The sequence below is a fragment of the Edaphobacter lichenicola genome, assembly GCF_014201315.1.
Lineage (GTDB): Bacteria > Acidobacteriota > Terriglobia > Terriglobales > Acidobacteriaceae > Edaphobacter > Edaphobacter lichenicola_B.
This window is the reverse complement of the sequence record NZ_JACHDY010000002.1, coordinates 226,744-457,429: the sequence shown is the minus strand read 5'-3', so window position 1 is coordinate 457,429 and position 230,686 is coordinate 226,744. Positions and strand designations below refer to the sequence as shown.

Here is a 230,686-nt window from a genome sequence, read left to right as displayed (position 1 = left end):
ACAGAGACGCGAGAGTTCGCCGGGCGGGCCTGACTCGTCGGAGCGCTGTTGGAGAGTGAAAGGATCACTCGAAGAGGTTGATGGGCGGCTGACTTGCCTAAGTTCTCCTTTCGGCACAAGATGTTAGGGAACATCTTGCCGGACGCAATCCCAAGGGGGATTCGTGGAGCGCTGGGATCAGCATTCGCCGCCGATTAAAGAAATCGATGTGCTTTGGATCGCAGCGGGGTTAGGTTGCGACGGAGACACGATCGCGATGACCGCGGCGACTCAGCCCAGCATTGAGGATGTGGTTCTGGGAGGCATCCCCTGGATTCCCAAGGTGAACTTCCATAACCCTTTTCTGGCCACTGAGGTTGGCGACGATTTCCTGCGCCGTTTCCACCTTGCCGCAGAGGGCAAGCTGGAGCCCTTCATCCTCGTGATTGAAGGCTCGATTCCGAATGAGAAGAATAAGCCGGAGGGGTACTGGGCGTCGCTGGGCACCGACGCGACGACTGGGCAGCCAATTACAACGTGCGAGTGGATCGACCGGCTGGCTCCCCATGCCTGGGCGGTGATTGCGGTAGGAACCTGCGCGACCTACGGGGGAATTCATGCGATGGCGGGCAATCCAACCGGGTGCATGGGGCTTCCTGACTATCTGGGATGGCAGTGGAAATCCAAGGCTGCAGTCCCGATCGTCTGTGTTCCGGGCTGTCCTGTCCAGCCGGACAACTTTATGGAGACTCTGCTGTATCTGCTTTACATGGCTACTGGCCATGCCCCTATAATTCCCCTCGATGAGCAGTTGCGCCCCACCTGGCTGTTTGGCAACACGGTGCATGAAGGTTGCGATCGGGGCGGGTACTATGAGCAGGCGCAATTTGCTGAGCAGTACGGCTCACCGTTGTGCATCGTAAAGCTGGGTTGCTGGGGGCCGGTGGTTCAGTGCAACGTCGGCAAGCGCGGATGGATGAGCGGGATTGGCGGCTGCCCCAATGTGGGAGGCATCTGCATCGGGTGCACGATGCCAGGATTTCCGGATAAATTTATGCCATTTATGGACCAGCCGCCCGGATCGCTTCTCTCTTCAGCAGCCGTACAGACCTATGGACGGGCGATTCATGCGCTGCGTAAATTCACTCAGGCATCGCTGAACAAGGTGCCGAGCTGGCGGCAGCAAGGTACTTCACCGGGCCAACACTGACAACCAAGCGCCCTGCGGAACGGAGCGAAGAATGGCTTCACTTGCACAAGCCGACTGGGAAGACCGAAGGGCTGGCGTTGAAGAGATCGCGCTGCTGCCAGACCTGAGCGAGGCGGAGGCGGTTCTGCTCGAGTTGGCTAATCTGTTCGGGGGCAGCATACAAACTTCACCCTCCGAGAGCGAGCAGCCAAAGGGAGCCACATCAACACAGAATCCCGAGGCTCACACTTCGAGCCTCGAAGCGAAATACCGCGCTCTGTTGGAACAGATTCCTGCAGTGGTCTTTATGGTCTATCTGGATCGCGGCATCAGCGAGGCCTACGTCAGCCCACAGATTGAGGAGTCGCTTGGGTACTCACGAGACGAGTGGCTGGAAGATCCTATCCGTTGGTATGAACACATTCATCCGGACGACAAGCAGCGCTGGAGCCTGGAGGCCGCTGGCATGTTTCTCTCCGGCAAGCCGCTGCGGTCATCCTATCGTGTGGTCGCGCGGGACGGGCATGTGATCTGGTTCCACTGCGACGCGAAGATGATGCGCCGGCCAGACGGACAGCCATGGTTCATCCATGGCGTCGCCTTTGATATCTCCGATCTGAAGCATACGGAGGAGGCGCTGCACCAGGAGCGCAACGTAGTCTCTGCCATTCTTGACACCGTCGGGGCGCTGGTGGTCGTCCTCGATCCCGAGGGGCGCATTACGCGATTCAATCGAGCCTGTGAGCTGACGACCGGATATTCGCTGGAGGAGGTTCGCGGCAAACGCATCTGGGATTTTTTTCTCGTGCCTGAAGAGGTGGAACGCTTCAAGTCAATCTTCTCGCAGCTGAGCGCGGATCTGCTGCCGGAAGACTATCAAAGCTATTGGGTCACGCGGCATGGGACGAAGAGACTCATCGCCTGGTCAAGCACCATGTTGCCGGGTAACAATGGGACTCCCAACTACATCATCGCCACAGGAATCGATATCACCGAACGTGAGCAATTGGAGAAAGCCCTGCTGAATATCAGCTCAAGAGAGCAACGACGCATCGGGCAGGATCTGCACGATGGGCTGGGACAGCATCTGACGGGCATCGCCTTTATGGCCAAGGTGCATGAGGCGAAGTTGACCGAAAAATGTGTAGCCGAGGCCAGCGATGCGGCCAAGATCGTGCGACTGGTGAACGAAGCGATTCACAAGACGCGAGAGCTGGCTAGAGGGCTGCTGCCGGTTGTCTCCGATGCGCATGGACTGATGTCGGCATTGCAGCTCTGGGCTGCGGAGGTAGAGGATATCTTCGGAATATCCTGTCGTTTCGACTGTGAGCCTGCTGTCCTGATCTACGACGACGCGATGGCCACTCATCTCTACCATATCGCTCAGGAGGCTGTGAACAATGCTCTCAAGCATGGGCATGCGTGTAAGATTCTGATTCGCCTGACCGCTGAGAACGAACGCGGCATGTTGGTGGTCAGCGATGACGGCGGTGGCATAGGCGAGATCCGTGGCAATAGTCATGGTATGGGACTTCACATCATGAACTACCGAGCGGGCATGATCGGCGGAACGCTTGAGGTTGCCCCTGAGCCGCCGCGTGGAACGACAGTGACCTGTATCTTCCCTCTCAAAGCCGGCAGGTAAACTATGGCCGCGACAAACATTCCGGAGCAATCGCATGCGGGCAAGAAAACTGTCTTCGTAGTCGACGATCATCCCCTTCTGCGTCAGGGACTGGCCCTGTTGATCAACCAGCAGCGAGATCTTGAAGTCTGCGGCGAGGCCGAAGAGGCGCAGGCTGCGATGCAGGCCATCTCTCAGAAGAGGCCCGACATCATGATCGTGGACATCTCGCTCAATGGTCCTGATGGGTTGGACTTGCTCAAGAACATCCGAGCATCCTATCCGGATTTACCGATACTGATTCTCTCTATGCACGATGAGGCTATCTATGCGGAGCGTGCCCTGCGTGCTCGTGCGAACGGCTACATCATGAAGCAGGAGGCAACGGAGAAGGTGCTGATTGCCGTGCGCCGCATTCTTGGCGGAGAGGTGTATCTGAGCGATCGCATGGCCAACAAGATGCTTCAACAGTACATTGGCGGCTCTCCGGCGGCGCTCCACTCTCGCATCTCCACGCTTTCGGATCGCGAGTTGGAGGTGTTCTGCCTGATCGGCGAGGGTCGCGGCACGCGTGAGATTGCCGAGGAGTTGCACCTCAGCGTCAAGACGGTGGAGACCTATCAGGCTCACCTCAAGGAAAAGCTTCGCCTGCACAGTGGGCGAGAGCTGATCCAGCATGCGATTCAGTGGAAGATCGACGAGAAGACGGATTGAGAGGTTGAGAGCGGTGAGCCGTCGAATTAGTTCTGTCAGGCTAGGCGGCGTTTTCGTTTAGGTCATTTCTTCTCAATATCCAAATCCAAAATGCTATTCGGATAGGAAAACGTTCTTGCGGATTAGGCATCAGGCAATCCCCTAGCCCACGCTAAGTAAGAAGTATGAGAAAGAAATAGGGTCAGTCCCGCTTGCGGGTTCTGCATGACAACCTCTCTACTGGCTACGCTTCGCCGATCGTCGGAGAGTTCCCCTTCAGGCGATTTGCACTTCAGGTTTGCGTCTCACAGCGCGACCTGCAATCTTCAGGCAAGACCAGCCCGTATCCGAAGAGGAGAACCAGGTTATGGCTCAAGAAACAGTTCCTTACGGCCGAGTCACTCAAAAGAAACCTGCTGTGGCTGAGCTGCATATTCTGTGGATCACCGCTGGTCTTGGGTGTGACGGAGACACAGTGTCCATCACCGCAGCTACGCAGCCTAGTGTCGAGGATGTTGTTCTGGGCACGATTCCCGGCCTGCCCAAAGTCCACCTGCATAATCCAGTTCTCGCCTACGAAAATGGCGATGACTTTATGAAGTACTTCTACATGGCGGAGCAGGGAAAACTCGAGCCGTTCGTGTTGGTTATAGAAGGGTCGATCCCCAACGAGAAGATCAAGAAGGAAGGCTACTGGGCCGCCCTGGGAACCAACCCGCACACCGGACAGCCGATCACTACGAATGAGTGGATCGACCGCCTGACGCCCAAGGCGCTTGCTGTCGTGGCCTGTGGCACCTGCGCGACCTACGGCGGCATCCATGCGATGGAGGGCAATCCTACCGGCTGTATGGGACTGGCCGATTATCTAGGCTGGGATTGGAAGTCCAAAGCTGGTTTGCCGATCGTGAATGTTCCCGGATGCCCGGTGCAGCCTGACAACTTCATGGAGACACTTCTCTATCTTCTCTACCAGGTAGCTGGGCTGGCGCCGATGATTCCTCTCGACGACCAACTGCGGCCGACCTGGCTCTTCGGCACGACAGTACATGAGGGATGCGACCGCGCCGGGTACTACGAGCAGGGAGATTTTGCTACGTCTTATGGCTCTCCGAAGTGCATCGTGAAGCTGGGATGCTGGGGGCCTGTGGTGAACTGCAACGTGCCCAAACGCGGGTGGATGGCTGGCATCGGCGGTTGTCCCAATGTTGGCGGCATCTGCATCGGCTGCACCATGCCGGGCTTCCCTGACAAGTTCATGCCATTCATGGATGAGCCCCCTGGTGGCAAGTTGTCGAGCACCGCGATCGGTGTTTACGGCAAGGCGATTCGAGCTCTGCGAAAGATGACCAATGACACCGTGAATAAAGAGCCGAAGTGGCGTCATCCGCGGGCCGAACTGACAACAGGCTACCAACCCAATTCCTACTAACGAAGCCAAGGAGAGATCACGATGGGCACGATTACCGCTGTACGCACAGAGGCAGAGGCCGACAAGAGCCAGTTAGTAGAGATGAATTGGGATCCGATCACGCGGATCGTCGGCAGTCTCGGCATCTTCACCAAGATCGACTTTGGCAAACGCAAGGTTGCGGAGTGTCACAGCACCTCCTCCATCTTTCGCGGCTACAGCATCTTCATGAAGGGCAAAGATCCGCGCGACGCCCACTTCATCACCAGCCGCATCTGCGGCATCTGCGGCGACAACCATGCCACGTGCGCGACGTATGCGCAGAACATGGCCTTCGGGGTGCGACCGCCAGCCATCGCAGAGTGGATCGTGAACCTGGGCGAGGCCGCGGAGTATATGTTCGACCACAACATCTTTCAGGACAATCTTGTCGGCGTGGACTTCTGCGAGAAGATGGTGAAAGAGACCAATCCGGGCGTCTGGGAAAAAGCAACGAAGACCGCTGCGCCGCATGCAGAGCTGCACGGCTTCCGCACCATCGGCGACATCATGACGGCCCTTAATCCGTTTACGGGATCGTTCTATCGCGAGACTTTGCAGGTGAGTCGTTACACGCGCGAGATGTTCTGCCTGATGGAAGGCCGTCACGTTCATCCATCCACCCTGTATCCGGGCGGTGTAGGTACGGTGCCTACGGTGCAACTGTTTACGGACTATATCGTCCGGCTGATGAAGTACGTGGAGTTCATGAAGAAGGTCGTGCCGCTCCATGACGATCTCTTCGACTTCTTCTACGAAGCTCTCCCCGGCTACGAAGAGGTGGGCCGCAGGCGGATTCTTCTTGGATGCTGGGGCTCGTTCAATAACCCCGATGTCTGCGACTACACCTATCAGAAGATGACGGACTGGGGCCGCGGCATGTTCGTCACGCCGGGCGTAGTGGTCGATGGAAAACTTGTGACGACAGATCTGGTGGACATCAACCTGAACATCCGCATTCTGCTGGGGAGTTCGTACTATGACGACTGGCAGAACTCCGAGACCTTCGTCAGTAAAGATCCTCTGGGCAATCCAGTCGATCAGCGTCATCCCTGGAACCAGAGCACTCTGCCCAGGCCGCAGAAGCGCGACTTCAAGGACAAGTACACGTGGGTGATGTCGCCGCGTTGGTACGACGCGCGGACAAAAGACTACCTTGCACTCGATACGGGCGGCGGTCCGATCGCACGCTTCTGGGCAACCGCGCTGGCCGGCATCGTGGATATTGGCTACGTGAAGGCAACAGGGCACAGCGTCAAGATCTATCTGCCTAAGACCGTATCGCTTCCAGAGGTTGAGCTTGAGTGGAAGATTCCAAAGTGGAGCAATGCGATTGAGCGAGATCGCGCTCGCACTTACTTCCAGGCTTATGCTGCCGCGTCTGCGCTCCACTTCGCGGAGCAGGCGCTGGCGGAGTTGCATGCCGGCCGCACGAAGACCTGGAACGACTTCAAGGTGCCCGAGGAGGCGATCGGTTGCGGCTTCCACGAAGCGGTGCGCGGAGTCTTGTCGCACCACGTTGTGATCCGTAATCACAAGATCGCCAACTATCATCCGTATCCGCCTACCCCGTGGAATGCCAACCCGCGCGATATGTATGGAACTCCCGGGCCTTACGAGGATGCGGTGCAGAATACGCCGATCTTCGAGGAGAATGGCCCGGACAAGTTCAAGGGAATCGATATCATGCGCGCCGTGCGCAGCTTCGATCCTTGCCTGCCCTGCGGCGTTCACATGTACCTCGGGAATGGAAAGGTACTTGAGACCTCCCACTCGCCGATGTTCGGCTACCAGCCGTAGTTCGTACGTGTGACCGATTGAGAGTTGGAGGAGGCGTGTGGCTAACGACGGAGAGTTCCAGGAACAAGTCCGGCAGTTGGGTATGTTGATCGCACAATTTGACGAGCTGCCGGATAGCGACGCAAAGGTTGCGGGAAGGGAGCTGGTGCAGCTTCTTATGGAGGTGCATGGGAGAGGCCTGGAGCGGGCGATGGAGATTGTCTTCGATGCCGGAAATTTTGCCCCGGGGATCGTCGACAAGATGGGGCAGGACCCAATCGTTGGCAACCTGTTGCTGCTCTACTCCCTTCATCCGGACGAGTTCGAAACTCGCGTACAAAAAGCAATAGAGCGTATGCGTCCTCGTCTACGCAAACTCTCCTGCACGGTTGAGCTCGAGGGCGTGCACGAAGGTGCCGTTCGTGTCCGTCTGTCGACTTCGGGCCACAGCTGCGGATCTTCTACGAACGATCTGCGGTCGATTGTGGAGGATGGGATGTATGAGTTTGCGCCGGACGTGACGTCGCTGGAAGTTCTGGGACTGGAGGAGTCAACGCCTGCAGGCTTTGTCACACTGGAAAGCTTAATGGGTCAGCGGCTCGCAGGGGTAGGTGCCACCGGCAATCCCCTGGAAAGAGATGGTGTCGATTGAGAGCACCCTCGACGATCACGAAAAGAGTTTGCTATGAATGAGGAGACCCTGCCGCCATTCGAACAGGCCTTCGGAGCGCTGCGTCAGTTCACGCGCGCACGACGTTCCGCATCGCGTCCGCTGGAGCAGTGCGAGTTATGCAGCGCGGGGCTGGCGCAGGACCACCCGCACCTGGTGGAGTTGACTTCGCGGCAGATCCTGTGTGCCTGCGATGCATGCGCCATGCTCTTCGATGGAATGGAGAAGTCAAAGTACAAGCGCGTCTCCCGCCGTGCTCAGCACCTGATCGACTTCGAGATGACTGACGGACAGTGGGAGAGCCTGCTCATTCCAATTAACATGGCGTTCTTCTTTCGCTCGAGCATCGAAGGCAGAGTCATAGCGCTCTATCCTAGCCCGGCGGGCGCGGTCGAGTCGCTGCTGCCGCTCGAAGCGTGGAATGAGATTGCAGAGGGTAATCGGCCATTGAGCCGCCTCCTGCCCGATGTCGAAGCCCTGCTGGTCAACCGGGTGGGCCATGCTCATGGGCTCGCGCAGGCCGAGTACTACATCGCTCCGATCGATGAATGTTACAAATTGGTGGGCCTGATCCGTACCAACTGGAGAGGCCTCTCCGGAGGAGCTGCTGTCTGGACAGAGATAGGGCGATTCTTCTTGGAACTGCGATCGAAGGCAGACCCAGTGGGCGGAGAAGCCAATGCCTGACCTGAGCTTTCAGATCGAAGGAGCGAGCGTTGTTCCATTCGCAGCCGCGCCCACACTTGCTTTCAAACTCCAGGTAAAGAATGCCGCCGTCAATGAGACGATTCACACCATTGCGCTGCGTTGTCAGATTCAAATCGAAGTCACCCGTCGACGCTACGCACCAGAGGAGCAGGAGCGCATGCTCGACCTCTTCGGAACGCCAGACAGGTGGAGTCAGACGCTGCGCAGCCTGCACTGGACCAACCTCAATATGGTCATTCCTGCTTTCGCGGGCGCAGCCACGGTAGCCGATCTTCACGTCCCCTGCACCTTCGACTTCAATGTTGCTGCCACCAAATACTTCGAAGGGCTCACGGAGGGGGACATTCCTCTCAACATCTTTTTTAGTGGCACAGTCTTCTACGCGCCGCCGGATAGTGGGCTGCAGGTGGCGCCGATCTCCTGGGAGCAGGAGGCGAGATTCAAACTCCCCGTGAAGATCTGGCGCGAGATGATGGACTCTTACTATCCCAATCAGGTCTGGCTGAGTTTGCGGCGAGATGTCTTCGATCGCCTCTATCGCTACAAGATGCAGCACGGCATTCCCAGCTGGGAGCAAACACTCGAAGAAGTTCTCCCCATGGAAGCGACGGTGAAATCGTGAATCTGGACCGGGTGGAAAAGATCGCAGAGGCGGTGCTGTACGAAGGATACATGCTGTATCCGTACCGGCCGTCTTCGGTCAAAAACCAGCGGCGCTGGAACTTCGGAGTGCTTTGTCCCCAGGCTTACAGCGAATCGCAGCAGGGATCAGAGGCGTGGATGATGCAGACCGAGTGCCTGATCAAAGCCACTCCATCCACGAGGCTCAGCGTGAAGCTGCGTTTCCTGCAGATAGTGAAGCGCTCCATCGGCAAGCTTCGCACTCTGGGACACGAGGTGCCTGAGGGCATGGAGCCGGAGTTCGATGCAGTCGATCGTCTCGAAGTAGCTGGCCGCGTCTTTCAACCCTGGCAGGAGGCTGTTGAACGGGAACACACCTCCGCGGCGCTGGACCCTGCGTCGCTCTCGTCGCTTGCTCCACTCTATCTGACGTTTCCGGCGGGAAAAAACTTCGAATACCTGCATGATGAACTGGGAAGGGCAGTCGGAGTGATTGTCCGAGAGTGGGAGAATCTAACGGCATCGATGCAGTTTGGTTCGACACTGAGCTGTGATGGAGTGTTCATGGTGACGGTTCGCGTCCGCAATCTCTCCTTCTTCGAACCTCTGGCTACTGCTGACCGCGAAGACGCACTTGCGTTCTCGCTGGTGTCCGCACATACCATTCTGGGGGTAGAGCACGGGGAGTTCGTCTCCCTGCTTGATCCACCCGCGGAGTTCAAAGATATTGCCGTTCATTGCAACAACATCGGAACGTGGCCAGTGCTTGTTGGGGATCTGGCGGAGACGGTGCTCTCGTCGCCCATTATTCTTTATGACTATCCGCAGATCGCTCCGGAGAGCGCAGGCAATCTCTTTGACTCAACCGAGATCGACGAGATCCTCTCCCTGCGAATCCTTACACTGACCGACGACGAAAAACGCGAGATGCGGCAATCCGACGATCGCGCACGAGAGATTCTGGAGCGCACCGAGACAATGCCGGAAGAGCAGTTCAGGAAGCTTCATGGCGTGTTGCGCGGATTGACTCCGGTCAAAGAGGAGGCGCTATGAATCACTGGGAGTGGAGTCTCCTTGAAGAGAAGGAGCAGGTCGATCATGTGATGATTGGGGGCGTCGAAGTGCGGACTGGCCATCGCGTCCGTCTGAATCCCCATGAGGGCGGGGACATTCTCGACCTTGCGCTGCGCGGACAAGTAGCGACGGTCGAAAGCATTGAACAGGACTACGAAGGACAGCAGCACATCTGTGTGGTTCTCGAAGACGATCCCGGACGCGACCTCGGGATGATGCGTCAGCCGGGGCATCGGTTTTTCTTCAAAGTGACCGAGATCGAACCGCTCCCGGAAGAAGAGCAGGGCCAGAGAAAAACTGCGTCGCAAGCTCGAATTCTGATTGCCGGTATTGGCAATATCTTTCTTGGGGATGATGGGTTTGGAGTAGAGGTGGTGCGACGACTCGCGGGCTCCACGCTACCTGAAGAAGTGCGCGTCGTTGATTTCGGCATCCGTGGCCTGGATCTTGTCTATGCCTTACAGGACCGTTACGAGACCACCATTCTTATCGACGCTTACCCGCACGGACAACCACCGGGGACGGTCTCGGTCGTCGAACTGGATCCGAACGAAGCTGCAGAGCCGTCGGGAAACTTGCTGGAACCGCATAGCATGCATCCCATGAACGTCTTGCGTATGGCGAGCGCAACGCATGGGCCGCTCAAGCGGGTGATGTTGATCGGTTGCGAGCCGGCAACACTGGGGGGAGACGAAGGCCAAATGGGACTGAGTCAACCAGTTGAGGTTGCTGTAGAGCAAGCTGTGAAGACGACTGAGGCCTTGATAAGAAAAATCCTGGAAGGCAAATCCGTTTGAGGACAGCCTGAAAAAGAAGCTGCGGCAAAAGGAGAGTCGATATGTCAATGGAACTGGAAGGATCAACAACCAACGGAGTAGGCACCGACAAGGAAATTCTTTACATGCTGGGAGGTGTGGCCATGATTGTGTTTGGAGCGGGACTGATACTCTCCAACCCATTCATTCGCCGCTATATGTCGCAAATAGGAATCGGCAATCTCGCCCAGGTAGCGATGCCGGATGTTCAACGGTATCTAAAGATGCGGGCAATGTAAAAAGCTCGCGCAGAAACAGGATGGGGCATGCAGGGTGACAAATTCAATGGAAACGGCAAAAGCCACGCTTGTTCTTTACGTCGTCGATGCCAGGGCGAGTCGATTCACGGTGCAGGCTTTCGCCACGGGGCTGTTGTCTGCGGTGGGGCACAATCCGACCATCGGCGTCCGCAACTTCAGCGGCAGTGTGAGCTTCAGTCCGGAGGCGCGCCAGGGAAGCGAACTTCGATTGAACATCAAAGCCAATTCGCTGAGCGTCCAGGACGACATCTCCGATAAAGATAGCCGCGAGATCGAGAGAATTATGAATGAGCAGGTACTGGAGACAGCGAAGTATCCCGAGATCGTCTACGAAGCACCGATAGTCTCCATCGCAAGAATGGGAGAATCTCTGTACACTGCCGCTCTTGACGGGAGCTTGACCCTTCACGGCGTCACACGCAGGCAGCCGGTTACTGCCCGTGTCGCTGTCTTCGGGACGATGCTGCGAGCCTCGGGAGATTTCACACTGAAGCAAACCGACTACGAGATCAAACTGGTCTCCGTAGCGGGAGGAGCGATCAAGCTCAAGGACGAATTGAAGTTCTCCTTCGAGATGGTAGCGCGGGAACAGGAGTGACAACTATGGCCTTCATGGTAGAGAATCATGCGTCCGGGAAGGGAGCCACCCCATGTGCCTAGCCATACCGGGCAAGATTGTTGAGCTGATTGCCGGTCCGAATCTTGTAGGCGTCGTGGAAGTGACTGGAGTTCGCCGCAAGGTCCAGTTGGGTCTGCTCGAAGACGACATGCCAAAGATCGGCGATTGGGTTTTGATTCACGTCGGATTTGCGATGTCCAAAATCAGCGAGCGGGATGCTGCAGAACAGATGCGCCTGCTGACAGCGTTGGGCGAAGCAGAACAAGTGATGGAGGAGGTGCGGGGGTATGGTTTCGAAGACAGCGCAGACCGCGCCGGTCCGGTCCCATTGAATGGGAAGCATCACGCTTAGGGAGATTGATCATGCAATATGTGGACGAATTTCGCGACCCTGAACTGATCACTAGAGCCTCTGAAGAGATTCGCCGTCTCGCCGATCCCAAGCGGCACTACCGCATCATGGAAGTGTGTGGCGGCCACACGCATGCCATCTACCGCTTCGGACTCAAGGATATTCTGCCTTCGAATATCGAACTCATCCATGGGCCCGGTTGTCCTGTGTGTGTTCTGCCGATGGGAAGGATCGACGATGGATTGGCTATCGCCAAAGCGCCCAACACCATCTTCGCGGCCTTCGGTGACATGATGCGCGTTCCGGGAGCACATGGCAGCCCACTGGAGCACAAGGCCCGCGGCACCGATGTGCGGATCGTGTACTCTCCTGCGGACGCGTTAGAACTGGCTAGAAAATATCCCGAGAAGGAAGTCATCTTCTTTGCAATCGGATTTGAGACAACGGCTCCCTCCACTGCTCTTACGCTGATGAGCGCCAAGGCTGAGGGCATTCACAACTTTTCAGTCTTCTGCAATCACGTCACGATCGTTCCCGCAATCCGCGCCATTCTCGATTCTCCGGATATGCGTCTTGATGGATTCATCGGCCCGGGGCACGTTTCGACGGTGATCGGTTGCAGGCCGTATGAGTGGATCGCCAGGAATGAGGGCAAACCGGTAGTGACCTCGGGCTTCGAGCCTCTGGATCTACTGCAATCCATTGTTATGCTCTTGCGGCAGATGCAGGCGGGCGAGGCCAAAGTCGAGAATCAGTACAAGCGCGTGGTGCCGTGGGAGGGCAATCGCGCAGCACTCAAAGCAATGGCCGAAGTCTTCGAGCTGCGGCCGTACTTTGAGTGGCGAGGACTTGGATTTATCTCTCAGTCGGCATTACGCCTTCGCGAGAAGTACGCCGCGTGGGACGCTGAGCTACGTTACTCCGTTCCGGAGACGCGAGTGACGGACCCGAAGGCGGCACAATGCGGCGAAGTACTAAAAGGTGTTTTGAAACCGGCGCAGTGTAAGTTGTTCGGGAAAGAGTGCACCCCCGAACATCCGATCGGCGCGCTTATGGTTTCGTCAGAGGGCTCATGCGCAGCATATTACAACTACGAGTACCGCAAATCGCTGGTGACGAGGATCAGCTCCGTGGCCTGAAGATTGAACCTCCGGCCGCAAGTTCGCCCTCTGTGGTTCGATTTCGCGATCCGCAGATTGAAATGGCGCACGGAGCCGGTGGGAAGGCCAGCCGAAGACTGGTCGAAGGTCTGTTTGCGCCGCTTCTCTATCCAGGTTCGCAGGAGCCTCTGAACGATGCCGCGCATCTTGAAGTAGGGGGCACGCGAATTGCCTTCACAGCCGACAGTTTTGTCGTCAAGCCTCTGCGCTTTCCAGGTGGCTCAATCGGCGAACTAGCCATCAACGGTACGATGAACGACCTCGCTGTCTCCGGGGCCAAAGGCGTTGCCATCACTGTAACCTTCGTTCTCGAAGAAGGTCTTGCCGCCTCTGTCCTCGAAGCCGAAGTCCGCGCCATGTCGAAGGCGTTGAAGAAGGCAGGAGCCGTGATAGCCGGTGGAGACACCAAGGTTGTCGAACGCGGCAAAGCTGACGGTATGTACATCACAACTGCGGGGATCGGCACCCCGTTGCCTGGTATCAAAGTCGATGCGCGTTCGGTGCGTCCAGGCGACAAGATCCTTTTGTCCGGTCCGATCGGCGATCACGGGATCACGATTCTTCTGGCTCGCGGCGATCTCGATTTCGAAGCAGATCTGTGTTCCGACACACGGTCGGTGCTGCCGCTGGTTGAAGCGCTCGCAGCCGAGTGCGGCCCCGGAATTCGATGGATGCGCGACCCAACGCGTGGCGGCGTAGCTACCGCTCTCAACGAGCTTGCGCGCGATAGTGGCCTGGGGATCGAGTTGCTTGAAGAGGAGATTCCCATGCACGATGCGGTTCGTGGCGCCTGCGAACTGCTCGGATTGGATCCACTCCACATCGCCAACGAAGGCCAGTTTCTCGCGATCGTCTCTTCGGAGTATGCTGACATCGCCTTGAACGCGCTGCAGCAGACCGCAGGCGGTGAAGAAGCGCGGATGATCGGGCAGGTACAAGTCGAGCCCGCCAACGCTGTTCTGGTCACCACTCGCTATGGAGGCAGTCGGATCGTGGACATGTTGGTCGGCGATCCTCTGCCGCGGATCTGCTAGGACCTCGTATGCAAACTGCCGTCAATCTCGCAGCACACATTGAAGAGCGGTTGCTCCTGCGCAACGAGATCCTGGAAGACTTCTTTTCGCAGCAGGCCCGAACGCTGGCTATCGCCTGCCGCGAGATGTCGGAACGTTTCCTGAAGGGAGGGCGGTTGCTGGCATTTGGACGCGGACCCTACTCTACCGACGCCCAACACGTCTCCGTCGAGTTCGTTCATCCTGTGATCGTTGGCAAACGCGCTCTGCCTGCGCTCGATCTCTCCTCGCTCCTGCGCCCATGGCTCGATGCCATTCTTCGCCCGGAAGATATTGTCATGGGCTTCGGTCCGCCGGAAGGAGATCCTGAGGTGTGGGCGGCTTTGGAGTCGGCAGAGGCGCGAGGAGCAATGACCTTCGCGTTGCCCGGCCCAAGCGGATCCTACGCGCTGAAGGCGGTGACCCAAGACCCGTTCATTCATCAGGAACTGGTCGAGATTTTTTATCACACGCTATGGGAGACGGTTCACGTTTTCTTAGAACATCGCGAACTCGGTCAGGACGTGGGTCAAGCAGAGTTTCTCTATCCTTTCCTCGGTCAGAAGAAGCAGGAGACTGCCGGCATCGTCGAGGATGTCGCGGCTTCCATCCAGATGAAAGTGCGTGACGATACGCGGTTGCGTACCCGTCTCGCCACAGAACAATCCGAACAAATCGGCGCGGCGGCCCTTGCCATACGAGAGCGCCTGCTGCGTGGCGGAAAGTTGATTCTCTTTGGCAACGGCGGCTCCGCAACCGACGCGAACGATTGGGCGATGGACTGTGTTCTTCCTCCAGCCGGATACGAGACCATCCCAGCAATCTCGCTTTCCATGGAGCCAGCCAACATCACCGCGCTGGCCAACGACGTGGGCGTTGAAGTGATCTTCCTGCGCCAACTCCTGGCGCACGCGAAACCGCAGGATGTGGCGATCGGAATCTCCACCAGCGGCGGCTCGCGCAATATCGTGATGGCCCTGGAAGAGGCCCGCAAGCGCAACCTGCTGACGGTTGCTCTGCTGGGCAACGACGGGGGAGAGATCTATCGCCGAGGTCTGGTAGACCATCCGATCATTGTTCGCAGTGACTATATTCCGCGCATTCAAGAGGTGCAGGCCTCCGCCTATCACGTGCTGCGCGAGACGTTGGAGGTGCTGCGCCATGGCCATGCTTGAGCTCTATGGAAGCGCTCGATGCCCCTACACCCAGGAGTTGCGTGAGTGGCTGGAGTGGACCAGACGCGACTTCACGGAGTACGACGTCGAGGCAGACTCCGAAGCGCGCGCCCGCATGAATGCACTCGACAGCAGCGTACGCACGGTGCCTGTGCTGGTGGAAGACGGCAAGGTCATCCAGGTGGGCTGGCAAGGCAGGGGCTGCATCGTGGGGTCGGATTAGCGATGTCGAGTGCCTGCTCAATTCGTGTGCGCGGCGTGGTGCAGGGAGTTGGCTTTCGCCCTTTCGTGTACCGTCTGGCGCAAGCTAACACGCTCGCCGGGTGGGTGCTCAACGGCGATCAGGGCGTGGAGATTCATCTGGAAGGCGCTGAACGAGACATGGAAGCCTTCGTTGAAGAGATGCAGAGCAAGCATCCTGCCGCCTCCATCATCTCCGAGGTTGAAGTCGAGCCTGCACTCTTTGAAGACCTGAACGAATTCACCATTCGAGAGAGTCACCGCGCAGGCCGCCCAACGGCCCACGTCTCGCCCGATCTCCCTGTCTGCGACGACTGTTTGAACGAGTGCTTCGACCCATCCGATCGGCGATATAGATACCCCTACGTCAACTGCACCAACTGCGGCCCCCGCTACAGCGTCATCCTCGCGTTGCCCTACGATCGAGCCAACACCACGATGAGGGAGTGGCCGATGGATACATACTGCGACTCGGAGTATCACAACCCGGCGAATCGCAGGTTTCATGCGCAGCCTGTAGCGTGTCCCGACTGTGGGCCGAACTTCGCACTTCGACAGAACGGACTCGACTCGGCTCGTGGTTGGGATGCGATTCGAAAGACAGCCGAGCTCCTCCGGGAGGGCAGCATCGTCGCGATCAAAGGGCTGGGCGGATATCATCTGGCTTGCGATGCGCGCAACCCGATAGCGACGGCTGCTCTGCGTGTGAGGAAGTACCGCAAGGAGAAGCCTTTTGCTCTGATGACCAGAGACGTGGAGGCAGCGCGCCGGCTGGTCTGTCTCACCTCCGAGACTGAGACGCTGCTTACATCATCGGCCCGTCCGATTGTGCTGGCGCGGGCTCGACTGGAACTCGAAGGCGTCTCGCCTGACAATCATGACCTCGGTGTGATGTTGCCCTACACACCGCTTCATCACCTTCTCTTCGCTGCGGGCGCGCCGGAAGCGCTCGTGATGACCAGTGCCAATCGCTCGCATGAACCAATCACCTATGAGGATGCGGACGCGAAGAAGCGGCTCTCCGGAATCGCGGATGCGTTCCTAATCGGCGAACGTCCGATTGCGCGGCGAGTGGAGGATTCAATAGCTCGAGTAGGGACCTTCGGCCCGGTGATTCTTCGCCGGTCTCGCGGATACGCGCCGAGCGCAGTGGCAAAGCTGCCGATCAAGCGCCCGGTGTTGGCCCTAGGCTCGGACCTGAAGAACACGATTACGCTGGTAGTTGACGGCCACGCTTTTGTCAGCCACCACATTGGCGACCTCTCCCACTATCAGGCGTTCCAGGCCTTTGCGAAAACGATTGAGGATCTCCTCTCGATGTATGACGTCGACACTCGCGATCTGCTTGTGGTGCACGATTGTCATCCTCAATACGCTTCGACGAGTCATGCCGCGATGCTCCCGGCTCAGGAGACGCGGGCGATACAGCATCATCGCGCTCACCTGGCTTCGGTTCTGGCAGAACGCGGCGAGTGGGAGAAGAGAGTGATTGGTGTCAGCTTTGATGGAACCGGCTTCGGCGATGATGGCAGCATCTGGGGCGGCGAGATTTTTACAGGAAGTCTCGCACGAGGCTTCGAACGCGTTGCTCATCTACGCGAAGCGGCTCTTCCCGGAGGCGATGGTGCCGCGCAATATCCGGTACAGGCCGCATCCGGTTTCCTGGCTCAGATCAATGGTTTGACCGACTTAACCCAGTCGCCATTCCACTTTACTTCGCGCTACCAGAACGCCATGCAACTGATCCGCCGTGGGGTACGGACTTTTTCGACGACTTCGGTGGGCAGGCTCTTCGATGCCGCTGCCGCGCTGTTGGGTTTTGTGAGAGAGAACACGTTTGAAGGTCAGGCTGCCATTTGGCTGGAGCAGCTGGCACGCGACTCCTCGAGTGCGGAAGCCTATCCCTTCCCCATCACGGACGAGGAGCTCGATTTCCGCCCGCTGCTCGATGCAGTCATTCGTGACCGGCTGCGTGGCTGCGGAGTGTCTGATATCGCACGCTGTTTTCAACGTGGAGTCGCTGCGGTAACCGCCGAGCTTACTCTCCAACTCTGCCACAGCCACGCGATTGACACAGTCGTGCTCTCAGGAGGCGTCTTCCAGAACGAATTGCTACTCGAAGACTTGAAATCTCTTCTCCTGCCCCACCGTCTCGAGATCTGGACGAACCACGCAGTGCCTCCCAACGACGGTGGGATCAGCCTTGGGCAGGCCGCGCTTGCCGCATTCGGCAACTTCAACGATGCGAAGTCCTCCGTTCGCGTAGGAGCCATCCATGCATGAGCTTTCGATTGCGATGAGCATCGTCGATATGGCACAGGAGGAGGCAGAGCGCCGCAACGTACGCGTAGAAGCGGTCCACCTGGAGCTTGGAGCTCTCTCGGGCGTCGTGAAGGAGGCGCTTCTTTTCTCCTTCGAAATAGCTTGCGATGGTACCCCGCTCGAAGGGTCGCGTCTGGTAGTAAAAGACGTGCCCATAGAGGTTTACTGTCCGGCATGCAACCTGCCAAAGATTTTGGCGTCGATGCAGTGGTTCTGTTGTCCTGACTGCGGAGCACAGACGGCTGAAGTGATCCATGGAAAAGAACTCGTCATTACTGCCTTGGAGCTAAAACAATGAGTCATGAACCGCGCCTGCTGGAAGTTCGGAAGAATGTTCTCAAGCAAAATGACGTCATCGCACGCGCCTTGCGAGACCGGTTTCGCTCGCAGGGAACCTATGTCATCAGCCTGGTCTCGAGCCCTGGCGCTGGGAAGACTACCTTTCTCGAAAAGACTCTCACCCTGCTCAGACCGCATTGTCGCGTAGCTGCACTGGTAGGCGATCTGGCGACGGAGAACGACGCGATCCGGCTCGCACGCAGTGGGGCACCCGTGCGGCAGATCACCACCGGAACGCTCTGCCACCTTGAAGCGGCCATGGTGGAGCACTCCTTGAACGATTGGAATTTAGGCCAACTCGATCTCCTCTTCATCGAAAACGTGGGTAATCTGGTCTGTCCCGCGTCCTATGATCTGGGAGAAGATCTCAGGTTGGTGCTGCTATCCGTAACGGAGGGCGAGGATAAGCCGCTCAAATACCCGACGATCTTCAACAGCGCCGACGCAGCGGTCATCACCAAGATCGATCTGGCAGCGGCGGTGGAGTTCGATGATCTGACCGCCAACGCGAACATTCAGGCGGTGCGGCCAGGGATGTCCGTATTCAAAGTTTCGGCGAAGACTGGCGAGGGGATGGACGCCTTCTTGCAGTTCCTTGCGCAGAAACATGCGCGAAGCTCACAAAAGACCACAGTGTAGACGCCGGCATGGTGAATTGCATCGAAACAGGAGTATAAAGCGAGCAACGAATGTCCGAGGTGACTTACATGATGAAACTTTTAGCTGCTGCCGCAGGAATCGGTGCAATTGTAGTAATGATAATGATCGCTCCCGACGTCTCCCGTTATCTCAGAATCCGATCCATGTGAGATGCTGCGGCTTGAGCAATCGCTACCCTCGAAACTCTGGCTGCCCTTTAAGCAGAGTGATTCGCCGATCGGTCAGGCGTCCGAGATAGTCTCAGCCTGGGATCGAGGATCGTTACGGATCAATTACCTCCGTCGTTGGAATGTAGGTTTGTGAGTATGCGCAGTCGCAACTATTACCGAACTGTTACCTGCACCCTATAGCCATGCCTCCTGAGCGGCGTTAGCCTCCACTAGAGGCAGGCGCATGGCGACTCTTGTAACAAAACCGCAAAAAGCTGGCAGTCCCCGCATCGCCGAAGTGGTACAGGCGAAGTCGGCGGAGTTCAACTGGATATTCTTCGTCGTCATCGCGGCATTTCACGTGGGAGCCGTAGCGGCGCTGTTTACCTTCTATTGGTCTTCTGTCGTCGTATTTCTCGTGATGTGGCTCTTCGGTCAGAACGTAGGCATCGCCATCAGCTATCACCGCCAACTGACGCATCGCAGCTTCACGACGCCTAAGTGGTTGGAGTATGCCATGGCGGTCTGTGGCACCATGGCGCTGCAGGGCAGTCCAACGTACTGGGTCTCCGTACATCGTATGCACCACCAGTACACCGACAAGCCTGGCGATCCGCACTCTCCCCGCGACGGCAAATGGTGGTCGCACATGGGATGGATCCTGCGCGGCTCTCTTCACAGCGAGACCACCACGCTCGCTCACTATGCGCCGGATCTGGAACGCGATCGCTTCTACCGGTGGCTGGCGGTATGGCACTGGCTCCCGATCACCCTGACAGGGATTGCTCTGCTCGGTGGCGGCACCGCTCTCGGCGGATGGAAGCTGGGCCTCTCCTGGTTGCTATGGGGAACATTTCTTCGCATCACCATTGGCTTTCACACCACCTGGTTGGTCAATTCGGCGACGCATCTGTGGGGCTCGCGCCGTTTCAAAACCCGCGACGACTCAACCAACAACTGGTGGGTCGCCCTGTTGACCGGCGGAGAAGGCTGGCACAACAATCACCATGCCCATCCTGTCTCTGCCAGCCACGGCATGGCTTGGTGGGAGCTGGACTTCAACTACTGGGGCATCAAACTCTTGGCAATGCTGGGTCTGGCGAAGAACGTGAAAGTGGCGCATCTCACGGCGATGCCCGCAGAGCCAACGACCCCACTCAATCTCTGACGCCCTACCGAGTCTTCATGCGACGGCGCTCGATGTCTTCGCGAGCGCCGTCGTGTCAGCGCAAGGCTTTTATCACTACAGCTGAAACTAGATCAGCCATGTCCCAGGGTCCCGGTATCCACGTAGATTGTCCCCGGAGTTGAGGTCAAATGAGGCTGCTTCACACCGTCAGGCGTCCAGCTGAAGGTGTAGGTTTTTCCGGCAGCATAAGGGTTAGGCTCGGTTCCTTCCGGATAATTTGTAGGGTTCGGCCAGGTCTCATTCTGGTTCAGCGACTTGGTATGGGGGAGATGGGGGCAGAAATACTTCGAATAGGTGCTGGTGAAGGTACCCGAGACTTGGGCGACAAACTGCAGGGTGTCCGTAGCTCCCATAGTCACTTCGATTGGAGCAGTTGAATCAGTAAGAGGGACAACAACGATCGACAAGATGATTCTCCTTTGGTTGAGATTAGCGGGATCGGGTTAGGGTGAAGGTTTTCCGGAACGAAGTGTGGGTTCGCTAATGAGTCCTTGCAACTTTGGCTCATCCCGAAGTTTGTCGAGAGAATAACCCTTGCGGATGGCTGTCTCAAGATACTTCACAGCTTGCTTGCGGTCACCACACAGTTCGTAGGCAATAGAAACGTTCGCCAGTATGTCCGGGTCATCAGGCGCTAACGCAAGCGCGGTCTGGACGTGCTCCAAAGCCTTCTCCCGCGCCCCGTCCTCTACTAGCATCAACCCCAGCAAGGACTGCGCGAGTGCATCTTGCGGCTTTAGCTGGATATTCTGTTCGAGCAGCGGTACGATTCGTCTCCTGACCGCCTCTGCCTTCGAGCTGTCTCCAATCCGCTCGTAGTCGATGAGCAAGTTGTTCCAAACCATGTAGTCGTGTTCATTCAGTTGCAGAGCTTTCTCATTCACCTCTGCAGACTCCTTATACCGCCTCTGCGAAAGGTAAAGGCTCGCCAGATTTGCATACGCAGGATAACTTGGTTCCAGCTCGATCGATCTCTTCAGCGCCTGCTCCGCCGCCGGAAGCGCTTTAGCGTCGGCCGAATCGATATAGGTTGCGCCCAGGTTGAGATACACCTCCGCGTTGTCGGGCGTCATCTCAAGCGCTCTCTGCAACGCCTTGATCGCCTCGGGATACCTCCCCTGGCGGTCATAGAAGTGGCCGATCAGGTTATAGCTCTCCCAGTCGTCCGGCTTCAACGCGACGGCCTTTTGGTAAGCAGCTTCTGCATCGGCAACGCGACCAGCCCGCTCATAGGCGCGTGCCAGCCCTCGCACCGCCAGCGCGTTTCGCGGATCGAGTGTGAGAGCGTGTTGAAACTCCTGCAGCGCAAGCTCCCGCTTCCCGCTCACGTCGTGAATTCGCCCCAGCGTAACGTAGGCCGCAGGCAAACTGCCGTCGAGCTGGATCGCCCTCTCAAGGTTTCCCTGAGCTTCGTCCAGCCAATGTTGATTCTTATCCAGTTGATACTTGATTCGATACGCCTCTCCAAGCTGACCGTAGCCAAGCGCGAACTTCGGATCGGTCTTGATCGACTCACCCAGTAGGTTGATCGCCCGATCCAGGTTTCCTGCCTTGTCGTAACGCTGCATATAGCCCAGCGCTGTCAGGTAGTTCTCATATGCCGCAGGCACAACCGATCCGCCAGTGTTGTGCAGCATCTCGGCGGACACGGGCAGGTCCATCAGGTGCGCCAGTCGCGATACCGCCTCATCCTGCAGCGCAGCGAGATCTCCAGCCTGATCCACAACATCGACCGAACCAATCAGGCGAAGATTCTCTGTATTGATCAGGTTGAGGTTTAGGTTTATCGCCGCTCCATCGCGCCGAATGCTTCCGCTGATCACCAGATTTGCGCCAAGCGTTTTGAGCGCAGCGGCGGGGTCCATCACCTTGAGACGCCGGATCTCGCTCGCCGGAATCACCCATAGCGCCTTGTTGCCAACATCGAGATTGGAGAGCCTCCCCGACAGCGTATCCACCAGGCCCTCGCTCAGCGCTTCGTTCTCCGGATTATTTCCAATGTTGGTAAAAGGAAGAACTGCGATATGCTCTTCGCCCACTCTTATGCGGGAACCAAAAAGTTGTTCGCGGACCCGAGGAAAGAGAAACAGACAGGCCAATAGAACAAACCCACAGAGGCCGAGGCCCAGTGGCAGCCATCGGTTTCGAGGCTTCTGTGCCCTGGACCAGGTAGAGATGGAAGCTTGCTCGACGTACTTGCGGATGTCGTTGGACCGATGCGTGGTCTTTCTACCAGTCGCTTCTTTTCGATTGGTTGAATCGTTCGAAAGCTCTGTTCGTGCAGCCTGCAGATCCGCCAGCATCTCTGAGCAATGCTGATACCGCTTCTCGGCGTCCTTCGAGAGGGCGCGATAGATGATTCCCTGCAGTGCGATGGGCAAACCGTCAAGCGACTGTGGAGGCTCATTGAGGATCGCAACCAGAATCGCCGGAATCGCTCCGCGCTCAAAGGGATTTCGCCCCGTCAGCATCTCCGCCAGAACCACTCCAAGGGACCATATATCTGTTCGCTGATCCGTTCGATGGCCCAACGCCTGTTCCGGCGAGACGTACTTGATCGATCCCACGATGCCGCTCGCCGTAGCCGTCTCGGCGCTAATCAGACGAGCCAATCCAAAGTCGACGATCTTAACAGACCCGGAGTTCGTCAGCATCACGTTCGACGGCTTGATGTCGCGATGCACAATCTGATGCGCGTGGGCTTCGCACAGCCCGAGCGCGATCTGAATCGCAACATCGACGGCCTCTACCGTGCTCAGCGGAGCTTTGGCAATCCTTTGAGCCAGAGATAGACCGTCATAGAAGCCCATGACAATAAACGCGCGCCCATCCGCCGTCTCTTCAATCCCGTGGATGACGCCGATGTTCGGGTGGTCGAGGGACGAAGCCATTCGAGCTTCGAGGACAAAATACTCTCTCTCGCGAACATCAGCGTTCAGCAGAGTGGGTAGAAATTTAAGCGCAACCGTCCTCTCGAGCTTGGCGTCCCAGGCACGATACACAACACCCATTCCGCCGGCACCAGCGATGCCCAGGATCTCGTAGTTATTCCCAACCAGTTCTCCCACCGGGAGAGCGTTAGTAACCTCTGCCATTGAAATTCGCTCATGCTCAGAAATAGGAGGCAGTTATTCAGGCTCGAAACCCTCCTAGGGTATCACTCGGGATCACGCGAGCTGCAATGACAGCTTTATCATCCGTCGGCTGTTCGCGATCTTTGTCGCTCTGCTACACCCACAGCAAGGGCTGGCGAACCGGATAGTTGCGAATGATCTCCCGATCGATCGGGTCAGGATCTTCGGTCTTCCAAAGCGAGACATACTCCGCCTTTTCGCAGGCGAGTCCTGCAAACAACAGCCCCGGAGAGCGCACGGGCAACGAGTCAAAGTGCTCCACATCCTTCGGGTAAGGCCACGTACTTTTGTCCTTCAAGTACGGATAGAGAAACTCAGCCGCCTTGCAGAGTCCACGACCGTCGGAGAGCTTGAAGGTCGGCAGATCCTGTCCAACGCCCTTGAGCGATTGGCAGAGACTGGCCATCACATCGAAGTTAAAGATGGAGTAGCTGTAAGGCTTGGTTCGCGCCAACTCCTTAGGAAAGGAGCCATCCGCTCCCAGCTGATCCGGCAGAAGAGTATCCGTATACTGCCGGTGCACCTGGCTGCGCGTCTCTCCATCTCCAATCAGCCGCGCGAACTCCGCTGCCTGCAACGCCCAGCACATCGCGTGATTGTTCAAGGCATCCCGCTCCTTCTGTCCCTTGTCGCTGGTCTTCATCCATTGGAGATAGTCACGGAACCAACTCATGAGAGCCGTCATCTCTTCCTTCCGAAGAAACCTGGCTGCAACCAGACTCGCGGCGCGGGCCACCTCGACCAGATGAAGCGTATCGATGATCCCGTAGGAGCGGCCGGTGGAGACACCATGAACCCCCTGCGAGAACTCCAGGTTCGGATTCATGCGCGTCACAGGCGAGATAAACCACGCCCGCAGATGGTTGCAGGCGCTCTCCCCATAGCGGCGCTCTCCCGTCAACAGCCATGCCGAGGTCAGCGCCGGCATCTGGATCGAAAGCGCAATCATCGCCTTCCTATGCTCGTTAAAGTTGTCGGGATTGCTCTGGCCGTCGCGATTGATGTACGGGCCATTCGGATCTTTGGGGTTCGGCCAGAAGTAGTCCGCTTGCGAGAAAAAGTCGTGAACGCTCCCAGGACTGCGATCGGAGCGAAACGAGGTGATCGTCACCGGCTTCTCGGTCAGATAAAGCGCTCCCGCCTTCAAGATCCGCTCGCGATCGGTCTCGGCAACGAGCCGATAGGCATCGCTCTTCGTCGGCCCCGCAGCCAGCCCGCGTAAGACCCCTCCCGAGGAGAGAGCGGTGATGGTGATAGCTTTGCAAAATCGGCGGCGGTCGATCGTTGAGGTGGAAATCGAGGAAGGGAAAATCGAGGAGGGGGAAATCGGCGGCGGAATCATCGTGGGGGAATTAGTCTTTCTCACTTCATCTCCTGGTTGCAGAACTGGCAGAGCCACGCTCTGCGTCTAAAAGCATCCTTAGCAAGTGACTAATCGTTTGCTACATCGAGATTATAGTTCGCACTTGGGACAAACCATCCAAATAGCGTATTCCCCTCCCACCCTCCATCAGCGATACACTGATAGCTGCATCCATTTGAGGACGCTGGAGACCCAGTCTTGCCCGAAACCATCACCACCGAAGCCACCACCCCAGACGTCGCCCAGCAGGAGCAGGCCGAGACTCCACTCGAGTCCCTCGCCTCCATCTGCACCGTCCTCGCCATCGGTCTCTTCGTGATGACCTTCATCTTCCAGAACTTCGAGATACCCTCCGCCTCCATGGTGCAGACCCTGCTCATCGGCGACCACGTCCTGGTAGACCGCATCTCCCTCGCCCCTCCCGCAAAGTGGGCTCCCTTCACCTTCTATCGCGACGTCCGCCGCGGCGACATCATCGTCTTCTTCAAGCCCGGCGAGCCTGACCTCTTCCTCGTCAAGCGCACCATCGGCATCCCCGGCGACCGCATCCACCTCCGCAACGGCATCGTCTACCTCAACGGCGTCGCGCAAAACGAGCCCTACGCCGGCATGCCCACCTCCGACGGCGACCTCCAGCACGCCTTCGATCCCTACCGCGACGACTTTCCCTCCGTCCCACCCGACAACTACGGCAACGTCACCGCCAGCTGGGCCTACGAGCTTCCCAGCCACATTCAGGATGGCGACCTCGTCGTCCCCCCCGGCAAAGTCTTCGCCATGGGCGACAACCGCACCGAAAGTCTCGACGGCCGCTACTGGGGCTTCGTCCCGCGCGAAAACATCGTGGGCCGCCCCCTCTTCGTCTACTGGTCCTTCCAAACTCCCGCCGACCAGATCAACAAGCAGAGCATCGGCGAGCGTCTCGGCTTCATGGGCCACATCATCGTCCACATCTTCGACGAGACACGCTGGAAGCGCACGCTTCATCTCATTAAATAGAGGTCACTCCGGCACGGCCTAACCCACCGCGCCGGACCATCGTTCATGCACGAAGCCGATCCCATCTACGAGCCCTCCGTGTATCCCAGCGAAGCCGCCCCCACCGACGCCGCGGAGACAGACACCGCTCCGTCCCTCAGCACCCACACGCTGCGTCGCCTCCTCTACCTGGCCTTCGTCATCCTTGCCGTGATGCTGCTCATCCTGCTGCCTCCTTACATCAGCGTCAACCGCTATCAGCGCCGCATCGCCACCAGTATCGGCGACAGCCTCGGCCGCCCCGTTCACCTCGACAAGGTCTCCCTCAACCTCCTCCCCCTCCCCGGCTTCACGCTCGAAAACTTCGTCGTCGAAGAAGACCCAGCCTTCGGCTCCGAGCCTGTCATCCGAGCCAACTCCGTCCGCGCCACCCTTCGCCTCAGCTCCCTCTGGAGCCGCCGCGTCGAGTTCTCCACCATCAGCTTCACCGAACCCAGCGTCAACCTCGTCCACGCTTCGGACGGCAAGTGGAACCTCGAGAGCATCCTCCTCCACGCCGCCCACATCTCCGCCGCGCCCACCGCGCAACGGCAAGCCGGCCCCGCCCCCCGCTTCCCCTACATCGAAGCCACCGGAGCCCGCCTCAACCTCAAACTCGACCGCGAAAAATCCTCCCTCTCCCTTACCGACGCCGACTTCGCCCTCTGGCTCCCCGACCCCCAGCAGTGGCATCTTCGCCTCTCCGCCCATCCCGCCCGCACCGACACCGACGTCTCCGACACCGGCATCTTCGAGCTCGAAGGAACCCTCAGCCGCGCCCCCTCCCTCGGTCAGGTCCCCATCAACCTGCGCGGCACCTGGCGCAACGCTCCTCTCGGCGGAGCCAGCCGCTTTCTCCTCGGCCGCGACGCCGGCCTGCGTGGCGACATGACCCTCACCGCCAACGCCCAGGGCACCGTCAGCGACAGCAAAGTGCAGGCCCACCTCCGCCTCACCGACACCCGCCGCGCAGACTTCGTACCCGCCCAGCCCATGGACATCGATCTCCAATGCCTCGGCTCCGCAACCGGCGACTTCCACTCCTTCGAGGACCTGCGCTGCAGTTGGCCGCCCGCCGGCTCATCCGACGCGCCCATCGTCGCCCTCACCGGCACCCTACCCGATCTCCGCAACCCCAAGTCGGCAGACCTGCAGCTCGGCACCCCCGGCCTCCCCGCCGCGACCCTCCTCGACTGGCTCCGCGTAGCCAGCAATCGTGTCCCCGCCGACATCTCCGCCGCCGGCGCCCTCACAGGCAATCTCTCCTACGCGCCCAGCCCCGCAGGCACCCTCCCCTGGCACGGGGATCTGGTCGTAGCCAACGCTAGTCTCATCGACCCCCACGCGGGCACCACCTCTCTGGTCACCGGCGACATCGCCCTCCACTCCGCCGCCGCTACCTCACCCAAGCCCGCCTCCAAAACCGCGCAAAGCAAACATCACAAACCCACCCCTCCCACAGCCGACGGCTTTCAACTAGAGCCTGTCTCTCTCGCTCTCGGCGGCAAAGATCCCGCAACCCTCGAAGGCCACTTCGACGCCGCAGGCTGCACCCTCCATCTCACCGGCATGGCCTCCACAGCCCGCCTCATGGCTCTCGCAACCGCGCTCCCCCAGCTAGGCGACGGCCTCGCCGAAGTCCTGCCCACCAACCGCGCCACCGGTCCCTACCGCATCGACCTCACCGCCAGCCGCCCCTGGGGCCAACCCCAAACCTGGACCGACACCTCACCCCACGCTCCAGCTCCCCGACCACATCGCTAGCTTTTTCCATTGCATGCACACCTGCTCTTACTCTCCCCCCGACACTACCCATAACGTGGCTGAAAAAGTCTGTTGTGCAAAGCCGCATTAAATGAAAAGTCGAGCTCGCTAAATGGAAATTGTTTTGAGCTGTCTGCATTGAACCCCAGGATCGAAGTCGCCGATATCCCCGTTTTCGCCTGACAGCTATCTGTCCAGGACGAAAGCTGCCAGATCATTCAAGTCCTTACCAGCTCCATCAGGCAGCACATCGAGTTCTTCTGTTGCAGCCTGCGCACGATTCACCCAGAACGTTGGATAGCCGAACCACTTTGCGCCAACGGCATCCCATCCTCCGAAAGCAGCAAAGACTATCTCTTTTTTCTGAAGACCGAAGGCACTTGTTGCCATCTCGTAGGCCTGGGGATCCGGCTTGAATGCCCTCACCCGGTCAGTGGTCAAATGACTCTCGAAGAGACCTTCGAGGCCAGAGTTCCGCACGGCGCAATCCAGCATCGTAGCCGAAAAGTTTGAGAGAAACGCCATCCTTAGACCACCGGCTTTCAACGCTCTCAATGCCTGCAGAGCGTCCGGCCATGCTTTCAACTCAAGATAGCTCTGCATCAGCCTGTCGCTGTCCGCTTTCGCAAGCTCCAGCCTCAGAGACCTGCAGGCGAACCGTAGCGCCTCCTCCGTTACTTGCAGGAAATCGACATACCTTCGCCCAAGGGTCCGCAACCATGTGTACTCAAATTGCTGTTTGCGCCACAAAGCAGTGATCTCGTCCCCGCGTCCGGGAAAGGTGCGCTCCGTCAGAGCGGCGACAGGGCGCGTATCGAAGACGGCTAAACCATCGAGCGCAATGGCCTTGATCTTTCGTTTGGGCAACGCCGCCAGCATCGATTCGGTGGAGATCGCGGTCGCAGCGCCCGCGACCATGCTCATAAAGTTTCTTCTGTTCAAATGTCCCTCTTACTCAGGGGATCTTCCCTGGGGCGGGAGCTTGCGACCGCACGAATAATAACTGCTTATCACTGGCAAATATTCCCGAAAAGTCGGGTTTCGGCAACTTCGGCGGTGAAGTTCTCAAACCTTCTGTCTATGCGGATTGCTATCCACAGCTAATGCGAAGCGTTGCCTGTTCTCCTTAACCTGTCAAGCCCTCAAACCCCCTAACCAAAGTCCACACAACAAGATAGGCGTGGCGTATCAGTTACCACCCACCAGCTATACTGGAAGCAGCAAAGAAAAAACCCCGGCAACCGCCGCGGTTTTCGCCTTTCGACCCATAAACCCTTTGTTTTGAAAATTCTGCAGGTAACCCTTTTAGAATGACGTTTTTGGAGACATAGACACCGCGTAAACCATTTAAAACAAATGACTTACGCGCCTGTAATAGGGGGGGGGGCTCCCCGGAAAGGAGAATTCAATGCGCCACAATCTGCTTGGTATGAATCGAAGCCGTCACCTCCGGCACACTGCCGTCATTGACGATCACCTCATCCGGCGTCCCCTCAAAGACCACGCGGGTCGACGCGCTCGACCGCCCCGCGATCCGCAGCCTCTGGGTCGAGGTCAACGTCCCGGATCGCACCGTCACCGGCACCTCCGCCGCCGCGTCTCCGTCGTTCTTCACCTCCACCGACACCAGGAACCCCTTGCCCTTGTCGCCGATCTTGTCGAGCGCACGAGGCGTCACATTGGCGATGCTCAGGTCCGGCAGCCCGCGGTCCCGATACACCCAGTCGTCGAAGAACCAGGCCAGATCCCGTTTCGCGCTTCGCTCCAGAACCCGCTGAAACTCCTTCGGGTCGCTGTCCATCTTGTCGCTCCGGTAGGCTTGCAGCGCCCGCTTCAGCGCGTCATCGCCCACCACCGACCGCAGCATCCAAAGCACCGCCGCAGCCTTGGTCCGGTAGTAGACCTCATCACTGGCCAGGATCAAGCTCTGCCCCGCATCGGAGTCGGAAGAGCCAGCCGACGAACTGGACGACGTTCCGGCAGGGTTGGCAGAAGAGACGACAGGCGAGCCGGAAGAAGGACCGGGCTCCACGAGTGCCAGCGTGTTCGCCTCCTGCTGCAGTTGCTTCACCGCAGCCTCGCGCCCCTGTGCCTGCTCAACCCAAAGCAGAGAAGCAAACTGCGCCACGCCCTCATCCAGCCACACATGCGACGAGCCGAACCAGGCATGGCTCAGCGAATGCACCAGCGAAGGAGCCAGCACCTCGGGCGTCGCCGCACGCATCGGAACAACCAGCAGGGCATCGTTCTCAAACGGCTGCCCCTCGTGGTCGAGGATGTTGAGCAGACGCAACGGACCGGCTCCCAGCCACTCGGCCAGCAGAGGCTGCACCTTCGTCGCGGCCGCACCATAGCTCGGCAGCGCGTCGTAGTGGTCGGTCACGGCCGAGATCAGGCTGTTGTCCGTCACAGTGCCCGCCCGGTCAGTGATAAACAGACTCAGCGCACGAAATCCCAGCGGCCGCTCAGAGAACTCAGCCGTAGCCACCCCCGGAGACTCAGCCACCGGCAGATTCTGGTTCTCGCTCACCTTCATCAGCTGCTCGCGCCGGCCACAGAAGAACGCAGCATCCGGCGCGTCGCCGACGTACTCCACCGTCAGCCGCATATGCACCGTCGCCTCGGCCTGCCGCAGCTTGGTCAACCCGACACTCTGGAACAGCTTCGCTTCATCGCCCAGAAACACCGGTGCCGCCGCCGTCGGATACCAAAGAACATTGCCAAACCCGCGCAGCGCCGTTCGCTCCGCGCTGATCCGATCCCAGTCCGCATTCGCGGACTGGTCCAGCGGCGCGCCGATCCGCTCCAGCCGCTCTGCCGACTGCACCACCTCGCCGGAGTAGAAGCCCGTCAGCACAAGCATCGCGCCCGGCTCGAGCGGCTGAGGCAGAGCAACCACAGCCTCCGTCGCCTTGCCCGTATGGTCCGCGTCGGTATCGATCGCATGTTGCGTAAACGAGAGTGGCACCACGCGCCCCGCGGTCTGTCCCCCGACCTGCGCTGCAAAACTCTCCCAGCTCAGCGCCGAAGAGATCTGAAACACCAGCCGGCTCAGCGGCGCCTTCCCGGTGTTCCTCACGCCGAACCTCGCATGAACCGCAAGCATCGACTCTGCCGGAGTCAGATGCACGTCGAGATCGTAGGACGTAAAGGTGAGAGAGGTGCGCTCCGCATCCGAGACCTCCACTGCCGTCTCGGCCACCGGAGCCTTCGCCTTCTTCTCGACCTCCGGTGAATCCTGGTCTCTACTGAACAGGACCTTGCCGTGCGGTGCGGCCGGTTCGTTGGCAGGCGGAGACTCCTGGCCCTGCGCAAAACATACTCCAAAAACAGCCGCCAGAACCAGCCAGCGGCCTCCCGCCGATACAACCTTCAAACTCTTCAAGATCCCAATCCCTTACGTTCTTTCACAGGCTTTCGTGCAGGCGGAGCTGCAGGTTGACGCCGTTGCCGCATCGCCTCGTACATCACGATCGCGCCCGCAACCGACACATTGAGCGACGACACTTGTCCCGCCATCGGAATCCTCAGCAGGTGATCGCATGTCTTCTTCACCAGGTCGTGCAGACCAGCGCCCTCGCGCCCCAGCACCAGAACGCAGTCGCCCTTGAAGTCATAGTCGGTGTAATCCGGCGTTCCGCGCTCATCCAGCCCAAGAACCCAGACATGCTTCTGCTTCATCTGCTCGAGCGCACGAACCAGGTTCGTCACACGAGCGATCCGCACATGCTCGGACGCTCCAGCCGAGGTCTTGGCGACCGTCGCGGTCACCGGAGCCGAACGCCGCTCCGGCAGAATCACGCCATCGACGCCCGCTCCATCCGCGGTCCGCAGCAGCGCCCCAAGGTTGTGCGGGTCCTCGACGCCATCGAGAGCCAGGAAGAACCGGTGTTGTCCCTCCGCCTTCGGAGCCAGCAGGTCCTCAATCCCCAGGAACTTACGCTCCCGCACCACCGCCAGCACGCCCTGATGCGCATCCGTCCGCGCGAGCCTGGTCAGCTGGTCCCGAGACTCCAGCGACACCCGAACCCCAGCCGTCCGGCACAGCTCGATCAGCCTCTCCAGCCGCTCATCCCGACGCTCCCGCGCCACACTGACATGGTCAAGCTGCCGCCCCCCCGCCCGGATAGCCTCCTCAACAGGGTGCAGCCCATAAAGAACTTCCATCCCTCAAGTCTACCGCCCCCCACCCGGAGAAAAGCAGCGAGGCCTTAGAATGTCTAGAGTAGGGCGGCCCTGCGGATAGCACTCAGGATCTCTCAAAGGAAATCTCTCTTTTTATGAACCGTGTGGGCAAAGAGCGAGTCTTGTTAGACCGGAAGAACGTCTCTAGCAGTGTGCAAAATGGTTCCATCTCGCTCGCGTCAACGCTCGGTGCTCAAGCCTCAAGCGAGAACGCGGTGATTGCCCAAGGGTTAAAGAGGCAGAGTCCAGAACTTCTGGATACTCTCATTGAGCTTTATCAGCACCGCCTTCTTCGCTATCTGCTCTTCCTCACAGGCAAGCGTGAAGTTGCCGAGGATCTCTTTCAGGAGACTTGGATGAGGGTTCTACTGCGGGGAGCGCAGTACAACGGCAAAGCGCGCTTCGACACCTGGCTCTTTACCATTGCCAGAAATCTGGTGATCGACCTGTCGAGAAAACGCGTGATGGCGAGTCTTGACGAGATGAGTGAAGGGAAAGAGGACGATCGTCCGTTTGAGGTCGCGATGTCCGGGCCGTCCCCGCTCGAGCAGTTTCAATCCCGCGAAAACTGTGCCGAGGTCGGCGAGGTTTTGCTCAAACTGGAACCAAGCTACAGAGAGGTTCTAGTGCTTCGATTTTATGAAGAACTGTCGTTGGAAGAGATCGCTACCGTAACCCGGGCTCCCTTATCGACGGTGAAGTCCAGGCTTTATCGCGGCCTGGCAGCTTTGAAGCCGGAGATGGAGCAGCTTCGATCCTCTCGTTCCATCGCTGAGGTGGCGATATGAGCGACGCCTTCGAGAGAGCCTCGTCGCAAGACGCTCCTGGGTCGGCTCCCAGGGAAGAGTTGACGGATCTGCGGATGGGCGCTCGTGCGTCAGTGGTCAATCGAACTCATCGTGTTGTTCGGGAGCGCGCGAAGACGCTTGCCGCGCGGCGTAATCGCATTCGAAGCCTCTGGATTCCGCTGGCGGTTTGTTCCTCTCTTTTTGTCATTATCTGCACCGCCGTGTGGAGCGCTCTGGACGCGTATGACGTGACACCGAACGGTGTTCCCGATGCGAGTAATCAGTTTTTGGTTCTCTGTTTGTGGTTCTTTCCTGTGTCGATGGCTTTGCTCGCTTTGGTGTTGTTTCGCCGTGCCCGTAAGCGCGAGGTGGCTGGATGATGAGATTTTGGGGTCAGGAGTCGGATCGATCGCAGGTCACCCTGGCAGGGGGTGAGGATGAGCTGAGCATGATACCGACCTGGTCGGTGGTGCTGGCCATCCTGGTATTCGGGGCCGTGCAATATCTGTTCCATGGCGTGTTGCCGCACCATAAGCATGAGCTGCTGCCGATGCGGCTGCTGATGGGGTACTCGTGGGGGACGGCGTTTGCCAGCTATGTGCTGCTGGTGGGGTATGTGAGCCGCGATGTGCGGCGGCGGCGAATGCCGGCAGCTTTGTGGATGCTGATTGTGGTGGTGTTGCCGGGCGGGATTGGAGCTGTGGTGTACTTCCTGCTGCGGCAGCCGATGCTGATGCCTTGTCCGCACTGCAGTACGGAGATTACCTCGAGCGTGCACTTCTGCCCGCAGTGCCAGTTCCAGCTGGCTCCTGCGTGCGGGCGCTGCTTCCGCGGGGTGCAGATTACGGATGTGTATTGCACGCAGTGCGGGCATGATCTGGCCGAGGACCATGCGCCGGCGCGGCTGCGCGTATATAGTGACTAGTTGCGAGCATGTCACTGACTGCACTCATCATCGATGACGAACCTCTGGCCAGGCAGGAGTTGCAGTATCTGCTGGAGCGGGCGGGCGGGGTTGAGGTTCTGGCGCAGGGAACCAACGGGATCGAAGCGGTGGAGCTGATTCGGACGCATAAGCCGGACCTGGTGTTCCTTGATGTGCAGATGCCTGGCCTTGACGGCTTTGGCGTGCTGAAGAAGCTGCTGGACCGAAAGGTTCCGATGCCTCAGGTGGTATTCGCGACTGCGTTCAATCAGTATGCGGTGCGTGCGTTCGAGGTGAATGCCATTGATTATCTGCTGAAGCCCTTCGATCGAAAGCGGGTGATGCAGACGATCGAGAAGGCGCAGGCGCTGCGGACCGCTCCGTCGGGTTCGGCGGGCTTGGCGTTGGAGACCGGGGCCAAGCTGGATGCGCTGCTGCGGCTGGTCGAGGAACAGACGCAGGCGCCGAAGGCCAGCTCCGGTAAGGTGATTGTGCGGGCACAGAGCCGGTTGTTGCTGGTGGATCAGCGCGAGATCTGTTTTGCCTCGATCGAGGAGGGTACGATCAGCGTGGTGACGAAGGCGGTGGAGGGACACTCGAACTGCAGGACGCTCGAGGAGCTGATGGACCAGCTCGATCCGGAGACGTTCTGGAGGGCGCACCGGTCGTATGTGGTGAATATTCAGCACATACGGGAGGTGGTGCCGTGGTTCAAGTCCAGCTATCAGTTGCGGATGGACGACGCCCAGAAGACGGAGATTCCGGTGAGCCGGGCACAGACCAAGCGCCTGCGGGAGCTGTTCAATTTGTAGGGGGGTACTACCCCCCTCCCCCCCTCCCCCCCCTATTACCAGCGTGTAAGTCATTTATTTTTAATGGTTTACGGGGTGTCGATATCTCCAAAACAAACACTCTAAATGGGTTACTTGCAGATTCCTCCAAACAAAGGAGTTAGCTGGTTGACCCCTGGCCGATCTCCTTTTGGTAAAGCAAAGAGCCCCGCATTCGGCGGGGCTTTCTTGTCTCTCTCTTCATTATAGAGCTTTGGCTATAACTGATACGTCAGGTGCATCTTGTTGTGCGAGTTTGGGTTAGGTGATTTTGGGGCTTGACAGATTTTTGACAGGGTTGAAGAGAACAGGCAAGGGCAATATTTTGTCGCTTCGCCCTGCGGGCTTTGCTCCAGCCTTCGGCAGAGAGGTTCCCGCTTGCGCGGGTTGGGTTGGACGCCGAAACGAAAGGCGGACCTCAGGCGGCTAAAGCCGTAATGCAATCAAAGCTCTTGCGGCACGGCTGAAGCCGAGCCCTTAAGCGAAACAGACTTTTTCAGCCACTGAAGCCTCGCCATCTCAACGGCACAAGGCTATGCTTAAGATTTAGACGGGATAGACGCTCGGGGGGCGATAACGTGGGGGCGTTGGTTGATGCGGGAGCCGGTTTGGACGGCTCCCGCATCGGGAAGAGGTGCGAGTAGTTTTTATTTCTCTTTTGGTTTGGAGGCTGAGCCCTGGACGATGAGATCGTTGTCGACGCTGAAGGCGCCGGGGGCTGAGTTTGCCTGCATGCCTGCGATGGACGAGTCCATCTGGTTGAGGACGACGCCGTAGAGGGTGACGTTGCCGTTCTTCACGATGATGTGGATGGCGTGGTAGCCGATGGGCGGGGTGTTGGTGATGCCGCCGGCGGCGAGCGCGATACCGGCTCCGGGTCCGATGGCGCGGCCGATGTTGCCCTGGTTGGCGTTATATTTGCGCAACGAGGGCTGGGTGTAGATGCGGTTGTAGACGGAGGCGCGGATGCGGTCGTCCATGGGGGAGTTAGGGAGAACCTCGATCTGGTTGTCGACCGAGTCGATGCCCTGAATGCCCTTGACGGCGTTTTCGGCGTCACTCTTGAGGACGGGGCGGGAGGCGTAGCCCTTGAGGACGAGCACTTTGCCGTGAATGCCAAAGGTGAGCCAGTCGAAGACTCCGAGGGTGGAGAGACCGGCAAGTTTTTTCTGTACCTGCTGGACGATGCGGAGGGTATCTTCCTGCGACCAGGTGGGACCGGGCGTGGGTTCCTGGGCGATAACGGTGGGGGCAGAAAGGGTGAAGACGAGAGATGCAGCAAGGGCCGGGAACACGCGACGGGTTAGGCGGGTCATCTTGTTTCTCTCCGGTTGTTATGAATTTAGGCTTCCGGCAAAAAGATACGCTATGGGGGGAGTGGAGTCCAGAGGCTGGCGTCGATTTGATGGTGTTGATTGGACGCGATAGGAGCAGATCCCCGCGGAATGACAAAAAAGGACAAGCAATGGCAACGACAACGGCCAAGGCAATATTTGTCACTTCGCCCTGAGGGCTTTGCTCCAGCCTTCGGCAGAGACGTGCCGCTTGCGCGGCTTGGCTCTTTGCGGCACGGCGACCCAAGCTAAAGCCTTGGGCTACCAGCCATGCCCTTAAGCGAAACAGACTCCTCAGCCTGTGAAGCCTCGCTCTATCTCAACGCCCTTCGGGGATGACAACAAAAGGAGAACGGCAAATGCAAATGCGGGGGTTTCTCCACTACGCGGACCACGATGAGACTGTGGCCCACTACGGTCGAAATGACGGTTTGTTGAGTGAGTGAGGAAAAGCAGATCCCTGCGGGATGACAACAAAAGGACAACAGCAAAGGCAAAGGCAAGACGCAAAACGCAAAACGCAAACGCAGATCCCCTTCGGGGATGACAACAAAAGTGTGATGTCCGTGGCTGAGGGCGACGCTTCGGGCGGGCGCTTGTTCTGAGGCCATCGGCTGCGAGGAGTGAGGCTACTGGTTGTGGCGATGGTGTGGGTTGAAGTCGAAGATGTAGACGGCGCCGAGAGTGGTGGCCTTGGGGCTGATGCTGCCGGAGGGGACGGCAGGGGTGTTCCAGTGCTGGTACTGGAAGTCGACTTTGACGGCGAGGTGATGGGTGAGGTTGTAGTCGAGGCCGACGCCGGGGGAGAGGACGAGGGTGTTGGAGTTGAGGTAGCGGAAGTTGCCGAAGATGTAGCCGCCCCTGAGGTAGTCGATTGCGCCGCGACCGATGAGGAAGTTGGCGTAGGGGTGGAGGCGGCCGAGGGGGTACTCGACCTTGGGGCCGAGGAGGAAGTTTTTCTGGCTGCTGATGGTGCCTTCGTCGATGGGATAAGAGCCGCGGATCTCGGCGGCGGGCCGGAAGCGGCGGAAGGCGAGGATCGTGATGTCGGCGCCGGCGGTGATGTCGAGGTTTTTTCCGCCTGCGAGGTTGGTAAAGGTGCCGGTGGCTCCGGCGAAGGTGGAGAGCTGAAGCTGCTGGGTTGCGGTGGGGGTGCTCTGTGCGAGTGCGTTGGGGGCCGGGAAGGTCAGGGGAAGCGCTGCAACCAAGATCAACCGGGTCAATGACTTTTTGAACTTCATTCGATCCTCTGATCTCTCTTTTCTCTCTTGGTCTAACGCAAGGCATGGCGCCGAATGCTGGTTGGCTCACTGAGCTAAGCTGGGGGCTCACGGTCTCCCCTGCAGGAGTTATCGGCTTGTTTGCCGCAATGCTTACTTCTCCTGTGTGCCATACTTTGGCTGATGGGACGATGGTTTGGGCGGGTGGTTCGATTGCTGGTCGCGCTGGCGGTTGCGACGGGAGCGCTGTGGGTGGGGGATTGGGCGATGCTGCGGGTGCGCGTCGCGCATGGGACGGCTTACGGGGTGGTGCAGGTGAACCAGTTTCTGGCTACTCCGCTGAAGGGCAGCAAGGTGGAGTACGACTATATGGGCACGGTGCCGGTGACGTGCAGCCGGTCGATCTTTCCGCAGCAGGGGAATCCGGCGTGCTGGTGGCTGGAGCGGCATAGCTCGCAGTGGGAGTGATGGCCGCTGCGGCGAGTGCGGCTAGAGTGGGGCGAAGGCAGTCTGGCGGTTGGTGCGATGATTTTGGTTGCGGGTGGTGAGGAGGCTAGGGTATGGTGTCGCCATGCTGGGCGGACGTAGTTGGGAAAGTTGGATCGCGGAGTACTCGGAGAGCCATCAGCATCCGCTGAACAGGCTGACGCATACGTTTGGGATACCGATTATTATTTTGTCGCTGCCGGTGTTGTTGGCGACGATTGTGTGGCACCGATTGCTGTGGGTGGGAGTCGGGCTGTTCTGCTTTGGGTGGCTGCTGCAGTTTGTGGGGCACGCGATCGAAGGGAAGCCGCCGGAGTTTCTGAAGGACTGGCGATTTCTGCTGGTGGGGTCGCGGTGGTGGGCAGCGAAGATGCGTGGGAAGGCCTAGGCCAAAAGGCAACTGGTTGTGTGACAAATTATTTATAGACAAGCTGAAGACGGATTGGCGACGAGCAATCCAGCCCCGGCCTATGTGGGTTGTGTGTCTGTGGCCTTTCAGGACAATGGGATGGGCGTGCGATCTGGCGGCGTGTGGAACGATCGTATCGCTCCCTGGCAAAGACATCTGCCGGCCTGACGTGCGGCTAAGTCAGCGGATTCGTCTGCTCTTTCGATCCGGAAGATGAACGCGTGATGGCAATCGGCGCGCCTTTGTCGCAGATTCCGTGCAACTTACGGGTAATGTCCTGTTGCTCCAAACTTACCTAAAGTCATGATTACCAAAGGGTCATGTGTGCCATCTTGCGATCTCTGGCGTTTTCCTCCCCCGACTTTGGAGCCACGTCGCAACCTTATCTCCATTGAGTTCCTGAGGTAAACATGCTCGCTCCTGTTCGATTTGATGGAAACTTTTTCTGCCGTTTTGGTGATCTGATCTTCCCAACTTTTGCACGCCGCGAGGGGCGGCCGCGGCTTACCGCGAAGCTCTGTTTCTCCCTCGCGCTTCTGTTCTTTGGCGTAGCGGCGAGTTGCGCTTACGCGTCTCCTGTGACATTGCCAGGGGTGACGGCGGTTGGAAGTACATCCGCAGTTCAGACGGTCTCAGTTGTAGTGACGGCGATTGGTCAGTTAGGCAAGGTGGGAGCGCTTACCGGGGGAGTTGCCAATCTTGATTTTGCTATTTCTGGGCCAGGCACCTGTTTGACGGGGAGCACGCTGGTTGTGGGGCAGACGTGCAGCTTCCCGGTTACGTTCAGTCCAAAATATCCTGGGCAGCATATAGGTGCGGTCGCTCTATTTGATGTGTCGGGATTGCCGCTGGGAGATACGTGGCTGGTGGCAACGGGTGGTGGGCCGCTTGCGTTGTTTGTTCCAGGCATCATCAATACGGTTGCCGGCGATGTGTCGTGGATCTACCGTGGAGACGGGCAGCCAGCTACCTCTTCTCCGATCTTTCTTCCATTCGGAGTGGCGGTGGATCCGGCTGGAAATATGTTCATTGCCGATTCGAGCAACAATCGCATTCGGCGGGTGGATGCGGCCTCACAGCTGATGTCGACGTATGCCGGGAACGGGAGTGCCGGTAACAGCGGCGATGGTGGGCTGGCGACGCTGGCTTCGCTTAGCCTGCCGACTTCGGTTGCACTTGACGGTGCGGGCAATCTTTACTTTGCCGATAGCAATAATCATGCGATTCGTAGGGTGAGCGCGGCTACGGGGAGGATCACGACGGTAGCGGGCGTGCTGGGAGTACAGGGATACTCGGGAGACGGCGGGCTCGCGATTCTTGCTCATCTGGATACGCCTGATTCGGTTGCGATCGATCCGGCGAAAGGCTATCTCTATATTGCGGACAGTGGAAACAATGTGATCCGGCGCGTGAATCTTTCTACCGGGATTATCACTGGGTTTGCGGGGAACCATGCGGCAGCTTATGCAGGGGATGGAGGGCCGGCGTTAGGCGCGAGTCTGAACGGACCGTGGGGTGTGACGGTTGGTCCTGACGGCCAGATTTACATTGCTGATCAGAACAATCACAGCGTGCGCAAAGTTGCGCTGGATGGGACGATTTCGACCATTGCGGGGAATGGAACTTCGGGGTTTGCCGGCGATGGCGGGCCAGCGAGCGCTGCGGTGCTGGATAGTCCAGCGGCGACGGCGATCGACGCGGCAGGAAATATCTATATTGCTGACGCTGGCAACAACAGGGTTCGTAAGGTGAATGCTGTTACAGGTGAGATCGATACTGTAGTCGGTAGCAATCTGGAGTCTTTTAGTGGCGACGGTGGACCGGCGAATGCGGCGGGCATGTATGGACCCTATGGAATGGCACTTGATGGATCGGGAAATCTTTATGTCAGCGACGTGTTCCACAATCGGATACGCCTGGTCAAGAGCATCAACGCGGTTTTGAATTTTCCGACGATCCGGGTACAGCGCGTTTCGGCCACACAGGATGAAGAGCTGGAAAATGATGGGAACGCGCCGCTGAATATCTCCAGTCTGAATCCGGGTGTGAATACGCAGCTGGATCCTGTTGCTACTACATGCTCGACCAGCGTGGCGATGGCTTCGGCTTTGAATTGCATTATCGGCGCTCAGTTTGCGCCGACGGTGATTGGCAACACGGTAACTGGAACGATTATTGTTACGTCGGATTCGCCGACCAGTCCGCAGACGATCACTCTCAGTGGTAAGGTTTTGACGCTTGATCCATCGACTATCACGTTGAACACAAGCGGCTCTCCCTCTGCCACGGGGGCGCTGGTTACGTTCACCGTTGCGGTGACGAGCACTGGAGTGACGCCGACCGGCATCGTTACTTTTCTTGATGGACCGGCGACGATTGGCACTGCTACGCTCAATAGCGCCGGCGTGGCGCTGTTTCCGACCCAAAGCCTTGCGAGTGGGACTCATATTATTACGGCGAGCTATGCGGGCGATTCGAATACCGCGCCGGGAACGTCTAACCCCATAACTCAGATTGTCAAGGATGGGACGTCGGTTGGGCTGACGTCGAGTCTCAATCCCTCGTCTCCGCAGGTCAGCGTGACTTTTTCGGCGCTTGTCGTGGGGACGTCGGGAATTCCTACCGGGAGCGTCAGGTTCCTCGACGGGGGAGTTCTCCTGGGTACGGTGACTCTCGATGCAACGGGAGCGGCTAATTTTACTACGTCCTCGCTGAGCGTTACGACACACCACATAACGGCGAGCTACAGTGGGGATGCCAATTCGATCGCGAGTTCGTCTACGCTCAATCAGATCGTTGTCGCCTCTTCGACTGCGACCACCCTTATCACCAGTAACCCGGATGTCCCGTATGGAACCGCTGTTACTTTTTCGGCGAGTGTGACGGGGAGCGGGTCTGTAACACCGACGGGCACAATCTCGTTTCAGGAGGGCACTACGGTTCTGGGTACGTTGACCCTGGACATTCATGGCGCGGCTGCCCTTACTCTCTCGACCTTGTCTGTTGCGTCGCACTCGATTCGCGCCGTGTACGGGGGCGATGCGAATAATGGCGCAAGCAACTCGGCGGCGGTGCAGGAGACCATCGAGCAAATTACCACTACGACGGCGATCACTTCAAACGCAGCTACCGCTCCGGCCGGATCGAGTATTCAACTGACTGCGACGATCACGCCGGCGTCGTCGGTGCCATCGAGCCCGATCACTGGAACTGTGACGTTTATGGATGGGACGACGACACTTGGCGCCGCGACGGTTAGCGGGGGTACGGTGACGATAACTCTGAACTCGCTGGCGGTTGGGCAGCACACGATTTTTGCGATCTACGGCGGGTCGGCCATCTATGCCGGAAGCATCTCCACGACGATTGTGCAGAAGGTGCAGCAGGCGGTTACGTCGGGCACGCTGATTGCGTCTGCCAACCCTTCTATTGCAGGAAAGAGTGACACACTCACGGTCTCGATCACTAGCAATGGTGGAGTTCCTACGGGCGTCGTGACGTTTATGGATGGTGCGACGGTGCTTGGTACGGCGGCGCTGAATGCGCAGGGTATCGCGAGCTTTACGGTGCCTTCTTTTTCCACGGGGATTCACCAGATCACTGCCGTCTACGGAGGAGATAACAACAACCTGGGAACGACGCCTGCATTGACTCTGACGGTTCAACAGGCGACAACGGGAGTTGTGCTTTCGACTTCGGGAAGCCCGTCGACGGCGGGATTGCCTGTTACTTTGAGCGCGACTGTCACTGGCAATGGGTCTGCTCCTACTGGGTCGGTTACTTTTTATGACGGCTCGGCCTCGCTTGGTTCGAGCCCGATCAACGCTGCGGGACTGGACACGATTTCGCTGTCTTCTCTCACGGTCGGGTCTCATACCTTGACCGCTGCCTACTCCGGAGATACCTATAACGGAACAAGTGTGTCGCCTGCGATTACGCAGGTTGTCGTGAAGGCAACGACGACCACCACTCTGACCGCGAGTGCTTCGACGACACCAGTTGGCGCTCCGGTGACGTTCACTGCTACGGTGGCGGGGAGTTCGGGCGCGTTAGGTGGAACCGTGCAGTTCATGGATGGTTCGACGGTGATCGGCAGCCCTTCGCTGACGGCTAACGGAACTGCGGTGCTGAGTATCTCGACGCTGATTGTCGGACAGCACATTATTATTGCGGTGTATCTTGGCGATACGAATGATTCCGGTAGTACTTCGGCGAGCTTGACTCATATTGTTTCTCCAGTCACAGGGGTAGCGCTTGCATCGAGTCAGAATCCTGTGAGCGCCGGCGCCAATGTGACGTTCACGGCGGCGGTTGGGGGCTCGGAGCCTGCGCCGACCGGTGTGGTTACCTTCCATGACGGATCTGCGACTTTAGCCGCGATCACGCTGAATGCGGCGGGCGTTGCGATCTTCAACACTACGAGCCTGGCTTTAGGGACGCACTTGATTACTGCGTCGTATGGTGGAGACGCCAATAATAATGCGGCCCTGTCTTCGACGTTGAGTCAGTTGGTGCAGCGCGCGACGACTCAAACTTCGATGGCGGTCAGCGCGATCACCTCGACGGTGAACTCGACGGAGACTCTGACTGTCACGGTTACGGGCTCGGGCGGTATACCCGGGGGACAGGTTACGTTTCTTGACGGCACAAACGTGATCGGGACGGCGAACCTTAGCGCAAACGGTTCCGCAAGCCTGTCTGTCTCGAATCTTTCTCTTGGCCAACACACGCTGTCGGCTAGTTACAGCGGAGACACAAATGATGCGGCCTCGTCGTCTCCGCCGCAGACGATCACGGTGAACAAAGGTGGGCCGAGTCTTACTTTGGTTTCAAGCAGCAATCCCTCGGTAGCCGGGCTACAGGTTGTCTTTACTGCCAGCCTTAGCGGGACTACTGTTGCTCCGACCGGCAGCGTTACGTTTACTGATGGCACTGCGGTGCTTGGGTCGGCGCCAATCGCAGCGAATGGTAGCGCAAACTTCTCGACCACCAGTCTCGCGGTGGGGCAGCATACGATCGTCGCGACTTACATTGGCGATGCTAGTAACAGTGCTGCCAGTTCGCCAGGACTTCTGGAGACGATTCAACCGTCGACGAGCGCGGTCACGCTGAGCAGCAATACAAACCCTGCGCTAATTGGAAGTGCCGTTACGTTTGCGATGACGGTGAGTGGGACGGGATCTCAACCAACCGGCACAGTGATCCTCCGCGACGGAGCGAACAGCATCGGAACGACGGGGATCGACGCGAACGGACTGGCTACTCTAACTGTCTCGAACTTATCGATTGGGGCGCATACGCTGATTGCGACCTATAACGGCGATTCGAGTCATCCTGGCAGCGTGTCGGGTCCTCTTCTTCAAACGATCCTGCAGCCGACTGCCAGCACTCTGGTTTCGAGCAGCAATCCATCTTTGTCGGGCACTTCGGTGACGTTTACGACCGTGGTCTCGGGCAGCGGAGGCTCGCCTGTTACCGGTACTGTTGCGTTCCGCGATGGGACGGCCGTTCTCGGGACGAGCATCGTGGGGGCGTCGGGTACTTCGACGTTCACAACAAATGCTCTGAGTCCTGGGCAACACTCGATTGTTGCGACTTACAGTGGGGACAGCGTGAGCCAGACGAGCAGCAGCCCGGTGCTGGTCCAGACGGTGCAGAACAGTGGCACGACGACTGTGCTGACTACCTCGGGCACACCGTCGATTGCGGGCGCTCCACTCACTCTTACCGCGCAGGTGACTGGAAAGGGCGCGGCTCCCGCGGGTCCGGTGAGCTTCGAAGATGGGACTACGGTTATCGGGACAGCTTCTGTGGGAGTCAATGGCATTGCGACTCTTACTACCTCCTCGCTTGCTGCCGGTCAGCATATTCTGCTCGCAATCTATGAGGGCGACAGCAATACTTTGACGAGCACCTCCAATCCCGTGTTGCAAAACATCGAACAGCGCACCGTCGTCACGCTCACTGCGGTTAGTAGCCTGGGTACAATCAGCGGGACGAGTACGGGAGCCGCTCTGATTGGCAATCCGATTACGTTTACTGCTTCGGTGACTGGCAACAGCAGCGCGAATCCACCCACTGGTCTGGTCACCTTGTCGGATGGTTCCACTATCCTGGGGACGGGGAGTGTAAACAGCTCCGGGCTTGCGACATTCAGTGTTTCAACGCTTGCTCTCGGGCCGCACACTTTGACTGCGAGTTATGCCGGGGATACGCAAAACTTTCCGGGGACCTCCCCTGCGTTGACGGAAGTGGTTCAGCTGCACATTTCCAAGAACACGTTGACTATCTCTTCGAGTCCCGTGATAGAGAATCAACCTTTTACTCTGGTCGCAACCTTGCAGGGCGATGCTGCTGTGCCGCCGTCGGGGACGGTGGTCTTCAGTTCGGGAGGCACAACGCTTGGCAGTGCGACTCTGAACGCGTCGGGCATCGCTACTCTGACTACGAGCCTGGGGCTGGGGACCTATTCTCCGATCGCTACTTATCAGGGAGATTCGCAGTATTTGGGCTCTGTGTCGAGTGCAGTGTCTTTGACGGTGATTCAGGCGACAAATTTCACGATTGCTTTGAATCCTCCAACCATGCAGTTGAAGACCACGCAGCACAGCACGATTCAGTTGACGCTGACCTCGATTCAGAACTTCACCGATGTCTTGTCGCTAGGATGTGTGGGCCTGCCGCGAGCGGCGACCTGCACGTTTACTTCTGACCAGGTGTCACTCGATGCGAACGGGCACCAGACGATCAGCCTGACGATTGATACAGGCTCGCCGCTGACTGCGGGGAGTGTTGCAAAGGTAGACGAACCGTCCGGTAGCCGGATTGCGCTGTGCTGCCTGCCGGGTGGGCTCATCATCGGGTTGTCGCTGCTGCGGTCGCGACGTGCCAGTAAGCTGCTGAGCGGAGTTTTGCTCGCGCTGCTCTTTACTGGGGCGATGGCGATCACGGGCTGCGGCGGACTCGATGTGCATGGAACTCCTGCAGGGACCTACACCTTCAATGTGACTGCTATCGGCGCCAAGACGGCGGTGACACAGTCTGCTCCGATGACTTTGACGGTGACCCAGTGATCGATTGGTTTGCCTCACGGCATCTCCAGAGATCGTTGCGGAAGCTCGTTGTTCTGCTATTGCTTGCCGCCGCCACGTCGACTCTTCATGCCCAGGCGCTGCCGACAGCTACGGGGCCAGGGCCGCGGTGGATGGTTGGCGGGACGTACTCCTTCTTTGCGGCAGACTATGGCAAGCGTAACCTTGGTGGCGGGTCTGGCTTTGTCGATTACGCTCGTTCGGAGAGGATCAGCTACGAGGCTGAGGTCCGGTTTCTTACTATCAATGAAGAGGTTGGCACGCATCAGTCGACTTACCTTATCGGAGGAAAGTTTCCATACCACAGGGGATGGATGACCGCGTATGGCAAGGTTCTAGTCGGAGATGGGCGCTTTCATTTTCCCTACGGCTACGCGGACGGCAGTTATTTTGTGCTTGCTCCGGGTGGTGGTGTCGATCTGGCGCTTGGAAGAAGCCGGTACAGCGTTCGGCTTGTCGATTTCGAATATCAGTGGTGGCTCAATTTTCCATTCGGCACGCTGCGGCCTTATGGGGCCAGCACTGGGATCGCCGTCCACTTCCATTAGCCAGTTTGAAACAGGGTTGTTTCGCCAGCACCTTTTATTGGAATGTGCGGCTTCCTATTAGCTGGGAGTGAGTACTATTTATTGGGCGCCGTGGCGACGGATACCAAAGAGTCGGCACACCCGTAGTAAAGAAACCAGCGGCTGTGAAAGTAGACCAGGCCTTCGGCGAAGGTTGTGCCCGCAGCGTACTGTCCGGTTTTCTCATAAGGCATGGTTGGCTTCAGTACCGGATGCTCCGTCTGTTCGATGAGATGCGCTGGATCGCTGTCGCTAAAGAGCGCTTCCCCTGCAGCGTAGGCATTAGGACCGAGATCTGGATCGCCTTCTGTCGCAGAATTTTTTCCGTTATACAGAACGACGATTCCCCTCGCTGTGAGGACTGGTGGCGGACCTGTCTCAGGGAAGGTGCTGTCGAAGTGTAACGGACGGGGAAGAAGGATTTCGATGGAATCGCCTTGAGCGTTTTCTATGGGACTCCAGTGGATTAAATCGGTGGAAGCGGCGAGATGGATGGCGCCCTCTCCCCAGTACATCCAGAACTTTCCATTGATTTTCGCGGCGATGAGTCGTCCGTTGTCTAAACGAGTCACGATTCCTGCTGATTTGTACTTGAGCTGGTCATACTTGCCGCTCGATGCGCCAGTAAATGCCGGACCATGCTTGACCCAATGCGTCAGGTCGTCTGAGGTCGCGATTCCAACGGAGTAGGTGCTGCGATTCCATTGGGTATAAGTGAGGACGTAGTTGCCTTCTGGTGTTTCGACGATCCTCGGATCTTCGACACCTCCGGGCCATTCGCGCGATTGCTGCTCATCTTTGGATGGGTAGAAGACGGGCTCAGGTCGCCTTATGAAGTGAATACCGTCTTTGCTTTCCGCCAGACCGAGCCGTGAGGTATGTTCACCGATCTGCATGGTTCCAGAGTTATCTTCTGCCCGGTAGAGGACGTATACCTTACCGTTGCGAACGATTGCTGCTGGATTGAAGGTATGGAGAGCCTCCCAAGGAACGGGGGCTCCGAGGACAGGATCGGTGAAGGTGGATTGCGGACGAGGAGTGATGACCGGAGTGCCGTTCGCCGGGCGTGTGAAGGGGCCGATCTCCCATATGGCCGCACTCTGCGCCTGGAGCACGTTCGCGACGAACAGTGTCGCCGCGAGGATCACCACGCAAACAGTTTTCATGCTGTCTAAAGTACAGTGCTTGTGCACTGATAACAAGCTCTCGTTCCTCGGGGTGTTGTGGCGAGGAAGTCATATATATCGGTTATCGAGCCCGATGGCCAGGTCGAGACGTCTCTCTTCGTTTCGACGAAGTGTCATTTTGTGGATTGCTCTCCCAAGATGTAGGGGATCGCGAAGCGGCCGATTTGAAGGATTGAGTTGTTTGAGGGCGGCCAGATGCGGAAGGACTCTACACGTGATCCCGTTGCTAGACGATGAGCGGTGACGGTGCCCTGTTCTTTACCCGTTACTGCTTCGTAGAACTTGACGACGAGGTCATTTTCACCACGCTGCCATCCGATGACGTAGTTGCCGGCGGTGAGTGAGATGTCTCCGAAGGTGATGGGGGACTGAACTAAAAGGTAGTGAGAGTATTTTCCGTCGGCGGAGTACCCGGCTGTGATGAGGACAACCCCTGCGATCATCTTTCCGTGCGCGTCGATGATGCCGGAGGCGGTGCGCATCTCGGTTTCGATACGCTCCTTTTCAACCGGCGCGCGGGCGGGCAAAACAGCCTGTAGTTCTGAGGGAGTCGCGGCGCGCCAGGCAGACTTTGGTTGAGAGAAGACGAAAGAGGAGAGGCTGAGACTCAGAAGGAGCACTAAGAGAGAGGACTTCATCGGGTGCTGTCTCATTTGAGATGTACGATACCTCGCTGGAGAGCTACGGTCGCGGCGTGAGTGCGATCGCTGACGCCGAGTTTGCCGAGCAGGCTGTTGATGTGTGACTTGACGGTGGCTTCACTGATCTTCAAGTCGGAGGCGATCTCTTTGTTGGCGCGGCCGGCTACGATGCGCTCCAGGACTTTCAGTTCGCGGTTGGTAAGGGCCTGCGTGCTCATCCTTTCGGCGAGTTTCTCTGCGATGGCGGGGGAGATCAGCGTTCTTCCGCTGTGAACGGCCTGGATAGTGGAGAGGAGCTCGTCCACGGTCATTCCTTTGAGGAGATAGGCTTTTGCGCCGGCCTGGAGGGAGCGGAAGATATCTTCGTCTCCGTCGAAGGTGGTGAGGACGATGAATCTTGCGGCGGAGTCGTCGGCACGAATCTTCAGGATGGCATCGACTCCGCCGAGGTTGGGAAGCTGCAGATCCATCAGCGTGATGTCGGGTTTCAGGGTGCGGTAGAGCTCGATTGCCTGGAGCCCGTCGCTGGCTTCGCCTACAACTTCGATGTTGGGCATGATGTTGAGCAGAGCAACGAGGCCCTGCCGTACGACGTGATGGTCATCTACTACAAGGATTCGAATGCGTTCAGCCATGGGTTGCTGTCTCTTTTCCTTCTGCGATGGGCGCTTCGAGGGTGACGGTCGTGCCATCTTCCGGAGAACTCTTTATCGTCAGTCGAGCGTGAATTTGAGCTGCGCGCTCGTGCATGCCTTTTATGCCGAAGTGGCCGTTTGATGGGAGGTACCCCTCGATGAGCGAAAATCCGCTGCCGTTGTCGGAGATGCTTAATGTTAATCGAGTTGAATTGTAGTTGAGGTCCGCGGATACCTGAGTCGCGTTTGCGTGGCGCGCTGCATTCGCCAGAGACTCCTGGGCGATGCGAAAGATCTCATCTTCAAAAGACTGGGCGAGAGGGCGGTAGGTGCCGGAGATATTGAGACGGGTGTTGAGTTTCTTTTGGTTCCACAGTTCTGCAAGGTGCGTGAGCCGCGTGGGCAGGCTGTTCTGCGCGGTAATTGCGCGAAGATTCCAGATGCTGCGACGAGCGTCGGCAAGTCCCTCCCTGACGTAAGTTCTGGTGCGGTCTATCTGTTGGCTGGCGGCGGAGACCTGCGACTGGGCCAGCAGCTGAGAGGTGAGTTCGAGTTGTACGGAGATACCGACGAAGCTTTGGGCCAGGGTGTCGTGAATCTCTCGGGCCACGCGGGTTCTCTCAGCGAGAACTGCCTGGAACTGTGATTCAAGCCGTCGAACGCGGAGACGGTAGAGGAGGAGTGCGATGGTGGCGATGAGGAAGAGGAGCAGCAGGAGAAACCAGAGGGTGCGATAGAAGGGCGGCTGCACAGAGAAGGCAATCTGAGCTCCGATTTCATTCCATACGCCGTCATTGTTCGCTGCCTGCACGCGAAAGCGATAGTGGCGCGGAGGAAGATTGGTGTAGTAAGCGATACGACGCGAGCCGGCTTCGGTCCATTGCTTGTCGAATCCTTCGAGAATATAGCGGTAGCGAATCTTGGCGGGAGCTACGTAACTGAGGCCGGCATATTCGAACGCAAAACTGGTGTGACCGGGCGCGATATTTTTTTTTGCCGCTCTCAGGGGGATCTTGACGCCGTCTACGGTAAATTGCTCGATGACGACTGGGGGAGGGATGAGGTTCTCTATGAGGTGAACGGGATCGGTGACGGCAACACCTTTGCGGGTGGCGAACAGGAGTAGTCCTTCTGCGGTTCTCCATGCAGAGGGATGACCCGCGCCGAAGGCTTCTTCGGTTGGCATGCCATCGGCGCGGCCATACGAGACGGGATGAGGGTCGCAGGTTGAAGACGAACCGCATTTGATAAGCGCTGAAGCGGAGACGCGCGTGATGCCGCGACCTGAACTTAGCCAGAGGTCGCCTCGGGCGTCTTCGAGGATGGAGTCGATGGTTTGGGGCAGGTCGTCTCGATGCAGGGACGTGAAACCGGTGGTGGACATGACGCTGAGTCCAGTTGCTTTCGTTCCGATCCAAAGTGTGCCGTGTGGATCTTCGGCGAGAGAGGTGATGGTGTTGCCGGAGAGTCCATCTTTTGTTGTGAAGGTTGTGATGGTGCTGCCGCGCAGACGCGAGAGTCCATTGAGTGTTCCGATCCAAAGATCATGTTCGGATGGGGCATGAGTTCGGAGAAGAGCGCCTACAAGGTCACTTCCGAGACCGTCGGTCTGCGTGAGAGTGACGAACTGGTTGTTTTGCCAGTGCGCCAGGCCGCGGCGGGTGCCGATCCAGAGTGAGCCGTCATCGTCGCTCAGCAGAGAGCGAACAAGATCGTCAGGTAGCCCGTCGGCAGAGGTGTAGGTTCGGATCTTCGCGCCGTTGATGTAGTTCAGACCGTCGGGGGTGCCGACCCACATGCTACCGTTTTCTTCTGGGGCTAAGGCCAGGATCGTTTCGCTGAGCAGGCCGGTGTGGGTGGAAAGATGCTGAACGGTTCCCGCTTGCCAGCGGTCGAGGCCGTCGCTGCTGGTGCCTGCCCATAGAGCGCCGTCCGATGCCTGTGTGATGGCCGTGATGGGGAGACCGAAGAGGGCAGGAATGGCGCGGAAGTTTTTGTGCCTCAGGATTTGGAGGCCGCTGGTCTCTGTTCCTACCCAGAGATTTCCCTCTTCATCTTGCATGAGAGAGAGGATGCTGTCGGAGCTGAGGGCGGGGACGGCTTGTGGATGGCTGCTAATGTTGTCGAGCGTGAAGAGCCCTTTGCTAGTACCTATCCATAGCTGCCCTCGCGAGTCGACGAGGAAAGACTGTATGCGTGCCGCTGGTAGATCGCGGCGTATCGGAAGAGTGTGGCTCTGGCCATTTTGCAGGATCGTGATGCTGGTTCCGGTGCGCAACCAGAGGCTGCGGTCAGGGAAGAATCCGATGCCTGTAATGTCTTTTTGCGTAGGGGGAGAGCTGAGTGGTTGAGGAAGAACTCGGCCGCTCTGATATTGAAAGATTCCGGAGTTCGATGCGATCCAGACGCTGCCGTCGCGAGCGGTGGTGATTGCAGATGGAGAGGCGGAGGATGGAAGGGAGAGGGTGGCGAAATGCTGGCCGTCAAAGCTGACGAGGCCGTCACTGGTGAGGATCAGGAGTGTGCCATCTTCTGCGGCGGCGAGGTTGGTGATGCGGCTTGTGGGTAGTCCATTCGCGGTGGAGTAACGGTGAAACGTTCCTGCCGAGTATTGGAGGAGACCGTCGGAGGTTGCGATCCAGAGTGGGCCCGTGTGACTCTGGGCGAAGCAGCAGATGTCATCGCTGGTGATTTCGTCAGTGGTTTCGTGGTTGAAGACTTTGAAGTCGATGCCATTGAAGCGAGCTACGCCGCCTTCGGTTGCGATCCAGATGTAACCGTCGGTGGATTGGAAGACTTGATGGACGCTGTTTTGCGGGAGGCCGTTCTCTGTAGACCATGATTGATAGCCTAAGTTATCAAGGGACTGGGAGTAGGCGGTGAACGAGAGAGCGGCGATTCCGCATGACATCCAGAAGAGGGACGAGCGCACGACGAGATGGAGGCGCGAGAGCAAGTTCATGCGGAGGGTCGATACGTGCGAAAGCATGATGGCCGGGGTCGCTTCAGCTTGGATGATACGTCTTCCAGATCCGGGAGTGCTTCTGGTTATTTTCTTTTGTCGCGGCAGGAGTGAAGGTAGGCGACGAGGTCATCCACTTCAGCTGTCTTCAGGATGTCGGCGAAGGATGGCATCTCGTGTCCACCCTGGAGGACCTGCGTTCGGATCTGAGTTTTGTTGAGCGTGCGGCCTACTCCGGAGAGATCGGGACCTTTAACGCCACCCGCCTTGCGGATCGTGTGGCAGTGTTGGCAGCCGTTATTCACAAACAATGCTGCTCCGCGCTGCTTCGCGGACTCGGCGGATGCCGGAAGACAGGAAGCGGCTGCGAGGGCCAAAAAGAAAGCCGAGCGCAGCAAATTCATTGAGCAGATGTTCCGTTGTGGGCGGGCTCGGGGGGGAAATCTGTGTGTGTGTGCCAGGGGACGGTCTCCGATGCGACTTCGTTGTGTTTGCGCAGAAACTCGAGCGCGTAGGTGCTGGCTGTGGGATCGTCTTTTTGATCTGCAAACATGGCTGCTTCGTGTGAGGCTTTTTCTTTCATGCCGAGACGGCGGTAGACGATGGAGAGGATGTAGTGGGCGGCGAGGTCGTCGGGGTCGATGGATTGGAGCGTCTCGTACTCCGCGCGAGCTTCGTCGTACTTGCGCTGCTGATAGAGAGAGAAGCCCAGTTCCCTGTGGGCGTCGCGTGAGTTGGGGAATTTTGTGATGACTTCGCGGAGGTCGGCGATGGCGTTGTCGACCTGACCTTGGTTTCGTTCGACTAATGCGAGGTAGTACAGTGCGCGCGAGTTGTGCGGGCTGAGAGCGAGAGCTTTGTTGAGGCCGACGCGGGAGGCTTCGTAGCGCTCCCACTGGAAGTTGGCGATGGCGATATTGGTAAAGGCGTCGGCGTAGTCGGGACGAAGTTTGGCGACCTGCTCGAAGGCGCGGACGCTCTCTGCATATTGCTGCGCGTCCAGCATGGCGATGCCGTAGTTGTTCCATCGCATCCAGAGCTTGTTGTCCTGAGGGTCGACCGCGGGGGGATTCTCGCCGAGGGTGAAGGCGCGTGTGCGCTCGGACATAGCAACGACCGGCATCTCGTAGTGCTTGCCCATTCCGAAGTCCATGAAGTGCTGATCGAATCGGCGATAGTTGACCCGTGCTGTGACGGTCAGGGGACCGGTTGCATCCGCGGGTACTTTGAATTGGTAGCGGACGAGCTGCGATCGGCCGGAGGCTATGGTGTTGTTGTAAGCCACCACGCGATTATCCCAGACCTGGTGCAGATCGTTGATAGCTCCTTTGGTGTTTACGAGGCGATTGGTGAAGCTGTGTGCGCGAGGGTCGAGGTCGCCGTTGGGCTGGATTGCGCCGGAGTGCATCAGGGTGCGGCCGGAGGCGTCCTTGGCCTCAAATTCGACCCAGCTTTCATACATGTCGCGCTGCTCGGGTACGTGGCTGTGTGCGATGCCTTTGTTCTGAATGATGATCGTGGCGGTGAGGAGGTCGCCGGGCGAGACGGTGAAGCGGTCGTTGCCGAGAGGCGCGATGATCTTGTCTCCGTTTTTCTCGAGGCCGAAGATATCGACGTTGAAGACGCCTGCTTTGAGGAAGGCTACAGTCTTCTCCATCTGAGTGTCGTAGTTGTAGAACTTGGGAAGGACGGTGTTCGCGCCTAGCCAACGATGAGAGGCCAGCTTGCCCTCTTTCGCGCCAGAGTCGGAGGTGGTGAGATCTTCGCGGGTCATGTGGCAGGTCTGGCAGGTAGAGACCTGATCCTTTACGTAGAAGGGAAGCGGCGACTGCTTTGCGAAGGAGGAGAGCTGCCACTCGTCGGAGAGGAAGATTGCGCGCTGCCATTTGTAGTCGTTCAGTTGTTTTGGAAGAGCGGCCTTGTGACACGCAGCGCAAAAGTTGCTGGTGCGATAGACGTCCTTCATAACGGCTTTTGAGTGGCGGTCGAGATGGGCGAGGATCTCCTTGTCGGAGACCTCGCCGTAGATGGGTTGATTGTTCTCGTCGAGCAGAGCTGCGGGCTGCGCGAGAACGTAGCTGCCTGTGCCGCGGGCGTCAACCTTCTGGATGGAGTGGCAGACGGAGCAGGTGATTCCATCTTCGTCGAACTTGCGATTTACCGGCGAGCCTTTGGTGAGCGCGCCTGAAACGAGGGCGATTGGGTTGTGGCAACCTTCGCAGTGGCGGGTGTATTCAATTCCCTTTTCCGCGGTGAGCAGGTTTGTGTTTCTGATGTACCAGGGGGCGCGAAAGGAGTTGGCGTGAGCGGACTGACGCCACTCGGCGTGCGCCTCTTGATGGCAGTGACTACAGTATTTGGCAGTGGGGAAGGCTTTGGGATTGATGAATTGGCCGGTGTCGGTAGTTGCATTCGACGGGAGGAAGGGCTGATCGATGCCGAATCGAAAGTTGTAATGTTGTTTGACTGATTCGGTGTAAACCTCACGTTGCGTGGGGGTAGTGACGGCATCGGAGGCATGGGCCCCGTCGCCTTTCAAGGCAATGAAAAAGGAGGCGGTTGCGCCGCACAGCACGGTACAGAAGAAGATGCGAACGACTCGGCTGTAAGGCATTTTCATGGCAATCGTAAATTCTATTGAAGCGGTAAGACGGTTGGCCATCGTCCTACGGGTTGGTAGAGATCTCAATCAAAAGATTGAGTGGTGGGGGAGGAGTTAGAATCTTGTTCCTTTACCTTCTGTCAGGGTGACGATCTGGTCAACCTTGGTGACTGCGAAGTTTTCTTTGGTTCCGGTTGGCCAGTGAACTTCAATGGAGTCGATGGTTGTGATGTCGCCGAGGCCGAAGTGTAGACGTGGGTCGTGGGTGGAGGCGAAGCTCCCTCCAGAGGTTACGTCGCCGCGTTGTTTCTGGCTTCCTGCTGTGAGATAAACCGTGGAGCCGATGGCGTCTCGAGGGCTCTTTGGGCCGCCTACCAGTTTCAGTTCGATCCAATGATGATTGTCTCGCGAGACGTTGCGGAGCAGGCCGGGGTGACGGTCCAGGGCGTTGATGACAACATCCAGCTTGCCATCGTTGAAGAGGTCTCCGACGGCCATGCCGCGGCCAACGTAGAGGCTTGCGAGTGCCGTGCCTTCTACAGCAGGCTCGAGATCGAATTTTTTACCGTCGATGTTGTGAAAGAGGAGCGGGCGTTCGGCCCAGGTGGTTCCCCAGGATGTGCGATCGACCTGGGGATAGACGTGGCCGTTCGCGACGATCAGATCCTTCCAGCCGTCGTTGTCGAAGTCGAGGAATGCGGTGCCCCAGCCGAGAAACGGGATTGTGGGCTCGGCGATGCCCATCTGGTAGCTGATATCGGTGAAATTGGCGTCGCCGTCGTTGCGGTAGAGTGGGTTGTAGTCATCAGAAAATGTGGTGTTGTAGATGTCGAGCAGGCCGTTGTTCCGGTAGTCGCCAGTGGCGATGCCCATGGAAGCTGTTTCGCGGCCGTTCTCATTGAGCGCGTATCCGGAGGCGTAGCTTGCGTCCTCGAAGGTACCGTCGCCTTTGTTGATGTAAAGGTAGTTCGGCGTTGAATCGTTCGCGACTAGAAGGTCGGGCTTGCCGTCGTTGTTGACATCGACGAAGACAGAGGAGAGACCATAGTAGCCGTTTTTGTCCGAGACTCCGGCTTTCTCGCTGACGTCAGTGAAGGTGCCGTCGCCGTTGTTGTGGAAGAGATGGTCTGGCTCTCCCTTGAGACCACGCGGACCGCACATGACCTTCTCGCCGCGAAACTGGCAGAAGCTGTAGGAGACTTCCTTGCCGCCAGATCCGGGCTGATTCGCGAGGTCATAGTGAACGTAGCCGGGAACGAAGAGATCCAGCCGTCCATCGCCGTCGTAGTCGCCCCAGGTGGCGCCGGTGGACCAGTTGCCGAGAGCGACACCGGCTTTCTCTGCGACGTCGGTGAAGGTTCCGTCATGGTTGTTGTGGTAGAGGCGGTTCTTACCGAAGTTGGTGACGTAGATGTCGGGCCAGCCGTCATTGTCGTAGTCGGCGATGGCGACGCCGATTCCCCAGCGGTCATTGGTGACGTGTGCCTTCGCGGTGACATCAGTGAAAGTGCCGTCGTGGTTGTTGTGGAAGAGAGCAGCGTGGGGTGGAGTTGCTTTGCCGCTGATGGCGTCGTAGGTTGAGCCGTTGACGAGATAGATATCGAGCCAGCCGTCGTTGTCGTAGTCGATCAGCCCGATGCCAGAGCCGATTGTTTCGATGATAAATTTTTTTTCGGGGGTGCCCATCGTGTGGGTCCATGAGGCTAGTCCTGCTTTTGCGGCGATGTCCTGAAAGATGATGGGGCCACTCTTTACAAAGCCTCCGGCGGTGATGGGTCTCTTCTCTTCGTCGAGAACTGCGGGATGAGCGCCGCCGGTGTTTGATCCTCCCGTTGCCGGAGCCTGGCCGCCCTCTTGAGGCTTGTCAGACTGTGTGTCGGTTGAATGAGAGTTTGGGGTCGTGGACTGAGCGATTGATGTCGCTGTGCTCAAAAAAAGCGCCGCGTAGAGAGCAAAGGTGATGGAAGGTGAACCGTGGCGAGAACGATGATGAACGGTCACGAGCGTGTCCTTATAGTCTTCATAGTCTTCCAGTTTCGAATTCGCAGGAGAAGCTAAGTCCTTCCTCTCTGCATCGGTTTCCCGGATGGTTGACGCAGCATCATGTTTACCATAGACCTTGGAAGAGTGGTTGCGAGCGTTGTTTGCACTGCCGCTATTTTTTAATTCGCTGATGGCACGTGGCCATCTCCCTCGGTCAGATTGATGATGCGATCTAACGACGTGGGAGGGTCAAAGATCTCCATTTGTCCGTTGGGCCAGCGAATCTGAATGCTAGTGAGGTGCGTCTCCGCGCCGAGGCCAAAGTGGAGACGGAGATCGCTTGACGAGTTGTAACTGGAGCCACCACGAACCTCGTCTACCCAGAGGCGCTTTGCGGATTTCAAGGTTACGCGCGCGCCAATAGCATCGCGGTTGGAGGATGTACCTATGAGATGAAGGCCGAGCCAGTGGTTCTGATTCTTCGCGAGGTTGACTAGAAGCATTGGGCGATCGCTTAGGTTGTTAATCACGGCTTCGAGGCGGCCGTCGTTGAAGAGGTCCGCGATGGCGAGTCCGCGGCTGGAGCGTGGATCGACGAGCCCAGGGCCGGAGGTCTTGCTAATGTCGCGGAACTTACCGTTGCCCAGGTTGTTGTAGAGGAAGCGAGGCTCGCGATAAGAGGAACCTAGTTTTGCGGAGTCAACCTCGGGATAGACGTGGCCATTAACGACGAGAAGGTCGGGCCATCCGTCGTTGTCGACGTCGGCGAACATTGCGCCCCAGCCGAGGGCATCGGTGTTGATGCCAAGGCCCGCGGCGAAGGTCATGTCGGTATAGGTGCCGTCGCCATTGTTGCGATAGAGGGTGGAGGTGTCGTCGGAGAAGTTGGTTTTGAAGAGGTCTAGTCTGCCGTCGCCGTCGTAGTCGGCCGCGGTGGATCCCATTCCGGCCTGTTCGCGACCGTCTTCGTTGAAGGCTACGCCGGCGTCGGCGGCAGTGTCCTTGAAGGTCCCATCGTGGTTGTTTCGATAGAGGATGGCGGGTGTGGAGTCGCAGGCGACGTAGAGATCGGGCCAGCCATCATCATCATAGTCGAGCGTGGTGATGGAGAAGCAGTAGTGGCCTTGTGTTCGCTCGAATCCACTGGGCTTGCTGACATCTGCAAACTTTCCGCCGCCTAGGTTGTGGTAGAGGATGTTCGGTGCACTTTCGAGGCCGCGTGGGCCGCACATGACGGGTACTCCCTTCCAGATGCATCCTGAGGTTTGGCCGGGTGTTGGGGTGCGAGCGAGGTCGAAGTGCACGTAGTTGGCGACGGCCAGGTCCAGCTTGCCGTCGCGATCGTAGTCGATGAAGGCGCAGCCGGTGCCCCACTCCTTGCCTGTACCGGCGACACCTGCCTGCTCCGCTACCTCCTCGAAGGTTCCATTGCCCTGGTTGTGAAAGAGGCGGTTTTTGCCGTAGCCGGTGACGTAGATGTCGTCGAATCCGTCGTTGTCATAGTCTCCAACGCATGCTCCCTGCCCCCATCCTGTCGAGACGAGGCCTGCCTTTACGGTGACGTCGGTGAAGGTGCCGTCATGATTGTTGTGGAAGAGATGATTGGTGGGCTTTGTGTGGCCGGCTGCGGAGGCTGTGCCAGGCAGGTTGGTGCCGTTGACGAGGAAGATGTCGGGCCAACCGTCGTTGTCGTAGTCGAGGATGGCGACGCCGGAGCCAGTGGCCTCGATGATGTAACGCTTGGACTCGACGCTCCCATTGACGTCGCGAACGGTGATACCAGCCTTCAAGGCGACATCCACAAACCACGCTGGGGGAGGATGATCGGTCGTTGGTGGGTAGGGCTGCTGCGCTCCGAATGCGGTCGCCGCAAAGAGGATGATGGCCGCGGTTTGAAGAAGGAGCCGAAGCTTCATGGCTTTGAGGCCGTCGCTGGAGTGGTCAATGCTTTGGATTGCGATGATGCTCCCATGGCAACTGTCTTCAGGATCTTTCCGCCCTCTTGAATGACATAAAGATGATTTGGCACCAGATCTGTGAGCTTGTCCGTCGTGCCGGAAGGCCACTTGATTTCGACTGAATCAGCTTTAGCGGAGTGGTCGAGGCCGAAGTGGATTCGGAGATCGTTCTGGGAGTAGTAGCTGCCGCCGCTTCGAACTTCGTCGATTTGGATAAAGGGTTTGGCGCCGTCTGGTGTTGTGGTTGTGACGCTGATCTTTGCGCCGATGCCGGAGCGGTTCGACTTTGTGCCTACGGTGCGGATCTTGATCCAGTTGCGGCCAGTCGTCGATTCGCAGCGGAGCAGCTGGGGAAGGCTGTTGATGCAGTTGACGACGACGTCCACTACGCCGTCGTTGTCGTAGTCGCCGAAGGCGCAGCCTCTGCCGGGGGCGGGTGTTGTGATGCCGGGGCCACCTTGCGCGGTCACCTCTTCGAACTGCCCGTTGCGCAGATTGCGGTAGAGGTATTTGTGTTCGGCGTAAGGCGCGTCGATGGCGGTTCCGTCGACCTCAGGATAGACGTGGCCGTTGCAGATGAAGATGTCGGGCCAGCCATCGTTGTCCATGTCGAAAAACCCGACGCCCCAACCGAGATAGCGAGTGTTGACGCCGAGTCCGGACATGTAGGTGTGGTCGTCGAAGTTCCCGTCGCCGAGATTGACGTAGAGGGAGTCGGTGTCGCCGGCGAAGTTTGTCTTGACGATGTCGAAGCGGCCGTCGCGATTGAAATCGCCAATAGAGACGCCCATGCCGGCCTGTGGTTTGCCGTCAGGTGAGTAGGCGATGCCGGCCTCGATGGCTACATCTTTGAAGGTTCCGTCTTTCTGATTCTGGTAGAAGGTGGCGGCGGTGGAGTCGTTGGCGACGTAGATGTCGGGCCAGCCGTCGCCATCGATGTCGGAGACAGCTACGGATAAGCCGTAGGTGCCGATGGTGTCCCACATTCCGGATTTTTGTGAGACGTCGGTGAAGGTTCCGTCGCCGTTGTTGCGATAGAGGATGTTCTTGCCTCCTTGTAGACCGGGAGGGCCGCAGGCTACCTGAATGCCTTTGTAGGCGCAGCCGGCGGCTTCGGGGAGAGGAGCTGTTTTGATGTCGAAGTCGATGTAGTTGGCGACAAAGAGGTCCAGATGGCCGTCGCGATCGTAGTCGATGAAGGCACAGCCGGAGTTCCAGCGCGTCTTCGATTGGAGCAGGCCAGCCTTTTCGGTGACGTCGGTGAAGGTGCCGTTGCCATTGTTGCGATAGAGAACGTTCTGACCATAGTAGCTGACGAAGAGGTCATTCCAGCCGTCGTTGTTGTAGTCGCCGACGCAGCAGCCCTGTCCCCAACCGGCGCGGCCAACCCCGGCTTTGAGGGTGACGTCGGTGAAGGTTCCGTCACGATTATTTTTGAAGAGGCGGGAGAGGGGCTCCTGACCTTTTGGGAAGCCATCTAGTCGAGTGCCGTTGACCAGGAAGATGTCGATCCAGTCATCGTGATCGTAGTCGTAGAAGGCTACGCCGCAGCCGGTGGTTTCGAGCAGGTATCGATTTTTGTGCTCGCCCCCGTAGATCGTCTTTGCGTTGAGTCCGGACTGGCGTGCGACGTCGATGAAGCTTATGTCGAGAGGAGTGCCTGCGACGGGAGAGGGGAGTCCTTTAGGAGCGGGACGGGGTACGGCGTCGTAGGTGGGGCGCGATCCTGTCTGTTGGGCCGGCTGAGAGGTCTGCGGCGCGGCCAGAGCCAGAACGTCGTCAAGCGAAAGAACCAGAGCAGTGGTGGAAAGCGAGGTAAGAAAGTTACGGCGAGACCAATTCAAATGGACGCTCCTGAGGCAATGGCCCGGCACTGGTGTTCGAGGTTCTCTTCGCGTGGTAATTGTAATCACAAAATTGGAACGGGTTGAAAGAGAGTCTTGAAATCGGTGAGAACTGTAGAGAAGCCTAGTCTGCCGAGAGAAAAACGGTTTGATGCACTGTAGTGCCGCCTCTATGGATGAGCGGAAGGGACCTCACCAGCAGAGGAAGTATTCGCGAGAAGCTTCTTGGCTTTTTGTCGTTCGAGAGCGGCATCGGCGCTTCGTCCCTGTCTGTCGAGAGCATCGGCCAACGCGGAGTGTGCCTCGCTGTAGTTTGGGTCTGCTTCGACTGCGTTTTGCAATTGAAATATCGCATCGGCAGTCTTGCCTTGCTTCAGAAGGGCCCTGCCGCTATCGAGGGCAAAGTTGGCACGTTGTCGACTGACAGCGATACGGCTGAGGGATGCGGCTTTCTTGCGTTCGGCGGCTGCGCCTTCAGAGTCTCCCTGCTGGCTCAAGATGGCGGCAAGGCTGATGTGTGGACTGGGTTGGTTGGGTAGAAGATCGATGGCACGTCGCAAGGCTGATGCGGCCTTTTCGGGCTCGTTATTGTTTTTGTAGACATTGCCAAGTAGAGCCCAGGCCTCGCCGTTGTTGGGACGTAGCGCGGTGGCGTTCTCAAGTTCGACCTGAGATTCTGCAAAACGTCCGAGCTGCATGTAGAGTACGCCGAGCGTGTAGGGCGGATCAGGCAACTTCGGATCGAGTTGCTCCGCGCGAAGGAACTCCGCGACCGCCGCGGTTGGATCGTCTTTCAACTTCAGGGCCAGTCCGAGATCGTAGTGGAGGTGTGAGTTGTCAGGTTCGAACAGGAGACCTGCACGAAACTGCTCTATGGCGTGGTTGAGATCGCTCTGCTGAAGATAAGCGACGCCAAGATCCTGGCGCAGGGTCGGATTTTTCTCATCCAGTGCAAGGGCTCGAAGGTAGAAGAGGATGGCTCCCTTTGCGTCGCCTGTCTGTACGAGAGCGAGTCCCAGGTTCGTGAGTACGGCTGAATCCTGAGGTCGCGCCGCAGCGACCTGTTGAAAGAGAGGTATAGCTTCGCGGGGGTTGTCGTTCGCTTGCAGGGCGAGGGCGAGTTCGTATTTGATGTCTGTCGATGCTGGGTCAACGACCAGCGCATGTCGCAGTACGGTAAGTGCCTCGTCCTCCTGATCGTTCGCGCGTAGGGCACGGCCAAGTTGCGACGCATACTCGGCATTTTCTTTGGACAGGTCATTCGCTTTGGTGAGTTCGCTGACCGCGTCTGCGAGGTTGCCTTGATTGAGAAAGATGGAGCCGAGGTGATAATGCGCGGATGCCAGCGATGGCTCCAGCGAGACAGCACGCTGAAACTGAACTGTGGCGTCACTGTAGGTCTGCTGTTGTGCGAGGATGGTGCCCAGACTATCGTGTAGAGCAGCGTTATCAGGCGAATTATTGAGAGCCGCCTCCAATTTTTTTTGAGCGGTGGCAGGTTCTCCCGTCGCTGCGAGGGCGGCGGCGTAGGCGATGGAGGCTTGCGGCGTGAGTGCCTGTACTGCATCGCTCTTCGTTTCGTCGAGGAGCTGAAACATATGTATTGATTTCTGATATTCGCGAAGCTGAGAGTAAGCGATCGCCAGGTTGAGTGTGGCATCTGAGTTCTGCGGATCGAGTTTGTGGGCCAGTTCGAGTTGATTCGCAGCGTATGCGAGGTCTCCCTCGGCAAGTAGGACTGTGCCAAAGGCGGTGTGGCCGGCGGCAACCTCAGGGGCTAGTTTGACCACTTTGGCAAACTGAATGTGGGCGGAGAGCAGATCATTCTTAAGATAGGCTGTGGACCCGGCACGAAATGCTTCTTCAGCTTCCTTCACTCTGCCGGTCGGAGAGGTCTGTGAAGAAGCTGCCGGCGCGGAGTTCGTTTGTGCCTGCGCTAGCTGAACAGCCGCGAAGGCGATACATAACAGAAGCGAGCGTGTCTGGAAGTGTTGCATCTGAGCCCGATTGTAATCACGGATGAGGGGGAGTGGGGTTGCTCCACTCAACGGGAGCCTGCGCAAAGTCGACATAGTCGCGACCGACGTAAAGGCGATATCCCGTACCGCTGGGTGCGGGCAAGATCTGCAGAGGAGTGGGGCGACGGAGGGCGGCGTCTTTGGCGGCGGGTGCGGAGAAGAGATCGTGGCCTCCGATGTCCATGACGACGAAGGTATTGCCGCCAACAAATCCGCAGCCATAGGCTCCTGGCTTGAGTGAATGCCCTTCGATGTCGATTGACGCCTCTGTGATGAGATAAGCCTGATATTTCTCCTGCACCGAACTTGAGTAGCCTGCGGTATCCACCAGGGCGACGAGAAGAAGCGCGTCTTTCGCGAATTGCACTCCGCCAGAGTTTCTGGCTTGAATGGGCGCGCTCTGACCTCGGAAAAAGACCGTGGCGGGCAGGAACTTCGTTGCTTCTGTGGCGGTAAGCGTCTTTGTTCCAGCCATGGCGGCTGAATCACTCTGGTACCGACCGGACGTTGGAGATGCGGCGTGCCCAAAGTAGATCGCGATGGCCAGCAACGAGATGGAGCAGAGGAATTTACGAAGCATGTGCGGCATCTTATCAGTCGCATCGTACTTCGTCGTTAGAGAACACGGCAGCATGTAGACTGGTGGTCTTTTGAGGTGTAGGAGCCGATGAGAGCTGCTTTTGCTGGGGTGGTCATGCTTGGGGGGATTGCGGCCGCCCAGACGGGAGCTTTGCGGCCGGTCGATGCGTTTCCAATGAACGATGGTGCGCTGACGATTCGACGTCATGTTGAAGCGGGGAAGCCATTTACTGTGGCGGGGACACAGGGGGTAATGACAGGGCAGCAGGAGGGGACGTTTGAGGCGTGGGTGTTGCCGGTCAAGCTGCTTAGCCACTTCGCGATTCGAGCGGATGTGGAGGGCTACTCGGTTCCGATCGACCTGAATGCGGATGCGGCGGAGATCGAGGTGTCTCCCGACCACACGGTGATTACGTATTCGCATATCGCATTCACAGTAAGGCAGATCATGTTTGCGCAGGACGATGCGGAGGATGGCACGGGCGCGGTGGTGATGTTTCAGATCGACTCGACGCGGCCGATGGATTTGACCTTCAGCTTTACGCCGGAGATGCGGCCGATGTGGCCTCAGCGCAGCCAGGGGGTTCCGTCGGCGGAGTGGGTGAAGCAGCAGGATGGCGGGTTCTATGTGTTGCATACTGACTTTCCCAATCTTGCGGGAGCTTTGGCGATGCCAAATACACAGCCTGGGATTCTCGCTCCATACCAGGAGAAGCCGCGAGTTTATCCGCTGGAGCTGAAGCTGCACTACGATCCGAAGCGGGATACGAATCGCTACTTCCCGTTGCTGATGGCGATGGGAGATACGGTGGAGACAGCTACCAACGCCACGCTTCAGGGGAAGCTGGAGCGGTTGAATGCCACTTTGCCGCAGGCGTATGCGAAGCACGCGGCGCGATATGCCGGGATGAGAGATAGCCTGACGGCGATTCGCACTCCGGATGCTGGATTGGACGACGACTTCGCCTGGGCTGAGATGTCGATTGAGCAGTTGCGGGCGAAGGCGCAGCCTGGCGGCGAGATCGGGTTGGTCGCGGGATATTACTCCTCGGGCGATTCGGCGAGGCCTGGTTTTGGGTGGTACTTTGGTCGCGACAGCTTGTATACGCTCTATGCGGTGAATGGCTTTGGCGACTTTGGGTTGACTCGCGACGAGCTTGAGTTCCTGATGAAGCGGCAGCGTGATGATGGGAAGATCATGCACGAGTATCCGCAGACTGCGGCTTACTTTGACTGGAAGAACTTCTCTTACGCTTATGCTGCTGCTGATTCGACGCCGCTGTTTCTGACGGCGATGCTGGACTACGTGCGGACGAGCGGGGATGTGAACTTTCTTCGGCAGCATCGAGAAATCGTTGAGAAGGCTTGGCGTTTTGAGACGACCCATGACACCGATGGTGACGGGATCTATGACAACTCGCAGGGGACCGGGTGGGTGGAGAGCTGGCCGACCGGGATGCCGCACCAGGAGATTTATCTTGCGCTGCTGGATCAGCAGGCTTCGGCTGCGATGGCGAAGCTGGCTGGGTTGCTGGGGGACAAGGCTACGGCTGATACTGCCAGCGCTCGTGCCGCGGAGTTGGCGAAGAAGATTGAGGCGGAGTACTACGATGCTTCGCGGCAGGCCTATGCGTTTAGCCGGAACGCTGATGGGTCGCTTGACCGCGCTGCCACGGTCTATCCGGCGATTGCGTGGTGGAACGGTGGTGAAGGGCTGGCTCATCCGCAGGCTAGCTTTCGGCGGTGGGCTTCGCATGATTTTTCTACGGACTGGGGTCTGAGGGATGTGGCAGAGAGCGATCCTTTCTATGATCCGATCAGCTATCACCAGGGGTCGGTGTGGCCTTTGTTTACCGGGTGGGCGTCGGTGGCGGAGTATCGGGCGGGACATCCTCTGGCCGGGTACGCGCACTTGATGCAGAACGCGGATCTGACTACGGCGCAGGATCTGGGTGCGGTGACTGAGTTGTTGTCTGGTGCTTTCTTCCAGCCTTTCGGGCGGAGTACGAGTCATCAGCTCTGGTCTTCGGCGATGGTGATCACTCCCACGTTGCGTGGACTGTTTGGCGTCGATGTAGACGGACTTGCGAGCTCGATTCATCTTGATCCGCATCTTCCTGCCGATTGGGTTCATGCTGTGGTTGAGAGACTTCACGTGGGTGCGTCTGTGTGCTCGCTGGAGTATCAGCGTGAGGCGCGCGGTCTGGTGGTGAAGGTGAATACGCTCTCGGGGCCTGCGGTTCGGCTGGCCGGTGTGGGGACGGATTCGCGGGCTTCGGCGGAGGGTTCGTCGGTGGTCTTTGCGCTCCCGGCGGTTGAGGTTGCGGTGCCGCATGGGTTGCCGCTGCCAGGAGCGCGGACGGCGCAGATGAAGGTGCTGAGCGAGGTCTCGGAGGCGCACTCGCTGAAGCTGGAGCTCGAGGCAAAGGCGGGCGCGACCGTTGAACTGACGGTTCGGCGGAATGCGGCCAAGCTGAATCTCCATGTTGAAGGCGGAACGATTGTGGGCACGGCAGCCGGCAAGGGTGCCGAGTTGGAGAAGCTGGTGGTGAAGTTTCCGCAGGGGACCGGCTACCAGCAGAGTGTTGTGACTTTGAGCTGGTAGGGACCCCTGGGTTGGGTGGTTTCGGGATTTGATATCGGGAACTTTCCGAAAAGCCAACTCTTCGGGAGCGCCGGCTCAGCATGACTACGGAATCTTATTTTCTCAATTGTCCTGCCGCCGTAACCTCGATAGACTCGCCTTAATGCTCATCCGTAAGTCTGCTCAAGCTGCTCTCCTGAGCCTCTGTTTGCTCTCTGCCGCCCGTGCCGCCGACACTGCCGCCCTCACCGAGCGACTCCGCCAAGCTGGAGCTTCCAGTTGGTTGGGCAGTCCAGATCTTCAACCGTGGCACCTCAAACTCGACGTCCAGCTATTCAGCGACAAGGGCCAGCCGACCGAGCAGGGCACCATTGAAGAGTGGTGGACCAGCCCGGCTGCGTACCAGACTACCTATGCCTTCCCCTCCTACACCGCGTCGATCATCCGCAGCGGCAACGTTTATAGCAGAACGAAGGGTGCAGACTCGGCGCCGTTTCTTCTACACCTTCTGCTCCGTCAGGTTGTAGCCCCGATGCCGAGCGATAAAGATATATCCCAGTCCACACCCGTGCTCCGTAACCTTACCGTTGAGAAGCTCCCCCTCGAGTGTGTCATGCTCGCTCGGAAGATCGACGATGACTCCCAGCCTCCGCTGGGTCTTTTTCCAACCTACTGCTTCGCACCAGGGAGTACTTCCCTGCGGATGAGCTATGACTTCGGCTCACAGGCAGTTATCCGGAACACCATGGGAGTTTTTCAGAAACGCGAGGTTGCACTGGACGCAACCGTTCTCGACAACGGACATAAGAGGGCGACATCTCACCTAAGCGCGTTGGAGAGCAATTCCACCCTTACACCGCCTGCTATAGATCCTGCGTCCCTTGAGAATGAGGAGCCCGCAACTCCCGTCCCCGGCAACGTGATGGCTGGGCATAAAACCGGGGGTGAGCATCCCGTAGGCCATCGCAGTGGTTCGGTCGTGATGAACGCGACCATCGCGCGTGACGGGCACGTTCGATCGCTGACGCTCGTCAAGGTGTCAAACTCCGACCTTGCCGCCGCAGCGGTTGCTGCAGTACGCACCTGGACCTACACCCCCTGGCTCCTCAACGGAAGGCCAGTAGAGGTCAACACGCAGATCACCTTTAACTTCGTGCAGACTCCCATGCCCAGATAAACGCAGGTGCCGGCCGGAAGCTAGAACAGGATGGATGGCAGCCAGGCGCCGGCGGGATCGTTATAGAGCCCGGCGGTCATCAGCGTCATGGGCTGAACCACTCGCAGACCATTCTGCAGGCACCACCGCAGCAACGCGCTGTTGCGAGAGGGGACGAGGACTCCGGGGCCGGCAAAGGAGTCTACGGAGGCGAGCAACGCCTGCATATCCGGATTTGTCTCCGACGTGGAGTGGCCAAAGAAGGCGAGATGGGTGCTGTATCCGGTAACGCGGCCTACTCGTTCGACGACCAGGGCTGTGCCATGCGAGATGGCCTGTTTCAGATCGACGGCACGGTCGAAGCCATGAACGCGGCGAGAGAGCGAGTTGCAGGCATCTTCGTCCGCCGGGGTAGCGGGCCGCACCTGGCATCCGGAGACGCTGCGTTCGCGAGTCTGTCCCTGGAGGCAGGAGAGCGGCTCGCGGACGTCGAAGCCGCAGGAGGTATAGAGGGCGAGGGAGCGATTGTGAAAGGCCGCCTGGACCAACCGCACTCCGGCGGCTCCCCGATCATGGGCGCGATCCATCACGGCCTGCATCAGCAGACGGCCAACCCCCTTATTTTGTACTCCAGGGTGAATCGTGATGGGCCCGATGCCGCGGATGATGGAGCGCTCGTCAAGGACGTTGCTGCCGACGATCTGGCCGTCGATCTCTGCCACAACGCAATAACAATCAGGGTCTGAAAATAACGAGGACATGACACTTATCGCCATCTCAGGTGTTGGGAAGTCGGGTGGAAAACCATGAGCAGAGCTGATGGCGGTGAAGGCGTCATAATCGATCTGCCCACAGGTTGCGGCATCCTCGGCTCTGGCAGACCTGATAACGACAGACGTAGCTTTCGATGGCATCGTGAAACGCCCTTTGTTTGGTGCGAGAAGTCTACCAGCGCGGCATTCATCGTACCCGCAAGCAGGAGCAAGCTTAGTTGTTGCTCAATCGCCGATTTACACGCGAGGTGGGCGACCTGAACGCACTGCTGTAAACCTTCGCGGAGCGCATCGGCCTTTTGGCGTCAACTAGCGTTTTGCCCTAAGAGATACGGGTTTCCAGTAGACTCCGAAGTCGGATCTTCGTTGCGGGCCAGTCGTTCATCGTAAAGGAATAATTCATTGTGTCGCGAACAAAGCCATCGCGCATAATCGTGTGGCAACGCAAGACTCCGTCGCACACCGCGCCGAGTCGTTCCATGGCACGTTGCGATAGAACATTTCTTGCGTCCGTATTCAGCTCGACCCTGTTTGCCAGAAGCGTTTCGAAGGCGTGGTTGAGCAATAAATACTTTGCCGCCGTGTTGATGTGTGTTCGCCGGTAAGCAGCTCCTAACCAGGACTTTCCCACTTCAAGTCTCTTATGCTCCGGTACGACCCGGTAAAAGCTCGTTGTTCCGACTGCGGATTGACTCGTTTCGTCGATGATCGCGAAGTTCATCTCGGTGCCTCGCTCATTGGCATCCATAGCAGTGCCTATCCAAGCCTGTAGTTCGTCCCTCGACGCAAGGCGCGCAAAAGTCATGTACCGCCATATATCCTCCTCTCCTGACCAAAGAGAAAGCTGGTCGAGATGAGAGTAGTCGACGGGAGCAAGACGGACAGAATAGCCCTGCAGAACCACCTTTTGTAGGGGCCATTGAAAGTGTCGCTCAGACGGACGTTGCATCAGACTGTTGACGACCTCCTTTACCTTTGATCACTCCTGTTCTCGCGTTACGCTGGAGCTCCGTTGAGAAGGCCATTCCTCCCGGAGATCGATACCCATCAAACGCCCACATCGCGTGGAACATTCTTGATTCAAGCACAATAACCGATGCACTCATTGAACGATTCGGGTTCGCGATTGCACGGGTGCGTGCTACTGAGCATATCGGACAGTGTTTATTGGACCTCTGCAATCCAGGTTGCGTAGGGGGCTAGGGTGATTGATTTGGTGAGTGGGGCTTGGCTCAAAGAGGGGTCGTTGGTTTCGAGAGTGGCGGTTGCGCCTTTGGTGAGTCCGAGGGCGGCGTAGTCGTAGTTCAGGGTTTGGGGTTTGCCGGAGAAGTTCAGCGCTACGAGGACCGAGGGTTTGCCGGGTGGGCCCTGGCGCAGGTAGGAGAGGACCTCTTCGTTGGGGTTGAGGACGGTCATGCTGCCTGCGTAGAGCGCCTGGTTGGTGCGGCGAAGGTCGATGAGGCGCTTGTACCAGTTGAGCATCGAGTCGGGATTGGAGGACTCGGCGCTGACGTTGACGGTCGTGTAGTTGGGAGCGACGGGAAGCCAGGTGGTGGCGGCAGTGCTGAAGCCTGCATCCTTCGAGTCGTTCCACTGCATCGGGGTGCGTTCGCCGTCGCGGCCTTTTTCCTTCGGCCAGCCGGTGATGCCTTCGGGGTCGCGCACGTCTTCTTTGCGCGTGGGCGTGGTGGTGACCATGCCGATCTCATCGCCGTAGTACATCTGCGGGGTGGCTCGCGAGGTGAGGAGCAGAGTTGCCATCATGCGGGCGATGCGCGCCTTCATGACGGGGTCGATAATGCCGATGCTGTAGCGATCCCACAGGCGGTCCTGGTCGTGGTTGCCGAAGAAGAAGTAGGGCTGGCCGTGGGCGGGATTGTTCTCGACCTCTTTGAGAAGCTCGCGGAACCTGGGCGCGGAGAGCTTGTTGACGTCGGCGACCTGAAAGTCCATGGGGAGCTGGACCTCGTCGTTGTTAGCGCCGTACATCTTGGAGAGCTCGAGGATGTTGGGTTCGTCGGCTTCGCTGATGAGCACGGGGTTGCCGGGGTACTCGTCGACGACCTTGCGCATCTCGCGGAGCATGTCGTGAACTTCGGGGAGGTTGTCGGTGTACTTGTGCTGGATGTTGGGATCGCCGAAGGCGTTGGTGCCGGGCAGGATGGGATCGTCGTGCAAATTCTCATCTTCGAAGAGGCGGGAGACGGCGTCGATGCGGAAGCCGTTGACGCCCTTGTCCATCCAGAAGCGGAGGACATCCATCATGGCCTTGACGACCTCGGGGTTGCGCCAGTTGAGGTCGGGCTGCTGGACGTAGAAGTGGTGGTAGTAGAACTGCTTTGTGGTGGCGTCGTACTCCCACGCAGAGTGGCCGAACCAGCTCTGCCAGTTGTTGGGAGGGATGGGTTTGCCATCGGCGGTGAAGCCCTTGGGGTCGCGCCAGATGTACCAGTCGCGTTTGGGATTGGTGCGGGAGGAGCGCGACTCCTTAAACCAGGCGCTCTGGTCGGAGGTGTGGTTTGGGACGTAGTCCATGATGACGCGGATGTTGCGGCGTTTGGCTTCGGCGGCCATGTGCTCGAAGTCGGCCATTGTGCCGTACATCGGATCGATGGCCACGTAGTCAGCGATATCGTAGCCGAAGTCGATCTGGGGCGAGGGGTACATAGGGCTGATCCAGATGGCGTCGATACCGAGTTGCTTGATGTAGTCGAGGCGCGAGGTGATGCCTTTGATGTCGCCGATACCGTCGCCGTCGGTGTCCTGGAAGCTGCGTGGGTAGATCTGATAGATGACGCCGTGCTTCCACCAGGGGTCGGCTGCGGTGTTTTTCTGGTCGGCTGCGGGGGCGACTTGTTGAATTGCGCTCTGTGCGTGTGCGCCGGGTAGGAGACTGCCGAGCGCGAGCGTTGCACAGAGGAGGTAGTTTGCAATGGTTGAAGTGCGTAACGGCGTCTTGTTCACAAGCGACCCTCTTTTGTCGTAGCTGGTGCTATCTACTATTTGATGGAGCCGATCTGTCCGATCCACGAAGCGTACGGCGGCAGCGTGATGTTCTGCAGGCTGGTGGTTTGTTTGAGACCGGGTGCATCGGTGAGGAGTGTGGTCACCGTCTTGCCGTGATTGAGTGAGATGGTCTGGGGTTGAGCGGTGAAGTTGAGCGCTACGACGATTGAAGGATGGCCAGCGACGCCCTCGCGCATGAAGGAGAGGACGGAGGGGTTGGACTCATCGAGCATCACCTGTTTGCCGTCGCGGAGTGTGGGATCGCTCTTGCGCATCGCGATTAGCTGTTTGTACCAGTTGAGCAGCGAGTCGGGTTCGCTCTCTTGGGCCTTCACATTGACGGTGGTGTAGTTGGATGGGAGGGGGAGCCAGGTGGTGGAGGCGTCGCTGAATCCGGCGTTTTTGGAGTCGTCCCATTGCATGGGGGTGCGTTCGCCGTCGCGGCCTTTTTCTTTGGGCCAGCCGGTGATGCCGATGGGATCCTTCACGTCTTCTTTGCGCGTGGGTGTGGCGGTGATCATGCCGAGTTCTTCGCCGTAGTACATGAGGGCGGCGGCGCGAGAGGTGAGGAGTACGCTGGCGAGAATCCTTGCGATGGCCTGGTCGTGGACGCCGTCGCCGTAGCGCTCCCAGCTGCGGACGTTGTCGTGATTGTCGAAGACGAAGAGAGGTTGCGAGCCGTTGAGCTGGGTCTCGGCATCGTTGATGAACCTGCGAAAGCTGGTGGCGTCGAGCTTGTCGCGGTCGCCGTGGAAGCCGAGGAGCATGTCCATGGGGAGTTGCAGCTCATCGTGCTTCGCGCCGCCGTACCACTCGTTGAGCGCGGCGGTGTCGGGGAGGTAGGTCTCGCCGATTAGGACGCGGTTGCCTGGGTACTTCTCTACCATGGCGCGCATGCGGCGGATGACGTCGTGGACTTCGGGGAGATTGCTGGTGTAGATGTCTTTGAGGTTGGGATCACCCTGGGCGTTGATGCCGCCGGTCTCGGGTTCGTTGCGGAGTTTGGGGTCCTCGAAGAGGGTGGGAATGGCATCGAGGCGGAAGCCGGCTACGCCGCGGTCGAGCCAGAAGCGCATGGCGTCGAAGCAGGCTTTTTCGACGGCGGGGTTGCGCCAGTTGAGGTCGGGCTGCTGCTTGTAGAACTTGTGATAGTAGAACTGGTGGACGGCCGGAACCCACTCCCATGCGGAGCCGCCGAAGCCGGAGACCCAGTTGTTGGGCGGGACGCGGCCTTCATGCTCGAAGCGCTTCTGATAGGCGGTAACGTTGGGGCCGTTGGCGGGGACGCCGTCGTTCCAGACGTACCAGTTATGCCTGGGGTTGGAGCGGGAGCTGGCGGAGTCGATGAACCACTGGTGCTTGTCTGAGGTGTGGTTGAGGACCATGTCGAGGACGACGCGAATGTTTCGCTGTTTGCCCTCGGCGATGAGGTGATCCATATCGGCGAGGGTGCCGTACTGTGGATCGACGGCCTCATAGTCAGAGATGTCGTAACCGAAGTCGACCTGGGGCGAGGGGTACATGGGCGCGATCCAGATGGCGTCGATGCCGAGGTTTTTGAGGTAGTCGAGGCGCTGGGTGATGCCGTTGAGATCGCCGATGCCGTCGCCGGTGGAGTCCTGAAAGCTGCGGGGATAGATCTCGTAGAAGACGGCGTGCTTCCACCAGGGGCCGTCGTTGTGTGCGGCGGTGGCGACGGGCGAGGGTTGGGGTGTCTGACTTAGTGCGAGGCTGCCGGAGGTCCAAAGAGCGCTGGTGGCAAGGATTGCAAGGAGACGCAGCCAGCTTGAAGAGGATGTGTTGGGATGGCGTAACTTGGTGGTCAAAACAGGCCTCCGGGAGTTCGCAACACTATAGCATTTGGGACACGAACTGCGACCGATGGTCATGTCATTTTGATTGTGGTTTGAGAGGGGAGAACCTTCGCGACGAGGTAGAACGCAATGTGTTTCGTTGCGGCCGATTAGGTGAGTTTTTGGTTCGGCGAGGGATGGGTTCCGCAAGAGCGGCGAAGGACTGTTTTCGTTTGCAAGAGGATGTCGCGCGTGGGGAGGTCGGGTTTTTCGAGCCGCTGCAGCATGGTTGCGATTGCCATGGCGCCGATGTGGGCACAGTTCTGATGCTGTGTGGTGAGCGGCACGGGGAGGAGGCTCGCGTATTTCACGTCGTCGATTCCGACGATGCGGATCTCATCGGGAACGCGTATTCCGCGAGCGGCGAGGCCCTGCATGATGCGGGCTGCGGTGATGTCGTTGGCGCAGACGATGGCGTCGGGGTGGCAGTCGTTGAGTATCGTCTGTAGGAATTTGGGATCTTCTGGATCGCCGATACGAACGAGGTCCTGTTGCAGGTTGACTCCTCGAGCGAGGATAGCCTCTCGATAACCGGCGATACGTCCGTGAACGGTGGAGGCAGAGAGACGCCTGGCGACGAAGGCGATGCGTCTGGCTCCGTGCTGGAGCAGATGCTGGGTGATGAGAAATCCCGCGCTGCGATTGTCGATGCCGACGAGGTCGTACCTGGAACGCAGGGGATAGGGGGCGTAGCACCTGTCTAGCAACACGACGGGAATGCCTGCGCGATCGAACGCAGAGGCGATGCGTCGGTTGACGATGTCTTTTTCGGGAGTGAATTCGAGCGGCGCGAAGAAGACTCCGGAGACCTTTTGCGCGATGTACTTGTGGCAGAGCTGCTCGGCCTCCTTCTGCTGCTGGGCGAACTCGCCCATGGAGTGTCCCCACAGGAGGGAGTGCGGCCTGGAGAGAGGCGACTGCATCATGCCGTTGCAGATGGGTTCGAAGATCTCGGTTCGGCCGAGATCGGGAATGAGAAGCCCGAAGACGTGATCGGCCGAGGCAATGGGCGCGAGAACGTGGGTGCCTGAGCCAGGACGTCGCGATACGAGGCCCTGCAACTGGAGCTCATGGACGGCTTTCGCCACCGTGATGCGTGAGGCGTTGTAGCGCTTTCCGAGTTCGGTTTCGCTGGGAAGACGGTCTCCGCGACGAAGGGCTCCGGTCTTGATGGCGGAGTGAAGATCCTCGAAGATCTCGCGGTACTTCGGTGTGGCGGACGACTCTTTCCTGCTGCCGGAGCTGGTTTGCGAGTCGGCGGGGGCTGACGATTTGTTCTCGGTTCGGGAGATCCCGGTGTTCTTCATGCAAGTCAATTCGATCGGTTGAAGTGTGTCGTTAATGTATAGACAAATCGATATCCAGGCGAGCCGCGATTGGACCGACAGATCGAAGGTGGTCAACCTTTTGGTGGATATCCTTCTGCAACGAGAAGTCGAAGCGACTCTGGGAATGGGAGGCTAACTGATTGTTTTCAGATGATTTGTAGAGACAATTTCCAGCCGGCATAAAGTAAAGCTCGCCATAGAGGTACGACCAATTGGAGCTTTTTATTGGAAGTTCTTCCAAAGGGGTTTGTTTGTCAATAACTTGCAAAATAATAACTGTTCAAACTTATTGACATTGTCCGGGCGTCGCGAGTATTTTTCGGTTCGATTCAAAAGGCCAATAGTTTTGGTTGTGACAAGGCGTTGTTGGCCTGACTTGGTGGTCAGGTTTGCATTGGTTCGGCTTTTGAAGTGATGTTCGGCAGCACTTAGAGATGATTGCCAACAGTAAGCAAAACGTGAAGCACTTTTTGGAGGTTTGCGATGAGAGTTGTGACGCGAGTAACAGTGGGGTTGCTATTTGCCGTGTGTGCTCTGGCGTCTTCGCCGGTGGCGTATGGCCAGGCGGTTTATGGTTCGATCTTCGGATCGACCGTGGACAGCACGGGTGCGGCAGTTCCAGGCGCGACGATTACAGTTATCGACAACGCGAAAGGGACGTCAGTTTCCGTGCAGTCTAATGGAAGCGGCGAATTTACTGTTGAACATCTGATCCCAGACGTCTACGACGTGAAGGTGAGCGCGCAGGGTTTCAAGGGGTTTGAGCAGAAGGGTATCTTGGTGACTGCTGACACCTCGATCAAGGTGGAGGCAGCGCTGACGGTTGGAGGATCCGATCAAACGGTTGAGGTAAATGCAGATGCTGTCCCCCAGTTGAAGACGGACCGTGCGGATGTATCGACGACATTTGGGGCGAAGGAGATTACGGACCTGCCCATTCCGGACAGGAATTTTACGAATCTGCAGTTGCTTTTGCCAGGCGCGCAGTTGCTCGGGTGGAGCCACGCGGCGAGTGAGAATCCGCAGGGCTCGAAGCAGATCGAAGTGGACGGCCAGGCGTTTGCGGGAGTCGCGTTCCAATTGGATGGAACTGACAACCAGGACCCGATCCTCGGAATTATTGTGGTCAATCCTAACTCCGACTCGCTGTCCGAGACGAAGATCACGACGCAGAACTTCGACGCGGAGTTTGGCAAGGCAGTGTCGTCGGTGGTGACGGCGCAGACGAAGTCAGGGTCCAACAACTGGCATGGATCGGCATTCGACTACCGCGAAAGTAACGCGAACCTTGCACGCGAGCCATTCTCGCAGGGTTCCGGCCAGCTTTCGGCGACGAACCCGTTCCCTCAGGGCTTGAAGAATCAGTTTGGCGGATCGATTGGTGGAAAGATCATCAAGGATAAGTTGTTCTTCTTTGGAGATTATCAGGGAGTAAGACAGAAGGTTGGTATCGCGAACGTGCAGACCGTTCCGACGGCGCACCTCGTCTCGACCTGCATTGGACAGGCCACAACCGTAACTGGACAGCCCGGATGCGATTTCAGCGAATATACTCCGGCAGTCGGACAGCTCTACCACCAAGTGAACGGCCAGTCTATTGCTTACGCGAGCAATGTTATCCCCGCGTCGGACGTGTCTGTGCCGGCGCGGAACTTCCTCAAGCTTCTAGCGCCTTACGCTCCGAATACGCCTGGCTCTCCTGTGGGCCCCACGGGACAGCAAGTCACCGGACTCAAGAACAATTATGCGGGTAGCGGGACCGGTGGTTTCAACAGCGATCAGTGGGACGTTCGAGGTGACTGGACGGTCAACGACCGGGTACACGTCTTTGGGCGCTTCAGCCGTTTCACGGACACCCTTACGGGTAAGACGATCTTTGGCGATGCCGGAGGATCGGGGTTTGGCTTGGGTGGTTATGGTGGCACCTCGCAGGGCGCAAACGACAGCGCAGCGGCGGGTGTAGATATCGCCGTGAACTCGAAGTTGGTTACCGACGTGCGCCTTGGCTACTTCCGGTACAACATTGGGACATCGAAGTACGACGCGGGTACAAATCTGGCTACGAACATTGGAGCGCCGGGTTTGAATCTGGGAGATCCCATCACGAGTGGTTCACCGTCGTTTCAGCTAACGGAAGTCGCCAGCTTTGGACCGCCGAACAACAGCCAAACTCAGGGACCGCAATACGGTGCCGGGTTGAACGTGGACCGTTGCAACTGTCCGCTGACCGAGCGCGAAGACCAGTACCAGCTTGCGAACAATTGGACCAAGACTATAGGCAACCACAGCGTTAAGTTCGGCATGGACCTGCGTTATGCACGCAACCTGCGGGTGCCGAGCGACAACGACCGCACTGGCCTTTTGTTCTTCGGTACCGGTCCGTCGGGGGCGAACGGGGCCACCGGAAAGACTGGCTTGGGATTTGCATCGTTCGTACTCGGCAGCCCAACTCAGTTTGAGCGGTATGTGAGTACAACGACGAATGCCAAGGAGTTTCAGAAACGAGACTTCTTCTACGCCCAGGATACGTGGCGTGTTACTTCGAAGCTGACGGTCAACCTGGGCTTGCGCTATGAGCTGTACTTCCCAGAGAGCGTGAACGGTAAGGGAAATGGAGCGCTACTGAACCCGACCACTGGCTATCTCCAGGTGGCAGGTTTCGGCAACATTGGCAGCAACATGAACTACAACCGCCCGGGAAATGCTTATAACCCACGCGTCGGAGTTGCGTATCAGGCGACTCCTGCGACCGTGATCCGAGCCGGGTACGGACGAAGCTTCGACATTGGCGTATTCGGTTCGATCTTTGGTCACGCAGCGACGCAGAACCTTCCGGTGCTGCAGAACCAAACGATCACGGCTAGCGGCACTGCCTCCGCGTTCGACCTGGCAGTCGGACCAGCTTTGGCGGCGCCGGTCGCAGTACCAGCGAGCGGTCTTCTGCCAAATCCGGGTTATCAGGTGACTTCGCGCGCGCGGCCGACGACACTTCGTCTGCCAACTCTCGATGCCTGGAATTTGAGTGTTCAGCAGTCGTTCTCGCCCACGTTGTCGATGACGGTCGCGTATGTTGGCAACAAAGGTACTCATACCTTCGGCGATATTTCAGGCAATACGACCAACCCGAACGAGGCCGCAATCGCTTTGCCCTCAGATCAGAGCTTTAATGGTGAGGCATTGCATTGGGATCCGAATCTGCCCAATCTTCCGGGTAATGTGAGTCAGTATGTGAATGGTGTTGGCCCGGGTGGCGCTGTCAACAACCAGAACCTGCTGCGGCGGTATTACGGCGGTAAGCTGGCAGCCTGTGCCGATCCGAACTATGTGCAGCCGGTTGGGCAAGGTCTCGCCCCAGGCGCTTGCGGATGGAGTAACGATATTACGGATTTCTCTGACAATCTCGATACTCACTACAACGCGCTGCAGGTAACCCTGGCTAAGACGTATGCGCATGGCATTTCGGTCAATGCAAACTACGCGTGGCAGCAGGCGATAAGCGACTCGGTAAATTACTCTTCGTGGGACAAGCACATTGTTGCTGGTCGAGACGGGGCGCTACGTCAGCAGCAGATTATCGTCTACGGACTATTCGAGTTACCGTTCGGAAGGAATAAGCTGTTGCTCTCGAACGTGAACGGAGTGATCAACCAGATTGTGAGCGGAATCCAGATCAGTCCGGTCATCAACTACTCGAGCGGTTTGCCGTTCACCTTGACCTATTCGACTTGCAGCCAGCAGGTCCCGTCAGATGCGCCCTGTCGAGTAAACGGCGATACTCGCCGCTTCCACTCCCAAGAGACAGGAATCCCGGGTAATAACCTGTTGTTTTACCAGTCTTATAATATCGATAGTGGCAACGGGCCTTTCTCGCGACCGGGTCTCGACCAGATCGGCAATGTGGGACGGAACACGGTCTTCGGGCCGCATTTCTTCAACGCTGACCTGTCGATCCAGAAAAACTTCCTTATTCGTGAGAAGCTAACCTTCCAGTTGCGAGCGGATGGCTTCAACGCCTTCAACCATATCAACTGGGGCGCACCTGGCGGCAATGTGGACCAGGGAGGCTCGATTACGAACGGACCCTTCCCGAACAACTCGGCCAATCCGAGGCAGTTGCAGTTCTCGGGGCGTTTTCAGTTCTAGACCTAGCAGGGATATAAAAAAGGGGGAGCTACGGCTCCCCTTTTATTTCGGTTACACTCGGTCCAGATCTCTATGCCTCGCCTGCTCAAAGTAGTGTTACCGGCCTGCCTGTCTTTCTTTGTAGCGCTGTCCCTGCTATCTGGACTTGCACAGAGTCCGACACAAAACGTACCTGGAGTGCAGGCGCCAGAGCCGCTGGTGGCCTCTCCGGGAGCTTCGGCTGTTGAAGCAATGCCAAGTCTTACGCAGCTGCGAGCTATGATCGATCGTGGGCTTGCAGTAGCTGCTCTGAAGCAGCTGGATGTGCTGGCTGCGCAACGGCCGGTGCCCGCGGGCGTCAATCGGCTGCGTGGTCTTGCGTTGTACTCGGAAAACGACTTTACGGATGCGGATGTTGCGCTTGCGAGTGCGTTGACGCAGGACCCCCATGATGAAGAGTCGGCGCAGCTGCGAGGGCTGACGCTGTTTCGGCTGGGGCGGCCGGCGGATGCGATTCCTTTGCTCGAGTCTGCGTCCAGCTGGACGTCGCAGACCAGGATCGATCCTAATTATGTGCTCGCGCTTTGCTATGTTGATACCAATCAATACGACAAGGCCCGTGCGGCGTTTGCGACACAGTATGGCTTTGCTCCCGATTCGGCGCCGGCTTATCTTCTGGCTGCGCGAATGTTGCTGCGGCGAGACGGCCTGCCAGTGGCGCAGCAGTTTGCTACGAAGGCGCTGGAGTTGGACCCGCAGCTGCCGCTGGCTCATTTGCTGCTTGGCGAAGTAGCGCTGGCCGGAGAGCATCTGGATACGGCGATTGCGGAGTTTGAGAAAGAACGGAGCCGTAGTCCGCTGGATGGGAGCATCTACGACAGGCTTGGGGACGCTTATAGCCGGTCGGGGGATTATGCGAAGGCACAGCAATCCTTGCAGCGGGCGCTGTTGCTGGAGCCGAATGCGACGGGACCTTATATTCTGCTCGGTAAGGTTTTGCTGAAGCGGCAAGATCCTGCCAGCGCGTTGATGTATTTGGAACGTGCCGAAAAGATGGACTCGAGCAACTACATCACGCATAGTCTGTTGGGGCAGGCGTATCGATCGCTGGGCAGGGCAGAGGACGCGAGTCGAGAGAACGAGATCTCGCACAAGATACAGTCAGCGAACGAACCCAAACTGGAAACGCTTCATTGAAGACGAGGGGGCATGCTTGTCGCGGAAGAGGCTATGCGGATCACATCTCAGGACAGGCTGGGGTCGTCACGATCGTATGGGTAGGTTTCCTCAGGACGAGTTTGTTGCGGTGAAGGCAATATTGATTGCCTGGATGGCGCTGTCGAACATCGCTCATTCGCAAGAGCCTTCAGCGGCGTTGAAGAAGGCGGATGCGGCGTATCGTGCAGGTCAGGCTGCCCTGGCTCAAAGAGATTTGAACGCCGCTCAGGCTGACTTTGAGCAGGTAGTTAAGCTCGCTCCGCAGGCTGAGCAGGGGCACAGTGCGCTTGGAGCAGTTTTAGTGAGTCGCGGGTTTGTGAAAGAAGGCATTTATGAGCTTGAAAGAGCGCTTGCGATAGAGAGCACCGATAACACCGCGCAGATGAATCTCGCGATGGCGTATGAACAGATCGGTTTGTCAGGGAAGGCGATTCCGTTATTTTCCAGATGTGAAGCGGGGGCGCGTCTGCAGAAGAGTGCACTGCCTTCCTATGTCCTCGCCGGATATGCACGTTCTCTTGCGGCGAATCATCAGACCGGGCTTGCGGTAACAAAGATGAAGGCTGCGCTCGCCGCAGACTCGCAGAACGCTGAGCTCCACGATGAGCTTGGTTCGTTGTACGCCCAGCAGAAGGATTGGACGCATGCACAAGGGGAGTTTGCGACAGCCATTGAACTGAATCCCAATCTAGCGGTCGCGCATTTGCATCTTGGTCTGGCGATGCGGGCTCGGGATGAAAAGGATGGGATGCCCGAGTTGATGCAGGCAGCGCAACTGGCTCCGCAGGATGCGATGATTGCGCTTGAACTTGGCAAGGCGTTTGCGGCAGATGGGAAGGACACGGAGGCGATTCCGGTCTTCCAACACTTGCTGGAGCTGGAGCCGAGCTCCACAGCAGCTTCGTATCAACTCGCTCTCGCTTTACAGCGGTCGAACAGAGCGCAGGAGGCGATTGTGCTGCTGAAGACAGTCGTTGCCGCAGAGCCGAAGAACGCTGAAGCCATGACTAATCTTGGGATGGCGCTTTGTCAGGCGCAACAGGCTAAAGACGCAGTGCCTGTTCTCGAACGTTCCATCGCGCTCGCACCGGAGAGCGTGACGGCGCATCAGAACCTTGCGGCAGCTTATGTGCAGTTGAGCCAGTTTGGCGATGCCGTGGTGGAACTGCACCAGGCGTTGAAGCTGGCACCTGACGCGCCTCAGCTGCACTATAACCTGGGTCTTGCACTGAAGATGCAGGACGATGCGGTGGGCGCTATCCCCGAGCTGGAGACTGCACAGAGGCTTGATCCGTCGGCGGCGGAAGCTCCATATCTTCTCGGCGTGCTCTACATGCAGACCGGGCGATATGAGGATGCGGCGCGTGAGATGAATATCTCCCTGAAACTTCGTCCTGAGAATGGAGACGGATGGGCGGCGCTGGGGAGTGTCTACGACAAGTTGAACAAATTACCTGAAGCTACGTCGGCGCTGCGGGAGGCTATCCGGCAACTTCCGGGGCAGCCCGATCCGCATTTGACGCTCGCGGCTGTGCTGGTTAAGCAAAACCAGCCGGGTGAGGCCGCAACGGAACGCCGGAAGGCAGCAGAGCTAATGCGGAGCAACATGAACCGTCAGCGTGCTGAGGTTGCCACCAACGCTGGAAACTCTGCGCTGAGAAACAATGACCTGGAGGGCTCCATCACACAGTTTCAGGATGCATTGGGCTACGACGCAAACTACGCTGAGGCACATCTTGGTCTTGCAGAGGCACTGGACAGGAAGGGTAAAACCGCAGAGGCGTCAGCGGAGCGTCAGAAGGCTGAGGCGGTGAAGACATCTGGAGCTCCCTAGTCGCCTGTCGAAGTTCGACACAGAGTAGTTGCCAATTGCTGACGAACGGCTTATGTACAGTGCTTTGGAGCGTTCGCTATAATTCGGCGCACAGGAAGGGACGGTTTGTTAGTGGCTCTTGTGCTGATCGTTGGCGCGCATCATCCCACTGCATGTTATCCATATTGAGACCAGGATCATCTTGAGAACAAAATTCACTGATATGAATCGCCGTAGATTTATCCGATCCCTTAGCCGTACTGCCCTGGTGTTGCCGTTTGCGGATATTCTGGCGCTGGCTTCGCCGTTGCAGCAGCAGGCTCCGCCGCCAAAGGGTATAGGCCCGCAGGAGCGCAGCTACGATGCGAAGACTGCTCCGCCTCCGCCTGGAGAGAGGTCTCCGATCGAGGATATGCCGCTTGGCTTGAGTTTTTTCGACGTTGCGAAAGAAGCTGGCCTTACGAGCAAGACTATCTATGGAGGGGAAGCGAAGAATAAGTATCTGCTGGAGACAACGGGTTGTGGGCTGGCTTTTTACGACTACGACAATGACGGATGGCTTGACCTGTTCCTCGTCAATGGCTGGCGGCTGGAGGGGTTTCCCATGGGACAGGAGCCGCGTTGTCATCTCTTCAAGAACAATCGCGATGGAACCTTCACTGACGTAACTACCGGCTCTGGCCTAGAGCATAAGATCGGTTGGGGGCAGGCCTGCTGCGTGGGGGACTATAACAACGATGGCAATGACGATTTATTTGTAACTTACTATGGTCAGAATGCGCTGTACCGCAATAACGGGAATGGAACCTTTACCGATGTGACACAACAGGCGGGTCTTCTCCAGCCTGGACCGAAGGTGCGTTGGAATACGGGTTGCACGTTTGTCGATTACGACCGCGATGGGCATCTTGATCTGTTTGTCGCCAACTATGTTGACTTCGATCTGAAGACTGCACCTTTGCCGGAGGACGGGCCGTGTACGTATAAAGGGATACTTGTAGCGTGCGGTCCGCCGGGGCTGGCCGGTGGCAGAAATATCTTGTATCACAACAACGGCGATGGAACCTTTAGTGACGTTAGTGAGAAGTCTGGAATGTGGACTGCGGTTGGAACCTACGGGCTTAGTGTCGCCGCGTCGGATCTGGACAATGATGGTTGGCCTGATATCTATGTTGCAAATGATTCGGCGCCGGCCACGCTCTATCTGAATCAGAAGGATGGAACCTTTCGCGACATCGCGATCGAGGCCGGAGCGGCACTTTCGGCCGAAGCCAAACCGCAGGCAGGGATGGGCGTTTCGATTGGGGACTATAACCACAGCGGCAGCTTCGACATTGTGAAGACAAACTTCGCGGGCGATACCGATTCGCTCTACACCAACATGGGGGATGCGACGTTTGAAGACCACACCTATCCCAGCGGATTGGGAGAAAATACGCGACTGCTTGGATGGGGCGTTGGCTTCTTCGATATGGACAACGATGGATGGCTCGATATCTTAATGTCGAACGGCCATGTCTATCCTGAGGTAGACAAGTCAAAAGCTGATCTTAAATACGCGGAGCATAAGTATCTGTATCGGAACCTGCACAATGGCCGCTTTCAGGACGTCACGAATAGAGGTGGTCCGGGGATATTGGAGGATGTGCCGGCGCGTGGCTGTGCCTTTGGCGACTACGATAACGACGGGGATCTGGATATCGTCGTGAACTGCATCAACGCAGGGCCACAGCTTCTACGCTGCGATTCGACACTGAATCGTAACTGGATCAAGATCAAACTGGTTGGTGTGAAGTCGAACCGTTCCGGGATTGGAAGCCGGGTGATTGTGACTGCTACAACGACACCCGATGCTGCAAAGCCTTCGAGGCAGCTTGACGAGCTACGGAGCGGAGGCAGCTATTTTTCGCAAAACGATATGCGGATGCACTTTGGACTCGACCGGGCCAAAAAGGTGGATATTGTCGAGATACGATGGCTTAGCGGGCAGGTGGATCAACTCAAAAATCTTGAGGTCAACCAGCTTTATGTCGTTCAGGAAGGCGGGAAGATCTTGAAGGCTGGCCCGCTGAAGGGAGCGAAACGGAAGAGTTAGACGCGGGCTCTCTTTTTTATTTGACAGCGGAGTGGGGAGAGTTCAAACTCAAGCACCATGCGACTAGCCCTTCTGAGTCTTCTGACAATTGTCTTGCTGCCGACGCCAGGCAAGGCTCAACTTCCCGTCTTCAAAACTACTCCAGAGAGCAGCAGTATCAACTTTTACGTTAAAGCTTCTGTTGCTCTGGTCGGTAAATTCGATAAGTGGGATGCTTCTTTGAAGTTCACCTCTTCGGATGTAACGACGGCGGTTCTGGATATCCGGATTGCGGCGGGCACGGTGAATACCGGGAGTGGAATAAAGGACAAAAGGCTGAAGAGCAAGGATTTTTTCGACGTTGAACAATCGCCGTCGATCACGTTTCACTCAACGAAGGTGGTGCAGACTGGCCCCGAAACCTTTGATGTCTTTGGTAATTTTTCCATACGGGGGGTATCTAAACCTGAGACTTTGAAGCTGACGGTTTCTGGTAAAGGCACGGGGTCGGGCGTTATCAAAGGGGCTATGGCGTTTGATCGCAAGGACTATGGGATGACGAGCGGGATTCCTTTTGTGAAGATCGCCGACCGCGTTGAAGTGGATGTGGACTTGAAAGTAGAGCAGGTCAGCGGGCCTCGACTGGTCTATAAGCAGTAGTCTCCCAGCGGTTATCTCCGGTCGCACCAGGACCAGTAGACCTTACCTCGCACGCCCGCGCAGAAAACCGAAGCGTGTTAGAGTTCTTAGTCGAGGTTCCTTCGAACGGACGACCTACGAAAAATCGCGCAGCAGAGGGCTCTTACGAGACGCGCATTTCTGCGCTCTGCGGCGGTGACCGGTGCCGGCAGTCGGTTGCTTGGCTTTGCTCCGCTGCGCGCTGCGGGGATGCCTCGACTGCAGAAGACGGTCGTCGTTACCTTTGGTGGGGGAGCGCGTGACGAAGAGACCTTTGCCCCTGAGGGACAGGAAAATATTCCTCACATGATGAAGGAACTGATCCCTCAAGCGACATTTTTCACGCAGGTGGTGAATCGTGGAATTCTTGGGCATTATGTGGCAAATGCCAGCCTTGCTACCGGCGTCTACGAGCGGTTCGATAACTTTGCCGATGTTGCGCCGATGAATCCGACGGTCTTTGAATACTTCCGAAAGGGATTGGGCAGGCCTGCTAATGATGCGTGGGTGATTGCTCCGAGCAATGGCTTCAACCGCATCGGACAGAGTGATGGGACGCAGTTTGCGCCGGGTTTTGGCGCGCAGGTGATTTTGCCGAAACATCTGCTGGCTGCAGCTCTTGGCAAAAGCTCCGCGAACTCGGCTGGTCTTGAGTTCCTGTTACAGGATAACTATGAGACGCCACTCTTTACCCCGCAAGGAGTGCAAAGCGAGTTGCAGCTCTCGCGGTTGACAGAGATGCTGCACCTTTCGGTAGACGACTTCACACGACATGCGAAGACGTTGTCCAGCGCTGATGAACTTTCGGTGTACGTGATGCGGCAGCTAATGAGCAGGTTTGCGCCGAGTCTGCTTTGGATCACACTTCACGATATGGATATCGCGCACTCGGGGGCGTATTCACTTTATGTGGAAGGCATCCGCCGAACCGATCGGCTCTGCGCAGAGATATGGCAGATGATTGAGAACGACCCCGAGTACAAAGGCCGAACAACGATGCTGATACTACCCGATTTTGGGCGCGACTCGGACTTCAGTGCGTCAGGCAATGGCTTTCAGCATCACCGGACGGGAGATCCACTCTCGCGAACCACGTGGATGATGGCCATGGGACCACGCATTCGGCAGAACATCACGGTTGATCGTGCCCTTGAGTCGATCGATCTTGTCCCTACTCTTGGCGCGATGATGAGTTTCGCTACGCCGCTTGCCATGGGCAGACCGGTTGTTGAGGTGCTTTGATGGTTCCAGGCGATCTGCGCGTCGAAAGCTTTGCTCACTATCCGCCACAGGCGCGGTCGTTTTCTGTGGAGAATCTTTCGGTGCTGAAGCGTATGCCGCTGATCTTGCTTTCTGTTGTGCTGAGGCAGGTGATTCAGTACGACTGGTGTTTTCCCGCAGAGAGGGAACAGCTACGCCTAGAATTCGATTTGTTGAGGCGGACAGAGGCAGCATCCTTTGAAGCGTTGATGGCGCCTTTCTTCGCTATTCAACTCTCGCCTGAGTTGCGGAGAGCGGATTGGATTAACAGGCCGCAACAGTTTAGCGAGCAACTGACTGGCTACCTGTGGTCTCAACACGAGATTGATAGTTTCCATAAGGCCGCACAGGATTATCACGAGTATCTGCAAAAGGCTCTTGGAGAAAGGACTCCGGTCACTCCGCGCTGGACGATTGTCGTCATCGGGCAAGGATCCGAGGAGGTGAAGCAGCCACTGTTTCGGAAGCTGGCACCCCACGGCACGATGTTTACACAGCTGGACCCTGCAGATGGACTGAAGACTCTGGTGGCCGAGGTGAAGGCGCGAACGAAGCAACATCCTTTGAGATACGGCCATTGGTATATCGAAGGAAGTGAGCCGCACATCGCGGCCGTCGATGCTGAGGGATTGACTGTGATGTCGTACAACAGGCTCGTTCCTGTGGCGAAGCGAGAGTTTGCGCTGCTGAATCAATTCACGCATAGAGCGGAGAATGGCGGAGTTGCAGGGGCGGAGGCTATAAGTTCCTATATGGCGGGTCTCAGTCCGGAGGATGTGGATCTCAGAGGTACAGCCGATGATGCCTCGCTGCGACACTTTGAAGTGAATCTGCTGACACAAGGGGCGGGCTGCCAGATATTCAGCACGACCTTTGTTCAATGGGCATCGCGCGAGTGTCTGCATCGTGCGGAGCCGCTTACCTTGTTCGCTCGATTTGGAACGCGACAGGCGAACGCGCCGATGGAACAGTTGCTGATGCGCGATCCTCTTCAACAGGCGCAGGATCAGGAAGGCTCACTGATCGACGCGGATATGGGTGCGTACTATGCGTGGATCAACCAGTCCAGATTGGCCTGAGCGGATCAATCCCGCTTTCTCGCGTGGTTTGAAGGTCATGGACTCGCATGTGCTATCGCTCCTACGCTGGCTCGGGGAACGACTTCTACAGCATCCGCAAAGATGGATCAGTTACTCGACTGGATGCGCTAAGACTTTGCCTCAGTACAGAAATCCTCAAAACTAATTGGTGAAGAAGCTCCGGCAAGTTGGAGCTCGAGTCTCCATCGAAAGTGCTCCTGGCTGTCGAGATGGCATGCGGTTCCGTGATGTACGGCAGAGGCCAGTGAGTCCTTGTTGGACGTTGTGGGCTCGAGCGCTACGGTGTATTGCTTCTTCGCTCCGTTTTCCGGCCACGCTCCTGAACAGATCCATATGCCTATGAAAGGGAGGGCAGAGGGATCGAACCGCAGGATAAGACCTTGGCTTATCCTGCGCCGGTAGAGACCACCCCAACCCAAATTGCCTATGCGAGCAAATAACTTGTGCGCTGTTACGCCGTCCTTGTCAGCAACTTCGCTTAAATCGACGATCGCACCCGATGTTGATTTTGCAAGTGGCCACGCGATGGAGCTATCGGTACGAAAGAGGTTGCCGGCGGAGTACTCTACCGAAAGTTCATTGATCCCATTGGGTAATACGATGTGGTCCCCTGCATCGACACGAAGGAGAGGATGAGCAGACCAGAGCCAGGTTGTTGGTGAGTTCGACCTGTTGAAGAGGTCGTAGTCGAGGATCACTGATGAACCCTTCAAGGAGATCTTCCTTGTCAGTCTAAGAGGGCGTGATACTGCGTCGACGTGAAGGGTAATGGCTGCGTTCTGCGAATCGACTTGCCACCTTTGTCGCCATAGATCGCCGTGGTCGGGGATAGGGTGTTCGTCGGCAATGCTTTCGCTCCTCGCGACGCTTGGTAGACATTCGTCAAAGCCTCCCCCATCGCTTTGGCTGAAGTCGGCGTTTGGCGAGGCAGGATGATAGCCGTTGAGCGGTGGCAGCAAAAATTCTTCTCCTGTTCTCATACTGGCCAGGGAGGAAATTTTGCCTCCAAACGAGGGGAGCACCTCGATTCGCAGGAGTTCGTTTTGAAGGGAAAGGGGTTCGTGCTCGTTCATTTGGGATGTCCATTCCTCTCGTCGACTTTACGCTACAGGTCTCTTTCAAAAAATATCTTGACAGTGTGGTTTCTTCTGTGACATTGTTTTTTGCGGTAACGAACACGTTATTTCTGTTCATCCAAATTTGTACAAGTGCGTGACCTTTATTTCGTGTACCTACACACTGCAAGTACTTCTTACACCGGTGGGTAGATGAATTGCCTTCTTCAAAGAGCCAGATCTTTATTTGAGTAGACAGGAGAGGTTTCATGACAGAGAAACAGTTCTGCTTCGCCGAACCCCGGACGTTCCAGAGGCAGGTCGAGGATCAGCCTCTACGAAACCTTCATCGCTTCCTTCTTGCATTGTTTTTTGCTGCCGCTTCACTCTTCGTGGCCGTTGTTTCGGTGGAAGCGCAGACACCCGGAATTGCAGAGCGGCCTTATCTCGGCTGGAGCAGCTTTAGCCAACAGACGATCTCGAGCAACTTCCTGACGCAGGCAAATATGGCCGCTCAGTCGGACGCGCTGCTATCTTCCGGATTGCAGGCTCATGGCTTCAACTACATCAATATGGACTCTGGCTGGCAAGGCAGCTTTGACGCGTACGGTCGTCCCACTCCAAATCTGACGACCTTCCCCGATATCACTGCTCTGGTGGCGCACATTCATGAGAACGGACAGAAGGCAGGAATTTACTGGATTCCAGGGGTGGAATATCCGGCCGTTGTTGCCAACTCTCCGATCCTTGGCACTCCGTACCATATCCAGGACATCCTGACGGTTCCGTACCAGGCGGGGAATGCCTTTGGTGCTCCTGGAACCTCTCCTTATCACTACAAGATCGACTTCACCAAGCCGGGCGCGCAGGAGTACATCAATTCGGTAGTGGATCTGTTCGCTTCCTGGGGCATCGACGCGATCAAACTCGATGCGGTTACTCCGGGGTCGTACAGCTACGACCTGTCGATAGACAATCGTGCGGACGTGGCGGCTTGGGGAAAGGCAATTGCGCAGAGTGGCCGTCCGATCTGGTTTACGATCTCGTGGGCCCTGGATAAGGACTATCTCAGCGTGTGGCAGCAGTACGCGAATGCTCGCAGGATCGAAGGCGACATTGACTGTGAAGGCAACTGCGCGACGATTACGAATTGGGCCATGGCTTCGTGGCGGTTCTACGATCTTGTGGGATGGCAGAACGATGCAAGTGCCGCGGTCGGCTGGAATGACCTGGATTCGCTTGAGGTGATGAACAATACCACCTCTGGCCTGAGCTCGGAAGAACGGCAATCGATCACTACGCTTTGGGCGATGGCGAATGCGCCGATGTACCTGGGCGGAGATCTGACAAGTCTGGACGACTTCGGCAAACAGATCTTGACCAATGATGAGGTGCTCGCTATCAATCAGTCCGGCCATCCGGCGAAGCAGGCACTGGGCGGAGATACTCCGGTGTGGGTCTCCGACCTGGGTGACGGGAGCTACTATGTGGCCGTGTTCAATCTGAATGCATTTCCATCCCGTGTGACGGTGCCGTGGAGTAGTCTGGGCTTCGCGAATGCGCCGAGCGTTCGTGACCTGTGGAATCACATTGAACTGGGTAGTTATGGCAAAGCCTTCAGCACAACGATTCTGGGTCATGGTGTACGGCTTTTGAAGGTCAAGGGGCAAGGACGCGTCCAACCTGCCGAAGCGCAGAGCTATGAGGCAGAGGCGGCTACGTTGAGCGGCACAGCCGTGATCGCGGCCTGTGCGGGGTGTTCGGGTGGAGAGAAGGTCGGTGGACTGGCTGTGGGTGCGAATAACACCGTGACCTTCAACAATGTCACGGTACGTCGAAGCGGCGTGTATCAGATGCAGATAGATTCGTTGACTCAGGGGCCGAGGTCTCTGATCTACAAGGTGAACAACGGTCCTCTTACGACACTGAATGTTGGCGGAGGAAGCTTCTTTCTTCCGTCGAGCACCACTGTTTCAGTGCCACTGAATGCAGGAGTCAACAGCCTTCAATTTGGCAGCCCTACGAGTTATCCGCCAGATATGGACCGTATTGTGATTCGTGGAGGCGGATTTGGGGCTCCTCCGCTTCCGAATTCAGTTACGTATGAGGCGGAAAACGCCACGTTGGCGGGAACCGTCACTCCTCCCTACTGCGAGTACTGCTCGGGTGCCGCGGAGGCGGGCAACATAGGTGGGGGCAGCGGCAACACTGTAACCTTTCCGAACGTCATCGTGGATAAGGCTGGAGCGTATCTGATGGAGATCGACTACCTGACGAGCGGTCCGCGGTCGTTCTTTATGACCGTCAACGGTGGAACCAGCACAGAACTCGACCTGAATGGAAGTAGCTTCAGCTTGCCTACCAGCGCGGTAATTTCGGTGCAGTTGCAGGCTGGATCCAATACGATCCAGTTCGGCAATGCCACAGGATACGCTCCGGCGTTGGACCGAATCGCGATTGCGCCGGTTGTTGAGTCCGCAAACCTGTCTGCATCCATCGTGGGTAAGGCTGGAGCTCAGAATCTGCGCGTCTGGAAGATATCGCTGAACAACCTCGGTGAGGGCCGTGCTGCCAGGTCTGAGATTAATACTTTTTCATTAACTCAGTCGAGCGGGGATGGAACTTGTTACCCGAAAGTGATCGGGCGACTGCCGATCGAATTGGGAGATATTGTTTCGAATGGCCACTCCAACATCAAGGTTCCGATCGATTTTTCGAAGTGTTCAAACAACGCACAGTTCAATGTGAATCTCGTGTTCAGCGCAAATAATGGAGCTGATGTTGGAAGCCTCGGCGGCAGTTCGGAGATACGGTAGAGTTTTTTCGTTTCAATTGATTGGAGTCACTAGAAGAGTGGGAAGAGGCAACGGTTAAGAGCATCCCGGCTGCCACTCCCGACTCTGCCACTCCCACCTACCTCTCCTGCGGGAGGCAGGCACGTACAATCCGTGGTCCGAAACTTCGGCATGGCTCATCCCAGCATGACGTCACGTCAGAGGCTCCTGGGTCGAGGCGCCATGCAAGCCATCTATGGGTGGTCCGAAATGAAGTTTTACTGTGCAATGGAAGTCAATTGGAATCAAAGCAATGATTTACGTGTACGACCACGGTAGGTTATATTGTGAAGCAAGCTGTGGGTTAAATAACCAAATTCCGCATTTTCTTGACAATGCCCTGATCCGTGCCTACAGTTTCATTTACGGTAACGTGCACGAAGGGTGAAGGAGTGAAATGCCTTTATCGATCTTAGAGGTTTCTACCTATCCTTCGTTTGCGCAATCGTGACTTTGTCGGGGAACGAGAGATGACGCAGAAAAAAGACTCGAATGGGAACGAAGCTTCTTCCAACGGAGCGGAGTTTCAGAAGCTGCAACTTCCACCTGCTCCGGCCTCTGAACTAGGGGCGGTGAAAGTATGGGAAGAGCCGGTCGTCATGCGAACTTACATGGCCGCCGCGCCAGATTCTCATCCGATGTTCCTCGAGAAACGCGTCTACCAGGGAAGCAGCGGTCGGGTGTATCCGTTGCCAGTGATCGACCGCGTCGATACGGAGCCCCGGCTCCATGAGTGGAGAGCCGTACACATCGAAAATGAGTACGTTCGACTGATGGTTTTGCCGGAGATTGGGGGCCGTATTCATGTCGGGTACGACAAGCTCAACGGCTACGACTTCTTCTATCGACAGAATGTAATCAAGCCCGCTCTGGTTGGACTCGCGGGACCGTGGGTGTCGGGAGGAGTGGAGTTCAACTGGCCGCAGCACCATCGTCCTGCGACCTTTATGCCGGTTGAAGTGGCAATTGAGCGGGATCCGGATGGATCGGTCACGATCTGGTGCAGCGATCATGATCCGATGGTGAGGATGAAAGGCATGCATGGTCTTTGCCTGCGTCCTGGTAAAGCTTATCTCGAGCTCAAAGTACGCCTCTACAATCGCACGCAGGATACACAGACTTTTCTGTGGTGGGCGAATGTTGCGACGCGTGTCCATGAGAAGTATCAGTCTTTCTTTCCGACGGACGTGCGATTCGTTGCCGACCACGCCAAACGCGCGGTGACGGAGTTTCCTCTCAGTCAAGGATGCTATTACGGAGTCGACTATGGACAGCGTGCCGTGAGTGGGGTTCCAGAGGAGGAAAAGCCGTCGAAGTTTGTGCCGGATGGGTCTTACCCACCCAATGATCTGAGTTGGTACTCGAACATTCCGGTTCCAACCAGCTATATGGTTGCGAACTCTAAAGGAGATTTTGCTGGAGGGTACGATCATGCCGTCAATGCCGGCATGGTGCATGTCGCCAATCACCATATCGCCCCTGGGAAGAAACAGTGGACGTGGGGGAATCACGACTTTGGATACGCCTGGGACCGAAGTCTTACTGAGTCAGACGGGCCTTACATCGAGTTGATGGCGGGAGTTTACACGGATAATCAGCCCGATTTCTCTTTCCTCGCACCAGGAGAGACGAAGAGCTTTAGTCAATATTGGTATCCCATTCGCGAAATTGGTGTGCCGGATCTGGCGAATCTTGACGCTGCAGTTCGACTTGAAAGGGCAAGAGGTAAAGTCGTTGTACATCTCCTGGTCACTCGCTCTATCCTCAACGCTCTTGTCTGTCTAAAAAATGGAGGAAAGAAGGTCGCGGAATGGCGGGGTAGGTTGCAGCCTGAGACGCCGCTCCACATGGAGTTATCTGTCGGTGATGACTCTGGTCTGTTCGAACTCTTATTGATAGAAGGGGACGAATTAGAAGAAGACGTGATTCTTCGATACGTCCCGACTGAGATTGTTGCGGCATCCGCTCCTGAGGTGGCCACTGAGCCAGGTTTGCCAGAGACCATTTTAACTAGCGATGAGTTGTACCTGATTGGGCTGCACCTTGAGCAGTATCGCCATGCGACGAGAACTCCTGAAGATTATTGGCTGGAAGCTATTCGTAGAGATGCAGGAGATAGCCGATCAAATCACACACTGGGACGCTGGTATCTTAGACGAGGCGAGTTCTCGATCGCCGAACGATATCTGCGAACTGCTATCGCGAGACTTACGGCGCGCAATCCAAATCCTTATGATGGTGAGCCACACTACAACCTCGGATTGACACTGCGCTATCAGGGCAAAATCGATGAAGCTTATGAGGCTTTCTATAAATCTACATGGAACGCCGCTTGGCGCGGCCCCGCCTATCATCGACTGGCGGAGATTGACTGCGGCCGTCGGGAGTGGCCACGTGCGTTCGATCATATTGAGCGTTCTCTGAGGGCAGAGGCGGACAATCTGAACGCGCGTAATCTCAAGGCTGTCGTCTTGCAGCGCTTCGGCAGAATCGCGGAGGCAAAGACATTGATCAAGGCGACTCTCGATCTTGATCCTCTTGATAACTGGAGTAGATATCTCGATACCGGCAGTATTCCCCAGAATGGTCAGCAGAGGCTAGACCTTGGTCTCGATTTTTTGCGTTGCAACCTTCTGGACGACGCTTTGAAGGTCTTCTCAGCCGGTACGGAAGAAGTGGAAGCTGGCTCGTCGGCCATGATGCTTTACGCTCTAGCATACGTCTACGGGCTTCTTGGTAGGGAAGATGAAAGTGAAAAGACTTACCAGTTAGCTTCTGCTGCGAACGTGGACTATGTATTCCCCAGCAGGTTAGAGGAGTTGCTCCTACTTGAAGCCGCGATGGAGCGGGATTCACTGGATATGCGCGCTCCCTACTATCTCGGTAATCTGCTGTACGACAGGCGACGCCACGAAGAAGCCATTAAACTGTGGGAACGTGCGGGGGAACTTGATTCACAGTTCGCAACTATCTGGCGCAATCTTGGCTTCGCATATTACAACGTCGATGGGGACGAGAAGAAAGCGCGTGAAGCCTATGCGCGTGCTCGCGTGCTTTCCCCAGAGGATGGTCGGATACTTTATGAACAGGACCAATTGCTGAAGCGCACTGGTGAACCTGCTTCACAGCGGCTCTCGGTGTTAGAAGAGTCGTTGGACTTGGTCGCATTGCGTGACGATCTATCAGTCGAACTGGCCACCCTCTATAACCAGGTAGGCCGGCCTGCGGATTCATTGAAGATATTGCAGTCTCGTAGATTTCAGCCATGGGAGGGCGGGGAAGGCCTGGTGCTGTCACAGTATGTTCGATCCAATCTGCTGCTTGGATTCAAGGCCCTAACGGAAAAGGATGGACCGACGGCGATTCGGTTATTTCAAGCCGCATGGAATCCGCCGGAGAGCATAAGCGAAGCAAAACATCTTCTTATGAATCTAAGCATGATCGACTACTGGTTGGGCACCGCGTTTGCGGCAAATTGTGATCATGCCAATGCTGCGCTGCATTGGGAGCGTGCTGCACAACATCGCGGTGACTTTCAACAGATGCAGGTCTATTCCATTTCGGATAACACCTATTGGAGCGCTCAATCTCTCGCCAGTCTGGGACGGAACGAAGAGGCGATGCGAATTTTTCAGGAGATATACGACTACTCTTTCGACTTGGAGCGGCAAACCCCTAAGATCGACTACTTCGCTACCTCGCTGCCTGCGATGCTCCTCTTCGAAGAGAACCTGGTTCAGCGGCAAGAGATCTCGGCGAAGTTTTTGCGCGCCCAGGCATTACTGGGTCTGGGCCAGATAGGCCCTGCGGTCATTCTGCTGAACGAGGTATGTCGGCTCGATAGAAACCACGCAGGGGCCGCCGATCTGTTGGCAGCAGTTGAAACGGTGGTGAGCTGACCTATGCAAACTCTTCCTGTTCGTCCTGGTACGGACGTTTCGCCGATCGAGGTTCAAAACACCGTTTACCTTTGGGCTATTACGCTGGTGGCGGCGATGGGAGGGCTGCTGTTTGGTTATGACTGGGTGGTGATCGGCGGAGCTCGGCAATTCTATGAGGCTTATTTCCAACTCAATTCTGAGCAACTCGTAGGATGGGCCAACAGCTGCGCTCTGGTTGGCTGTTTCGTGGGATCCTTCGCGGCTGGATACCTGGGAGATCGCTTCGGGCGCAGGCGGGTACTTCTTGTCTCTGCGATTCTCTTTGCGATCTCCTCAGGGCTGACTGGCTGGACCTATTCCTTTTCGGCGTTCATCTTTTGGCGCATTATCGGTGGCACAGCGATTGGACTTAGCTCGAATATCTCCCCTCTCTACATTGCGGAGATCAGTCCGGCGCCCGTTCGAGGCCGTCTGGTCAGTCTCAATCAGTTTGCCATTGTGGTCGGTATCTTATTAGCGCAGATTGCAAACTGGCAGATTGCTCGTCCGATTCCGGATCGGATAAGTCATGCAGTATTTCTACAGACGTGGAACGTCCAGTATGGATGGCGTTGGATGTTCTGCGCCGTTATGGTGCCGGCAATTATGTTTACGGTCATGTCCCTCTTCATTCCCGAGAGTCCGCGTTGGCTGTTGGCCAAAGGCGATGAAGCTTCTGCCTATAAAGTCTTGACCAAGGTTGGAGGGCTCTCCTATGCGTTGAGCGAGGGCGCGAACATTAAAAAAACACTGCAACTGGAAACGGCCCTGAAAACCTCATGGAGAGAACTCTGGTTACCGGGTGTTCGGAAGATAGTGCTGATAGGAGCGGCTCTGGCCGTGCTGCAGCAATGGACAGGCATCAACATCCTCTTCAACTACGCAGCCGAGGTTTATCGCAGCGCGGGGTATGGGGAAAACGACATCCTCCTCAACATCGTGATTACGGGAGCCATCAATCTTATCTTCACCGTCATGGCAATGCTGATCGTCGATCGCGTCGGACGCCGTCCGATGATGCTGTTTGGGTGTATTGGTATAGGTATCTCTCACTTACTCTCTGGAATGGCTTATCGTGCAGGCTGGCATGGCAGCGCAGTTCTGGTGCTGACGCTGAGTGCGATCGCGTGTTACGCCCTCACTCTGGCCCCTGTTACCTGGGTTCTGATCTCCGAGATTTTTCCGAACCGAGTTCGCTCCCAGGCGGTCTCTATCGCTGTGAGCGCCCTCTGGATAGCATCCTTTGTGCTGACTTATACCTTTCCTCTGATTAATCATGCGCTCGGCAGCTCAGGTACTTTCTTAGGGTATGGAGTCATCTGCGTGCTGGGTGTGGCTTTCGTCTTCTTCTTCGTGCCTGAGACGAAAGGGCGAACTCTTGAAGAGATTGAAGCTCAAGTACTTTCAGTGAAGTGACGGGGCCATTCCTTATCGAGATCGAATGCTCGCGACGAACTCCGCCAGCGAAAAATCACTGTTGCGGATTCAGCGCCAGCTAAGCCCATGGCATGCAACTATTTCCAACGCACCCGTTGCGGAAGCTCATTAGATTGGCTCATTTATGGGAACGTACACGAATTCTTGGGAAGCATCCACGCAGGGTAGTTACAACTAGAAAAAGAGAGTTAATAATTATACTTGACAGTCTCTATTATAGAGGCATACCGTGTTTTCCGGTAACGTACACATTACGAATCACCATCTGGAGTTGGGCAACTGATGCTGGTTATTATTTTTCGATTATGCGAGGCCTGTAGTGGTAACAGCTGAGAAACCGATAGTTAGAGAGGGCACTGAAATGACAAAGAGTCGATTTATACGAGGTTATGAAGGAGCCAGGTTCTATTCGCTCTTCTTTGCGTTCTTGTTGGGGTTGTGGATGATAACCCAGAGTGCAGTCGCGCAGGTCGACCAGGGCGCTATAACGGGGGTTGTGCAGGACAGCAGCGGGGCGATAGTCCCGGGTGCCGCAGTCACTGTGACGAACGTCGATACGGGTCTGGTGCTGCAAGGAACTTCGAACGGTAGCGGCTTCTACGTGTTTTCACCGTTGAAGATCGGCAACTACAAGATGGTTGTCACTGCGAAAGGCTTCGAGACAACCATGCGCGAGAATCTCCACCTGGACGCCCAGCAAAGATTGAATATCGTCTTCGATCTCAAGCCAGGCTCCGTATCGGATACAGTGACCGTCACGGAGGCGGCGCCGCTGCTAGAGACCCAAACCAGTTCGGTAGGACAGGTGATCAGCACCGATACCATCAACACTACGCCTCTCAATGGACGCAATTTTGTCTATATTGCACAGCTGACCGCCGGAGTCGCACCGCCCTTTGGAAACACGCGCGGCAGTGGCACAGGAGACTTCGTTGCTAATGGACAGCGTACGTCGCAGAACAACTTCATTCTGGACGGCGTAGACAATAACACCAATCTCGTCGACTTTCTCAACGGTTCGAGCTACGTCGTGCGTCCTCCTCCCGACGCGTTGTCGGAGTTCAGTATCCAGACCAGCAACTTCAGTGCGGAGTTTGGACACTCGGCCGGCGCTGTATTGCAGGCAAGTATCAAATCCGGAACCAACAAGATTCATGGCAGCCTGTGGGAGTATGTTCGCAATACGAGCCTGGATGCAAAGGCATGGAATGCGCTGACCAATCCTCCGTATCACGAAAACCAGTTTGGAGGAACGCTCGGGTTTCCAATTATTCGTGACAAACTTTTCTACTTCGGCGATGTAGAGGCTAACCGCATCGCATACGGTAATCCAGGTACGTATACCGTGCCCACGCCATTGATACGGCAGGGAAATTTCTCCGAACTGCTCAATCCGAGTTTGAATAACGGACAGGTGGTTCAGCTCTATCAACCTAACTCTGGGGGGGGGGCGGCCAACACGTTGTCCTGCAACGGTCAAAACAATGTCTTTTGCCCAGGCCAGATCAACAAAGTCGCTCAGAATCTACTTAGTCTGTTTCCGCAGCCTAATACGAATGGCGGGAAGACCTACCAGAACTACGTGGTAAATACTCCAACCCATAACAATACCGTTCAGTTCGATCATCGCGTGGACTGGAACATCACCGCCCAGGATCAAGCGTATGCGCGTTATAGCTATGTGCATCAGATCGCGGTCAATGGCCTTCCGCTTGGCAATCCTCTTGATGGCACTGGATACGGAGGAGAGCACGACATCAATCTGTACCAGAGCTTTGTTGGAAGTGAGACTCATTTCTTTACGCCTACACTCGCCAATGAGTTTCGTTTCAGCTTCAGCGCGGGCAGGTCGTCCTTCCTTCAGCCAAATGCAAATGTCGACCTTGCTCCGACGCTTGGTTTAGGCGGTATTCCGTTTTCTCCTAACGAAGGCGGTCTGCCACTGTTTCAGGTTTATGCCACTCCGCAGTCAGGGGGAGGAGTCAGCAACTTCGGCTCACAGGGCACATCGAACGAGACCCAGAATGTTTATCAGATCCTAGATAACGTAACCAAGACAGTGGGGAACCATTCCCTGAAGTTCGGTGTGGCGTTTCAATCGGTTCGAAACTTCTATCGGTATGCACCTTCTTCTCTGGGGAACTATTACTTCACGGGGCTCTACACCAGTGACCCCGCGGTTAATAGTTCATCAACCTTTACTACCGGTTCCGGCATCGCGGACTTTCTTGCAGATCAGGTCAACACTTCGGCAATCTCGACTGCTCCAAACGTCAATGATGCCCGGTGGTATGACTCCGTGTACGCTCAGGATGACTGGAAGATTTCCACCCGGCTTACGCTCAATCTAGGAGTGCGGTACGACTACTACCAGCCGTATAAGGAAAACTCAGGACGTCAGGAAAACTTTATTCCCGGTCCCCCGCTGGCAAACGGAGCCGGCACAGGCGCGTTGGAGTTGCCAAGGAGTATTCAGAATACAGTTCCTCTCGGCACTTTGTTCCCGTCCATTTTGGCGAAGGACAATGTAACTATCAAGTATGTGAATAACGAGCGCCTTGTCTCAACTCAGTTGACAAACTTCGCTCCGCGCATAGGCCTGGCGTATCAGTTGGATTCGCAGACGGTGATTCGAGCGGGTTATGGCATCTTCTATGGTGGCCTGGAGAGCAATGGAGGCAATAATCTTGGTGATCAGTTTCCTTTCAGGGCTCAGGTGAATACCAATCCGGTGAGCTGTTCTCTGGGGAATTGCCCTTCGAATGGAATTACTCTTGAGACCGGTCTGGCTGGTGGCCTAGCCAATGGATTGCTGAATGCTGTCAATGACCCTGGGTTTCATGCGACCGACGGCAATACCAAGACACCCTACACCCAGAACTACAACTTGTCCTTCCAGCATCAGTGGTCGTCCAACCTGTCGAGCACTATCAGCTATGTAGGTAATGTCGTGCGTCATCTCGGGACCTACTACGATCCAAATACGATTCGTGCGCTGTATCCGTCGGGAACTGGAACGCAGTCCTTGCAACCGTTCCCGGATCTCGGAGGAATCGGAACGATTCATTACGGCGGTGTAAGCACGTACAACTCGCTGCAGGCTAAAGCCGAGAAGCGTGTCTCGCATGGGTTGAGCTTCCTGGCGACCTATACGTGGGCTCACGCATTGGATGACACGAGTTCTGCGGGCGGTCTCTCGACGGCAATAGGTGATCGGCAGTTAGCCATTATTCCAGTCATCGATGAATACACCAACTCGGTCTACGATGTTCGCAACCGATTCACGTTGAATGGCAACTACGCTCTGCCCTTTGGGCTCGGGCGAACCTACTTGAATCACTCGAGGCTGCTCGATCTGGCCGCAGGCGGATGGTCAAGCAGCCTAACCTGGGTAGCTCAGAGTGGAACTCCTTTCACGGTCAATCCGAGCAACAACGGGCCCTCAGGGGCGGGCGACAGGCGTGCCATCGCAATCAACGATCCCTTTGCACCGGGCGGCGGTCCGGGCTGCCCCACCCAAACCAGAACTCGTGAACACTATTACAACCCGTGCTCATTTGCCAATCCGCTGTCTGGCAACTTGATTACGTCACCAGTAACGGATATCGCGACAGCGATCCAGTATCTCGGTGGACGATCCAATCAGATCTACGGTCCTGGCTACTACGGAGTGAATATGTCGATCTTCAAAAACTTCACGACATTCCACGAGCAGTTTCTCCAGTTCCGCGCTGACGGATTCAACGTTCTCAACCATCCAACTCTTGCCAATCCGGCAATTCACGACAACACTGCGAGTGGAGGGCTGATCAACGGTCCGAAGACGTTCCAGAACAATACGCCGGATGCGCGGTTCTTCCAGCTATCACTGAGATACGCTTTCTAAATAAAAGTGCGGATCTCAAAGTGAAGATGTAGATATGCGGGGAAGAGGGAGCTTTATTTTCGAGTTCCCTCTTCCCTTATCCACCTTAGCCGCATTCTCAATAGTCAAATTGATTCTGCGGTCGTGACATTCTTTGGGAGTCGTCCATCATGCGTTTGGTTTTGAGCAGTCTGATCGTTGTGTCAGCTTTATTAGTAGTAACTGGTGTTTCGGAGGGTATCGCGCAGTCGGGGCCTGTTACGTTGCAGTCTCCTGATGAACGGCTTGTCATGCAGTTCGCCACCGTTGCGGAGAAAGAATCCAATGGCGCAGCGGGTAAATTGGTTTACTCGGTTTCTTTTCGCGGAAGACCATTGCTCGATCAATCCGCGCTTGCGCTTGAACTAGGCGACCAGCCTGCGCTGGGCAGCAATGTACAAATCGCTGCGAGTACTCCAGGGCGGGGTAGCGACGCCTATAGCCTGATAGCGGGTAAGGTCGGAAGTGTTCATGATCAGTACAACAGCGTGGTTGTACGTGTTATCGAGGGCAACGAACCGAAACGTTCGCTCGAGATTGAGGCGCGCGCCTACAACGATGGAATCGCTTTTCGTTATGTCTTACCCGAGCAGGATGCGATTAAAGAACTTCGTTTGAAGCAGGAGGATACGGAGTTTCGCATTAGCACAGATGCTACAACCTGGGCGTTGGCGCTTCCCAATTATCGAAGCAGTTACGAGAGCGAATACGTGAAGCTGCCTATAACAGCTTTCAGTAATCAGGGAGGGGTTTCGAGTAGTTTTCTGATTGGTTTGCCATTGCTGATGCATTCTCCCGGTACAGCATGGATGACGCTTACCGAGGCGGACCTCGAAGGAAATTCCGCCATGTACGTCACCAACCCATCGGGCAACTGGGCTGGTCATCTATTCATCTCGAAGCTTTCGCCGCGATTCGAGGACCCCAATCTTGCCCTGACGGGAACTCTGCCGCATCACTCGGCGTGGCGAGTTCTACTGGTTGCGGACGAACCGGGCAAGCTTATGGAGTCCAACATTATCTCGGATCTGAATTCTCCGAATCGCGTCCAGGATACGAGCTGGATTCATCCCGGAAAGGCTTCATGGAACTGGTGGGCCGGAGACCTGGGGCCTGACGGAAAAGCGGAGTACACCACGAAGAACATGGAGTACTACGTGGATTTCGCCGCACAATCCGGGTTTCCCTATATGCTGCTCGATGCTGGCTGGGCGGATGTACGTGACATTACAAAGATGCGCGGCAATGTAGATGTGCCGGAGCTGATTCGCTATGCCAGCACGAAGAATGTCAAGGTCTGGATATGGCTCTACTCCACTTCGGTGATGAACCAGATGAAGGATGCCTTTCCTCTGTTTGAAAAGTGGGGCGTCGCAGGCGTGAAGATCGATTTCATCAATCGGGACGATCAGGACGGGATCAAATTTTATTACGATGTTGCTCGGGAAGCGGCAGAACACCACCTGATGGTGGACTTTCACGGAGCCAGCAAGCCCTGGGGTATCGAGCGTACGTACCCAAATGTGCTCAGCTATGAAGCGGTTTTAGGGATGGAAAACAACAAGGTCGCGCGACGAGATAGTCCGGTCGACCGTACCGTCTTTCCATTCACGCGCATGGTGGCGGGGCCGTTGGACTACACTCCGGGCGGTTTTGACAACGTCACCGAGAACGATTTCGTTGGCCGCGATCAAAGTCCCATGGTGATGGGGACGCGAGCACAGCAGTTGGCGCTTTACGTTGTCTTTCAAACTCCATTCCAGATGGTGTCTGATAGTCCGCTGGCCTATGCGCATCAACCAGCGTTCAAGTTTATTCGCGATGTCCCCACCCAATGGGACTCGATGCATGTTCTCAGCGGAGAGCCCGGGGAGTTCGTGACAATTGCACGCAGTCACGGGGAGGAATGGTATCTGGGAAGTATTACCAACTGGACTCCGCGCGACTTACGCGTCTCGCTGAACTTTCTTGGGGCAGGCCGGTACACTGCGGAGATCTATCAGGATGCGGCGGATGCAGGAGATCATCCCAAAAACGTAGAGATCAAGAGACAGACCGTCCGGAAAGATGAAGAGTTAGTGCTTCACCTGGCCAAGGGGGGTGGATGCGCGATCCGTTTTGTTCCTCAGCGTGAAGGGAATGGGAACTAGATCGTCAGAAGCTTATCTGGGGCCGGTCTTAGGGTCACCCTGAGTCTGGTAGATCATCCAAGCGGTCCGTAAAAAGCGGGAGGTTGCTGCGGAAGATAATATGCGGTGCGAGACGAATCATCGGAGAGGTCTTCTTGTCTTCGAGCAGATGCGTGATGAGGCTCTCAAACGCGACCTTTCCTTGTGTGAATGGCCGCTGGTAGAGGGTCGCAAGAATTTTGCCGGTTTCGATCAGCGGCACCAACTCCTGAAAGAGGTCGGTTGTTACTACCTGAATCTTTCCAAGCATGCCCTCTTCTTCGAGAGCCTGGAGGACTGGGATACTGTTTGCTGTGCTTATGTACAGGCCTTGTGGTTTGGAGTCGCCGTGGAGCAGCGTGAGAGTCTGTCGGTAAGCTTCCTTTGGGCGTTCATGAGATTCCACTGCGGGGAGCAAGCTGAGATGGGGAGCGATCATGGCAAGCGTGGCTGCGAAGCCTCTAAGCTTTTCGGCGTGGTCGAGCGTGGTGAGTTCTCCGGTGATAGTTGCGACGTTCGTCTTGCGATAGAGCTTGTGCGCGAGGAGCTCCGCCGCCAACGCACCGCTGGTATAGGCGTGTGCGGAGACCAGGCCAATGCGGTCACTGCCAGGTGCATCGCTGGCAACGCAAAGCATCGCCGTGCCGTGCGCGGTCAGGCGACGAATGACTGGATCAAGTTTTCTCGGATTGCCTGGCGTGAAGATAATGCCGTCGTATTTGTCCTTCAATCTTGCCTCCAGCAGTTCGACATCGCCCTGGCCGAGCCGCTGGTACTCATAAAAAGTGACTTTTACATGCAAGCCTACAGTTGCCTCGGCGGCAGCCCGTATCCCGGCTCGCAGTGGGTCGAAAAAGTGGGAGATCTGTTTTGGAAGAACGGCTGCAATTTCGATTCTTCGATTGAGCTTCAATGCCTGTGCCGCAAGATTGGGTTTGTAGCCCAGCTGCTCGGCTATCTGCAGAACGCGTGCTTTGGTCTTCGGGCTTACGCCAGTTCGTTCATGGAGTGCCCGATCTACTGTGCCGATCGAGATGCCGAGGGCCTGTGCGATGTCTTTGATGCCGGCAGTTTTAGAGTTGCTATTCATAGGGTTCGAAGATGGAGCAAGAGATGTAAGACCTATACTACGGCGCTAACCTATCGGCCGCGTATCTTCCGTTTTGGTTTACGCCGAGCCTACCGAGACTTCCGGAGCCAGTCAATCCTACAGCAGCAATTTGTTGCTGGTCCGGGCCATGTCGACCGTACGATCGGGGGGCGTGGTCGCTATCGCGTCCTGAAAAGCAAGCGAAGCAATTCCGCAAAGAGGAGTCCATGAGTCCGACAAGACGGGAGTTTCTACGTGGCGGCCTAGCATTGGCCGCTGTTCCAGCCACCACTCATGTCGCATTTACGGAACTAGCCGCTGAGCGCAACACGCTCTGGTATGCAACCGAGGCGAAACGGTGGCTGGAGGCGGTCCCCATTGGGAATGGCCGAATTGGCGGGATGGTCTTCGGGGGCGTTCGCAAAGAGCGCGTTGCCCTGACCGAGTCGACTGCCTGGTCGGGTGCAGCGAGCGAATCGGACGTGAACCCTGGGGCGCTCCAACATATCGGGGAGATACGCGAGCTACTTTTTCGGGGCGAGTACGGTGAAGCGCGGAAGATGTGTGAAAAACACCTTCTAAGCCACCCGACCTCGTTCGGCACAAATCTGCCTTTGTTTGATCTTTTGTTGGAGTTCGAGGAACCGGGGCATGAAACGGCTTATCGGCGGGTGTTAGACCTCGAGACCGGAATCGCAGGGGTCAAATATCGAGTGGGGCCGCATCTTTTCACGCGTGAGTCGTTCTGCTCCAACCCCGATCAAGTGCTTGTCCTGCATCTTGCAAGCCCTATCGCCGGACAGATCAGTTTTGCGGCGACATTCGATGGGATCAAGATTCCTGGTGCGGTGAACTCTCTCGGAAACGACACCCTTATCTTTCGGGGGAATGCCTTCGAGAGGCTGCACAGCAATGGGAATCAGGGCGTCGAGATTGAGTGCCATCTCCGTCTCCTGCACCAAGGGGGAGAGATTTCGGTGGGAAAGGATTCGCTGCAGGTAAAAGTCGCAGATGCAGTTACGTTGCTGGTCGCAATCGCGACGAACTATGGTGGCCGCAACCCAGGGAAGATCTGTGACGAGTCTTTGCAGGCCGCAGCCGTAAAATCCTACGCGGAGCTTCGTCGGAATCATGTTGCCGACTATCGAGAACTATTCAGCAGGGTTCGGATCGATCTGGGATCTCGGAGTGATGCTGCCAATATTCCAACGGATCAGCGGCGAAGGCTGTTGGAAGGGGGAGCCAGTGATCCAGAGCTGTGTGCGCTCTTTTTCCAGTATGGACGGTATCTGACTATCGCTGGCTCGCGTTCAAACTCTCCGCTTCCTCTTGCTCTGCAGGGAATCTGGAATGACGGGCTGGCATCCAGTATGGGTTGGACCGACGACTTTCACCTGGACATCAATACAGAACAAAACTACTGGCTCGCCGAGGTAGGGAACCTCTCAGAGTCGCAAGCTCCGCTCTTTGTTTTGACCGAGAAGCTGCGTCAGTCGGGCGGGAAGACGGCGGAAACGATGTACGGAGCGCCTGGCTGGGTCAGCCATGTGGTTACAAATCCCTGGGGCTTTACTGCACCCGGCTGGGGGCTGGGCTGGGGGATCTTCGTCACATCCGGTATCTGGATTGCACTTCAGATGTGGGAGCACTTTCGCTTTAATCCAGATATGGAGTTTCTTCGGGAGCGGTTGTATCCCATATTCAAAGAATCGGCCGAGTTCTTTCTCGCCTATATGGTGGAGCATCCAAAACACGGCTGGCTTGTGACTGGTCCATCCGATTCACCGGAGAATGCGTTCCGGGCGCCGTCGGGAGAGTACTGTAGCGAGTCGATGGGGCCGACTTGCGATCGGGTTTTGGTCTATTCACTCTTAAGTGTGTGTTTAGAGGCGGAGAAGTTGCTCTCAATTGATTCAGACCTCGGCAGCAAGCTCCAGCAGACACGAGAGAAGTTGCCGCCTCTACAGATTGGGCGTTACGGTCAACTGCAGGAGTGGCTTGAGGATTTTGAGGAGGCTGAGCCGAATCATCGGCACACCTCGCACCTCATTGCTCTTTATCCGGAGAACCAGATATCGCCGGAGAAGACTCCGGCGTTGGCAAAGGCTGCGCGCGTCACTCTGGAGCGGCGTATCCACCATCCGAAGTGGGAGGATACTGAATGGAGCCGCGCTAATCTTGTGAATTACTATGCCAGACTCTGGGATGGCGAAGCAGCCCATCAACATCTCATCGGCCTGCTCTCGAAGACAACTGAAGACAACCTGCTGACGTACTCGCGAGCTGGTGTGGCGGGCGCGTCCCAGAATATCTTCGCGATCGACGGCAACACTGCCGGCGCTGCGGGTATCGCCGAGATGCTGCTGGAATCGCAGGGGGACTCAATCCATCTTTTGCCTGCGCTGCCATCGGCGTGGCCCACTGGCAGTGTTAGTGGTCTTTGCGCACGAGGCGGATTTGAGGTTGATATGAATTGGCGATCGAACCGGCTCACACTGGCTGCGATTCGTAGCAAACGCGGAGGAGACTGCACGGTTCGGTATGGAAAAACTTTGAAGTCAATTCACGTAGAAGCAGGTCAGACAGTACGTCTTACGGCGAGATCGTTTGTGACGTAGCTAAGACGTCCGAGTCATGAACAGCGGGACGGTTTAGGCACTTTATGCGATAGGCCTGGCAGTGATAAGAGAGGGAGCGAATTGATGAAGATTTGGAGCTGGGGAATGAGAGATTTACGAAGCGATAAAGTTTTTTTCTGTGGTTCGCATTTGCTTCGAACCCGTTTTAACTTCGGTGTCTTGATCTGGATAGCCTCTGTCAGCATCGTCGCCCCACGATTTGTCCGGGCACAGTCGAACAATGCCACGATTCGCTTCGATAGTCGGACTCAGGTCTTTCGCATCGACGCCGGGGATATGTCCTATGTGCTCGGTATCAATGATAAGAAACAGGTGCAAACTTTGTATTGGGGAAAGAGGCTTAGCGCGGCGGATACCTTTGCAATGTCACACGCGGACCCTGGGATCTCTTCTTTTGATTCCTCGATCAACACTACGCGGCAGGAGTTTGTGGCCTGGGGTGGAGGTCTTTACGTTGAGCCCGATCTGAAAGTAGCTTTTCCGGACGGTAATCGAGATCTGGTTCTGCAATATGTCTCCCACAATGTCGACGGGAACCGATTGAGGATTCTGCTTAAGGACATTTCACGAGAGGTTTACGTCGAGTTGCAGTATCAGGTAGACGCAGCGACGGGAGTTCTTCGTCGATCGGCACAGGTGCAAAATAGGACTGCATCTTCGTTGACGATTGAACAGGTCGCTGCGGGCACTTGGAATCTACCGCGCGGGACCGACTATCGACTGCGTTACCTGACGGGGCGCTGGGCTGGAGAGTGGAGCCTGCACGAGCAGCTGATTCAACCCGGAAAGGCGATCCTCGAGAGTCGTCGAGGATCTACCGGCGATCAGAACAACCCGTGGTTTGCCATCGACCGAAATGGCTCGAACGATCAAGACAGCGGCGATGTCTGGTTTGGGGCGCTGGGATGGAGCGGTTCCTGGCAGATGAGCATCGAGCAGGACGAGATTCATCAGATCCGAGTTACGGGAGGGCCTAACAGCTTTGATTTTGGGTACAGACTGGCTGCGGGCGAGCACCTCCAGTCGACTGACTTCTATGCTGGTTATTCGCATGATGGCATTGGCGGCGCGTCGAGGCTGCTGCATCGCTTCGAGATCTCCAGCATCGTGCCGCATGGGACTGACGCGAAGCTGCGGCCGGTGCTCTATAACTCTTGGGAGGCCACGGAGTTCAAAGTGGATGAAGCTGGGCAGGAGACGCTGGCCGAAAAGGCCGCAAGTATCGGGGTCGAGCGCTTCGTTGTTGACGACGGTTGGTTTGGTCAACGCGCCAGTGATCGCGCCGGGCTGGGGGACTGGTATGTGAACCCAGTGAAGTTTCCACATGGCTTGAAGCCTCTGATCGACAAGGTGCATTCGCTTGGCATGGACTTCGGACTCTGGGTCGAACCTGAGATGGTGAACCCGGACAGTGATCTCTATCGCAAGCATCCCGACTGGGTTCTGAATTTCACTGGCCGGCCTCGCAGTGAGGGGCGCAATCAGTTGATGCTTAACCTGGCGAGGCCGGATGTGCGTGAGTATGTCTTCCAGTTTCTCGACAAGTTGCTTGACGAAAATGACATTGCTTTTCTCAAGTGGGACTATAACCGCAACTGGTCCGAACCGGGATGGCCTGCAGTAGCGCCCGAAGATCAGAAGAAGGTCTACATCAACTACATTCAGAACCTTTATTCGATTCTCGAAGAGTTGCGCGCGAAACACCCCAAATTAGAGATTGAAAGCTGCTCCGGCGGCGGCAGCCGAGTCGATCTGGGCATCATGCGATATACCGATGAGGTGTGGCCTTCGGATAACACGGATGCGTTTGATCGCCTGCTGATTCAGGATGGCTTCACCTATGCCTATGCGCCGGGTGTGATGATGGCGTGGGTGACCGACTCCCCTACGTGGGTGAATCAACGATCGCTCTCTCTTGAGTACCGTTTTCTCTCATCGATGCAGGGATCGCTGGGTATTGGCGCAAATCTCAACAACTGGAAGCCTGACGATTTTGCGACGGCAAAAAAAATGGTGGAACAGTACAAGCGGATTCGGCAGACGGTGCAGCGTGGCTCGCTCTACCGGCTAATTTCCCCGCAAAAGGGAAGCGAGCAATCTGTAACCGAGACTGTATCAGAGGATCAGAATCACGCCGTTGCGTTTGCGTTTCTGCACTCCAGCCAGATGCTTTATCCCTTTCCGCGCATTTACCTTCGTGGGTTGAGGCCGGACGCGATGTATCGGATTGCTGCGCTTGATGGGAAGCTTTCGGCGGATACTCCAGCGGTGGCGTCGGGGTCTTTCTGGATGCAGAATGGCGTGGATGTGGAGTTGCGGGGCGACTTCCAGGCCTGCGCCTTCACTCTGGAAAGGGTCGAGAGGTGAGCTCTTACCAGATGAGAGGTGCGATTGTTTCGCACATTTTTTTGGGGCTGGTGTGTGACGTTTTTGCAGGGGTTTTTGCGAAAAACGGGTGTTTTGAGGTGGTTTTTTGATGGTGAGAACGTGGTGGATTGCGTGGTAAACGTGGTGTTTTGGCAGTCACTTTTTCGGGGTGGAAAAATGCGCCAGGTTTTGGAGATTTATTTTCTTTGGCTTCCCGTTTTGGGAATGCGAGGGGGCAGCGCGGCCTGTTGATCCATCGAAAGTAGCCGAAAGTGGCTATGCTGAGCGTCGCTGAGGTGGTGCTGTTGCTGGGGGCTGCATCGTGAATGAATGGAGGGGTGGCTGGTGTTTATGGCCTATGCTGTCTGATGCCATGACCCTTGAGATGCCATGACCTTTGATGGGCATGATGATCGTGACGGAGGTTGCGATGTTCAACATTCGTACTATGCTTTCGGCGACGTTGATCCTGGAGGCTGTTCTGCTGGTTGCTTTGCCCGGGCGGGGGTTGCAGGACCAGGGCAAGGACAGCATGGCTGGGATGGACATGAGTGGCGGCAAGGGCAAGATGGGCGATATGGCTGACATGAAGGACATGGGGCCGAGCATGGCTGCCATGGCCGGCCATATGGCCGTTACTCCCGTGTTGCCGAAGCAGCCGGGCGATGAAGCGAAGGCGAAGGAGGTGGTGGCCCAGGCCAAGGCGGCGATGGAGCGGTACAAGGACTACCGCAAGGCCCTGGCGGATGGATACGTGATTGCGAACCCGAAGCTGGAACAGCCGCAGTACCACTTCAATAACGAGGCCAACGCACGTGCGTCCGATCTACACTTCGATCCAAGCAAGCCGACGTCCTTGCTCTACCGGCACACGGAGTACAAGCAGTACAGGCTGGAGGGGGTGATGTACACGGCGCGGCCGAACTCGACGGAGGAGGAGCTGAACGAGCGGATCCCGCTCAGCGTGGCGCGGTGGCATGAGCACATCAACTTCTGCGAGGCTCCGGCAGATCGTGTGAGGGACTATCAGGCTGCGCATCCAAAGTTCGGCATGTTTGGATCGATCCATACCAGAGAGGCCTGCGAGGCCGAGGGCGGGATCTTCCATCCTTATCTGTTTACGTGGATGATCCACGTCTTTCCCTATGAGAGCAACGTGAAAGACGTCTTTTCGATGAACGACGACGTTGCGCATGTGCATTGAGGCGGCTTAGGAGGTCGTGAAGGCGAGACGGGTGGTGGCCTTGCGCGAAGTGAGCGCTATTCGTTGGCAATCATCTCGCGAACTTCTGCGAGGTGCTGCTGGAGCTGGGCGATCTTTTGGGGCCAGGAGCCTTCGGGGTCGGGGTAGGGCTCATCGGCGGCGAAGCGACGCTGGGCTTCGGTGAGGCCCTGGGTGATGTGGGCCAGGCGCTCTTGCAGGGTGGGGCCACTCATGAGGAGAGCCTATCACTTTGGCTGACCGATGAGGAGAGAGTTCTATTTTGAGAGAACGAGGGATTTGAGGTGGCTTCCGTCGTAGTAGAACTGGTTTGCGGTGCCTACCAGTTTTTCGTAGACGAAGGACTCTCGTGAGATGGTCACTTTTTTAGAGCCGTAGAGGTTCTGGTAGCTTCCGGGGTGGAGCTTCCAGACGACCATGGGGGCCGCGACCTGGGTGGGAGGGATGACGGATACGGTGACAGGGCTGTTTTTTTTCAGGTAGACGAGGGTGAGTTGTTCGAGCTGGCTGGTCTGCTCGCCTGCTTGTGCGGGGTTGCGCTGGATGAGGGCGAGGAGGTACGAGGTCTTGCCTTTGGGGTAGAAGTTTCCGGAGGTTACTCCGGGGCATTCGCCGGGGTGGTTGCCCTTCCATCGTTGCGGGTCGGTGCCGGCGAGATCCTGGGGTTGCAGGATGGTCCAGTTGTCCTGCTCGACGGCGGCGCGGATTGATGGAGGGAGGTTGTTCAGGCAGTCCTCTGCGCGGACGTGCGCCGAGAAGGAGAGGAGGCTTGCGAAGAGGATGCCTTTTGAGATGCTCATGGTACTAGCTTCGTCTGCCCTGAGAGGTTTTAGCGATACTACCTTTAGGGGAGGGAGGCGGGTCGCGCGCGCCTTCGCACGAATGCCCACGTCTTCGAAGTCGGAATCGAAATCGAGACATGGGCACGCGGATTGATGAGCGCTCGGAGGTATCAGTTCGACCGGCCGACTTAGAGGTTTCGAGCTCTGTTGCCGGTGACGAGGCGAAGGAGCAAGGTGAGAAGGACTGCGCCGACGATGGCGACGATGACGGTGTAGATAAGGCCGCCTGATCCTGCATAACCGAGCTTCTGCATGATGAAGCCGCCTATGACGGCTCCGATGATGCCGATGACGATGTCACCGATTGCGCCGTAGCCGCTGCCCTTCATGAGCTTGCCGGTGAGAAAACCAGCGATGAGGCCAACAATGATCCACCAGATGATAAACATTTCGAACTCTCCTGAGAATTGAGATAGGGGCCCGGGCAGCTGTGTCGGAGTGGCGTTCGGATCGATACCTGCGGCTCACATCCGGGGGGTGCAATCTTTCAGAGGACATTCCGTTCCGGCGAGTTGTTCGTATGCAGCATTTTGTGCCCAGATTTGTTTCGTAAGTTTCGGAGAAGCTTATCAGTATCGGGGGCTGAAGGGAAAGATAGTTAAAGGCAACACGTTTTGGAAGAAGGGCTAGCTATTTATCAAAGCTGGTCATTTATCCAGGCTGGTTCTTTATCGAATCGACGGGTGAAGAAGATTTGCGCTTCCGCGGGGTGAATGTGCAAAGCTATACGGGAGAGGGCGATAGGTAATTTATGACGAATCCCTGGCTCCATTGGTGGACGGATTCGGCGTCACTGCTGCAACAGCCGACGTTTCCGCGCCTGATGCTGGCATTGGTTCTCGGCGCCTGCATTGGAACGGAACGACAGTGGCGGCAGCGTGCGGCGGGGCTGCGCACGAATACGCTGGTGTGCTTTGGATCTGCGGCGTTCGTCGATCTGGGTTCGACGATCGCGCCGGGAACGACGCAGGTGATCGCATACGTGGTCTCCGGCGTGGGCTTTCTGGGTGCGGGGGCGATTATGAAGGACGGCGGCAATGTGCGCGGATTGAATACGGCTGCCACGCTATGGTGTTCGGCCGCTGTGGGCGCATGTGCCGGTGCGGGTGAGTTGCTCGATGCGGTTTTTGTGGCGGTGTTGCTGGTGGCGATCAATTCGGTGCTGCGTCCGCTGTCGCGCTATATCGATCAGCGGTCTCTGTCGGTGCTGGAGACTCACACGTTTTATCGGCTGAGGCTCTTCTGCGAGACGGAGTTTCAAGGGGAGGCGCTGTATCAATTGACCCGCGAGATCGCGGCGCGTTCGCTGGTATTGCGAAAGACGATCTCGGAGCAGGTTGAAGATACAGACAACTCGGTGATCCAGGTCATTCTTGAGTCGCCTGCGCATGACGCCACTCTTCTGGATGGAATCGCTGAAGAGCTGCGGGAGTTTCCGTGGACTCAATCGGTGGAGTGGACCGAGACCGGGAGCGAGGCGGAGTAGCTGTTCCTCTGCCACATTCTGATGCCTGTCACATTCTGATGTCGTGTTCTCCGACGATGGTGAAGGCCGGGAGGAGGTTGGTCATGATGAGGAGGTCTCGGACCTTTTTGCCGATGTGGCGGAGTTCGAGCTCGCAGCCTTTGGTGCGGGAAGAGACGTAGAGGCGGACGAGTGCGCCCAGGCCCATGCTGTCCATGTGGGTGAGGTGGGAGAGGTCGAGGATGAGGCGCCGGTGGGTGGGGAGGAGCTGGGAGACGGGAGCGTAGAGGAGCTCGGTGTGGCCCGCTACCAGTTTGCCGTGACAGCGTATGACGGCTGTGTTGCCGTGGTCTTCGATCTCGAGCGTGAAGGGCGGCGGGGTTGTGGATGCAGGCATGGGTGCTCCTTTGGGAGCCCATTCTATCGCTCGGAGTGGGAGAGGATTCGTGTTTTTGCGCGAATGCCCGCTCGCGGTGAGATTGCGGTATGGGCTGACCGGCTTTGACAACTTATTTGCAGCGTTGTAGGTTTCATCTTATTCACAGATCTACCTGGACCTGCAACGCAGTTGTTCCGGGCCTTTCTCGCGGTCTCGAGTTACTCACGACTTTTTGGAGGCGAAGATGTACTTTTCCGGTTCGTGTGTTAGACGGGGTGTGTTTTGCTGCCAGGCTCTGATTGCGTTCCTCGCCGTGGGCTGTTCTCACCCGACGATGATAGTGACAGGGCCTGGGCCTGCGGGGACCGCGCCCTCATTACCGGGACTTCCTTTTTATACGAAACATGGCGTGTGCAAGAGGGAGACGGTGTGGCTGGAGCCGCAGTACACGCTTAGTATCTCCGTGACTGCTGACAAACAGCTTCCGGTTACGAAGACGATGACGGTGACGCGGCAGGCTTATCTGAACGATGAAGTTCAGACGCTTATCACGTCGATGAATGCTTTGTCGGGCGAACACAAGGTTGATGCGAACGACGCCAGTGCATGTCCATCGAGCGTAGGGGCTATCTGGGATAGAGTAGCTGCTAACAAGTCGTACTCTCCTGTTGCGGCGTTGGAGACAAGTGGTGGACTAGGGGCTGCTGAAGCGGTCGGCAATATTGTTCGGGTAGGAGATAGTGCAGCGGTTGTTACGGAGGTGGACTACAAGAATGTCTACTACCTGAATACGAAGTCTCCGTGGATTGGGACGGCGCAGGTGAATGCGAAGCTGGGTAGCGATGGGACACTTACAGAAGCAAGTGCACAGGTAGACGATGAGACCTGGTCTACGATTCTGAATGCCGCTACCTCTCTGGTAGGCGATTTTCTTGGTGGGGGGTCTGGTGCGAGCGCTCCTGCGGCAGCGGCTGCTCCTGCGACTTCTGGAGTGGCTACGCCCGCTCTAGTGCCGGAGAGGGTAAGGTTTTCCTGTCCAGCGCTGCCAGGTTGGCCGACGCCTACGGGGTCTTTCAGTTATAAGTACAGTCTGACGACGACCGTCTATAAGCATGATCATACGGAGTTGTCAGGGTTAGATAAGCCTTGCGAGACGACCCGGGAGGGTGTTGTGGGTGGCAACTTTACGGTTGTCGCAGAGGCTATGGATGCGCAAGAGAAGAAGGATGACTCGGATACCATCTCGGTCAAAGGAGCGATCAAGCTGCCTAAGAAGAGTTCGGCTGATAAGGCTAAGGGGACAGCAGGGAAACAGGAACAGTAACTTCCATGTCGCAGAATCCCTTCTAAGAATTAGCGTACTTCCAGGCAACTCTCTTTGTGCATTAAATTATGCCTCCGAAAAGGCAAAGAACTGGCTGGCGAGACTTCCATCCTGAGGAGAGGATCTTGTGAGAGAACCATCTATCGCCCCGCAGTCAGTTCGATCTGATGGTCTTTGCTGGCTTCATGGGCGGTTGAAGAACGCGGCATGTGGCTACTCCCTCGGCTGTGTTGTCGCGGCGAACAACCCATAGTCCTCCTGAAGGCTTTACCGAAGGCGCTTTCGGATTCGTAACCAAGCGATGAGGCGATTACGGAGATGGAATCGTCTGAACTCTTCAGCCTGTCTCCGGCCAGCAGCATGCGCCAGCGCGTCAGGTACTCCATGGGGGTCGCCCCCACCGTCTCTTTGAACCTTAGAGCAAAGATCGATCGCGACATACCGACACGCTCGGCCAGTTTTTGCAGTGTCCATGGATGCCCCGGATCGTCGTGCATGCAGGTGATCGCTGCGCTCATCTGTTTATCTGCCAGCGCAAAGAGCCAGCCGGCGCCCCTTGTGGTCCCATCTGCCAGGTGCAGTCGAAGAGCTTGAACGAGCATCATGTAGGCGAGTTGTTGCGCGATCAAAGAGCTGCCCGGCTGCGGGTTGCGCACCTCCTCCTTCATGCGTTCCAGCGACCAACGCATCGTCGCCTTATCCGACTCTTTCCGGATGTGCACGATGGGTGGCAGAGAGCTCAGCAGGATGTCGGCGTGACTGCCGGTAAGTGCAAAGTGGCCGCCGACGATATAGTGCTCCCTTCCTTCGTGAGGTGCCGCGGCATCACCGTTCTTCAGCGCTTCAAGAAGCACGCGATAGTCGACCGGCGTGAGGGACAGGTTCGTGGAGAGGCTGAAGGGCAGCCCACGCGGCAAAAGGAAACACTCTCCTGTTGTAAGGAGTACGGGTTCCGGGATGCCTTCCACAGACAGCCAGCACTGGCCTGAGACCACGGCATAGCACTTGATGCCCTGATGCTTTGGAAACTGGATGGCCACATCGCCATCCACCGGAAAGCCGCCCGCCGAATAACTCTGAGGTTTGAGCAGCGACAAGACATCTGAGAGTGGGTCCATACAGCCTCCGGACGATTGAACCGGTAATGCGGACTATCAGTATAGATCGTATGCGTCTATGGCCCATCTAGCTAAGGACAGGCCGCCAATCAGCAGCGTCCTCAACCGAAGTAAAGGAGAGTTCATCATGCGTATTTTTCTCACTGGCGCTACCGGCTTTATCGGTTCGGCCATTGTTCCGGAGCTCATCAAGGCGGGCCATCAGGTGCTCGGATTAACGCGGTCTGAGGAGGGCGTTCAGTCTCTGACCGCGGCCGGAGCCGAGGTGCATCGGGGCAATCTTGAAGACCTGGAAACTCTGCGCCGTGGAGCGGCCGTGTCGGACGGCGTCATCCACTGTGCCTTTGATCACGACTTTTCGAACTTCGTCGCGATCTGTGAGAAAGACCGAAAGGCCATCGAGGCGATGGGCGACGTGCTTGTCGGCTCGGACCGCCCCCTGCTCATCACCTCCGGGACCGGAATGGGGAACGCTGCTCCAGGTCAACTCGCAACCGAAGACCATTTCGATCGCAACCACCCGAATCCACGCAAAGCTTCGGAAGTAGCAGGGGCTTCCGTAGCCGAGCGGGGGGTGAACGTGTCGGTGGTGCGTCTTCCTCAGGTCCACGACACGGTCAAGCAGGGCCTGATCACCTACGCGGTCCAGCTGGCTCGTGAGAAGGGAGTCTCGGCGTACATAGGGGACGGACTCAATCGCTGGCCAGCGGCGCATGTTCTCGATGTTGCCCATCTCTACAGGCTTGCGTTGGAGAAGGACGAAGCAGGCAGCAGGTACAACGCGGTCGCTGAAGAAGGAATCTCGATGCGGGAGATCGCTGAGGTCATTGGCCGGGGCTTGAAGGTGCCCGTGGTCAGCCTCTCTGCGGAGGAGGCGCCAGCTCATTTTGGCTGGATGGCGATGTTCGCGGGCTTCGATATGCCAGCTTCAAGCACGCTAACCCAGCAACGGCTGGGATGGCATCCGACCGGCCCTGGCTTGATTGCCGATCTCGAACAGATGCACTACTAAGCTGAACAGATTGCGTGCCGGCAGGACTTCGCGATGCTGGTGCGCATGGCTGTGTCGACGGTTTACATCCCACCCTTCAAAAAGCGCGAAGGATGGGGCACCCGAGCTTTTGTATCTGGTTCGGAAGTGAAAGGGGGCCACCCGCCAATTGCGGGATCAAAGTCGCATGCCAAACAAGGTGACGCGCAGGAAGAGGAGGATGATGAGCGAGATAGCGCTCACAGGTATGACAATGCCGCGAGCTCTACGAAAATCGGGGTCAGTCGTCTTGATGCGACCGTACTTGACCCACCAACGAATAGCCATAACCGGGACGGCGTACTTGATGAAGACAAAGCCGATGAGACCCGCGAGGCCCAGGAAAGGAAAGAAGATTAGCGCACCAAAAGGAATCAGAATGCCCAGCATGACCTTCAAGTAGCTGGCGTCGCTGCAGGCTTGGCTAATTGTGCTGGTTATAGCGGCGGATTGTTCGGCGGCAGATCTGTCGATGGGAGTGTGGCAGAAGGAGCATTGCTGCATTGAGGTGTTAATGGTTTCTTTGCAGTTCGGGCAAGGGAAGACGCTAACTACCGAGGATAGGCTGAGACTCTGCGCCATGATTGTTGCCCTCTCTGAGTACTTTCAGGCAAGGTTAGCACGCGGTACTTTCAGGCAAGGTTAGCACGCGCTGTCTCATAGTTTGTCTTACTTCCCTGGCACTTTTTACTGTCGGTCTGAAACGGGTCGCGCTTTCGCGTGAATGCCCAGATCTCAATCGTGAGATCTGGGCATTCCTTTTGAAGCCGGGTTGTGTGCTGCTCTCCGCTACTTTGGCCGTGCTTCGTTATGGGGTTGCGGCTGCCGCTGCTCTAGTTTCTGCTGCTGTTGGGAGTGGCGTTGTTCCATCTGTTGAGTCTGTTGTTGATGCTGTTGCTCCACCTGCTGTTTTCTCGCATCATTCGCATTCCGCTGTGCAAGTTGCTGATGTTGTGCCTCCTGCTTTTGCTGAAGTTGCTGGTGTTCCTGATTCTGTTTTGCAATCAGGTTGGATTGTTGTTGCTGGTACCTTTGATCGAGTTTGGCGTTTCCGGTGTTGGGCGGTGGAGGAGGTGGCTGGTGGGGTTGTACCTCGCTGGCATGCGCAGGGTTGGCGGGATGAGTGGCTGCCTCGGGACGGTTGGCCTCAGGACGGTTGGCCTCGGGACGGTTGGCCTCGGGGTGATAGGGCGCTCCGGCTGCGTGAGCGGCAACAACGCCTTGTCCGCTAAACTCTGCGGGTCTGGCGGTCGCGGCGATTGGAGGCCTGCCCTGGTTCGCTGAAGCTCGGAGTTGTGGGTTGGAGCGCGCTGTCTGCAGGTGTTGAACCTGAGATTGTACTGGGGCGATGTGTCGTTCGTGCGCAACAGCTTCTTCTTCTGATGTTGGGCGCGCAGCGATGCCACCTCTACCACCGTTGTAGCTAACCCGGTTTTCGGTGTTGTTGATCACCGTTGTGTTGTATGTGTTGTGAATATTTGTGATGTTCACGTTGTTGACGGCGCGGTTATAGAAGAAGTGTCCTCGGTCCCATCTGCCTCCCTCATAGCCTGTGCCGAAGTAGCCGAAGCCGTAGCTGATTCCACCGTAGTACCCAACATGCGGTCCCCAGTACCCCTCGTGAAAGAAGTATCCGCCGTCGCCCCATCCCCACCAGCCTGGTGTCCAAAGATATCCGACTTCGGGGGCCAGAACCCAAGTGCCTGGTACCCAGTAGTAGCCGTAGTCGTTATCGTAGGCCCAGTAGCCGGGCGTCCAGATATATCCATCGCCGGGACAGAGCGGTTGCTCGTAGACCGGCAGAGCAGGCGGCCCGAAGGAGACGGAGATGCCAATCTGTGCGAAGGAGGTCGAAGAGATTAATACCAATAAAAGACCGAGCAAAAGATGGCGGATCGAAGGACTCATGCGCATTTGTGTTTGCTCCCTAAGAGAAATTGAGTTCGTTTTCAAATGAGTGGTTGAGGAGTCACCTCTCTCGGCCCGGAAGGTGGACTCACAATTGATGCAGGGACAATCGAACTCGTTCCCAAGGAAGGATACTCCACCCCCTTCTACGATTGCTCGCTGATATCTGGTGTTCGGAGCGGAGGAAGGGTGCGTTTGGTATGGGCCACCCGGCTTAAAAGTCCAGTGTGATGTGGGAATAGACGGGGTCGCAGAAGGTGATTTTGAGCGCCTCATCGAGGGGTGTCGCCTGGACGCCAAAGATAGACGGCCAGTCGATGACCTCGAAGACATCCGGTGTGACGAGCGCTTTGAGTTGACCGACGGTGAATGCGGGATTGCGATCGAAGAGGGCGTTCAATGCCAGCAAAGACCAAAAGAGGCTATATGGGATACGTTGGATCCGGGTTTTGGCTCTTGTTGCTTTTTTGACAGCTCGGATGAGGTCGATGTAGTCGATGCGCTCCCGCCCGGTGATGTTGTAGGCTCCTGTGGCCTCGGTGTTGATCGCTGATGCGATGATTTCGCAGAAGTCACCAACGAAGAGAGGTTGGCGCAGATATTTTCCTGAACCCGGGATTGGGAAGACAGGGGTTCGCTGCATGAAGCGGGCCAACCAGCCAACATGCTTGCGGTCGAACCAACCAAACATGAGGGTGGGACGAACGACAATCTGCTTAATTCCGGATGCGGCGACAAGGGTCTCCTGGGCTTTCTTTGTCTCCGTGTAGTGATCGACGGCCATGGAGTTGACCACGGAAGAGGAGATACTGACGAGGTAGGGCACTTTGTGCCGCAGCGCTGCCTCCAGCAGTTTCTCAGTTGCCCGGATGTTATTGCGGACAAAGTCTTCGGGCACAACTCCTCCGATTTGCGCATGACCGATAACGAGCACGTCACAACCGGCGAGTTCGGTCTGCCACTCTGCTGTGCTGTTCTCGTCGGCCAGGTCGCACTCCAGCACCCTGAGCGCAGGATGGCTTTTGCGGAGAATCGCCGTATTGACCGGATGCTTATCGATCGCAACGATATTGGTTAGTTCGCTCAAGATGAGGCGTGGAATCAGATTCTGGCCGACGAGCCCCGCCGCGCCGGTGATTACGATCTTTTTATTCATTGTCAGTTACTTGGATTTTATCGTGAGGGGAGGAGAGCGGTTCGTGCTTCCGCACGAATGCCGACTCATGCGGTGAAACTGTATGAGTTGGTCACCCGAGATGTGGGTTGGTTTTTATGTATGGGCTGCACGCTCAGATTTTTTTTGTGGGCGGGGAGTTGTGGTGTTTTGCGGGGGATTTTGCGAAAAAGGGGTGTTTTGAGGTGGTTTTTTGATGGTGAGAACGTGGTGGAATGCGTGGTAAACGTGGTGTTTTGGCAGTCACTTTTTCGGGGTGGAAAGTGCGCCAGGTTTTTGGGATTTATTTCCGGGCTTCCCGTTTTGGGAATAGTGCAGTCAGGGTGGTGAGTGGTGCGGTTCGTTCGGGGATGGGGTCAGGGCTTGGCGGGGGCGAGGGCGGGGGCAAGATCCAGGGGCTTTACGGTGCCGCAGTCTGAGGACAGGAAGGTTCCGGTGAAGGTCTTGTCCATCTCCATGTTGATGGGGTGGCCTTGCATGGAACCGGTCATGGCGGTGTGACTGGAGCCGGAGAAGTGGCCGGGGTCGGCGAGGTCGAAGTCGTGGTGGGATTTCGAGGAGACGGTGGGGCTGGTGCAGATGGTGTCGAAGACGAGATGGTGGCCGGTCTGGACCTTGTTGGCGACGGTGCACTTGATGTCGGGATGCGATTTGGTGATCGCTGTGAGGTAGCCGCTGATGGTGCTTCCGGCGGAGAAGCATGCCTGCTGCGAGATGGGCTGAGTATCTTTGTCGTCGGCTCCCATTTTGACGACGACCTGGGTGTTCCAGAGGCCGGGCTTGATGGGGAGGTCTGCGACCTGAGCGGTGAGCGCGGAGACGCTGAGGAAGAGGAGTGCGGCGCAGAGGGTGAGGGTTCGGATGGTGGGCCCAGGGTTCATGGCGTGCTCCTTAGGGGGAGTGTGAATCGGGCCCGTGAGGAGTCTAGCACGGTGTTGGGTGAAGCAGAGAGCGGTTCGTGCTTTCGCACGAATGCCCACTCATCCACCCCAACGAGCAAAAGGCCGCTCGCTGGGGACCCCGGCATGCGGTGAGACTGCATGAATGGGCACCCAAGGTTGCGGTTGGTTTTATGTATGGGCCACCCGCCTTACTTGATAGGTGTCACCGCGTCGATTGCAGTGAACAATTGGACTGAAACAAGGGTACGCAGCTTTTGGAACTGCCCGAAAGTCGCTCCCAACTCCCTGTCTGGATGCACCCTCTTAAAACGCTCACTCGACTGCGGGTCGTCTTTGAAAACGTCGTCCCAACGTGGGTACACATCTATCGCCACTCCCTGGAATTTCAAATCGGTGCCCCCAGGCAGAACCTGTACGTTGAGCGACCAGCCTAATCTTTTACCATCTTTCACCATTGCCTCGGCGACCGGTCGCCAGACCTCCTTCTCAAAAGCAATCCAATCATCAACGTTCACTGCTTTCATGTAATTCACTACCAGATAGTTTCCTATCTTAGGAGAACCTCCCACTAAGGCGCGATTCTGGAAGAGGCTGTTCGAGACAAGTGTGGCAAGGGAATCGCGGCGATCAATGAATTGCTGTCCGGTCACTGCGAGCCGCGCCTTTTTTAGCACCTCGTCCAGTGCCTCAGGACTGAGGGGCTCGGGCGGTGTGGTGGGATACATTGAAAATGCCAGGTAGTCGCACTCTGCCGATGTGCCCTGAGGCTGAACCGATCTCGCCAGGAACCATCCTGACAGGACCCCTGTGTCCACCATTGATTGCGCGTACTTATGCAAATCTGAAGCCGCCCACGCGCGGAATTCGCCGGCTTTCTCCGGCTTTACCTTGATGCAAGCAATTGAGTGGTAGCCGACCTCGCCCTCTTGCTCGAACTGGGCTAATGTTGGAACAGCGCACGCAACCGTAACCACCACACACGATATGGTTCTGTGAATGATCGTTGGGCCTCTCCTTCGGACCGGCTTCAGTCTGCGGCTTGTCATCGATAGAAAAGGCACTCTTGTTCTCCCGGCCGCTGTGTCGAAAGCGCTTGAGAGGCACTAAGACATATGCGAGCTTTTCGCTCATATTCTCATGGAGAGTAGTGTTTGGCTACTCGTATTTGAGAGACTCTTGAGCAATGAAGAAGCTGCGGATCAGGCATTCGCTAACGGCGGCATCGATCTAACTGCGATGAAACAGTTGATAGCTGCAATGCTGGCAAAACAGTTGCACGCGATTTATGAGGAGTCGGGGTCAGGCGGCGAATAGCATTTTGTTGGAGCGGTTCGTGCTTTCGCACGAATGCCCCCTCATGCGGTGAGACTGCATGAATGGGGCACCCAAGGGTGTGGGTGGTTTTATGTATGGGCCACCCGTCCGGGGCTGCCAGGATCGTTCGCCGGTGCCTTTGAGTAGCTTGGAAGATTCTCCTTTGAGTACTCGGATGGTGGAAGAGAGTTGGTGGCGCTCGGGTTCGCTGAGGAGGAGATGGACGTGCTCGGGCATGAGGACGTAGGCGTAGATGGTGAAGTTATGGGAGCGGCGGGTTCGTTCGATGACTTGTTCGAGGATGTCTTTGGATTTGGCGGATTCGAGGTAGGGAAGACGGTAGTAGCAGCTGAAGGTGATGAAGTGGAGTTGTCCTGTGTTCTGGCGTCGTTCTAGGCCTAAGGGCATGGTTGGATTTTATCGGCTGGGGCGGGAAGGCGGTTCGTGCTTTCGCACGAATGCCCACTCATGCGGTGAGACTGCATGAGTGAGGCACCCAAGGTTGTGGCTTGGTTTTATGTTCGGGCCACCCGCCAACGCCATTTATGGCTGCACTGAGCCTCTAACAACAGAGCCAAATGGGCGACCAATGAAAGCAACGGAGACTCCGGCATAAACATTTCCCGTATGGATGCTGATTGCGCCATTGAACTGCTGTGTTACAGCATTACCTTGTTGATTGATGTAATTCACAGCGCCGATGACTTGAGTGCTCCCTTCGGCAGAGTACGAAATGCTGTATGTGACAGGCCCTGCATGATGTGCAATGACTACCCATGGCCCCCACTTCATGGGGCCTGCATATGCTACAAACTGACGGGCTAGAAAGGATTTCTGGGGGTAATCCTTGGGATAGTTATCTATCGGTCCAATCTCGAGTTTTGGTCCCGGTGGAGGGTCGGGAAGCTTTGAGTTGGTAGCCATTGAGGAACTCCTATGCAGATTCTGAGCGACATGGCCAAGTAATCACTTCAATTTGAGATGATGAACTCTTTGACCCGGGGTCAAATCGACAAACGAATCTACAGGCGATTTAACCTGAACTATTCCGTCATTCAAGACGTCCAGCGTCAACGTTGCCAAAGTCGAATCAACGGAGATAATCAAATGCGCGACGACAGGTGTTCGTGAGTCCGCCGATTGCAGACTCACAAAGGGTTGATTGATCGATATGTTAAAAATTACAGTGTTTCCGGATCCTGCGTTGAAGTCTGCGAAAGGTCCCAAAACCCACTTGGCGGAATCCTCTATTTTGAGACGAATATTTCCTCCGGTGAAATCGATTGTGAGACCGTATACACTCACATTTACCTCCTCATGAATTTCCACCCGCTTTGGAGCGGATTCGATCGGCCACTGCGGAGATCAACTGCTTACCAAAAATGTAGGTAAGTACAGCCGTAACGAGCGTCGTAAACATAGACAAGAGCACTTTAGAAACAGCAAGATCGTACGTTTCTTTTATCGCACCGAGACGATCCGCCGGAAGATTAAGATTAAACGCTTCGTAGAAAAAAAGCAGAGATAACACCACTATGATTAATGCAACGGCCGCGGTAAAGATTAACACAAAATATTTGGTGTTTATGGTGCGCATTTGATTTCGGTGGGCGCTCAGTGATCCGTTGACAAGATTGCTTTTTTGACGGGACCTGCCGATGACGGCAAATTTCTGGAAAGAAAATGAATCGACCAGTGCATTATGCGCTCTGCCCATAACGTAATGCAAATACTCTTCGAAGGGTTTACAAGAGCATCAGCCGCATCCAGTTGGCTATAGACTAGGCTGGAGTACACATTAGTGAAGAACCAGCTATCAAACTCACGACTACTCTACGGTTACGCTTTTCGCTAGATTTCTGGGTTGGTCTACGTCGCAGCCTCGGCGTACGGCTATGTGGTAGGCGAGGAGTTGGAGGGGGACTACTTCGAGGATGGGTAGGAGTAGTTCGGGGGCCTGGGGGATGTAGATGGTCTGCTCGACGAGCTGGCTGATCTCGGTGTCGCCTTCGATGGCGATGGCGATGACGCGGCCAGAGCGGGCGGTGACCTCTTGTATGTTGCTGAGGGTTTTTTCGTACTTGAGGACGCTGGAGGGATCGTTGGGGTCCTTGGTGGCGATGCAGACGACGGGGAGGGATTCGTCGATGAGGGCGTTGGGGCCGTGCTTCATCTCGCCGGCGGGGTAGCCTTCGGCGTGGATGTAGGAGATCTCCTTGAGCTTGAGTGCGCCTTCGAGGGCGATGGGGTAGTGGATGCCGCGGCCGAGGAAGAGGAAGTCGTCGGAGGTGTGGAAGAGGCGGGCTAGCTCTTCGCACTGGGCGGAGAGGGGCTGGCGCGTGGTGGAGCGGCGGTCAGTTGCAAAATGCGGGGGTCCCTCCACTCCACTCCGCTCCGGTCGGGATGACACATTTTGGGTAAGGCCAGAGAGGTCGCTTTGCGCCTCCGGTCGAAATGACACATTTTTGTTATGACCAGCATTTTGGGAGAGGCGGGTGGGGGCGGCGACGCCTTCGGAGGAGCCGGGGGCGTCGGGTGAGTTGATGTTGAGCAGGGAGGCGAGCTTGCCGGGGAGTTTGGAGAGCTCGGTGACGAGGTGGAGGGATTCTTCGTCGGAGATGGTGCCGCGGACCTGGGCGAGGTGGAGGGCGAGGACGAAGAGGGCGGTGAGCTGGGCGGTGAAGGCCTTGGTGGAGGCGACGCCGATCTCGGGGCCGGCGTTGGTGGTGAGGGTGCCCTGGGCTTTGCGGGTGATGGCGGCGCCGACGACGTTGCAGATGGCGAGGGTTTTGGATCCTTTGGCGATGAGCTCGGCCTGGGCGGCGAGGGTGTCGGCGGTTTCGCCGGACTGGGTGATGAGGAGGCCGATGGCGCGAGGGTCGGCGATGGGGTCGCGGTAGCGGTACTCGGAGGCGTAATCGACTTCGACGGGGAGGCGGGCGAGGCGCTCGATCATGAACTTGCCGGCGAGGCCAGCGTGCCAGGAGGTTCCGCAGGCGGCGATGGTGATCTGGCTGGCGTTGCGGAGGTCGTCGTCGGTGAGCTGCATGGCTTCGAGGAAGACTTTTCCGGTGTCGAGGGAGACGCGGCCGAGGGTGGTGTCGCGGATGGCGCGGGGCTGCTCGTTAATTTCCTTGAGCATGAAGTGCTTGTAGCCGGCCTTTTCGGCCTGGATGGGGTCCCAGGTGATGCGCTGGACTTTTAACGGCAAGGCTGCGCCTTGAAAATCCGTCAGCGAGACGCCTTCTTTGGTTAGGATGGCTAGTTCGCCGTCGGCGAGGAAGTGGATGTTGCGGGTGTGGTGGAGGATGCCGGGGACGTCGGAGGCGAGGAAGAATTCGCCGTCGCCGATGCCGATGACGGCGGGCGGGCCCATGCGGGCGGCGACGAGCTTGTTGGGCTCCAGCGCGGAGAGGACACCGATGGCGAAGGCTCCGGTGATGCGCTTGACGGCGCGGCGCACGGCTTCTTCGAGGGACATGGCGGGGCGGGAGCCGTCGGGGTTGAGGGCGGTGACTACGGCCTCGGACTCGTTGGCGGAGTCGGTGCCGGCGTAGGGGCTGTCGGACTGCGGGCGGCCGTCTATATATTGAGGGCGGCCGCCTTCGAAGGCGTCCTGGATGAGGTGGGCGATGATCTCGGTGTCGGTCTCGGAGACGAACTTGTGGCCTTTGGCGATGAGCTCTTTTTTGAGGGCGAGGTAGTTTTCGACGATGCCGTTGTGGACGACGACGAGGGTTCCGGAGCCGTCGCGGTGGGGGTGGGCGTTCTCTTCGGTGGGGCGGCCGTGGGTGGCCCAGCGGGTGTGGCCGATGCCGAAGGTGCCGTCGATGGGGGAGTCGTGGATGACGGTTTCGAGGTTGCGGAGCTTGCCGGGGGCGCGGCGGAGTTCGAGGCCGTTGGGGCCTCCGGCTACAGCGATGCCGGCGGAGTCGTAACCGCGGTACTCGAGGCGGCGAAGACCTTCAATGATGACGGGGACGACAGACTGCGGACCAATGTATCCAACGATTCCACACATGGATTGAGTTTAGATGGCTGGGGCGGATTTTGCGCGAGGAAGGGGGTGGGACTTTTGGGGGAGGGTGCCAGGCGATGGCGAGTTGCGGAAGCTCGGGGTGGAGTTGGATGCGCTGCCTAGAGTGAAGACGGTGCCGGTGCTGCAATCTTTTTTTGAACGACGAGACAAATGTCCGACATCGGGCGACACTAGCTGGAGGGAAGCGCTTGCAGGGAGAATTTACGGGTCTGTGATGGGCTGGGTGTAACGTAGGGAAGGGTTTTTGCGACAGGGGTGCTGTGCACATACTCGTTATCAATAGCGGATCTTCGTCGATAAAGTTTTCCCTGTTTGAAGCTGAGGGGGAGGAGACCCGGTCGCTGTTTGAGGGTGAGGTGACCGGCATTGGCGGGGCCAAGGGGAGTTTTAAGTTTCGCGACGCTGGTGGGCGGGATTTAAGTGGCGGCCGCAGCGAGGTAAAGGCCCAGACGGCGGTGGAGGCGATTGGACTGGTGGTTGGAGCGGTGAGTGGGGAGGGTCTGCCGAGGGTGGACGCGGTGGGATATCGCGTCGTGCATCCGGGAGCGAAGCTGGATCGGCATCAGCGGATTACCGGGGAGGTGCTGAAGGATCTGGAGGAGGCGGTGGTGTTTGCGCCGCTGCATGATCCTGCGGTGATTGAGGTGATCAAGGACATGATGGCGAAGTTTCCGAGTGTGGCCCACTACGCCTGCTTTGACACGGTGTTTCACCAGACGATGCCTCAGGCCGCGACGACGTATCCGATTCCGGTGGAGTATCGCGAGCGGGGAGTTCGGCGGTATGGATTTCATGGCTTGAGCTGCGAGTCGATTGTGCAGCAGCTGCGAGCGGAGAAGGAGATTTCGTTTCCGAAGCGGATGGCGATTGCGCACCTGGGGAGCGGGTGCAGCGTTACGGCATTGGTGGATGGATGCTCGATCGACACGACGATGGGGCTTACGCCGACGGGTGGCGTGGTGATGGGGACTCGGCCGGGAGATCTCGATCCGGGGCTGGTGCTTTATCTGTTGCGGCAGAGGAAGGGCGACCAGGTAGGGGCGTTGGAGAAGATGCTGAACCATGATGCGGGGATGGTGGCGCTTTCGGGGATGCCGAACGATATGAAGGCTGTGCGGGAGGCCGTGGCGAAGGGCGATGCACGGGCAGGTCTGGCGGCGGAGATTTTTACGCGGAGTGTGAAGAAGGCGTTGGGGGGCTTTCTTGCGCTGATGGGTGGGATCGATGCGATCGTGTTTGCGGGTGGAATCGGGGAGCATGATGCGCGGTCGCGCGCGGAGATACTGGCTGGAATGGACGGATTGGGCATTTCTATTAATTCTGAGTTGAACGAGGCCAAGGGCAACGCTGTCAGACGGATAAGCGCATCTGACTCAGCAGCGGCCGTGCTTGTTGTCCCGGCTAAAGAGGATTGGATGATCGCGATTCATGTTCATCAAATGGCTCAATCTTCCAAATAGATCTCTTATGGTTACAAATTGTCTGAGCTTGCTTCTTATTTTCGACTTTACTGAACTACGACCGACGGAGTTTATCTATGAGCAATGTTTCCAAGGAGTTGGTTAAAGATAAGAGTCAGGGTGGTAAGCCGCTTTCGGCTGACGAGCTGCGAAAGATGGATGCCTATTGGCGCGCCTGTAACTATCTTTGTGTGGGAATGCTCTATCTGCGGGCGAATCCGTTGTTGCGGGAGCCTTTGAAACCGGAGCACATTAAGAATCGGTTGCTTGGGCATTGGGGGTCGGACCCTGGGCAGACGTTTGTGTGGGTGCATTTGAACCGGCTGATTAAGAAGTACGATCTGGATTTGATTTACCTGTCGGGGCCGGGTCACGGGGCGCCTGCGACTCTGTCGAATAGCTATCTGGAGGGTGTTTATTCGGAGGTGTATCCGGATAAGAGCGAAGACATTTCGGGAATGCAGAAGTTCTTTAAACAGTTTTCGTTTCCCGGGGGTATTGGGAGTCACTGCACGCCGGAGACGCCGGGGTCGATCCATGAGGGCGGCGAGCTTGGGTATAGCTTGTCGCATGGGTTTGGTGCGGCGTTCGATAATCCTGATTTGATTGTGACCGTGGTTGTGGGAGATGGAGAGGCCGAGACCGGGCCGATGGCCACGTCGTGGCATTCGAATAAATTTCTGAATCCTGTGCGGGATGGTGCGGTGCTGCCAATACTGCACCTTAACGGTTACAAAATTGCGAATCCGACGGTGTTGGCGCGTATTTCGCCTGAAGAGCTGGCGTGGATGTTCAAAGGATATGGCTGGGAGCCGCATGTCGTCGAAGGAGATGATCCGGCGACGATGCATCAGTTGATGGCGGGGGTGATGGAGGATTGCGTGAAGGAGATTCGCGCGATTCAGAAGAAGGCCAGGAGTGCGCGTAAGGGGACAGAGCCTGAGCGACCACGATGGCCAATGATTATTCTGCGCTCGCCGAAGGGATGGACTTGCCCGAAGGAGATTGATGGGCACAAGCTGGAGGGCTCGTGGCGAGCGCACCAGATGCCGGTTCTCGATCCGGTGACGAATCCGAAGCACTTGAAGCTGGTTGAGAAGTGGATGAAGAGCTATAAGCCTGAGGAGTTGTTCGATGAATCGGGCAAGCTGATCGCGGAGTTGAGGGAGATGGCTCCTGTCGGGCAACGAAGGATCACTGCGAATCCGCACGCGAATGGCGGACTGCTGCGAAAACCGATGGAGCTGCCGGACTTTCGCGACTATGCGGTAAACGTGGAGAAGCCGGGCCAGGTCGAGGTTCCGCCGACGGATGTGTTGGCGCATTTCTTGCGTGATGCGATGAAGAGGAACATGACGAGCTTTCGCGTGTTTGGGCCGGATGAGACGGCGTCGAATAAGCTGCAGGCGATTTATGAAGGGAGCCACGGGAAGACATGGATGGCGAAGCTGCTGCCGGAGGATGCGGACGGTGGAGACCTCTCGCGTGAGGGCCGCGTGATGGAGATTTTGAGCGAGCATACGCTGGAAGGCTGGTTCGAAGGCTATGTGCTGACGGGGCGGCATGGCTTCTTTTCGACGTATGAATCGTTTGTGCACATCATCGATTCGATGTTCAACCAGCATGCGAAGTGGCTGGAGAAGAGCAAGCTGGAGCTGAGATGGCGGGCGCCGATTTCGTCGATCAATCTGCTGATTACTTCGCTGGTGTGGCGGCAGGATCACAATGGATTTACGCATCAGGACCCGGGATTTCTGGATGTGGTGACGAATAAGAGTCCGGAGGTGACGAGGATCTATCTGCCGCCGGATGCGAACTGCTTGTTGAGTGTTGGGGATCACTGTCTGCGCAGTTCAAACTACGTGAATGTGATCGTCGCGGATAAGGCACCGCATCTGCAGTATCTGAATATGGAGGATGCGATAACGCACTGCACGAAGGGGATCGGGATCTGGGACTTCGCGAGCAGCGATGCGGGGGATGAGCCGGATGTGGTGATTGCTTGTGCCGGGGATATTCCGACGGAGGAGGCGTTGGCTGCGGTTGCGATTCTGCGGGAGCGATGTGCGGATGTGAAGATTCGGTTTGTGAACGTGGTGGATCTCTTTCGGTTGATGCCGGAGACGGAGCATCCGCATGGGCTTTCGGAGAGGGAGTTCGATAGCCTGTTTACGAAGGATAAGCCGGTGATCTTCAACTTCCATGCCTATGCTTCGCTGGTTCATAAGTTGACGTATAAGCGGACGAATCATGAGAACTTTCATGTGCGCGGGTACAAGGAGAAGGGGAATATCAATACTCCGTTGGAGCTGGCAATTCTGAATCAGATCGATCGGTTTGACCTGGCGATCGATGTGATCGATCGAGTGCCGCGGCTGCAGATGACGGCGGCGCATACGAAGGAGTGGCTGAAGGGGCAGATTATCGAAGCGGTGAACTACGCGCATGAGAACGGGATTGATAGCAAGGAGATTCGGGAGTGGAAGTGGCCTTTGTAGATCGATTGCCTCGACGTGAAAAAGCCCCATCCTGCGATGCTCTGCTGGATGGGGCTTTTTGTCGCGGGGTTGGGTTAGAAGATGATCTTTCCACCGAATTGTGTGTTGAAGGCTTCGCCAGCGCCGATGCCGGGTGCGCCGTTGTAGTCGCCGATGGTGTCGCTGAGTTGTGAGCTGCCGCCGACGGAGGGGGAAGGAGGAGCGAAGTTATTCCGGTTGAGGAGGTTGAACATCTCTGCGCGTAACTGGATGGTGAGCCGCTCGCCGATTCTCGTGTTTTTGAAGACGGAGAGATCGACGTCACTGTAGCCGGGAGCGTAGAAGGAGTTGCGGCGAACGGTGCCGAAGGTGCCCGGAGTGGGATCCTGGAACGCGCTGAGGTCGATCCAGTTCGCGGTTGTGGACTGGCCTTGATAGCCGACGCGCGCGGGAGCAATTTGAACTGCGCGGTCGTTGCCTTCGTTGGTTCCGCTGAGGTCCCCGGAGGCGTGAACGGTGAAAGGCTGGCCACCATGGAAGGAGAGCAGACCGTTGACCTGCCAGCCACCGGTGAGGCCTTTCAGATGCTGCGAGCCAGGAACTTCGTAGCTCATGAAGCTGACGAAGGTGTTCCGGGTGTCGAAGTCTGAGTTGCCGTAGTCCCCTTTGAAGTTGGTGCTGTCTTGAGGGAGAGCGCCGCGGTAGGCGCTGACTTCGTCAAGGGCGTGAGACCAGGTGTAGATGGTTTGTGTGGAGAAGTGATGCCAGTTGGTGATGCGAATTTGTGCTTGAAGCGAGTTGTAGTTTGCGGTGCCGATGCTTTCGATCTGGTTGATGTTTCCGTACTGGCCGTATTGGCTGTAGAAGGGACGATGTTGCTGGCGTTTGAAGTCAGCGGACTCAGCATTTGGGAGCGTTGGCGGGTCACTTACATAGACGCCGGGAGTGGCCTGGTTGATGTCGAGGAGGCTGAGGAGATGACGGGCTGACGAGCCTACATAACCCAGTTGAAAGATTACGCTGGGTGCCAGAGTGTGCTCGAGGTTGACGTTGTAGTTCTCGTTGTAGGAGGGGCGGAAGTTGGGGTTGACGGAGAAGACGCCGCAGGGCGAAGTTGGTTTGCACGGATAGCCAACCGAGGACGGAAAGATGGGGACTCCCTGCACAATGGTTGTGTTTGATCCGCCATTTGCAGCTGAGACAGAGTAGACAGGGCTTGCGCCGCCGGGATTGCCTTCGACGCCGTTGGGAGCCTGATTGCCGGGGCGATTGTCGAGGAAGGGATTGAGGTTTGGGGTGTCAGCGTACCATCCGTAGCCTGCACGAATGACGGTGTTGGAATCGAGAGCATAGCTGAGGCCGACGCGCGGGCTGAAGTTCTTGTAGTACTTGGGATAAAGAGAGTCGATTTCGCTGCCCTGGAATGCGAGGCCGTTGGTGGCGGTCAGGCCTGGACGGAAAACGGACATATCCTTGTTCGAGTTGTGGAGTGGACCTTCGTAGTCGTAACGGATTCCGTAGTTGACGTTCAGCTTTGGCGAGAGTTGCCATGAATCGCCGGCGTTGAGGAACCAGGTGTTGACGAAGACCTGACGCTCGGGGTCGCCGATGGTGATGCTGGCGGCGGAGGTTGTCCCAGCCAAAAAGTCGGCGAGGGAGTAGCGGTATCCGTCCAGACCATCTGGATTCGGTGTCGGCGCGTTGCCGCCATTTCTTTGGGTAGCGACCGCAGTCGTCTGAGTTCCATCGAAGGTGAAACTGCCGGTTGCATGGCGATGATAGAACTCATCCAACTGTGCCTGACGGTATTCTCCGCCGAAGCGCATCTGGTGTTTTCCTTTGGTCCAGGAGAGCTGGTCGGTGAGGTGACCTGTGATGTCGTTGCGACCCTCGGGAGGAGTCAGGCCGACGGGGTCGAAGTTGCTGCTTGCGGCGCTTGTGCCACCGCCTGTGGTGGCGGGCCTGCCGATGGTGATGTTCGGAGCGTTCGGGAAGGTGGCGCCAGTGATGAAACCGAGGCTTTGAACATCCTGTCCGGTCTGGTTGTCGTTGAAAACCTGATTGAAGTAGTTGACTCCGGCGAGAACCTGGTTGGAGATGCTGGACGAGATGACGCGGTTGTAGACGATAGCGATGTTTTGTACGTGAATGGGTGCGACTTCGTAGTAAGCGAGGAGCTGCGAGCCGACGGGTGCAACCTGACTTCCTTGACCGACGAACCAGTGAGCGCTGAGGTTGTCTTTGTCGCTGAGGCGATAGTCAACCTTGCCGAGACCGTTCCAGCTGTATCCGTACTCGGGATCGCTGGAATGGAAGTTGTTTACGGTTCCCACCGTGTCTTTCGCGAGGACACTTGAACCCCAGAGTCTGTTGAGGACGCTCTGCATGACTGGGTTGACCGCAATTCCGTTCTGCGCAAGGATTGCCTGTGCTTGACTCTGCCAGCCTACGGAGGGCTCGGTTGCGTTCCCGGATTGGCCGATGACGAAGCGCTGATGTTCAAAGGTGGCGAAGCCGAAGAGTTTGTCTTTGAGGAAGGGGCCGCCGACGGAGAAGCCGGTGTTGTAGTTGCGAACCTTCTGCTTGGTGGAGGAGAAGGGGCTCTTGGCTCCGAAGACTTCGTTGCGATTGAAGTAGTATGCGGTACCGTGAAGCTGATTGGTGCCAGAACGAAGAGTCAGGTTGACGGTGCCACCTGGGTTGCGGCCGCCTTCGGGACCTGACTGTGTCTGGGCAGAGAACTGATCGACTGCGTCGAGTGGGAGGATGATGCCGGCGATGCCGGAGACGCCGCCTTGATTGACCGCAGGGATGTTATGCCAGAGATCGTTGTTGTCCACGCCGTCGATCTGCCAGTTCATCTGGTTGGCGCGGGTGCCGTTGAGCGAGCCGTAGCCGCCGCCGCTGTATCCGGCGTAGCCGGGAGTGAGCGAGATCATCTGGGTGAAGTCGCGGCCGTTGAGTGGGAGGTCTGCGACGACCTTGGCGTCAAGCACCGTGGTCTGCGTGGTGGTTGTTGTGTCGAGAGCTACGGCTGCTGCATCGACTTCTACCGTAGTGGCGGAGCTGGAGAGTGGAAGGGAGACTGGGAGAGTGAAGATGACTCCGGCCTGTACGGAGATCTTGTCGGTTTTCACGGTCTGGAAGCCTGAGAAGCTGACGGTGACGCTGTAGCTGCCGAGAGGAAGATCCTGGAAGAGGAACTCTCCGCCGCTGGAGCTGGTGGTGGTGTGCTTGATGTCGGTGTCGGTTTGGACGGCGATGACGGTTGCGTTGGCGATGGCGGCGCCGGTGCGGTCGGTTACGGTACCGTTGATTCCTCCACGGAAGGTCTGGGCGTTCGCAAACGATGTTCCGAGAGTGGTTAGCAGAATGGCGGCGAGACTGTAGAGCACAGCCTGTAGGGGGCTTACCGATTGCCTATGCATAGGACCTCCGAAAAAAGACAAAGAATCTCCTTGATCGCTCTTAAGCGATTTTTTGAAGTCGTTTTAGACAACAAGCCGGCGTCGCAGCGGAATGCTGCGGGTGCGTCACTGTGTTCCAAGGGCCAAGCGGCTGCTAGAAGTGTGGCGAAAACGGCAAATTAAGAAAGAGTGAGCCAACCGTAAATGGCTTTCACGAATATTGCAAGAATTTTTTTGAGATATTACACAACGAATTTAACGGCCTGAAAGACAGGGATCTCAGATTGGGAGAAAAAGATTTGTAACTTTGAGAGTCGAGAGGAAGTCTGACTGCGAAGCGTTGCCGACGGGTTTTGCAGGGCTGTCTGGCGGGAGCGTGAGTCGACATAACTTTGCGAAGTCGGTTCCAGTTTCGGGCGACGCATCGCTTTTTGGGAGTCTTTTTCAGACAGATGATTGCGAGTTGTTGGGCCGATTTCGCGTTGGAGTCTGGGTGACTTCGCTTTCAAGGCTCTCTCTAGATTTGGTAGAAATAAATTATGATTATCATGTAAATAAAATGTTTTTCGAGACAGCTGTTTGTCTTCGAAGGACAGGCGTTCGACGTGCGAGGTGATGGCTGCCCGTTGCGAAAAGAGGAGTTGGATGACTTCGAAGACAGATATGAGAGAGCAGTTTCGCGTTGTGGTGACGGGGGTTGGGCTGGTGAGTCCGGTAGGGGTTGGCACGGAAGCGACCTGGGCCGCGCTGCAAAGAGGGGACTCCGGTATCGACAGAATTTCACTGTTTGATCCGGAGAGATTCAGCTGCCAGTTTGCCGGAGAGGTAAAGGGATTTGTTGCTGAGAACTTTGTCGATCGCAAGGAGGTGAAGAAGATGGGGCGCTTCATTCAGTTTGCGATGGCTGCGGCGCAGTTTGCGATGGAGCAGTCGGGACTGGATATGTCGGCTGAGGATGCGGAGCGCGTGGGCGTGTACGTCGGCAGCGGGATTGGGGCGTTCGAGGTGATCGAGCGGGAGCATACGAAGCTGCAGAGTGGCGGCCCCGATAGGATTTCGCCGTTCTTTATTACGGCGACGATCGCTAATCTGGCGGCGGGTCAGATCTCGATACGTTACGGGGCTACCGGACCGAACCTGACGTGTGCCACTGCGTGTACGACTGGGGCGCATGGAGTTGGTGAGGCGTTCAGGATACTTCAGAGGGGCGATGCGGATGCGATGATCTGCGGCGGGAGTGAAGCTGCGGTCACGCCTCTTTCGGTGGGTGGGTTCGGTGCGATGCGGGCTCTGTCGACGCGCAATGATGATCCGGCGCGGGCTTCACGGCCGTGGGATCGCGGGCGCGACGGATTTGTTGTGGGCGAGGGCGCGGGAGTTCTTGTGCTTGAGGAGCGGGAGCATGCGCTGAAGCGAGAAGCTACGATACTGGCTGAGATTGTGGGCTATGCTGCGAACTCGGATGCATTTCATACGAACGCTCCGCCGGAGGATGGGCGCGGAGTTCGGCGTGTGATGCAGTTGGCGCTCAAGGATGCTGATCTCGAGCCGAGCGCGATTCAGTATTTGAATGCGCATGCTACGTCTACTCCGCTGGGAGACAGAGCGGAAGCGCGGGCGATCGACGAGACGTTTGGGGATCACGCGAAGAGTCTTCTGGTGAGTTCGACGAAGTCGATGACGGGACATCTGCTGGGTGGTGCGGGGAGTCTTGAGGCGGGCATTACGGTGCTGGCGCTGCGGGATCAGATCGCTCCTCCGACTACGAACATCGAAGATCTGGATGAGGTGGTTAAGTTTGGATTAGTGAGGGACAAAGCTGTCAGCGTGCCGATGGAGTATGCGATGTCGAACTCGTTCGGATTTGGAGGGACGAACGCTTCGCTGATCTTCCGGGTACATCACTCTGAGGGATGAGTTTATGCTCCGCCGCTGCGCAGCTCTTTGGTCTTGAGGACGATGAGGTACTCGTAGAAGGCCTGGAGGGTGGCGTAGGTGAGGCCAGCGCTCCCGTCGAGGATCGCTCCGCGGAAGAAGACCATGTAGAGCCACTTGAGGAGAGGGCGTCCGGGCAGGCGGTAGAAGATGGCCTTCTGGTGGAGGCGCCGGGTGTGGAAGTCTGGGTCGCGGAAGGCTGTGATGAAGGAGGGATTTTGCAGGCCTTGATTGCGGACGATGAGCTCAGCCTCCATGGTGGAGTAGAGGTTGTGCTTCTCGATCCAGCGGACGATGCCCTTGGAGAAGGGGTAGTGATCGAGTGGGTAGCTGAGCTGGGCTACGGGACCGTCGATCTCAAGGACTTCGTTGATGGCGCGGGTGTAGCGGGCGTGCTCGGGGCGTACGAGGCGGATGTAGAACGGAGAGATCTGCGCGTGTTTGAGCCAGGTGCCGAAGAGGAAGTCACGGCGCCGTACTCGGAAGGCTGCGGTCTGGTCGGGAGCGGCGAGGGAGAGTTGTTGCATCTCGCGAGAGAGCTCTGGGGTGGGGCGCTCGTCGGCGTCGAGGATGAAGACCCAGGTGTGTTTGAAGGGGATGGTAGTGAGGGCGGCGTTGCGATGGGTGGCGTAGTCGTCGAACGTGCGGGTGTGGATGTGGGCGCCGGCGGCATTGGCGATCTCGACGGTGTTGTCTGTGGAGTGGGAGTCGAAGACGTGAATGTCGTCGGACCAGGAGACGGAGGAGAGGCAGTCGGGGAGATCGTGCTGCTCGTTGCGGGTGAGGATGAGAACGGAGATCATCTATCGACTATGGTATCGCGATGATCTCCGGTTGAGACTAGAAGCGCAGGACTTGAGTCTAGAAGCGCAGGACCAGCCCTGTGGTGAGAGTCTTTGCGTTGTCACCGTTCGAGGAGTTATTGAGGCTATAGCTGAAGTCGGCGATGCGCCAGTCGATGTGGGGAAGGATCGTTGTATCGGCACCGAAGACTGCACGGGAGGTGAACTGGCTGGGATCTTTTAGACCAGCTGCGGTTTTGCTGTAGCTGGAACCTCCGATGAGAATTTCGGCGTATGGCTTGAGGGGGAAGGCTGGGAGATGAACGGCGAGGCGAGGCCGATGAGGCCGCTATTGAGGTTGCTGGAGAGATCGGCGCGACCGTCGACTGCTAGTGCGATGGGGCCCAGGTTCGCGACGCCTACGTAAAGACCCACGGTTCCGGCAGTGGTCCAGCCTTGGTTGGGAAGGCTCTTTTCGCCTCCACTGTTCCATAGATGGCAAATTTCGAGATGGCGAGTTTCGCCTGTGCATGAAGACAGGCGGTAAGAGTTGACAGTAGAAGGAGGGGGAGGATGTTAGCCGTCTCGTGAATTAAGGTTAGCTGTAAGCCTTGATGCTGCACAAGTAACGGACGTTGGCCGACGTAGGAGCGGGCTCGTCGGGAGCGAAGTTTAGGAAAGAAAATTAGGCGGCTGTCGGCTCCGATGAAGTGGCCACGGAGGACGATTTGATTAGGTGAAATGGAGGAGATGGCTGTTCGCGTTGCTGCTCCGCCTCTAGAATCCCGAGGCTGGCAGCAGCTAGTGTCACGATCCCTCAAGCCCTAAGCGGGATTGCTCACCAAAGAGCTCTGCTCGTGAGGAAGGAAGAAGTAGTTTGGTGTTTTGTCGGAGGGAGTCACGATCCGGAAGGTACCGTGTTCGTAGATGTATGCATCGTAGTCGAGCGAGGCGAAGAGCTCGAAGGTGCGAGAGCTGGAGACCTCAACAACCCATACGGGACGGGAACGAGCGATCAGCTCGAGCGCGCCGTTGATGCATGGGATCTCGTGCCCCTCGACATCGCACTTGATGAGCCGCGGGCTGAGAGTTGGAAAGAGGGTGTCGAGTCGCGTTACTTTGACGGGAATGTCTCCCGTCTCTGAGAGGGTGGACTCGTAGATGTTTGCGCCTCCCGAGGCGTACTGCGGCATGCTCATTGCGGCGTGGTCCTGGTCACGGTCCGAGGCGGCAAGGTTGTAGCAGGTGACGTTGGGGAGGTTGAGGGCGCGGACGTTGGAGGTGAGGTAAGAGAAGGTCTCGGGGACGGGTTCAAGGGAATGAATCTGTCCGGTTGGGCCAACGAACTCCGAACAGAAACGGGTGTAGACACCGATGTTGGCGCCAATGTCGAACACGACATCGCCGGCACGCAGGAGCGCTTTGCAACCTAGGAGATCGGGCTCATCGTTGAGGTCGTAATGCTTCAACTGGTCCTGGTAATGACGGGCACGAACAGGCTTGAGGACAGAATCGGGAAGGTACTTCAGTGCGATCTGCTTTAGAGGCATTGCTGCTCCATGGAATGAGTGCCACATTCGGAAGGCCTTATAAAACCGGTTCCGTTGCGAGCAGTATAGCCCGCCGATAAGTATTTTTAGTGCTACTGCTTAAGGAAACAGAAACGATCGTGTGCGTACGCGTGAATGCCCGCGACGCCATTGAAACTGTATGAAGGTGCATTGGGCAGCGGAGAAGCGAAGTCTTGGGAGAGAGGCGCACTGTCGGCAGGAAGGGCGTCATTGCTGAATGCTGGTATCATCTGCGGCGGCGGGGTAAAAAGATCATGCCGAATTTGCCTTGTGAAGAAGGTGCGATGCGCAGTTTGGCCTCAGCACCGGAGAAGACGCGGGGCGGAGTGTGGGTGCTCGCGGCGACGATTCTTGGATCGAGCATGGTGTTCATCGATGGGACGGTGGTGAACGTTGCGCTGCCGGCGTTGCAGAGTGCTCTGAATGCGACTGTGACCGATGTGCAGTGGGTGGTTGAGGCTTATGCGTTATTTTTGGCGGCGCTGCTGCTGGTGGGCGGGTCGCTCGGCGATCTCTATGGGCGGCGGAAGATCTTTTTGATTGGGGTGGTGCTGTTTGCCGGGGCTTCGGCGTGGTGCGGGTTTGCTGACGATGTTCGTGCGCTGATTGTGGCGCGGGGGTTGCAGGGAGTGGGTGGGGCTTTGCTGGTGCCGGGTAGCCTTGCGCTGATCAGTTCGTCATTCTGCGCAGAGGAGAGAGGGAGTGCGATCGGGACGTGGTCGGGGTTTACTGCGATCACTACGGCTGTGGGGCCCGTGCTCGGTGGTTGGTTGATCGAGCATCTCTCTTGGCGTTGGGTGTTCTTTATCAACTTGCCGCTGGCGGGGCTGGTGGTGTTGATCTCTTTGGCACGGGTGCCGGAGAGTCGCGATGAGGGGATGGTGCAGAGGCTGGATGGGTGGGGGGCGGCTCTGGCTACGGTGGGATTGTGCGGGATTACGTTTGGCTTGATTGAGGCTGGGGGCGGTGGGAGGCGGGCGGTGGTTGCTGGAGTGGTTGGCGTGGCGGCTCTTGCGGCGTTCTTTGTGGTGGAATCGCGGTCTGAGGCTCCGATGCTGCCGCTGGGGCTGTTTCGATCGCGGACCTTCAGCGGGGCGAATCTGATGACGTTGTTTTTGTATGGGGCCCTGGGTGGGGCGTTGTTTTTTCTGCCGTTGGATCTGATCCAGGTGCAGCACTACTCGGCTACGCAGGCGGGTGGGGCGTTGCTTCCGCTGATCTTGTTGATCTTTGTGCTGTCGCGCTGGTCGGGTGGGTTGATTGTGAAGTATGGGGCGCGGCTTCCGCTTATCGTTGGGCCGTTGATCTCGGGGCTGGGATTTGGTTTGTTTCGGCGGGGTGGGATGGGTGGTTCTTACTGGTCGACAGTGTTTCCGGCGGTGATTGTGCTTGGGCTGGGGTTGGCGGTGAGCGTGGCTCCGTTGACGACTACGGTAATGAGTTCGATCGATCAGAGCCGGGCTGGTGTGGCTTCTGGGATCAATAATGCGGTGTCGCGCGTGGCGGGGTTGCTGGCGGTTGCGGTGATGGGGCTGGTGTTTTCTTTGACGTTCAACGGGAGGCTGGGACGGGGGCTCGATGAGCTGGGGCTGCCTGCGGCGGAGCGGCAGAGTGTCGAGGCCCAGAGGGCGAAGCTGGCTGCCGCGAAGAGTGACGATGTGCGGGTGCAGCGGCTGATTGGGGAGTCGTTTGTCAGTGCTTATGGGGTGGTGCTGTGGATTGCAGTGGGGCTCTCGGTGGCGAGTGCTTTGAGTGCGGCGTTGCTGATTGAGGGAAGGCCGACGCCCGCGCGGGTTGAGTGACTTTTTTTGATTTATTCGATGGAGCGGATGGCGAGGACGGCGTTGAGGCCTCCGAAGGCGAGGGAGTTGGAGAGGGCTAGTTTTGGCGAGGCTTTGCGGGGGGCGCCGAGGATGATGTCGAGGTCGATGGCCGGGTCGACCTGGGTGATGCCGGTGTTGGCGGGGAGGAGACTCTCCTTGAGGGCGAGGATGGTGGCGAGGGCTTCGAGGGCTCCGCTGGCTCCAATGGAGTGGCCGTGGAGGGATTTGGTGGAGCTGACGGGGATCTTTGATGCGAGGGGGCCGAAGACCTGATGGATGGCGGCGGCTTCGGTGACGTCGTTGACCAGGGTGCCGGTGCCGTGGGCGCTGAGGTAGCCGACCTCATCAGATGAGGCGCTGGCGTCCTTGAGGGCGGCGCGCATGGCGGCGGCTGCGCCGTCGGGGTGGGGCTGGGTGACGTGGCTGGCGTCGGCGGAGCTGCCGGTGCCTACGATCTCGGCGTAGATGGTGGCGTTGCGGGCCCTGGCGGACTCGAGGGTTTCGAGGGTGAACATGGCGGCGCCTTCGCCGAGGGTCATGCCGTCGCGGTCGGCAGAGAAGGGGCGGCAGTAGGTGGGGGAGACGACTCGCATGCTGTCCCACGCGCGGAGGAAGCCGAAGGTGAGGGGGGCTTCGTGGCCGCCGGTGATTGCCGCGTCGATCATGCCGGAGCGGATCATCTGGAAGGCGAGGCCGATGGCGTGGGTGCCGGAGGCGCAGGCGGTGGAGATGTTGAGGGCTGGGCCGGTGATCTTCTGGTCGATGGAGATGTTGCTGGCGCCGGCCGAGGCCATGGTGCGGACGACGGTGAGGGGATGGACGCGGGCGTCGCGGGTGTAGAGCTTGTTGGTCTCGGTCTCTTCGGCCTGGCGGCCCCCGCAGGCGCAGCCGACTACGATGGCGATTCTGTCTGGTGCGTAGTGGCTGGTGAGCTGGGACTCTGCGACGGCCTGCCGGGCGGCTACGACGGCGAAGTGTACGGTGCGGTCGGTGGCGGTGAGGATGCCGGAGTCGAGGTGCTGGCGGGCGTCGAAGTCTTTGACGGCGGCGGTCTGGGTGAAGCGGAGGCCCTGGGTCTTGTCGTCAGCGGCGCGGGCGGGGGCTTCGGGGTAGGGGGGGAAGGGGGCGATGCCGGTGGTGCCGGCGAAGAGGGAGGTGCGGAAGTCCGCGACGGTATTGCCGATGGGGGTGATGCATCCGAGGCCGGTGACTACGACACGATTCACTTCTTCTCCCTGATGGTGCTTTTGGTGATTGTAGATTCTGCCGGGGGCTGACCCCTCCCCCCTCCCCCTGGGGGTATTTTGCGGCTAAAATACTTGTTTTGAATGGTTTGCATGGAGTGTGGGTCTGCAAAGTATTGTATTGAAAGGGGTTGCTTGCAAAATATTCCATCCAAATGGGTTACGGGATCCTGTCGGTGTGCTGTCCATGATCTGCCTATCAGTTGTCAAAGAAAAGCCCCTGTTGATCTCAGGGGCTTTCTTGTTCTGTTTCCATTATATCTGTCTGGAGCAAACTCATACGCCACGCTTTTACGCTGGATTGACGCGGGGTTTGGGGGTTTCGGGGGTTGACAGGGTTTGGGGGAGGAGACCGTGCCGGGGAAGATTACGGAACTTTGAGGTCCGTCCCGGCATTGCTCTCAAATCTCCAGGTCAGGACAGGACCTCTTTCGGTCGATAGAAGGACTAAAACTATCTCTACAAGCTACCCTTTTCGGGACACCGCGATTGCCAGACGCACGCGCTAACTAGTCTGTCCCTCGGGTATCTCGTCTGGGTAATAGAACGCGTGTATCGCCTTAATCTGTCCGTCTACGATGTGAATTCGGTCGCAGACGTGATCCACTCCGTTCACTGTCTCCATGTCGAAGACGGTCGCGACGTAATCTCCTTCGACGATGTGCTGCTTTAACTGAATACCCTTAACCATAGGGAGAATATGCGTGAGAAATCCAAATACAGTTGGCCGCCCCGTCAACTTTGGCATGCGCGGGCCTTCAAATGTTACGTCTTCGGCAAAGGACACCTTCGACAAATCCTTTGTTACAAAGCAATCCAAATAAGCTTCAACTGCAGCGACTTTCTGTTCTCTTGACATGAATTCTCCCCGTTCGCACATGATCTCAGACGCGATAACCTAGAGCCAAATAAGCCGGGTCTTCGGACAAGTGACCGTATGGAAGCGTTTCGCCAAATGAACCCTGAGAGGAAGCCAGCAGGAGTTGCTTAGGAAAGGAGCTTTCCCATAGTTGATCGATGCCATTGAGCGCGTTGTGCGGCAGCTGGAAGAGGATCGGTCGCTGCTTGAGCCGGATCGGCTTCGCGAACGGTTGGAGGCGCTGGACCGACTTGATGCTTATCTTGCTTTTCGTCCGGATGTCCCGGATGTCCCTCAATCGGTACTCGGGGTTGAGTCGAAGGATGCGGAACTTTATCTTCGCGCGAAGGCGGTTTGCGCCAGGCTGGAGGCTGCGAATGGAGAGCTGTACGAAGCCATTCGAGGTGATATTCGGCTTGGGCGCGGGCATGATGCTTTGCTTCGGTGGGTTCAGTCGCCTCCGGAGAGGGACGCAGGGGGCGGGGCGGCCAATAGCGTGGATGCCGACGTGGGCTATGACTACCTGGATGAGCTGGTCAGTGGCGTGTTGCAGTTCGAAGAGCCTGACGCGGGAGAGGTTGCGAGGGAGCCTGAGATGGTGTTTTATCAGCCGACTCCAGCGCGCCATATCTTTGACCTGATTGGCGGGGATCTGATTGGCGGGGCTGGGCTGACTGCGGAGGACGTCGTTGTCGATCTTGGCTCGGGGCTGGGCCATGTTCCCTTGCTGGTTTCGATCTGCACTGGCGCCAACAGCGTAGGGATTGAGTTGGAGGCGGCCTATGTGGAACGTGCGCGGCAGTGTGCGCAGCGGCTGAATGTGAATAAGGCTACGTTCCTTTGTGGGGATGCGCGAGTGGCGGATCTTTCGCGCGGCACAGTCTTCTATCTTTACACTCCTTTTGTGGGGGCCATCCTGCGCGATGTGCTCGAACGTCTGAGGCGGGAGGCTGCTACTCGCCGGATCCGTGTCTGCACCTATGGTCCTTGTACGTCTGTGGTTGCGGAAGAGCCGTGGCTTGAGGCTGCCGCAGTGCCAGAGATGGATCGGATCGTGCTTTTCCGCTCTCGCGATTAGGTCCTGCCGGACGGGCGCCCTGCGCGGGCGGCGGTCACTTCGTGACTTGTATACCCCTTCGGCTGGTCCTCCCTTTGGTCGGGGGAGAGATTGATTTCGACCAACGGGAGAACCGTCGACCTTTTTTCTCTAGAGTCGCGGCTCAGAGATATTTTCTGGGATGTTTTCTGAGAAGTAGTCGCAGATGAGGAGGGTGAGGTCGTCGTTTTGGGACTTGGACGACCAACTTTCCAGCGAGGAGAGGATGCTGGCGGCGGCGGCTTCGGCGCTGAGGCCGGCGGCCTCTTTGAGCAGAGTGTGGAGGCGGCTTGATCCGAACTCTTCTCCCTGGGCGTTGGTGGCTTCGAGGATGCCGTCGGTGTAGAGGAGGAGGCGGTCGCTGGACTGGAGTGCGTATTCGGCGGTTGTGTAAGTTGCGAAGGTGAACGCTGCGAGCATGAGGCCGTTTTCGGTGAGTTCGATCACGCTTCCTCCACGCAGTAACAACATGGGCGGGTGCGCGGCGGCAGAGTAGCGGAGGGTGGAGGATGCGGCGTCGAGATAGACGTAGGCGGCGGTGACGAACTGCTCCTGCGTGTTGCCGCAGAGGACGGAGTTCATTCCGGCGAGGAGGAGGGCGGGCTCGGCGGCGTTGGAGCGCTGGGACGTGGCGGCGAGTTTGACCATGGCGGCGATGAGGGCGGCGGGAACGCCGTGGCCGGAGACGTCGGCGATGAGGAGGCCGGCCTGGGTTTGATCGGCGATGAGGAAGTCGTAGAAGTCGCCGGCGACGGCGGTCATGGGGACGTAGCGGGCGGCGACGTGGAAGTGGGCGGACTGGGGATAGGCCGGGGGGAGAATCGAGGTCTGGATTCGCCGGGCGATGTCGAGTTCTTTTTGCAGGTCGCTGAACTGCTGATCGCGATGGAGGCTGCGCTTTGCGGCTACGTAGCCGAGGATTACGAGGAAGATGGTGAAGCCTATCGGCTCGATGAACGGACTGTATCCGAGGGCTTGGCCGATGTTGTCGAAGAGCGCGAAGGCGACGAAGACGAAGATGCCGCGGCGGGCGATGATGAAGTCCCGGTCTGTCTGCTTGCGCGTCATGGATTGGAGGATGAGTGCGAACAGACTAGCGATGACTACGATGTTGTTCGTCATCTGAAAGGCGTCCCTCTGGCCGACGAACATGGTTGCGACGGCTAGAGCCAGGAACACGGTGGTGAGAGCGAGGACGATCTTGCGGCCAGAGCGGCCGAGGAAGCCTGCTGTCAGGAAGTAGAAGAATCCGGGGATGGGCACGAGGTAGTTGCCGATGGCGCGGAGGTCGTTGAAGAAGTGCGAGGGCGGGATGATGAGGGTGAGCAGTCCCAGCCGGAGCCAGAGTCTTTGGCCGTAGAAGATGGCGAAGAGGGCGAGCCAGAAGAGCATGGCGTCGAACTTGCGACTGAGAAAGGCGAATGCGATCGAGACTAGTCCGAGGGCAGTGATGGCGGCGCCCAGGAAGAGATAGAGCTCGTCGTGATGAAAGGTCCGCAGAACCTGACTGGCTGTCAGTTGAGGGTCGCCTACGTACATACGAGCGAATGATACACGGGCGCGCGGGGGAGACTACGACGCTTTGTTTGCGGTGTTGAGTTTTGGCAGGGAGATCAGGGGGTGGTGATGTGGGCGGGGGCGGTGGTGAGCTTGGCGACGCCTTCGACCATGTCGCCTACGGTGCGGAGGGTGCTGAGGGCTTCGTCGGGGATCTCGATGTTGAAGGCCTCTTCGACCTCGAAGGAGATGTTGATCTTGTCGAGGGAGTCGATGTTGAGCTCGTCGAAGGTGTTGGCGAGGGAGATGGAGTCCGCGGGGATGCTCTTGGATTTTGCGATGATGTCAATGCAGCGTGTAGCGATATCGGTCATGGAACTCCAGCGTCCTCGGGGATAGGCTCAACTTACAGGGAGGCGAGTGCCGCTGTAAAGGTCACAGGGGCCGCCGCCCTGGTCTAGTTTAGCTTGTCAGCAGGTGTAATCCGGTTGCCAGTAGTTCGTCAATACCTGGGAAGATGCAGGCGCGGTGGTCGATGTGGACCTCGAGGAGACGCTGGAAGAGGATGGGGTAGCGTTCGAAGGTGTTGAGGACTCGGGCGCGGAGGCGAGGGGAGCGATCCATCTGAAGCAGGCTGCGGGACATGAGGCTGGGAGCGAGTTGAATGCGGCTATGGGCGTGCTGGTAGGAGGGGAGGTCGTCGGCGTTGAGGGCGCGGGCGAGCGCTGAGGCCTGACGGAAGCAGAGGGCGAGGCCTTCGCCGGTGACGGCATCGACGGAGCCTGAGGAGTCGCCGAGGAGTGCGATGTTGTTTGCTGTGACTCGGCGGAGGGAGCGGCCGAGGGTGATGGAGCCGCGCGGCGCGCTGCTGGGAGTGGCTGCTGCGAGGTGGCGTTGGAGGGTGGGGAAGTGGGTGAGGGCCAGATCGGGGCTGGGGATTTTTTTATTGGAGATGAAGGCGACGCAGACCTCGTTGGAGGAGGTTGGGGTGACGTAGGCCTGACCGTGGTTGCTCCAATAGACCTCGACGAAGTTGGTCCAGGGGGCGATGGCGTAGTGCTGCCGGAGGCCGATGCGGCGGGAGTGAACGGTGGCGGCGGTGAGGCCGGCCCAGGCGGCGATGCGGGAGTGATGGCCGTCGGCGCCGATGAGGTAGCGGGTGCGGATGATTTGACGGTTGGTGTGGACGTGGTGGCCGGTGGGGGCGGGCTCGATGCTTTGGACGGAGTTGTCCCAGTGGCAACGGACGCCGAGCGAGAGGGCGCGGTCGAGTAGAAGCTGGTGAAGGACGGTGCGGCGGATGCCTCGGCCGGGGTTTTCGGGAAAGATGGCTTCGGCGGTGGTGGGGTTGCGCTCGGGGTGGTCGTTGAGGAAGCGGATGCCGCTGAGGAGATAGTTCTCGGTGTTGTGCAGATCGCGATTGAGGTTGAAGCCGAGGTTGGCGAGGGCGTGGAGGGCATCGGGCATGAGGCCTTCGCCGCAGGCCTTGTCGATGGGCGGCTGCCTGGAGTCGATGACTTCGACGTGGAGGCCGTTGGTTGCGGAGGCGATGGCGGCAGCGAGGCCGGCTGGGCCTGCGCCAACGATGAGAACCTCCGCTGCGGATCGACCGTTGCGGAGGTTCATCGGGGACTGCTTTCGGCTTTGTTTTATGCTGCAGAGACGGCTGCTACCACTGCAGGAGAACGAGCTCGGAACAGAAGGCTGGACCCATGGCAGCGAGGATGCTGTAGGTGCCGGGCTTGCCGGGGGCGTTGACGAGTACGTCTTCGAGTACGGCAAGGACCGAGGCTGCGGAGAGGTTGCCGACCTCGCGGAGGCTGCGCCACGAAGGCTCGAGGGCGTTATCTGGAAGGTTGAGGGTGGTTTCCATGGCTTCAAGAACTTTGGGGCCGCCGGAGTGGAAGATGTAGCTCGAAATGTCATCGAGGGTTAGACCGTTGTCGGTGAGAAAAGACTCAACGTTGCCTCGAAGATGTTCGTTGACGACCTTGGGGACGTCGGGGGAGAGGACGATTTTGAAGCCCATGTCGCCGATGTCCCAGCCCATGATGTGTTCGGTGTGTCGATAGAAGGTCGAGCGGGTATCGAGGATCTTTGGGCCGGAGATGCAGGTGGCGCAGGTGCGCTTGGCGAGGGCGGTCTCAGAGCCTGCGATGATGACGGCGGCGGCGCCGTCGCCGAAGAGGCCGCAGGAGATGAGGTTGGCGATGGACTGGTCGTTGTCCTGCCAGGTGAGGGAGCAGAGCTCGACGGAGAGGAGCAGAGCGTACTGGTTGGGGAAGGCGCGGACGTAGTCGGAGGCGCGAGAGATGCCTGCGGCGCCAGCGACGCAGCCGAGGCCGAAGATGGGCGTGCGCTTGATGCTGGTGGGGAAGGGCATGCGGTTGATGAGGCGGGCGTCAATGGTGGGGCTGGCGATGCCGGTGACCGAGGCGAAGAAGATGGCGGAGATGTCGGCGGGGGTGAGGCCTACGCGGGCCAGCGCAGTGTCGATGGCTTTTTCGCCGAGCTCGACGGCGGCGACGATCCAGGCGTCGTTGGTGGGGCCGAAGCCGGAGAGGTTCTCATAGACGTCGAGGGGGAAGACGAGGTTGCGGAAGTCGACACCACAGTTGACGAAGAGCCGGTTGATGAGCCGGGGTTCTTCCATGCGGTCCTGCCAGCGCGCGGTAAGTGCTTCTGAGATTTGTGCCTGGGAGTAGCGGTGAGGTGGATAGGCCGTGCCGACAGATGCAATGCGCATGCTTATGAGAACCCTTTTAGTGACGAAAATTGAAGTGCTGTTGTTGACGGTGCGTGATGGTCGATAGTTGCACGCCTGCGAGGGTGTCTGGAGGCGTGAGTTGGAGCGATGGTTTAAAGGTACACGCTGAGAGAGGTTCAGTGTTGAATTTCGACGTGCGGCTAGTGAAGGCGGGCGATCTGGCGCTGGTAGAGGGTGTTTTTTGGGAACTCCTGGGAGAGGCCGATCAGGATCTGTTTGCCGGATTGGGTGCGGCCATCGCGAAGCTCCCCGACGGCGAGCATGAGGCGGGCGAAGGGGGCGAGATAGTGACCGCGTTCGGCGGTAAGTTTGAGGAGGCGAACGCCTTCCGCCTTGTTGGTGCCTGCTCCGGCCATGCCGAGGAACCAGCGGATGGGCGCGGCCTTAAGGCTGAGCATGTAGTTTTCGATGCCTACGGCGAGGTTGGCGTCGTAGAGGGTGGGGTTGGCGGCGAGGGCCTGCTTGGCGTACTTGCTGGCGAGCTCGCTGTATTTGAAGGCACCGTACTCGTGGCGGTCGATGAGGGAGGCCCAATCGGCCTGCATGCCTGAGGTGACGGCCTTGCAGTAGAGCGCGTTCGAGTCGCCGGGGTTGTGCTGGAGGGCGGCATCGGCGAGGCGGTTGGACTGGTCGATGCGGCTGTTGAAGCCCTGCTTCATCGCCGGGTCGACGGGGGGGCGGGTGCGGGACTGGAAGCGGTTGTCGTCGGCGAAGAGCTCGATATCGAGGACGCCGAGGGTGTTGAACTCGTTGAAGAGGTAGGCGGCCGCGTCGGAGGCCGAGCCGAGGCAATCGTCGGGATGCGCGCTCATCCATTGGCCGAAGTGCCCGTGGGCGACGTTGAAGTCGAGGTTGTAGAGGGCGTAGTAGCCGTCGTTGAGCGGGGTGCCGGTGAGGGGTGCGCTGAAGGCGAGGACGGGGGCTGCAAAAAAAAACAGCAGGAGGGATCCGGAGAGCGCGAGGCGCCGGGTGATTCTGGCCGAGGGTGGGGCGGTCCGGGCTGCCGGAGACGAAAGACGCATTCTTTTCTTTTACCTCATTGGCTTGAAAGTGCGCTTTGGTTTTAAAGCTTTGCGAGAGGAATTGTGTCTGATGGGAGGACTTTGCGCGGCTCTTTTTTCTGAGATGCGAGTTGGAAGCGCAGTCGCCTGGAGGAACTGGAGCAAGGCAATCTCTTTCGTTTAGAGGCTTGGGGAAGAAGACCGTTTGGTGATATCTGACGTGTGCGCAATCCTTAGCGGTCGGGTGGCAAACATTGTCACATTTGCGGCGGGAATGTGCATTCTTTTGCACTTGGTTTTCACATTTGGCTGCTAACTATCTCATTCAAAATGGTTTTTGTTTGGGGGGCAAGCTGCTCTAAGAGTGACATGATCGCCTTTCAGACCCCGCCACTAATTCGGCTGGCCAAATTGAGGGCAGTGACGGGCGCGCATGTACGAGATCGTGGCAAGCCATGGTTCAGGATCGAACCGCTTTAAGCGGAATTTCAGGAGGCCCTTTCATGAAGCTGTTTTCGAAACTCTCTGCCTTGGGAGTGGTGTTCGTGGTTGCAACCACGTTCGCCTCTGCCGACACTCTTCAAATTGGAAGCTATGGATCGGATGGCGGTAACTTTGGCAACGACAATACGGTTTTGGCAAACTCCAACTATCCGGGCTTCGCGTATAGCGACGGGTTCGGGTTTGGTCAGCTGCCGGGCTCCGGTACGGTGGATCTTGCCTCCGATGGGTCGGTGTGGAACACCGCACTGCCGAATTCGAGCTGGGTCTCCTGGGCCCAGACGGGACCACAGTCGAGTCCGTTTGTCGCGACGCCAAATGCCAACTACTTCTTCACCAGCACGTTCACCCTTGACACCAAGAATCCTAGCGGCGCGAGCGGCTACCTGAATATCTACGCGGACGATACGGTTGCGGTATTTCTGAATGGGAACCTGGAGATCACGCCGACGGGAGACTCGTATCCGCATTGCTCGAACGGTATACCAACCTGTATCGGCGATCCTACGCGGGTGTCGCTCAACTCGAACGATTTTGTCAGCGGAGTCAATACGTTGACGTTTCAAGTTCTCCAGGCTAATGGTGCGGACTACGGCGTCGATTTTTCCGGTGAGGTCTCACCGGTTCCGGAGCCGAGTTCGCTGCTGCTTCTGGGAACGGGCCTGATTGGTTCTGCGGGTGCATTGTTGCGTCGGATGCGCGCGTAGTTTGAGTGGATCTCATCGGAGGTTGCGGAGCAGCCCCTGGTGAGAGGAGAGAACGTCATGGTGAGGGGCCGCCTGGTTTGCCGGCGGCCTCTTCGTGTTCGTTCGTTTTTCAAGTCAGGCCTTGAGCAAGTCAGGCTTTGAGAGCTGTGACTTCCTTTTTCTGCTTCTCTTCGAGGTACCAGGCGACGGTCTTCTTGAGGCCTTCGTGGAAGTGGGCTTTGGGTAGATAGCCCAGCTCGGTGCTGGCGCGGGTGATGTCGGCCAGGGAGTGCTGGATGTCGCCTGCTCTTGGGGGGCCGTAGATCGGCTGGGCGGTGAAGCCGAGCTGGCCAGCGATGGTGGCGTAGACCTCGTTGAGGGTGTGGCTCTTGCCGGTGCCGATGTTGAAGACGCGGCCGGTGGCTACTTCGCTGGGCGCGAGGCAGGCGAGGAGGTTGGCGCTGACGGCGTTGTCGACGTAGTTGAAGTCGCGGCTGGTGAGGCCGTCGCCGAAGATGGTAGGGGCGGTGCCCTCCATCATCTTGAAGGTGAACTGGGCGATGACGCCGGAGTAGGGCGAGTCGGCGGCCTGGCGGGGGCCGAAGATGTTGAAGTAGCGCAGGCAGACGCCTTCGAGGCCGTAGGCTCGGTAGAAGGACTGGAGGTAGTACTCGCAGGTGAGCTTCTGGACGGCGTAGGGCGAGAGCGGGCGGGGGAGCATGTCTTCCTGCTTGGGCTGGGTGGGCTGGTCGCCGTAGGCCGAGGAGGAGGCCGCGTAGACGATGCGGCGAACCTTGGCGTCACGCGCTGCGATGAGCAGGTTCAGCGTGCCGTTGATGTTGGATTCGTGCGAGGTAAGGGGATCTTTGACCGAGCGCGGGACCGAGGCGAGGGCACCCTGATGGAGGATGTAGTCGATGCCGTCGCAGGCGGACTTCATGCCGGTGGCATCCTGGAGGTCCATCTCATGAAAGTCGATGGCGTGGCGGATGTCGGCGAGGTTGTCGAGGTTGCCGGTGGAGAGGTTGTCGATGCCGCGTACGTCGTGTCCCTGCTCGACGAGAGTGTGGGCCAGGGATGAGCCGATGAAGCCTGCGATTCCGGTGATGAGATAACGGGCCATCATTCCTCCACCCAGACGTACCGTGCTGGGGCGTTGCAAAGATGTTTAGTGACGTGATGCCTCCCTTATTATCAGGGTTTGCAGGACGAAAGCTAGTGCCGCTGGCAGAGGGCAGCGTGATTTAAGTTTGAGGAGCGGGAAGATGCAGGTCAATGCGACTTTCGTGCGACCCGGACGACCGAAGAGGGCTGATCGATCGCCGGCAGGATGAAGTAAAAATAATTGGACGGCTTAGGGCTTTCTGGGGGATACAGCCCGCATGGTTTCATGCGGTTTGCGTGCGAAGTGTGAAGCGTGGTTGAGAAGGCGAATAATTTACTGGAACTCCGATGTTTTGATCGAGTTTCAAAATGATGAAGTGCGGAAGGTGGATGCGATAATCGAGACTATGTTGACACAAAGCCAAGTTGTTTTGCCGAAGATTGCGCAGGAGCGCATGACGCGTCTGGAGAACCGTACCGCGAAGATCGGAGTGATCGGGCTCGGGTATGTCGGGTTGCCGCTGTCTCTGCTGCTGTCGGAGGCGGGTTTCAAGGTGACAGGATTTGATATTGACACTAAAAAGGTTACAGATCTCGAGGCGGGCCGGTCTTATATCTTTCGGATTCCTGCTGAGGAGATTCAGAGCGCGCGGGCGCATGGATTCAAGGCTACGGCGGACTTTGCCGGGCTCTCCGATATGGACGCCATCATTATGTGCGTGCCGACGCCGCTGACCGAACATCGCGAGCCGGACCTGAGCTACGTGGAGAATACGGCGAAGGCTGCCGCTCCGTGGCTGCAGGAGGGCCAACTGGTGGTGCTCGAGAGCACGACGTATCCGGGGACTACGGAGGATCTGATGATCCCGATCCTCGAGGCGGAGAACCGCAATGGACTGAAGGTGCAGAGTAAGGGTGCCGTGGCCGAGCAGGGTGTGTTCTATGTGGCGTTCTCGCCGGAACGTGAAGATCCGGGCAACACGACAGTGGCGCGGCGTGATATTCCGAAGGTCGTGGGCGGCCATGAAGAGATTGCCACAGAGCTGGCGGCGGTGATGTACGAGGGTATCTTTACGCGCTCGGTGAGGGTGTCTTCGACGCGCGCAGCAGAGATGACGAAGCTGCTCGAGAACATCTATCGCTGCGTGAATATTGCTCTGGTCAACGAGTTGAAGGTGCTGGCGCTGAAGATGGGGATGGATATCTGGGAGGTGATCGACGCTGCGGCGACGAAGCCGTTCGGGTTTCATCCGTTCTATCCGGGGCCGGGGCTGGGTGGACATTGCATTCCGATCGATCCGTTTTATCTGAGCTGGAAGGCGAAGGAGTACGACTTCAACACGCGCTTCATCGAGCTGGCTGGCGAGGTGAATGAGGCGATGCCTGCGCATGTGGTGCAGTACGTCGCGAAGGGGCTGAACCAGAATAAAAAAGCTGTGAACGGGGCGCGCATCCTGATGCTGGGGATGGCTTACAAGAAGGACATTGATGACCTGCGTGAGTCGCCGTCGCTGACCGTGATCGAATTGCTGCGGGAGCAGGGGGCTGAGGTGCAGTACAACGATCCTTACTTCCCGACCGTGGGCAGAGGCCGGCACTACAACCTGAATATGACCTGTACGCCGCTCGATGACCTGGGACAGTACGACTGCGTTCTGATCATGACGGACCATACGGACTACGACTACAAGGACATTGTGAACAAGTCGAAGCTGGTGGTGGACTCGCGGAATGCGACGAAGGGGATCAAGTCGGACAAGATCGTTCGTTGCTAGGGTGAAGGCGTCGCTTTCTGGTTGCGTGCGGCTTTTCTTTCGGACATCGCCCATGACCTGGTTAAGGGGCGCAAGAAAGACCGGCCGCGTGGAGTGACGCGGCCGGCTGGGTTTGCAGGTTGTTGTTTTGTTTATGGTTCCATGGCGCCGATGGCTGGCGGGTTGGCTCTGGTCTTTCCGTTGAAGTCGGTGGTGACTCCGGAGACTGCGATACCGGAGTTGATGGCTGGACTCGAGGAACTAATGTTGGGATTGATGGCGTTGATGTTGGACTCACCTGTCAGATCGGGATCGCCGCAGGTGTAGATCTTCTCCTGCTGACTTAGATAACTATCCGGGCAGCCTGTGGCTATCGTGTTCCACAGGTTGTGATCGATCGCGGATCCAGAGTTGGCGAAGACATTTCCGCTGCCAAGGTAGATGCCGGAGGCAAGCGTGTTGCTATTGCCGGGATCGGCATAACCTTTGCTGATGTTATTTCTGAAGATAAACGTCGCGCCGTTGGCCGCGCAGTTAGGAGCCAGCGCCGCACACTCGATGTCGTACATGGTGTTGCCGTAGCCGACCGAGGTGTTGTTCTCGAGCGTGATTGCGGTGCCGTTGTTCAACTGGAAGGCCCATTGATCGCCTGCGGCGCGGCAGGTGTCGGCGCTGTCCAGAGCCCAGCCGGAGGGATTGAGCGGGAAAGCCGAGGCGTTGCTCAGAATCCGGCAGTTGCTGATGGAGACGTTGTTGATGGCGGTGGAAGCGGCCCCGGCTCCGAGCTTGAAGGTTTGACCGCCGTTGCCCTCCGACCAGGAGTCGGAGATATGGATCGCCGGGGAGGTCTTCACGTCGTCACTCAAGTGAAGTGAGTCGAATCCGTCCTGCGTATTCCAGCGGAAGTGGCTGTGATCCACGTTCATGGTCATGTTGCCGGCGGCAATCTGGACGAAGCCGTCGCCGTAGCCTCCCGACTCCTGCCCGTAGCAGTAGTTGAAGGCGTTCTGCGTATCGGGCTTGGTCATGTCGTAAGGCTTGACGGCGACGCAGCCATTCCAGTCGATCGTCGCATAGGAGATATTCATGGTTCCCACGGTCTCGCAGGAGGTGTTGCATCCTCCGCCGTCGCCATTCCATCCAGCTTGTCCGTTGCCGATCACATAGACATCGGTGGCGGAGAAGACATCGCTGCTGGATTTGTTGAGCTTGCTTCCGAGGATACCGCTGCCTGCGGTGCCGACGATTGCGAGATCCTGCAGGGTGAGGTTGGAGGGACCCTGTTGGGTCAGGTAGTTGAGAAGGAGTCCGCCGTAGCGCACGTAGTTTTTGGAGTCAGTGCACTGGCCTGCGCCAGCGACCATGGTGCAGGTGTCGGGCTGGGTGATCTCGATGCAGGAGATGTCCACGTAGTCGGTGCCGCGGGTATCGAGGACCACGAAGGCGGCATCGATACCGCTCAGGATGGTCGGATTGACCAGGTGAGTGTGACCGGAGTCGTGGCAGTTGCCGGCGTTCTGGCCCAGAATCCGGGTGTGCTGGCCGGCCGTGCCCGAGGGAGGAGCAGGAAGGATGCAGCTGGAACCTTCGCTGTTACCTGAATTCGGCGCAGGGCAGATTCCGCTGAGCTGCGCGTGCCAGTCCGTTCCCACGCCGCTATTCTGTTCTCCCATGTAGTAGGTGTCGGACGTGCCGCTGGTGTTCACAAATTGGATCGTGTCGCCGCCCGCAAACTTGGCCCAGCTGCCGGAGGAGTTCATCATCTGGTAGGGGTGATTGAAGGCACAGGCTTGACCCGTGCCCGATCCGGGGTACGCCGCGTTGGTCTTGCCCGTGCACTGGGTGTTGCTGCCACCATCCGGGCGGATGTACCACGTGGTACCCGGACCAGGGGGTGGCTGTGCTGCACTGAGTGTGATCGAGACGGTGACTGACTTACTCTGGACGGGACTGCCGTTGTCGCTTACGGTTGCGGTGAAGCTGGTGGTGCCGGTTACCGAGGGTGTACCGGAGATCACGCCGGTGGTAGCCGCGAGAGTCAATCCGCTGGGCAGGCTGCCACTGATCGACCACGTGTAGGCGGGTGTTCCTCCGCTTGCCTGTAGAGTGCCGGAATAGGTTGTTCCATCGGTGCCTGAGGGAAGGGTTGAGGAAGTGATTGTCAGCGGAGGAACCGCAACGAGCAGTGAGATTGTGGCCGACGCAGTCTTTGTCGGGCTTTCACTATCTGTAACCGTTGTGGTTAAGCTGAAGGTTCCTGTGGCGGTGGGGGTTCCGGCGATGACGCCGTTGCTGCCGAGGCTGAGACCTGCAGGCAGGCCGGTGACGGACCAGGTGTAGGGAGCAGTTCCGCCGGTGGCGCTGAGTGTGGTGCTGTAGGGCTGGTTGGAGGTGGCTCCTGCAAATGCTGTGGAGGTGATGGAGAGCGGCGCGATGGGTGCCGTGACCGCGAGTGGGATGGTGGCGGAGGCGGTCTTGGCTGGGCTCTGGCTATCGGTGACGGTGACGCTGATGGAGAAGTTGCCAGTGGCGGTGGGGGTTCCGGCGATGACGCCGTTGCTGCCGAGGCTGAGACCTGCGGGCAGGCCGGTGACGGACCAGGTGTAGGGAGCGGTTCCGCCGGTAGCGCTGAGTGTGGTGCTATAGGGCTGGGTGGAGGTGGCTCCTGCAAATGCGGTGGAGGTGATGGAGAGCGGCGCGATGGCTGCGGTGACCGCGAGTGGGATGGTGGCGGAGGCGGTCTTGGCTGGGCTCTGGCTATCGGTGACGGTGACGGTGATGGAGAAGGTTCCTGTGGCGGTGGGGGTTCCGGCGATGACGCCGTTGCTGCCGAGGGTGAGACCTGCAGGCAGGCCGGTGACGGACCAGGTGTAGGGAGCAGTTCCGCCGGTGGCGCTGAGTGTGGTGCTGTAGGGCTGGTTGGAGGTTGCTCCTGCAAATGCGGTTGAGGTGATGGAGAGCGGCGCGATGGGTGCGGTGACCGAGAGTGGGATGGTGGCGGAGGCGGTCTTGGCTGGGCTCTGGCTATCGGTGACGGTGACGCTGATGGAGAAGTTGCCAGTGGCGGTGGGGGTTCCGGCGATGACGCCGTTGCTGCTGAGGCTGAGACCTGCGGGCAGGCCGGTGACGGACCAGGTGTAGGGAGCGGTTCCGCCGGTAGCGCTGAGTGTGGTGCTATAGGGCTGGGTGGAGGTGGCTCCTGCAAATGCGGTGGAGGTGATGGAGAGCGGCGCGATGGCTGCGGTGACCGCGAGTGGGATGGTGGCGGAGGCGGTCTTGGCTGGGCTCTGGCTATCGGTGACGGTGACGGTGATGGAGAAGGTTCCTGTGGCGGTGGGGGTTCCGGCGATGACGCCGTTGCTGCCGAGGGTGAGACCTGCGGGCAGGCCGGTGACGGACCAGGTGTAGGGAGCAGTTCCGCCGGTGGCGCTGAGTGTGGCGGTGTAGGGCTGGTTGGAGGTTGCTCCTGCAAATGCGGTGGAGGTGATGGAGAGAGGCGCGATGGGTGCCGTGACCGAGAGAGTGAGGGTGGCCTTTGCGGTGAGGGCTGGTGATCCGGCGTCGGTGGCGGTGATGGCTATGGGGAAGCTGCCGGTGGCGGTGGGAGTTCCGGCGATGACGCCGTTGCTGCCGAGGGTGAGACCTGCGGGCAGGCCGGTGACGGACCATGTGTAGGGAGTGGTTCCGCCGGTGGCGCTGAGAGTGGCGGCGTAGGGCTGGTTGGAGGTGGCTCCTGCAAATGCGGTGGAGGTAATGGAGAGAGGTGCGATGGGTGTCGTGACCGAGAGAGTGAGGGTGGCCTTTGCGGTGAGGGCTGGGGAGCCAGCGTCTGTGACGGTGAAGGTGATGGGGAAGCTGCCGGTCGCGGTGGGGGTTCCGGAGATGATTCCGTTGCCGGCGAGAGAAAGTCCGGCAGGGAGCCCAGCGGCGGACCAGGTGTAGGGAGCTGTTCCTCCGGAGGCGTTGAGGGATGCGGTGTAGGGTTGGTTGGAGGTGGCGCCCGCAAACGCAGTAGAGGTAATCGTAAGGGGCTGGATGGCTGTAGCGATGGAGAGGGTCAGGGTTGCCTTCGTGGTCAGGGTTGGGGAGCCGGCGTCGGTGACGGTGAAGGTGATGGGGAAGCTGCCGGTTGCGGTCGGGGTTCCTGCAATGATTCCGTTGCTGGCGAGAGAGAGTCCGGCAGGGAGCCCTGCGGCGGACCAGATGTAGGGAGCGGTCCCTCCGGAGGCGTTGAGGGATGCGGTGTAGGGTTGGTTGGAGGTTGCACTCGCGATTGCAGTAGAGGTAATCGTGAGGGGCTGGATTGGCGCAGTGACCGAAAGACCAAACGTAGCTTTTGCGGTCACGGCGGGTGCACTGGCGTCGGTGACGGTGAAGGTGATGGGGAAGCTGCCGGTTGCGGTCGGGGTTCCTGCAATGATTCCGTTGCTGGAGAGTGAGAGCCCAGCAGGGAGCCCGGCGGCGGACCAGGAGTAGGGAGCTGTTCCTCCGGAAGCGTTGAGTGAGACGCTGTAGGGTTGGTTGGCCGTCGCGCCCGCAAAGGCGGTAGAGGTAATCGTAAGGGGTTGAATGGCCGCGGTGACGGAGATACTAAGCGTAGTCTTGGCGGTCAGAGCGGGGGAACCGGCGTCGGTGACGGTGAAGGTGATGGGGAAGCTGCCGGTCGTGGTCGGGGTTCCGGAGAGGATGCCGTTGCTTCGAAGGCTGAGTCCGGCAGGGAGAGCACTGGCGGACCAGGTGTAGGGGGCTGTGCCTCCGGAGGCGTCGAGCGAGGCGCTGTACGGTTTGTTGGAGGTGGCTGGGGCAACGGAAGTGGAGGTAATGGTGAGGGGTTGGATGTCGGCGGTGACAGAGATACTAAGCGTTGCTTTCGCGGTTTGGGTGGGGGAACCGGCGTCGGTGACCGTGAAGGTGACAGGGAAGCTGCCGGTCAGGGTTGGGGTTCCGGAGAGGATGCCGTTGCTTTGAAGGCTGAGTCCGGCAGGGAGAGCGCTGGCAGACCAAGCGTAGGGAGCTGTTCCCCCGGAGGCGTTGAGCGAGGCGCTATATGGTTGGTCGGAGGTGGCGCCTGCCAGGGTAGCGGAGGTGACGTTAAGGGGCTGGATTGTGGCGGCGACTGACAAACTGAACGAAGTCTTGGCGCTGAGAGAGGGTGAACCTGCGTCGGTGACCGTGACAGTGATGGAGAAGGCGCCGGTCGTTGTCGGGGTTCCGGAGATGATTCCGTTGCTGGTGAGAGTGAGTCCAGCAGGGAGCGCGCCGGCGGACCAAGTGTAGGGAGCTGTGCCTCCAGAGGCGTCGAGCGAGGCGCTATAAGGTTTGCTGGAGGTGGCTGGCGCAAGGGAAGTTGAGGTAATGATAAGGGGCTGGATTGTCGCGCTGACCGATAGAGTGAACGCAGCTTTTGTGGTCAGGGTTGGTGAACCGGCGTCGGCGACCGTGACTACGATTGGAAAGTTGCCGGAAGCTGTTGGCGTTCCGGAGATGATGCCGTTGTTCGTAAGAGTGAGTCCAACGGGTAGTGCACTGGCGGACCAGGTGTAGGGCGCTGTCCCTCCACTTACCTGCAACGACGCTGAATAGGGAGAGTTGGTCTGGCCGGCAGGCAGGCTGACGACGGTGATTGTTAGAGGCTGCGGAGCGACCACAAGTGTTGCGGCGACTGAGGTGGTCAATGCTGGACTGCTTGAGTCTGCAACTGTAAAGGTTACAGTAGTGCTTCCGCTCGAAGTTGGATCTCCGGAGAGAGTGCCGTTGCTTCCGAGGCTAAGTCCAGCGGGTAACGTGCTCGAGGACCAGGCGTAGGGCGCGGTACCTCCACTTGCCTGGAGTGAACCTGAATACATCGAACCAACTACGCCGGCTGGAAGCGAAGGGGTGATTTGCAGAGGCGTGGGACTAACTGGGGGTGTGGTTGGAGGCGGAGGCGTTGTGACCGGAGGGGGAGGCGTGGAGACGGGGGGCGCTGCAGGTATATTCAAACCGAATTGCACTGCTGCCGTTTGCGCTGGGGAACTGGAGTCAGTCACTGTGATTGTGAATGAAAAATTCCTGCTCGAAGTGGGTGCGCCGGAGATAACTCCCGTCGAGGACAGGCTAAGTCCAGAAGGCAACTGCCCAGCTGTAACACTCCAGATATATGCGGGAGTTCCGCCGTTTGCGGTCAACGCCACACTATAAAGAGCGCCGAGGGCTGGCTGGGGTAAAGATGTTGTGGACAGCGTCAGCGTAGAAGCGGACGCACCGGTCGCGGGCGTCGTGATTACCACCGGTACAGATGTTGAAGAAGCTTTTGTAACAGTGTTCTGCACCTGCAATTGCACGGTGGAGGGCGTTGCGACGATGTTGCTTGCAAGTGCGCTCGATAGAGTATTCGAGTCAACGACAGACGTTGAGAGTGGGCTGCCATTCCAGAGGATGACGCTCTCGCTCGTGAAATTGGTTCCCGAGACCTTGATGGTCTGGTTCTTTGAACCCGCGGCGATGGTTTGGGGAACAACCTGGCTGATACTGGGCGTGATGTTGACCGGAACCAGTCCGGCGCCACAGCCGAGACAAAAGTGAAGAAGCGCGAAGCCTGCGGTTGCTGCAATAGCCCTAAAAAGTTTCGCCAAATCGCACCTCTAGTTACATCAAGACTTATCGACACTGGAACGACTTGGAGTTTGGGAAAATTACTCGAAGCCGTCGCATCAACTGAAAACTACAGTGAGAAAGTGGTTACTACAGCTACCCGATAGGGGATGCTGGAGTGCAACTTCCGTGTGATTAAGGCAAAATTCTCTCGGTTATAGGCACAAAAACGCCTTTGTAGAGAGAGGAACAATGAGACAGGCGAATCAGAGGTTCTAATTTGGTTAGAGACAAAACCAAAGTAATCCGAGACAAGTATCGGACTACAACTTCATCCGGGACATACCACGGAAGTAGTACGAGGAGTAAGAGCGGCTTCAGGAGATGTCTCTTTTTCGGACACGTTCGATAGGGAAGAAAGAATGGTTTTGTTACTGGTGAAGTTACTTACACCAACGAAGAATCCAGGACTTACGGCAAACAGCGCGCGAGCGTTCTGGAGAGACATGCGGACTCCACAACGCTTGCGAATTGAAACAAGCTCGCACAAGCCTGTCGCAGAATTCTGCGCCTAGCCTGGAATCTGGAGTGAGAAGGAGGAGGTGGCGAAGTGCTCGTCGTGGTGCGGGAGATGCGCTAGTTCCCTTTGCTACGGATCGCATCACACACAAGCAGCATTGTCTCCTGTGCTATTCTGCTGCTCAATAAGTCAAAAGACACATTAACGGGAGAGCGAGAGATCGCGCCGCATGTTGACAACCTGGTCGCGGGGACACACGACAGCCAACGACACCTTGACATGAAGGGGAGCAGTCGCGGCTACTGAAAGACTTCTCTGACTATCGTGACGAAGACTTAGTTGTAACCGGAGTATCTCTCATAGTTCGCGGTGTTCGTCCGTAGACGATTCCAAAGACCCAAAAGGTGTAAAAAGTACGCAAGATGGCTAAGGTCGACGTTATTATTCCCGCGTTCAATGGTGCTCGGTACCTGCCCGCGGCCATTGAGAGCGTCCTGTCGCAGACGTTCGAGGATTGGCAGATTTGGCTGGTGGACGACGGCAGTACCGATAATACTGAGGAAGTGGTTGCTCCCTTCCTCCTCCGTCTTGGGTCCAGGATGAAGTACATCAAACAGGAAAATCAAGGACTACCAGGAGCGAGAAACACTGCTATTCGCGCCTCGGCAGGCGAGTTCGTAGCTTTGCTTGATGCCGACGATGTGTGGTTGCCTTGCCGTCTGTCCGAATCGGTGAAGGCCCTTGCGGAGCGGCCGGAGGCTGGTTTTGCTTATGGCCTTATCACGATCATCGACGCAGAGGGTCGGCTCGGAGGGACATTTCGGGGAAATTCAAAATTCGCTGAAGGTCGCATCGCTCCGCAGATTTACATGCGCAAGGTTGAGCTTCCCTGTCCCACCCTTACGTTCCGAAGACGATCGATCGACGAGGTCGGGCTCTTTGACACGACGCTGCGAACGACAGAGGACCGCGATCTTTGCCTTCGGATCGCTTTTCGATATGAAGTTGCGTTCATCCCCGAGATCATTGCCTACTACCGGGTGTCTTCGGGCTCCATGTCCAGCGATCCTGAGCGAATGCTTAGGGGGCAGCTAGCGTTCATTCGCAAGCACTATGGCGCGGAAGGTTGTGGATTGCGCGAGCGCCAGATCTCGTTGGCACGAGCTTACAAGCAGCGAGCGGAGACCTTGAAGCGGCATAACCGGCCGTGGGCAGCCCTGAGGAGTTCCTTGCGCGCGGTAGCGCTCTATCCGTTTGACATGGACAATCCCAGAACCGCAGGGTCTCTGTTCTTGAATCTGATCGGGGGCCCCAGGCCTAGTTAGGACTTTGCTGCTCGGTCACTTCGGTCACGCAGGTGTCGCCATACCTGCCATGCGCCCGTCACCAGCGCTGCTGCTCCGAGGGACTCTATCACGGTGGAAGGATGCAAGGTTGCGTGAGGTTCAGGTGCAAGCCGCGACGAACTTTTGTCCACTGCTTTGACAGGTAAAACATCCCCGTACCCATACGGATGCCAGGTTTCATCTTTCAGGTGCGGGTTGTTGCAGCTGCCTCCGGTCTCATGCAGCGAGGTGGCGGGACAGCTCCAGTCGCCCTTTGGATGGTAAGTGACATTGTTGGTGAAGCTGGCTCCTGGATTGGTCAACATCTTCAGGTCAGTTTCGCTGTAGATCGGCGACGGGTTGTTTCCTTCCGAGTTAGGGAAGCCGACAAAGATGTTGTCGTCATATTTGATAGCGGCCCTGGGCGATGGATCTCCCACATACTCGAGCTCCAGAGCAACGTGGTTGTTCGAGTAGACAATATTGCGTTGGAAGATCGCGGGCCGATCTACCGGCATATCGATAAAGATAGCGGTGTCGCCTGCACGGCAAAATTGGCTCAATTTGGCGTTGTACCCAGGCGGTGTGCCTGGGATCTCGTGGGACATAGCGTCGCAGTTCCCGACGATGTAGTTGCCGATCAATGTCGCAGTCGCGCCACCTACTTTCAGCTGCTGTCCCATGTTGCTGAAGGCGAGGCTGTCCGTAACGGTCATGCTGGATCCCGCTCCGCCGATATGGAGCGCGTCCAATCCATCCTGGGTGTTGTAGCTGGCGGTTCCCTTATCGAAGTGCGCTTGCCAGCCGGGAGGGTCGCTATCTTTTGTGGTGGTTCCGAAGCCGTCCCCGTATCCGCCATGGTCCTGATCGGTGCAGTCTCCATAGGGCAGAGGATGCACGATGGGATACTCCTCGGCGCAACCGTTCCAGCTGATGTCGTAGTGCTGCACCAGCAGACTGCCTTTGCCGGTGGTTCCGTCGTCGGCGTTCCAGCCAGAACTAGCATTGCCCAGGATATCGACGTAGTCCATGACCACACCGTCTCCGGTCGGGCCAGCGATTCCTGAAACAGCCAGGCCGTGAAGACGAAGATCGGTCAGGGTGAGGTTGGTCGTTTTATTGGTGAGTCGAATTCCATTCTGCGCGAAGTCCTGGCTGGAATCGCAGCCGACCTTCTGCGCGGCTTTGCCGCAGGCGGAGAAGTCTGTGATGTCCAGACAAGCCACATCGACATACGATGTGCCGGAGAGATCAAGCACGTTAAAGACTGCCCATCCACCATGAAGCTGTGTCTTAGCCGAAGCGCTTCGGCACGAGGCATAGTTTTCGCCGAGGATACGCGTGTGCTGCGCCGCAGTGCCCGAAGGTGGCGGAGGAACTCCGGAGGAGTATGCGTCTCCCGTCAGGCCCCAGCACGTGTTCTTCTCACAAGAGTATGAGGGATGATCCCACCCGATCCTATAAGAGACGCCGGTCCCGATCGAACCACGGAGGATGACTGTATCGCCTCCACCGATGACCCACCCCCAGCTGGGAAATTTCGTGCCATTGGAGTAGCTGCCGTCCTGCCACAGCATACGAACGTCCTTGAACGCGCAGTGTTGATTCGACTTTCCGCCAGAGGGTGCGGCGTCGGCTTTGCCATCGCATTGACCGTTAGAGACGTTGGAGGAGTATCGAGTCCCTCCATCAGGTCGCACATACCAGGTTGTTCCATAAAGCGGCAGGCATGCACATCCGACAATCAGTACGCACAGCGTCTTGAGACAAATGCGAACGTTCATAAGCTCCGGTCTCCGAGGGACTCTATGAGTTTTGCGAGCCCAGTATAGACGTTCGTGATTGGAGGTTGTTGGCGGACGGCAGAGAGTGGAGGGAGCGCAAAAAAAGCCGGCCGCGTGGAGTGACGCGGCCGGCTGGGTTTGTTTGTTGTTTTTGTTATGGTTCCATGGCGCCGATGGCTGGCGGGTTGGCTCTGGTCTTTCCGTTGAAGTCGGTCGTGACTCCGGAGATTGCGATACCGGAGTTGATGGCCGGACTCGAGGAACTGATATTGGGATTGATGGCGTTGATGTTGGACTCACCTACCAGATCGGGATTGCCACAGGTGAAGATCTTTTCCTGTCCAGCCAGAAAAGACTCTGGGCAGCCTGTGGCTACGGTGTTCCACAGATTGTGATCGATCTCCGATCCAGAGTTGGCGAAGACATTTCCGACGCCAAGGTAGATGCCGGAGGCGAGCGTGTTGCTATTGCCAGGATCGGGATAGCCCTTGCTGATGTTGTTGCGGAAGATGAACTTCGCGCCGTTGGCCGTGCAGTTAGGAGCCTGCGCGGCACACTCGACGTCGTACATGGTGTTGCCGTAGCCGACCGAGGTGTTGTTCTCGAGCGTGATGACGGTGCCGTTGTTCATCTGGAAGGCCCATTGATCGCCGGCGGCGCGGCAGGTGTCGGCGCTGTCCAGAGCCCAGCCCGAGGGATTGAGCGGGAAGGCCGAGGCGTTGCTCAGAACCCGGCAGTTGCTGATGGAGACGTTGTTGATGGCAGAGGAGGCTGCTCCTGCGCCGAGCTTGAAGGTTTGACCGCCGTTGCCCTCGGACCAGGAGGTGGAGATGTGGATCGCCGGAGAGGTCTTCACGTCGTCACTCAAGTGAAGTGAGTCGAATCCGTCCTGCGTATTCCAGCGGAAGTGGCTGTGATCCACGTTCATGGTCATGTTGCCGGCGGCGATCTGGACGAAGCCGTCGCCGTAGCCACCCGACTCCTGCCCGTAGCAGTGGTTGAATTTGTTCTGCGTATCAGGCTTGGTCATGTCGTAAGGCTTCACGGCGACGCAGCCATTCCAGTCGACCGTCGCGTAGGAGATATTCATGGTTCCGACGGTCTCGCAGGAGGTGTTGCACCCTCCTCCGTCGCCGTTCCAGCCTGCCTGTCCGTTGCCGATCACGTAGACATCGCTGGCGGAGAAGACATCGCTACCGGATTTGTTGAGCTTGCTTCCGAGGATACCGCTGCCTGCGGTGCCGACGATGGCGACATCCTTAAGGGTGAGGTTGGAGGGACCTTGTTCGGTCAGGTAGTTGAGAAGGAGTCCGCCATAGCGCACGTAGTTGGCGTTGGTGCCGCACTGCCCTGCGCCGGCGACTGTGGTGCAGGTGTCGGGCTGGGTGATCTCGATGCAGGAGATGTCCACGTAGTCGGTTCCGCGGGTATCGAGGACTACGAAGGCAGCATCGATACCGCTCAGGACGGTCGGATTGACCAGGTGAGTGTGACCGGAGTCGTGGCAGTTGCCGGCGTTCTGGCCCAGGATCCGGGTGTGCTGGCCGGACGTGCCCGAGGGAGGAGCGGGTAGGATGCACTGCGATCCTTCGCCGTTCCCTGAATTCGGCGCAGGGCAGATGCCGCTGAGCTGGCTGTGCCAGTCTGTTCCCACGCCGCCATTCTGCTCGCCCATGTAGTAGGTGTCGGACCTGCCGCTGGTGTTCACAAATTGGATTGTGTCGCCGCCTGCGAAGCTGGCCCAGCTGCCCGAGGAATCCAGCATCTGGTAGGGATGATTGAAGGCGCACGCTTGACCCGAGCCAGATCCGGGATAGGCCGCGTTTTTCTTGCCCGTGCACTGGGTGTTGGTGCCGCCATCCGGGCGGATGTACCACGTGGTGCCCGGACCAGCCGTCTGCGTTCCTTCCGCTGCAATGGCGATGGAGGTGCTTGCGGACTTGGTCTCCTGTGGGTTGCTGTTATCTTTGACGGTCGCGGTGAAGGTGGAGGTGCCGGTCGCCGAGGGCGTGCCGGAGATCATGCCGGTGGTGGCCGCGAGGGTGAGTCCGGCCGGCAGTTTGCCGGAGGTGATCGACCACGTGTAGGAGGGCTTGCCGCCGCTGGCCTTCAACTGCGAGGCATAGGCTGCGCCATCGGTGCCGGCGGCGAGGGTCGCCGATGTGATCGCGAGCGACGCGGATGAGGAGTTAGAGGTCGCCACGACAACTGTAAGCTTTACGGTCTTTGTCTGGGCCGACTTTGACGAATCTGTAACCGAAAAGGTAAGCGGGTACGATCCGTCCTTGGTCGGCGTGCCATAGAGCTGGCCCGTGCCCGAATTAAGAGCGAAGCCTGGGGGATGAGTGCCGGAGGCGACCTTCCAGTGATAAGGCAACGTGCCACCCGTCGCTTTGAGCGTGGTGGTGTAGGCCTTCTCATAGGTGGCTTGTGGGATCGAGGTGGTGCTGATGGCAAGCGCTGTAGCGGCATTTGCTGTCTGTGACGGGGAGGTCCAATCCAGACCGAAGAAGATGAGCGCGAGGGAGAGGATGGTTACGAGGGTTCTGAATACTTTTCGCAAAATATGCTCCGTAAAAAAAGAGGAATTGGTTAGTCAAATCGCGCTGCCTGAGCCGAAAGTAAATCGGAGCCCGGACATCCGGATGAATATTTTGTTTGGAAATGGTTACTACAGTTACCCTCTAACGGAAACCGGGGCCCACTTCGTCTATCGCGAGGCAAAGTCCCTCATCTGCATGTCCAGCTAGGTTTGCATGCAGTAAGAGTTCGCAAATGACACAAAAAAGGCAGAGCTTGGGGATTAAGGATTAATTACCAAAGTAACTATTTACTGAAGTAAAGAATATTCAGGCCGATACTGCTATCCCACGTTCGTTGCACACACGGTTCGGGGCTCGACGAGGCAGAGGTCATGACGTTCGTGGCGTGTCTTGGAGCCAACGAAGCAGGTCCAGCGCAATGCAGGATGGTTGGGAACAGGGAGGATACGAATTGAGTCGCTCTATATCGAATTGGTCTTGCCCGCCTGAGAAAGATTGCTCTTGAGAGCGAATCCCCTAACTCATCAGAACCGGCAGATAGAAAGAGCGACGACTTGCTACGACGAACGCTTCAAAAAAGGAACTACTTAATTTTTATACCATAGCTGAAGAGGCTGGACGAATCTGTAACACTCAATTGTTTTATCCGCGATGGACAGCCAGGATTGCTCGCCAAAGTTCATCTTTCGCACATTCTCTGCAAGTTGTTCTCTTAGAAGCGCATCGTTCAGCAGTTGAGTGAGCGCACTGGCCAGTTCGGCCGGTTTTTGGGGATCAAAAAAAAATGCACTCTCGCGCTCTGTGAGCAGCTCACGAAAGACGGGGAGATCGCTGGCGACGATGGTTTTGCCCAACGCCAGTCCGGTCGCGAGCGCTCCGCTGGTCGTAATGGCGCGATAGGGATAGACCACGATGTCTGCCGCTCGGTAGAGAGCTACGAGTTCTTCGGTCGAGATGAAGCGTGGGTGAAGCTGAACACGCTGCAGTTTCAGGCTGCGAATCTGTTCGCGAATCTTTTCGATCAGCTCTGCCGGTCCGGTGCCTACGACCAACAGTCGAGCGTCTTCTACAGATGCTTCCACGCTCTGCCAGGCCTCGAGCAGGAGATCGATTCCCTTGTAGGGAGAGAGGATGCCCTGCCACAGCACGAGCAGCTTTCGTGGATCGAGCTCGAAGCTTTGCAGGGTCTGTTCGGCAGTTGCAGGAAGGTCGTAGAAGAATGGGCCGTGAGGAATGACTGCGACTTTTTCTTCTTTCACTGCGAACTCAATCGCGAGCCTCTCGCGGATGCTCTCGGAGTGACAGATGATGCGGTCGACCATTTGATACAGATCGTGGAAGGTCTGCCTGTGGCTCTCGCCTGTGTTGTGGGGGAGTAGATCGTGGACTGTTAGCACGATCTTCGAGCCGCGTCGGCGGCAGAGGCGGACGAACCATAGATCGAGCGGGAGGCGCTCGGTCACCATAGGGAGAAACTGTACGTGAACGATGTCAGGTGGCGAGATGAAGAAGCGCATCGACAGGGCGGCTAGATTGAGAAGCGATTCCAGGAGTTTTAAAACTCTGCGCGGCAGTCGCGGCAGTTGGAACTTGCCGACGACGTCCATAAATCCCGGGTCGAGCTTGACGCCTCGATTTGAGAAACAGCCGGGGTCGAGGTAGTAGGAGATGGAGCCGACCGTTAGATTGACGCGCTTCTTTAGGAGAGCCTTCGAGAGATACGCCGTGTAGTAGGGCACGGTGGCCCAGAGATCCATCATGAAGACAGTGGGTCGCCGGGTGTCTTGGGTCACTTGGTTTTTCCTTGCGAGACTGCGGCGGAGGTGGAACGAGTGGACGCGGTCTGCGTTTTGGTTGCGATCGCTTGCTCATAGACGTGAAGATAGTCCGCCGTCATTCGCTGGGCGGAGAACTCTTCTTCGATGAGTTTTTTTGCTGCTGCTCCGAGCTGTTGTCGCTGCGAGGGATTGGTGAGTAGCTTGACGATCTCGGATGCCAGGGCCGCGACGTCTTCCGCAGGAACGAGTACTCCCGTCCTGCCGTTGAGAACGATGGTTGGCACCGCGCCTACTGCGGTTGCAATGATGGGCAGGCTGCTTGCCATGCCCTCGAGAATAGCAATAGGGAGGCCTTCGCGGCGAGAGGCCGAGACCATGATGTCGAGCGAGGCGTAGACGGAGGGCATGTCGTCTCGACGTCCCAGCAGCGAGACGTTTTCGCGAATCTGCAGCTCATCAATAAGTAACTCAAGCTGTTCGCGATCCGGTCCGTCGCCGACTACGACAAACTTTGTCGACGGAAGCTCGATCAGAACGCGTGCTGCGGCTCGAAGAAAGATATCTACGCCCTTCTCCGTGGCGAGTCTGCCAACAAGTCCGACTATGGGAGAGCGATCATGCGAGGAGATCTCGCGCAACGAAGGAAGTGCGTTGTCGAAGGGGCGAAGGTCGATGCCGTTTCGAATGAGATGGATCTTCTCTTTGCGAACGCCAGCGTTCAACAGCCGTTGTCTTACCTCCTCCGAGACCGCGACTACGGCCGCGTAGCTCCGGAGCACGAAGCGGTCCGCCATGCCGTAGAGGGAGACCGCCAGATCGTTGTCGTACCAGGTGTGGCAGGTGGAGACGAGCGGAACGGCTGATTGGCGCAAGGCGAAGTAGGAGTACAGGTCTGCCTTGTAACCGTGCGCGTGGATGACATCCGCGTTGGTGCGAGCGACAAGCTCACGAATGCTTGTGGGTACGGTTCGATCAATCTGTCCCGTGCACGAGATCAGATGCGAGTCGATCCCCTGAGCTGTCGCAACTTCGTGAAGCTGGAGGTTAGGGTTCGCCGAGTTCGAAAAGACGCCGAGGATGCTTGAATGCGCGCTCTCATTCAGCGTGCGCGACATGTTAAGGATCACGGCCTCTGCACCGTACATTCCGCTGCTACTGATAATGTGCAGTATCTTCATTGGCAGCAGCTTCTCCGGCGTCGGTATCTGGCTCTTGTCGATTGAGAAGAGCCCAAAGCTTTTCGTAGAGCTTGTCTCCCAGCAGAGTCTTCACGGTGGATTTTATCTGGTGCTGTCGTTGGAGACTGGACAGGACGCCGCTCTCGGGCTGGAAGAGCTTTGCGATCCACTCCAGGGTCATGTCGCCGCGAATGTTCAAGCGGCCTACAGTCGCTCCCGCTGGTTGTGGCTCTGCTTTTGGCCCCGAGGTGAAAACCTGGGTGTAGCCGGCGTCACGACAGGCAGCCAGGACGCGCTGATTCGATCGTCCGCCGGGCAGGGACATCGTTGTAATGGAAGTTCCAAGTTTGTCTTCGAGGGTGAGGCGCGCCTGGACCAGCTCTTTTTGTAACTGTGACGGATCGCAATGGGTGAGGAGTGCGTGGGACCATCCATGTGCACCAATCTGTTGGCCGGCTTGTTGCAGTTCGCGCAGCTCCGGCCAGCCCATGTAGCCTGGTCTCTGCCCGGTCCAGCCTGTTGTGATGAAGAACCATGCCATGACGGAGCGTGATTGCAGGATGGGGAGAGCGAACTCGAAGTTTGAGAGGTGCCCGTCGTCGAAGGTGATCTCTGGATAGAAACCAGGCGGTTGTCTCTTTCGAAGTTCGAGAAAAAGATCGACGTGCTTTTCAAACTGAGAGGTTTCGACGATGTAGGAGTAGTCGCTTCGGCTGGGCCGCAGTTCGTGATAGAGGAGGTAGAGTCTGTCTGGCGGCTTGGTCACCGGATTCGTCTCAATTCAACTCGGTCGTCGGCCAGAGTTTTGGAAGTGCGACTCCGGCGTGACGGACCGTAAAGCCCAGGTCTTCCGTTTTCAAAGCGTCGCTCCCTTGGCGACCAACTCTGCCTGGATGAGCGAGACGGTTGTCAGCTCCGGGATGCGGGAGGGATCCAACTGAACGTTGTATTCGCCTTCGATCGCGAGGATCGCCTGCAGATGGCGGAAGGAGTCCCAGGTATCAATGGTACCGACGCCGAGCTCGGGTGTGACCTCTTCGGGCGAGATTTCGAGAACATCGGCGAGAATGTCACGAAGCGACGACGGCACTTGCTGAGAACTCATTCGATTCCTTTCCTTCCAGGGTTAGCCACTTGGGACTTTCAGGGGCGGCGATGGTGAGATCGAGTTGATAAAAGATGGAGTCGGGTGATGTGTCTGTCGGCGAAGGGGCTAGCGAAGGGTCTTGGACAAAGCCGTGATCGAGATAGAAGTCGGCGCAAGGGGCGTTTTTTTTCGTTGGAATGAACTCACCCACCAGACGCGTGGCTCCTGCTCTGATGGCGTTCTGGCCGAGGTACGCCAACAGCGCTGTTTCGATACCACGGCCGATCACTCGACACGATAGCAGCAGAGAATCGATGGAACAAGTATCACCCTGTGTGCGTGCGAGGGCGAGGCCTACGACGCCGGCATCGCCGAAACGGTCGCGCACACGAACCGCGATTGCCTGGCCACCTGCGACAGAGGCGAACTCTTCCACCTCGGCTGCCGAGTGGCGTCGAGTGGTCAGATTAAACTGGTTGGTCTTCGCGAGGAGTTGAACCGAACGGGCAAGTGGGGCCTCCAAAGCGCTGAGGAAGGTGCAGACGATCTCGAGCGAGGCGAGAAACTCGTCGCGATTGCTCGCGCTGTTGGCCAGCTCTGCTCGTTGGGCCTGCGCCTTGTACTCGTTCAGGCGATTGATGTCGTCGTCGGTCACCACGGCTGCATCAAAGAATGGCTGCGCCGACAGGAGTTCAACTAGTCTCCAGGGTTCGTCGATTGGCGCTGCGACGACCGCGACTTCCGGTAGTTGTTGGCGGATGGCTTCGCACTCGACGGGGTTGTCATCGACGAAGACGAAGGAGTCAAGGCCGAGGGAGAGCTCCTCCGCGAGTTCGCGAATCGAGGTTGCTTTTTCGTTCCAGCTGATCTTTGTCGCGACGAAGGTGTCCAGAGTGAGTCCGAGGTCGGCGGCGCGGACTTGAAAGGCCTCGCGAACATCTGCGTCGTTGTTCTTCGAGACGATGGCAAGCAGAATGCCTCGAGACGATAGCTGTTTGAGATATCGCTGGTACTCGAGATAGCAGTTGCCTGGGAATGCTGTTCCCGTGGCGATTCCTTCAGGGCCTTCTTCACCGAGAACTCCGCCCCACAAGGTGTTGTCGAGATCCGTACAGAGAACCTTTCGTGGAGCCCGGAGGAGCGGCGAGAACGAGCGGACCAGGCCTCCCGCATAGGCTCCGAACGACGTCGAGGATATAGGGAGACGCGATGCCAGAAACATTCGAGCGTCCCGCCAGCTGGCACGACCGTGGCGTGCGGCGAGATGATCCACATCGAAGAAGACGCAGTCGGAGATGGTGCGGCAAAGTGCAGCGAGTCTTTGATTCAGCTGAGCAACGGCATTGCTCAGGCCGTGGGGGAGATTCGCTTCAGCAACATCGCCGAGCGAGGTGCGGTCCGGGACGACGGAGCCCTGAAAGAGGATTCGAGCGGAGCTTCCCGAGCGAAAGTTTTTGAGCAGCTGCGCCACGCGAGCCACGGATTCTTCAATCTCCGCTTCGACTGCACTGCCGATGCCATCTGCGCATAGGTCCGGTAGTCTTCCGGCAATGTCCTCGAGATCGAGGAGGATGAGGACGAGGTCAGGCTTGAACCTGGCAAGTGCGCTTTGCGGATTGAGCAGCTCATCGACGTAGGAGCCGTAGCCGCCGACGGTGAGGTCGAGCACGTAGTTTGACAGCACCGCCTCGGTGGTTAGGAAGGGAAGGATCGGCTCGACCGTGACAGAGCGCACGATGTAGGTCTTGAGTCGTTTGGCTCGCAGGTCGTTGGTGAGAGCTTCGGCTATGCCGGTGAACGCCGAGGCACAGAACATAACATCAGCCGGCTTGCTGGAGGCAGCAGCAAGAAGTCTTCGCGCACGACGGACCGCGGCGCCTGCGTCCTTGGAGGCGATGGCCTCTTTGATACGCCGGCGCAGATCCTGTCGCTCGGTATCATTTTGCATCTGTAGTCTCCGCTACCGGCAGGGCAGGGGATGCAGCAGTCTTCGGGGCTCGCATGACGATGCGGCCGGGCACTCCCATGACCGTTGCCCCTTCTGGGATATTGCTCATGACGAGTGTATTGGCTGCGATCTTCGCTCCGCTGCCTATCTTGATCTTTCCAATTACCGTTGCGCCTGTGCCGACGTAGACCCGGTCGCCGAGGACAGGAGCGCCTTTGCGGCCCATAGCAGAGGCGCCGATGGTTACATGATGAGCGATGTCGCAGTTGTTTCCGATGATTGCCTCAGGGTTGATGTGAACGCCGCCGCTGTGCCCGATGTAAAGGCCCCCGCCGATCGTCGCCTGAGGATCGAGAGACATCTCCATGACGACCTCGCAGAACAGATACGCGAAAAAAAATACGATCTTCAGTGGAATCCGAATCAGGAAAAAGGGTTTTGCGGTGTACAGCCAATTACCCAATCGATAGATTGTTATCGCCCATATCGCGGGGTTCAGCCAGAGGTGCCTTCCATGAAGGCCCACGGATCGGTAACGTGCGATATCTTCTGAAAATTTAGACATACGGAAAGCTCGGAGATCCGGATAGGAACAATTTTGACGACTTTCGCAATCGTATCTGTTCTGTGACTGTACGGTCTGCAACGGAAGCTGTAACTCAAATCCACAAAAAATGATGATTGGATCGTCTGAAGGGAATTACACTGGGTCGCGAGCTATTGGGTGAACTGCTCTTGACCTGCTCATTTTATCATTCAGGCATAAGTCTAAGGGGTTCTCTATCAACCGCATCGGGTATGATCGATGCGATGCGATTGAGCCACTCGAGATCAGAGCCCGTTCACATATATCTCGAAGACTATGACACCAGTGATGGGCGCGAACTTTACGAAGATGACGAAAATTACGGTTGCGATTCCTGCCTATAACGCCGAACCATACCTTCGGGAGGCCATTGACAGCGTTCTAGCGCAGACCTGTAAGCCGCACGAGATCATTGTCGTGAATGACGGATCCAACGACCGGACTGAAGAGATCGCACTCTCCTACGGATCCAGTGTTCGGTATATCAAACAAGAGAACCAGGGTTTATCAGGCGCACGAAACACTGCGATTCGTGAAGCCTCGGGAGATTGGATCGCCCTCTTCGACAGTGATGACGTGATGCTTCCGGAGAAGCTGGAGCAGCAGACCAGAGTGATTGAAGAAAATCCAAACCTGATGCTGGTGTATTCAGCGTTCACTTATCTCTATGAAAACGGCTCCACGTATGAAATGGCTGCGTTTCCAGCGAGTAAACTCTGGCCGGCGCTACGGTATCGCACTCCGATTCTGCCTTCGACCTCTGTGATTCGTCGATCGGCGCTCCTGGATGTTGGGTGCTTTAATGCGGTACCTGCCGAAGACTGGGATCTATGGATTCGGCTGGTTCGACGCTACTCGTCCCAGGTCTTTCAAGAGGTCCCGGCGAGTTTAATACTGTATCGCCAGGTCGAGAACAGTCTGAGTAAACGAATCTTGAACATTGCGAGTGGCTCGATGGAGATGCTCGACCAGACTCTTGTCAAAGATCTTTCAGGAATCCGGAAGCTTGTTTGGAAGCGAAGGATCGAGGCAAAGATACTCTTCAACGTTTCTGTTGCGATGAGAGAGAACCAGAATGAACGATACTGGGCGTATGCGATAGAGTCCCTTGTGCAATGGCCCTTTTTCGGCTTGGTTGTGCCCTTTGACCGCTACGTGATTATTGCGAACATGGTCTATAAGAAGTTCGCCGGCAGACGTTGGGATCTACGTTACTGGTGGCCCATCCGACGTTGCCGTGAGGAGCTTCAAGAAGCTCGACGCAGCTCTAGGAAATAGTCTGTGCACTCTGGAGTCGCGATGTTCGCCACCTTCGAAACAAGGCCATTGCGTCGTCGTTGAACATGATCAACGCCGATAGAGCAAACACGGGGAGTACCAGCGCGACCTGTAGGAAGAATGCAGAAAGCGAGCCAGGGTGCCACCGGCGATCCGCCAGATAGGTGGCCAGGGCATACGGTAACGAACACAGCGTAACCTTGCCCCAGCCCTGCCAAAGGTAAATCGGTACTGGAATGCCGAGCTCCCGCTTAACAAACCGAGGCCAGAAGATGAGATGATTCAGCGTCAGTGAGATTGAGGTGCCCCATGCAACGCCGTATATCCCAATGGTCTTGACGAGGATGAGACTCAACCCAAGATTCAGCGCCGCCTCGGCTGCGGCCCAGGTCGCTACGGTCTTGTGTTTATTGATTCCGTAAGCGATCTGACCGGCCGTCGCATTGGCAATGGAGAAGAACTGGCTGATTAATAAGATTTGAAGAATTGTGCCGGAGGTCTCGCTGAACTGCGGACCCATCCAGAGGCCGATGAAAGTTTTCCCACGCAATAGCAGGGTGATGCCAATTGGCAACATAAGCCCGAGCATGGCCTGGGTTCCCCGGACCAGCAATTTTTTCAGATTGGCCGCGTTACCGCTTGCGTCGAAACCACTCGCCATGGGCATAAAGGTGGATCCCATGGCGGTAGCTATTTGTCCGGAGTACATTGCCAGACTTCCAGCGATTGAGTAGAAGGTGACGACGCCGACAGAGAGGAAGGCGCCGACCACGACGTTGTCTGTATAGAAGACGATCTGCACGGCCACGATGATGACAAATGCTTTGAAGCTGTAGGACCAGATACTCTTCAGGGTCTTCATGTCGGGCCTAAAGACAAGAATTCGGCACGGTGGGTACAGTTTGAACGCAAACACAAACTCTGAAACGGCAGACCCGAAGACGATCACAAACTCCCAGATGGCCAGGACTAAGAGACCATGGCCACTGCGAAGAATGAGGATGACTCCAACGGCTCGTACCAGAGTCTGGGTCATGGTGATCCCGCTCAGGACGTCGAAGCGGTTGATCGCTCGGAGCACACCCCCGTAGACGCCTGCGACCAACGTAGAGGCGACTCCTAAAGAGCAGAGCAGAACCGTGACTTGTGCCGGGCGTACTAAGTCGTGGGGGATTTTGAAGATCTTACCGAACCAGATACTCAACGCGATACTGATGAGCACCATCACTGCGGCGATCAGGCCACGAAACCAGAGTGTGGCGGCGATTGCCTTCTGTGCTGCCTGGGTATCGCCCTCGGTTGCGCTCTTTGAGACAAAGCGCGTGATCGCGCTGCGCAAGCCCAGGTCCAGCATATTGAGATACGCGGCTGTCGAGACAGCCAGAATCCAGATGCCGTAGATCGTCGCGCCCAGATGACGAACCACAAAGGGAGCCAGAAAGAAGGGAACGACCATGCCGACAGCCATGGCTATCCAGTTCGTTACGACATTGATCGCGAATCGCTTTTTGCTGGACATTGAACTCGAATGGAAACGTACTTGGAAGGTCTCACGTGCGTGCTGGTTTGTCTTCGAAAAACGTTGTCAGCCTGATCTCTACCTGAATCACGGTTCTCGAGAGTGTCTCACCCTAAAAATGGTCGGTAAGGCGCGTTACCAGTTTAGTCGAGCGGATTGGATTTGCCAGCCGCGATCGATATACGGGATCACCTGAAAGAGGCATGAGGTCCGTTTTGGGATAGACGTATCATTCCGTTGAGGATAACGCCGGCAAAAAAAGAGAACCAGGCTCGCCGCTCGGTGCATATTGGTTCAAGAGATCTGTTTAGTAGAATGACGTCCATTGAGGGATTGTGAAACCTGGAGCTGGCATCTGGAGGATTGCAGCGTTTGGCCGGGGGAGGCTGGTTCTTTCCCGTGATGCGAACCCGCACTGTCCTTTCCTGCTTCGCGCCCTTACGGCTGGCAGCGTCGGCTACAACGGGACGGAACGGTGAAGTTTCTTTTCTGGATATGCCTTGCGCTTACGGCCTACGCGTACTTTGGCTACGCCGTCCTGCTGTCGATCTGGGTGTACTTTCGAAGGCAATCCATCCGGAAAACGGACTATACTCCTGACGTTTCTATCCTGATTGCGGCGCGCAACGAGGAGGCAAATCTTCCATCGAAGCTGGAAAACCTTCGTATGTTGAACTATCCAAAGGCACGGCTTGAGATCGTGGTGGCCTCGGACGGATCGACCGACAGGACCGCAGAGATTCTTCTGGAACAGCCTCCCCCTGTTGTCCCAATTCTGCTTGAAGAGTCCGGCGGCAAGGCTCGTGCTTTGAATGCGGCTGTCGATCGCGCTAAGGGCGAGATTCTGGTTTTTCTGGATGCGCGGCAGTCTGTGGAACCGAACGCGATCGCGGAGCTTGCTTCCTGTTTTGCGGATCCAACCGTGGGCGCAGTGAGTGGGGAGCTGCTACTCGAAGACGCTGGAGTGCCTTCGCACGAAGGGCTTGGCATCTACTGGAAGATCGAAAAGATGGTGCGGAAGCTTGAATCTGCGTCGGGGTCAGTGGTCGGCGTGACCGGCGCGATCTATGCCATTCGCCGCGAGCTCTACTGTGCCATTCCTCCCGGAACGATTCTGGATGATGTCTTCGTCCCAATGAATGTAGCGCGGCAAGGCAAACGGGTTGTCTTTGAACCGGCAGCGATTGCGCGGGACCGATTTTTTGACGAAAAAGGGAAGGAGTTCTCGCGAAAGGTTCGCACCTTGACCGGGAACTACCAATTACTCCAACTGGCTCCGTGGCTGCTCTCGCCGTCGAATCCGCTTCTCTTTCGCTTTGTCAGCCACAAACTGCTTCGGCTGCTGATTCCCATCTTTCTTCCGCTGATGCTGGTTGCCTCCGGTGTTCTGGGAGGGCCTTTTTACGGCGCAATCTTCTGGCTTCAGGTGCTATTCTACGTTGCAGCCGCCTGCGGATCCCTGATTCCGTCCGCCAAGAGATTCAAGCCCGTTGGCATCGCCAGCACGTTCGTGATGCTCAATGCGGCTGCGGCGCTTGCCTTTTATAACTTTGCTGCAGGGCGGAAAAAAGTATGGCTCTGACGGCTAACTCGAAACTGTGGCGTCGAGTCTGGTGGGAGAGACTTGCGGGCAGTGGGAAGGGTGAATTTTGGGACTAGGCCTCGCACACTATATTCCGCTGATCGCCTACCTCGGGTTCTGGATCATGTGTATCCTCTCCTTGACCGGACGCCCCCTGCTGGGACTGTACTACCTGATACCTTTCCTGCCTTATCGCACGATGCGGGATCACTTCCTGGACTATCCGCTGGGTGGCAATATGCTGACCATCCTGGTAATTGCCGTCATTATAGGCGCCATAATCAAGGGAAAATCGATACCAAAATCGCCGCTCTACACAATCTGGTTGGTGTTCGGAATTTATCTGTATTTTTCGATGTGGCTTGGTACAGCGCTCGGCAACGCGCCTCCACCGATCTGGATCTCCGACACCAACTTTGTGACGTGGAAAGATTACATGCTGATTCCTTTGGTCTTCACCGCAGCCGGTATGGTCGTCGAGGATCGGAAGGCGGTGCGAACGGTGATTGCTATCACAGCGTTTACTCTCCTGGCAATCGACAGGAGTTGTCTCATGGAAAGTTTGTCCAGGAGCTGGGGCACTTTCGATGAAAATAAGAGAGATACGGGCCCGCTCGCCTATGGTTCGAATCAGACGGCAGCTTTTCTCGCCCAGTTCGCCATGTTCTTCTGGGGTTTCGTCCAGTTTGTCAAAAGGAAGAAGTTTCGGCTGATCTTCTATGGGCTTGTGGCCGTAACAATATTTGCTGACTTGTACACGTTCTCGCGTGGATCGTACCTTGCCCTCATCGTCAGCGTCATCGTTCTTGGATTCCTGAAAGATCGCAAGCTTATCGTGGTCGCCGCAGTCTTTCTCTTTACCTGGCAAGCCATTGTTCCGACCGCAGTTCGTGAGCGGGTTAACATGACTAAAAACTCCAATGGAAAGCTGGAGGAGTCTGCGCAGGAGCGGGTCAGGTTGTGGGAGGCGGCAGAGGCATCCATCCTCAGCGATCCCGTCCTGGGAATCGGCTACGCCAGCTATCAGCTGTCGGCTCACGTAGACGGGCTGAGAGATACCCATAACTGGTACGTCAAAGTGATGGTCGAGACAGGGATCATCGGAATGATCATCGTGCTTGTGATGCTGCAACAGGTGCTTGCCTTGGCCTACCGGCTCTTTAAACGAGCCGAGGATCCGCTGTATCGAGGGCTCGGGCTGGGACTGTTTGTCGCCATGTGTTCTTGTATTGTCGCGAACTTTTTCGGCGATCGATGGACTTATCTCGAGATCATGGGCATGCTTTGGGTCCTTGTGGCCATTGCGAGCCGTGCGCTTCAGCTGGTCGAGACTGAACCCGTGACGGAAGCTGCTATCCCCGAAGTGACCGTCGCAACGAATCCATTTCTGGCGTACCGGTAGATGCGCGCGGCCATCGTGGTCTTCCGCCCGCCCCCTACAGCGTCCTTGGTTTTGGGAAGCTCTGAACACGCATGATCAGGCCGCTATACTTTGAGGAATCGAGCAACGGGGAGGAGTCGAGCAGGGACACGGCGCATGCTGAACTGCCTCACGTGCTGCTCGTGCTCGATCAGTTCCCCAAAACACTGGGTGGCGGCGAACGGATTGTACTCAAGCTCGCGGGACTGCTGCCGCAGTATGGATATCGCGTCTCGATTCTGACGTTCTCAGCCCATCCGGATAGCGCTGGGCTGAAGTCGCCGCCATGCTCCGTATACCTTTTGCCCCTGCAGCGCACCTACGATCTCACGGCGATGCGAGGCAGCCTTGATCTCAGAAGGTTCCTCAAGGAGCAGCGAATCCGGATCGTTCAGACGTTCTTTGAGAGCTCCGATATCTGGGCAGGATTTGTAACCAAAGCGATGTCAAATGCGAAGCTCATCTGGAGTCGAAGAGATATGGGCATCCTTCGAACCGGCAAGCATCATGCAGCCTATCGCCTGATGGCAGGCGCTCCCGACAAGGTGTTTGCCGTCTCCGAACAGGTGCGTCGGCATTGCATTGAGGTGGACGGCGTCGATCCGTCGCGCGTGCAGACGGTGTACAACGGGCTCGATCTGGCGGACTGGAACGCGGACCCTAGATCAGCAGAACTCTCTGGAGAATCTGGCGGACAATCTATTGTTGCGACGGTTGGGAATATTCGCCGGGTGAAGGGGCACGATGTTTTTATCCGGGCCGCCGCCTCCGTCGCAGAAAAGTTTCCCAATTCGTCGTTCCGTATCGCCGGCGATGTTCTGGAGCCGGAGTATTTTCAGGAGCTGCAGGCACTGGTCAGCGAGCTGAAGCTGTCCGACCGCTTTCACTTCGTTGGAGGCGTGACCAATCTGCGCGACTACCTCTCCACCGCTGAGGTCTTCGTGTTGCCATCACGGAGCGAAGGCTTTTCGAATGCGATCGTCGAGGCAATGGCTGCGGCCCTTCCTGTAGTCGCCACTAACGTAGGCGGCAATGCAGAGGCGGTTCAGGACGGTGTGAGTGGAATCATCGTCCCCGCGGACGATCCTGATGCTCTGGCGTCCGCGATTGTCGACCTGCTCTCCGATACCGCGAAGGCAAAGCAGATGGGGGAAGCTGGAAAGAGGCTGGCCGCGGAGAAGTTCACGACAGAGGCCATGATGGGCCAGATCACCAGTGTCTACGCGAGTCTGCTGCGGGGAGAGTAATACTCGTGAGCTAACTCGGCCGATGCAGGATTGACGCCTTGGAAGAGGGTTAGCCCAGCAGAGCCAGTTCCTTGTCGGCGTCCTTCGCGGTCTGGGTGTTCGGAGCCAACGCCGCCGCTTTCTTCAGATGAGTCATCGCATCGGCGGTGTTGGACAGCTTGGTATACGTCATTCCCAGGTGATAGTGGATGGACGCGCTGTTAGGAGCAGCCTTGAGGGCATCCTCGAGAAGATCGCGGGCCGAAGCAAAGTTGCCCTTCTGATAGTAGATCCAGGCCAGGGTGTCGGCTGTGTTCGGAGAAGAGGGCATGGCGCGCCGCGCTATCTGGGCCAGAGAGAGGGCAACGTCCAGGTTCTGCCCGGTGTCCACCATCAGGTAGGCGAGGTTGTTGGCGGCGATGGGCTGCTCGGGTTGTACGGCAAGGGCCTTCTTGTAGCTGGCCATGGCTCCATTGCGATCGCCCTGCGACTCCTGCATGGTCCCCAGTATGGTAAGACCCTGCGCGTCGGAGGGATGGTCCGTGGTCCACTGTTGCCACTTGGCCACGGCCTTGGCGGGATCGCCGGCTGTAACTTCGGCCCGGGTGTAGGTGACCACCGCTGCGTTGTCGCTCGGGTTCAGCTGCATCGCTTTCTCTGACGAGGCCAGCGCGTCTTTCGCATCGCCTGTGCTCAGTTGCAGCTCAGCCAGCAGGTTGTACATGTCGCCATTTTGCGGAGTCTTCGCGATCTGGTCCTGCACTCGGCTGATCGCGTTGGCCGGCTGTTTTTCAAACAGGAGAGTGGTGGCCAGCAGACGGAGAGCGCGGGAGGAGTTAGGGTTCAGCTCGAGGGTCTGTTCGAGCAGGGTCTTGGCCTCAGGAGTCTTCTGCTGGAAGAGCCGAAGCTGCGCCAGTTCCAGATAGCCGGTGGAGTTCTTCGGATCCAGCTTGATGGCCTGATGAAAGTCTGCGTCTGCCTTGTCGAGCTCTTTCTGGCTGCCTTCGGCGATGCCGCGCCAGATATAGGGGCCCGCGATCTGTGGGTTAATGGAGATGGCCGTATCGGCTACCTGATGAAGCGTGCTGAAGTCGTGGGTATCGATCGAGATCTCCGCAAGACCGGCCTGCGCCTCCAGACTTCCCGGGCTGAGTTTGGCGGCATCGCGGAAGCTCTGCTGCGCAACGCCCATGTCGCCTTTGGCGCGGGCTGCCCGGCCGAGCCAGAGCTTGACGACCAGATTGTCGGGATTGGCCTTGGCCGCCTTCTGCAGCATGGCGAAGGCATCGGCGGTCTTGCCATCGTTGAGCATAAGCATGCCGTTGAGAACCGCAACCTCAGGAATATTGGGGTCGGTTTTGGATAGCTCCGCGCCGACGGTCCTCGCTTTGGGCAGATCCTTGTTCAGAATCAAAAGTCGCAGGTAAGCGATCTTGAGCGGCGCACTCTTCGGATGTTTGGAGATAAGGTCTGCGTAGGCGGTCTCGCCCGCGGCAAGCTGGTTGGTGCGGATGTAGTAGGTAGCCAGCATTCCTGCACCGCTCTCGGAGTCGGAGAGATCCTCCGATGCCTGGTGAAGAGTCTGCTCGGCCTTGGCCGTGTCCTTTTGCCGCATGTAAAGATCCGCGAGGCTGGCGCGCGCCATCACGCTCTTCGGGTCGGCCGCGATGGCTGCCTTCATCTGATCCTCGGCACCCTGAAGATCCCCCTTCTTCTGCAGAAGCGAGGCCAGGACGACACGTGCTGTCACGTTCTTTCCGTCCAGCGAAACGGCCTTACGGAGCTGGTCTTCCCCGGCGGCGGCGGTGGCTGGATCGTTGCTCTGCAAAAGGCCGAGCGAAGCATGGAATGCCGCGCGATTCGGGTCTGCCGCGAGAGCCTGCTGAATCTGCGCCAGAGCTTCGATGCGGTCCCCTTTGGCTGCGGCGATGCTCGAAAGAAGAGCATGGGCGTCGGCATTATTGTTGTCGATGGCGAGGACCGCGGTGGCCTGTGCGGCGGCCCGGTCGATCTGTTTGCCGGCGAGCAGAATGTTGCCCAGATCGATACGCGCCTGGAGGTTGGCGGGCTGCAGATCCACCGTGCGCATCAACTCGCTGTACGCCGGCATGACCGAACCCTGCTTGAGGAAGACCTTGGAGAGCTGGTAGTGAGCATCGGCGTAGTTGCGGTCGACCTTGAGGGCGTTGGCGAACTGAATCGTCGCCTCCTTGAGCTTGCCCTGGTCGGCGTAGCGTTTGCCGCTTTCAAGATAGCGCAGCTTCTGCTTGTTGGGATCGCGATGACAGCCCGCGGTGAGTCCAAGGGCAAGAGAGACGGCCAGCACTGTTGAGATTCGACGGGCTGCCAGGGGGAGGGTGGTTCGCATCGCGCATTTCCTCAACTGTTCTTCAAACGATCTTGTCATTCTCGCACTGTAATCTTGTCATTCTCGCACTGTAATTGATACTGTCGCGACCCGGCATGGCTGTGCGATATACAACTTAGGTGAAAGTTTGGTCTACCGGTTTCTTTAGTTGGGAATAAAGCGGGGCAGATTGGGAGCCATCTGCTGGGTGAATTGGGTAGCCCGATCCCTGGCGCTGTCTAACGACTCCCACGGCAGAACCTGGGTGATGACCCGAACCAGGGCGCCATCGGTGCGGTTGGTGCGGATCGCGTCGGCCACCATGTAGAGCTTTGCTTTGTACTCGTTGGGGATGCTGCGGCCGTGTGCCTGGTACCAGTAGATGACAAACTGCTTAATATCTCCGTTGCTGATAACGTATTCGCCAACCTTGTATTGCTTGCCATTGATGTCCTGGAAGCTGGTGTATCTCTGCGAGTCGAAAGTCCAACCGGCGCCCGGCAGGCAGTTCTGTGGAGAGTGCATCGTCTGGCCGGTGCGCTGGCTGGCAAAGTAGCCGATGAAGAGGCTGATGGGGGCGGCTTTTGTCATCGGACTACCCGCCGCCGCTGGCTGACCCGTATAGACGCGATTGAGGAAGTCGCCTTTGCCGAGCACCGCCAGGGTATCGTCGGTGAGCGGGACGTCCTGCGCGCTCCAGTCCCCGAAGCGCTCCGGCATCTGGCTGAGAGGCTGGCTTGCTGGGATGCGGTCGGTGTCGCCGCGGCTCTGCAGAATAAAGGCCGTCACGGCCAGTAGAAGGATCACAAGCCAGAAACGTGGGGATCTCATGTGGTTTGTGCCTTTGCAGGGGAGATCAGCTGCATGGCCCGGTGAACCAGGTAGAGGCAGGCCAGAGAGATGACAAACATCACCCAGCCGGAGAACTCGTGGAAGAAGCCGAGCGCCTTCTCCGGGTCCCAGTACTGGACGCATAAGCCGGTACCGACGATGCGCGCCACGTTGGCCGCGACGGCAATGGGAATGCTGGCAAGAGCAAGAAGGATACGACGCCGGTTGGTCCGCTCCAGAAAGTAGCCGTAGAAGACTGCGAGCGTGAACAGGCTCATCAGTGAGCGGATACCGCTGCAGGCCTCGGCGACCTCCAGCTTCATCACCGGCAGCTCGATCACGTTGCCTTCGTGGAGGGTAGGTACACCCAGCAGCGGCAGAATTTCGCTGGCGATCCGCGAGGCCAGCAACTGCAGCGGGAAGGTGATCTGGTTGAAGAGAATCGCGGGAAAGGGAACCGCGAGGACAAGAACCAGGAGGGGGAAGCGAAGGGCACGGACCATCGCCCAGCCGAAGAAGGTCCAGATCAGGCCGGTCATCAAAAAAATAAAGGACATGCGCGAGGTGAAGAGTTCCACGCCATAGACGCCCAGGATCAGAACGACGATGGAGAAGACGACCAGCGGAACTCCAAACCAGCTCTGGCGGATCGGGGTGGCCTGGAGCACCTTCCTTTTGTCCCAAATGAGAAAGGCTGCGAAAAAGGGGACAAGGAAGCCATGAGAGTAATCCGGAATGGTGGACCAGTCGTATACCAGTTTGATAGCGACGCGGTAGTACAGAACAACCAGGAGGAGGGCAATCGAAGCGTAGGCAAGCCAGCCAAGCCGGGCCGTCGTGCCGGAAGGGGAGGTAAGAGGCAGCTCTGGATTGGTCTCCTTCGCGGCTAGATCCACTGCGTAGGGCATGGTAGGAGTTGTCCCCGGTGTTCTCGTATGACGTTATACTTCACCTGATCCCTGTAAGCAATTCACGGGCCTCTTCCCGGAAACTGGGTTTGTTCACCGGTTTAGAGTCTATCGACACAAAAGTGGTAGCAACGATACGTCCTATGGGAAAAAGTTTTCACACTTGCACTGATAATCTGCATACCACAGCAAGCCCAAGGAGGGCAGCACGATAGTTTTCCCTCAGATACCTATATTTTCCAGTTTTCTCAAGAAAAAAGCGATGAGGTGCGAGTTTTGGCCATCGCGTTGCTAGAAGCATAGTATTTGCCGATAGAAGATTCGGGGGTCTTCACCGATCCTCAAGCGATGGGGTGACAGAGAGTATTCCCTGGGCGGCGTGATCTTCTAAATGGATTCAAGGCGAGGTACCCTCACGCGCAAGGGGATGCGTCAGAATAAGTGAGTGAATCCAGGGCGAATGGGCAAGAGGAAGGTTGAGGGCTATTCGATGAAGCGGTTTTGTTCCATGGGCGCCTTGCTGCTGCTGCTTCCGGTTGCGGCCGGGCCACTGGCAGCACAGGTCACATCAGAGGCTGCAGCTACGAAAAGTGCAGCACCGGACGCCACGCCGGCGAGTGAGCAGACGGCCGCTCCCGCCGCACCGAGTACTACCGCAACGGCGGGTCCGAACTATGCAGGCCCGATGGACGCGGCGCGTTACATTATCGGGCCGGAAGATTCCCTGCAGATCACCGTCTGGAAGGAGCCTACGCTCTCGGGCACGATCCCGGTGCGGCCGGACGGAATGATCTCGATGGGACTGGTGGGAGATATCACAGCAGCCGGAATGACACCGACTGCGCTCTCGACCGACATTAGCCAGCGACTCAAAAAGTACATTCAGGATCCCGTGGTCAACGTGGTGGTTCTCGCGGTCAACAGCAAGCGGATCTTCCTGGTAGGCGAGGTGGGCAAGGTCGGCCCCGTCGTCATGACTCCGGGAATGACCCCGTTGCAGGCGATCGTTACCGGTGGCGGTCTGACGCAGTTTGCGAACTCCAGGCGCATCTACATCCTGCGAACCGTCGACGGCAAACAGCAGAAGATCCCGTTCAACTACAAGCAGGCGCTCAAGGGCGGAAATGCAGGGGTCTCGCTTCTTTCCGGAGACACGATCGTCGTCCCATGAAGGAAGATATGAAGATTCAAACACTGATCTTTGGCTTGTTGCTGGCGATGGCTCCCTCCCTCGCACAGGGCCAGGCTCTGCCGACCGCTGAGTCATCGATGTCCTCTGCCCTGGGTCCTAACCTGCCCAATCTCGATGGGGTCTTTCACTACGCTCTCACCGCCTCGGAGGTGATTCAGTACGGCTACTACCAGTCCGGGCAGACGACTTACGCGACCAATCTCTCCGCCAATGCCGCCTACACCGGCCGCAGTACGGCGCGACCTTTCAGCGTGCTCTTCGCAGGTGGTGTCATTTTCGGCAACCAGGCGGGCCAGGGAACCAACAGCTTCTGGAACATCGCGGCGTCTCAGGGGTATGTGACCCGTAACTGGATCTTCAATGTCTCGGACTCCTTCAGCTACCTGCCGCAATCGCCCACCACAGGACTATCCGGAATCCCTGGCGTAGGCGACCTCGGATCGACTCCGGTTCAGGGCCCCGGCGCGGGGCCGATCGGGACAATCCTGACGACCAACGGCGATCGCATCGGCAATAGCCTGAGCGGCAGTGCCGAGCGGCAGATCTCCCACAACTCTTCCATCAGCGGGTCTGGCAGCTGGGGAAAGCTTCATTATTTAGGCAGCAACGAAGAAGGTCTTGATACAACCCAGGTCTCTGGTGTCGTCGCGTTGAATCATCGCATCGATGCACGAAGCTCCGTCAGCGTCTCAGGCGTCTATTCGACGTTTTCTTACGGCAGCACGAGTTCGGGCGTGAATGAACCCGACTTTCAAACCCGGGGCCTCAACGTCTCTTATCAGCGCGTGTTGAGCCGAACGCTCAGCTTTAACGCCACGGTCGGTCCGCAATGGATTTCGAGCTCCAACAGCACCCTCATTCCGGATACGACCAATGTCTCGGTGACGGCGGGACTCTCTTACGGCTATCAGAACTGGCATGCAGGGGTAAACTATGCGCGGGGAGCGAACGGCGGATCCGGAGTCCTGCCCGGTGCAACCTCCAACTCGGTCGCAGCTTCGGCAGGCCGCAACTACGGCCGGAATTGGGTCCTTGGTTTGAGCGCTTCTTACTCTCGAAGCACCGGCCTGACGCAGTTCTTCACCGGCCCCTCCCTCGTCTCGAGCAATGAAACCTATGACACTGTCTATGGCGGCTTCCAGCTTACACGCCGATTCAGTACTCATTTCTCCGGGTATGCAAGCTATACGGCGGTAAGCCAGTCCTTCAGCAATAATCTCATTGTGCCGGTCACACAAAACATAGTCGACACCACCTACCAGACAATTGGATTTGGAGTCACGTTCACTCCCCGGTCCACGAATCTGGGGCAATTTTAAGGAGTCATCATGCTTGGCCATCGCGCATTGACGGTGCAGGACTACCTCATCATTCTGAAACGAAGATGGTGGATCCTTGCGATTCCCGCGATCATCTTTCCCATCGTCGGGTTCGCTCTTACGTTTCTGGTGCAGCCGCAGTATATTTCGCAGACACTGGTTCTGGTGGAGCAGCAGAAGGTTCCTGAGTCTTACGTCAAGGCCGTCGTCACCGAGGACCTCAGCGGACGGCTGGCCTCTATGAAGGAGCAGATCTTGAGCCGGTCGCGGCTGCAGCCGATCATCGAACGCTTCAACCTCTTCGCGAATAGCAAGCTGTCGATGGACGAACGCATCGATCTGACCCGCAAAAATATCGGGATCACGCCCATTCAATCGGAGATTGCGCGAACCAACGGTCTGCCGGGGTTCTTCATCTCTTTTCAGGCGAACGATGCCCGCACGGCCCAACTGGTCTGCGGCGAGATTCAATCGCTCTTCGTGAGTGAAAACCTCAGCGACCGGGCAGCCTCGGCAGCAGGAACAACCGAGTTTCTGAAGAGTCAACTGGCTGATGCCAAGGCCAAGCTGGACGAGCAGGACGCCAAACTCGCCAAGTTCCAGCAGACTTACATGGGGAAGCTACCAGGCGCAGAGGCGTCGAACATGAACATGCTGACCACCCTGAATACACAGCTGGATGCCGCGACCCAGGCGCTGGCCCGCATGGAGCAGGATAGGAGTTATGCCGAATCGATCATGGCGTTGCAGCAGGCCCAACAGCCGCAGACTACGGACCGCGGCGGGGTAGCAGTGGCCCCTCAGGCCCAGCAGCTTGAACTGCAGCAGCTTCAGTCTCAACTGGCGGATTTGAAGGCGCGTTACACCGACGACTATCCAGACGTGGTCAGCACGCAGAGAAAGGTCAATGAGCTGGAACGCAAACTTGCCCAGGCCCCCGCGCCCTCGGTTGCGTCGGCGTCTTCCGCTCCGAAGCCGACCGACTCCCTCAGCGTGCAGCAGATGCGTGCTCAGCTGCGTTCCATGGAACAAGCCATCGCGCAGAAGAAGCGTGATCAGGCCGAGATTCAGGCTCAGCTTCGGACCTATCAGGATCGCATTGCCTCGAGCCCCGCGGTGGAGGAGGAGTACAAGAGCATTACGCGCGACACCAGCACTGCGCAGACCTTCTACGACGATCTGCTCAACAAGATACAAACAGCCAAGATGGCAACCGACCTTGAGCGTCGGCAGCAAGGAGAGCAGTTCCGAGTTATGGATGAACCTAATCTTCCCGAATCACCCTCCTTTCCCAAGCGTTCGGTCTTTATCATCGGAGGCTTTGCCGGCGGCTTGGCACTGGGTCTGTTCATCATCGCGTTGCTCGAGTACCTGGATACGGCTATTCGAAACGAGCGCGATATCTGGGCGTTTACCAAGCTTCCCACCCTCGCCGTCATTGGTTTCTCCGGCGAAGCGGAGCCGGTGGCCATGAAGCGGAACCTATTCGGCCGTCGCAGCCCGGACGTAACCGCGGGCGGCAAGCCGCTGATGAATGCGGGGGGCTGAGATGTACAACACCTTCTTCAAGCTCCAGAGCAGTCCCTTCGGAACCAGCCCCGACCCTCGGTTTCTCTACATGATGCCGCACACCCGGGAGGCGCTGGCTTGCCTGGAGTACGGCATCTCCGCACGCAAGGGGTTCACGGTGCTGACGGGCGAGGTGGGCACCGGCAAGACGACTCTGCTGCGCCGGGCGTTGGCCTCCTTCAGCGGTCGCAAGGTCTCAACCTCTTTCGTCTTCAACCCGCGTCTGGACGTGCTGGACTTCCTGGAGTTTGTGCTCACCGACTTCGGCATTGTGCCGGCGACGCGAACCAAGTCGGGCATGCTGCTGCAGTTGAATCGCTGGCTGATCGAACGCTTCCGCATGGAGGAGACCTGCGTGGTGGTCGTCGATGAGGCGCAGAACCTCTCCTGGGAGCTGTTGGAAGAGATTCGGCTGCTGACTAATCTTGAGACTTCGTCGGAGAAGCTGTTGCAGATTGTGTTGTCCGGGCAGCCGGAGCTTGAAGAGAAGCTGCGCCATCCGAGCGTGCGCCAGCTCCGGCAGCGCGTCTCGCTGTGGTGCCGCACGCAGGCCCTGACCGAGAGCCAGACCCACGCTTACGTCGCCGAGCGCCTGAGAATAGCCGGTGCAAGCTGGCCGCTCTTCTCGCCTGAGGCGCTGGATCTGGTTCATCGTGCCAGCCGGGGAATTCCGCGCATCATCAACCTGCTGTGCGAGCACTCGCTGATTGTGGCCTATGTCGAACAGGTTCAGCAGGTGACCGCGACGATCGTCGAGGGCGTGGCGGCAGAGCTTGAGCTGGAGGTACAGCCGTTCATGCTCTCTTCGGCTGTCCTCGGCAACGGCGACAAGCAGACCGCTTTCAACTCGAAAGAAGATAACTTTATAGCCGCTTTCAACAGAGAGCCGGGAAGGCACGATCGATGAGCCGCATCTATGAAGCACTCCAAAAGGCAGAGTCCGAGCGCAGGTTGGAGCGGCGCGAGCCGGAGCCGCGTATCCCAGAGCAGCCGGTGCACTCCGCCATCTATGCGACCGCCGTGGCCACAGCCGAGGAAGAGCAGGCAAGCTCTACTCCGGTTGCTGAGCCCTATGTCGAGGCACCTGTCGTTCGGGTGGACCCAAATGCGCTCGATGTCAACAAGATTCCCGTCCGCCCCTGGGCGCTGTCTCTCGAGCACCTGCCCTCCCTGCTGGAACGGGGGCCTGCGGTCGAGCAGTTCCGGAGCCTTCGCTCCCGAATCTTCGAGCTCCGCGACATCAGCCCGCTCAAGAGCATCATGGTGACCAGCGGCCTGCCCCAGGAGGGCAAGAGCTTTATCTCGACCAATCTCGCCATGAGCCTCGCCCGTCACAAAAACAGCAAGGTGTTGCTGGTTGACGGCGACATGCGGCGCTATACGCTCCATCAACTTCTCGGCTGTGAGTCGCATCCTGGCCTCGCGGACTATCTCGCCGGCAAGGCGAGTCTGGTCGAGGTGATGCAGCGGTCGGAGCCGTTTGAGGGAATGACCGCGGGAACTGCCGCAATCACGCAGAACCTGACCTTTATTGCAGGCGGCAACGGCGGCGATAAGGCAGCCGACCTCTCAGGCAGCCCACGCTTTGAAGAACTGATTCGACTGGCAGCGCCGCACTTCGACTGGATCATCGTCGACTCTTCTCCTGTCCTGCCCGTCTCCGATGCCGTCAACCTCGCCCGCGCCTGCGATGGCGTTCTGCTGGTGGCACGCAGCGGAGAGACGAAGTTCCCCGTTGCGCAGCGCGCTCAGAGTGAGTTGAAAGCCTCAAACATTCTCGGATTTGTCTTGAATGCTGTGCAGGAAGCGCCCCAGGTCGGCAGCTACTATGGATACGATGCCGCCAAACCGTAACAGGGAGCGATTGACCAGATGATCCGGCTTTTCAACGTGTACTATCCCACGCGTACCATCGTTCTCCTGCTGTGCGAAGCGCTGATTGTGAGTGGTTGCTTCCTGCTGGCGACGGTGCTGCTGCTGGGGCCGGATACCTATCTCGTTCTGAACTATGAGAACGGGGGGCTGAAGATTCTTGGCCTGACGATCCTGACGCTGCTCTGCTCGTACTACTTCGATCTCTATGAGCCGCAGCGCATCTCCGCAAGCTGGGAGATCTACTTTCGCCTGCTGCTGGTCCTCGGTTTCCTGTCGTTCCTGCTCTCGGCGATCATCTACCTCTTTCCCGCAGCCGACATCGCCCACTACGTTCTGCTGCTTGGTCTCATCTTTCTCACCCTGGCACTGGTCGCCTGGCGCAGCGCGTACGAGTGGATCATCGGCCGGGAGATGTTCCGGGAGCGGGTCTATGTTCTTGGAGCGGGCGAGCGTGCCCAGACCATCGTCAACCTGCTCGAAGCCCGCAAGGACGCGGGCATGGAGGTCCTGGGTTGGGATGGCGTCGTCGCTGACCGCGACCAGCGCAAAGAGGCCATCCACGCTGCGCTGGAGAGATTCTCTGTACCCAAGCCGCCCGTTGATCGCGTCATCGTTGCCATTGAGGACCGTCGCGGCGAGTTTCCCGTCCGAGAGCTGCTCAAGCTGCGGTTCAACGGAGTTGTCATTGAGGATGCCGGATCCCTGCTGGAGCGGCTTACCGGCAAGCTGCATCTCGACGGGCTTCATCCCAGCAGCTTCATCTACAGCGAGGGCTTCCGCGTAAAGCCCTCTCAGCAGATTGCCCGGCGAATCGTCTCGACGCTGACGGCCGCGGTCGGTCTGCTTCTGTTCCTGCCGTTCTTCCCCATCGTCTTGTTGATGGTGCGGCTGTCATCCCCAGGCCCGATCTTCTTCCGGCAGACGCGGGTAGGTCTCGGCGGAAAGAACTTCACGGTCTACAAATTCCGCACGATGCGAACCGATGCAGAGGTCGCCGGAGCAAAGTGGGCGACCAAGAACGATCCACGCGTGACCCGTGTCGGCATGTTTATGCGCAAGACCCGTCTTGATGAGGTCCCGCAGCTCTGGAATGTATTGCGCGGCGATATGGGCTTTGTGGGTCCGCGCCCGGAGCGGCCCGAGTTTGTGCCGTGGCTCACCGAACAGATTCCCTACTTCAACCTTCGCCACATGATCCGCCCGGGCCTCACAGGCTGGGCGCAGGTTCGTTATGGCTATGGAGCGACGCTGGCGGAGAGTCGCGAAAAGCTGGAGTTCGATCTCTACTACATCAAGCACATGACGCTTGGGCTCGATCTGCTGATCATGTTCGAGACGATCAAGACGATCATCCGAAGACAGGGCGCGCAGTAGCTGCCGCCACAGACAACAAGTCTCACTCTCGTTCCGACCAACGGGAGGACAGGTGGTGCCTTTCCACCAGAAAAAGGTATACAAGTCACGAAGTGACCGCGCGAATCGGGGTCCCCGCAAACAGGTCTTCGTTTGTGGGGTGGCAAGCGCAGTGGGCCCGTCCGGCAGGACATTTCTTTCGAACTCAACGGAATGCGAATCAGAAGAGGCAGTTCATCAGAAGACGCAGTTCAATAGATGCGCGTCCGCGAGGACAGTGCAGGCTTCAGCGTCCGCTCTTCTTTCTTCACCAGGTGCGGTATCCGCAGAGGCCGCGGCGGAACCTCAGGCATGCCGACCTCGCTCAGCTTATAGAGCAGGGACCGATAGCTGATCTGAAGCCACTTCGCCGTCTTCTGACGATTCCAGCTATTCTCCTGCAGAACTTTCAGGATGATCTGACGCTCAAGATCCTGAGTCGCCTTCTTCGTAATGTTCTTCAGCGAGACTGGTTCGCTGAGGTCGATATCGGTAGTGATGCCGCCGCGCGGAGTCTCGGGCATAAGCTCCGCGACCAAGGCCTCCTCGCTGCCGATCAGCACATAGCTGCGGATGAGGTTCTCCAGTTGGCGGATATTTCCCGGCCAATGATAGTTCTGCATCAGGCGGACTGCGCTCTTGGAGAGTAATTCCGGTGCATTGTGGAAGATTCTTGCATAGTGATCGATGAAGTAATCGATCAGGATGGGCAGGTCGGCGATCCGTTGACGCAGCGGAGGCAGGTTGATCGTGACCGCATTGATGCGGAAGAGGAAGTCCAGGCGGAAGCTTCCATCCTCGACCTGGCTGCGAAGATCTGTGTTCGAGGCCGAGACCAGGCGGGTCACGATGCTCCGGGGTTCATGGCCGCCCACGCGAACAAACGTTCCATCCTGCAGCACTTGAAGCAGCTTCGATTGAACTCCCAGGTCGAGGCTTCCGACTTCATCCAGAAACAGCGTGCCGTTGTGCGATTGTTCGACGCGCCCCAGCTTTGTGGACATAGCGCCCGTGAAAGCGCCCTTTTCATAGCCGAACAGCTCAGTTTCGAGCAGCGTGTGAGGGATTGCCGGACAGCTTACTTTGACGAGCGAACCTTTGGCCCGCAAAGAGAAGGCGTGCAGCAGGCGCACACAGATCTCCTTGCCGGTTCCGCTCTCCCCCTGGATCAGCACCGGGACGTCAGTCTCGGCAACGCGCTCCAGCTTGTTTCGAACCGCCTGCATAACGGCTGTCTTGCCAAAAAAGATCTCAAGTGGCGGCAGATTAAGAGAGGCGGCGGATTCGGCGTGGTGATCCAAGGTTATTTTTTCCTATCGGCGTTGGGCAGAAACCGCAAGTTTGCAATATCCTTCACACTGCACGTCAAGCACCATTTCCGGGACACCGGGGCGGGATAGTGAGGATTTCCCGGTCTCAACCGTAGGAAGCAATATACGGGGAAACCCCAAAATCGGATTGAAGTGGTGCTTTTCCATTGGATTTTGAGGTCACCAAGCCCCCTTTCACCAAAGTAACTCGTAAAAAAAAGTTCACATTTTTTTCGTTTTACTCGTGCCAGTACCATGTAAGCTAGGCCTACTCGATAGAAGAGTGGTAAACCTTTATCTCTTTTGTCGGCAAAGTTCGTAACATTTTTGTGCAATTGTTGTGTTAGTCGAGCTAGAATCTGCTGGCGCGGGTGGTTCGGATGACTCTCCCGCTTTTGCAACTGTCTGGATCGAGTACAGCCTGTCCCTGGGGGCCAACCGGGTTCAGGATCACCGCAGGTTTGGGAAACAGTCCGGATCTGCACTTTGAGGTACTTTGTATGTCAGCTGCGCTTTCTTATCCCGTTCCTGCCTTGAAGCCCAATACGCGAACGCGTGCCCAGATTCTGATTCTGGAGCCGGATCTCGCGGTTCTGGATTATCTTCGGTCTACCCTCGGCACCCGGTACTCGCTCAGTCTCTTTTCTGACGAGCAGACCCTGCTGGAGCGTTTGGACAAGGCCGAGCAGCCGGATCTGCTTTTGCTTGCCCTGCATACCAACCGCGACCCGCTGCCCCTCCTAACCCATATTCGTTGCACCAAGCCGAATCTCGCAGTGGTCGTCCTGTCATGCTCCGCCGAACTTCGCGATCTGGAGATGGTCATTCGTCTGGGTGTCCGTGCCATTGTGATGAAGCCGTTTACCGGCAGCGATGTCGAGCAGGCCATCGAGGAGCACCTGGCCTCTGCCGAGAAGAAGATTCCCGTCGCCGACGCACTGAAAGAGATTCCGCTCAACGAGAGTCACTCCTTTGTGCGCTCGAGCAAGAGAATGCGCGAACTGGAAGCTCAGGCCGCCCTGGTAGCTCGCGCGGACATTCCACTCCTTATTCTGGGAGAGAGCGGGACCGGCAAGGAGATCCTCGCCCTCTACACCCACAAGATGTCGGCCCGCAGCCAGAACATCTTTCTCAAGGTCAACTGCGCTGCAGTCCCGGCCGACCTGCTGGAGAGCGAACTCTTCGGCTACGAGCAGGGAGCTTTTACCGGAGCGGTTAAGACCAAGCCCGGCAAGTTCGAAGTCTGCACCGGGGGAACGATCTTTCTCGACGAGATCGGCGAGATGCCCGCCATTCTCCAGGCCAAGCTGTTGCAGGTCCTGCAGGACGGTACCTTCTCCCGTCTGGGCAGCCGCTCGCCGATGAAGGTGGATGTACGCGTGATCGCCGCCACCAACATCAATATGAAGGAGGCGATGGCCAACAAGACCTTCCGCGAGGATCTGTACTATCGCCTCAACGGATTTACCCTCAGCATTCCGCCGTTGCGGGAGCGTCGCGAGGAGATTCCCGTGCTGTCGGAGTACTTTATGCGCAAGGGGGCCAAGCGGTACGGTCGCGATCCGCTCCCTTTCTCGCAAAACCTGCTGGACGCACTGTCGGAACACTCCTGGCCGGGCAACCTGCGCGAGTTGGAAAATGTAGTCAACCGTTATCTGGTGCTTGGCGAAGAGAGATCCATCGTCGACGAGCTCTCCCCCTCCACCGTCTATCAAGGGGGAGCAGCTACAGCGGCAGCAGCCCAGGAGACGCCAAGTGGCGCCGGGCTCAAGGCGATGGTCCGCAACCTTAAGGGAGATGCGGAGTCGACGGCAATTGCACAGGTACTGGAGGGAACTGGATGGAACAGGAAGGCCGCGGCAAACGATCTGCAAATCAGCTACAAGGCGCTCCTGTACAAGATCAAGCAGTACGACCTGTCTCCGCGGAACAACCACGCATCGTAGGGTCCCAGGCCAGATCCCAGGTCGCCGAAAAAGAGCCCTCCGACGCGTATCGAGTCGTCGTCCGTTACGAGAACCATGCTGTTCGCGGTCTCGCGGAACCGCAGGAGCTTGGTTCGATCGAACAGCTTCTGCGCAATGATCCCGTCTATCCCCTGGACTCGATCCGGCTGAAGCTCCTGGACTCGGACGTCGTGGAGGATGTCCCCACCAAGGATGCGAAGGCCGTCTTTTTCGTCAAGACCTTCGATGGCGATCTGCGTCACAGGGCTCTCCACTTTCACGAGCATGCGCCCGTCGTACCGGGCCTGTGGGTGCGCGTCTACTTCTACGACGGAGAGATGATCGAAGGCATCATCAGCAACACCCGGGACTTCGTGCTCGAGTCGGGCTTCTTCCTGCGACCGACCGATCCGAATGGAAATAACGCGCTGGTCTATGTTCTCAAGGGCGGCCTCAAGGACTTCCACGTCCTCGGAATGCGAAACGTTCCGCGAGGCTCCAACTAGCTCGCAACTGGAACGACTCCCGATGACTCAGATCATCAGCCCGCAGATCATCAGCCCACAGACGGCCGAGCACTACCGATGGGGTGGCCCTCAAGGAGACGACTGCGACGGCTGGCATCTCGTCAGGACAACCGACCTCAGCATCATCGAAGAGCTCATGCCACCCGGCACAAGCGAAGTCCGGCACCTCCACCTCCGTTCCCGCCAGTTCTTCTATGTTCTTGAAGGAGAGCTGACCATTGACGTGGAGCGGCACAGCTTCGTCCTTCAAGCCGGCGCAGGTATAGAGGTCTCTCCCGGCCAGCAGCATCAGGTCTTCAACCGCAGTTCGAACCCAACGCGCATACTCGTCACCAGCCAGCCTCCGAGCCACGGCGACAGGATCAATCTATAACCGGAGGGTGCGATACCGTCACGGTATCGTTCGGTTATCCAAGGCCCGAACAACGCGAGGGGAACTGGCACACACAAAAGAAGAGGCAGCCGCTATGGCTGCCTCTTCTCTATTTGTGACTTTTCAGTTGCTTATACGCCGACCGGTTCGCCGACCTTCACATTCACCGGCGTCAGCCAGTTGTGGCGGTCCGGCAGTGTGCCGTGGACGATGCCGAAGAACTCATCGTGCAGAGCCTTGGTGATCGGGCCCATCGTGCCGTCGCCCACCATAATCCGATCGACCGAACGGAGGTGTGTTACCTCGGCGGCGGTTCCAGTAAAGAAGGCCTCATCGCAGATATAGAGCATCTCGCGGGGAAGCGCCTGCTCGACCACTTCGATGCCGAGCTGCTTGGCCAGGGTGAGAACGGAGCTGCGGGTGATACCGTTTAGAACCGAGTTCGCCAGCGGAGTGGTGTAGAGCGCGCCACCGCGCACCAGGAACAGGTTCTCCCCCGAGCCTTCAGAGAGGTAGCCATTGGTATCGAGGCCGATGCCCTCGGAGTAGCCGTTGATCTCGGCCTCCATGCGAATCAGCTGCGAGTTCATATAGTTCGCACCGGCCTTGGCGAGCGTCGGCATCGTATTCGGAGCAAGCCGGCTCCAGCTCGACACGCAGACATCGGCTCCGGAGGTGCCCGGAACGTACTTGCCCCAGGGATAGTTTGCGATGTAGACCTCAACCGGCGACTTCAGCGGATTGACGCCAAGCTCACCATACCCGCGAAAGGCAATCGGGCGGATGTAGCAAGGAGCAACGCCGTTAGCTTCGACCACATCGATCACTGCGGCCGAGAGCTGTTCCACGGTGTAGGGAAGCGGCATCCGGTAGATCTTGGCCGAATCGACCAGCCGAGCCATGTGTTCCGGCAGGCGGAAGATGCTGGCGGCGTTCGGCTGGGCGTAGCAGCGAATGCCCTCAAAGACGGACGAGCCGTAGTGGACGACGTGGGACATAACGTGAATCTGGGCTTTGTCCCAGGGAATCAGGCTCCCGTTGTGCCAGATATTCGTGGTGGTCTGTATGGGCATTCGTACGCTCCTAGGCGCTGAAGCACCATTATAACGGCTGCCCGGCATGGGAGAATAGAGAGTGATGTTCAATCCCCATGCCGTCAGTCTCTCGGGGCTGGAGCACTCGGCGTATGTGCAGTTTTCTGTTCTCGCGCTCAGCTCCATCTTCTTTCTCGTCGACCCGTTTGCCGCTCTGCCCACCTTTCTCGCGGTGACGGCTGGTGCGGATGCGGCGCGCCGACGAAAGATGGCCTGGAAGGCGTCTGTCACGGCGCTGGTCGTGCTCAGCGCGTTCGCCGTCGCTGGGCAGTACATCTTCAAGATGTTCGGCATCACGCTTCCGGCCTTCGAGATCGCCGGCGGCATCATCCTTCTGCTCATCGGTCTGGACATGCTCGAGGCCAAGCGCTCGCCTACGCAGGAGTCGACGGAGGAGACCACCGAAGCCGCTCAGAAAGAAGACGCCGGCATCGTCCCGCTCGGCATTCCGATGCTCGCAGGCCCAGGCTCCATCACCAGCGTGATGGTATTGGTCGGCCAGGCCCAGACGCGCTGGCAGATGGTAGCGATCTTAGTATCCATCTTCATTACGGCGATGATCTGTTACCTCGTCCTCGGGAATTCGGATCGCGTCGCTCGCGCTATGGGAGAGACCGGCGTCCGAATCCTGGTCCGCATCATGGGCCTGCTGTTGGTTGCCCTCGCAGTGCAATACTTTGTGAACGGCATGGTCGATCTCGGTGTGATCAACAAGCCGTAAGCAGCATTGGAAGCTGCGAAGGAAGCGCCGTTTGCGCGCACGGGTCACCGGACTGGCGTAACCTTTCAGCAACTTTGAAGTCCTACAGGGCATCACATCTCTGTTCGCTATCTCTTCACCAAGCGAGAAGAATATGTCCCAGACAGCTGATACAACCGCCGCCGCTACATCACTCCTCGCGCGATACAAAGCCGTTCGCCAGGCGACCAGACATCTTTGTAGTCCCCTATCTCCAGAAGACATGATGGTCCAGTCCTCTTCGGAAGCCAGTCCGGTCAAGTGGCATCTCGCCCACACCAGCTGGTTCTTCGAGACGTTTATCCTCCGCGAGTTCGCCGCCGGCTACCAGCCCTTCCATCCCGACTTTCACTGGCTCTTCAACAGCTACTACAACTCCCTCGGCGAGATGCCGGAGAAGAAACTCCGCGCCTCCTTCTCCCGTCCTCCCCTCGACTCGATCCTCGCCTACCGCACTCACGTAGACGCTGCCATGACGGCCCTGATGCAGCATCCGCTTGAAGACGAAGCCGCCCGCCGCATCGCCCTCGGCCTCGAGCACGAGCAGCAGCACCAGGAGCTCATCGCCACTGACATCAAGCACGCTCTCTTCACCAACCCGCTGCATCCTCCCTACCTCGAGTCACCCGTGAAGCAGAAGCTCGACACCATCGCGCCGCCGCTCGACTGGATCGACTTCGCAGGCGGCATCACCCAAATCGGCTTCAAGCTCGATCCCACCGACCCCATCCAGTCCGTCTCCGCATTCGCCTTCGACAACGAGACTCCGCGCCACCCCGTCTATCTCGCGCCGTACCGCCTCGCCACGCGTCTGGTCACCTGCGCCGAATTCCTCGCCTTCATCGACCAGAACGGCTACAACCGCCCCGAGCTCTGGCTCTCCGAGGGCTGGACTACCAACCGCGCCGAAAGCTGGCAGGCCCCACTCTACTGGCGTCGCGATGAAGAGACCAACTCCGGCTGGTCCATCTACACCATGCAAGGCTTCCGCTCGCTTGACGACCTCAGCGAAACCCCCGTCTGCCATCTCAGCTTCTTCGAGGCCGACGCCTACGCTCGCTGGGCCGGGCACCGTCTCCCCACCGAGTTCGAGTGGGAGCACGCCGCCAGCCAGCTCAGCCTTCTCCGCAAAGTAGTTGATTCGCAACCCGCGCTCCTCACCTATCAACCGAACCCCGCGCAGAGTCTCACCGCGATCCCCGCCGTCCAGGCCAACCTCTTCGAGACCGGCAACCTCCATCCGACTCCAGCGTCGGCGCTTCCCGGCCTGCAGCAGATCTTCGGCGATGTCTGGGAGTGGACCGCCAGCGGCTACACCGGCTATCCCGGCTACAAGCCCCTTCCCGGCGCGCTCGGCGAGTACAACGGCAAGTTCATGTCCTCGCAGGTTATTCTTCGTGGAGGCTCCTGCGTTACGCCGGCCACCCACATCCGCGCCACCTACCGAAACTTCTTCTCACCCGCCACGCGATGGCAATTCTCCGGCCTCCGCCTCGCCCAGGACGCCCCCAAGTAACTCCAACACCCGCGGGACCACTCAAGTCAGCCGATTCGAAGCCGCCACCCGCCCATACCAGAGTCCCGAATCCTTCACGATCCTTCTCTGGTCGCGAAAATCAACATAAGTCAGCCCATATCGCTGCGTATATCCGTCCGCCCATTCGAAGTTATCGACCAGGCTCCACGCATGATAGGCCCGCACCTTCGCGCCATCCGCGATAGCCCGCGCCAGCTCCGCCAGTATCTCCCGATGAAACGCAATCCGCCGCCCATCCTGAACCCGCCCGCTGGCATCGGGCCCATCCAGATAGCAGCAGCCATTCTCGCTGATCTCAATGATCGGGTGGTTGAACTCCCGCGAGATCTGCGTCACCAGGTCATAGATGCCGCGCGGCCAGACCTCCAGTCCAGCCTCCGTCAGCGGCCCTTCGGTCGGCATCTCCACATGCATCTGTGTCAGCGGATCACGCGCCGCCCCTCCTCCTTCGCCCTCGGTCTCCGTGCCAAAGTGTCCCCCAACGCCACCACTCCCGCTCGCGTTCGAGACGACCCGCCGCGTGTAGTAGTGAAACCCCACCCAATCCAGCGGCACCTTCATGATCTTCTCGTCGCCCGCTCTGAACCCCATCGCCTCATAAGGCGTCGCGCCAACAAACGCCTTCGGATACTCCCCATGCATCGCCGGGTTCAGGAAGTAAAGATTATTCATCGCGTGATAGCGTGCCGTAGCCGCTCGATCCGCCTCGCTGTCGGTCTTCGGATACGCCGGCGCCATCCCATAAGCGCTCCCCACCGTAGCCTTCGACGACGCAGCCTTGATGGCGCGAAACGCCTCGCCCTGCGCCAGATTCACCGTATGCGCGGCCTTCAAAAACTGATTGAAGTCTGCCTTGCACGGAGGAAAGACCCCGACTCCATACCCATAGTAAGTAAACGTCCAAGGCATGTTGAACGGAGCCCACGTCGTAATCCGGTCGCCCAGATGCTTTGCCAGCGTCCCCGCGAACTCCGCATAGTACGACGCAAGATCGCGGTTCGGCCATCCTCCCCGATCCTCCAGCGCCTGGGGCAGATCCCAGTGATAGATCGTGCAGAACGGACGAATCCCCGCCTCCATCAACGCATCGACGAGCCTGCTGTAGTGGTCGATTCCTCTCTGATTCACCGGTCCCGTCCCGCTTGGCATCACACGCGACCACGACGTCGAGAACCGATAGCTCTTCTGATTGAGCCGCTTCAGAATCGCAATGTCGTCCTTGTAGAGGTGATACTGATCGCACGCCACATCAGCGTTGGCGCCGCCCTTCACCTTCCCCACCGTGTGAGCGAAGCGGTCCCAGTTCGACTCGCCCTTTCCATCGACGTTCCACGCACCCTCCACCTGGTATGCCGCCGAAGCCATCCCCCACAAAAATCCATCCGGAAAGCGCGCGCCTTCAATCTCCGAGTCCGCAATCGCCCCCGGAACACGATCCTGCAACGCCGCCGCACTCGCCGACAGCCCGTTGTTTGAAAGCAACGCGGCACTTCCAGCCGCAAGGGAACTTTTGAGAAAAGTGCGTCGATCCATCCCAGACCCTATCCCAGACCCCATCCCAGACCCTCTCTTGAAAAGAACTCCCGCGGTCACCCACCCGCAGGTTTTCAAACTGGTCTAGGATACTGGTCTAGGATTATGTCAGCAATGCAGGACTCCATCAAACCCGCCGTCATTCCACCGCCGGTTCCACCCGCTGAAGACGCGCCCCAGGAGCTCCTGCCCGAAGACTTCTACTACGAAGGTCCATATCTCGTCTTCACCGCTGCCTATCATCTCAAGCGCGGCTACTGTTGTAACTCAGATTGTCGTCACTGCCCCTATAAATAGTGCAATTAGTTGGGAACCTGTGGCAACAGTGGCGGTACGCCTCCGCTCCGCGCATCCGCAACCGAGGTCTTTGCGTTCCGCAGTGCGTTCGCATTCCGCACCAGGCTTATCACGCGCGGATCCTTGCGATACTTCGCCAGCACCTCGTCCGAACCCATCGATCCCAGCACATCGTATCCACCTTCGCTGGCCAGCGTAAGGTAGCGAAGCATATTCTCTTCATCGCCGCGATGAGCGTAGAGCCGCGCTATCTCGAAGCTGTAATGCGCATGATCCGCCGGCGAGAGCATGTGGGCCTCAATCCCGCTTGCTCCATGATGCTGCATCATGTCCGGATCCAGCGTCAGCGCGATATCGAACTGCTGCCGCGCCTTCTCGAAGTTCTTCTCTTCAAAGAGCGCGGTTCCAAGGTTGGAGTGATAGATCGCCGATTTCTTGTCCAGCTTGATCGCCTTGCTGTAGTCGGAGATTGCCGCCCCATAACGCCCTTCCACATATTCGGCCGCACCAAGATTGTTCCAACCCTGGGCATTCTTCTTCTGCAGACGAACGACCCGCAGGAAGTAAAGCCGCGCAACGTCGATATGCCGCAGTTCAAGCTCCGTCACACCAATTCGAATGAGTAACTCCTGCTCCGGTCCGCCGCGCTGCAGCGCATAACCGTAGTAGACCAGCGCATCTTCCGGAAAGCGTCGCGCTCGCAGAACGTCTCCCGCGGTTTCCAGTTTTTGCGGGCTCGCAGTCACCGGATCAGGGAGATGCGGCTCGATTGCAAACCAGTCTGCGCTTTGATGACGTAAATCGCGAGCCGCGTCAGGGGTGGCGGGTTGCGAAAGCTTCTGCGCCGTCAGGGGAGGGTTGGAAAGCGCAAAAGCGAAGACAGGGAGAAGAAGAGCCAAGCCAAGTTGCGGTCTCATAAGAGGACCTCACTAGTTCGCCATCATCATCGGCCTCGTATTTAACACTGTCAATAGCCACTTCCTTACCGTTGGATAGGACCACCCGGGGAGACCGGCGTAGCGGCGGCTCCAGGAGCTGCCACCACAGGTGCCGCCCCCGGCTCCACCCTCATTGCCATCCGGGGAAAGCTGAAGCTCCCACCGGCATCATCAATCACGTTCACCTGGCAGACATAGGTCCCGGGCTTCAACGGAGTCAACGGCACATCGAACTGGAACGCCACGGCGCCGCGCTCGGGGATGTTCACAGCTTTGGCCTCAACCAGTGGCGTTTCATACACTTTCACGCCGCCAATCAGAAATTCAATGCTGGTCAGCACCCTTACCGGCCCGCCCTCGCGCCGCGTCAAACCCGGAGAACTCGCAGGCTCGGGCGCACCCTTCTCCTTCGCCGGGTCGTACACCTCGTACAGAAAGTAGAGATGCTGATCCTGCCGAAACACATGCGGCACATTTGGAATCCACTCCACCCCGTCCCGCACCAGCGGACTCGCGACCTTCTTGGCAGTATTCGGCACCCGCTGGCTCGACAGCACAATCGAGCTCAGCTTCAGCGGAGTCTTCTTCAGATCGGGCACCTGCAGGTCCGTCTCAAAGCTGCCCATCGCGCCCGTCTGGTTCTCCCGCACCACAAACTTCAGGTGGTATCTTCCCGGAGCCAGCGTAAAGCCGGTCGAATATTGAATCTTCTTCTGCTGAACCTGCTGCGCCGCATCCAGCGCCAGCTTCACCGTATCGCGAACGTTCCCCACAACGATGCCCTCGGCGTTCTTCACCTGTCCGATCACATCGATATTGGCTTTATCCCGGTCACCGTTCTTCACACTATGAATCTGCGACCCCGGAATGATCAGCGAGACCGGAACAAAAAACTTGTTCTCTGCCATCCTGAAGTACAACGCCTGCAGATACACCGCAACATCGGTCGCCGGAAGATCGCTCCGCAGTTCCTCCATCAAAGCCTGCTCCCGGTCCTCTGTCTTCTGGTGCTGAAAGTCGGCAGGCGCGTAGTAGCCCGGCCGGTAGTCGAGCTTCACATCGCTGCGATTCAGCTTCACCGTCAGGTGCCGGAAGCTTCCATCCCGCGCTGTATTGGTCGAGCGGAACCCGACAATGTAGTAAGCCTCCGTATCATGCTGCACCTGCTGAAAAGCCGGCGCAAAATCATTCGAATCGAAGAACGCCTTTCCACCCGTGTCGGAGGAGAGAGTCGCCAGCGTCTCCTGCGAGCCGAAGTTCGCGTCCAACTGGCTCTGCATCGCGCCGCCGCTGTAAGCCGCAGTCCCGCGAAGGCTCCCGGTCGAGGCATTTCCCACCGGCGGCAGAGCCTCCAGCCCCCGCGAGTCCACGCTGTAGATCGCCATGTTGGCCTTCACGGCCTCATTCGTAGCCGCCCGCATACTCGCCTGGTTTTCGATCCCCTGTCGCGTCAGCCCACCGCTGAAGTACAACAGGCTCTTCCGCTGATCGACCCGCTCGAGACTCTTCGCGATCGTCCGTATCGCATACAGCTCACGATCCGTGTTCAGCGCGTTGTACTCGCTGTCGTCCGAGGTAAAGCTCGAAGCATCATCCGCCGTCCCACCCGAGTTGCCCCCTTCGTTCCCGTTCGCAAACCCGGTCCCCTCGGTCCCGTTGTACTTGCCCAATCCCCTCAATAGGGCCGCCTTATCCGACGTAAAATCCTGATCCATGCTCAGGCCGGTAGCCATGCTCACCAGCGCTACCAGATCCGCCGGCTGCATCTTCTTCTTCACGTAATCCTGCGCCGACTCCACCGCCCGGTCGATATCCTCCGGCTGCATGCTGCTCAAATCGAAGAACATCACAATCAGCCGATGATCCCGCAGCGAAGCCGGATTGGCCGCAAACTCACCATTCACCAGATCGGCAATCGTAGCCTTCCCAATCACGGTCGACTTCTCCCGCAGCACCGCAGCTTCATCCACATTCTGATAGTCGAAGCTCGCAATCTTCTGCGGCTTCCCATTCTCCAGAATCGTAAAGTCGCTCTCCTTCAGCCCCTTCACCACCTCACCCGTCTTCTTGTCCCGCACCACCACGTTCGTCAGCACAATATCGCTCTGCACCTTCAGCGTGAATCCACCCGACTGGTCCGGCTGCTGCGCCCACCCACCCACGGGCATCCACGCAATCGCACCCACCAGCATCGTGGCCACCATTCGCAAACCGAAAGCTCGTCGCAAACTCACAGCTAGTCGCAAACTCATAGCCTCGTCCCTCAAAATCAAAACCGAAACCGCGCCAGCACCGTCAACCGCCGCATCGTCGCCGCCGAGGTCACCTGACCAAACGTCTGCGAGTTCAACGTCGTATCAATCCCCGAGTACTGCACCGTGTTGAAGACATTCGTCGCCGTCACCCTCATCTCAAATGACCGCGTCTCCCCAAGCGCCACTGTCCGCGACAGCGAAGCATCCGTAACTGCAATCCCCGGCCCTTCAATCGACCCGCGCGACGCAGTCCCATACCCGTTCGCCGGAGCCGCAAACGCCGCCGCATTGAACCAGTTCAAAATATTCTGTTCCCCCGCGATTGGCTGCGAAAACACCCTGTCCGGCCGCAGCGTGTTGTTGGTCCCCGTAGCTGTCTCCGACACCGTCGAAATATAGTGCGGCGTAAAGTAAGTCCCCGAAGCAAAGGTAAAATCCCCCGAAAGCGAGAACCCATCCAGCGCCCTCGACCAGAATCCACCCTTCGTAAAGAACGCCCGATTCGGCCCAAACGGCAGCTCCAGCACCCAGTTTCCAGTCACCTGGTGTCGCACATCGAAAGAGCTGTTCCCCTCCTCCGCATTCAGATCCAGATCGTTCTGCGCCGGCACCACCGTCGTCCCGCCAATCGACGAAGCATTATCGATCGAGTGCCCATAGTGATACGTCGCCTGCAGCGAAACCCCCTTCTGCAGCCGCTTCCTCACATTCACGCTCAGTTGCTGAAACCGCGAAAACCCCAGCGAATCCTCATAGTTGAAAGGCTGCGCCCCCGGATTCAGCACCCCCGTCGCCGTCCGATTCGGCGCCCGCACAATATCCAGCCCCCCGCCCTTCGCTCCGTTGTACCCAATATTCGCCACGATCCCCAGCGGCAGCGTCCGCTGAATATCCACGTTCCACACCTGCACATGCCCCAGTCGATAGTCCAGATTCGCAGCGTAGTTATTCTGCACCGGCGTCGTCGAGCAGCCAAACCCATTCGCCAGCGTCAACGTCCCCGGCGTGCATCCCGTCTGCCCTACCACGTTGGTCTGCGTCAACGCAAACGGCACCTGCGCCGACAGATTTCTAGCCAGCGTCGCATACTGCCCCGTGTTGAAGTTGATTCCATACCCTCCGCGCACCACCGTATCTTTGAAGATCTTCAGCTTCGGCCGATACGCAAACCCCACCCGCGGCGAGTACATATTCCTGTCCGGATTCACCAGCGACCGCACCGTCCCCGCCGTACAAGACCCCGCAATCGCCACCGGACACACCGGCGTCACCACCGAAAAATCCGCATTGTGATTCAGATTCACCAGCCGATTATCCTTCTCCACGTATGGCGAAAAATACTCATATCGAATCCCGTAGTTCATAGTCAGATTCGACAGCGCCCGCCAATCGTCCTGCGCATACCAGTCAAAGACATTCGCGCGTAAATAAGTCTTCTGCGTCGCCGCCTGTATTGCCGACTGCTGCGGCAGCCCCAGCAAAAGATCGGCCAGTCCATATCCACTCGGCGGAACCACGGGGCAAGCCACCGTCGACGAAGGCGTACACGCACTCGCCGGATTCTGCGTCGCATACCCGGTAAACGTGAACGACCCCACCACATTCGTCCCACCCACCGTGTCCGCATGCATTCGACGTATATCAAACCCATAGCGCATATTGTGTTTCTTGTATCTGTAACTCACAAAGTCCGAGAACGAGATCGTCTGATTCACCGCATCGCTCGGCAGCGCCTGCGTCAACCCGGTAAAGTTTGGGAGGCTCACACTCGGCAGGCCGTTATAGATCCCCGCATCGCCCCCAATCACCGGCTTCGGAATACTGATCCCCGTCCCATCCAGCGGATCGCTCCCATTCGTAAAGTAGTTCCGCGCCGTGCTGTGCGACCGGTTCCAGTTGATCGAAGCGTTGTTGGTCAGCTTCCCATATCCGATCGTGTAGCCCGCAGTCACGCCATATCCATTCGTCTCGGTCGCGCCCCCCAGTGGCAGAAAGATATTCGGATTATCCGCAGCCGTGTGCGAGTAGCTTCCATTGAAGTTGATATTCTGCCGTAACGTCGCAGGCCCGTTGCCCTGTTGCTGCCTGCGTCCCCCGCCAAACGTGTTGTTCTGCCCAAAGTTCCGCACGTATCGCAGCGCCGCCGTCGTAGCGTTGTTTCCCGCCGTCGTAATCGTCTGGTAGTTGTAACCCTGTCGTCCCGTCGTTGCAATATTCGGCGCAGGATAAAAGTTCAGCAGCGCCTTAGCCTGCGTAGAGATCTGACTCGGACAAATCACATTCAACACGCCGCCGCAGCTGAACTGTTGTCCCGTCGCCGGATCATACAGCGTCTGCGCCAGGCGCGAAAAATCTCCGGCCCGCTCGTTGTCCGTTCCATTGGTACCGTCGGTCGGCACCGTGCCGTACAGGTTCGAGGGCGTAATATTCCGCTGCCCCGTCACGTTGAAGAAGACGAACTGCTTCGTACTCGCCTTCACCACTCCCGGAATAAACGGCGACCCGGTAAAGCTCACGCCAAACCGGTTCGAGCTATAAGCCGGCTTCACCACCGGCGCTCCCGTCAACGAAAAGTTTGTCGCATCCAGCGCACCGTTGCCACCCTGGTAGAACACCGCTCCATGCGGCTGCGTAGGATTGAACCCACGAAACCCGCCGCCACCGCCACCACCACCACGTCCGCCGCCACCACCGCGCCCTCCGAATCCACCGCCGCCCGGCCCGCCAAATCCTCCCCCTCCCATCATTCCGCCTATCATCCCTGCCACCGAATTCGCAATATCGCCCACCGCCCCACCCTGCCGCTGCGCCTGCGCAATCGCGTCCTGCACCCGCTCCCGAATATCGTCTTCGCTATATCCCGCAAGCCCATTCGTCTGTCCCACCGCGCCATTCACCGTCACCGAATCGCTTGCCGCCGCATCGCCTCCCCCAATCCCTGCGAGCGACGGAAGCTGCGCCCCGGCACTCCCTCCTCCGCCTACCGTCGCATCAGCCAAACCCGACGCATCCCCAGTCACGCTCAACGCCTGCAACCCCCGCGCAACTCCAGCGCTCGTCGCAGCGGCCTGGCGCTCCTCCTGCTGCTGCACCCGGGAAGCCAGCTGCAATCCAAACTCCGCCACCTGCGCAGGCTTGCCGCCATTCTGTCCAGCGGCGTTGATCAAAACCTCCTTCGTCTCCGCTGCGAACGCTGCCAACTCAGCCCTCACCACGTACCGGCCGTTGCGCGGAACCGTCATCGCAAACGCGCCATTCACATCGGTCGTCGTCGCATCCTTCTTCCCGGTCAGCGTATTGCTCGCCGTCACGGCAACCCCGGGCAAGGGAACTGCTCCAGCCTTCACTGTCCCACTGATCGTTCCGCCACTCGCCTCAACCGTAGCAGGCGTCTCAACAGCAGCAGGCGCCGCATCCGGCGCCGGTGGTGCCGCACCTGGTTGAACCGGCGGCACGGCCTGTCCCCACGCGGTCCCAACCAACACCAGACCCAACGCCCAACCCAACGCTGCTGATCGAATCGATCCCCGCACCTTTGCCTCGCCTCGCTCCATCACCCTCGAACTTATTGCCCTTATTGCCCTTATTGCCCGCATCACTGAGGAACCGCAGCAGGTTTTGCCGGAGCCGCAGCGGGAGCCGCAACAGCTCCGTTTCCACTCAGTTCGCGCCGTCGTCTCCGCGCGGCTGCATCCGAGACCCCCAGCTCCGTAGGCACAAACAATCCATTCTTCAGCGCCCCACGTCCGGCGACTGCATCTCCAACCTTCACGTCCGCAAGCGTAATACTCTCTCCACCCGATCCATCGCCAGCTGCATTGCCGGCACCGCTCCCTCTTCCACCCGCCGGCCCCATCTCGGTCACCCCCGCACCACTCGCAAGCATCGACATCCCACGCCCACCGCGCTTGAACGAGGTCTGCTCATCCACCCCAATCACCTGGGTCACACCATCCGGACGCAACACCGTCAGCTTCAGCGCGTCCATATCAATCGCCGTCACCTTCCCGGTGATGTAGACCTTGCCCATCCCCTCCCGCGCCTTCTTCACCTGCTCGGCGTCCATTACGCCGACAAACACCGCATGCACCGTCTTCGTCGCAGGATCCAGTACCCCCATCGCGCCCACGCCATCTCCCGCTTTGATATCTGTAACCTTCACCGGCTGCCGGTCTTTATTCACTCGCGTATTCGCGGAGAAGACCACCTGGTACACCTCGCCAGCCTCAGTCTTCACTGTCAGATGATCGGCGGCTGCGGCGGTCACTGTTCCCCGAACCATCTGCCCACCCGCAAAGACAGCCCCGCCCTCGCGATCGTCCTCCCCCTGCTGGGCGCGCAATCCGGGCGGCAGAGCTGCCAGAGCCATCACCAGCGCCATCGTTCCAAAACGCCCCATACCCCGCTGTCTCATGCACCATCCGCCTTGCTCTTGCGTCCACAGTCCCGTGCTCATACAGACGGTTCGCCTGCTCGAAAGACTCCCTGCAGCCCGCAAAAACATCCCTTAGAACCGCTCCAGTCCAGTGCTTCTTCCGCCTGCACAAAGCCTGCACTACACTACCCAGATGCATGAGGTAGCCCACGCACCCCACACCCACGGCCCCCACGTCGAAGGTCACTTCGAATCCTCCGAGGTCGTTCGCGATATCGTCATTGGCCTCTCCGACGGTCTCACCGTTCCCTTCGCCCTCGCCGCAGGTCTCTCCGGCGCCGTCGCCTCCTCCCGCATCGTAGTCCTCGCCGGCCTCGCCGAAATCGCCGCCGGCTCCATCGCCATGGGCCTCGGCGGCTATCTCGCCGCTCGCGGAGACGCCGAACACTACGTCTCCGAACGCCGCCGTGAAGAACGCGAGATCGTCGAACGCACCCGCGACGAAGAAGAAGAGATCTATGAGATCTTCGAGCACTACGACGTCGATCGCGCCAGCGCAACCCCAGTCCTCAACGCGCTCAAACAAAACCCCACCGCCTGGGTCGACTTCATGATGCGCTTCGAACTCGGCCTCGAGGAGCCCGCCGCAAACCGCGCGCACCGCTCCGCCCTCACCATCGCCATCTCCTACATCGCCGGCGGACTCATCCCACTGCTCCCCTACATGCTCGTCCCGGACAACCTCACCGCCCTCAAACTCTCCGTCGTCATCACGCTCGTTGCCCTCGCAATCTTCGGAGCACTGAAGGGAAGGCTGGTGGGCACGGGGTGGCTGCGCAGCGCCCTCCAGACAGTTCTCATCGGAGGAGCCGCAGCCGCAGTCGCCTACACGCTGGCCCGCCTTCTCAACGGCAGCTCAAGCTGATCCATCCTTGTTGTCTGTATTACCGCTCATTCTGAGCGAAAAGAAGCAGCCCTTCAGCCTTCAAATGGTACGATTCTCGCGATCTTCCGGCCAAACTCTGCTGTCAAGCCCTCTCCGGACTCAATCACCTTAGGATCAGCAACATACGCGTGGCGTATAAGTTACCGCCAATCCACTAAACTGGATCTAGTACAGAAAAAAGAAAAAGGACGCGCCGCGTGTCACTCTGAGGCAGGCAGCACCTGTAAGTACTTGCAAGGAAGGAATTTGTACGCAACTCGTTTGTTATGTCGTATTTAGAAGCCTAGCTAGTGCGTAAGCCGCTCATAATAAATAGTTTACACGCGGGTAATAAGGGGGGGGGGTAGGACATCCCGAGAAATCGAAGAGGTCTGCCTGTACCCATCCGCAACTCCCAGCGAACCAAAAGAGCCCTCAGCGCACAAGCAAAGCAGAGATGGAGATAACAACCCCCGCTGCCCCCAGCGAGAGTCCAAGAAGAAAGTAGGCACGTCTCCGGGTGAAGAGCGTAACCGAGCAGAGAACCACGGCAATCTGCAGAAGCGCCTCGCCAAGATCGTAACGATAGGCCTTGGCCTCGGCGTGAGTTACCTCAGCCTCAAACTCACGCGCCTTGTTCTGCTCCTCGGAGAGATCTTCCTTCCACTTCTCGATATGAGCCTCATACTCCTTCCGCTTCGACTCGGTGGCAGCAGCGTTGAGGGTAGGCTCCATCGCCAGCAGATCCAAGGTGACCGAGAGATTATCCATGCGAATCTTCTTCGCCTGGTACTCGTTCCACTGATCGCCCGCGCGAGACTGCATCAGCACCGCCTCGGTGTGAGTGCGATGCCCAAGAACGGTGACCATGGCGACCAGCACCGCCAGAACCGAGATCCCGAGCGAGATGCTCTTCAGCGACTCCCCACCGGACTCTCCTGATTCCTTCATCTGATTGGCAAACTCTGAGACTTCATTGGCTTCCATAGTGGAACGATTCTAGACCGTACACCAGTCTCACGGTTCAAAACGAAGATCGAGGAGCAATTCCAGTCAACACGTTCAAAGAATCGAAGATTTCTTACCCGCGTCTTTACTGGACAAAACCGACTTTTCTACAGGAACTCCTAATTATTCACAGCGTTGAGCTTGCGCGGAGCCTCCGTCGCTGATAATCTCAGGAAGTCGCAAAGAGAGATATGGCAAGAGACGAAGTGGAAAGCATCAAGCTTGCACGGAAACAGAAAGCACGATACTCTAGGTGAGAAGTAAAGCAACACTGCTTCGCACCTTGGCTCTGGCAACACGAGAGCAAAGTAACAAGGGATGACGGAGCGCAGTCCAAGCGTTTGATATCGGTTTAGAGCCTGAGGGCCTACCGGCAATCCAAACCCAAGCCACTGCAGTTGATCTGAGATGCACCAGGAGCTAAGTGCTCCGCGCTCGTCTTCGAGCGTCACGATGTTTTGATATTTTGTGCTGAGCGAATGACTGTCAGGCCTGTTTTCGAAGCCTTTAGGAGGGAAACAAATTCTAAAGAAAACGAAAATAGGAGTTGACAGACGAGCTGAAGATTGATAATCTCAGAAAGTTCGCTAAAACGTCACACGCTACTGAAGCGCTCCTCGAAAGGCTGAAGCAAGGCCGATAAAAAGTAACGAGAGAGATAGAGTAAGTAGCAAATACAGACGACAACAGCGCATCAAGTTCGAGGACACGAATATGGCTTATGCCGATTCAGTCCTTGATCCAAAGCTGCCCGCTTAGGTGGATGCAGTTCGGATCTTTGACAACATAGTTGAACGTGCCAGTCGTGAGATGATACGAAATTTGGTTTAGTCATTCTCACTAGTTATAAACCTCCGGGTGTTTTCGAGCACCGGGGGCGCTTGATCCGCACCGACCCCTGTCGATGTGCGGCAAGCAAACCAAGATTAAACGAGAGTTTGATCCTGGCTCAGAATCAACGCTGGCGGCGTGCCTAACACATGCAAGTCGCACGAGAAAGGGGCTTCGGCTCTGAGTAAAGTGGCGCACGGGTGAGTAACACGTGACTAATCTACCCTCGAGTGGGGAATAACTGAGAGAAATCTTAGCTAATACCGCATAACACTTACGAGTCAAAGCAGCAATGCGCTTGGGGAGGAGGTCGCGGCCGATTAGCTAGTTGGCGGGGTAATGGCCCACCAAGGCGATGATCGGTATCCGGCCTGAGAGGGCGCACGGACACACTGGAACTGAAACACGGTCCAGACTCCTACGGGAGGCAGCAGTGGGGAATTTTGCGCAATGGGGGAAACCCTGACGCAGCAACGCCGCGTGGAGGATGAAATATCTTGGTATGTAAACTCCTTTCGATGGGGAAGATTATGACGGTACCCATAGAAGAAGCCCCGGCTAACTTCGTGCCAGCAGCCGCGGTAATACGAGGGGGGCAAGCGTTGTTCGGATTTATTGGGCGTAAAGGGTGCGTAGGCGGTTTGGCAAGTCTTATGTGAAATCTATGGGCTCAACCCATAGTCTGCATAAGAAACTGCCGGGCTTGAGTATGGGAGAGGTGAGTGGAATTTCCGGTGTAGCGGTGAAATGCGTAGATATCGGAAGGAACACCTGTGGCGAAAGCGGCTCACTGGACCATAACTGACGCTGATGCACGAAAGCTAGGGGAGCAAACAGGATTAGATACCCTGGTAGTCCTAGCCCTAAACGATGATTGTTTGATGTGGCAGGTACCCAATCCTGCCGTGTCGAAGCTAACGCGATAAACAATCCGCCTGGGGAGTACGGTCGCAAGGCTGAAACTCAAAGGAATTGACGGGGGCCCGCACAAGCGGTGGAGCATGTGGTTTAATTCGACGCAACGCGAAGAACCTTACCTGGGCTCGAAATGTAGTGGAATCCGGCAGAAACGTCGGCGTCTAGCAATAGACCGCTATATAGGTGCTGCATGGCTGTCGTCAGCTCGTGTCGTGAGATGTTGGGTTAAGTCCCGCAACGAGCGCAACCCTTATCTTCAGTTGCTACCATTTAGTTGAGCACTCTGACGAAACCGCCTCGGATAACGGGGAGGAAGGTGGGGATGACGTCAAGTCCTCATGGCCTTTATGTCCAGGGCTACACACGTGCTACAATGGCCGGTACAAACCGCTGCAAACCCGCGAGGGGGAGCTAATCGGAAAAAGCCGGCCTCAGTTCGGATTGGAGTCTGCAACTCGACTCCATGAAGCTGGAATCGCTAGTAATCGTGGATCAGCATGCCACGGTGAATACGTTCCCGGGCCTTGTACACACCGCCCGTCACATCACGAAAGTGGGTTGCACTAGAAGTCGGTGCGCTAACCGCAAGGGAGCAGCCGCCCAAGGTGTAATTCATGATTGGGGTGAAGTCGTAACAAGGTAGCCGTAGGAGAACCTGCGGCTGGATCACCTCCTTTCTAAAAGAGAACGCCTCGACACACTTCAGCGCCCTGCGAATGCAGGCAGCTTGGTTTTGCGACCAAGTTGAGCTCCAAGTGACGTTGTCGAGAACCATCTAAATTAGCTTCGGCGAGTTTAGATGAGCCTGAACTAGACCTTCTTTTTTTCGCTATCTGTCAACACCGATGGTCAATAGCGGCGTAGCTGCTATGCACGTTCAACTGTGTCCTCGAAACCTTTCGAGAGAGCTCGATTCTTGATTCTTCGGAATCAACAACAGAGCAGCCTGCGCATCAGGCTCCTTGCTGATAAGCTGGAGGCTGGTGCTGTAGAGTCGGGCCTGTAGCTCAGTTGGTTAGAGCGCACCCCTGATAAGGGTGAGGTCGGTAGTTCGAATCTACCCAGGCCCACCACCTTTATCCCGACGGTCAGGTAAATCTGATCATCGTACTTGTGTAAATCACAAGGGGCTGTAGCTCAGTTGGGAGAGCACCTGCTTTGCAAGCAGGGGGTCAACGGTTCGATCCCGTTCAGCTCCACCATACTTCTCGATTGGCATGTTCGATATGTGATGCAAGCGATGTCTGCTTGAGGTTGAGTCTCTGCGCTGCGGAGGTTGAACCTTGAGCAGGAATGCTCAAGCCGCCCGAGGGCGCGAAGTGATGACGCAGCAATGCGAATCGCTCGATGATTTTTGACAACTGAATAGATTGGGTAAATATAACTACAAGGCTGAGCAGCTAGCTCTCAGGTTGTTTCTGATTGCGACGCTGTCGTCAGTATTGAGTGTCTTTAGAATAATTTTCGTGTTACCGACCTGATTCTCGCAAGTTGAGATGACGGTTGTACGACACAGGCGTGGACTATATCAAACGTAGATAGCTCTATGTTGCAGAGGTTGTCACTCTGCTGCGTGCGAGTAAATTCTATGGTCAAGCTACTAAGGGCGCACGGTGGATGCCTTGGCAGAAACAGGCGATGAAGGACGCGGCAAGCTGCGATAAGCTTCGGGGAGCGGCACACACGCGTTGATCCGGAGATTTCCGAATGGGGAAACCCACCCAGGTAAAACCTGGGTATGTCCAACTGAATTCATAGGTTGGAACAGGCGAACGGAGGGAAGTGAACCATCTCAGTACCTCCAGGAGGAGAAAGAAACCTCGATTCCGATAGTAGTGGCGAGCGAAATCGGAACAGCCCAAACCCGTACTATTTAGGTAGTTCGGGGGTTGTAGGGCCTGCAAAAGTAGAGTTACCAATCTGGTTGCTAGTCGAATCTTCTGGAAAGGAGATCCAAAGAGGGTGACAGACCCGTAGACGAAAGCGATCCAGACTCGAAGCAGGTACCTGAGTAAGGCGGGGCACGAGAAACCCTGCTTGAATCCACGGGGACCATCCCGTAAGGCTAAATACTCGTTTCTGACCGATAGTGAACCAGTACCGTGAGGGAAAGGCGAAAAGCACCCCATTGAGGGGAGTGAAAAGTACCTGAAACCGTGTGCCTACAAGCAGTGGGAGGACTATGCCCGTAAGGGAATGTCTGACCGCGTGCCTATTGCATAATGAGCCGGCTAGTTATTCTTGTCAGCAAGGTTAAGCGTGAGCGAGCCGCAGCGAAAGCGAGTCTGAATAGGGCGATAAGTTGGCAGGAATAGACGCGAAGCGGGATGATCTACCCTTGGCCAGGTTGAAGGTGAGGTAACACTCACTGGAGGACCGAACCGGTGTTTGTTGAAAAAAGCTCGGATGAGCTGAGGGTAGGGGTGAAAGGCTAATCAAATTCCGTTATAGCTCGTTCTCTCCGAAATAGCTTTAGGGCTAGCCTCGGGTGATTTGGATCGGTGGTAGAGACATGGATAGACTAGGGGGCTTTCCGGCTTACTGAATCTAATCAAACTTCGAATGCCGATCACAACCAGCCCGGGAGTCAGACTGTGGGGGCTAAGCTTCACAGTCGAGAGGAAAACAGTCCAGACCGCCTGCTAAGGTCCCAAAATTACAGTTAAGTGGGAAAGGAAGTCGGAACGCTCAGACAGCCAGGAGGTTGGCTTAGAAGCAGCCATCCTTTAAAGAAAGCGTAATAGCTCACTGGTCAAGCGGTCCGGTGCCGACAATACAACGGGGCTAAAACTGTATACCGAAGCAGCGGATGCACACCATTAGGTGTGCGTGGTAGGAGAGCATTCTGTCGTGGATGAAGCGCAACTGGGAAGATGCGTGGACATTACAGAAGAGACCCTGCCGGCATAAGTAGCGATAATGAAGGTGAGAACCCTTCACGCCGAAAGTCTAAGGTTTCCTGAGGAAGGTTAATCCGCTCAGGGTTAGGCGGTCCCTAAGCTGAGGCCGAAAGGCGTAAGCGATGGAAATCCGGTTAATATTCCGGACCTCCCAGTTTTTCGTTATTACGATGGGGTGACGCATAAGGATAGGCAGGACATTATATGGCTATGGTGTTCGATACGCGTAAGCTGGTTTCTCTAGGCAAATCCGGAGAGGCTTAACAGTGAGGCGTAAAGCAGTAAGCCGAATGGCTGAAAGCTGCTGATTTCATGGTGCCAAGAAAAACCTCTAAGGAGAGAGATTGGGAACCGTACCACAAACCGACACAGGTAGACGAGGAGAATATCCAAAGGCGCTCGAGTGAAAGCTTGTTAAGGAACTCGGCAAATTAGACCCGTAACTTCGGGAGAAGGGTCGCCCTTCAGGGTGCAAGCCCAGAGGGGCCGCAGTGAAACGCGAACGGCGACTGTTTAACAAAAACACAGGTCTCTGCAAAGTCAAAAACGACGTATAGGGGCTGACTCCTGCCCGGTGCCGGAAGGTTAAAGGGAGAGGTTAGGGCGCAAGCTCGAAGCTTTGAACTGAAGCCCCGGTGAACGGCGGCCGTAACTATAACGGTCCTAAGGTAGCGAAATTCCTTGTCGGGTAAGTTCCGACCTGCACGAATGGAGTAACGATCGTTCGACTGTCTTAACGAGTTGCTCGGCGAACTTGTAGTACCGGTGAAGATGCCGGTTACCCGCAGCTAGACGAAAAGACCCCGTGCACCTTTACTATACTTTTACTATGAGTTACGGCCACTGCTGCGCAGGATAGGTGGGAGGCTTTGATACCGGACTTTTGGGTTCGGTGGAGCCAACGGTGAGATACCACCCTGCGGTTGTTGTGATTCTAACCTGCTCCCGTAATCCGGGAGAGGGACATAGTAAGACGGGTAGTTTGACTGGGGCGGTCGCCTCCTAAATTGTAACGGAGGCGCGCGAAGCTACACTCAGGTCGTTTGGAAATCGACCGTCGAGTGCAAAGGCATAAGTGTGGTTAACTGCGAGACCTACAAGTCGAGCAGATGCGAAAGCAGGCCTTAGTGATCCGGTGGTTCTGTATGGAAGGGCCATCGCTCAACGGATAAAAGGTACGCCGGGGATAACAGGCTGATCGAAGCCAAGAGTTCATATCGACGCTTCGGTTTGGCACCTCGATGTCGGCTCATCACATCCTGGAGCTGTAGAAGGTTCCAAGGGTTCGGCTGTTCGCCGATTAAAGTGGTACGTGAGCTGGGTTCAGAACGTCGCGAGACAGTTCGGTCTCTATCTGCTGTGGGCGTAGGAGATTTGAAGAGGGCTGTCCTTAGTACGAGAGGACCGGGATGGACGAACCTCTTGTGTTCCAGTTGTCCTGCCAAGGGCACGGCTGGGTAGCGAAGTTCGGTTGTGATAACCGCTGAATGCATATAAGCGGGAAGCACGCTCTAAGATGAGATCTCCCAACCCAAAAGGGAAATGAAGGGCCCTAGAAGACCACTAGGTTGATAGGCTGGAGGTTGAAGTGCAGTAATGCATGTAGCTTACCAGTACTAATCGCCCGTTCGGCTTGTCCATAGAATTTACTCTGCGCAGACTGATTCTCGTAAGAACAATTACGGGAAGTCCACTGTTCTGGAGTCATTCAATACAAGCTTTGTAGTTATATCTTTTGGAAAATACGCAGTAAAAGCAACAAACGTCTAATCCCAATCTATTCAGTTGTGGAAGATCGCGAGAGCGAGATTTCAAAAATTTGCCGGTGAGTTTACCGCGAGGGTCACACCCGTTCCCATCCCGAACACGGAAGTTAAGCCTCGTTGGGCCGATGGTACTGCACGCGTAAGTGTGTGGGAGATTAGGTGATCGCCGGCATATTACAGAGCCCCATCCTTTCGAGGATGGGGCTTTTTTATTGCCTGGGCCAGCTATGCTTCTGCAAGTCCGGAAAGTCAAGGCCAGAGGACTGACCAATTGGCTGTGGATAAAGACGGTCTTCGGCATTTGTGGTGAGTTGTGGTGGATTTCAGGTAATTAGGGGGATCAGTGCCGCTCTCAGGCTGGAATCCTCGGCCTTTCTGGCTGCGCTGCGGGAGGAGCAGTTTCCTGCTGCAAAATCGTGGTTATTGGATGGTCGATCTGTGGTGAAAGTGTGGTGTTTCGTGTGGTGTGGAAAGCAGCAAGCGTTTCTAATTCCAAAGGGAGGATGAGCTTCTTCGACACGAGCGCGCTGTAGGGCAACTCGCAGGGAACACCCAACGTGATTCAGAAGTAGGCAGACTCCTTACTGGTTTTTGTGATCTGTAGACTCAAGCGTTCTAAGGTCTCCTCGCATCTTCGTTAGAGTTGAGGAGTCTGTCTCTTTGCCAATTGCGTCCTCGAGTGATTCCTTTGCATCTCGTACCTCAAAAAAAGCAATACAACCGCTAGCCTGCTTTCTTATCGCAGGAATCTGATCCTTGAGCGAATTCCGCAGGCCAACTGCAAGCAACGTCCTCTGTTCCGACGATATAGAGGTTTTTGCCTTGGTCAAGAAATCCATCGCGGAGGATCTTATAGAATGGTCAGACGTGGACGAGAGGACGTCTATGACGCCGTTGACACAGCCATCATCTCCTGCATCGAAAAGCTGTATCGACGCGATCATACGCAAGTCTTCTCGCGCGCTGCGATCTTCACATACACTTCGCATCCCCGCTTTACCCGCAGGATCTCCAAATGTAAGTAGGGCTTGAGCGAGATTCTCTCTCTCAAGGGAAGTAGAAGAGTGGGTGAGGGCATTCACGATACTAGGGATAGATTCGCGATCATTCTTCTGAGCAAGTACGTTTGCAGCGAGTCCTCTAACCTCCGGACGAGGATCCTGTACAGCGTTCCTTAACCCGGAAAGAGTAGTCGAGACACCCTTTGCACTAAGAATCTGGTCGGGGGTGGGCGGAGCTTGGGCTCGAGAGGGGTTTAGTATACATACTCCCAAGATCACGACACTCAAAGAACAAATAGAGTTGTTCATGCTTAAACCTACTCGTGGGTCTTGGTTGTTAAGACATTAGTCACACTCTGGCCTGACAGCGCACCATGCGTGTAAGTATTCTCGAGCAGGAACGTGCCGATCTGTTGGCCGCTGCAAGAGTAGACTTGTGTCGCTGTTGCTGTGCAGGTAGAGACGTTGGTTAAACCGAGGATGTCCGTATCTGACAGAATCCGATGAGAGTCATAGTACGAATTGGTCACAACTGGGAAGCTCACCATTTCCCAAGTTGTGGGTGAACCCACCGTAAATTGGGAAAAGACAGTTGGGAAATTGGTGTAATCCGTAATGTTGGACGGACAAGAATTACCGGTTGTTGTCACGATCTCGGTAATGATGGTGCCTGCATAGTTGGATATTGAGGGTGAAACCAGCATGCGAGCCAAGATACCAACACCGGTTAGGGCAAGAGGTTGATCAAGGTCCGGAAGTGATCGAGGGAACGTTTGAGAAACAGTGACTGCTGTCGGGCATAGCTGCACGCTTATTGGCGCAGTAGGCGTAGCAATAAATACTGGGCAACTTGGGATTGGAAAGTTACAGAGCGATCCAGGCGCCCATGACGGGTTTCCAGTGTCTTCGTCTCTTGCGGATATGGTTGCAGATCCGACGTTAATTCCCAAAGCAGTTCCACCGCTGGTGATCGTTGCTATGCCTGTGTTCGAGCTTGAGAATGTCGTACTGCCATTGGCATTGAATGTCTGACCGTTTTTCATCTTTGCAGTGACAACGTACCCAAGGTTCGCACCGACGGAGAGATTCCCATTTGGAGGCGTCAAGATGGCTGAAACTACATTGTCGCAATCTTCACAGGACTCCTTGCAAGTCGCCGTTTCCACATTAAAGATCGAAACGTGCGCTTTCGTACCCATTAACGTCCGGCGCCCTTTGGATTGGTAAGGAACGTTGTGTCCTGGGGGAACTGCGTTCTAGCCTCAGGAACTCCAACTTGCACTCCAACCGCAGCGAATGTGACCGAGGTTGGAACAACCATCTTTCTCACCTGCCGATATTCCAACGTCATAAAAGGTATTGAAGAGGAATAACCCACATTAAAATCCTCCTGTCCTCCTTCAATGACAAGAGTGCCAGGTTTACCAATGTAAGACACCTGAACGCCTCCAACATCTGACTGAACAGGCAGTGCTTGGATTAATCGATCAAGTTTGACGACCTGCGTTTGACCGCCCCCGACAACTATATTTTCTGACTTAGCTGAATCGGCATTTCCGCCAGAGATTAAGATATGTGCGGGAATGTCTGCTTTCGAGGTGTTAACGAAAGTGACGAAAGGGATGACGCTTTTCGTGTGGAGCCACCACATTCCCTCAACTACATTGTTACGGTTTGGTGCGTTTGTGAGATCGGGATTGGGAGCGATGGCAGCAGACGCGTGAGTGATGTAAGTAAGACTATTGATTTCATCAGTGGTCGAGACGTGGGCAATCGCCGCATCTCTCCAATTCCACGAGTAGCGGATTCCAGCGCTGCCGAATAGGGATGCGTGTTGGGTGATCGAGGACGGGGCGTCAGCAATGGCGTGAGCTATATTTATGCTGACGGACTCTGCCTTTTGCAACGGAATCGGAGCCAGATCATACTCAGTTCCGTCAGCCATCCAGAGGACCGGAGTTACGGTCAGTTCCGATGTTTCCAGAACGTTCTTTATATGAAGAATTGATTCAAAATTACCGTCTATATGCCAATAACTGCCACTGACATCGTAGATCTGCGGCCCGCTTGCTTGTGGAGTAGTCTTGCGGCTCAAGGGCGTGCTTGAACCGGGTCGCTGACTGGGTATGATTGGAGAGAGATCCCTATTTCATTCTGTGAGGTTGTTGGTGAGACGACTCGATTTGTTCAAGAGGATTTGTGTTTTGTTGTTTGCGGCTGGTCTTTTCTGGACGAGTTTTGTCCGCGAGGCTTCGGCACAGAGCGGCTCCGCTGCAACGGATGGAACTGCGCTGCGGACGATTGGTTTCATGACCGACTTCGATGTGAAGGACGATGCTGTTGGAATCTGCAAGGCGGTGATGAATGGAGTTGCGCCTGGGGTACAGATCATCGACATCACGCATCAGGCGACGCCGTACGACATTGCCCAGGGTGCGCGATTTCTGGCAGGATCTTCGCCATACTTCCCTAAGGATGCGGTCTTTGTTGTAGTCATCGATCCTACGGTGGGAAGTACGCGCAGGGCCATCATTGCTCATTCCAGGCTGGGGCAGTATTTTGTGTTGCCGGATAACGGCCTGCTGACCTTAATTCAGGATAGGGATGGAATTGACGGAGTGAGACAGATCACCAATCCGGAGTGGATGATCGGGGCGAAGACCTCTTCTACCTTTCATGGCAGAGATATCTTTTCTCCGGCGGGTGCGCATCTTGCGCGGGGCGATGACTGGACTAAAGCAGGGCCTGCGGTGGAGGTGGCGAGTCTGGTAAGGCTCAACCTTCGCAGCGCGGTGGTGGATGCGTCAGGCCTGCATGGTGAGGTGATCGGGACCGACGGGCCGTTTGGAAACCTTGTGCTGAACGTGCTGGCTGAGACGTTTGCGAAGCTCGGGTATCACGTGGGGGATGTAGTTCCGGTGCAGGTGGGGGACCATCTTTACCAGCTGCCGTTTGTGAAGACCTTCAGCGATGTGGCGGTTGGAAAGCCTCTGGCTTACATTGACTCGCGCGGCCGGTTGAGCCTTGGGATCAATCAAAACAGCTTTGCCGATACCTATGGAGTTCGGGCGTCGACTCCAATTTCAATTGCGGCGAAGAGATGACTTGAGGGACCTCTGATTAAGCCGGAATCCGGACGTGAGGGTAGAAAGGCTTCGAGGGTATGGGGGAGTGAAGCCTGTCGGGATCCTTCGCTCCGCTCAGGATGACAGCAAAAACTGGGTAGCAGCACTTGTGAGCGCTACTGCGGTTATTGGTTCTGCTGTTTGGCGTCGCGTTTGGCCTCGTCGGCAGCTTGTTTGGCTTCACGTTTCGCCGCGTCTGCTTCCTGCTTTGCTTCGCGGACGGCGTTACGCGCCTCCTGCTTCGCGTCCTGGATAGCCTGACGCGCATCTGGGGGTAGAACGGTGATCTTGGGCGGCATGGGAGGCAGCGGAGGCAGTGGCATGATGCTCCCCTTCTTCAGGGAGATGTCGCCCTGGCTTGTGGAGATGTGAAAGAGCGGACCGCCTTTGCCTGAGGTGCCGCTAACAGTCTTCTTTTGGAGTCCGCCGTCAGGAATCTTGATGTCGGAGAAGTCGCTTTCTATGTCTCCGTTGGTGGCGTCGAGCTGGTAGGCAAAACCTGCCTGTTCCGGCAGGGTGAGGTTGACCGAGCCGTTGCGATTCTCGACGGTGACATTGCCGAGAGGAGGCGCGCTGGTGAGATCGACCGAGCCGTTGCGGTTGGTTACGGTGACGTCTCCGGCGATTCGGTCGAGGGTGACGTTTCGATTGCCTGCGGTGAGGGTCAAGGGACCGACGGCCTCGCTGGCGGAGATGTCGGAGTGGCTGATATCGATCTCGCCATCGAGACGGGCGAACTGAAGGTCGGTGCGGCTGGTATGGAATTTGATAGGGCCGCGGATGCGCTCGAAGTGGGTGGTTCCGAAGAAGTCTCCGCTCATGGTGACTGGGCCAGAGAGGTCGGAGAGAGTTGTGTCGTGGCCGCGGCCCTGAATGGTGAGGGGGCCGGAGACGCTGTGTGCGGAGAGATCGGAGTCGCTGTTGTTGACGTGAGTGATGACGACCCCGGTGATGCCGGTGAGCTCGATGTTGCCGTGGTTGGCCGTAACCTGAAGCGGAGCCTTGAGTGCACTGACGTGCACGTCGCCGTGGTTGGCCGTGACGATCAGCGGTGCCGTTGCGGGCAGGCTAATGGTGAGGTCGGCGCGGGTGCCGTCGATGGCTGGAACGGAGAGCGCCAGGCTGTCTCCTGTGCTGGTCAGGGTCGGGCTGAGCTTTTGCGCTTTGCTGTCGGCGTCCGAGTCGGACCGGGTGTAGACCTGTTTGTGGACGGAGATGTGGATCTGGTTGTCGTCGCTGGTGCCAGAGATGGAGATGTCGCCGCGAGGGTTGTCGACGGTGAAGCCGCTGTTGGCGGGGAAGGATTGCGAGAGTACCTGGTCGCTCTCGTGTTTGTCGCCGAGAAATTCGTCGAGGTTGTCCTGGTTGAGGTTGAGGCCGTTGAGCATGTAACTGTGGCCGTTACCATTTCTGACGCTGCTGAAGACGATGCCGGTGATGCCCAGGATCAGGAGCAGGGTGAAGACGCCACCGCCGAGACGGCGACGATAACGTGGCTGGGTGTCATCGGATTGGATGTATTGGTCGTAGGCCCACTCGAGGAGCATGACGATGCCGGCGCCTACGAGCAGGATGGGCCAGAAGCGGGCGTACCAGTCCCAGAGGCGGTGAGCTTCGACGCGGCCGGTCTGCACCAGTAGAAAGAGGATGCCGATGGTGATCAGGAGCAGAGGCCCGAGGATGGAGCTGCGGCGAAGACTGCGGGCCTGGTAGCGGTAGGCGTCACGCTGGGCTCGGGCCATGTCGCGCTGGGCGCGGGCCTGCTCTTTGAGGACGCGGCGTTGATACTTCCAGTCGCCGCCGTAGGGAGGGCCGGGCGGTGGCGGATAGGGTGGAGGAGGATAGCTTCCCATGGCCTAGCTCCCTTCCTGATCGTGCTGGTTGGAGGGAACGATGCTGGTGCTGGGAGTGGCTGGTGGGGGCGTAGCGACCGGGGAAGCCGGAGGAACCCCGTAAGGGTGGGTTACGGCTGCGGCGGAGTTGAAGGAGGTGCGCTGAAAGACTGCCATGAGACCGGCGACGATGAGGAAGAGCGACCAGCTGTGGGACCAGGAGAGGATGTCGAAGGAGTCGAGCAGGAAGAGGACGCCGACGAGAATGACCCAGATGGAGCCGCGCAGTGCGCTGAAGAGGCGGTATTGGTAGGCAGGGGTGCCGTCGTCTGAGAGGCCGTTGCCGGTGCCGGTCATCTTGTGAACGAAGAGCCAGACGCCGAGTCCGATCAGGAAGAAGGGAATAATGCGGTGGATGGGAAAGTGATGGAAGAGGCCCGCATTGCCTACCAGGAAGATGCAGCCAAGGCCGATCAGCCAGAGGGCGCCGGCGGGGAAGCGGTTACGCGGTATGGGGAGGTTGGGATCGACCGGGTAGGCTGGCGCGCCGTAGGGCGGGATCGGGGAAACGGGTGGGGGGGCGTAGTTCTCCCAGGGGGATCCCCAGGCGGCAGCGGACGGCTGCTGAGGCGGATACTGTGGCGGATAGCCTGCAGGCGGGGCCGTATAGGCGCTGCTCGGTGGGGAGTTGGGGGTGTCTGATGTGGGTGCGGTTCCCTGGGGAACGAAGGGGGCTGCCGGGCCGGAGTGGCTGACGCCGGGCCAGGACTTTCCGAAGCCCAGGCGTTCGCCGAGATCGTTCAGGCCGAAGGGATTGGGGAGCGGGGTGCCGTCGCGGCGGGCCTTGGCGGTGTGGTAGGCCTCGATGACCTGGTAGCAGACCCAGCCGGCGATGAAGAGGCCGAAGATACCGTGGTTGTCGGCGAGGCTGACGAGGATCGCGAAGACGACCAGGTGGACGACGCCCTTGGCGTACTGGCCGTTGTACATCGCGCCGACACCGGGGATAAAGCCTAAGAGAGCGGCGAGGCCGGGGTTGGGGCCAGCCGGAGGTTGCCAACCGGAAGGCATTCCTGCTCCCGATTGCCAGACAGTGTCGGCAGGGGCGCCGGGCTGACGTGCGTCGGAAGCCGCTCCAGGAGGCGGCGGAGTTCCCGCAAGTTTTGCGGCGAGGCAGGGTTCGCAGAAGACAGCAGAGCCGACGGTGCGGGTGCACTCCTGGCAGAGTGGTTTGCCGCAGTTCTGGCAAAAAGCAATACGTTCACGTTCAGGATGGTTTGCGCAAGTCATACCAATCCCCCTTCCGACTTAATGAGACTGGGAGTAAAGACAATAAAATCTTGAGACTGGAAGGGGAGAGGGGCCCGGGTGCTGACAGATGCTACTAGCTGAACGTTTCCGCCTGGGGTTTCGCGGCGGCTGGAGCCAGGGTTGGGTTTGGGGCTGTTCTGCTTCTGGTCGTTCTTGTCGCCGGGCTTCTGATTATCCGGCTGGGCGCCAGCTGGCTTGCTGCCCGGCTGGGTGGAGTCGTTCTGGTTGACGGGGGTGCTGCTGGTCGATGATCCAGACGATCCGGTTGAGCCGTTATCGTCGGAGGAGCGCTGCTGCAGGTCGCGGACGCGGGACTCAAGCTCGTAGACCACGCGCAGGTTGTCGGAGTAGCGGACTACCTTGGCCTTGGCCTCGTAGCAGCTGCGCATGATGCTGGAGGGTTTGAGGTCGCTGGCGTGAAGCTGACTGAGGTGGATGCCGGTGAGGTTCATGGTAAGGGCGATGGAGAAGAAGGCCATGGCAGCAGTCATGGCGAGGCGCGGCTGCAGCATGGTCTGGCCCAGGGAACGAAGCCCGTAGGTGACCCGAGTGCGGAAGGGAAGGACCTTGGCAGAGGTAAAGGGACTGGTTGCGAGGGTTCCTCCGGCGGAGGGAAGCAGGGACGAATGGCCGGGGAGGGTATTCGGCGTGCGTAGGTAGTCGGTTCGGCCGAGGACGATAGGGGGCTGGTCTTCTTTGGCGGGACCGAGGGCGGTCTTGCCGCTGGTCTGGGCGAGGATGCTCTCAAAGAGGGAGACGGGGGGCTCGGGGCGGGGAGATTTGAGCATCTCCATCCAGGTGGCTCCGCGCTGGGCGTCGGCGAGCAGGCCGGCGCAGCTGGGGCAGCCGATCATGTGGGTGTCGAAGGTGGCCTGATCTGCGGCGGAGAGGGTACCGTCGAGGGCATCGGCGAACATGGCCTCGCACTGCGCGCAGTGCTGAGGATCTCCGGGTGCGCCTGGTTTGACGCTGCCGAATTGGTTGAAGTCTGCCACTTTAAACCACCTCTCTCTCTAGCACTATGTCCACTAACTTTCTATACGTTGCAGAAGCCTTGCAAGTTCCCCGCGACCGCGACTGATGCGGCTTTTTACGGTTCCTTCGGGTATGCGGAGAACCTGTGATATCTCTTTGTAATCCATATCCTCGAGATCGCGCAGAATAACAGCTTCGCGAAGCTCGGGCGAGAGCTGTTTTAGGGCGCTCTGGACGCGAACTTTGAGCTCGAGGCCGGCCACATGATGCTCCTGGGAGGGCCGGGGGTCGGCGAGCCGGTCGGCCATGGTGGGGCTGTCCTCTTCGCCGTCGAAGGTGGCGTCGAGGGACTCGGAGGCGCGCTCGAGGCGGGTGCGGCGAAAGTGGTCCACCAGGAGATTGCGGGCCAGCGTGGTGATCCAGGTCTGAAAGCTGCCTTTTTGGGTATCGAAGCTGGCGAGGTTCTTGTAGAGCTTGAGAAAGACCTCCTGGGTGAGGTCCTCGGCGTCGGTGCCTGAGCCGGTGAAACGGTAGCAGATGGCGTAGATACGGCGATGCTGGGAGGCGACGAGCTGCTGCCAGGACTGGGAGTCTCCGGCCATGCACTGGCGCACCAGTTTGGCTAGGGCTTCCTGCGCTGCTTCCTGTGCCGCATCCTGTTGTGGGGTACGCTCCAACTTCGCCTCAAATGATTTTGTCGGTGGGAGAAGTGTACCGCGTGGAGCGGGGGATGGATTGATTTGTTGCTGGACTTGAAGGATGTCGGGAGTGGCAACGTGCTGTGCCGGGACTCTAGGCAGGCGGCGCGCCGGGGATTTGAGCGCCGTGTGCCGGCTCACTGTCGGAATCGCCATGTGCAGAACGCCCATGGATTGCTATACGCATGGGCGTTCCGGTTTGTTCACAGATGGACAGTGAATGTGGGTTAGGGGGTTGGAGCGGAGATGACGCCGCAGGCGATCCGGTTGCCGGAGTTTCCGGAGGGGTCGGTCTTCATGTCGTCGGCTTTCTCGTGGATGACGATGGAGGTTCCTCCGTTGGCGAGGATGCTGTTCGCTGCGGTGGGGTCCATCGAGAGGTAGTTCACGTTGAAGGTGGCCTGGCCGAGATGGCCTTCGCCGATGGTGACGTTGCTTGGCAGGTCGCCGGCATGGTGGCCCATGGGGTTCTGGAAGCCGTGCTGTTTGTTTTCGGGGTTGAAGTGGCCGCCTGCGGTTTTGAAGTCGGGTGCGTCGCAGAGGGCTTTGGCGTGGATATGGACGCCATGCTCGCCTACGGGGAGGTTCTTGAGGTCGAGCTTGATGCGAACGCCCTTCTTCGAGGGGCTGAAGGTGGCGGTTCCTGCATCTTCGCCGGTGCCGGTCTTAATGGGAACGATGACGACGTTCTTTGGCTTGGGCTTGGCGGAAGCGGGAACAACGAGGACGGGGACAACGAGAAGGCTAAGGGTGACGGCGGCGAGGATGTTGCGCATGGGTTCTATTCTCCAAATCGACTACCTGATGAGAATACCGAAGTATTTGTTTGGGTTGCGTGCTGCGTCGGAACAACTATGTAAAATTTGGATCATGATTGCAATGCGGTTTCCGTCCCTGTCGAAGTTCGTGGTTTTTTCGTTCCTTCTTACAAGTTTCTCTGCACTGGTTCCTCTTTTCGCGGCTGCACAGGCCGGGCCGGATGCGAAGCCCGCTGACGCGAAGCCTGCGGCTACGCCGGGAATCTCGGCTACGTTGCCTCCTCTTCCGGCGGATGCGCATGTGGAGCAGACCATGCAGCTGGACGGCAAGACGCTGCACTACACCGTGACCGTGGGTACGCTGCCGGTGCGGGATGGCAAGGGCGGGCTGAGCGGCGAGGTGGTTTATACGTCCTATGTTGTTGAGGGCAAGGATCGTGTTGTTGAGAGCAAAGACCGGCCGGTGACGTTTGCATTCAACGGTGGGCCGGGCGCGGCTTCGGTTTATTTGAACCTGGGGGCGATTGGGCCGAAGAGAGTGGCGTTCGGCGCGGAGGGGCAGAGTCCGTCGGATCCGGCGACGCTGACGGACAATCCGGGGACGTGGCTGGACTTTACGGACCTGGTGTTTATCGACCCGATCGGGACGGGTTTTTCGCGTTCGCTGGTGTCGGAGGAGGAGTCGAAGAAGCAGTTTTATGGGCCGGACCAGGACATTGCGTATCTGTCGCGGAACATCTACGACTGGCTGGTGAAGAACGGGCGGCTGCAGGCTCGCAAGTACATTGTGGGCGAGAGCTATGGGGGGTATCGCGGACCGAGGCTGACGGCTTATCTGCAGTCACAGACCGGGGTTGCGGTGAATGGGTTGGTGCTGGTTTCGCCGGCGCTGTCTCCGCAGGGTGGTTCGCCGGATATCTCGCCGATTCCGTGGATGATGACGCTGCCTTCGATCGTGGCGGCGAACTATGAGCGGCAGGGCAAGCTGACGAACGAGAACATGGGCGAGGTGATCGACTACACGCGGAGCGAGTATGCGGTGGACCTGATGAAGGGCAACAGCGATCCGGCGGCGACGCCTCGTCTGGTGAAGAAGGTGACGGAGCTGACGGGACTTGATCCGACGTTTGTGAAGCAGTCGGGTGGGCGGCTGGAGACGCAAGCGTTTTTGCGGGAGGAGTTTCGGGAGACGGGCAAACTGGGCAGCCGGTATGACCCGAACGTGACGGCTTACGATCCGTTTCCTTACAACCCTACGCAGGAGACGCAGGACCCGATTTTGTTGAGTATTATTGCGCCGACGACTACGGCGATGGTGGATTTTGTGACTCGGACGGTTGGTTGGAAGACGGATGCGAGTTACAACGCGCTGTCGTTCGACGTGAACAGGATGTGGGATAACAGCGGGCGTAATGGCGCGTTTTCGGGGTCGGCTTCGGCGACGGATCTGAGGGTTGCGGTGGCTACCGATCCGAAGCTGCGCGTCGTGATTGCGCATGGATGGGCGGATCTATCCTGCCCGTTTATGGGGTCGGTGCTAACGGTGAGCCAGATTCCGCCGATGGGCGATCCGACGCGGGTGCAGGTGCATGAGTATCCCGGGGGGCACATGTACTATGCGCGGCCGGCTAGCTCGCTGGCGCTGCGCAAGGATGTGATGGAGATGGTGTCGAAGCACTGAAGCCAGCGCAGTTGGGAGGCGTGACGATGCCAGGAAGGCAGTATCTTCCTGGCATCGTTTTGAGTATCTTGAGGCGGCCGGCGGCTGGATGTTTTGTCAGGCGCGCATCAGGTGGCGGCGTCGAATCGGGCGCTCAGGAAAGATGCCGATACCCTGGCGGTGACCATGCACATAATCAGCAGGAAGGGCACATAAATGCGCGCTTCGGTGACGAGGCCGAACGTGAAGTACATCGGTAGATAGAGGAGAGCAGACGCCATCGCCACTTTTTCCACGGCGGTTAGAGGAGGCCGGTAGACCATCAACAATAGTGCGAATGAGACGAACGGCGCCAAGATGATGGTGAGGATCTCGAGATTGTGAAAGGTAGAATTCGGCCCGAACTGGATGTCTACGCTGGCCTGTGGATAGAGGGTGTGCAGGTAAACCTGAATCCCCGCAGAGATGAGGGCGATAAGACTGCCGATGACGATGTAGTCCATGCTCGCGCGGAATTTACCCTGCGACCCCTTTTTGACGAGGGACCAGAGGCCAACGAAAGCGGTTGCCGCCCCAAAGACAAGGGGCACGTCGGTCCGAACGAGGGTTTGAATCAGGACTGCAGCCAGAAGTGGAAGCGACCACAGCCGATTTTTTTCGATCTTCGCGAGACAGAAGAGAGAGAACGCCAGGAAGAGAGCGGAAGGCATCGTCTCGGGCCGTTGCCAGGGAACTACCCAAGCAAGCGGAAATTGAATGATCGCCAGGAAGAAGAGGATCTTCAGCGCTCTGTCTTTCGGCCGATCCGGCTCTTCCAACGGGAGATCGACCGTCATCAAATACAGGAGGTAGAGTGCGGAGAATCCTGTTATCAAGTCGAACGCGGCGGCAGTAATGGACGTGTCGTTCACATGGAAGATCCTGGTGGTCGTCTGGATCAGAGCAGGAAGGGCAAGACGAAAGGTACCGCCCATTTGTGGTCTTTGTACTTGTGCGGTGTGCCCGTACGTATACCAGCCGTTGTGCACAAAATGGGCTAGTTGCACACAGACGAAGAACAGGAAGATGCCCGTGAGGATTCTTTCTTGTTTTTTGCTCAACGTGATGTCTCCGGAGGTCGCTTATTTTTATCATGATCGCGAAGGGCGTTCCTGTTTGGCGGTTCTGTTTGCTTAGAGGATCGTTGCGACGGTGGGGAGTTCGAGTTGTTCGGAGTGTTGGTCGTCGAGAAAGGGCTCGAAGTGGGTGCGGCAGCGGGCTTCGTAGAGGCCTGCGGCGCCTACGAGGACGAGCTCCTGGCTTTGGCCGAGGCGCTGGGTGTGGATGGCGGGGGCGCCGCAGACCATGCAGACGGCAGAGAGCTTGGTGACCTCGTCGGCGATGGCCATGAGGGCGGGAATGGGGCCGAAGGGCTCGGCGTTGAAGGTGGTGTCGAGGCCGGCGAGGATGATGCGTTTGCCGAGGTGGACGAGCTCTACGGTGAGGGGGAGGATGGTGTCGTCGAAGAACTGAGCCTCGTCGATGCCGATGACGTCGATGTCGTCTAACTGAGGGAATAGCGCGGCTTTTAGGTGCTCTACGTTGGTGACGGTGCAGGCTTCGTGGGTCTGGGAGCTGTGGCTGGCGATGGAGGTGCGGTGGTAGCGGAGGTCGATGTCGGGCTTGTAGCAGGCGACGCGCTGGCGGGCGATGCGGGCGCGTTTGAGGCGTCGGATGAGCTCCTCGGATTTGCCGGAGAACATGGGGCCTACGATGGTTTCGATTCTGCCGGGGATGGGGCGGGTCATTGGTGAGGAGGCCTTTTTGCTGGGGTCTCTGGCTATCCTAACCGCGGGCGGCGGTGGATTTCGGGGGAGTAATTTTTTTGGCCAGCGGAGTTGTGGTTTTTGCTGGGGTTTTGCGGAAAACGGCGTTTTGAGTGTGGTTTTTTGGTGGTGAGAACGTGGTGGATTGCGTGGTGGGCGTGGTGTTTTGGCAGCGTACTTGCTGGCTCCGAAGAATGTGACACGGGGGTGAAGTATTTTTTTATCTTGCGCACAAGCGAGATTTTCGCGCTTGACCTCGCTGGAGGAGGCCCGTAGTATCCTCCCACCGACGGTAACTTGCACCAAACAGGGGACTCCGCAATACAACGTTCGTTGTACCTCCTAGCTCGACGCTTCTTCGCAACGCTCTACGTTTCTTCGCAGAGCTCAGTGCTTCTCTGCGACCGATTCAGCACGCAAACCATATTGAGTGAGGCTATTTCATGAAACTACGTTCTCTTTGTACGCAATTTCTCTGTCTTTCGGCGATGGGAATCTCCCTGTTGTCTTCGGGGCAGGCTCAGACTGGAACCTCGGCCAGGTCAACGGTGACGGCACCGGTGTCGGACAGCAAGATGATCACGCTGGCCGGCAATGTACGCCCGGAGGCGAATGCGCTGAATGACCGGGGCGCGGTGGATGGCGCAATGCGGCTGGACCATATGCTGCTGCAACTGAAGCGGCCGGCGGAGCGCGAGGCGGCGCTGACGGCCAAGATCGAGTCGATGCACAGGCCGGGCAGCCCGGACTTTCATCAGTGGCTGACGGCCGAAGAGCTTGGAGCCGACTATGGTCCGAGCGCGAAGGACATCGCAGAGGTGACGGGATGGCTCAAGAGCCATGGATTTGAGGTCAACGAAGTTTCGAAGAGCGGGATGGTGGTCGATTTTTCGGGAAGTGCGGCGCAGGTGAATAGCGCGTTTCGCACGGAGATGCACACGTTGAAGGTGCGTGGTGAATCGCATATTGCCAACATGCAGAATCCGCAGATTCCTGCGGCGCTGGCGGAGGTGGTGGTGGGCGTGAGCTCGTTGAGCGACTTCCGTCCGAAGCCTGCGAATAAGGGCATCAGCGCGGCGCGTATCGATGGTGCCTCCAAGGGAATCGTCGCCAGGGCTGCGAAGCCTGAGGGGGCGAGTCCTGACTTTACGACGAACGCGGGTTTTCAAGCGGTGGTGCCGGACGATCTGCACACGATCTATAACTTTGGGCCGGTCTACGGCAGAGGCGTTACCGGCAAGGGCGAGACGGTGGTGGTGATTGAAAACACTAACGTCTACTCGACGGCGGACTGGGTTACGTTCCGGAGCACGTTCGGGCTGTCGAAGTACACGAAGGGCAGCTTCCGGCAGGTTCATCCGGGTGGCTGCAAGAACCCCGGCGTGCTGATTGGAAATGACGGCGAGGCGATTCTCGATGCTGAGTATGCGAGCGCCGCGGCTCCAAACGCTGCGATCGTTCTGGCCTCGTGCGCCGATACGCAGACGACGTTTGGCGGATTGCTGGCGATCAACGCTCTGATCAATCTGCCGTTGCCTCCGCCGGTTATCAGCATCAGCTATGGCGAGTGCGAGGCTGGGCTGGGAGCGGCGGGCAATGCGACCTACAGCACGGCTTACCAGCAGGCCTCGGCGGAGGGGGTTTCGGTGTTTGTGTCCTCGGGTGACGAGGGTGCGGCAAGCTGCGATGCGAATCAGCCTGCGGCGCAGTTCGGTATTGCGGTGAGCGGATTCGCTTCGACGCAGTACAACGTGGCGGTGGGCGGAACGGACTTTGGCGACACGTACGCCGGGACCGTCTCCACCTATTGGAGCGCGAAGAACAATGCAACCTTCGGCTCAGCGAAGTCGTACATTCCTGAGATTCCGTGGAATGACTCCTGCGCGAGCACGCTGATCACGAACACGGTTGGATACAACGTCCCTTTTGGCAAGAATGGCTTCTGCAACTCGGCTGAGGGTGAGGCGTTCTTTCTGACTACGGCGAGCGGAAGCGGCGGACCGAGCAACTGTGCGTACGGCAATACGTCGCCTCTGAACGGCACGGCGGCAGACAGCGGGACGTGCAAGGGCTACAAGAAGCCGAACTATCAGCGCAGCCTGTTCGGCAATCCTGCGGACGGAGTGCGGGACCTTCCGGATGTGTCGCTGTTCGCGGCGAATGGCGTTTGGGGACACTACTATGTGTTCTGCTACAGCCAGCCAGCGCCGGGTGCGGGCGGTGCTCCGTGCACGGGCGATCCGTCGAACTGGTCGGGCGCGGGCGGTACGTCGTTTGCGGCGCCGATTGTGGCGGGTATCCAGGCGCTGGTCGATCAGTCGACCGGAACGCCGCAGGGTAATCCGAACTATGTTTACTATGCGCTGGCCAGGCAGGAGTTTGGCGGCGCGGGGAACAACTCCTGCAGCGCGACGCTGGGCAACGGAGTGGACAGCACGTGCACGTTCTACGATGTGACTCTGGGCGATATGGACGTGAACTGCCTGGGCAAGTTCAACTGCTATACGCCTTCGGGAACGAACGGTGTTCTCTCGGTTTCAAGCAAGGCCTATGAGAAGGCCTATAACAGCAATGCGGGATGGGACTTTGCGACTGGGATTGGGACGCTGAATGTGAACAATTTGATTAAGAATTGGGATAAGGCGTTCCAGTAGGTCGATCAGTTCTGGTTGTAGCGGGTCAAGGCCGGCACTCTGACGAGTGCCGGCCCTTGCTTTTGCTTGAGGTGGTGATCCGGTCCGTGGAGGAAGTTTCTCGTAACGCGACCTCTTGGGCGGAGATGTATCCCAGAGATTGTCGCGGTGCAGTAAGGTAATGGTGTCACAACTTAGCGGACGGAGCTTCCGGCATGGGCAAATGGTATTTCGTTGCAAGTATCTGCGGTTGGCTCTCCCTACTTTGCTGGCTTCCATTTCTACTGCTTACTCTCACGCCGGGACATCTAGCTCCTTACCCGGATTGGAGGGGCGCGATGATCCTCCGTGGGCTCTTTATGAGCCCCTTTGCAGGGATATCGTTGGCATTAATTGCTGCAACTACGAGGAGACAGTGGCTTGTGCTTGCGGGGGTATGGCTGGCTGCACTCGGATGGGGGTGGTGGTCGATGGAACGACACCCGTTCGATATGTAATTGGATACTTAGGTTCAGAAAACTAGTCTGCGTCGGCGTAGAGGGATTCTTCTGGGGCGTCGGTGGGGCTCTCGAAGTCTAATTTGTAACCGTCGGGGTCCGGGAGGATGGTGACCCACATGGCGTTGCCTACGAAGGGGCGCTGGGGTTTGAGTCCGCGTGCGAGCGCTGCTTGATAGATGGCGAGGGCGTCGTTGCATTGGAAGCAGAGGGAGACTCCTTCACCTGGTTTGCCGGATGGGCGCTTGTCGGGGCGGTACTCCTGGAGCATGAGGGCTGCGCCTTCGAGTTGAAGCCAGCACCAACGGAGCTTGCCGTCGTCGATCCACTCTTTTGTTTTTTCGAAGCCGAGGCCGTTGACGTAGAAGCGGAGGGAGGCTTCGAGGTTCGCGACCCAGAGGAAGGGAACGACCTGCTGGATGTTGGGGGCGGGAGTCACGGGTTGCTCCTGATTGTCGAGAGAGTTCGGATTTCTTTGCATGATCTGATCTTTGAGCGTTTGAAGCGAAGGTATGCGCTTCGAAACGAAAGCGGACCTCAGCGGCTAAAGCCGCAATGCAACCAAAGTTCTTGCGGCGCGGCTGAAGCTGTGCCCTTAAGCAAAACAGAGAGCAAGACCAAGATCAAAAACAACAGTAGGGGTGCAGGTTATGCGGGAGGCTCTTCATTCTTTTCGGCTTCCTTTTCGGCGAGGGGTTGCCAGAGTTCGATGCGGTTGCCTTCGGGGTCGGTGATCCAGGCGAAGCGGCCGTAGTCGGCGTCCTCGCGGTGGGGGTCGATGGGGATGTTTTCTGCGGCGAGTTGGGTGAGGAGCTCGTCCAGATTGTCGACGCGGTAGTTGACCATGGCTTGTTGAGGGCCCTTGTCGGTGCCCTTGCCGAAGTACGGAGTGTCTTCGGGGAAGAGCGACCATGTGGTGCTGCCGGTGGTGGCCGGAATCTCGTCTGTCCAAAGAAAGGTGGCGCCGCCGTAGTCGGAGAGGGTTATGCCGAGGTGTTTGGCGTACCAGGCGGAGAGGGTTTTGGGATCGCGGGCGCGAAGGAAGATGCCGCCGATGCCGGTGACTCGAGCCATGAAGCCTCCTTGATTTGAAGACGAGTATATACACAGGATTTGAAGGATGCGTGTTGGGAGCGCCGTGTTTGACGGTGGGGATGGGTCCGAGTATGCTCTTGGCCAGTTGGTGGGCCCGGGGATCTGCGCGCATAGGTGCCGGTCGTGTGCTTGCTCTCGATGACTCCTGCGCACAACTTATTGATGCCTGTCGCGATCCCGATTATTTTTCCGAGGAGATTGCTATGGCTACGACACAGCAGGCGGCCCCATCGGGGCGAGAGATCAATCCAGATGCGTTGAATGCGCTTATGGGGCGGGTGGTTCAGGATATGGGTGCGGCGATGCAGGCCCCGGTGATTTTGATTGGGGACAAGCTGGGACTCTATCGCGCGATGGGGGATGGAGAGCCGGTGACTCCGGCGGAGTTGGCGAAGAAGACGGGCACTGCGGAGCGTTATGTGCGCGAGTGGCTGAATGCGAATGCGGCTGGGAAGCTTGTGGAGTTTGACGCTGCCAGGGGCGCGTTCTTTCTGACACCGGAGCAGGCGCTGGTGCTGGCGCTGGACGATACGCCGGTGCATCTACCGGGGTTTTATCACATGCTGGCCTCGCTGATGAAGGATGAAGAGAAGCTGACGGAGATCTATCGCACGGGCAAGGGGATGGGTTGGCACGAGCATGAGAAGGGGCTGTTTGAAGGGTGTGAGCGGTTCTTTCGACCGACCTATCTTGCGAATCTGGTGGCGAACTGGATTCCTGCGCTGGAGGGAGTGGAGGCGAAACTGAAGGCGGGGGCGCGGGTGGCGGATATCGGCTGCGGACATGGAGCTTCGACGCTGCTGATGGCGAAGTCTTATCCGGCTTCGAAGTTCTTCGGGTTTGATTATCATGGGCCGTCGATAGAGAAGGCTCGGGCGAAGGCAGAGGCGGCGGGGCTCGCGGATCGAGTGACGTTTGAGGTGGCTTCTGCGAAGGCTTTTCCGGGGAAGGACTACGACCTGGTGGCTTTCTTCGATTGTTTGCACGACATGGGCGATCCGGTTGGGGCGGCGAAGCATGTGAAGACGACGCTGGCGGCGGGTGGGACGTGGATGATTGTGGAGCCGTTTGCCAATGACGATGCGGCGGCGAATCATAATCCGGTGGGGCGTATCTTCTACTCCGCTTCTGCGACGGTCTGCGTGCCTTGCTCACTGGCGCAGGAGGTTGGGCTGGGACTGGGAGCGCAGGCGGGGCCGACGAGGATCGAGAAGGTGGTGCGGGAGGGAGGGCTTACGCACTTTCGGAAGGCTGCGGAGACGCCGTTCAACATGGTGTTTGAAACGCGAGGTTGATGGGGAGGCTGGCGGCTTTACTGCTTTGTCTATTGCTTTTCTTTACTGCTTTTCTACGACAACGGCGGTTCCGTAGGCGAGGACTTCGGTGACTCCTTTCATGAGCTCGTTGGCGTCGTAGCGGAAGGCGATGACGGCGTTGGCTCCTAGCTGGGCGGCGTGGAGGCTCATCATGGCGTAGGAGTCCTGGCGGGTCTTCTCGCAGAGTTCAGTGAAGAGAGTGATGTCGCCGCCGACGATGGTCTGGAG

The 230,686-nt window shown here is 57.6% G+C and carries 170 protein-coding genes, 2 tRNA genes, 3 rRNA genes and 1 pseudogene (2 of these 176 running past the window's edge); 89 read left to right on the top strand and 87 right to left on the bottom strand.

Annotation, left to right across the window (positions count from 1 at the left end; translation table 11 throughout):
- From efp to HDF09_RS08095, 23 genes are all read left to right on the top strand, one after another.
- On the top strand, window positions 1-33 hold the 3' end of the coding sequence (gene efp, locus HDF09_RS08200; protein WP_183764511.1) for an elongation factor P. The gene continues 543 nt to the left of window position 1, outside the view; 33 of the gene's 576 nt are visible here — the last part of the coding sequence; the start codon falls outside the window, past its left edge; its stop codon occupies window positions 31-33.
- A 130-nt stretch (window positions 34-163) separates the two neighbouring features.
- Window positions 164-1,189: an NADH-quinone oxidoreductase subunit B family protein gene (locus HDF09_RS21095; RefSeq protein ID WP_183764508.1), complete on the top strand. Its 1,026-nt coding sequence runs from the start codon at window positions 164-166 to the stop codon at window positions 1,187-1,189.
- Between the two features lie 31 nt (window positions 1,190-1,220).
- Window positions 1,221-2,813 carry a PAS domain-containing sensor histidine kinase gene (locus tag HDF09_RS08190; RefSeq protein ID WP_183764503.1) on the top strand — a complete coding sequence of 531 codons (1,593 nt, stop codon included), beginning with the start codon at window positions 1,221-1,223 and terminating at the stop codon, window positions 2,811-2,813.
- Window positions 2,814-2,816: 3 nt separating this feature from the next.
- Entirely contained in the window at window positions 2,817-3,506 is a 690-nt protein-coding gene (locus HDF09_RS08185; protein ID WP_183764501.1) for a response regulator, read from the top strand.
- Between the two features lie 346 nt (window positions 3,507-3,852).
- The gene (locus HDF09_RS08180; RefSeq protein ID WP_183764498.1) at window positions 3,853-4,917 is read left to right on the top strand and encodes an NADH-quinone oxidoreductase subunit B family protein; all 1,065 of its coding nucleotides are present in this window, start codon (window positions 3,853-3,855) and stop codon (window positions 4,915-4,917) included.
- A 21-nt stretch (window positions 4,918-4,938) separates the two neighbouring features.
- Complete coding sequence (locus HDF09_RS08175) at window positions 4,939-6,735, top strand: nickel-dependent hydrogenase large subunit (protein ID WP_183764496.1); 1,797 nt, start codon at window positions 4,939-4,941, stop codon at window positions 6,733-6,735.
- 37 nt (window positions 6,736-6,772) lie between these two features.
- Window positions 6,773-7,366 carry a NifU family protein gene (locus HDF09_RS08170; protein ID WP_183764493.1) on the top strand — a complete coding sequence of 198 codons (594 nt, stop codon included), beginning with the start codon at window positions 6,773-6,775 and terminating at the stop codon, window positions 7,364-7,366.
- A gap of 33 nt (window positions 7,367-7,399) precedes the next feature.
- On the top strand, window positions 7,400-8,071 hold the full coding sequence (locus HDF09_RS08165) for a DUF5947 family protein (protein ID WP_183764491.1): 672 nt from the start codon (window positions 7,400-7,402) through the stop codon (window positions 8,069-8,071).
- Window positions 8,064-8,714, top strand: a complete 651-nt coding sequence (locus HDF09_RS08160; protein WP_183764488.1) for a DUF6084 family protein — start codon at window positions 8,064-8,066, stop codon at window positions 8,712-8,714. Before HDF09_RS08165 ends, HDF09_RS08160 begins: the two co-directional genes overlap by 8 nt.
- The gene (locus tag HDF09_RS08155) at window positions 8,711-9,766 is read left to right on the top strand and encodes a hypothetical protein (protein WP_183764486.1); all 1,056 of its coding nucleotides are present in this window, start codon (window positions 8,711-8,713) and stop codon (window positions 9,764-9,766) included. Before HDF09_RS08160 ends, HDF09_RS08155 begins: the two co-directional genes overlap by 4 nt.
- The gene (locus HDF09_RS08150) at window positions 9,763-10,584 is read left to right on the top strand and encodes a hydrogenase maturation protease (protein WP_221270072.1); all 822 of its coding nucleotides are present in this window, start codon (window positions 9,763-9,765) and stop codon (window positions 10,582-10,584) included. Before HDF09_RS08155 ends, HDF09_RS08150 begins: the two co-directional genes overlap by 4 nt.
- A gap of 41 nt (window positions 10,585-10,625) precedes the next feature.
- Entirely contained in the window at window positions 10,626-10,841 is a 216-nt protein-coding gene (locus tag HDF09_RS08145) for a DUF6893 family small protein (RefSeq protein WP_183764484.1), read from the top strand.
- A 46-nt stretch (window positions 10,842-10,887) separates the two neighbouring features.
- Window positions 10,888-11,460, top strand: coding sequence for a YceI family protein (locus HDF09_RS08140; protein ID WP_183764482.1), 573 nt, complete (start codon window positions 10,888-10,890; stop codon window positions 11,458-11,460).
- 52 nt (window positions 11,461-11,512) lie between these two features.
- On the top strand, window positions 11,513-11,833 hold the full coding sequence (locus tag HDF09_RS08135; protein WP_183764478.1) for a HypC/HybG/HupF family hydrogenase formation chaperone: 321 nt from the start codon (window positions 11,513-11,515) through the stop codon (window positions 11,831-11,833).
- Window positions 11,834-11,844: 11 nt separating this feature from the next.
- The gene (hypD, locus tag HDF09_RS08130; protein ID WP_183764475.1) at window positions 11,845-12,972 is read left to right on the top strand and encodes a hydrogenase formation protein HypD; all 1,128 of its coding nucleotides are present in this window, start codon (window positions 11,845-11,847) and stop codon (window positions 12,970-12,972) included.
- A 62-nt stretch (window positions 12,973-13,034) separates the two neighbouring features.
- Complete coding sequence (hypE, locus tag HDF09_RS08125; RefSeq protein WP_260181020.1) at window positions 13,035-14,027, top strand: hydrogenase expression/formation protein HypE; 993 nt, start codon at window positions 13,035-13,037, stop codon at window positions 14,025-14,027.
- Window positions 14,028-14,035: 8 nt separating this feature from the next.
- Window positions 14,036-15,220 (top strand): SIS domain-containing protein, encoded by a 1,185-nt coding sequence (locus HDF09_RS08120; protein WP_183764469.1) that lies wholly within the window; start codon window positions 14,036-14,038, stop codon window positions 15,218-15,220.
- Window positions 15,207-15,443 (top strand): Uxx-star family glutaredoxin-like (seleno)protein, encoded by a 237-nt coding sequence (locus tag HDF09_RS08115; protein ID WP_183764466.1) that lies wholly within the window; start codon window positions 15,207-15,209, stop codon window positions 15,441-15,443. Before HDF09_RS08120 ends, HDF09_RS08115 begins: the two co-directional genes overlap by 14 nt.
- Window positions 15,444-15,445: 2 nt before the next feature.
- Complete coding sequence (hypF, locus tag HDF09_RS08110; RefSeq protein WP_183764462.1) at window positions 15,446-17,743, top strand: carbamoyltransferase HypF; 2,298 nt, start codon at window positions 15,446-15,448, stop codon at window positions 17,741-17,743.
- Window positions 17,736-18,080 (top strand): hydrogenase maturation nickel metallochaperone HypA/HybF, encoded by a 345-nt coding sequence (locus HDF09_RS08105; RefSeq protein ID WP_183764459.1) that lies wholly within the window; start codon window positions 17,736-17,738, stop codon window positions 18,078-18,080. Before hypF ends, HDF09_RS08105 begins: the two co-directional genes overlap by 8 nt.
- Complete coding sequence (gene hypB, locus HDF09_RS08100; RefSeq protein ID WP_183764456.1) at window positions 18,077-18,760, top strand: hydrogenase nickel incorporation protein HypB; 684 nt, start codon at window positions 18,077-18,079, stop codon at window positions 18,758-18,760. Before HDF09_RS08105 ends, hypB begins: the two co-directional genes overlap by 4 nt.
- 50 nt (window positions 18,761-18,810) lie before the next feature.
- Window positions 18,811-18,930, top strand: coding sequence for a DUF6893 family small protein (locus tag HDF09_RS21290; RefSeq protein ID WP_406704342.1), 120 nt, complete (start codon window positions 18,811-18,813; stop codon window positions 18,928-18,930).
- Window positions 18,931-19,174: 244 nt separating this feature from the next.
- The gene (locus HDF09_RS08095) at window positions 19,175-20,098 is read left to right on the top strand and encodes an acyl-CoA desaturase (RefSeq protein WP_183764453.1); all 924 of its coding nucleotides are present in this window, start codon (window positions 19,175-19,177) and stop codon (window positions 20,096-20,098) included.
- A gap of 92 nt (window positions 20,099-20,190) precedes the next feature.
- Here HDF09_RS08095 and HDF09_RS08090 read toward each other — a convergent pair whose 3' ends face one another.
- From HDF09_RS08090 to HDF09_RS08080, 3 genes are all read right to left on the bottom strand, one after another.
- Window positions 20,191-20,526, bottom strand: coding sequence for a hypothetical protein (locus HDF09_RS08090; RefSeq protein ID WP_183764450.1), 336 nt, complete (start codon window positions 20,524-20,526; stop codon window positions 20,191-20,193).
- Window positions 20,527-20,562: 36 nt separating this feature from the next.
- Window positions 20,563-23,214: a serine/threonine-protein kinase gene (locus HDF09_RS08085; RefSeq protein ID WP_183764447.1), complete on the bottom strand. Its 2,652-nt coding sequence runs from the start codon at window positions 23,212-23,214 to the stop codon at window positions 20,563-20,565.
- A gap of 133 nt (window positions 23,215-23,347) precedes the next feature.
- Window positions 23,348-24,619, bottom strand: coding sequence for an alginate lyase family protein (locus HDF09_RS08080; RefSeq protein WP_311719027.1), 1,272 nt, complete (start codon window positions 24,617-24,619; stop codon window positions 23,348-23,350).
- Window positions 24,620-24,814: 195 nt separating this feature from the next.
- Here HDF09_RS08080 and lepB point away from each other — a divergent pair, with 195 nt between their 5' ends.
- Complete coding sequence (gene lepB / locus HDF09_RS08075) at window positions 24,815-25,615, top strand: signal peptidase I (protein WP_183764444.1); 801 nt, start codon at window positions 24,815-24,817, stop codon at window positions 25,613-25,615.
- Between the two features lie 45 nt (window positions 25,616-25,660).
- Window positions 25,661-27,397 (top strand): AsmA family protein, encoded by a 1,737-nt coding sequence (locus HDF09_RS08070; protein WP_183764441.1) that lies wholly within the window; start codon window positions 25,661-25,663, stop codon window positions 27,395-27,397.
- A 186-nt stretch (window positions 27,398-27,583) separates the two neighbouring features.
- On the opposite strand, the gene HDF09_RS08065 is transcribed toward HDF09_RS08070, so the two are convergent.
- The 3 genes from HDF09_RS08065 to rlmB form a co-directional block, all read right to left on the bottom strand.
- Entirely contained in the window at window positions 27,584-28,321 is a 738-nt protein-coding gene (locus HDF09_RS08065; protein WP_183764438.1) for a haloacid dehalogenase type II, read from the bottom strand.
- 481 nt (window positions 28,322-28,802) lie between these two features.
- The gene (locus tag HDF09_RS08060) at window positions 28,803-30,782 is read right to left on the bottom strand and encodes a M1 family aminopeptidase (RefSeq protein ID WP_183764435.1); all 1,980 of its coding nucleotides are present in this window, start codon (window positions 30,780-30,782) and stop codon (window positions 28,803-28,805) included.
- Window positions 30,779-31,564, bottom strand: a complete 786-nt coding sequence (rlmB, locus tag HDF09_RS08055) for a 23S rRNA (guanosine(2251)-2'-O)-methyltransferase RlmB (RefSeq protein WP_183764432.1) — start codon at window positions 31,562-31,564, stop codon at window positions 30,779-30,781. Before rlmB ends, HDF09_RS08060 begins: the two co-directional genes overlap by 4 nt.
- A 113-nt stretch (window positions 31,565-31,677) precedes the next feature.
- Between rlmB and HDF09_RS08050 the strand changes: the two genes are divergently transcribed.
- The 4 genes from HDF09_RS08050 to HDF09_RS08035 are packed head-to-tail and all read left to right on the top strand — an operon-like array spanning window position 31,678 to window position 34,107.
- A complete protein-coding gene (locus tag HDF09_RS08050; protein WP_183764428.1) occupies window positions 31,678-32,370 on the top strand; it encodes an RNA polymerase sigma factor in 693 nt (230 codons plus the stop codon).
- Complete coding sequence (locus tag HDF09_RS08045) at window positions 32,367-32,750, top strand: hypothetical protein (protein WP_183764424.1); 384 nt, start codon at window positions 32,367-32,369, stop codon at window positions 32,748-32,750. Before HDF09_RS08050 ends, HDF09_RS08045 begins: the two co-directional genes overlap by 4 nt.
- A complete protein-coding gene (locus tag HDF09_RS08040) occupies window positions 32,747-33,295 on the top strand; it encodes a zinc ribbon domain-containing protein (protein WP_183764422.1) in 549 nt (182 codons plus the stop codon). The genes HDF09_RS08045 and HDF09_RS08040 overlap by 4 nt, the downstream gene beginning before the upstream one ends.
- An 8-nt stretch (window positions 33,296-33,303) precedes the next feature.
- Window positions 33,304-34,107 carry a LytR/AlgR family response regulator transcription factor gene (locus tag HDF09_RS08035; RefSeq protein ID WP_183764419.1) on the top strand — a complete coding sequence of 268 codons (804 nt, stop codon included), beginning with the start codon at window positions 33,304-33,306 and terminating at the stop codon, window positions 34,105-34,107.
- 665 nt (window positions 34,108-34,772) lie between these two features.
- On the opposite strand, the gene HDF09_RS08030 is transcribed toward HDF09_RS08035, so the two are convergent.
- Both HDF09_RS08030 and HDF09_RS08025 read right to left on the bottom strand, forming a co-directional pair.
- Window positions 34,773-35,441: a BON domain-containing protein gene (locus HDF09_RS08030; RefSeq protein WP_183764416.1), complete on the bottom strand. Its 669-nt coding sequence runs from the start codon at window positions 35,439-35,441 to the stop codon at window positions 34,773-34,775.
- Window positions 35,442-36,088: 647 nt separating this feature from the next.
- Window positions 36,089-36,700 carry an outer membrane beta-barrel protein gene (locus HDF09_RS08025; RefSeq protein ID WP_221270071.1) on the bottom strand — a complete coding sequence of 204 codons (612 nt, stop codon included), beginning with the start codon at window positions 36,698-36,700 and terminating at the stop codon, window positions 36,089-36,091.
- 162 nt (window positions 36,701-36,862) lie between these two features.
- Between HDF09_RS08025 and HDF09_RS08020 the strand changes: the two genes are divergently transcribed.
- The 4 genes from HDF09_RS08020 to HDF09_RS08005 all read left to right on the top strand — a co-directional run bounded on the left by HDF09_RS08020 (window position 36,863) and on the right by HDF09_RS08005 (window position 45,213).
- Window positions 36,863-37,147, top strand: a complete 285-nt coding sequence (locus tag HDF09_RS08020; RefSeq protein ID WP_183764413.1) for a hypothetical protein — start codon at window positions 36,863-36,865, stop codon at window positions 37,145-37,147.
- A gap of 73 nt (window positions 37,148-37,220) precedes the next feature.
- Window positions 37,221-37,553, top strand: a complete 333-nt coding sequence (locus HDF09_RS08015; RefSeq protein WP_221270070.1) for an Mpo1-like protein — start codon at window positions 37,221-37,223, stop codon at window positions 37,551-37,553.
- A gap of 431 nt (window positions 37,554-37,984) precedes the next feature.
- Window positions 37,985-44,647 (top strand): Ig-like domain repeat protein, encoded by a 6,663-nt coding sequence (locus HDF09_RS08010; RefSeq protein ID WP_183764409.1) that lies wholly within the window; start codon window positions 37,985-37,987, stop codon window positions 44,645-44,647.
- A gap of 35 nt (window positions 44,648-44,682) precedes the next feature.
- Window positions 44,683-45,213, top strand: a complete 531-nt coding sequence (locus HDF09_RS08005; RefSeq protein WP_183764406.1) for a hypothetical protein — start codon at window positions 44,683-44,685, stop codon at window positions 45,211-45,213.
- A 74-nt stretch (window positions 45,214-45,287) separates the two neighbouring features.
- Here HDF09_RS08005 and HDF09_RS08000 read toward each other — a convergent pair whose 3' ends face one another.
- The 11 genes from HDF09_RS08000 to HDF09_RS07950 form a co-directional block, all read right to left on the bottom strand.
- Window positions 45,288-46,397 (bottom strand): glycoside hydrolase family 130 protein, encoded by a 1,110-nt coding sequence (locus tag HDF09_RS08000; RefSeq protein ID WP_183764402.1) that lies wholly within the window; start codon window positions 46,395-46,397, stop codon window positions 45,288-45,290.
- Between the two features lie 134 nt (window positions 46,398-46,531).
- Window positions 46,532-47,056 (bottom strand): hypothetical protein, encoded by a 525-nt coding sequence (locus tag HDF09_RS07995; RefSeq protein WP_260181019.1) that lies wholly within the window; start codon window positions 47,054-47,056, stop codon window positions 46,532-46,534.
- Window positions 47,057-47,067: 11 nt separating this feature from the next.
- Window positions 47,068-47,694, bottom strand: a complete 627-nt coding sequence (locus HDF09_RS07990) for a response regulator (RefSeq protein ID WP_183764395.1) — start codon at window positions 47,692-47,694, stop codon at window positions 47,068-47,070.
- The gene (locus tag HDF09_RS07985) at window positions 47,687-50,656 is read right to left on the bottom strand and encodes a sensor histidine kinase (RefSeq protein ID WP_183764392.1); all 2,970 of its coding nucleotides are present in this window, start codon (window positions 50,654-50,656) and stop codon (window positions 47,687-47,689) included. Before HDF09_RS07985 ends, HDF09_RS07990 begins: the two co-directional genes overlap by 8 nt.
- An 86-nt stretch (window positions 50,657-50,742) precedes the next feature.
- Window positions 50,743-51,060, bottom strand: a complete 318-nt coding sequence (locus HDF09_RS07980) for a c-type cytochrome (protein ID WP_183764389.1) — start codon at window positions 51,058-51,060, stop codon at window positions 50,743-50,745.
- Complete coding sequence (locus HDF09_RS07975; protein ID WP_183764386.1) at window positions 51,057-53,270, bottom strand: tetratricopeptide repeat protein; 2,214 nt, start codon at window positions 53,268-53,270, stop codon at window positions 51,057-51,059. The genes HDF09_RS07980 and HDF09_RS07975 overlap by 4 nt, the downstream gene beginning before the upstream one ends.
- Window positions 53,271-53,372: 102 nt before the next feature.
- Window positions 53,373-55,259 (bottom strand): CRTAC1 family protein, encoded by a 1,887-nt coding sequence (locus HDF09_RS07970; protein WP_311719020.1) that lies wholly within the window; start codon window positions 55,257-55,259, stop codon window positions 53,373-53,375.
- A gap of 161 nt (window positions 55,260-55,420) precedes the next feature.
- On the bottom strand, window positions 55,421-57,157 hold the full coding sequence (locus tag HDF09_RS07965) for a CRTAC1 family protein (protein ID WP_183764383.1): 1,737 nt from the start codon (window positions 57,155-57,157) through the stop codon (window positions 55,421-55,423).
- Complete coding sequence (locus HDF09_RS07960) at window positions 57,154-59,043, bottom strand: CRTAC1 family protein (protein ID WP_183764380.1); 1,890 nt, start codon at window positions 59,041-59,043, stop codon at window positions 57,154-57,156. The genes HDF09_RS07965 and HDF09_RS07960 overlap by 4 nt, the downstream gene beginning before the upstream one ends.
- Before the next feature lie 170 nt (window positions 59,044-59,213).
- Entirely contained in the window at window positions 59,214-61,091 is a 1,878-nt protein-coding gene (locus HDF09_RS07955; protein ID WP_183764377.1) for a tetratricopeptide repeat protein, read from the bottom strand.
- The gene (locus HDF09_RS07950; protein WP_183764373.1) at window positions 61,057-61,641 is read right to left on the bottom strand and encodes a hypothetical protein; all 585 of its coding nucleotides are present in this window, start codon (window positions 61,639-61,641) and stop codon (window positions 61,057-61,059) included. The genes HDF09_RS07955 and HDF09_RS07950 overlap by 35 nt, the downstream gene beginning before the upstream one ends.
- Window positions 61,642-61,728: 87 nt before the next feature.
- Between HDF09_RS07950 and HDF09_RS07945 the strand changes: the two genes are divergently transcribed.
- The gene (locus HDF09_RS07945) at window positions 61,729-64,245 is read left to right on the top strand and encodes an amylo-alpha-1,6-glucosidase (RefSeq protein ID WP_183764370.1); all 2,517 of its coding nucleotides are present in this window, start codon (window positions 61,729-61,731) and stop codon (window positions 64,243-64,245) included.
- A 142-nt stretch (window positions 64,246-64,387) separates the two neighbouring features.
- Window positions 64,388-65,401, top strand: coding sequence for an energy transducer TonB (locus tag HDF09_RS07940; protein ID WP_183764367.1), 1,014 nt, complete (start codon window positions 64,388-64,390; stop codon window positions 65,399-65,401).
- A 20-nt stretch (window positions 65,402-65,421) separates the two neighbouring features.
- On the opposite strand, the gene HDF09_RS07935 is transcribed toward HDF09_RS07940, so the two are convergent.
- The 5 genes from HDF09_RS07935 to HDF09_RS07915 form a co-directional block, all read right to left on the bottom strand.
- Complete coding sequence (locus HDF09_RS07935; RefSeq protein ID WP_183764364.1) at window positions 65,422-66,294, bottom strand: GNAT family N-acetyltransferase; 873 nt, start codon at window positions 66,292-66,294, stop codon at window positions 65,422-65,424.
- A gap of 181 nt (window positions 66,295-66,475) precedes the next feature.
- Window positions 66,476-67,102, bottom strand: coding sequence for a GNAT family N-acetyltransferase (locus HDF09_RS07930; protein WP_183764361.1), 627 nt, complete (start codon window positions 67,100-67,102; stop codon window positions 66,476-66,478).
- A 215-nt stretch (window positions 67,103-67,317) separates the two neighbouring features.
- Window positions 67,318-69,117, bottom strand: coding sequence for a glycoside hydrolase family 13 protein (locus tag HDF09_RS07925; protein WP_311719016.1), 1,800 nt, complete (start codon window positions 69,115-69,117; stop codon window positions 67,318-67,320).
- A 35-nt stretch (window positions 69,118-69,152) separates the two neighbouring features.
- Window positions 69,153-70,985: a glycoside hydrolase family 13 protein gene (locus HDF09_RS07920; protein ID WP_260181018.1), complete on the bottom strand. Its 1,833-nt coding sequence runs from the start codon at window positions 70,983-70,985 to the stop codon at window positions 69,153-69,155.
- Between the two features lie 137 nt (window positions 70,986-71,122).
- Entirely contained in the window at window positions 71,123-72,319 is a 1,197-nt protein-coding gene (locus HDF09_RS07915; RefSeq protein ID WP_183764356.1) for a GntR family transcriptional regulator, read from the bottom strand.
- Between the two features lie 504 nt (window positions 72,320-72,823).
- On the opposite strand from HDF09_RS07915, the gene HDF09_RS07910 reads away from it, so the two are divergent.
- From HDF09_RS07910 to HDF09_RS07880, 7 genes are all read left to right on the top strand, one after another.
- Window positions 72,824-76,483 carry a TonB-dependent receptor gene (locus tag HDF09_RS07910; RefSeq protein WP_183764353.1) on the top strand — a complete coding sequence of 1,220 codons (3,660 nt, stop codon included), beginning with the start codon at window positions 72,824-72,826 and terminating at the stop codon, window positions 76,481-76,483.
- A 258-nt stretch (window positions 76,484-76,741) separates the two neighbouring features.
- On the top strand, window positions 76,742-77,659 hold the full coding sequence (locus tag HDF09_RS07905) for a tetratricopeptide repeat protein (protein ID WP_260181017.1): 918 nt from the start codon (window positions 76,742-76,744) through the stop codon (window positions 77,657-77,659).
- A 76-nt stretch (window positions 77,660-77,735) separates the two neighbouring features.
- Window positions 77,736-79,514 carry a tetratricopeptide repeat protein gene (locus HDF09_RS07900; protein WP_183764347.1) on the top strand — a complete coding sequence of 593 codons (1,779 nt, stop codon included), beginning with the start codon at window positions 77,736-77,738 and terminating at the stop codon, window positions 79,512-79,514.
- Between the two features lie 202 nt (window positions 79,515-79,716).
- The gene (locus tag HDF09_RS07895) at window positions 79,717-81,588 is read left to right on the top strand and encodes a CRTAC1 family protein (RefSeq protein ID WP_183764344.1); all 1,872 of its coding nucleotides are present in this window, start codon (window positions 79,717-79,719) and stop codon (window positions 81,586-81,588) included.
- Between the two features lie 57 nt (window positions 81,589-81,645).
- Window positions 81,646-82,227: a YceI family protein gene (locus tag HDF09_RS07890; protein WP_183764341.1), complete on the top strand. Its 582-nt coding sequence runs from the start codon at window positions 81,646-81,648 to the stop codon at window positions 82,225-82,227.
- A gap of 228 nt (window positions 82,228-82,455) precedes the next feature.
- The gene (locus HDF09_RS07885; protein ID WP_260181016.1) at window positions 82,456-83,487 is read left to right on the top strand and encodes a hypothetical protein; all 1,032 of its coding nucleotides are present in this window, start codon (window positions 82,456-82,458) and stop codon (window positions 83,485-83,487) included.
- A complete protein-coding gene (locus tag HDF09_RS07880) occupies window positions 83,487-84,584 on the top strand; it encodes a hypothetical protein (RefSeq protein ID WP_183764338.1) in 1,098 nt (365 codons plus the stop codon). Before HDF09_RS07885 ends, HDF09_RS07880 begins: the two co-directional genes overlap by 1 nt.
- Before the next feature lie 128 nt (window positions 84,585-84,712).
- Here the strand turns inward: HDF09_RS07880 and HDF09_RS07875 are convergent, their stop codons facing one another.
- Entirely contained in the window at window positions 84,713-85,678 is a 966-nt protein-coding gene (locus HDF09_RS07875) for an aldose epimerase family protein (protein ID WP_183764335.1), read from the bottom strand.
- Between the two features lie 251 nt (window positions 85,679-85,929).
- On the opposite strand from HDF09_RS07875, the gene HDF09_RS07870 reads away from it, so the two are divergent.
- From HDF09_RS07870 to HDF09_RS07850, 5 genes are all read left to right on the top strand, one after another.
- Entirely contained in the window at window positions 85,930-88,476 is a 2,547-nt protein-coding gene (locus HDF09_RS07870) for an alpha-galactosidase D (protein WP_183764332.1), read from the top strand.
- A 488-nt stretch (window positions 88,477-88,964) separates the two neighbouring features.
- The gene (locus HDF09_RS07865) at window positions 88,965-92,393 is read left to right on the top strand and encodes a tetratricopeptide repeat protein (RefSeq protein WP_183764328.1); all 3,429 of its coding nucleotides are present in this window, start codon (window positions 88,965-88,967) and stop codon (window positions 92,391-92,393) included.
- Window positions 92,394-92,396: 3 nt separating this feature from the next.
- On the top strand, window positions 92,397-93,830 hold the full coding sequence (locus HDF09_RS07860; protein WP_183764325.1) for a sugar porter family MFS transporter: 1,434 nt from the start codon (window positions 92,397-92,399) through the stop codon (window positions 93,828-93,830).
- Window positions 93,831-94,293: 463 nt separating this feature from the next.
- On the top strand, window positions 94,294-97,737 hold the full coding sequence (locus HDF09_RS07855; protein WP_260181015.1) for a TonB-dependent receptor: 3,444 nt from the start codon (window positions 94,294-94,296) through the stop codon (window positions 97,735-97,737).
- A gap of 149 nt (window positions 97,738-97,886) precedes the next feature.
- Window positions 97,887-99,905, top strand: a complete 2,019-nt coding sequence (locus tag HDF09_RS07850) for a glycoside hydrolase family 97 protein (RefSeq protein ID WP_183764319.1) — start codon at window positions 97,887-97,889, stop codon at window positions 99,903-99,905.
- Window positions 99,906-99,939: 34 nt separating this feature from the next.
- Here the strand turns inward: HDF09_RS07850 and HDF09_RS07845 are convergent, their stop codons facing one another.
- A complete protein-coding gene (locus tag HDF09_RS07845; RefSeq protein ID WP_183764316.1) occupies window positions 99,940-101,013 on the bottom strand; it encodes a LacI family DNA-binding transcriptional regulator in 1,074 nt (357 codons plus the stop codon).
- Window positions 101,014-101,240: 227 nt separating this feature from the next.
- Between HDF09_RS07845 and HDF09_RS07840 the strand changes: the two genes are divergently transcribed.
- The 3 genes from HDF09_RS07840 (at window position 101,241) to HDF09_RS07830 (ending at window position 107,223) form a co-directional block, all read left to right on the top strand.
- On the top strand, window positions 101,241-103,631 hold the full coding sequence (locus tag HDF09_RS07840; RefSeq protein ID WP_183764313.1) for a glycoside hydrolase family 95 protein: 2,391 nt from the start codon (window positions 101,241-101,243) through the stop codon (window positions 103,629-103,631).
- A gap of 105 nt (window positions 103,632-103,736) precedes the next feature.
- Window positions 103,737-106,019, top strand: coding sequence for an alpha-galactosidase (locus tag HDF09_RS07835; protein ID WP_183764310.1), 2,283 nt, complete (start codon window positions 103,737-103,739; stop codon window positions 106,017-106,019).
- A gap of 400 nt (window positions 106,020-106,419) precedes the next feature.
- Window positions 106,420-107,223 (top strand): hypothetical protein, encoded by an 804-nt coding sequence (locus HDF09_RS07830; RefSeq protein WP_183764307.1) that lies wholly within the window; start codon window positions 106,420-106,422, stop codon window positions 107,221-107,223.
- 56 nt (window positions 107,224-107,279) lie between these two features.
- On the opposite strand, the gene HDF09_RS07825 is transcribed toward HDF09_RS07830, so the two are convergent.
- The 3 genes from HDF09_RS07825 to HDF09_RS07815 form a co-directional block, all read right to left on the bottom strand.
- A complete protein-coding gene (locus tag HDF09_RS07825; protein ID WP_183764304.1) occupies window positions 107,280-107,456 on the bottom strand; it encodes a hypothetical protein in 177 nt (58 codons plus the stop codon).
- A 42-nt stretch (window positions 107,457-107,498) separates the two neighbouring features.
- Window positions 107,499-108,041 carry a hypothetical protein gene (locus HDF09_RS07820; protein ID WP_183764301.1) on the bottom strand — a complete coding sequence of 181 codons (543 nt, stop codon included), beginning with the start codon at window positions 108,039-108,041 and terminating at the stop codon, window positions 107,499-107,501.
- A 170-nt stretch (window positions 108,042-108,211) separates the two neighbouring features.
- Window positions 108,212-108,472, bottom strand: coding sequence for a GlsB/YeaQ/YmgE family stress response membrane protein (locus tag HDF09_RS07815; protein ID WP_183764298.1), 261 nt, complete (start codon window positions 108,470-108,472; stop codon window positions 108,212-108,214).
- Between the two features lie 362 nt (window positions 108,473-108,834).
- On the opposite strand from HDF09_RS07815, the gene HDF09_RS07810 reads away from it, so the two are divergent.
- The gene (locus HDF09_RS07810) at window positions 108,835-109,569 is read left to right on the top strand and encodes an MgtC/SapB family protein (RefSeq protein ID WP_183764296.1); all 735 of its coding nucleotides are present in this window, start codon (window positions 108,835-108,837) and stop codon (window positions 109,567-109,569) included.
- Between the two features lie 28 nt (window positions 109,570-109,597).
- Here the strand turns inward: HDF09_RS07810 and HDF09_RS07805 are convergent, their stop codons facing one another.
- Complete coding sequence (locus HDF09_RS07805; RefSeq protein ID WP_183764293.1) at window positions 109,598-109,945, bottom strand: STAS domain-containing protein; 348 nt, start codon at window positions 109,943-109,945, stop codon at window positions 109,598-109,600.
- A 391-nt stretch (window positions 109,946-110,336) separates the two neighbouring features.
- Here HDF09_RS07805 and HDF09_RS07800 point away from each other — a divergent pair, with 391 nt between their 5' ends.
- Complete coding sequence (locus HDF09_RS07800; RefSeq protein ID WP_183764290.1) at window positions 110,337-111,251, top strand: hypothetical protein; 915 nt, start codon at window positions 110,337-110,339, stop codon at window positions 111,249-111,251.
- A gap of 140 nt (window positions 111,252-111,391) precedes the next feature.
- On the opposite strand, the gene HDF09_RS07795 is transcribed toward HDF09_RS07800, so the two are convergent.
- On the bottom strand, window positions 111,392-112,369 hold the full coding sequence (locus tag HDF09_RS07795) for an AraC family transcriptional regulator (protein WP_183764286.1): 978 nt from the start codon (window positions 112,367-112,369) through the stop codon (window positions 111,392-111,394).
- Between the two features lie 127 nt (window positions 112,370-112,496).
- Between HDF09_RS07795 and HDF09_RS07790 the strand changes: the two genes are divergently transcribed.
- A complete protein-coding gene (locus HDF09_RS07790) occupies window positions 112,497-113,381 on the top strand; it encodes an SDR family oxidoreductase (protein ID WP_183764283.1) in 885 nt (294 codons plus the stop codon).
- Window positions 113,382-113,537: 156 nt separating this feature from the next.
- Here the strand turns inward: HDF09_RS07790 and HDF09_RS07785 are convergent, their stop codons facing one another.
- From HDF09_RS07785 to HDF09_RS07765, 5 genes are all read right to left on the bottom strand, one after another.
- A complete protein-coding gene (locus HDF09_RS07785; RefSeq protein WP_183764280.1) occupies window positions 113,538-113,981 on the bottom strand; it encodes a hypothetical protein in 444 nt (147 codons plus the stop codon).
- Between the two features lie 207 nt (window positions 113,982-114,188).
- Complete coding sequence (locus HDF09_RS07780) at window positions 114,189-115,313, bottom strand: YXWGXW repeat-containing protein (protein WP_183764277.1); 1,125 nt, start codon at window positions 115,311-115,313, stop codon at window positions 114,189-114,191.
- A gap of 208 nt (window positions 115,314-115,521) precedes the next feature.
- Complete coding sequence (locus HDF09_RS07775; RefSeq protein ID WP_183764274.1) at window positions 115,522-116,463, bottom strand: NAD-dependent epimerase/dehydratase family protein; 942 nt, start codon at window positions 116,461-116,463, stop codon at window positions 115,522-115,524.
- 374 nt (window positions 116,464-116,837) lie between these two features.
- Window positions 116,838-117,362: a DUF3617 domain-containing protein gene (locus tag HDF09_RS07770; protein ID WP_183764271.1), complete on the bottom strand. Its 525-nt coding sequence runs from the start codon at window positions 117,360-117,362 to the stop codon at window positions 116,838-116,840.
- Between the two features lie 209 nt (window positions 117,363-117,571).
- On the bottom strand, window positions 117,572-118,360 hold the full coding sequence (locus HDF09_RS07765) for a hypothetical protein (protein ID WP_183764268.1): 789 nt from the start codon (window positions 118,358-118,360) through the stop codon (window positions 117,572-117,574).
- Window positions 118,361-118,559: 199 nt separating this feature from the next.
- On the opposite strand from HDF09_RS07765, the gene HDF09_RS07760 reads away from it, so the two are divergent.
- Window positions 118,560-118,697: a hypothetical protein gene (locus HDF09_RS07760; RefSeq protein ID WP_183764265.1), complete on the top strand. Its 138-nt coding sequence runs from the start codon at window positions 118,560-118,562 to the stop codon at window positions 118,695-118,697.
- Here HDF09_RS07760 and HDF09_RS07755 read toward each other — a convergent pair.
- From HDF09_RS07755 to HDF09_RS07735, 4 genes are all read right to left on the bottom strand, one after another.
- Window positions 118,683-119,105, bottom strand: a complete 423-nt coding sequence (locus tag HDF09_RS07755; RefSeq protein ID WP_183764262.1) for a transposase — start codon at window positions 119,103-119,105, stop codon at window positions 118,683-118,685. The genes HDF09_RS07760 and HDF09_RS07755 overlap by 15 nt on opposite strands.
- 135 nt (window positions 119,106-119,240) lie before the next feature.
- Window positions 119,241-119,621, bottom strand: coding sequence for a hypothetical protein (locus tag HDF09_RS07750; RefSeq protein WP_183764259.1), 381 nt, complete (start codon window positions 119,619-119,621; stop codon window positions 119,241-119,243).
- A gap of 391 nt (window positions 119,622-120,012) precedes the next feature.
- Entirely contained in the window at window positions 120,013-120,426 is a 414-nt protein-coding gene (locus HDF09_RS07745) for a hypothetical protein (RefSeq protein WP_183764256.1), read from the bottom strand.
- A gap of 99 nt (window positions 120,427-120,525) precedes the next feature.
- Window positions 120,526-122,718: a glutamine--fructose-6-phosphate aminotransferase gene (locus HDF09_RS07735; RefSeq protein ID WP_260181014.1), complete on the bottom strand. Its 2,193-nt coding sequence runs from the start codon at window positions 122,716-122,718 to the stop codon at window positions 120,526-120,528.
- Window positions 122,719-122,996: 278 nt separating this feature from the next.
- Between HDF09_RS07735 and HDF09_RS07730 the strand changes: the two genes are divergently transcribed.
- Window positions 122,997-124,196, top strand: coding sequence for an acetate/propionate family kinase (locus tag HDF09_RS07730; RefSeq protein WP_183764253.1), 1,200 nt, complete (start codon window positions 122,997-122,999; stop codon window positions 124,194-124,196).
- Between the two features lie 77 nt (window positions 124,197-124,273).
- Complete coding sequence (locus HDF09_RS07725) at window positions 124,274-126,694, top strand: phosphoketolase family protein (RefSeq protein ID WP_183764250.1); 2,421 nt, start codon at window positions 124,274-124,276, stop codon at window positions 126,692-126,694.
- 74 nt (window positions 126,695-126,768) lie between these two features.
- Here HDF09_RS07725 and HDF09_RS07720 read toward each other — a convergent pair whose 3' ends face one another.
- The gene (locus HDF09_RS07720) at window positions 126,769-130,101 is read right to left on the bottom strand and encodes a TonB-dependent receptor (protein WP_183764247.1); all 3,333 of its coding nucleotides are present in this window, start codon (window positions 130,099-130,101) and stop codon (window positions 126,769-126,771) included.
- 642 nt (window positions 130,102-130,743) lie between these two features.
- Between HDF09_RS07720 and fabF the strand changes: the two genes are divergently transcribed.
- Complete coding sequence (gene fabF, locus HDF09_RS07715; protein ID WP_183766113.1) at window positions 130,744-131,997, top strand: beta-ketoacyl-ACP synthase II; 1,254 nt, start codon at window positions 130,744-130,746, stop codon at window positions 131,995-131,997.
- Between the two features lie 2 nt (window positions 131,998-131,999).
- On the opposite strand, the gene HDF09_RS07710 is transcribed toward fabF, so the two are convergent.
- The 3 genes from HDF09_RS07710 to HDF09_RS07700 form a co-directional block, all read right to left on the bottom strand.
- A complete protein-coding gene (locus HDF09_RS07710) occupies window positions 132,000-132,818 on the bottom strand; it encodes a glycosyltransferase family 2 protein (RefSeq protein ID WP_183764244.1) in 819 nt (272 codons plus the stop codon).
- A gap of 219 nt (window positions 132,819-133,037) precedes the next feature.
- On the bottom strand, window positions 133,038-133,232 hold the full coding sequence (locus HDF09_RS07705) for a hypothetical protein (protein ID WP_183764241.1): 195 nt from the start codon (window positions 133,230-133,232) through the stop codon (window positions 133,038-133,040).
- Between the two features lie 389 nt (window positions 133,233-133,621).
- A complete protein-coding gene (locus tag HDF09_RS07700; RefSeq protein WP_183764238.1) occupies window positions 133,622-134,347 on the bottom strand; it encodes an FkbM family methyltransferase in 726 nt (241 codons plus the stop codon).
- A gap of 305 nt (window positions 134,348-134,652) precedes the next feature.
- On the opposite strand from HDF09_RS07700, the gene HDF09_RS07695 reads away from it, so the two are divergent.
- Window positions 134,653-136,170, top strand: coding sequence for an MFS transporter (locus tag HDF09_RS07695; protein ID WP_221270069.1), 1,518 nt, complete (start codon window positions 134,653-134,655; stop codon window positions 136,168-136,170).
- Window positions 136,171-136,181: 11 nt separating this feature from the next.
- On the opposite strand, the gene HDF09_RS21090 is transcribed toward HDF09_RS07695, so the two are convergent.
- Window positions 136,182-137,417, bottom strand: coding sequence for a beta-ketoacyl-[acyl-carrier-protein] synthase family protein (locus HDF09_RS21090; RefSeq protein WP_183764232.1), 1,236 nt, complete (start codon window positions 137,415-137,417; stop codon window positions 136,182-136,184).
- Between the two features lie 523 nt (window positions 137,418-137,940).
- Window positions 137,941-138,294: a nuclear transport factor 2 family protein gene (locus HDF09_RS07685; RefSeq protein ID WP_183764229.1), complete on the bottom strand. Its 354-nt coding sequence runs from the start codon at window positions 138,292-138,294 to the stop codon at window positions 137,941-137,943.
- Window positions 138,295-138,445: 151 nt separating this feature from the next.
- On the opposite strand from HDF09_RS07685, the gene HDF09_RS07680 reads away from it, so the two are divergent.
- Window positions 138,446-139,372: a class I SAM-dependent RNA methyltransferase gene (locus tag HDF09_RS07680; protein WP_183764226.1), complete on the top strand. Its 927-nt coding sequence runs from the start codon at window positions 138,446-138,448 to the stop codon at window positions 139,370-139,372.
- Between the two features lie 129 nt (window positions 139,373-139,501).
- Here the strand turns inward: HDF09_RS07680 and HDF09_RS07675 are convergent, their stop codons facing one another.
- The 5 genes from HDF09_RS07675 to HDF09_RS07655 all read right to left on the bottom strand — a co-directional run bounded on the left by HDF09_RS07675 (window position 139,502) and on the right by HDF09_RS07655 (window position 144,676).
- Window positions 139,502-140,929, bottom strand: a complete 1,428-nt coding sequence (locus HDF09_RS07675; RefSeq protein ID WP_183764223.1) for a PP2C family protein-serine/threonine phosphatase — start codon at window positions 140,927-140,929, stop codon at window positions 139,502-139,504.
- A gap of 74 nt (window positions 140,930-141,003) precedes the next feature.
- Window positions 141,004-141,261, bottom strand: a complete 258-nt coding sequence (locus HDF09_RS07670) for an acyl carrier protein (protein ID WP_183764220.1) — start codon at window positions 141,259-141,261, stop codon at window positions 141,004-141,006.
- 88 nt (window positions 141,262-141,349) lie between these two features.
- Complete coding sequence (locus tag HDF09_RS07665; protein WP_183764218.1) at window positions 141,350-142,513, bottom strand: NAD(P)/FAD-dependent oxidoreductase; 1,164 nt, start codon at window positions 142,511-142,513, stop codon at window positions 141,350-141,352.
- A 43-nt stretch (window positions 142,514-142,556) separates the two neighbouring features.
- Window positions 142,557-143,633, bottom strand: coding sequence for a type III polyketide synthase (locus tag HDF09_RS07660; RefSeq protein ID WP_183764215.1), 1,077 nt, complete (start codon window positions 143,631-143,633; stop codon window positions 142,557-142,559).
- Between the two features lie 161 nt (window positions 143,634-143,794).
- The gene (locus tag HDF09_RS07655) at window positions 143,795-144,676 is read right to left on the bottom strand and encodes a hypothetical protein (RefSeq protein ID WP_183764211.1); all 882 of its coding nucleotides are present in this window, start codon (window positions 144,674-144,676) and stop codon (window positions 143,795-143,797) included.
- A 482-nt stretch (window positions 144,677-145,158) separates the two neighbouring features.
- Between HDF09_RS07655 and HDF09_RS07650 the strand changes: the two genes are divergently transcribed.
- Window positions 145,159-145,863, top strand: a complete 705-nt coding sequence (locus HDF09_RS07650) for a PEP-CTERM sorting domain-containing protein (protein ID WP_221270068.1) — start codon at window positions 145,159-145,161, stop codon at window positions 145,861-145,863.
- A 130-nt stretch (window positions 145,864-145,993) separates the two neighbouring features.
- Here HDF09_RS07650 and HDF09_RS07645 read toward each other — a convergent pair whose 3' ends face one another.
- Complete coding sequence (locus HDF09_RS07645; RefSeq protein ID WP_183766110.1) at window positions 145,994-146,965, bottom strand: SDR family oxidoreductase; 972 nt, start codon at window positions 146,963-146,965, stop codon at window positions 145,994-145,996.
- A gap of 388 nt (window positions 146,966-147,353) precedes the next feature.
- Here HDF09_RS07645 and HDF09_RS07640 point away from each other — a divergent pair, with 388 nt between their 5' ends.
- Window positions 147,354-148,721 carry a nucleotide sugar dehydrogenase gene (locus HDF09_RS07640; RefSeq protein ID WP_260181013.1) on the top strand — a complete coding sequence of 456 codons (1,368 nt, stop codon included), beginning with the start codon at window positions 147,354-147,356 and terminating at the stop codon, window positions 148,719-148,721.
- Between the two features lie 131 nt (window positions 148,722-148,852).
- Here HDF09_RS07640 and HDF09_RS20685 read toward each other — a convergent pair whose 3' ends face one another.
- Window positions 148,853-154,873, bottom strand: a complete 6,021-nt coding sequence (locus tag HDF09_RS20685; protein ID WP_406704535.1) for a beta strand repeat-containing protein — start codon at window positions 154,871-154,873, stop codon at window positions 148,853-148,855.
- Window positions 154,874-154,913: 40 nt separating this feature from the next.
- Here HDF09_RS20685 and HDF09_RS20675 point away from each other — a divergent pair, with 40 nt between their 5' ends.
- Window positions 154,914-155,264 carry a hypothetical protein gene (locus HDF09_RS20675; protein WP_260181223.1) on the top strand — a complete coding sequence of 117 codons (351 nt, stop codon included), beginning with the start codon at window positions 154,914-154,916 and terminating at the stop codon, window positions 155,262-155,264.
- A gap of 951 nt (window positions 155,265-156,215) precedes the next feature.
- Window positions 156,216-157,118: a glycosyltransferase family A protein gene (locus HDF09_RS07630; protein WP_183764201.1), complete on the top strand. Its 903-nt coding sequence runs from the start codon at window positions 156,216-156,218 to the stop codon at window positions 157,116-157,118.
- Here the strand turns inward: HDF09_RS07630 and HDF09_RS07625 are convergent.
- From HDF09_RS07625 to HDF09_RS07590, 8 genes are all read right to left on the bottom strand, one after another.
- On the bottom strand, window positions 157,115-158,902 hold the full coding sequence (locus HDF09_RS07625) for a hypothetical protein (RefSeq protein WP_183764198.1): 1,788 nt from the start codon (window positions 158,900-158,902) through the stop codon (window positions 157,115-157,117). The two genes, HDF09_RS07630 and HDF09_RS07625, sit on opposite strands and share 4 nt — an antisense overlap.
- A gap of 154 nt (window positions 158,903-159,056) precedes the next feature.
- Window positions 159,057-161,465, bottom strand: a complete 2,409-nt coding sequence (locus HDF09_RS07620) for an Ig domain-containing protein (RefSeq protein WP_183764194.1) — start codon at window positions 161,463-161,465, stop codon at window positions 159,057-159,059.
- 567 nt (window positions 161,466-162,032) lie between these two features.
- On the bottom strand, window positions 162,033-163,238 hold the full coding sequence (locus HDF09_RS07615) for a glycosyltransferase family 4 protein (protein ID WP_183764192.1): 1,206 nt from the start codon (window positions 163,236-163,238) through the stop codon (window positions 162,033-162,035).
- The gene (locus tag HDF09_RS07610) at window positions 163,235-164,401 is read right to left on the bottom strand and encodes a glycosyltransferase family 4 protein (protein WP_183764189.1); all 1,167 of its coding nucleotides are present in this window, start codon (window positions 164,399-164,401) and stop codon (window positions 163,235-163,237) included. Before HDF09_RS07610 ends, HDF09_RS07615 begins: the two co-directional genes overlap by 4 nt.
- Entirely contained in the window at window positions 164,376-165,167 is a 792-nt protein-coding gene (locus HDF09_RS07605; RefSeq protein WP_183764186.1) for a polysaccharide deacetylase family protein, read from the bottom strand. Before HDF09_RS07605 ends, HDF09_RS07610 begins: the two co-directional genes overlap by 26 nt.
- 90 nt (window positions 165,168-165,257) lie before the next feature.
- Entirely contained in the window at window positions 165,258-165,506 is a 249-nt protein-coding gene (locus HDF09_RS07600) for an acyl carrier protein (RefSeq protein ID WP_183764183.1), read from the bottom strand.
- Window positions 165,472-167,436: an HAD-IIIC family phosphatase gene (locus HDF09_RS07595; RefSeq protein WP_183764178.1), complete on the bottom strand. Its 1,965-nt coding sequence runs from the start codon at window positions 167,434-167,436 to the stop codon at window positions 165,472-165,474. The genes HDF09_RS07600 and HDF09_RS07595 overlap by 35 nt, the downstream gene beginning before the upstream one ends.
- Window positions 167,426-167,803, bottom strand: a complete 378-nt coding sequence (locus tag HDF09_RS07590; protein WP_183764175.1) for a serine O-acetyltransferase — start codon at window positions 167,801-167,803, stop codon at window positions 167,426-167,428. Before HDF09_RS07590 ends, HDF09_RS07595 begins: the two co-directional genes overlap by 11 nt.
- 495 nt (window positions 167,804-168,298) lie before the next feature.
- Between HDF09_RS07590 and HDF09_RS07585 the strand changes: the two genes are divergently transcribed.
- The gene (locus HDF09_RS07585) at window positions 168,299-169,300 is read left to right on the top strand and encodes a glycosyltransferase family 2 protein (protein WP_183764173.1); all 1,002 of its coding nucleotides are present in this window, start codon (window positions 168,299-168,301) and stop codon (window positions 169,298-169,300) included.
- Here HDF09_RS07585 and HDF09_RS07580 read toward each other — a convergent pair.
- The gene (locus HDF09_RS07580) at window positions 169,290-170,819 is read right to left on the bottom strand and encodes a lipopolysaccharide biosynthesis protein (RefSeq protein WP_183764170.1); all 1,530 of its coding nucleotides are present in this window, start codon (window positions 170,817-170,819) and stop codon (window positions 169,290-169,292) included. The two genes, HDF09_RS07585 and HDF09_RS07580, sit on opposite strands and share 11 nt — an antisense overlap.
- Before the next feature lie 475 nt (window positions 170,820-171,294).
- Here HDF09_RS07580 and HDF09_RS07575 point away from each other — a divergent pair, with 475 nt between their 5' ends.
- From HDF09_RS07575 to HDF09_RS07565, 3 genes are all read left to right on the top strand, one after another.
- Window positions 171,295-172,401, top strand: coding sequence for a glycosyltransferase family 2 protein (locus HDF09_RS07575; RefSeq protein WP_183764167.1), 1,107 nt, complete (start codon window positions 171,295-171,297; stop codon window positions 172,399-172,401).
- Window positions 172,402-172,468: 67 nt separating this feature from the next.
- Window positions 172,469-173,803 (top strand): O-antigen ligase family protein, encoded by a 1,335-nt coding sequence (locus tag HDF09_RS07570; protein WP_183764164.1) that lies wholly within the window; start codon window positions 172,469-172,471, stop codon window positions 173,801-173,803.
- A 71-nt stretch (window positions 173,804-173,874) separates the two neighbouring features.
- Window positions 173,875-175,068: a glycosyltransferase family 4 protein gene (locus HDF09_RS07565; protein ID WP_183764161.1), complete on the top strand. Its 1,194-nt coding sequence runs from the start codon at window positions 173,875-173,877 to the stop codon at window positions 175,066-175,068.
- 49 nt (window positions 175,069-175,117) lie between these two features.
- Here HDF09_RS07565 and HDF09_RS07560 read toward each other — a convergent pair whose 3' ends face one another.
- The 3 genes from HDF09_RS07560 to xrtA form a co-directional block, all read right to left on the bottom strand.
- Entirely contained in the window at window positions 175,118-177,415 is a 2,298-nt protein-coding gene (locus HDF09_RS07560) for a tetratricopeptide repeat protein (RefSeq protein WP_183764158.1), read from the bottom strand.
- Between the two features lie 144 nt (window positions 177,416-177,559).
- Complete coding sequence (locus tag HDF09_RS07555) at window positions 177,560-178,225, bottom strand: exosortase C-terminal domain/associated protein EpsI (RefSeq protein WP_183764156.1); 666 nt, start codon at window positions 178,223-178,225, stop codon at window positions 177,560-177,562.
- Window positions 178,222-179,133, bottom strand: a complete 912-nt coding sequence (xrtA, locus tag HDF09_RS07550) for an exosortase A (RefSeq protein WP_183764153.1) — start codon at window positions 179,131-179,133, stop codon at window positions 178,222-178,224. The genes HDF09_RS07555 and xrtA overlap by 4 nt, the downstream gene beginning before the upstream one ends.
- Before the next feature lie 490 nt (window positions 179,134-179,623).
- Between xrtA and HDF09_RS07545 the strand changes: the two genes are divergently transcribed.
- The 6 genes from HDF09_RS07545 to HDF09_RS07520 are packed head-to-tail and all read left to right on the top strand — an operon-like array spanning window position 179,624 to window position 186,462.
- On the top strand, window positions 179,624-180,304 hold the full coding sequence (locus HDF09_RS07545) for a polysaccharide biosynthesis/export family protein (RefSeq protein ID WP_183764150.1): 681 nt from the start codon (window positions 179,624-179,626) through the stop codon (window positions 180,302-180,304).
- A gap of 8 nt (window positions 180,305-180,312) precedes the next feature.
- Window positions 180,313-181,644 carry a hypothetical protein gene (locus HDF09_RS07540; protein WP_183764147.1) on the top strand — a complete coding sequence of 444 codons (1,332 nt, stop codon included), beginning with the start codon at window positions 180,313-180,315 and terminating at the stop codon, window positions 181,642-181,644.
- A 9-nt stretch (window positions 181,645-181,653) separates the two neighbouring features.
- Window positions 181,654-183,192, top strand: coding sequence for a GumC family protein (locus HDF09_RS07535; RefSeq protein WP_183764144.1), 1,539 nt, complete (start codon window positions 181,654-181,656; stop codon window positions 183,190-183,192).
- A gap of 1 nt (window position 183,193) precedes the next feature.
- Window positions 183,194-184,120, top strand: a complete 927-nt coding sequence (locus tag HDF09_RS07530; RefSeq protein WP_183764141.1) for an ExeA family protein — start codon at window positions 183,194-183,196, stop codon at window positions 184,118-184,120.
- Window positions 184,117-185,067: a CpsD/CapB family tyrosine-protein kinase gene (locus HDF09_RS07525; protein ID WP_183764138.1), complete on the top strand. Its 951-nt coding sequence runs from the start codon at window positions 184,117-184,119 to the stop codon at window positions 185,065-185,067. The genes HDF09_RS07530 and HDF09_RS07525 overlap by 4 nt, the downstream gene beginning before the upstream one ends.
- A gap of 18 nt (window positions 185,068-185,085) precedes the next feature.
- Window positions 185,086-186,462 carry a TIGR03013 family XrtA/PEP-CTERM system glycosyltransferase gene (locus tag HDF09_RS07520; RefSeq protein WP_183764135.1) on the top strand — a complete coding sequence of 459 codons (1,377 nt, stop codon included), beginning with the start codon at window positions 185,086-185,088 and terminating at the stop codon, window positions 186,460-186,462.
- Window positions 186,463-186,692: 230 nt separating this feature from the next.
- Here HDF09_RS07520 and HDF09_RS07515 read toward each other — a convergent pair whose 3' ends face one another.
- Window positions 186,693-187,781, bottom strand: a complete 1,089-nt coding sequence (locus tag HDF09_RS07515) for a sigma 54-interacting transcriptional regulator (RefSeq protein WP_221270067.1) — start codon at window positions 187,779-187,781, stop codon at window positions 186,693-186,695.
- Between the two features lie 509 nt (window positions 187,782-188,290).
- Here HDF09_RS07515 and HDF09_RS07510 point away from each other — a divergent pair.
- The 3 genes from HDF09_RS07510 to HDF09_RS07500 are packed head-to-tail and all read left to right on the top strand — an operon-like array spanning window position 188,291 to window position 190,636.
- Window positions 188,291-189,736: a sigma-54-dependent transcriptional regulator gene (locus HDF09_RS07510; protein ID WP_183764132.1), complete on the top strand. Its 1,446-nt coding sequence runs from the start codon at window positions 188,291-188,293 to the stop codon at window positions 189,734-189,736.
- Window positions 189,631-190,242, top strand: coding sequence for a DUF6982 domain-containing protein (locus tag HDF09_RS07505; RefSeq protein WP_183764127.1), 612 nt, complete (start codon window positions 189,631-189,633; stop codon window positions 190,240-190,242). Before HDF09_RS07510 ends, HDF09_RS07505 begins: the two co-directional genes overlap by 106 nt.
- Before the next feature lie 22 nt (window positions 190,243-190,264).
- Window positions 190,265-190,636 carry a cupin domain-containing protein gene (locus tag HDF09_RS07500; protein ID WP_183764124.1) on the top strand — a complete coding sequence of 124 codons (372 nt, stop codon included), beginning with the start codon at window positions 190,265-190,267 and terminating at the stop codon, window positions 190,634-190,636.
- A 131-nt stretch (window positions 190,637-190,767) separates the two neighbouring features.
- On the opposite strand, the gene HDF09_RS07495 is transcribed toward HDF09_RS07500, so the two are convergent.
- Window positions 190,768-191,709: a branched-chain amino acid transaminase gene (locus HDF09_RS07495; RefSeq protein ID WP_183764121.1), complete on the bottom strand. Its 942-nt coding sequence runs from the start codon at window positions 191,707-191,709 to the stop codon at window positions 190,768-190,770.
- 64 nt (window positions 191,710-191,773) lie between these two features.
- Here HDF09_RS07495 and HDF09_RS07490 point away from each other — a divergent pair, with 64 nt between their 5' ends.
- Together HDF09_RS07490 and egtB are read left to right on the top strand one after the other, a co-directional pair.
- A complete protein-coding gene (locus tag HDF09_RS07490) occupies window positions 191,774-192,451 on the top strand; it encodes a MarC family protein (protein WP_183764118.1) in 678 nt (225 codons plus the stop codon).
- A gap of 133 nt (window positions 192,452-192,584) precedes the next feature.
- Window positions 192,585-193,985, top strand: a complete 1,401-nt coding sequence (gene egtB / locus HDF09_RS07485; protein ID WP_183764115.1) for an ergothioneine biosynthesis protein EgtB — start codon at window positions 192,585-192,587, stop codon at window positions 193,983-193,985.
- 21 nt (window positions 193,986-194,006) lie between these two features.
- Here the strand turns inward: egtB and HDF09_RS07480 are convergent, their stop codons facing one another.
- Entirely contained in the window at window positions 194,007-195,539 is a 1,533-nt protein-coding gene (locus HDF09_RS07480) for a family 1 glycosylhydrolase (RefSeq protein WP_183764112.1), read from the bottom strand.
- Window positions 195,540-195,644: 105 nt separating this feature from the next.
- Between HDF09_RS07480 and HDF09_RS07475 the strand changes: the two genes are divergently transcribed.
- Complete coding sequence (locus HDF09_RS07475; protein ID WP_260181012.1) at window positions 195,645-195,836, top strand: DUF5522 domain-containing protein; 192 nt, start codon at window positions 195,645-195,647, stop codon at window positions 195,834-195,836.
- 5 nt (window positions 195,837-195,841) lie between these two features.
- Here the strand turns inward: HDF09_RS07475 and HDF09_RS07470 are convergent, their stop codons facing one another.
- The 4 genes from HDF09_RS07470 to HDF09_RS07455 all read right to left on the bottom strand — a co-directional run bounded on the left by HDF09_RS07470 (window position 195,842) and on the right by HDF09_RS07455 (window position 203,443).
- Window positions 195,842-196,735: a tetratricopeptide repeat protein gene (locus HDF09_RS07470; protein WP_183764109.1), complete on the bottom strand. Its 894-nt coding sequence runs from the start codon at window positions 196,733-196,735 to the stop codon at window positions 195,842-195,844.
- Between the two features lie 83 nt (window positions 196,736-196,818).
- Window positions 196,819-198,978: a VWA domain-containing protein gene (locus HDF09_RS07465; RefSeq protein ID WP_260181011.1), complete on the bottom strand. Its 2,160-nt coding sequence runs from the start codon at window positions 198,976-198,978 to the stop codon at window positions 196,819-196,821.
- Window positions 198,979-199,043: 65 nt separating this feature from the next.
- The gene (locus HDF09_RS07460; protein ID WP_183764102.1) at window positions 199,044-202,583 is read right to left on the bottom strand and encodes a carboxypeptidase-like regulatory domain-containing protein; all 3,540 of its coding nucleotides are present in this window, start codon (window positions 202,581-202,583) and stop codon (window positions 199,044-199,046) included.
- Between the two features lie 41 nt (window positions 202,584-202,624).
- The gene (locus tag HDF09_RS07455) at window positions 202,625-203,443 is read right to left on the bottom strand and encodes a hypothetical protein (RefSeq protein WP_183764099.1); all 819 of its coding nucleotides are present in this window, start codon (window positions 203,441-203,443) and stop codon (window positions 202,625-202,627) included.
- 112 nt (window positions 203,444-203,555) lie between these two features.
- On the opposite strand from HDF09_RS07455, the gene HDF09_RS07450 reads away from it, so the two are divergent.
- Window positions 203,556-204,329 carry a VIT1/CCC1 transporter family protein gene (locus HDF09_RS07450; protein WP_311718976.1) on the top strand — a complete coding sequence of 258 codons (774 nt, stop codon included), beginning with the start codon at window positions 203,556-203,558 and terminating at the stop codon, window positions 204,327-204,329.
- 435 nt (window positions 204,330-204,764) lie between these two features.
- Here HDF09_RS07450 and HDF09_RS07445 read toward each other — a convergent pair whose 3' ends face one another.
- Window positions 204,765-205,316 carry a DUF4337 domain-containing protein gene (locus tag HDF09_RS07445; RefSeq protein ID WP_183764096.1) on the bottom strand — a complete coding sequence of 184 codons (552 nt, stop codon included), beginning with the start codon at window positions 205,314-205,316 and terminating at the stop codon, window positions 204,765-204,767.
- Between the two features lie 947 nt (window positions 205,317-206,263).
- On the opposite strand from HDF09_RS07445, the gene HDF09_RS07440 reads away from it, so the two are divergent.
- From HDF09_RS07440 to rrf, 5 genes are all read left to right on the top strand, one after another.
- Window positions 206,264-207,763, top strand: a 16S ribosomal RNA gene (locus HDF09_RS07440).
- A 319-nt stretch (window positions 207,764-208,082) separates the two neighbouring features.
- Window positions 208,083-208,159, top strand: a tRNA-Ile gene (locus HDF09_RS07435).
- Window positions 208,160-208,212: 53 nt separating this feature from the next.
- Window positions 208,213-208,288: transfer RNA gene (locus HDF09_RS07430), tRNA-Ala, on the top strand.
- A gap of 388 nt (window positions 208,289-208,676) precedes the next feature.
- Window positions 208,677-211,627: ribosomal RNA gene (locus tag HDF09_RS07425) — 23S ribosomal RNA — on the top strand.
- A gap of 180 nt (window positions 211,628-211,807) precedes the next feature.
- Window positions 211,808-211,924, top strand: a 5S ribosomal RNA gene (gene rrf / locus HDF09_RS07420).
- The 16S, 23S and 5S rRNA genes sit together here with 2 tRNA genes alongside, the layout of an rRNA operon.
- 409 nt (window positions 211,925-212,333) lie before the next feature.
- On the opposite strand, the gene HDF09_RS20670 is transcribed toward rrf, so the two are convergent.
- From HDF09_RS20670 to HDF09_RS07405, 4 genes and pseudogenes are all read right to left on the bottom strand, one after another.
- Window positions 212,334-212,696, bottom strand: a complete 363-nt coding sequence (locus tag HDF09_RS20670) for a hypothetical protein (RefSeq protein ID WP_260181010.1) — start codon at window positions 212,694-212,696, stop codon at window positions 212,334-212,336.
- Between the two features lie 24 nt (window positions 212,697-212,720).
- Window positions 212,721-213,062 (bottom strand): annotated as a pseudogene (locus HDF09_RS21285) (HEAT repeat domain-containing protein); the annotation flags it as partial.
- A gap of 8 nt (window positions 213,063-213,070) precedes the next feature.
- Complete coding sequence (locus HDF09_RS07410) at window positions 213,071-213,952, bottom strand: Ig-like domain-containing protein (protein ID WP_183764089.1); 882 nt, start codon at window positions 213,950-213,952, stop codon at window positions 213,071-213,073.
- A complete protein-coding gene (locus HDF09_RS07405; protein WP_183764085.1) occupies window positions 213,952-214,848 on the bottom strand; it encodes a hypothetical protein in 897 nt (298 codons plus the stop codon). Before HDF09_RS07405 ends, HDF09_RS07410 begins: the two co-directional genes overlap by 1 nt.
- A 73-nt stretch (window positions 214,849-214,921) precedes the next feature.
- Here HDF09_RS07405 and HDF09_RS07400 point away from each other — a divergent pair, with 73 nt between their 5' ends.
- Complete coding sequence (locus HDF09_RS07400; RefSeq protein WP_311718973.1) at window positions 214,922-215,857, top strand: SAM hydrolase/SAM-dependent halogenase family protein; 936 nt, start codon at window positions 214,922-214,924, stop codon at window positions 215,855-215,857.
- A gap of 146 nt (window positions 215,858-216,003) precedes the next feature.
- Here the strand turns inward: HDF09_RS07400 and HDF09_RS07395 are convergent, their stop codons facing one another.
- Genes HDF09_RS07395 through HDF09_RS07375 form a run of 5 tightly spaced genes read right to left on the bottom strand, consistent with a single transcriptional unit; the run spans window position 216,004 to window position 221,470 of the window.
- Window positions 216,004-217,731 (bottom strand): DUF4097 family beta strand repeat-containing protein, encoded by a 1,728-nt coding sequence (locus HDF09_RS07395; protein WP_183764079.1) that lies wholly within the window; start codon window positions 217,729-217,731, stop codon window positions 216,004-216,006.
- 3 nt (window positions 217,732-217,734) lie between these two features.
- Window positions 217,735-219,000 carry a B-box zinc finger protein gene (locus HDF09_RS07390; RefSeq protein WP_183764076.1) on the bottom strand — a complete coding sequence of 422 codons (1,266 nt, stop codon included), beginning with the start codon at window positions 218,998-219,000 and terminating at the stop codon, window positions 217,735-217,737.
- Entirely contained in the window at window positions 218,997-220,016 is a 1,020-nt protein-coding gene (locus HDF09_RS07385; protein ID WP_183764073.1) for an anti-sigma factor family protein, read from the bottom strand. The genes HDF09_RS07390 and HDF09_RS07385 overlap by 4 nt, the downstream gene beginning before the upstream one ends.
- Before the next feature lie 33 nt (window positions 220,017-220,049).
- On the bottom strand, window positions 220,050-220,865 hold the full coding sequence (locus HDF09_RS07380; RefSeq protein WP_183764070.1) for an RNA polymerase sigma factor: 816 nt from the start codon (window positions 220,863-220,865) through the stop codon (window positions 220,050-220,052).
- A gap of 56 nt (window positions 220,866-220,921) precedes the next feature.
- Window positions 220,922-221,470: a superoxide dismutase family protein gene (locus HDF09_RS07375; protein ID WP_183764067.1), complete on the bottom strand. Its 549-nt coding sequence runs from the start codon at window positions 221,468-221,470 to the stop codon at window positions 220,922-220,924.
- Between the two features lie 103 nt (window positions 221,471-221,573).
- Between HDF09_RS07375 and HDF09_RS07370 the strand changes: the two genes are divergently transcribed.
- Window positions 221,574-223,133, top strand: a complete 1,560-nt coding sequence (locus HDF09_RS07370; RefSeq protein ID WP_183764064.1) for a S10 family peptidase — start codon at window positions 221,574-221,576, stop codon at window positions 223,131-223,133.
- A 107-nt stretch (window positions 223,134-223,240) separates the two neighbouring features.
- On the opposite strand, the gene HDF09_RS07365 is transcribed toward HDF09_RS07370, so the two are convergent.
- Both HDF09_RS07365 and HDF09_RS07360 read right to left on the bottom strand, forming a co-directional pair.
- On the bottom strand, window positions 223,241-224,212 hold the full coding sequence (locus tag HDF09_RS07365; protein WP_183764061.1) for a hypothetical protein: 972 nt from the start codon (window positions 224,210-224,212) through the stop codon (window positions 223,241-223,243).
- A 72-nt stretch (window positions 224,213-224,284) separates the two neighbouring features.
- Window positions 224,285-224,899, bottom strand: coding sequence for a thymidine kinase (locus HDF09_RS07360; protein WP_183764058.1), 615 nt, complete (start codon window positions 224,897-224,899; stop codon window positions 224,285-224,287).
- 461 nt (window positions 224,900-225,360) lie between these two features.
- Here HDF09_RS07360 and HDF09_RS07355 point away from each other — a divergent pair, with 461 nt between their 5' ends.
- Window positions 225,361-227,571 (top strand): S53 family peptidase, encoded by a 2,211-nt coding sequence (locus HDF09_RS07355; protein ID WP_183764055.1) that lies wholly within the window; start codon window positions 225,361-225,363, stop codon window positions 227,569-227,571.
- Between the two features lie 498 nt (window positions 227,572-228,069).
- Here the strand turns inward: HDF09_RS07355 and HDF09_RS07350 are convergent, their stop codons facing one another.
- Together HDF09_RS07350 and HDF09_RS07345 are read right to left on the bottom strand one after the other, a co-directional pair.
- Complete coding sequence (locus HDF09_RS07350) at window positions 228,070-228,528, bottom strand: VOC family protein (protein WP_183764052.1); 459 nt, start codon at window positions 228,526-228,528, stop codon at window positions 228,070-228,072.
- Window positions 228,529-228,695: 167 nt separating this feature from the next.
- Window positions 228,696-229,121: a VOC family protein gene (locus HDF09_RS07345; RefSeq protein ID WP_183764049.1), complete on the bottom strand. Its 426-nt coding sequence runs from the start codon at window positions 229,119-229,121 to the stop codon at window positions 228,696-228,698.
- A gap of 224 nt (window positions 229,122-229,345) precedes the next feature.
- Here HDF09_RS07345 and HDF09_RS07340 point away from each other — a divergent pair, with 224 nt between their 5' ends.
- The gene (locus HDF09_RS07340) at window positions 229,346-230,437 is read left to right on the top strand and encodes a class I SAM-dependent methyltransferase (protein WP_183764046.1); all 1,092 of its coding nucleotides are present in this window, start codon (window positions 229,346-229,348) and stop codon (window positions 230,435-230,437) included.
- Between the two features lie 42 nt (window positions 230,438-230,479).
- Here HDF09_RS07340 and HDF09_RS07335 read toward each other — a convergent pair whose 3' ends face one another.
- A protein-coding gene (locus HDF09_RS07335) for a YbjQ family protein (protein ID WP_183764042.1) crosses the window boundary here: on the bottom strand, window positions 230,480-230,686 show its 3' portion. 153 nt of this gene lie beyond the right edge of the window; the window shows 207 of its 360 coding nt (coding positions 154-360); the start codon falls outside the window, past its right edge — the gene reads right to left on this strand; the stop codon is at window positions 230,480-230,482.

What these genes read in the sequence shown, in the direction of transcription:
- HDF09_RS07945 (WP_183764370.1), top strand. Translation starts at nt 61,729, where the DNA reads ATGAGAGCTGCTTTTGCTGGGGTGGTCATGCTTGGGGGGATTGCGGCC.
- HDF09_RS07710 (WP_183764244.1), bottom strand. Translation starts at nt 132,818, where the DNA reads ATGATCTCCGTTCTCATCCTCACCCGCAACGAGCAGCACGATCTCCCC.
- HDF09_RS07990 (WP_183764395.1), bottom strand. Translation starts at nt 47,694, where the DNA reads ATGGCTGAACGCATTCGAATCCTTGTAGTAGATGACCATCACGTCGTA.
- HDF09_RS08145 (WP_183764484.1), top strand. Translation starts at nt 10,626, where the DNA reads ATGTCAATGGAACTGGAAGGATCAACAACCAACGGAGTAGGCACCGAC.
- HDF09_RS07755 (WP_183764262.1), bottom strand. Translation starts at nt 119,105, where the DNA reads ATGCCCTTAGGCCTAGAACGACGCCAGAACACAGGACAACTCCACTTC.
- HDF09_RS07610 (WP_183764189.1), bottom strand. Translation starts at nt 164,401, where the DNA reads ATGAAGATACTGCACATTATCAGTAGCAGCGGAATGTACGGTGCAGAG.
- HDF09_RS07580 (WP_183764170.1), bottom strand. Translation starts at nt 170,819, where the DNA reads ATGTCCAGCAAAAAGCGATTCGCGATCAATGTCGTAACGAACTGGATA.
- HDF09_RS07860 (WP_183764325.1), top strand. Translation starts at nt 92,397, where the DNA reads ATGCAAACTCTTCCTGTTCGTCCTGGTACGGACGTTTCGCCGATCGAG.
- HDF09_RS07630 (WP_183764201.1), top strand. Translation starts at nt 156,216, where the DNA reads ATGGCTAAGGTCGACGTTATTATTCCCGCGTTCAATGGTGCTCGGTAC.
- HDF09_RS08050 (WP_183764428.1), top strand. Translation starts at nt 31,678, where the DNA reads ATGAACCGTGTGGGCAAAGAGCGAGTCTTGTTAGACCGGAAGAACGTC.
- HDF09_RS07565 (WP_183764161.1), top strand. Translation starts at nt 173,875, where the DNA reads ATGATCAGGCCGCTATACTTTGAGGAATCGAGCAACGGGGAGGAGTCG.
- HDF09_RS07950 (WP_183764373.1), bottom strand. Translation starts at nt 61,641, where the DNA reads ATGCTTCGTAAATTCCTCTGCTCCATCTCGTTGCTGGCCATCGCGATC.
- HDF09_RS07965 (WP_183764383.1), bottom strand. Translation starts at nt 57,157, where the DNA reads ATGAAGCTTCGGCTCCTTCTTCAAACCGCGGCCATCATCCTCTTTGCG.
- HDF09_RS07895 (WP_183764344.1), top strand. Translation starts at nt 79,717, where the DNA reads ATGAATCGCCGTAGATTTATCCGATCCCTTAGCCGTACTGCCCTGGTG.
- HDF09_RS07345 (WP_183764049.1), bottom strand. Translation starts at nt 229,121, where the DNA reads ATGGCTCGAGTCACCGGCATCGGCGGCATCTTCCTTCGCGCCCGCGAT.
- HDF09_RS07445 (WP_183764096.1), bottom strand. Translation starts at nt 205,316, where the DNA reads ATGGAAGCCAATGAAGTCTCAGAGTTTGCCAATCAGATGAAGGAATCA.
- HDF09_RS08160 (WP_183764488.1), top strand. Translation starts at nt 8,064, where the DNA reads ATGCCTGACCTGAGCTTTCAGATCGAAGGAGCGAGCGTTGTTCCATTC.
- HDF09_RS07625 (WP_183764198.1), bottom strand. Translation starts at nt 158,902, where the DNA reads ATGAACGTTCGCATTTGTCTCAAGACGCTGTGCGTACTGATTGTCGGA.
- HDF09_RS08180 (WP_183764498.1), top strand. Translation starts at nt 3,853, where the DNA reads ATGGCTCAAGAAACAGTTCCTTACGGCCGAGTCACTCAAAAGAAACCT.
- HDF09_RS07785 (WP_183764280.1), bottom strand. Translation starts at nt 113,981, where the DNA reads ATGGCGCAGAGTCTCAGCCTATCCTCGGTAGTTAGCGTCTTCCCTTGC.
- hypB (WP_183764456.1), top strand. Translation starts at nt 18,077, where the DNA reads ATGAGTCATGAACCGCGCCTGCTGGAAGTTCGGAAGAATGTTCTCAAG.
- HDF09_RS07865 (WP_183764328.1), top strand. Translation starts at nt 88,965, where the DNA reads ATGACGCAGAAAAAAGACTCGAATGGGAACGAAGCTTCTTCCAACGGA.
- HDF09_RS07675 (WP_183764223.1), bottom strand. Translation starts at nt 140,929, where the DNA reads ATGTACGTAGGCGACCCTCAACTGACAGCCAGTCAGGTTCTGCGGACC.
- HDF09_RS08065 (WP_183764438.1), bottom strand. Translation starts at nt 28,321, where the DNA reads ATGAGCATGGTCGCGGGCGCTGCGACCGCGATCTCCACCGAATCGATG.
- HDF09_RS07540 (WP_183764147.1), top strand. Translation starts at nt 180,313, where the DNA reads ATGAAGATTCAAACACTGATCTTTGGCTTGTTGCTGGCGATGGCTCCC.
- HDF09_RS08095 (WP_183764453.1), top strand. Translation starts at nt 19,175, where the DNA reads ATGGCGACTCTTGTAACAAAACCGCAAAAAGCTGGCAGTCCCCGCATC.
- HDF09_RS07995 (WP_260181019.1), bottom strand. Translation starts at nt 47,056, where the DNA reads ATGAAGTCCTCTCTCTTAGTGCTCCTTCTGAGTCTCAGCCTCTCCTCT.
- HDF09_RS08105 (WP_183764459.1), top strand. Translation starts at nt 17,736, where the DNA reads ATGCATGAGCTTTCGATTGCGATGAGCATCGTCGATATGGCACAGGAG.
- HDF09_RS07500 (WP_183764124.1), top strand. Translation starts at nt 190,265, where the DNA reads ATGACTCAGATCATCAGCCCGCAGATCATCAGCCCACAGACGGCCGAG.
- HDF09_RS07495 (WP_183764121.1), bottom strand. Translation starts at nt 191,709, where the DNA reads ATGCCCATACAGACCACCACGAATATCTGGCACAACGGGAGCCTGATT.
- HDF09_RS07805 (WP_183764293.1), bottom strand. Translation starts at nt 109,945, where the DNA reads ATGCCTGCATCCACAACCCCGCCGCCCTTCACGCTCGAGATCGAAGAC.
- HDF09_RS07870 (WP_183764332.1), top strand. Translation starts at nt 85,930, where the DNA reads ATGACAGAGAAACAGTTCTGCTTCGCCGAACCCCGGACGTTCCAGAGG.
- HDF09_RS07915 (WP_183764356.1), bottom strand. Translation starts at nt 72,319, where the DNA reads ATGAAGAACACCGGGATCTCCCGAACCGAGAACAAATCGTCAGCCCCC.
- HDF09_RS07695 (WP_221270069.1), top strand. Translation starts at nt 134,653, where the DNA reads ATGCGCAGTTTGGCCTCAGCACCGGAGAAGACGCGGGGCGGAGTGTGG.
- HDF09_RS07790 (WP_183764283.1), top strand. Translation starts at nt 112,497, where the DNA reads ATGCGTATTTTTCTCACTGGCGCTACCGGCTTTATCGGTTCGGCCATT.
- HDF09_RS08165 (WP_183764491.1), top strand. Translation starts at nt 7,400, where the DNA reads ATGAATGAGGAGACCCTGCCGCCATTCGAACAGGCCTTCGGAGCGCTG.
- HDF09_RS07940 (WP_183764367.1), top strand. Translation starts at nt 64,388, where the DNA reads ATGCTCATCCGTAAGTCTGCTCAAGCTGCTCTCCTGAGCCTCTGTTTG.
- HDF09_RS07645 (WP_183766110.1), bottom strand. Translation starts at nt 146,965, where the DNA reads ATGGCCCGTTATCTCATCACCGGAATCGCAGGCTTCATCGGCTCATCC.
- HDF09_RS07880 (WP_183764338.1), top strand. Translation starts at nt 83,487, where the DNA reads ATGGTTCCAGGCGATCTGCGCGTCGAAAGCTTTGCTCACTATCCGCCA.
- HDF09_RS07670 (WP_183764220.1), bottom strand. Translation starts at nt 141,261, where the DNA reads ATGACCGATATCGCTACACGCTGCATTGACATCATCGCAAAATCCAAG.
- hypE (WP_260181020.1), top strand. Translation starts at nt 13,035, where the DNA reads ATGGCGCACGGAGCCGGTGGGAAGGCCAGCCGAAGACTGGTCGAAGGT.
- HDF09_RS07890 (WP_183764341.1), top strand. Translation starts at nt 81,646, where the DNA reads ATGCGACTAGCCCTTCTGAGTCTTCTGACAATTGTCTTGCTGCCGACG.
- HDF09_RS07810 (WP_183764296.1), top strand. Translation starts at nt 108,835, where the DNA reads ATGACGAATCCCTGGCTCCATTGGTGGACGGATTCGGCGTCACTGCTG.
- HDF09_RS08010 (WP_183764409.1), top strand. Translation starts at nt 37,985, where the DNA reads ATGCTCGCTCCTGTTCGATTTGATGGAAACTTTTTCTGCCGTTTTGGT.
- HDF09_RS07825 (WP_183764304.1), bottom strand. Translation starts at nt 107,456, where the DNA reads ATGAGTGGCCCCACCCTGCAAGAGCGCCTGGCCCACATCACCCAGGGC.
- HDF09_RS07350 (WP_183764052.1), bottom strand. Translation starts at nt 228,528, where the DNA reads ATGCAAAGAAATCCGAACTCTCTCGACAATCAGGAGCAACCCGTGACT.
- HDF09_RS07455 (WP_183764099.1), bottom strand. Translation starts at nt 203,443, where the DNA reads ATGAGACAGCGGGGTATGGGGCGTTTTGGAACGATGGCGCTGGTGATG.
- HDF09_RS07640 (WP_260181013.1), top strand. Translation starts at nt 147,354, where the DNA reads ATGTTGACACAAAGCCAAGTTGTTTTGCCGAAGATTGCGCAGGAGCGC.
- hypD (WP_183764475.1), top strand. Translation starts at nt 11,845, where the DNA reads ATGCAATATGTGGACGAATTTCGCGACCCTGAACTGATCACTAGAGCC.
- HDF09_RS07875 (WP_183764335.1), bottom strand. Translation starts at nt 85,678, where the DNA reads ATGAACGAGCACGAACCCCTTTCCCTTCAAAACGAACTCCTGCGAATC.
- HDF09_RS07520 (WP_183764135.1), top strand. Translation starts at nt 185,086, where the DNA reads ATGATCCGGCTTTTCAACGTGTACTATCCCACGCGTACCATCGTTCTC.
- HDF09_RS07820 (WP_183764301.1), bottom strand. Translation starts at nt 108,041, where the DNA reads ATGAGCATCTCAAAAGGCATCCTCTTCGCAAGCCTCCTCTCCTTCTCG.
- HDF09_RS07590 (WP_183764175.1), bottom strand. Translation starts at nt 167,803, where the DNA reads ATGGAGATGTCTCTCGATCCTCAGGCGACGATCGGCGGGGGCCTTTAC.
- HDF09_RS07505 (WP_183764127.1), top strand. Translation starts at nt 189,631, where the DNA reads ATGGAACAGGAAGGCCGCGGCAAACGATCTGCAAATCAGCTACAAGGC.
- HDF09_RS07700 (WP_183764238.1), bottom strand. Translation starts at nt 134,347, where the DNA reads ATGCCTCTAAAGCAGATCGCACTGAAGTACCTTCCCGATTCTGTCCTC.
- HDF09_RS07770 (WP_183764271.1), bottom strand. Translation starts at nt 117,362, where the DNA reads ATGAACCCTGGGCCCACCATCCGAACCCTCACCCTCTGCGCCGCACTC.
- HDF09_RS07975 (WP_183764386.1), bottom strand. Translation starts at nt 53,270, where the DNA reads ATGCCTTACAGCCGAGTCGTTCGCATCTTCTTCTGTACCGTGCTGTGC.
- HDF09_RS07545 (WP_183764150.1), top strand. Translation starts at nt 179,624, where the DNA reads ATGAAGCGGTTTTGTTCCATGGGCGCCTTGCTGCTGCTGCTTCCGGTT.
- HDF09_RS07985 (WP_183764392.1), bottom strand. Translation starts at nt 50,656, where the DNA reads ATGAACTTGCTCTCGCGCCTCCATCTCGTCGTGCGCTCGTCCCTCTTC.
- HDF09_RS07720 (WP_183764247.1), bottom strand. Translation starts at nt 130,101, where the DNA reads ATGCATAGGCAATCGGTAAGCCCCCTACAGGCTGTGCTCTACAGTCTC.
- HDF09_RS07685 (WP_183764229.1), bottom strand. Translation starts at nt 138,294, where the DNA reads ATGTCAAGAGAACAGAAAGTCGCTGCAGTTGAAGCTTATTTGGATTGC.
- HDF09_RS07855 (WP_260181015.1), top strand. Translation starts at nt 94,294, where the DNA reads ATGATAACCCAGAGTGCAGTCGCGCAGGTCGACCAGGGCGCTATAACG.
- HDF09_RS08150 (WP_221270072.1), top strand. Translation starts at nt 9,763, where the DNA reads ATGAATCACTGGGAGTGGAGTCTCCTTGAAGAGAAGGAGCAGGTCGAT.
- HDF09_RS20670 (WP_260181010.1), bottom strand. Translation starts at nt 212,696, where the DNA reads ATGATCGCGTCGATACAGCTTTTCGATGCAGGAGATGATGGCTGTGTC.
- HDF09_RS07370 (WP_183764064.1), top strand. Translation starts at nt 221,574, where the DNA reads ATGCGGTTTCCGTCCCTGTCGAAGTTCGTGGTTTTTTCGTTCCTTCTT.
- HDF09_RS07930 (WP_183764361.1), bottom strand. Translation starts at nt 67,102, where the DNA reads ATGCAACGTCCGTCTGAGCGACACTTTCAATGGCCCCTACAAAAGGTG.
- HDF09_RS07795 (WP_183764286.1), bottom strand. Translation starts at nt 112,369, where the DNA reads ATGGACCCACTCTCAGATGTCTTGTCGCTGCTCAAACCTCAGAGTTAT.
- HDF09_RS08020 (WP_183764413.1), top strand. Translation starts at nt 36,863, where the DNA reads ATGGGACGATGGTTTGGGCGGGTGGTTCGATTGCTGGTCGCGCTGGCG.
- HDF09_RS07600 (WP_183764183.1), bottom strand. Translation starts at nt 165,506, where the DNA reads ATGAGTTCTCAGCAAGTGCCGTCGTCGCTTCGTGACATTCTCGCCGAT.
- HDF09_RS07775 (WP_183764274.1), bottom strand. Translation starts at nt 116,463, where the DNA reads ATGAATAAAAAGATCGTAATCACCGGCGCGGCGGGGCTCGTCGGCCAG.
- HDF09_RS08140 (WP_183764482.1), top strand. Translation starts at nt 10,888, where the DNA reads ATGGAAACGGCAAAAGCCACGCTTGTTCTTTACGTCGTCGATGCCAGG.
- HDF09_RS07355 (WP_183764055.1), top strand. Translation starts at nt 225,361, where the DNA reads ATGAAACTACGTTCTCTTTGTACGCAATTTCTCTGTCTTTCGGCGATG.
- HDF09_RS07475 (WP_260181012.1), top strand. Translation starts at nt 195,645, where the DNA reads ATGTCAGCAATGCAGGACTCCATCAAACCCGCCGTCATTCCACCGCCG.
- HDF09_RS07815 (WP_183764298.1), bottom strand. Translation starts at nt 108,472, where the DNA reads ATGTTTATCATCTGGTGGATCATTGTTGGCCTCATCGCTGGTTTTCTC.
- HDF09_RS07360 (WP_183764058.1), bottom strand. Translation starts at nt 224,899, where the DNA reads ATGACCCGCCCCATCCCCGGCAGAATCGAAACCATCGTAGGCCCCATG.
- HDF09_RS08085 (WP_183764447.1), bottom strand. Translation starts at nt 23,214, where the DNA reads ATGGCAGAGGTTACTAACGCTCTCCCGGTGGGAGAACTGGTTGGGAAT.
- HDF09_RS07840 (WP_183764313.1), top strand. Translation starts at nt 101,241, where the DNA reads ATGAGTCCGACAAGACGGGAGTTTCTACGTGGCGGCCTAGCATTGGCC.
- HDF09_RS07410 (WP_183764089.1), bottom strand. Translation starts at nt 213,952, where the DNA reads ATGGGTACGAAAGCGCACGTTTCGATCTTTAATGTGGAAACGGCGACT.
- HDF09_RS07530 (WP_183764141.1), top strand. Translation starts at nt 183,194, where the DNA reads ATGTACAACACCTTCTTCAAGCTCCAGAGCAGTCCCTTCGGAACCAGC.
- HDF09_RS08190 (WP_183764503.1), top strand. Translation starts at nt 1,221, where the DNA reads ATGGCTTCACTTGCACAAGCCGACTGGGAAGACCGAAGGGCTGGCGTT.
- HDF09_RS07885 (WP_260181016.1), top strand. Translation starts at nt 82,456, where the DNA reads ATGCCTCGACTGCAGAAGACGGTCGTCGTTACCTTTGGTGGGGGAGCG.
- HDF09_RS07480 (WP_183764112.1), bottom strand. Translation starts at nt 195,539, where the DNA reads ATGGATCGACGCACTTTTCTCAAAAGTTCCCTTGCGGCTGGAAGTGCC.
- HDF09_RS07460 (WP_183764102.1), bottom strand. Translation starts at nt 202,583, where the DNA reads ATGGAGCGAGGCGAGGCAAAGGTGCGGGGATCGATTCGATCAGCAGCG.
- HDF09_RS08185 (WP_183764501.1), top strand. Translation starts at nt 2,817, where the DNA reads ATGGCCGCGACAAACATTCCGGAGCAATCGCATGCGGGCAAGAAAACT.
- egtB (WP_183764115.1), top strand. Translation starts at nt 192,585, where the DNA reads ATGTCCCAGACAGCTGATACAACCGCCGCCGCTACATCACTCCTCGCG.
- HDF09_RS07655 (WP_183764211.1), bottom strand. Translation starts at nt 144,676, where the DNA reads ATGCGTCTTTCGTCTCCGGCAGCCCGGACCGCCCCACCCTCGGCCAGA.
- HDF09_RS07560 (WP_183764158.1), bottom strand. Translation starts at nt 177,415, where the DNA reads ATGCGAACCACCCTCCCCCTGGCAGCCCGTCGAATCTCAACAGTGCTG.
- HDF09_RS08000 (WP_183764402.1), bottom strand. Translation starts at nt 46,397, where the DNA reads ATGAAAACTGTTTGCGTGGTGATCCTCGCGGCGACACTGTTCGTCGCG.
- HDF09_RS07555 (WP_183764156.1), bottom strand. Translation starts at nt 178,225, where the DNA reads ATGAGATCCCCACGTTTCTGGCTTGTGATCCTTCTACTGGCCGTGACG.
- HDF09_RS07900 (WP_183764347.1), top strand. Translation starts at nt 77,736, where the DNA reads ATGGGTAGGTTTCCTCAGGACGAGTTTGTTGCGGTGAAGGCAATATTG.
- HDF09_RS07980 (WP_183764389.1), bottom strand. Translation starts at nt 51,060, where the DNA reads ATGAATTTGCTGCGCTCGGCTTTCTTTTTGGCCCTCGCAGCCGCTTCC.
- HDF09_RS07535 (WP_183764144.1), top strand. Translation starts at nt 181,654, where the DNA reads ATGCTTGGCCATCGCGCATTGACGGTGCAGGACTACCTCATCATTCTG.
- HDF09_RS08025 (WP_221270071.1), bottom strand. Translation starts at nt 36,700, where the DNA reads ATGAAGTTCAAAAAGTCATTGACCCGGTTGATCTTGGTTGCAGCGCTT.
- HDF09_RS08115 (WP_183764466.1), top strand. Translation starts at nt 15,207, where the DNA reads ATGGCCATGCTTGAGCTCTATGGAAGCGCTCGATGCCCCTACACCCAG.
- HDF09_RS07780 (WP_183764277.1), bottom strand. Translation starts at nt 115,313, where the DNA reads ATGCGCATGAGTCCTTCGATCCGCCATCTTTTGCTCGGTCTTTTATTG.
- hypF (WP_183764462.1), top strand. Translation starts at nt 15,446, where the DNA reads ATGTCGAGTGCCTGCTCAATTCGTGTGCGCGGCGTGGTGCAGGGAGTT.
- fabF (WP_183766113.1), top strand. Translation starts at nt 130,744, where the DNA reads ATGAGAGAGCAGTTTCGCGTTGTGGTGACGGGGGTTGGGCTGGTGAGT.
- HDF09_RS07650 (WP_221270068.1), top strand. Translation starts at nt 145,159, where the DNA reads ATGAAGCTGTTTTCGAAACTCTCTGCCTTGGGAGTGGTGTTCGTGGTT.
- HDF09_RS07510 (WP_183764132.1), top strand. Translation starts at nt 188,291, where the DNA reads ATGTCAGCTGCGCTTTCTTATCCCGTTCCTGCCTTGAAGCCCAATACG.
- HDF09_RS07665 (WP_183764218.1), bottom strand. Translation starts at nt 142,513, where the DNA reads ATGAACCTCCGCAACGGTCGATCCGCAGCGGAGGTTCTCATCGTTGGC.
- HDF09_RS07835 (WP_183764310.1), top strand. Translation starts at nt 103,737, where the DNA reads ATGAGAGATTTACGAAGCGATAAAGTTTTTTTCTGTGGTTCGCATTTG.
- HDF09_RS07340 (WP_183764046.1), top strand. Translation starts at nt 229,346, where the DNA reads ATGGCTACGACACAGCAGGCGGCCCCATCGGGGCGAGAGATCAATCCA.
- HDF09_RS07380 (WP_183764070.1), bottom strand. Translation starts at nt 220,865, where the DNA reads ATGGGCGTTCTGCACATGGCGATTCCGACAGTGAGCCGGCACACGGCG.
- HDF09_RS08035 (WP_183764419.1), top strand. Translation starts at nt 33,304, where the DNA reads ATGTCACTGACTGCACTCATCATCGATGACGAACCTCTGGCCAGGCAG.
- HDF09_RS07845 (WP_183764316.1), bottom strand. Translation starts at nt 101,013, where the DNA reads ATGAATAGCAACTCTAAAACTGCCGGCATCAAAGACATCGCACAGGCC.
- HDF09_RS07905 (WP_260181017.1), top strand. Translation starts at nt 76,742, where the DNA reads ATGATCGATCGTGGGCTTGCAGTAGCTGCTCTGAAGCAGCTGGATGTG.
- HDF09_RS07750 (WP_183764259.1), bottom strand. Translation starts at nt 119,621, where the DNA reads ATGGCTACCAACTCAAAGCTTCCCGACCCTCCACCGGGACCAAAACTC.
- HDF09_RS07465 (WP_260181011.1), bottom strand. Translation starts at nt 198,978, where the DNA reads ATGGTGGCCACGATGCTGGTGGGTGCGATTGCGTGGATGCCCGTGGGT.
- HDF09_RS07525 (WP_183764138.1), top strand. Translation starts at nt 184,117, where the DNA reads ATGAGCCGCATCTATGAAGCACTCCAAAAGGCAGAGTCCGAGCGCAGG.
- HDF09_RS07830 (WP_183764307.1), top strand. Translation starts at nt 106,420, where the DNA reads ATGGGCATGATGATCGTGACGGAGGTTGCGATGTTCAACATTCGTACT.
- HDF09_RS08120 (WP_183764469.1), top strand. Translation starts at nt 14,036, where the DNA reads ATGCAAACTGCCGTCAATCTCGCAGCACACATTGAAGAGCGGTTGCTC.
- HDF09_RS07725 (WP_183764250.1), top strand. Translation starts at nt 124,274, where the DNA reads ATGAGCAATGTTTCCAAGGAGTTGGTTAAAGATAAGAGTCAGGGTGGT.
- rlmB (WP_183764432.1), bottom strand. Translation starts at nt 31,564, where the DNA reads ATGGAAGTTCTTTATGGGCTGCACCCTGTTGAGGAGGCTATCCGGGCG.
- HDF09_RS08135 (WP_183764478.1), top strand. Translation starts at nt 11,513, where the DNA reads ATGTGCCTAGCCATACCGGGCAAGATTGTTGAGCTGATTGCCGGTCCG.
- HDF09_RS08040 (WP_183764422.1), top strand. Translation starts at nt 32,747, where the DNA reads ATGATGAGATTTTGGGGTCAGGAGTCGGATCGATCGCAGGTCACCCTG.
- HDF09_RS07850 (WP_183764319.1), top strand. Translation starts at nt 97,887, where the DNA reads ATGCGTTTGGTTTTGAGCAGTCTGATCGTTGTGTCAGCTTTATTAGTA.
- HDF09_RS08070 (WP_183764441.1), top strand. Translation starts at nt 25,661, where the DNA reads ATGCACGAAGCCGATCCCATCTACGAGCCCTCCGTGTATCCCAGCGAA.
- HDF09_RS08045 (WP_183764424.1), top strand. Translation starts at nt 32,367, where the DNA reads ATGAGCGACGCCTTCGAGAGAGCCTCGTCGCAAGACGCTCCTGGGTCG.
- HDF09_RS07490 (WP_183764118.1), top strand. Translation starts at nt 191,774, where the DNA reads ATGTTCAATCCCCATGCCGTCAGTCTCTCGGGGCTGGAGCACTCGGCG.
- HDF09_RS07595 (WP_183764178.1), bottom strand. Translation starts at nt 167,436, where the DNA reads ATGCAAAATGATACCGAGCGACAGGATCTGCGCCGGCGTATCAAAGAG.
- HDF09_RS07390 (WP_183764076.1), bottom strand. Translation starts at nt 219,000, where the DNA reads ATGACTTGCGCAAACCATCCTGAACGTGAACGTATTGCTTTTTGCCAG.
- HDF09_RS07375 (WP_183764067.1), bottom strand. Translation starts at nt 221,470, where the DNA reads ATGCGCAACATCCTCGCCGCCGTCACCCTTAGCCTTCTCGTTGTCCCC.
- HDF09_RS08175 (WP_183764496.1), top strand. Translation starts at nt 4,939, where the DNA reads ATGGGCACGATTACCGCTGTACGCACAGAGGCAGAGGCCGACAAGAGC.
- HDF09_RS07910 (WP_183764353.1), top strand. Translation starts at nt 72,824, where the DNA reads ATGAGAGTTGTGACGCGAGTAACAGTGGGGTTGCTATTTGCCGTGTGT.
- HDF09_RS07395 (WP_183764079.1), bottom strand. Translation starts at nt 217,731, where the DNA reads ATGGGAAGCTATCCTCCTCCACCCTATCCGCCACCGCCCGGCCCTCCC.
- HDF09_RS07935 (WP_183764364.1), bottom strand. Translation starts at nt 66,294, where the DNA reads ATGCCATCGAAAGCTACGTCTGTCGTTATCAGGTCTGCCAGAGCCGAG.
- HDF09_RS21290 (WP_406704342.1), top strand. Translation starts at nt 18,811, where the DNA reads ATGTCCGAGGTGACTTACATGATGAAACTTTTAGCTGCTGCCGCAGGA.
- HDF09_RS07735 (WP_260181014.1), bottom strand. Translation starts at nt 122,718, where the DNA reads ATGTGTGGAATCGTTGGATACATTGGTCCGCAGTCTGTCGTCCCCGTC.
- xrtA (WP_183764153.1), bottom strand. Translation starts at nt 179,133, where the DNA reads ATGCCCTACGCAGTGGATCTAGCCGCGAAGGAGACCAATCCAGAGCTG.
- HDF09_RS08030 (WP_183764416.1), bottom strand. Translation starts at nt 35,441, where the DNA reads ATGACCCGCCTAACCCGTCGCGTGTTCCCGGCCCTTGCTGCATCTCTC.
- HDF09_RS07585 (WP_183764173.1), top strand. Translation starts at nt 168,299, where the DNA reads ATGACACCAGTGATGGGCGCGAACTTTACGAAGATGACGAAAATTACG.
- HDF09_RS07660 (WP_183764215.1), bottom strand. Translation starts at nt 143,633, where the DNA reads ATGCGCATTGCATCTGTCGGCACGGCCTATCCACCTCACCGCTACTCC.